This is a genomic window from Promicromonospora soli (genome assembly GCF_014653785.1).
In the GTDB taxonomy this organism is placed as follows: Bacteria; Actinomycetota; Actinomycetes; order Actinomycetales; family Cellulomonadaceae; genus Promicromonospora; species Promicromonospora soli.
In genome coordinates this window covers 1-230,686 of the sequence record NZ_BNAS01000006.1, presented here as the reverse complement: position 1 = coordinate 230,686, position 230,686 = coordinate 1, and the positions used below count along the sequence as shown (strand labels likewise).

Below are 230,686 nucleotides of genomic sequence, written 5' to 3'. Positions count from 1 at the left end.
GCCGGTTCTTCCGGTTCTGGATAGTGCTCGAGGCCGCCGACTACGCGTGGTTCCTGCTCTGACCCGGAGCGCCGTGCCCGTGATCAGAGGTCGGTCGCGCCGTCCACGGCCTCGCGGAACAGGTCCGCGTGACCCGCGTGCCGGGAGTACTCCTCGACCATGTGCACCAGGATCCACCGCAGGGAGATGAGCCCCGAGCGCCCGGGGCGCACGGTGGTCTGGTCCAGGACGCCCGCTCCGCTCACCGGCACCTGGTCCAGCGCCCGGTCGAGAATCCGCTCGGAGGCGGCGACGGCGTCGTCGAACAGGGCCGTGAGCTGCTCCGGCGTGTCGTCCAGGGCGCTGTTCCAGTCCCAGTCGCTGTCGGCCGCCCAGTCCACCGTGTCCCAGGGCGGGGCGGGCTCGTTGCCGGCCAGCCGCACGTTGAACCAGACGTCCTCGACGTACGCCAGGTGCTTGAGCATCCCGGCCAGAGTCATGGTCGACGGCGGGTGCGGCGTGCGCAGCTGCTCCACCGTCAGGCCGTCGCACTGCCGGCGGATCGTGGCGCGGTAGAAGTTGATGAACGACCGCAGCGTCGTCACCTCGTCGGCGACGATCGGCGGGTCGGTCCTGGGGATGGGGTCGGCCATCGGGCCGGATGCTGAGGTCACAGCGCGACAGTACCGATCGCGACGATGTGCTGGCTCATGTCCGGCACGCCCGGCGTGGTCGACAGGGCGCGGGCGAGCGTGAGCGCGGCGCCGATCAGCGCGGGTGCCTCCGGGGCACTGAGCGCCACCCGCTCCAGCGCCCCGCCGGCCGGACCCTCGATGCCGTGCACGACGACGCCGGCCAGCCCCGCCTCCGTCGCCTCGGCGGCGAGCTCGGCGGCATCGTGGAAGTGCGCCGCCGGGAAGGGAATGTCGGCCGGGGCCTCGCCGCGTTCGAGGATCGCCCGCCAGGCAGGCGGCGCGAACAGCTCGTAGCCGCCGCCGACCAGCGCGGCGAGCCGGGTGATGCCCGCGGCGACCACCGTGCCGCCCGGGCGGGTCACGCGCACCGCCTCGCGCAGGGCCTGGAGGCGGTCCCCGCGGGTCGCGAGGTGGTAGAGCGGGCCGAGGAGCAGCACGGCGTCGAACTCGTCGTCGCCCAGGCCCAGGCCCGGCCCGGACAGGTCTCGGGCGTCCCCGACGCGTGCCTCGAAGGTGCCGTGCTCGGCGGCGCGGGCGACCTGCGCGGCGACCGGGTCCACCAGCAGGACGTCGTAGCCGTCCGCCGCCAGCGGCGCGGCATGCACCCCTGTGGCACCGCCGACGTCGAGCACCCGTGCGCCCGGCGCGAGCCGCTGCCGGACCAGCTCCTGGGTCCTGGTGTGCTCCAGCGGGCCCTGCGCGGAGGCGGCCGTGAGGCGGGCGTTCTCGTCCCAGCCGCTCTGCCCGGAGTAGTACTCCTGGATCCGGTCGTCGACCGTGCGCTGGTCGGTGCTGCTGCCGATGCCCTGCCCGCCGCTCTCCATGGCGAGACCGTAACGACGCCCGGCGTCGGGCCGCCACGTGTTTCCATCAGGAAAACACTTTGGCGTTTCACCCCAACCGAATCGTTACGTGTCCAGGAGGCCTCTTTTGCTCGGAGTGTGAGCATGGCAACATGCGCAAGGTGCACCTGATCCGAGAATTCACACCTGACGCCTACGAGTTCGCGCTGTCGTCCTGGTCGTGGATCGGCACGGGTGACAAGATCCCACGCTTCGCGTCCTGCTTCGGCGACATGTTCCTCGAGTCCGTCGACGGGTGGTGGTTCCTCGATACGGTCGAGGGCACGCTCGAACGTCGCTGGAGCTCGATGGACGACATGTTCGCCGACCTGGAGGGCGACGAGGGACGCGCCGAGTACCTCCTCGAGGAGACCCTGAACGCCGCGCTCGACCAGGGCCTGCGCCTCGGGGAAGACGAGGTCTTCGCGTTCCTGCCGCCGCCCGCGGTGACCGGCACCATGTCGGTGGCCTCCCTCGCGCCGCTGCGCTTCGCCATCGCCGCGAACCTCGCCGGGCGCATCCACGGCGAGCTCAACGGCGTGCAGCCCGACGCCGGCGCGTCGGCCCTGTTCGCAGCGCAGAAGTTCGCCGCGGCCCAGAATGCCGCCGCGCAGAACCAGGCCGCTCACCAGGCCGCTCAGAGCCAGGCCGCGCAGAGGCTTGCCGCCGCTCCGGCGTTCGACGCGTCGAACCCGCAGGCCGACCCGTGGGAGCCGACGCAGCAGGTGAACACCGGCGCCTACCCGTCGTACCAGCCGGCCTCCGAGCCCGCCTACGAGACCCAGTACGCGGCCGGGTCCGAGCTGGACTACGGGTCCGGGCAGCAGGGCTACAACTCCGGCACCTACGCCGGCGCACCCGCCGGGTACACGGCCCCGGCCTCCTACACGACACCCGCCTCCGCAGGGGCGCATGCCGCCGCTCCGGCAGCCGCCCCGCAGGCCCCAGCCGCCACCGCCTACGGCGCGCAGGGTGGCCACGGCGGCTATGACTATCTGGACAGCTCGCACACCATCGACTCGGGCCAGTTCAGCCAGTACATCGCCGACCAGTACAACACCGGCCAGGTGGCCGCCGTCGGCTACGACGCGCCCGCCCCGGTACAGCCGAAGCCGCGCCAGGACGGACGCTGGTCGTACGCCTGAGGCTCCGCCACGCGCCCTGCGTCCCGCGCTACTCGTCCAGGCCTGCCACCGCGGCCAGGATCAGCACTGAGCCGACGATCCCCGCCGGCCCCAGACGCTCCCCCAGCACGACGGCCGCGGCGACCGCCGCCGTCACCGGCTCCAGCAGGGTCGCGACCACCGCCGCCCCGCTGCGGGTGGTCCGCAGGCCCGCGTAGAAGAGCCCGTAGGCGAGGGCCATCGTGAACAGCCCGAGGTAGGCGAGCGTGCCGAGCGTCGTCGGGTCCGTCGTGACGTACGGCCCGCCGCCGGCCAGAGCGACCGGGACCAGGCCGACGGCGCCCGCCGTCGTCGCGACGGTGGTCAGGGCGAGCGGGTCGACGGCCTCCGACGCCAGCAGGGTGCTGCCCAGCCCCGTGGTGGCCGCGTAGACCGAACCCGACGCGACGGCGAGCACCAGACCGAGCACCGGCTGCCCGCCGACGGCGTTCGCCCCTGACGCCGCGCTCACCAGCACAAGACCGGAGAGCGCGGCGGTCACGACCAGCGCCAGGCGCAGGGTGCTGCGGGGGCGGGCCGTGCGCCGTCGGGCGCGGACCAGGTCCACGACCGCGAGGAGGACCGGCGCCAGGCCCAGGCTGACGACCGTGGCGACGGTGACGCCCGCGGTGGCCACGGACCCGAAGTAGAGCGCCTGGTAGGCGCCCGTCCCCAGCCCGACGACGATGGCGCGTGCCGGGTGCGCCCGCACCAGGGCCACGAGCTGCGGCCCGCGCCGCAGGACGAGCGACGCCGCGACCAGCGCGACGGCGGCGATGAGCATGCGGTAGGCGCTGACCGTGAGGACGGACATCGACGAGTGGCCGCGAAGGACTTCCAGGGCGAGGCCGCCGGTGCCCCAGAGGACTCCGGCGAGGCATACGAGAAGTAGCCCGATTCGAGTGGATGGCATGTGTGCTCCTGGCCGGTTCCAGCAGGTTCCGGCCTGTTCTTCCGGTTGACTACCGGATGGCTTCCGTGGACAGGGAGTCGTCGCGGAGCACGCCTCGTCGCCGGCCCGTGCGGGCCGGTCGCAGTGCCGCTCCGGTCAGATGACCGGGGGCGGCAGGACGGAGCAGATGGGAGTCACGGTCCGGATGCTAGCAGCGGCGGCGGGAGTGTCGGTGGGGCGGTCTGTCGACGGCGGCGTTGCGGTCCGGCTGGCAGCCCGGAACAGCCGGCCGCACTGGACCTGGTACTGGTGACTGGGTGCTGCGGAACGGACCATCGGGTTGTCCACAGCTTTGGATCTGAGGATGCGGAGCCACCCAATCGCACATATATTCGATGTACAGGTGATTCTTGATCACACTCTGGCGTTGAAGGGAGGTGCCATGGATGCGAGCATGAGCGAGGTCAGCGAGGGCTCCGGCGTGCTCACCGTCGTGGAACGCTCGCTGCGCGCCGTGACCGCCGTGGACGCTACCCAGACGCGCCTCAGCGTCTCGACAACGGCACCGGGACCTGTCCTGAGCTGGGGCGTCCTGCCTCTGGATGACAAGGGTGCCCTTCCCCTGGCGCTGGTCACGTGGCCCGGCCACCCTGCCACGACCGGTCTGGTCGGTACGAGAAGCCTGGACGGGCTGCCGGTGGGTGCGGGCCTGGTCGAGGTCCTGGCGCGTGTCGAGGTCGCTGACACCGACGACGCGGTCCTGCTGGACGTGGCGGCCAGGTGGCAGGAAGTCGTCTCCTGGGCAACGGCCATGCAGTCGCGCGCCCTGGGTGAGATCGGACGGCGCCGCGGCTGGACCGAGGAGCACAACGCCGCGGCCGCCGAGATCAGCGCCCGCCTGCGCGTGCCGCAGGGCGAGGCGAACAAGCACATGGCCCGCGGTGCGGGCCTGGCCGAGCACCCTCAGGTCATGAACGCCCTGCACGAGGGCGTGATCGACGTCGTCAAGGCGGACATCCTGCTGCGCTCCGGCAACCCCCTCACCACAGAAGAACGCGAAGAGGCGATCACGCTCTACCTGCCGCAGGCACCCGAGCACACCCGCCGGTGGCTGCAGGACAAGATGAATGCGTTCGCCACCCGCCTCAAGGGCAGCACCGAGACCACCAAGCACGCGATGACCCGGCGGGCGGTGTTCCTGGACCCGGCGGACAACACCATGGCCTGGCTCAGCGCCCACCTGCCCGCGGCCGACGCCGCCGCCGTCTGGGACGCGGTCGAGCAGGCCGCCCACGCTCTGCGCCGTGCCTCCGGCGCGACTCGCACTCTGGCCCAGGCCCGCGCCGACGCCCTCGTCGCGCTCGCGACCGGCCGCATCGTCGTTCCCCCTCAGCCCGAATGCGCGCCGCGGAGCAACGAGGGCAGCGCCGAGCCGTCGGGCAGCACCGAGGGCGTGGACGCGCCCCAGCTGCCGCGGACCACGGTCCCGGCCACGGGCTGCACCTGCGGCGGCTGCACCTGTGGCGGCGCGGCTGTGCGGATAATCCCGGTCAAGCCGCAGATCCGCATCACCGTCCCGGCCAGCATGCTGCTGGGTCTGGACAACACCCCTGGACACCTGGACGGGTACGGCCCGATCCCCGCCGATACCGCGGCACTGCTCGCGACCGACGCGACCTGGCAGCGCCTGATCACCGACCCGCTGACCGGGATCCTGACCGACTACTCAACCACCGCCTACCAGCCCGGGAAGATCCTGCGCCAGGCGGTCACCGCCCGCGACCAGACCTGCTGCTTTCTGCAGTGCGACCGCCCCGCCCACTGGGCCGACCTGGACCACATCACCCCCTACGACCACGGCGCCGAGCCCTCCGACAAATCAACGGGCGGTCCAGGGCAGACCCGCGCCCAGAACCTCCAGCCGCTGTGCCGCGCCCACCACCTCGCCAAGACCCACCACGGCTGGACCCCCGTCCGCGACCCCGACACCGGGATCACGACCTGGACCGCGCCCACCGGACACGCCTACACCCGACCCGGCACCCAGATCGGAACCACCAACCCAGCTGCCGAACGCCCCGACACCGGGCACAGCAGATCGGCGCATACCAGCAACGACATCACCAGCCTCACCGAGGACACCCGAGCACGCCTCGGACAACTTCCGCCCGGCGACCGGCCCGTCACTCCAGACCACGTAGCCAAAGACCCGAGCAGCACACGCCGGCCGGCCAGGAACCACAGCACCGAACCGCCGACCACCGGACGGCAGTTCCGACGTTCCCCCGACGAACCACCGTTCTGAGGCGAGCCTGGAGCCCCCTCGACCCGCCCCTCACCCCCGCCCGAGCTCCGCCACGCGCCGCAGCACCGCGTCGGGCACCGGTTCGGACACGTAGTCCTCCGTGACGGGTGCCGATGCCACGCGGCGCACCGGCACGTGCCCGGCCCAGCCGGTCAGCTCCAGATCGCCGGGCTCGAGCGTGGCACCGCCCTCGCGCTGCTTCATCGACGCCTCGGCCAGCGGGAGCGCGATCACGGCGGTCGCCGCCAGCTCCTTCCGCGTCGCGGGGCCGAGCATCGCTGCCCGCCCGGGCACCATGTGGTCAACGACCAGGTCGAGCGCCCGGCGTCGTTCCTCGAGGTCGGTCACCCGACGCGGTCGTCCGATCACCACCGCCGACCGGTAGTTCATCGAGTGATGGAAGCCCGTCCGCGCCAGGACCAGGCCGTCCAGCTCCGTCACGGTCACGCACACGTCCTGCTCCAGAGCCGGCGCGAGCCAGCCCGCGGCGACCGACCCGTGCAGGTACAGCGTGCCGCCGTCGTCCGGCCCGGCGGCGTCCACGCCGAAGGCGACCGGCAGGACCACCGGATGCGCCCCGACCACGACGCCCAGGTGCGCCACCAACGCGTCGGAGAGCAGCGCCATGAGCCGACGCCGGTCGTCGACCTGGCGGTTCCGGCCACGGGTCGGGGTCGTGCGCGTGGTGGGTGAGAGGGGCTGCGTCGTCATGCGGCTAGCCTGCCCCGAGAGTGGCTCATGAACACGGGCCAGTTCGCCGTCATTCGAACAGGCCACTCGTGCAGCCACCTGACGGACCACTCAATCAGGCACCTGACAGCCACCGAATCAGCCACGGGTCAGCCACCCGAATCTGTCATCCAGCGCCCCGACCCCGCACTTGCCCCAGTTCGGAAGGAACGTGATGCTCCCCGTCCGCCTCGACCGCACCCGCGCCGAGCCGCTCCCGGCCCAGCTTGCGGCCGCCGTCCGCGCGCTCGTGACCGACGGAACGCTCACCACCGGCGACCGCCTGCCCTCCAGCCGCGCCCTGGCGGCCGACCTCGGAGTGGCGCGCGCCGTCGTCGAGCAGGCTTACGACCAGCTCTTGGCCGAGGCCTGGGTGCAGACACGGCGCGGTTCGGGCACGTTCGTGGCGTCCGGCGAGGCGCTCCCCGTGCAGGCTCCCCCGCCGCGGCCCGCGACGCGCGCACCCCAGTACATCCGCCTGGACGCGGGCACACCCTGGATCGACCCGCGTCATCTCGCGGGCTGGCGTCGCGCGTGGCGTGAGGCCTCCACGGCGAGGCCGCCCCGGGGTTACCCCGACCCGCGCGGCATCCCGGAGCTCCGCGAAGCACTCGCCGAGCGCCTCGCACGCACCCGCGGCCTGACCGTGGAGCCCGACGAGATCCTCGTGACGGCCGGCAGCACGGACGGTCTGCGGCAGCTCCTGGGCGGGCTCGGTCCCGGGTCCGTCCTCGTCGAGGACCCGGGGTACCGCGCCGCCGTGGAGATGGTCCGGGCGTCGGGCCGCGCCGTCGTCGACCATCCGGCGCTGGCCCCCGTCACAGACCTCGCGGGGTGCGCCGCCGCCTACGTCACCCCCGCGCACCAGCACCCGCTGGGCAGGGTCATGCCTGCCGCGGACCGGCTCGCGCTGCTCGCGGCCGCCCGCGCCGCGGGCGCCGTGGTGGTGGAGGACGACTACGACTCCGAGTTCCGGTACGACGTCACCCCCGTGCCCGCCCTCGCGGCGCTCGACCGGTCGCGGGTGGCCTACCTCGGCACCGCGTCGAAGTCGGTCAGCCCGAGCCTGCGGCTCGGCTGGCTCGTCGCGCCGCCGGAGGTCCACGAGAGCCTCGTCCGACGCCGCACGGTCACGCACGACACGCCACCCTGGCCCAGCCAGCGCGCCCTGCTGACCCTGCTGCGCGACGGCTGGGTCGACAAGGTGGTGCGCACCGCCCGACGCGTCTACGCGGACCGGGCACCACGCGTCGCGGCCGCACTGGGGCCGCACGCCGAGCTCGCCGGTCCGCTGGCCGGGATGTACTCGACCTGGCTCACCGATCCGGCCAGGGCCCTCGCGGCGAAAGCAGCCGCAAGGGCCGCCGGCTTCGACCTCCCACTCCTGGCCGAGTACTGCCGCAGCGCGAACCTGACCGGCGTCGTGCTCGGCTTCGGCGGCGTGACCGACACCGAGCTCGACCGTGCGCTGTCGGCGATCGCCGACGGCCTGTGCGGTCCCGGGTCGACGCGTGACCGCTGAGCCGACTCAGACCAGCGAGTCCCGCCAGGCCTGGTGCAGCCGGGCGTACCTGCCGTTCCCCGCGATCAGCTCGGCGGGCGTGCCGTCCTCGACGATCCGCCCGTGCTCCATGACGAGCACCCGGTCGGCGATCGCCACCGTGGACAGGCGGTGGGCGATGATGATCGCCGTGCGGTCCGACAGCAGGGTCTGCAACCCACGCTGCACCAGCCGCTCGCCGGGCATGTCCAGCGAGGACGTCGCCTCGTCGAGCACCAGCACCGCCGGGTCGGCGAGGAAGGCCCGGGCGAACGACAGCAGCTGCCGCTGGCCGGCGGACACGCGCCCGCCGCGCTTGTTCACGTCGGTGTCGTAGCCGTCGGGCATGTCGAGCACGAACGCGTGCGCGCCCACCGCGCGGGCCGCCGCCTCGATCTCCGCCTGGGTGGCGTCGGGGCGACCGAGCGCAATGTTCTCGCGCACGGACCCGCTGAACAAATAGGCTTCCTGTGTGACCATGACGACGGCGCGCCGCAGGTCGGTCGAGGCCAGGTCCCGCACGTCGACCCCGTCCAGGCGCACGGCGCCCTCCGTCGCGTCGTAGAACCGCGTCACGAGCTTGGCCACCGTCGACTTGCCCGCGCCGGTGGTGCCGACCACCGCGACGGTCTGCCCGGCGGGGATAGTGAGGTCCAGGTCGGGCAGCACCACGGGCCCGTCGCCGTACCGGAACCGCACGTGGTCCAGCCGCAGCTCGCCCCGGGCCCGGCCGTCGGCCAGGGGCAGCGGCGTCGGGTGGGCGGGCTCGGTGACGGTCGGCTCCTCGGACAGCAGGCCCGACACCTTCTCCAGCGCCGCGGTGGCCGACTGGAACGAGTTGTAGAACATGCCCAGCTGCTGCACCGGCTGGAAGAACCGCTTGCAGTACAGCAGCACGGCCGCCAGCACGCCGACGGCCAGCGTCCCGTCCAGCACGCGCCAGCCGCCGATCGCGAGGGCCGCCACGACGGTCATGTTGCCGATCAGGATGAGGCCCGGCTGGAACCGGCCGTTGACGCCGAAGATCTGCAGGTTGGCGTCGCGGTAGTCCTCGCCGAGCTTGCGGTAGTCGGCCTCGGTGGTGGGCTCGCGGCGGAATGCCTGCACGGCCCGCATGCCCGTCATGGTCTCGACGAACTTCACGATCAGCCGGGCCGACGCCGTCCGCTGCTCCCGGTAGAACAGCTGCGACATGCGCTGGAACCAGCGGGTGAGCAGCCACGCCGGGACGAACGCCACGGCGAGCACCAGGCCGGACCGCCAGTCGATGAGCAGCAGGCTCACGAACGTGAACAGCATCAGCAGCAGCGAGGAGACGACGCCGGTCAGGCCGCCGTCGAGCAGCTCGCGCAGCGCCTCCAGGTCGGAGGTCTGCCGGGAGATGATTCGGCCCGACGTGTACGACTCGTGGAACTCCAGCGACAGCCGCTGGGTCTGGCGGAACACCCGGCGGCGCAGGTCCAGGAGCACGGCCTGGGCGATCCGGGCGGCGGCCCGCACGTAGGCACCCGCCGCGACCCCGCCGAGCACGGCCGCCACGAGGTACCCGGCGCCGGTGAGCACGAGCGGCGTGACCGACCCGTCGCGCAGGGCGGGCACCGCCTCGTCGATCGCCTCGGCCACGAGCCACGGCCCCGCCACCTGGCCGAGCGTGGACGCCACGACGAGCACCGCGGCCCAGACCAGGGCCTTCTTGTGCGAGCGCAGCAGGTCGCCCAGCAGGTGCATGGACCGGCGTCGGACGCTGCGCGAGGCCTCCTTGCCGAGGCTCGTCTCGTCGTCCGCGGCGGCGTTGGTGGGCCGACGGCGGCCGGCCGGCCCGGTGGTGGGCTCAGTGGTTGCCGTCATGACAGCGCCTCCTGGCTCTGCGAGTGGCTTTGTGAGTGGCTCTCCGCGTCAGCGTCCGGGGCGGCGGAGCGGTCGTGGTCGTGCGTCTCGTAGTCCTCTTCGAGGCTCGAGATGATGTACCGGTAGTGCGGATCCCTTGCGAGCAGCTCCTGGTGCGTGCCGACGGCGGTGATCCGCCCGCCCTGGAGCACCGCCACGCGGTCCGCGAGGGCCACCGTCGACGGCCGGTGCGCGATGATCAGGCTGGTCGTGGCCACGAGCACGTCCCGCAGGCGGGCCGTGACGGCCTCCTCGGTGGTGACGTCGAGCGCGGACAGCGGGTCGTCGAGCACGAGCACGCGCGGCCGGGCGGCGATGGCGCGGGCCAGGGCGAGGCGCTGCCGCTGGCCGCCGGACAGGGACAGGCCCTCCTCGCCGATGCGGGTGTCGACGCCGTCGGGCAGGTCGGCGACGAAGTGCGCCTGGGCGACCTCGAGGGCCTGGTTCAGGAGCGCCTCGCGCTCCGCCTCCGGCACCGTGTCGGCGACGCCGAGCAGCACGTTGTCGCGCACGGACGCGGAGAACAGCGTCGGGTCCTCGAAGGCGACGGCGACCCGCTCGCGCACCTGGGCGCGCGTCATGTCGCGCACGTCGACGCCGTCCACCTCGACGACGCCCGCGGTGACGTCGAACAGCCGGGGCGGGAGCATCGCGAGCGTGGACTTCCCGGAGCCCGTCAGGCCGACCAGGGCGGTAGTGGTGCCGGGCGGCAGCTCCAGGTCGACGCGGTCGAGCACGGGACGCGCGGCGTCGTCGTGCTGGAAGGTGACGTTGCGGAAGGCGACGTGGCCACCCTGACCAGGGGTGACGGCCGGCAGGTCGGCCGGCACGTCCGGGTCGGTCAGGGGGTTGACGGTCTCGATGACCTCGAAGAACCGGTCGACGGCGGTGCGCGCGTTGAGCGTCATCGACAGGGTCATGCCGAGGTCCACGACCGGGCCGTTGATGACGGCGGTCGTCGTGAAGAACGCGACCAGGGCGCCGAGCGTCATGTCGCCGGACGCGACCAGATACGTACCGACCACGAGCGCCACCGCCTGTGTGACCTCGGGGATGACGCGCAGGGCGGTGGTCAGGCCGGCGTCCGTGGTGGCCTTGCGGATCTCGGTCTCCCGGAGCTCCTCTGCCTGGTCGGTGAACTGGTCCAGCGCGTCCGAGCCGCGGCCGAACGCCTTGAGCACGCGGATGCCGTGCACCGACTCCTCGACCGTCGTGGCGAGGTCACCCGACTGGTCCTGGGACAGGCGGGAGATCTTGCGGTACTTGCGGGAGAACCGGAACGCCAGGACGGTCACCGGGATCGCGCCGCACAGGAAGATGATCCCGAGCCAGCCGCCGGTGACCACGAGCAGGCCGACGCCGACGACGATGGTCACGAAGCTGACCACGAGCTGCAGGATGCCGAACACGAGCCAGCGGCGCAGCAGGCCGAGGTCGCCCATGATGCGGCTGAGCAGCTGCCCGCCGGGCCAGCGGTCGTGGAACGCGATCGGCAGGTCCTGCAGGTGCCGGAACAGCGCCATCCGCATGACGGCCTCGACGCGAGTGCCGGGGAACATCACGAGGGTGCGGCGCAGGAGGATCAGGCCGGCCTCCCCCGCGCCGAGCAGCGCGACGAGGACGACGGACCAGATCAGCCCGGACCAGTCGTGCTCGCGCGCGCCCGCGGTGAGCGGACCGTCGGTGACCCACTGCAGGACGCGCGGGATGGCGAGCGCCATGAGGCTGGCGCCGAGCGACGCGACGAGCCCGCCGATGAGGCGGGGCAGGGCGGCGCGGACATAGGGGTAGAGGCGGCGGACGGACGCGAAGGTGCTGCGCTCAGAAGAAGGGTCGGATCGATTCGAGCTTTCGTCTGTTGGAGGCATCGCACTCATTGTCCCGCGTGGTGCAAGTTGTTAGTTTGGGTAAGCACCCGTTCAACGCACGCGCACCGACAGGCAGGTCACACAGCCCTCTAGCTTCTCGAACTCGGTCACCGGCGTGGTGAGCACCGTCAGCCCGCGGCCGCGCAGCAGCTCGGCGGTGGCCGGCGCGGCGTCGGACAGCAGCACCGTGGTCTCGTCCAGGACGACGACGGCGGTGCCCTCCGCCTCCGGGACCGGCAGGAACGCGTCGAAGCGGGTGACGTCGTCGACGGTTGGCTCGTACCCGATGACCGTGCCGTCGGGCAGGGCGGTGACCGCGGACTTCAGGTGCAGCGCCCTGGTGACGGGCACCTCCACCACACGCCATCCGCGCGGTTCGAGCAGCGACCGGAGCTGGGCCGCGCCCTCGGCGTTCGTGCGCGCCGTGCGCCCGACGTAGACGGTGCGGCCCACCTTGAGGATGTCGCCGCCCTCGAGCGTGCCGGGGCTGGTGATCTCCACGACCTCGCGCCCGGTCGCCTCGGCGGCCGGCCGCATCGACTCGACCTCGCCGCGCCGGGACAGGGCGCCGGGCCTGGTCAGGACGGCGAGGCCGTCGAAGATGACCACCGTGTCCTCGACGAACACGCCGTCGGGGTGGCTGTCGGCCGCCGGCAGCTCCCGCACGTCCCAGCCCAGGCCGCGGAACACGTCCACGTACCTGTTCCACTGCTGGACGGCCAGGTCCGCGTCGACGGGGACGCGTTCGAGGTGCGTCAGCTCGCCGTCGGCCAGGGCGGACGACGGCGGCCGGACGAGCAGGGTGCGGTGCGCCGGCGCGCCGGCCGGCGAAGCGGATGCGATAGCCATGCAGCGACGTTAGCCGACGGCCCCGCCCGCGAGCGCGTGCTCCCGGGTGAGGTAGGCCATGCGGGCCTCCTTGGGGCCTTGGGGCGACTCGTACGAGACCAGCTCGCCGGCGGTGAAGCCGATGGCGACGATGCGCTTGATCGCCTTGTCGTTGCGGGCGTCCGGCTCGGCGACCAGGCGGCGCGTACCGGGTCCGGCGAAGAGGAAGCCGAGGATGGCGGGCCCGAGCACGGTCCAGGGGTCGGCGGGCGCCTCGTGCCGCGCGGCCGGCCCGCGGCTGCCGAGGAAGAAGTGCAGCCCGAGGTCGCCGGGCCGGACGTCGTAGGCGGTGGCCACCGGGTCGTGCTCGGGGTGGTAGGCCTGCAGGAGCACCGCCGGCTCGCCGTCCCACCGCACCAGGTAGGCGTGGTGGGTCTCCAGCGAGTCGACGAATGCGTACGTGTCCCGCACCTCGTCCCGCGTGTGCTCGCCCATCCCCCAGAACTCGGCCCGGGGCTGGGTGAACCACCCGTGCAGCAGGTCGGCGTCGGCGTCGGGGTCCAGCACGTGCACGGTGACGACGCCGTCCGCGCCGAAGCTCCGGCGCCACACGTCCTCGCCGCGGGCGCCGTTCAGCAGCCGGAGGCTCGTGTCCACGGGCCGCAGGCGCTCCCAGTCGGTGACGACGGTGGTGGTGCCGGCGTCGGCCCAGGTGGCGTGCTGGTCGTCGAAGTGTGGGGTACCGGGCCGGCCGTCGGCGCCGAAGGGGACGCCCCACCGGCTGTTGGCCCGGTCCGACAGGTCCCAGACGTACCGTGCGACGGATCCGCGGTAGGCCGTGTGCGCGATGCCTGGCGCTCCGCCGGTGCAGCGCACTGTCTCGTTGTTCCCCGAGACGGGGGCGTGGGTCACGCCGGACGCCGGGTCCGCCAGCGGGTCCAGCAGCGGGTCGGCGATCGGCACCGGATGCAGCGGGGCGGCGACGTGCAGGTCGCCCCAGGTCGGTTCGCCCTTCCCGGCGCCCGGTCCGGCGACGGCGCCCGGTCCGACGACGTCCGCCAGCGCGGCGCTCGCCTCGGCCGCGGCGTCGATGCGGGAGCGGGTCCCGTCCGGTCCGTCGACGACCAGCCACTCGGCCGCGAGGATCCGCCCGAGCCCGGCGCCGACCGCCGTCGGGAGATCGAAGAACCCCTCCAACAGTGCCGCGAGCGCCGGGTCCTGGCCGTGCGGCCGGCGGAGGGCGGCGAATACGGGGTGGTCCGCGAGGCGGCGCACCAGGGTGTCGCGCCAGCGCATGTAGAGGGCGGCGTCGGTGGAGTCCGCGTCGACGTGGGCGCCGGCGGCCACCCAGGCGCGCAGGCGGGCGGCGGCCGGGGAGGTGTCGTGGGCCAGGTGTTCGACGAGGCCGGGTGCGCCGAGGTCGCGGGTGTCGCCGTGGATCCGGTGCTGTGTGTCGGGCGACTCGGGGGCAGTCGCCGCGGCGAGGAGCTGCCGGATCCGCTCGGCGCGGTATGGCGGGTAGGTCCAGCCGAGGTCGTGCGCCTCGCGCCCGGGGCGGACGTCGCGCGGCCCGTGGCCCGGCCGGCCGTCCAGCTCGGCGGGCGGCTGGGTCCTCGGGCGCTCGTTGGCGTCGACGGCGACCTGGGTCACCGGCGTCGGTGCCGGGAGGTCGACGAAGCCGTCCGCGGGCTTGGCGGCCGGTAGTGCGCGGTCCGGCATGGCCGAGGACACGGCGGGGACCTTGCCGGCGGTCAGGCTGAGCACGTCGCCCGTGCTGTCGGCGGTGAGCACCCGGTTGACCGGGTCGACCCACCGCCCGAACGCGTCGGCGACGTCCCGTGCGGTGCGGGCGTGCAGCAGCGCGCGCCAGGCGCCGACCCCGGTGTCGGACAGCTCGCGCGCCGGCCAGTGCAGGTGCCAGCCGTCCGGGCCGGCACCGTCCGGACCGGCACCGTTCGGACCAGCACTGTCCGCGCCGTCGGACACGACCTCCACGTGGTGCGCCCCCGCGTTGGTGATGCCCCAGGCGACGGAGACAGAGCCGCCGTCCGGCCCAGCGCCCGGCGACACCGCGTGCCCGAAGTGCGGGATGCCGGGCACGCCCGGGAAGGCGAACCCGAGCACGTCGTACGGGTCGGCCGGGTCGGTGCACGCGAGGCGGACCTGCTGGTACGGGCCGGGGAGCTCCAGCGTGCGGTGCGGGTCCCCCGCGACCAGCGGGCTGCCCGACGCCGTGAACGCCCCGTGCACGGCCCACGCGTTCGAGCCGGAGCTCGAGCCCGCTTCGACCGCGAACAGGCCCAGCACCTGCTCGAGCGGCACTCCGGGGACGTGCAGGTGCCGCGCGACGTGCGAGCGCCACAGGACGCCCGGGAAGCCGTTGAACAGCACGTGGCACGCGAGGAACACCCCGATCGGCGTCCACGGCGCCCAGGGCCGGAACGGCACCCCGGCCAGCTCCGGCACGTCCCGGCCGCCCGCGAGCAGCCCGGCGTTGACCCCGTCGGCGTAGGCGGCGAGCCAGGCCCGCTCCGGCCCGTCCAGGGCGTCGTAGATCTCGCGTGCCGTGCCGGCCAGCCGCTCCCGGGCGGCGAACCGGTCCCAGGCCGCGCCCGCCTCGCCGGCGATCTCGGCGTACCGCTCCTCGGCCCGCATCCGGTCGGCCTCGATCTGCAGCCCCCGGTCCTGGGCGGTCACCCAGCCCTGGCCGTAGGCCAGCGCTGTCTCGGTGGCGGCCCGCACGTGCGGGATGCCGAGGTCGTCGCGAAACAGGTCGAAGGTTGCGGGGTGTGCGGCCACGTCCCCCATCATCGCCCTGCTCCTCGCCCGGCCGGGTTGGGCAGAGTTCCGGCGTAGATCAGCGACTCGGACTGGTTGGTCAGGTCCACCATCTGCAGCGTGTTGCGCAGCTGCAGGCGGTTGAGGCACGAGTGCGCGAAGCGCGCGGCCCGCAGGTCGACGCCGGACCTTGAGTCCGGGTGCTCGGCCGCGTGCCGGTCGATGGTCTCCGCGACCAGGGCCCAGAACCGCTCCTCGCGCAGCACGCCGTCCTCGGCCAGGATGCCGGACAGGTGCCGCAGCACGCCGTCGAACACGTCGGTGAAGATCGAGAGCGCCTTCTCCTCGTCGTCGACGACCGCCCGGATGCGTTCGACGCCGTCGGGCAGGGGGCGCTCGCCGAGCACGGCGACCTCCTCGCCGATGTCCTTCATGATGGCGCGCCGCACCACGCCGTCGCGCAGCACCAGGATGAGGTTCTCGCCGTGGGGCATGAACGCCAGCTCGTACGTCAGCAGGCAGTGCACCAGCGGGTACAGGTAGGCGTCGAGGTAGGCGCGCAGCCACTGCTCCGGCGCGATGCCCGACGCGCGGACCAGGCCGGTGGCGAACGACGCCCCGCCCGCGTCGCGGTGCAGCAGGCTCGCCATGGTCACCAGCCGCTCGCCGTCGCCCAGCCGCGGTACCGGCGACTCGCGCCACAGCGCGGCCAGCATCTTGCGGTGCGGGTTCGGCTGGGGCGTGCGGTGGTAGACGTCGCCCGTGTAGCCGACGGAGGCCACCTCGCGAAGCACGCCGAACCCGGTCCCGCGCAGGGTCTCGTCGCTCGTGACCAGGTCCGCCACCCAGTCGTTGATGCGGGGCGTCGCACGCATGTAGGCGGGCGAGAGCCCCCGCAGGAACCCCATGTTCTGGATGGCGAGCGCCACCTTGACGTAGTGCCGTTCCGGGCGGGTGCGGTTGAACATGGTGCGGATCGACTGCTGCGGCTGGTACTCGTCCGAGCCCGGGCCGAGCGGCACGAGGTCGCCGCGCGCGACGTCGGCGGCGAACGTGATGGCCACGCGGTGCTCCCACTGCCACGGGTGCACGGGCAGGTAGAGGTAGTCGGCGCTCTCGAGGCCGCGGGCGGCGAGGCGGTCGGCGAAGGCGGCCCGCTCGGCGTCGGACAGCTCGGCGCCGTAGTGGCCCTGCTCGGTCTGGTCGGCGGCGAGCGCGAGGTGGGTGTGCTCGCGGCGGGCGGCGAGCCACAGCACGCGCATCCGTGCGCCGCGTTCGGGCGCGTAGGCGCGGTAGTCGGGCAGCGAGAAGCCGATGCGGCCGTTGTTCGCGACGAAGCTGGGGTGCCCCTCGGACATGGCGGCTTCCACCTGCTGGAACGAGTCCGCCACGGCCGGCGTACCGGAAGCCGCCCGCGCCGCCTCGAGCAGGCCGCTCACGGACGGCGTGCCGCCGTCGAGCTCGCGCTCCCGCTTCGCGGCCGCGCCGGCCAGGGTGGAGGACAGCTCTTCCAGGTAGGTCGCCAGCATGGCGTCGGGCACCTGCAGCAGGGGCTGCAGCTCGGCGATCAGCTCCAGCGCGTCCACCGGCAGCACGACGTCGCCGCGCAGCCCGGCGTCGGCCGTGCGGCGGATGGACGCCGGGTCGATGACCCAGTGCTCCAGGGCGTACCGGCGGGCGGTGAACCGGTACGTGACGGCGTCCAGGGCGAGGCGGTAGGCGTCCGGCGCGACGCGGGGCTCGGGCTCGGGCTGGAACAGCCGCTCGTGCGCGAGCTCCGCGAGCGCCTTGGCGGCCAGGTGCCGGTGGGCGTGCTCCATGTGCCCGGCGGTCAGGTGCGGGGCGAGCTCCACACCCTCGCCGAGGGCGGACGCCGCGAAGTCGTCGCGCGTGGCGACGCTCAGGGCCGCGCGCTTGGCGTGCGCGCCGCGGCCGAGGTCCACCTCGCGCAGCACCCGGAACCCCGCGGCGGCGTTCTTGGCGGCGATCTTCCGGTTGCCGACGTCGGGTTCGACGACGACGCGTGCGGCTCCCTGGCCCCATAGGCAGAACCGCATGACCGCGGTCATGACGGCGTCGGTCAGGCCGTGCCGCGGCGTGGTGGGCGGGGCGACGAGCAGGTGCATGCCGAGGTCGCCGGGCTGCGCGTCGTGGACGCCGTCGAGCACGACCTGGGCCGGGTCGTAGGTCTCCGTCAGGAACACCGGCTCGCCGTCGAGGCGGCCGAGCCAGGCGGCCTCGTGGGGACGGGCCTGGACGCCGGCCAGGTACTCGCGCACGTCGTCGACGTGCAGGTCGCCCATCTGCCAGTACGACGCCGACGGGTGCGCGAGCCAGGCCTGCACCAGCTCGGCGTCGCGGGCGGGGTCCACTGGTTCGAGCGTGACGTCGCCGAGGCGGGTGGTGGTGGTGAACGTGTGCACGGTGGTGGGAGCGGTCACCGGGCGACCTCCATCTCGTTGTCGCGCTGGATCGCCCGCCGGCCGGCGTCGGGCAGGCCGAACTGCTGGAAGGCGATCCGGCGTTCGATCGCGTACGGCTCGCGGCCGGTGACGTTCGCGAGGATCACGGAGTTGCGCCAGGCACCGAAGCCGAGGTCGGGCGCGGTCACGCCGTGGGTGTGCTCCTCGCCGCCCACGACGTGGATCCGCCGGTCGTCGTCGACGGTGTAGTCGCGGGTGACGGCGTACCGGCCCCGCTCGTCGAGGTTGACCAGGCCTGGGGCCAGGAACCCCGGCACCGAGCCGGCGTAGCCCGTGGCGGCGACTATCGCGCGGGTGCGGTGCTCCGCCGTCGTGCCGAGCTGGGCGTGACGGAGGGTGAGGACGTACTCGCCCGCCCCGGCCGCGCCGTCGGCGTCGAACCGGGCGGCGACGACCTCTGTGTCCGAGAGGAGCGTGGTCGGCACCTCGGTGCCCAGGGCGGACTTGCGGTACAGGGTGTCGTAGATGTCGTCGACGAGGTCGCCGCTGATGCCCTTGTAGAGGTTGCGCTGCTCGCGCCCCAGGACGTCGCGCTGCCCGATGGGCAGGGACACGTAGTGGTCGGTGTACTCGGGCGACGTCATCTCGAGCGTCAGCTTCGTGTACTCCATCGGGAAGAACCGTGGCGAGCGGGTCACCCAGTCCAGCCGGTGCTCCCCCGGCGCGGTGCCGCAGCCGTCCAGCAGGTCGCGGTAGACCTCGGCGGCGGACTGCCCGCTGCCGACCACGGTGACGGCGCCACCCGCGACCAGCGCCGCGCGGCTGGGCAGGTACTCGCTGGTGTGCACCACGGGGCCCGCGCCGTCGAGGCCGCTCAGGGCCGCGGGCAGGCGCGGCTGGGTGCCGGTGCCCAGCACAAGGTGCTTGGCACAGTATTTCTCGACGCCGTGGGCGGTCTGTGCGGTGACCTCGAACAGGTAGGCGCCGTCGGTCGCGGGGTCCGGGACCCGCACGACGCTCGTCACTCGCCGCCCCCACCGCAGCGTCGGGAGCTGCTCCGCCACCCAGCGGCAGTACTGGTCGTACTCGGCACGCAGCGGGTAGAACGACTCGCGGATGTAGAACGGGTACAGCCGCCCGGTCGCCTTGAGCCACGCCAGGAACGAGTAGGGCGACGTCGGGTCCGCCATCGTCACCAGGTCGGCCAGGAAAGGGACCTGGATGGTCGCGCCGTCGATCATCATGCCGTGGTGCCAGGCGAAGCCGTCGCGCTGGTCGAGGAACACGGCGTCCACGTCGTGCAGGGGCTCCGCGAGCGCCGCGAGGCCCAGGTCGAACGGGCCGATCCCGATGCCGAGCAGGTCGTAGGTCTTCATCGGGTCTCTCCTTCGGCGCGCGCGAGCCGGGGGTGCACGTCGCGGCACGGCGGCTCCTCGGTGTCCGTGAGCGCCTCTCCCGCGAGCAGGCCGTGGGCGGCGGAGCGGACGAGCTCGAGCACGCCGCGGATGTCGGCGAGCGTGGCATCGGGGTTGAGCAGCGTCAGCTTGAGGCAGGGGCGGCCGTCGATGACGGTCTTGGCGACCAGAGCGCGGCCGGAGTCGAACAGCACGCGCCGCACCTGGGGCACGAGGGCGTCGGCGCGTACGGGGTCGAGGCCCTCGGGTTCGTAGCGGAACAGGACGGTGGACAGGTCGGTGGTGCCGACCACCCGGAAGTCGCGGTCCGTCGCGAGGTCGTGGTGCACGGCGGCGGCCAGGTCGCAGACGGCGTCGACCATCGCGCCGACGCCGTCCGCGCCGAGCGCGCGGAGCGTGACCCACAGCTTGAGCGCGTCGAAGCGGCGGGTGGTCTGCAGCGACTTGTCGACTTGATTGGGCTCGGCGTTCTCCTCGGGGTTGAGGTAGTCCGCGTGCCAGGCCACGGGGGCGAGGTCCTGCCGCTCGCGCACGATCAGGGCGCTGGACGACACGGGCTGGAAGAACGACTTGTGGAAGTCGACGGTGACGCTGCGGGCCCGCTCGATGCCGTCGAGCAGGTGGCGGCGCGTGGGGCTGACCAGGAGCCCGCACCCGTAGGCGGCGTCGACGTGCAGCCAGGTGCCGACGGCGTCGCACAGGTCGGCGATCGGGCCGAGCGGGTCGATGCAGCCTCGGTCGGTGGTGCCCGCCGTCGCGACGACGGCGATCACCGTGTCGCCGGTGCGCTCGATGTCGACGAGCGTCTCGGCCAGGGCGTCGGGGCTCATCCGCCCCTCGGCGTCGGTGCGCACGGCGACCACGGCGTCGTCGGGCAGGCCGAGCAGCAGTGCGGACTTGGCGATGCTGAAGTGGCTCACGTCCGTGGCGAGGATGCGCATCGACTCCAGGCGGGTGCCGGTGCGCCGCGCCTTCTCGCGCGCCAGGAACAGGGCCTGGAAGTTGGACTGGGTGCCGCCCGAGGTGAAGATGCCGTCGGCTGCCCCGCTGCCGGCCTCGACGCCCCGCTCTGCGCCGTCGACCGCGAACCCGATGCGGCCGGCGGTCCACTCGACGAGGCGGCGCTCCATGAGGGTGGCGACCGTGGACTGGTCGTAGGTGTCGACCGAGGTGTTGATGGCGGCCAGCATGGTCTCCGCGCCCACGGCGGGCAGCGCGACCGGGCAGTTCAGGTGCGCCGTGTAGGTGGGCTCGTGGAACCAGATGGCGTGCTTCGCGTACAGGTCGCCCGCCTCCCGCAGCGCCTCCCGTGTGCCCGACGGCGGGCCGTCGAGGTCGACGGCGTCCACGAGGTCCTGCAGCTCCCCGCGGCTCGCGCCCGAGAACGGCTGGGTCACCGACGCGAGCCGGGCGGCTACGTCGTCGGCGACCGCGCGGACCGTGTCCGCATAGGTGCTCGCGGTGGCTCCGCGCAGCAGCGCGGTCGTGTCGTGGCTCGGACCCGGCGGCGGTGCGGCGGTCACAAGCTGCGTCACTGCGGGCAGACGTGAGGGCATGGAGAAGGCTCCTCGAGCAGGCGAAAGGAACGCCGCCCGGACCGGACGGCGCAGTGGAACTTAGGTTTGCCTGACCTAACCTAATCGCTCGGCGGGCCTCGTCAAGCCATGGGTGAAACGAGGTTCGTGGCGCCCGTCACTATCGGGCCGGGTCCGGCGGGGAGAACTTAGCTCCGCAGCCGCTCGGCGAGCCCCGTCGCGCGGCGTGCCCGCCGCCCCACGGCCGCGCGCACCGCTTCGGGGCTGCCGACGACCCGCACGCGCCGCCGTGCCCGCGTGACCGCTGTGTAGAACAGCTCGCGGGTCAGGAGCGGCGACGTCTCGTCCGGCAGCAGCACCGTCACGGCCTCCGCCTGGCTGCCCTGGCTCTTGTGCACCGTCATGGCGTGCAGCGTCTCGACGTCGCCGAGCCGGGAGACCGCGAACGACGCGCCGCCGTTGATGTGGGCGCGCAGGTTCTCGCCCTCGGCGACCACCACGCCCGTGTCGCCGTTGAACAGCCCCAGGCCGTAGTCGTTGGCGGTGATGAGCACAGGCCGCCCCGGGTACCACTGGGCGCCGACCGCGGCGCCGAGGTAGGCACCGGAGGCTTCCCCGAGCCGGCGCTCGACCCGCCGGTTCCAGTGCGCCACCCCCCAGGGGCCTTCGCGGTGGGCGCACAGCAAGCGGTGACGCTCGGCCGCGGCGAGCGCCCCGGCCGCGTCGCCCGCCAGCGCCAGGGCGCGCACGCCGAGGGCGTGCCGCGTCAGCTCGTCGTGGAGGCGGTCCAGCCCGGCCGCGTCGTCGGGGTGCACGAGCTCCACCGCGCCGTCGCCCGCCGCGAGCGCGGCGAGCACCGCGTCCGGGTCGCCGCCCTGGATCGCGGCGGCCAGCCGCGTGATCGCCGCGCTCTCCGACCGGTGGTCGGTGACCAGGGCCGCCACGGCGTCGCCGTCGCGCTCCCCCAGCCCGGTGACCAGGTCCGCGAGGACGGCACCGGCCTCGACGGACGCGAGCTGGTCGGGGTCGCCCACGAGCACGAGCCGCGCGTCGGGGCGCACCGCCTCCAGCAGCCGGGCCATGAGCGTGAGCGAGACCATCGACGTCTCGTCGACCACGACGACGTCGTGGGGCAGGCGGTTGGAACGATCGTGCCGGAACCGGGTGGTCGACCCGGGCCGCCAGCCCAGCAGCCGGTGGAGCGTGCCCGCCTGGAGCCCGGCGAGCCGGCGGCGGTCGGCGGCGGTGAACTGGGGCCGACCGGCCTCCGGCACGGCGGCGAGCGCCCCCGCCACCGCCTCCTGCAGACGCGCGGCGGCCTTGCCGGTCGGCGCGGCGAGCGCTATGCGGAGGCGCCGCCCGCCGGCGTGCTCGGCCTGCTCGGCCAGCAGTGCGAGGAGGCCGGCCACCGTCGTCGTCTTGCCGCGCCCGGGACCACCGGTGAGCACTGTGGTGAGGCGGTGCGCGGTGGACAGCGCCGCCACCCGCTGCTCGGCGTACGCGTCGCCGGGGAACAGCCGCGCGGCGCTCGCCTCGAGCAGGGCCGCGTCGACCGCCGGGGCGGGCGCCGCCAGCCGCGCGACGAGGTCGTCGCGTACCTGCCGCTCCTCGCGCCAGTACCGGTCGAGGTAGAGCAGACCGAGGTCGGCCCGGACCACCGACCGCTCGGCCAGCGGGCTGGCCGCTACCCGGTCGAGCCAGCCCTCTGTCGCCGGCCACGGCAGGGACGCCTCTCCGGCCCCGGCCCCCGTCCCGGCACCGGCCGAGGCCCCGCCGTCGCCGAACGCGCCCAGGTCCACGCAGACCGACCCCTGCCGCACCGCCCGCACCGCGAGCGCGACGGCGAGCTGGACGGTCTCGTCGTCCTCCCCCACGATGCCGGCCGTGCGGCGCGCGACGTGCACGTCGGCGGCGGTGAGCACCCCGGCGTCGTTGAAGGTGCGCAGCAGGCCTGTCGCGCCCAGCGCCCGGCGGGCGTCGTGCGGGTCGTCGACGGTCCAGCGCTCGATCGCCGGGATCATGCGGCCTCCTGCCCGGCGGCGCCGTCGAGCAGGTCCGACAGCGCGACCAGGAGCCGCGCCGGCGGCCGCCACGAGAACACGCCCGCTGGGCTGCCGTCCGCGTCGGGGGTGTCGGGCCCGGCCATGCCGCGCACGAACAGGTAGAGCACCCCGCCCAGGTGGGTGTCCGGGTCGTAGCCGGGCAGCCGCCAGCGCAGGTAGCGGTGCAGCACCGCGCCGTACAGCAGCGCCTGCAGCGGATAGTGCGAGTGCAGCATCGCCTCGGCCATGCGGGGCCTCGAGTAGTCGGCGACGGCGGGGCCCAGGAAGTTCGTCTTGTAGTCGACGACGAGGAATCGCCCGGACGGCAGCCGCAGGACGACGTCGATCGAGCCGGTGAGGTAGCCGCGCAGCGCCTGGTTCCCCAGGGCCGGCCGCTCGAGGCGGTCGGCGTAGGCGGTGAGCGGGTCGTCGGCGGGCAGGTGTGCGCGCAGCAGCGGGGCCAGGTCGCCCAGCCGCGCGTCCGACCGGCCGGCCCGGCCGAGGTCCCCGCCGGTCAGCGGCAGCTCGAACGTCAGCTCGCGCAGCCGGTCCCGCAGCCCGATCTCGCCGAGCGTCAGGCCACCGGCCAGCGGGCCGAGCGGCGTGCTGTGCAGCGGCACGAGCCCCTCGGCGAGCGCCACCGGGTCGGCCTGCACCGGCCACCAGCGCAGCTGCTCGGTGACGTGCCCCAGCAGCTCGGCGCGCAGGTCCGGCGCGAACGGGTCCGCGTCCTCCAGCACGGCGTGGACCAGAGACCCGAAGGCGGCGCCCATGGGCAGGTCGGCCATCGGCGAGACCTGGCCGGCGTCGCGCAAGACGGGCTCGGCGACGTCGGCCTCGGGTGCGTCCAGCTCGTCGTCCTTGCCCGCAGCCTCGGGCTCGCTACCCACTCCGGCGCCGTCGCCGCCGGCCGCGATGAGGCCGCTGTACGAGGTGCGCCGCCACGCGGTGTCGACCGCACGGTGGAAGGCCCGTGCCTCGAACGGCGCGTGCCGGTCTGCCGGCGCGGGTGCGGACGCGGCGGCGGGCACCGCGAGCTCGGCCGCGGGGCCGCCCAGCGCCTGAAGCTTGTGCAGCACGTCGGTGGCGTAGGCGTCGTCCTTGACCGGCTGCTTCCCGGGTACCTCCCGCGTGCCGGGCACGCGGCCGAACACGAGGCGGTGCAGGCCGCTGGTCGGGGTGCTCGACGTCGGCGCCCACCACGCCACGACCTGCGACTGCGCGCGGGTCAGGGCCACGTAGAGCTTGCGCAGCTCCTCGCCGTCCTCTTCGGCGCGGTGCGCGGCGCCGTGGGCGGCCCAGTGCGCGCCGGAGCCGGAGACGTCGACCGTCCGCACGCCGCGCTCGTCGTGGTACAGCGCGATCTCGACCTGGCGCGAGTAGTTGTCGTAGCCGAAGGGCAGGTACACCACGGGATACTGCAGCCCCTTGCTCCCATGCACGGTGACGATCTGCACGGCCGCGGCATCGGAGTCCAGGCGGCGCGGCCGCTCGGCCGTGCCCGTCCGCCGCCGCTCGTCGCGGAACCACGCCAGGAGGGCTGTCAGGCCGAGCGACTCGGCCACGCTCACCTCGTGCAGCAGCTGCCCCAGGTGGCGGACGTCGGTCAGCAGCCGCTCGCCCTCCGCCTGGGCGAGCACGCGACCGCTGAGGCCACGCTCCTCGGCGGCCTCCAGCAGAGCGGCCACGCCCCGGTGGCGCACCAGGAGCGCCCAGCGGTGCAGGGTGTCCGCGTCACGTGCGGTCAGGTCCTCGCCGCCGGCGTCGAGGTCGGCGGCCGTACGGCCGAGGAAGCACGTCAGGGCGGCGGCGCGCACCAGGCCCGAGCGGTGCGGGGACTCCAGCGCCTCCAGCAGCGTCAGCCATTCGTCCGCGGCGGGCGTCTCGAACACGTCGCCGCCGACCATCACCGCTGCGACGCCGCGCTCGGCGAGCGCGTCCTGCACGAGGCGGCCGTGCGCCCGCGCCGAGACGAGGACGGCGACGTCGCCCGCCACCAGCGGCCGCCCGTCCCACGTCGCGCCCGAGGCGAGCAGCCCCGCGACGTCGGCGGCAAGGTCCGCGGCGACGTGCTCGCGTGCCGGGCCGGCCTTGATGACGCCCTTGTACAGGGACATGCCGTCGCGCAGCACCTGCCGCAGCCGGAACGGCGCGGGGTGCGGCGCGCCGGCCAGCCGGCTGGCCCCGCCCTCGGCCGTCACGGGGTGCACCACGATCTCCTCGTGGCCGAGGGCGGCGCCCGTCAGCAGCACCCCGAGCGCGTCGACCAGCGGCGCGTCCGAGCGCCAGTTGCTGCCGAGCGTCGCCCGCGTGGCGGCGCCCCGGGCGGCGTCGAGGTAGGCGACGACGTCGCCGCCGCGGAAGGCGTAGATGGCCTGCTTGGGGTCACCGACCAGCACCATGGCCACGGCCTGCGACTGCGCCTGCGTCTGTGTTTGTGTCTGCACAGGGCCGAAGGCCCGCTCCAGCACCTGCCACTGCACGGGGTCGGTGTCCTGGAACTCGTCGACCAGCACTACCGACCAGCGTTCGCGCATGCGCGCGCCGACGGCGGTACTGCCCTCGGCCGACACCGGGTCGAGCGCGTCGGCGAGCCGCGCGAGCAGGTCGTCGTAGGACAGGATCCCGAGGCGCCGCTTGCGCCGCTCCATCTCGGCGCGCACCTCGCGGGCGAAGGAGACGCGCGCCGAGCCGACGGCGTCGGCCGGGTCGGCGTCGGCGAGCGCGGCGCGCGGGTCCTCGACGGCGGCGACGGCGACCCTGAGGGCGCACGCACGGTCGAAGGGCGGCGGCTCGGGGGCGCTGCCGTACCGGCGCAGGTACAGGTCGTCGACCACCTCGACGGTGAGCTCGGCCAGGGACTCGACCAGCTCGGCACCGGGCTCGGTGTCCCCGGCGACGCCGAGCGAGCGCAGCACGAGCTGGCAGAACTGGTGGATCGTCGCGATCGTGGCGTGGTCGAACGACGCCAGGGCGTCGGCGAGCCGCCGGTGCCGCGCGGCCCGCTCGGCGTCGTCGACGTCGAGCAGCGCCGCCAGGACGGCGTCCACCCCGCCGGTGTCGCGGCCCGCGAGGGCGGCGGCGAACGTGCGCTCGGCCCGCAGCAGGGCGCCGCGCACCCGGTCGCGCAGCTCCTGGGTCGCGGCGCGGCCAAAGGTCACCACCAGCATCTGGTCGAGCGGTACGACGCCCTCGGCGACGTACCGGGTCACGAGCGCGCCGATCGCGAAGGTCTTCCCGGTGCCCGCGCTCGCCTCCAGCAGCGCAGTGCCCCGCGGCAGCGGCCCGGCCAGGTCGAAGACGTCCATCAGTCGCTGAACCTCTCGTTCTCCAGCAGCGGGCTCCAGACGCGCATCGCCAGCGCGCCGAAGCGGGTCGTCTCCCCCTCGTGCTCCTCACCGGGCCCCGGCTCCTCGCCGGTCCCGGGCAGCGGGGCCCCAGGCCCGAGGACCCGCACGTGCTCGGGGTCCGAGCACTCGCCGTCGAAGCGTCCGTCGGCCCACATCTGACCCGCCCGGAACCGTGCGTCGGCGGGGTCTGCGCTGCTGCGGCGCGCCTCGGCGTATGCCACCGACGCCTTGACCGGCAGCGGCAGCGGCTCGGTGAGCCCGCCGTCGCGCAGCGCGACCAGGTCGCGCAGCAGGTCGATCGCCGTATGGTCCAGCGGCCCCAGCCGCGACCCCTGCCAGGTCGCGCGCGACCGGGAGTTCGCCGGCCGGCCGAGCGTGTAGGCGACCCAGGGGCGGTCGTCGTCGGACGCCGCGAGCGCCAGCAGGCGGATCCACGTCTGCAGGCGCTGCCTGCCGCCGAGCCGGCTGAACGACACCGCGACCAGGCGGTCGCCGTGCACGCCCGGGACCGTGCCGCGCAGGGTGCGTCCGTCGCCCAGGTCGACGTCGACGTCCACTGCTCGCGCGGGGCTCGCCCTCAGCCCTCCGGCGGCGTCGGCGAGCGGACCCACCTCGTCGGCGATGCCGACCAGCAGGCGCCAGCCCAGGCGCCCGGGCGGCAGCTGCCCGCGGCGCCACTCCTTCTGCACGGCGTCGGCGAGCTCGGCGCCGGACAGCGCGTCGTGCAGGACCCGCTCCCCCACTGCCCATCGGCCCAGCCCGTCGAGCTCGACGGGCAGCCCGTCGTCGAGCGGCTCCTCCTGGAAGGACCGCCCGACGTCGAGGCGCTGGGTGAGGAACCCGCGCGCGGGCGAGCGGTAGAACGCGAGCAGGTCGTCGAGCGCGACGACGCCGTCGCCCGCCGCGACCGGCGCCCGCGCCAGCGGTGCGGGCAGGAACGGACCCACCGGAGTGCGCAGGCCGGCCGCGGCGCGAGCTCCGGCCAGGGCCGCGCGGTCGAACGTGAAGGCCGATCCGGGTACGAGGGCTCCGGGCTCGACGTTGCGTCGGTCGAAGGGCTGCAGCGGGTGGCGGACGGTCACGGCCTGTGACACCGGGCGCCCCTCGGGCGTGCGCGCCGTCTCGTCGAGCGCGTCGAGCAGCTCGCCCAGCGGCACCGCGGGGGGCCGTTCCTGGCCCGAGTACTCGTCGGCGCCGCTGTAGGTCACCACCAGGGTCTCGGTGGCGGCGAGGATCGCGTCGAGGAACAGCTGCCGGTCCTCGCTGCGCGGGTCGCGCTCGCCCGTCCTCGGCTCGCGGGCCAGCACGTCGTCGCCGTCGGTGATGCCGACGCGCGGGAACACGCCGTCGTCGAGCCCCAGCAGGGCGACGACTCGGTGCGGCACCGACCGCATCGGCACGAGCGTGGCCACCGTCAGCGTGCCGGTGCGGAAGTTGGAACGGGTGGGGCGGCCCGCCACACGGTCGGCGAGCAGCGCGCGCACGTCGGGCAGCCGCAGGGACACGGCCGGGTCGAGCGCGTCGGCGCGTACCCGGGCGAGCTCACGCCGCACCTGCGCGAGCTGCCATGCGTCGGCGGACGACACGGTGGTCAGCGCCGCGACGCCGTCCTCCAGGACGGTCAGCCAGTGCTCGAGCGGGTGCCCGCCGACGAGCGCGTCGGTGACGTCGCGCAGGCGCTCCACGAGCTCGGTCAGGCGGCCGACCAGCTCCACCTGGCCGCTGCCGACGTCGTCCAGGGGAAGGGTGCGCTCGAGCCAGGTACCCGTGTCGGCGGACATCGCGACACCCGCCAGCAGCCGGTCCACGCCCGACTGCCAGGTGCCGGAGCCGTAGTCGGCCAGCCCGAAGTCGGCGCGATGCTCGGCGTCGAACCCCCACCGCACGCCGGTCTCCCGCGCCCACCGGGCCAGCTGCTCCAGGTCGTCGTCGTGGAACCTGAAGCGGCGGCGCACCGGCTCGGCGTGAGCCAGGTCCACGATCTCGCCGACCCCGGCGCGGCCGCCGGCGAGATCCAGCAGCCGCATCACGACGGCGAGCAGCGGGTTGGTCCGGTCCAGCGCCCGGTCGGCGAGGCGCACGCGCAGGCGGTGCGCGGGGTGGCCGTGCGGCCCGGCGACGTCGGCCAGGCCGAAGGCGGCCGTGACCAGGGGCGCGTAGGTCTCGATGTCCGGGCACAGGACGAGCACGTCGCGCGGCTCGAGCGTCGGGTCGTCGGCGAGCAGGTCCAGCAGCACGTCACGCAGCACCTCGACCTGCCGGGTGGCGCCGTGGCAGGCGTGCACCTGGACCGAGCGGTCCGCCGGGTCCACCAGGCGCGCGCCGGCATCGCCGAAGGCGTCCGCGCGCAGGTCGTGCTGCAGCATCCCCAGCAGGGTCGACGGCAGGGTGCTGTCGGCGCCCGGGTCGTCGGCCGTTCGCCTGTCGCCGACCGGCTCGTCCCGCAGCTCGATCACCGAGAGCGTGCGCTGGAGCTCGCGCGTGTCCCGGCCGAGCGTGGCCAGGAGCCGGTGCCCGACCCGCTCGTGGGAGCGGTCAGCCGCCCGGTCCACTGGCCCGCCGAGATCCTTGAGCGCCGACCACAGCGGCGCCGAGGGGTGCGGCAGCCACAGGTGCACGTCACGGTGCGCGCCGAGCGCGCCGAGCAGCTCGACCTCGCTCGTGGCCAGGCGCGTGTGCCCGAACAGGGACAGGCGCGCCGGCAGGTCGAATTCACCGGGCTCGGCGCGCAGCCGCTCGACGACGGCGGCCTGCCGCACGTGCGGCGGCTCGGCGTCGACACGTTCGGCCAGAGCCCGCCACAGCGGCGGCTGCCACGCGAGATCGGCAGGCACCGGGCGCCCGCACCCGTCGGTGTCGCCGCCTGCGGCCCAGTCGGCGACCAGCGCCGGGCGCTGGGTCGCGTAGCTTGCCAGGAGCCGCGCCAGCCGGCGGGCGACGGCGAGCCGCCGGCCTCGGCGCAGGTCGCCCTCCTCCCCCGGCATGCCGTGGCCCAGGTGCTGGGCGAGCAGAGCCGCCCACGGCTCGTCCAGGCTCGCGTCGATCGCCGCCAGCAGCGGCCACATGAGTGCCTCCGGCGCCCACGGGTCCTCGTCCCGGGTGCCCGTGACCTCGGCGAACAGGGAACCTGGCGAGCGCAGGTCCACGCCGGCGCACACCCCGTCGTCGTGGCCGGGTGCCGCGCCGAGGCGGTGGCTGAGCCGCTGCGCGAGCCAGCGTTCGACGCCGCGGGCCGGTACGACGACGACCTCCGCCGCGAACGGGTCCTCCAGGGGCGCGGCCAGCAGGTCCCCCAGCGCCTGCGCGAGCAGGTCCGTGCGCGGGGCCCGATGGAGGACGACTGCCATTCCGCCAACGTATCGGCCCAGAGCGCCCGCACAAGCGAAACGCCGCGCCCGCGCGGCAGTCGACCGCGAACGGTGTCAGCTCAGTCGCAGCAGGCGCGTGCCATGGGCGGGCACGGTCAAGCGCACGCTGCCGTCACGCAGCGGGACCTCGTCCCCGGCCCACAGGTCGTGGGCCCGCCCGCGGTTCTCGCTGCCGATGTCGGCGAGGTGGACGGTCACCTCTTGCGGATCGTCCCCGAGCCAGAAGACGGCGCACGCCTCGTGGTCCGGGAAGTCGGCGCGCCAGATCACCAGCGAACCGTCCCGCACGATCTCCCTGCTACCGGTGCTCGAAAGGAGCGCCAGTACGTCCGCGTTCTGCAGTAGTCCCAGGGTCTCGGGCAGCGTGTCGGGCAGGTGCCCGCCGAACATCAGCGGCGACCGCATCATCACCCAGAGCGTGATCATCGTGCGCTGCTCCTCGAGCGTCAGCTGCGAGTCCCGCTCCTGGCCGACGTGCGCACGAACAGCGAGGCGTCCCAGGGGCAGCATGTCCGCGTCGGCCCAGGCGCCGGGGCGCTGGTGCGGCGCCCAGCGGGCGGCGCGCTGGAACATCTCCTCCAGCTGCGGCCATCTGTCCCACAGGTCATCGGAGATCCGCCACATCTCCGAGTGCCGCGCCAGCTCGTCCAGGTGAGCCAGGGACAGCGCCCTGCCCGGCGAGAGACTCAGGACGATCGGTCGTCCGCACCGCTCGATCGCGCGCGAGTAGGCGGCGATCTCGACGCTCTGGGTCGGCGGGTAGAGCACGTCGTCGAGCTTGACGAAGTCCACTCCCCACTCGGCGAACAGCGCGAGCTGGGAGTCGTAGAACGCCTGCGCACCGGGAGCCGAATGGTCGATGCCGTAGTTGTCAGGATTCCAGGGACACACGTTCCCCCGGTCGGCGATCTTCGCCGCCGTGGTGCTCCCGCCGAGTACCGGCAGGTCCAGCTCCACCGCCTTGCGCGGTATCCCCCGCATCATGTGCAGGCCGAAGCGCAGCCCCAGGTCGTGGATCCGATCCGCGAGCTCCCGGAACGAGCCATCCGCCGCCGACGGAAAGCGCCCGGGAGCCGGCAGCTGCCTGCCCCACTGGTCCAGCACCGGATCGGACACCGGCTGGTAGGTGTGCACGCCCGCCTCGGGCTCGTACCACTGGATGTCGATCACCACGGTGTCCCAGCCGTACGGCTTCAAGTGCTCAGCCATGAACTCGGCGTTGGCCATGACCTCGGCCTCGGTCACCGAGCTACCGAAGCAGTCCCAGCTGTTCCACCCCATCGGCGGCAACCCCGCACGGACCTTGCGCAGCGAACTGATATTCATCTCGCTACCTCACCGCAGCGCCTGCGTCGACGGCGTCCGGGTGCCTGCGGCAGTCTTCCGGAATCCTTTGGCCGATGCGTATGGTTTCGCCAGTGAGCAGTGCGCCGCAGGTCGAAGTGATCCCCTCAGAGCTCTGGCTGTTCAGAGGGGCAGCCTCCGAGATGATCAACGCTCACCAGCACGACGACATCGAGCTGAACGTCGTGCTCGGCGGCGCCATCGACTACCTGTTCGGCGGGCAGACGGTCCGCGTGCAGCACGGACAGGCGGCAGTCTTCTGGGCTTCCGTCCCCCACCGCCTCCTCGACACGCCCGGAGAGCATGCCGAGGTGTGCTGGGCGCACGTGCCGCTGAGCACAGTCCTGGCCTGGGAGCTACCGTCCTCCGATCTGACCCAGCTGCTCCAGGGTGGGCTCGCTCTGGCCCCCGCACCTGTTGGTGCCGTGCAGGCCTGGGACAGCTGGGCCGACGACCTCGCGGACGACGACCCCATCACGGCACTGCTCGAGATCCACGCGATGATCCGTCGCATCCTGCGGACCAGCCGGGTCGAACCCTCCGGCATCGCCACCACCGCCCGGCCGTTCCGGATGGCAGCCCACCTCATGGAGCGGTTCCGTGAACCGGTAGCCGCAGCCGACGTCGCCGGCGCAGTCCACCTGAACACCGAGTACGCCATGACACTGTTCCGTCGCACCTGGGGCATGACCATCGGCGAATTTCTCACGCGCCGTCGCGTCGCCGAAGCTCAACGACTCCTTGTCACCACCGAGCTGAGCACCGTAGCCGTCGCGCACTCGGCCGGCTTCGGATCGGTCAGCAACTTCTACGCGCAGTTCGCCAAGCATTCCGGAACCAGCCCCGGCGCATACCGGACGACGTTGAGGGCGGGCGGCAGGTACTGATCGCTTGCGCCGCCCCGCCCGCTGCGTGAGGGAATCAGTGCGGGCGTTCCTGACCGCGGATGATCACACTGCATGCGAAGAGATGGAACACCATCGTCCCTTGGACGCCGATGAACCACCCGGCACCCACTGGCACGTCGGGTGCGGCGGCGATCGCCGCCGCGAGCGTGGCCAGTGGCGCGATGAGCGCGATGAAGGCCACCCCGAGCATCGCCCGGCTCGTGAGCCGACCCCGACCCTCACGGAACGCGCTCCCCGTGCTCGCCCGTGCGCCGGTCAGGAAGATGACGAGCTCTCCTGCGAGGAGGACCAGGGTGGTCACCCACATCGCGTACACGAGCTCCAGACGTCGGAGACGCCGGCCAGATGGCCACGCTCGATCTTGGCGTAGTACTCCGGACTCACGTCCGCCAGCACCGCCACCTCGCTGCGCCGTAGTCCCGCCACGCGCCGGTGCCCGGATACGGTCAGTCCTGCCTGCTCGGGGCTGAGCTTCGCCCGGCGGGACATGGGGAACTCCCGTGCTTCGGTCCTGTTGTCCACGACCTCCACGCTACGGCGCGAGGGCTTCACGAGGGATTCCCTGCTGGTACGTCCTTCATCGGGAACTGCCCGCCGGCGCGGAGACGCGCTGTCATGGAGACCCTTAACGCGCAGGTCCTGGCCTCACCAGAGGTTGCATCGTACTTGCGCGACGGTGACGAGCGGGCAGCAAGTTTCGACCGGATGAAGCGTCCAGGCGGCTACCCCGACGACTACAGCTTCCGAGCCTGCCCTGTAGACGCGGAGCTGAGCGACGGCCAACGCCTCAGTGTCGGGACTCTGGAGCTCGAGGTGCTCTCGACCCCAGGCCACAGCAGCGGCCACATCTCCTACGCCCTGCACCGATCCGGAGGCGTCGACCTGTTCAGCGGCGACGCCGCCTTCGCCAATGGACGGATCCTCCTCCAGGACATTTGGGACTGCTCGATTGTCGACTCCACACGGAGCGTCCGGCGCCTTGCCGACTTGAAACCCGACGGGCTGTACCCAGGACACGGCACCGTCGCGATCACGCTTGGCTGGCATCACCTGTACTCGGCCATGGAGGAAATCTCAGCCGGTCTCCCTCCTCGGCAACTCACGTTCTAGTGGCTCCGCTTGGGGCCATGGCGGATTTTCCGTGGCCCGCGGGAAGCGCCGGAGTCGCTGAAGCATCTGCGGCTGCGTCGCGCCGAGGCCGGGAGTCAGCTGGCTGCCGTTGACGCCCAGCTTGTTGACCTGGATACGACTGTCGGCGCTCTCACATAGCATCCCGGGAAGTGGCCTGAGTGTGACTCGTCAGCTCCAGGAGGTGTCGTGGACGCGGTGCACTGGAAGTCTGCAACGTTTGCCGGTCATCAGCTCCGGTATGCCGTGACCGGGAGCGGCCCCGCCGTGGTGATGCCGAAGAAGGACCGCGGCTCGTATGTCCCGTTCGAGCGACTCGCGGACCAGTACACGATGGTGCAGATTGTCGCTCAAGGACCAGCACATACTTCGCGGTCTTGGGATCGATGTCGCCGAGTTCGCCGGTGTCGACCACGGCCGCTGCGGTCTGGGTGATCCGGAAAGCCCAGCAACGGCCATGGTGGCCGACTGGCTGCAGCGCCATGGGTGGTGACCTGACAAGGCAACGCACGGTCAAGACCGAGCACGAACCTCAGCAACGTTCAATGCAGGTTGACAAGTTCAGTGAAGAAAGCCGTCCCACTTCGGTTCGTAACGGCACCCGCCAGGCAGCGCGCCCGCGCGCGGGATCTGCGCGACCGTGCGAGCGAGGGCCACCTGGACCGGGCCCTCAAGCCCGGGAGGCAGGCCCATCAGGCCAGGCTTGGTAGTACGTCTCGATGGTCGCCGACATACCCGAACCCCCGTCCGTTGCTGTTCCACGATCACCCCAGGGGGCTCGACCCGCACGCTGCCGGCGCAGGTCAGGCGCCCTCGGCGCACGTCACCGGCTCCATCTCAGGGGGTCACTGGCATTAACCGGATAGGGAGGGACTCCCTCGCGTGCTGGGAGGCGCCTTGACTGGGTGCAACCACAGCGGCACAACGATGGAGTGACACGTGAAGAACGCACGCCTCGGAGACCTGGAGGTCTCCCGCATCGGTCTCGGCGCGATGACCATGGCCGGCACGTACACCAGCGAAGGCGTCCTGGACAACGCGGAGTCGATCCGCACGATCCACCGCGCGCTCGACCTCGGGGTCACCCACATCGACACCGCCGAGATCTACGGGCCGTTCCTGAGCGAGGAGATCGTCGGGCAGGCCGTCAAGGGCCGCCGCGACCAGGTGAGGATCGCCACGAAGTTCGGCCTCGTCTCCCACTCAGGCGGCGGCCCGGGCGTGATCGACAGCAGCCCGGCGAACGTGCGGACCGCAGTCGAGGGTTCGCTGCGGCGTCTGGGCACGGACCACATCGACCTGTACTACCAGCACCGGGTCGACCCGAACGTCCCGATCGAGGAGACCGCCGGAGCGGTAGCGGACCTGATCAGGGAAGGCAAGGTCCTCCACTTCGGGCTCTCGGAGGCGTCACCCGAGACGATCCGGCGGGCCCACACGGTGCAGCCGCTCTCGGCGCTGCAGACGGAGTACTCGTTGTGGACGAGGGACGTGGAGGCGGAGATCCTGCCGCTGCTGCGCGAGCTCGGCATCGGCTTCGTTCCCTACTCACCGCTTGGCCACGGGCTGCTGACCGGCCAGATCCGTTCGGTGGACGACTTCGCCGACGACGACTGGCGCAAGACCAACCCGCGGTTCACCGGTGAGAACTTCACCCGCAACCTCGCCATCGTCGACACGGTCAAGGAGATCGGCGCCGAGATCGGTGCGAGCCCGGCGCAGACCGCCCTGGCGTGGATCCTCACCCGCGGCGACGACATCGCCCCGATCCCCGGCACCCGCCGCGTCTCCCGGGTCGAGGAGAACACCGCCGCAGACGGCATCGGGCTCACCGCCGACCAGCTCGAGCGCCTGGGCGACCTCGAGCCCGCCGCGGGCGAACGTCACGACGAGGCCAACATGGCCTCGATCGACCGCTGACCTGCCGCAGAGGAAGGCACACCGATCGTCAACCACCGCTCCGCGGCGACGCCGGTCGAAGGCTGATCCGTACACACAGGCCGCCCCGGCCCTGACCGCCGCGGTCCGGGCCGGGCGCGTCCCGCAGGGTCACGGAGCCGCCGTCGTCCGTCACCAGCTGCTTGACGATCGCGAGCCCGAGGCCCGAGCCGGAGCGGCCCGTGAGCCCCTGCCCTCGCCAGAACCGGTCGAAGGCGCGGGACTTCTCGGCGTTGGATATGCCGGGGCCCTGGTCGAGGATCTCGAGCACGACCTCGTCAGGGCGCGGCTCGACCCGGACAGTGATCGTGCCGCCGTCCGGGGACACCTCCAGGGCGTTCGACAGCACGTTGTCCAGCACCTGGTCCAGGTGACCGGGGCTGGCCAGCACCTGGACCCGGTCGTCAAGGTGCCCCGCGAGCGCGATCGTGACGCGGCGCTCGTCGGCGGCCGGCTGCCAGACCGCCAGACGATCCTCCAGGATGTCGCGCAGCGGCAGCGACTCGGCCGCGGTCACCTGGGCCTCCGCGCGAGCCAGAACCAGGAGGCCGCTGACGAGGCGGCTCATCCGCACGACCTCCGCGGTGGCCTGCTCCACGTCCTCGGTCACGTACGGGTCGTCGACACCGTCCGCGATGTTGTCCAGGGCCAGGCGCAACGCGGTGAGCGGGGTGCGCAGCTGGTGCGACGCGTCGGCGACGAAGATCCGCTGCGCGGCGATCAGGGTGTCGAGCCGTTCCGCGCCCTGGTTGAGCGTCCTGGCCAGGGTCTGCGTCTCGTGGGGTCCAGTGACCGGCGAGCGAGCGGTGAGGTCGCCGTCGCCGAACCGGCTCGCCATGGCGTTGAGCTGCCGCAACGGACGGGTCAGCCAGCGGGCGGCCAGGGCACCGAGGCCTGCGGCCACCACCAGCACTCCCGCGGCCAAGATCGCCCGGAACCCCCAGATGGTCCAGAACCGGTCGGTGAGCTCCTCGGTCGGGAAGCTGACTCGGACGGCGCCCACTACCCGGCCGTTCCGTTCACCGTCACCCGCTGCGTCGATGGCCGGCTCGACGGCGGGGACGGTGATCACCAGGTGGGGTCCCCAGAACCAGGAGGATCCCCAGTCGGCAGTCGGCCTGCCCTCGCGCAGGGCACTGCTCAGGGCCACGTCCCGGGCGGGTCGGGCCAGGCCCGGCACCCCGCCGCCGTCGGTGTCGACCGCCTCGACCGTGCTGCCCGTCTCGACGGCGTATGCCTCGGCCATCTGCACCAGCGCCGCGCGTGAAGCCTCGTCCCCGCTGCCGAGCAGCAGCGCCATGGTGGTCGCCTCACGCTGCACGGAGGCGTCGGTGTCCCCGCGCAGCTGGCCCGTGAGCGTCACTGCCACCGGGACCGTGAACGCGGCCAGGGCTACCGCGACGAGCAGAACATAGCTGACGATCAGCCGGCGGATCACGACGCCGCGGCCCCGTCATCGACGATCTCCAGGCGGAAGCCGACCCCACGCACCGCCTCGATGATGATCGCCCCCGCCAGCTTGCGCCGCAGCGCCGCCACGTGGACGTCGAGGGTCTTCGTCGGCCCGAACCAGTGCGCGTCCCAGACCGCTTCCATGATCTGCTCACGGGACATCAGTGCGCCCGGCTCCTCGGTGAGGAAGGAGAGCAGGTCGTACTCCTTGGGGGTCAGTGTCACCAGCTCGCCGTCCAGGCGCACCCGGGCCGCGCGGCGATCGATGGTCAACCGGGAACCGTAGCGGTCCGGACTCGGAGAGGCCCCGGTCAGCGGCCCGGACGGCTGGGCGCGGCGCAGCACTGCCCGGATCCGGGCGATGACCTCCCGGACGCCGAAGGGCTTGGTGACGTAGTCGTCGGCGCCGAGCTCCAGGCCGACGACGCGATCGGCCTCGTCGCTCCGGGCGCTGATCACGATGATCGGCACGTCACCGCGCTCGCGCAGCGCCTTGCACACGTCGAGGCCCTCCGCGTCGGGCAGCCCGAGGTCGAGCAGAACGACGTCGTAGGGTTCACGGACGTCCCCGCCATGGCCGCCGACGGCGTCGGCGGCCGCCAGCGCCTCGCGCCCCGTCATGACCCACTCCACCGTGAAGCCGTAACGCAGCAGGCCACGCCGGAGCGTACGGGCGACGGGCTCGTCGTCTTCTACCAGGAGTACGCGCACGCGAGAACCTTACGGTTCAGGCGTGACGGCGGACGACAGCCGGGGATCGGTCGGCGCTGCCCGCTCAAGGCTCTGAGCGGGCAAGATGAGCGGGCCCCGTCGACAGCAGCCGGGCCGGTCGCAAGGTCACGCACGAGCTCACCGCAGCCGGACACGCCCTCCTGGACGCCGGCCTGAACGTCAGCGCGCGAGCGCGGCCAACGTGAACTCCTCCGGGTACGGCGACCGCGCCACGGCCTGCTCCGCGTCGAGCGTCCCGGCGGCGACCTCCCGGCACAGCTCGGCGACCAACGCCAGCTCCGCGCGCTGGTCCCGGACGAAGTCGCGGTCCACCGGGTCGCCGTGGCCGGGCAGGACGATCGGCGCGTCCAGCGCGAGGATGCCGTCCAGCGCGGCCGGCCAGCCCTGTGGGAAGGCATCGCCGAACTGCGGCGGCGCACCGTGCTCTACGAGGTCGCCCGCGAACACCGCCCCCGCGTCCGGGACGTGCACGACCAGGTCGTGGTCGGAGTGCGCGGGCCCGAAGTACCGCAGGTCCACCCGGCGGCCACCGAGGTCCAGCTCCGCGCGGACGTCGACCAGGTGGTCGGGCAGGACCAGTCGCACGGCCGCGATACGGTCGCCGACCTCCACCTCACCGCGTTCGCGATAGCTCCGCGCCCACTTCTCGCGTTGCTGCTCGCCGGTGGCCACCAGGTCGGCGTGGCAGCGCCGGTGCGCCCACACCGCGCAGGGGGCGAAGGCCTCGGTGCCGAAGCTGTGGTCGAAATGGGAGTGGGTCAGCACCACCTGCCACGGCAGCGGCGTCACCTCGCGCACGGCGGCGGCGAGCTCCGCGCCCTGCCCGGGGTCCCCGCCCGTGTCCACGACAAGGCACGACTCGCCGCCCACCACGAGCCCGACCGACAGGTCCAACTCCTGGTACCGCCGCACCAGCACGCCGTCAGCGGCCTCGATCCACCTTCCCATGACCCCGACCCTACGAGGAGAGCAGTACGTCTTCCCTCCCCATGAACGCGCTTCCCCGCGCTGACCTCGGTCACCGGTTCAAGGCGTCCCGCACCGACGGCCAGGATTTCAGGACCCCGAGGACCTCGGCGTTCCGCTCGGTCGCGAGTGCTGCCTCGTAGGATCGCTCGAGCACGTCGTCGATCGCGACCCTCCGCCCCTGCGCCGCGCTCTGGATCGCGGCCTCGACCATCGCGAGGCTCATGACGTTGGCGTGCACACGCCCCATCGGCTCAGTGCCGAAGCGGAGGGCGGCGGTGAACTCGCGCAGCGATCCCGCGATCTCATGCCCTGGGTCTACTTCGGTGTCTGCGACAGCTGTCTGGGGGAAGCTGTCGGGTTCGCCGTCGCCGTCCCAGAGCACGGTGCCCCGTTCGGCGGAGATCCGCCAGGAACCGTTCCACGAGGTCTCGAAGCCACGGCTGCACCACGAGCCGTTGAAGGTGAAGCGGGCGCCGCCCTCCATGGCGAAGACCGCGGTTGCGGCCGCGTCGCCTGCGTACCAGCTCCACGGCGGGTTGTACTCCTCGCAGGACACCGAGACGGGGTCGGCGTCGAGCAGGAACCGGGCCATGTCGAACTGGTGGATCGCCATGTCCAGCAGCAGCGGACTGGCCATCTCGTCGCGGAAGCCGCCGAAGTGCGGGGCCTTGAAGAGCTCAACTGCGACGACGCCGACGGCGCCGAGCGCTGCCACCTGCCGTTTCACCTGGAAGAGCGACCGATGATAGCGACGCGACTGGCTGACCATGAACAGCTCCCCGGTGTGCTCGGCCGCGGCCGCGAGCGAGAGCCCTTCGGCCACACTGGCGGCGACCGGCTTCTCCCCCAGCACCGGAATCCCGGCCAGCAGCGCGGCGGTCGTGACCGAGTGGTGCGCTTCGGGAATGGTGGCGTCGAGGATCGCGTCCGCGCCGGTGCGGCGTGCGAGCTCGACGGCGTCGGCCCCGACCGCGAGACCAGGGATGCCGGTCTCGGCAGCGGCCGACTCAGCCGCTGCCGAGAACAGGTCGGCGATGCCGACGAGTTCGGTGGCGGGGTCGGCCTGGATCGCGCGGGTCCAGGCCCGGCCCATGCCGCCGGCACCGACCACGACCAGGCGCAGGGGCCCTTCGGTCTCGACGGTCCGGAAGGTCATCGCTCGAACGCCCCTGCGTAACCCTGGCCGTTGAAGAAGTCGTCGGTGTCGTAGCGCAGCAGCGTAGGCGTCTCGCGCTCCCGGTCGGGCCGGGCCCATTCGATGCCGTTGGCGATCACGTGGTTCACGTCCCGGTGGTGGTACACGGGAAAGTCCTGGTCGCCGGGGCTGAAGTAGAAGATGCGGCCGAACCCGCGGCGGTAGGTCATGCCGCTGCGGAAGACCTCACCGCCGCTGAAGCCGCTGATGAAGATCAGGTCGTCGGGAGTCGGCACGTCGAAGTACTCGCCGTACATCTCCTGCTCGGGGATGACGATCGGGTTGGGGATGCCGCGGGCGATGGGGTGCTGCGGGTTCACGGTCCACACCAGCTCGCGGTCACGCTCGCTGCGCCAGCGCAGTGTGCAGGTGGTGCCCATGAGCTTCACGAAGATCTTGGACCAGTGTGCGGAGTGGAGCACCACGAGGCCCATGCCGGCGAGGACATGACGGTGGACTCGCTCGACCACCTCGTCAGCGACGTCGCCGTGGGCGGCGTGTCCCCACCAGACGAGCACGTCGGTCTCGTCCAGCACGTCGGAGGTCAGCCCGTGCTCGGGCTCGTCGAGGGTGGTCGAGGCGATGCGGGCTCTGTCCCCGAGCCACTCGCCGACGCCCTTGGCGATCGCGCCGTGCATGCCGTCCGGGTAGCGCTCGGCGACGGACGGCTCGATCTGCTCGTGCCGGTTCTCGCCCCACACGAGGACCCGGATCGGTTCGTTCAACATGTCTACTTCCTCCAGTTTTCTGAACCCTGAGTTGAGGAACGTTGGACGGCTTCAAGCACGGCGGGCTTCGGTGCGCGCGGCCCGTCCGTCGTGCGGCGCGGCCCTGGGCGGACAGCGACGTGGTTGTCCGGAGCGTATCGGGCTGGTCACGACCCCACACCGCGAGGACGCCGGGTTCCGCGGGCCGAGGAGTATCGGGATCCTGAGGTGCCCGGGTCCGTGCTCGGTCAGGATCCTCGGTGAGTACGGTGCCGAGGACCAGCGGCAGGTCGAGGCGGGTCAGACCCGCGAGCTGCGCGGTGATCATCACCGCGGTCAGCGCCGTGGTGGCGAGCGGCCCGAACAGCGCCCAACCGGCCCAGTCCATCGTCATGTCTGGTTGGTGTCATCGAGCGCCGGCCTCCTCACCCGCAGCGGTATTCATCCGGTCTGGCGGCTGAACGAGCTCTTGCCGGAGGCCTCGAAGAGTCGTTCACGACCAGCATGCTCTATACCGGTGTCAATCCTTGAGTAAGGTCCACTGCTGGGTGAAACCGCTTCTAACCTCCGGACGGAGCCGCATGCCCCCCGTGACCCCTCCCCCGCCCACCACGCGCGAGCTCTTCGCCGAACGCCGGCGCCTGCTCGGCCTGCTGCGGCTCGCACCTGGCGCCGCGGCCGTGCTCGCCGGGTGCCTGCTCCTCGTCGCCCTCACCCCGAGCGTCCTCGCCCTCGTCGTCGGCTGGCTCGTCTCGAGCATCGAATCGATCGACGGCGAGGCCGACTGGGGCGCACTGGCCCTGCCGCTCGCCACCGTCTCGGCGATGTTCCTCCTCGAGGAGACGTTCTACGCGTTCGCGAGCCTCGCCCGCACCGCGGCCGGGTCCCGCATCGACCGGGTGCTGCGCCGCGAGATACGGTCGCTGTCGCTGCGGCGGCTCTCGGTGTCCCAGCTGGACGACCCCGCGATCGTCGACGACCTCGCCCGCACCTCCGACCTGGACCAGAAGTGGGTCCGCTCGGCCGGGTCAGGCGCGACCGGGCAGCTGCTCCTGCTGTTCCGGTTCGCCGCCGCCGGGTTCGCCACGATCCTCCTCTCCGTCGTCCTCTCCCCGCTGCTCGCCGTGCCGCTCTTGGTCGTCTGCCTGTGCAACCGCGCGCTGCTGCGCCGCCAGTGGACGGGCCTGGTCGCCGAAGGGGCCGCTCGCGAGCGCTTCCAGCGCCGCGCCGATTACTGGACCGGTCTCGGCCACAGTCCCGAAGGGGCCAAGGACCTGCGCATGTTCGGACTCGGCCAGTGGCTCGTGGCCCGCCGCACCGCGGCCTTCCTCGAGTACGTCGCCCCGCTGCGGCCTGGCCGTCGCCGGGTCACCGTCCAGCAGTGGCCCATCGTCCTCATGACCGCCACCGTCAGCTGCCTCGTGCTCCTCGTCCCCGCCCTCGCGATGCGCGCCGGGACGATCGACGCCTCCGAGCTCGTCACCTGCTTCTTCGCTGGCTGGGGCATCTTCGGGATCCTCTTCATGGGCCACGAGGCCTTCGACATCGAACACGGCAGCGGCTCGCTCAAGGCCCTGGAACGGCTCCGCGCCGCCGCGCCGGAGCCCGAACCCGAAGCGGCCGAGCCCGTCCGCTTCGACGCCGCCGTCCGCTGCGAAGGTGTCGCCTTCGCCTACCCGGGCACCGACCGGCCCGTCATCTCCGGACTCGACCTCGAGATCAAGGCGGGCGAGGTGATCGGGCTGGTCGGCCGCAACGGCGTCGGCAAGACCACCCTCATCCGGCTTCTCTCCGGCCTCTACCGGCCCGACGCCGGGCGGATCACCGTCGACGGCTCCGACCTCGCGGGCCTGCCCGATGCGGCTTGGCACCGCCGGGTCTCCGTGGTGTTCCAGGACTTCGGACGGTTCCCCGCCAGCGTCGCGGACAACATCGCCATCGGCGCGGTCGAGCACGCCGCCGACCGGGAGGGCCTCCTCGAGGCCGCGCGCACGGCGGGCATCGACCGCTGGCTCGACGACCTCCCCGACGGCATCGACACTCTGCTCGGCCGCGAGTTCGAGGACGGCACCGACCTCTCCGGGGGTCAATGGCAGGGCATCGCCATCGCGCGCGGCCTCTTCGCCGCCCGGCACGGGCGCGACCTCCTTGTCTTCGACGAGCCCACCGCGCACCTCGACGCCCACGCCGAAGCGGCCTTCTTCGACCGCGTCACCTCCGCGATCGACGACGCCGCCATCGTCCTCATCTCGCACCGGCTCGGCACCATCCGCCACGCCGACCGCATCGTCATGCTCGGCCCCGAAGGGATCATCGAGCAGGGCGGGCACGACCACCTCATGGCCAGCGGCGGCGAATACGCGCGCCTCTTCTCCCTCCAAGCCTCCCGATTCACGGATCTCGAACCCGACGCCGACTCCGACCCCCGAAAGGCGACGGCATGAACGCGCTGCTGCAGCTGGCCCGCCACACCCTCGCCCTCGCCTGGCGCTCCGACCGCCGCGCCACCATCGCGCTCGGCGCACTCGTCGTCCTCGAGGCATTCGCCGCCGTCGGGTTCGCCTTGTCGCAGCGCTGGATCGTCGACAACGCGGGCACCGGGGCCGTCGTCGCCCTCGTCCTCGCCGCGGCCCTCGGCGGCCTCGCGGCCGCCGTCAACGCCGCCGGCAACCGCATCGTGAACCTCCTCCAGGAGAACCTCGCCGAGCGCGTCGACCTCACCCTCAACGAAGAGGTCATCGGCATCAGCACCGGCCTACCCACCCTCGAACACCTCGAACGCCCCGAGTTCCACGACCGCGTCTCCCTGCTCGGCAAGAGCACCTACGAGCTCGCGCTCTCCGGGATCGGCCTCGCGCGCGCCGGCTCCGCCGCCGTGAGCGTGGTCCTCAGCGTGATCCTGCTGTCCGGCATCCACATCGCCCTCGGCCTGCTCGTGCTGCTCGCGTTCCCGCCGATCTGGTTGAGCATGATCGCGCAGCGCCACCGCGAAGCTGCCCGACGCCGCGCCGCGGCAGACGAGCGACGCGACGAGCGCCTGCACCGGCTCGCGGTCGAGCCCGAGAGCGCCCAGCAGATCCGTGTCATGGCCGCCGCGGGCGCCATCGACGCCTGGGCCGACGAGTCCCGCGCCCGGCACCTGCGCGTCCGCGACCGCGGACTCCTGGCCGCCACCGGTTGGGAGCTCATCGGCTGGGCTATCTACACGCTCGGTTTTGCCGCGACCATCGCGCTTGCGATTTCCATGGTCGGCACGGGCGCGGCGACACTCGGCAGCTTCGTTCTCGCGGTGACCCTGGCGACGCGGTTGCGCGGCGAGGTGCGCCGGACCGTCGAGTCGATCAAGCAGGTCGCGCGGGCCGCCACCGCCGCGGAGCACTACGTGTGGCTCAAGGACTACGCCCGGCGCGAGAGGGCTGTGGCCGGCTCCGACCCGGTGACCGGTCCGGTCCGTCGGATCGAGCTGCGCGGTGCGGGCTTCACCTACCCCGGTGGGGCCGAACCGGTCCTGCGAGGCATCGACCTGACGCTGGAGTCCGGGCAGACCGTCGCCCTCGTCGGCCTCAACGGGGCGGGCAAGACCACGCTCGTCAAGCTGCTCACGGGCATGTATGCGCCGACCGAAGGCGAGGTGCTGCTCGACGGGCGCCCGCTCGCGGACTTCGACGCGGCCTCGTGGCGGCGGCGCACCACCGGCGCGTTCCAGGACTCGTTCCGGCTCAAGACCACCGTGTCCGAGGCTGTCGGCGTCGGCGACCTCGACAAGGCGGGCGACGCCGAGCGGATCCGGCTCGCAATCGAGGCGACCGGCGTGCACGCGTTCGTCGACCGGCTCCCGGAAGGGACGGAGACGCTGCTCGACCGGTCGATGGGCGGGCACGAGCTCTCGGGCGGGCAGTGGCAGCGCCTGGCGCTGGCCCGGGCGCACATGCGGACGGACTCGAACCTGCAGGTGCTCGACGAGCCGACCGCGGCGCTCGACCCGCAGGCCGAGCACGAGGTGCACGAGCTGTACGCCGAGCGGACCGCGGACGCCGCCGGGCAGATCACCCTCCTGGTGTCCCACCGGTTCTCGACCGTGCGCATGGCCGACCTCATCGTGGTGCTCGACAACGGCGCGATCGTCGAACGCGGCACGCACCGGGACCTCATGGAGTCCGGCGGCGCGTACGCGGCGCTGTACGAGAGCCAGGCGAGCCAGTACCGCTGAGCCAGGGCGTGTCTCCCAACCCTCGAGCAGTCCGTTGACGTGCATCGACACCGATTACTAGCCTCCAGGTAGTCGGTGATGCACTCAACGGCGCACGCCGGCTCCTTGGCCCCGAACAAAGGAGTTCCGCCATGCGCACCCCGATCTCCCGCCGCACCGTGCTCGTCTCCGGCGCCACCATCGGTGCCTCGGCGCTGCTAGGCGCACCGACCGCGAGCGCCGCCGTCCGCGAGCGCGGCGATGCACTGGTGACGCCGATCGCCGAGGTTCTCGACGGTGGTGAACAGGTGACCTCGCTCGTGCTGTCCTCCCAAAGCCTGAGCCGCGTGGAGCGGTCGTCGCTGACCGGGTCGACGTTCGCGGTGCACGTCACCGCCATCAACCCGCTCACGCGCGAGGTCGCCTACGAGCAGGATCGTCTGGTCACCGGAGCGAGGTGGACAGGCAGCGGCGAGATCATCCTGGAGCTCGAGCACGGCTGGGGGGTCGACGGCGGCGGCACCCTGCAGTACATGGGCGGGTACGGCCGCAACGTGGTCCTGGACCTCGACTACGCGATCACGCAGGTCGAGCCGCTGCGCGGCCGGGGTGCGGGCGGCGCGGTCGTGCTCGACTCCTTCCGCCAGGGCCGGCTGTCCGATCCGGAGGTGGACGCGTTCACCCACCATGTGACCGCATCGGGGCTGAACTTCCGGCTTTTCTCCCCCGCGCACCAAGGCAGTCGTGACGGTGCGGCGCTCGTCGTCTGGCTGCACGGCGGCGGCGAGGGCGGCCTGCGGACCGACGGGTACGACTACTACGACAACGAGACGCAGCTGCGGGCCAATCGGGGCGCGCTCGGATTCGCCACGCCGGAGGCGCAGGACTTGTTCGGCGGCGCCTACGTCCTCGCGCCGCAGGCGACGTCCGCCTGGATGCTCGACGGCGACGGGTTCGCGCCGCTCATCCTGGAGGCGATCATGGAGGTCGCCGCGGCGCACCGGATCGATACGGGCCGGATCCACGTCGTCGGCTGCTCCAACGGCGGATACATGTCACTGAAGATGGTCGCCGAGTACTCCGAGATGTTCGCGAGCTCCGTGCCGATCTGCTGCGGTATCGGTGCCCGCGACGGCTCGGGCAGCTTCTTCATCTCCGACGACGAGCTAACGGCGATGGAGACGCCCACGTGGCTCGTGCACTCGGCCGACGACGCCACCCTGGACGCCGAGGACAACACGGTCTACGCCCATGAGCGGATCGACGGCTCGATCATGAGCCTGTACGACACCGTCACGTGGGACGGGATCACCTACCCCGGGCACTGGTCGTGGATCTACGTCGCCCGCAACGACCCGCACCACCGCGGCAGGAGCATCTGGGAGTGGATGGCGACCACGAAGCGCTGAGCCCTGCCGCGGAGAAACCGCCCACATCCGCGCTCGTCAGCCCGCCGGGTCGAGGCTGGTGGCCCACAGGGAGCGGCCGGCCTGGTCGCGCAGGTCGACGCGGAGCTGTCCGGTGGCACCGTCGACGTTGACCTCGCCGAAGTGCTGGAAGCCTTCCAACGGTGAGGTGTTGGCTCGCGGCGGGGAGCTGACGAACGCCTGCTGCGGCCCGAACGTCGGGTCGAGCCTGTTCGGGCCGAACGCGCCGGCGTGCAACGGGCCGGAGACGAACTCCCAGAACGGGTCGAACCCCTCGAACGCGGCCCGTTCGGGTGAGTAGTGGATCGCCGCGGAGTAGTGCACGTCCGCGGTGAGCCAGACGGTGTTGCGCACCCGCTGCCGGCTGATCTCCTGCAGCACCCACGCCAGCTCTGCCTCGCGGCCGTTGGGCACGCCGGGCAGGCCGTTGGCGACGCCCTCGATCTTGTCGCCGTCGGGCACGATGATGCCGAGCGGCATGTCCGAGGCGATGACCTTCCAGGTCGCACGGGAGCGGGCGAGCGAGTCCACCAGCCAGCGTGCCTGGCGGGCGCCGAGGATCCGTTCCGACGTGGTGCCGGTCGAGTTCGGGTCGCGGTAGCTGCGCATGTCGATCACGAAGACGTCGAGCAGCGGCCCATGGGACACCTTGCGGTACACGCGGCCGTCGACGGCGTCCTGCTGCCGCACCGGCTGCCACTCGTGGAACGCCTGGAATGCCCGGGCGGCGAGCACGTCGGCGCGCTGCTCGGTGTAGCGGACGTCGTTCAGGATCTCGCCCGGGTACCAGTTGTTCGTGACCTCGTGGTCGTCCCACTGCACGAGCTGCGGGACCTTCGCGGCGAAGCGGCGGACGTTCTCGTCGAGCAGGTTGTAGGCGAACTGCCCGCGGTACTCGGCCAGCGTCTCGGCCACCTTGGACTTCTCCGGGGTGACGATGTTGCGCCACACCCGGCCGTCCGGCAGCGTCACCGTCTCCTGGAGGGGCCCGTCCGCGTACACGGTGTCGCCGCTGTGCAGGAAGAAGTCCGGGTTGCGGGCCGCCATCGCGTCGTAGATCGTCATGCCACCGATGTCAGGGTTGATTCCCCAGCCCTGGCCGACGACGTCACCCGACCACACGAATCGCACGTCCCGGCGATCCCGCGGAACGGTACGGAACTGTCCGGTCAGCGCCTGGCTGTCGGCCCGGCCCTCCAAGTCCTGCGCGACGACGCGATAGTGCACCTCCTGCCCGGCCGGCAGGCCGGTCAGGCGCAGCTCGCCGGTGCCGTCCGTCTCCGGGGTCAGCAGCGGGCCACGGATCCGCGTCGCGCGACGGAAGTCCGGATCGCGGGAGATCTCGACGAACATCTGCGACGGCCGGTCGGCCCTGGTCCACACCACGGCACCGTCGGTGCGCGGGTCGCCGAGCTGCACGCCGTGGGTCAGGATCGGGCGACCGGACCTGGCGAAGGCCGGTGCGGTCGGAAGGAGCAGTCCGGCGGCAGCCAGCCCGGTGGCACCGAGCAGGGTGCGCCGGTTGAGTTCGAGCCTAGGATTCATGTGCTCGTTTCTAGCCCGGCCACGAGACACCCGGATGACCGCATCCCGAAGCCCGGGTGAAGCGGCGGTGGCCAGCGCCGACTCCGGCCATCGGGATCGAGCCTGCTCAGCGTCGTCCGGCGTCGAAACGGCGCGTGACGGCGAAGGCGCGGTCACCGCACCCGACGGCAGCGCTCTACCTCGCGAGGCCGCCGGGCGGGCGCGGCGCGACGTCGCCCGTCCTGGCCCGGACGAGCGCGAGCACGGTGTCGGTGGTGCGCTCCAGGTGGCTGCGGCCGTCGGGCAGGGTGGCCGTCGGGCTGATGTAGCTGCGCGGCCCCACGTGGGTGGCCGGGTCGAGGCGGTGCACAGTGACCTTTCCCGCGTCGACGGCGCGGTTCCACGCGCTGCGCCGGAACAGCCGCCAGCGCTGCGGGAAGATCCACGAGCTGACCCGCTCGATCCGGTCGCCGGCGCTGGTGAGCACGTGCACGTGCTCGGCGTGGGTGAGGTCGTTCGCGCCGTTGTGGAACCCGCCGATGTCGATCAGCAGGAGCGGGGCGCGGAGCTGGGCGTGCAGCTCCTCGACCGCGCCGGTGGCGACCTGCGCGCCGCCGCTGTAGCTGAGCAGCACCACCGGGAGGCCGCCGTCGGGCAGATACCCGGCATGCCGGAGCTGGTCTGCGATCTGGGCGCCCACGGCCCGGTTGTACAGCGGGCGGTAGCGGCCGTCGGCCGCGACGAAGGTCTGCATCGCGTTGTGCAGGAAGAGCAGGAGCCCGACGTGATGGCGGAGCCACTCCCACACGGGCCGGTCCACCAGCGGCGCGGCCAGCGGGGAGTAGGGCTGCACCTGGCCCAGCACCCGCAGGTCCGGCGCGCCGTCGAGCACGGCCTTGACGAGCTGGCCGCCGTCGCGGGTGTCCGTGAAGCGGCGCTTCCCGATGCCGTCCAGGTAGACCAGGTACGCGCTCGGCGGACGGTCCGGCTCGGCGCCCCGGGCGTAGGGCATGCCGTCCGGGAGCTCGGGGGTTGGCTTGCGCCAGCCGGCCGTGTAGACCATCACCTCGTACCGGGCGAGCAGGCCCTCGGCGAGCAGGATCGGGCCGAGCACGAGGACGAGCAGCAGGAGCACGCTCATGCCGGCACCTCCAGGGCGACTCCGGCGGTGATTCTCGCGACCAGGCGCCGGAACAGGTCGACGACGGCCGCCAGCCCGAGCCCGGCTCCGGCCACGCAGGCCGCGGCGGGCCACCACGCCAGTCCCGTCGTCGTGGCGAGGGGGGCCACCAGGCTCGCCCCGACCCCCAGGATGAGCAGCGCGTGCAGCAGCGGCCCGATCAGCGGGAAGGCGATGACGGCGGCGAGGACCAGCGGGGCGACGAGAACGGGGGTCCAGGCCAGCGCGGTGCCCGGGGCGCCCGCGATGTGCTCGGCCAGGGCCGACGCCGCCAGGGGCCAGAGCGCGAAGACCGCGCAGTCGACGACGGCACCGGTCAGGAGGAGCCCGAAGACCAGGGGCTGCGGTACGCCGACCCGCGACACGGCGGCGCGGCGGGCGAGCAGGGGCAGGATCCGCCCAGCGGACTCGGAGAGCCCGGCAAGCAGCAGCAGGACGATCACCGCTGGCGACATCATCAACGCTCCTGCCTCGCTTCTTCCGGTACGTCGCCTCCGGCCGTGCGCAGGTACTGCTCCAGCTCGTCGACGGCACGCTGGTAGCCCCCCGCCTCGCGCTGCGCGGCCTGCATGGCGGCCGCCGCGACCCGGAACTGCGGCTCGTCGAGCAGGCGCCGGGCCAGGGCGGCCACGGACTGGTCGGTGACGTCCTCGGTGCGGATCGTCAGCCCGGCGCCGAGCTCGACGACGCGCCCGGCCACCAGCGGCTGGTCGGCCCCCTGCGGGACCACGAGCATCGGGACCGCGGCGTGCATCGCCTCGTTGACGCTGTTCATGCCGCCGTGAGTGACGAACAGCGCAGCGCGGGCTAGCACCTCGGTCTGGGGCACGAAGCGGCGGGCGACCACATTGGGCGGCAACGGTTCCAGTGCCGCGGGGTCGGTGTGTCCCGTGGAGATGACGGCCGTGCCGGCCAGCGGCGCGAGCGCGGTGGCGAAGGTGCGCAGCAGGCCCGGCTCGGCGTCGAACACGGTGCCCAGCGAGGCGTACAGCACCGGGGTGCGCAGCAGGTGCTCCGGGAACGACGGGTCGAGCAGGCGGGCGCCGATGCTGGGCCCGACGAACCGGTACGTCTCGTCGAAGGCGCCGTCGTCGGGCTGAAACGCACGCGAGGTGAAGACCAGGTTGAGCGGCTGCCGGACGTTGGCCAGGTCGAACAGCGGCACCCCGCGCGTCGCGTATCGACGGGACAATGCCCACCGCGACCGGAGGAAGGACCGGACGTTTCCCGGCCGGGCCGCCGCCTGGGCCAGCAGCTCCCACGACGCCCCGGTGGGGCTCGGGACGGTCCGGTTGAACGCGAACGTGGTGAACGTCGCGGCCGCGGGCACCCCCAGCTCGTGAGCCGCGACCGCGCCCCATGCGCACGCGGCGCCGTGGACGACAAGGTCAGGCCGAACGCGGCGCAGATCGGCCAGCACGCCAGGCAACAGGCCGACGGCGGCCCCGGCGAGCCCGTCCAGCATCGTGACCGGCAGGGGCGGGTCGGGCAGCGGCTGGTCGCCGCCGGGATAGAGAAACACTGTCGCGCCGGTCGCCTCGATCTCCTTCGAGAACGCGGGCGAGGTGTAGTACCTGACGTTGTGGCCCCGGCGGACCAGCTCCGCGACCACGGGCAGCGTCGGGTTGATGTGCCCGTGCAGCGGGATGTTGAGAAACGCGATGGTGCTCATCGGCCCGCCTCCAGCGCCGGCGTCGTCTCGGCGGCGTCCTTGGCCGCGTCGCGCGGAGCGGCGGGCGGTTCGGAGGTGCCGACGGAGCGGTACAGGCCCGGCCCGCTGACGCGCAGCTCGTCGAGAAAGTGCCCTGCCGCGCGGGACGCGGTGTCGATCATCCATCGGGAATGGCGGAAGTCCCACGGCGCCGGCCACTCCGCGATACCGGTCGGCAGGACCACAGTCGGGACCTGCCGTGACACGTCGAGCAGGTCGCGCTCGATCTGCTGGTGCATCATCAGCAGCGCGGCCCTGAACGCCACGGCCTGGGCCCGCAGCGGCGGGCCGGTGGGCAGCAGCGGCCGATTCTCCCGCTCGGTCAGCAGGACCACTATGCTCGCCGCTCCCGCCTGGAGGGCCGCGCGTACCGGGACCTGGGCGACGATCCCGCCGTCGATCAGGGTGCGGCCCTCCCGGAACACCGGGGGCAGGACGCCGGGGATCGCTGAGCTGGCCAGCAGCGCGGACTCGAGGTCGCCGGTACTCATGACGGCCGCGGTGCCGTCGGACAGGTCGGTGGCCACGGCGGCGAACGGGATCTCCAGCTTCTCGATCCGGCGCGGCAGCCCGGCCCGCGCGAGCTGCCGGCGCAGCCCTCGGTTGGCAGCGATGCTGCCCCGCGAGGACAGGTAGCTCAGGGGGAACACCTCGCGGCGGCGCAGGTGGGTCCACACGCGATCCAGCCAGGGCGCCGCCTCGCCGGGGTGGGCGGCCGCGATCGCCCCGTTGATCGCGCCCGCCGACGTTCCGACGATCCGGTCCGGGATGAACCCGCGCTCCTCGAGCGCGTAGCCGAACCCGACGTGCGCCGCCCCGAACACGCCTCCCCCTCCCACCGCCATCGCCACCGGCCGTGGCAGTGTGCTCAGTCCCGGCGAGCTCGTCTCCATTGGTCCGCCCTTTCCGCCACAGCCCTGGAACCTCCAGTTTCCAGACTCGACCGGAGAGGCCCTTGATCTGTGACAACGGCGGTCCCGTAGCGCAGGTACACGGCGCCCTTCGGGCCGGCCGCCGGGGGCTCGAGGAGCCTGCAGCTCGTGGGCACCGCGCGCACCCCTGCCCGGGTATCCTTCACGGGGCGAGAGGAAAGCCATGACGAGATCCGGTTCCGGTCCCGAACTCCTTGGGCGGGGAAACGAGTGCCGGGCCCTCGACGAGCTCCTGGAGGCGGTCAGGGCCGGCCGTAGTGCGACCGTTGTCCTGCGCGGGGAGGCGGGCATCGGGAAGACCGAGCTGTTGCGGTACGTCCGCGAGCGCGCCACCGGTTGTCGCATCGTCACCGCCGCTGGCGTCCAGTCCGAGATGGAGATCTCGTACGCCGGCCTGCACCAGCTCTGCCGACCCCTGCTGGCCGGCCTCGATCAGCTTCCCGGGCCGCAGCGCGACGCGCTCTCGACGACGTTCGGTCTGCGTGGCGGCGACGTGCCCGACCGGTTCCTGGTGGGCCTGGCCACGCTGAGCCTTCTCGCTGAAGCCGGCGGGGACCGGCCGCTGGTGTGCCTGATCGACGACGCGCAGTGGCTGGACCAAGCGTCGGCGCTGACCTTGGAGTTCGTCGCCCGCCGGCTGCTGGCGGAGTCGGTCCTGATCGTCTTCGCCGTCCGTGCGCGCAGCCCCGGCGAGACTCTCGCCGGTCTTCCCGAGCTGCTCGTGTCGGGACTGAGCGAGCCAGATTCGCGAACTCTCCTGGACAACGTCGTCACCGGACCGCTGGACGACCGGGTACGCGAGCGCATCGTCGCCGAGGCGCACGGCAACCCACTGGCGCTGCTCGAGCTACCTCGCGGGTGGGACGCAGCGGAGATGGCCGGCTTCGGCCGCCCCGACGCGCAACCCTTGGCAGGCGAGATCGAGGAGGGTTTTCTCCGCCGCGTCGAGGCGCTCCCGGCCGAGGCGCAACGCCTGCTGTTCACCGCCGCCGCCGAGCCGGTCGGCGACGGGATGTTGTTGAGGCGTGCGGCCGAGCGGCTGGGAATCTCGGTGGACGCCGCCGTGTCGCACGCCGAAGCATCGGAACTGATCACAGTCGGCGCGCAGGTTCGGTTCCGGCACCCGCTGGTGCGTTCGGCGGCGTACCGGGCGGCGGGCGCGCACTCGCTCCGAGAGGTACACCACGCACTGGCCGAGGCGACCGATGCTCGGCTCGACCCCGATCGTCGAGCCTGGCACCTCGCGCGCGCAACCAGGGGTCCGGACGATGCGGTGGCTGCCGAACTTGAGCGCTCGGCTGGCCGGGCACAAGCGCGTGGCGGAATCGCGGCGGCAGCCGCGCTCCTCCAGAACGCAGCCGAGCTCACGCAAGATCCGGCCCGACGTGCGCAGCGCACGGTCGACGCGGCACAGGCGAAGGTTCACGCCGGCGCGTTCGGACCGGCGGCCACACTCCTCGCGAGGGCGGAGACCGGACAGCTCGACGAGCTCCTGCGCGCACGGATCGACGTGTTGCAAGCCCAGATCGCGTTTGCGCTGGGCCGCGGCAAGGACGCTCCCCCGCTCCTGCTCGCCGCCGCTCGCAGGCTCGAGCAGCTCGACGTCGCGCTCGCTCGTGAGACCCACTTGGAAACGGTCTCGGCGGTGATATTCGCCGGTCATCTGGCGCGCAGCCCCGGATGGCGGGAGGTGGGTGAAGTGGCGCGCGGGGCACCGCCACCACCGCGGCCGCGCGCGCCTGACATGCTCCTGGATGCCCTTGCCGTGCGTCTCACGGACGGCTACGCCGCCTCGGCGCCGATGATCGAGCGAGTCCTCGGGGTGTTCTGCGACGAGGACGTCCCCGTCCAGGAGGCGATGCGCTGGCTCTTGCTTGCCGGGGTCATCGCGGCGGACCTGTGGGACCTCGAGCGGTGGCAGACGGTTGCAACGCGACACGTGACGATCACCCGTGAGACCGGCGCGCTCAGTGAGCTGCCTCTTGCGCTCGACTCGTGCGCCGTGGTGCACGTCTTCGCCGGGGAACTGGCGGCGGCAGCCTCGGTGATCGAAGAGGTAAGAACGGTCAGTGCGGCGATCGGGAGCAACCAGCCGCCCTTCGGGGAGCTCGCGTTGGCCGCCATCCGTGGACGCGAGCGCGAGGCACGCACCCTGATCGACCGCACGATCAGCGGGGCGACGCTGTACGGCCAGGGACTCGGAGTCACCGTCGCGCACTGCCACCACGCGGTGCTTTGCAACGGCCTCGCCAAGTACGAGGAGGCGGTGACCGCGGCCCAAGCGGCAGCGAGGCACCAGGAGGAGTTCGGGGCGCCGCGATGGGCTCTGACCGAGCTGGTCGAGGCGGCCGCCCGTAGTGGCGCTCCCGAGCTGGCGTCCGACGCGCTCGCGCAGCTTTCGGAGACGACACAGGCGAGTGGCACTGACTGGGCGCTCGGTGTCGAGGCGCGCTCGCGTGCGCTCCTGAGCGATGGCGTCGCTGCGGAAAGCCTCTACCGCGAGGCGATCGAGCGGCTCGGTCGTACCCGGGTCCGCGTGGAACTAGCCCGCGCGCGCCTCCTGTACGGCGAGTGGCTGCGCCGCGAGAACCGCCGCCTCGACGCGCGCGAGCAGCTGGGCATGGCGCACGAGATGCTCACCCAGCTCGGGGCCGAGGCGTTCGCCGAGCGTGCGCGCCGCGAGCTGCGGGCCACGGGAGCCACGGTTCGCAAACGGGCCGGCGCGACGGACACGGCTCTCACCTCGCAAGAAGCGCAGATCGCTCGTCTCGCCGCCGATGGGCTCACCAACCCCGAGATCGGCACCCAGTTGTTTCTCAGCCGCCACACGGTCGAGTGGCACCTCCGCAGTGTCTTCTCGAAGCTCGGCATCGCGTCGCGCAACGAGATCCGTACCGTACTTCTCCACGGCGCGGCGTCATGACCACGCGGGAGCAGGCCACCCGGACCGCGCAAAGGCGCTGAGTCGCGGGTACAGCCAATCCTGCAGATCTGGCCCTTGGCTACGGACACGACTACGTACCTCCGGGGCGGAAGTGCGCCTGCGGGTGACAAGACTCGAGTCACGGTGGCAACGAGTGCCGTCGCGGGTCGCAGAGGAGTTCGCAATGTCATCGCGAGGCTCAGGGGATCAGCTCTCGGTGAGGACCCCATCCCACCGGACCGAGAACGAGCGACTCCAGGCCACCGACATCGAGGCGGGGCCGGAGCGGGGGTTGCAGGTCTTCCTGGCGGAGCGGACCCGTCTGCTGTGGGTCGCCTACCGCGTGGTCGGCGACTCGGCCATGGCCGAGGACGTGGTGCAGGACGCATGGCTGCGCTGGCAGCGCATGGACAGGCTCGAGGTGACGAATCCCGCCGCGTGGTTGACGACGGCCACCACGCACCTCGCGATCAACATCATCCAGTCAGCGCGGTACCGCCACGAGAGGCTCACCGATTCCGCCTGGCTCGGCGCGGTCAGAGCGTCGGACGAGCCTGCCGAATACGCGGAGCGAGCCGTGGCCGTCGACCGGATGCTGGCCTTCCTCATGGCGAAGCTGACTGCCTCCGAGCTGGCCGCGTGCCTGCTTCGCAAATGCTTCTCCTATCCCTACCAGGAGATCGCCGAGGTCCTTCGGACCAGTGCGCCCAACGCCCGCCAGCTGGTTCGCCGATCCCAGGTCAGCATCGCCGGGGACCGGATGCATCAAGTCGATGCCGCGGCGCACCGCCAGCTCGCCACAGCATTCACGGCCGCAATGGTCGAGGGCGATATCGAGCGCCTGGAGAGGTTGCTGGCTGACCGGGCCGGCAACCTCTCCCACGGCAACGTTCGGCAATCGAGCTAGCCCTTCGACCGCAGCCAGTCGGCATACGTCTGCGTGCCGTGGTCGGCGCCGCGGCCCGCGACCAGACTGCCGTCGCGCAGCGCCCGTCCCAACGCTCCCGGGAAGGGCACAGGCAGGATCCAGACCCTGGCGCCGGTTGCTTCCTTGAAAGCACGCACCATGTCGACCGCGTCCTCCTCGCGCGGGCCACCGAAGTCGGGGACCCGGCCCGAAGGCCCGGCATCGACGAGGTCGATCAGCCGCCCGGCCACCTCGCCGGCGGCGACCGGCTGGGACCGCATCTGGGGAACGATCACCACCGGCCCGCGCCGCAGGCGCTCCATGATCTGGCCCGCGAACTCGTGGAACTGGGTGGCTCGCATGAGGCTCCACGGCACTTCACCCTCGGTGACGAGCCTCTCCTGGAGAACCTTGCCGGCGTAGTAGCCGTAAGGCGCCTTGTTGGCGCCGACGATCGAGAGCGCCAGGTGGTGTCCGACGCCGGCCGCCTTCTCGGCCTCGAGGAGATGGCTGGTGACCGCTCCGAAAAACTTCTCCGACGCGCGCGCGGACTGCGTCTGTATCGACGTCACGTCGACCACCGCTTCGACATCGTCGAGCGCTCCGTCGAGGCCGGTCCCGGCGACCAGGTCGATACCCGTGCTGTGCGCGAGCGTCACGACGTCGTATCCACGCTTCCCGGCGACCTCGACAACGTGCCGCCCCAGGACACCCGTCCCGCCTGCAACTGCGATCTTGCGTCTCATCGTCTCTCCTCGTCCCTGGCTTCCTGCGTCTATGACCGCGCGGCGAGCCCCTGTGTGACTAGCGCAAGGAGCCGGCCGAAGTTTCGACCCGCCCTCCATCTTCATGACGACGTGGCGTGCAGGAGTGTGAGGTCGACCAAGCGCCTCACATTTCTCGGGGCTGTCTGGTCATGGTGATGAACAGCAACTCACCGCCACACACCGAGAGCGAGGACCCGTCGTGAACGACGACCTGGAGGACGTGTTCGCCGAACGCCGTCGGCTGCTGTCGCTGGCGTACCGGATGACGGGGACGCTGGCCGACGCGGAAGACATCGTGCAGGAGACCTACCTGCGCTGGTACCGGCTCGAGGAGCCCGAGCGCGCCGACATCGTCAACCCCGCCGGATGGCTGACCCGCGTGGCGAGTCGGATCGCCCTGGATCTCCTGGCCTCGGCGCGCAGGAGAAGGGAGCAGTACATCGGCCAGTGGCTGCCCGAACCGGTTCCCGCCGGCATGTTCGACGGCACAGCACCCGACCCCGGACACACCGGGACCGCGTCCGCGAGCCCTGTCGACCCACTGGACCGGGTCACCCTCGACGATGCCGTCAGCACGGCGCTGCTCGTCGTCCTGGAATCCATGACGCCGGCGGAACGTGTCGCGTTCGTGCTGCACGACGTGTTCGCCGTCCCGTTCGACGAGATCGCTCAGATCGTCCGGCGCTCTCCAGCCGCTGTCCGGCAGCTCGCCACGGCGGGACGCCGACACGTCCGCGAGAACCGGACCACGGTCGTGCCCCGCGACGAGCACGACCGCGCGGTGCGGGCGTTCCTCCGCGCCGCACAGGCGGGCGACGTCGACCAGCTCATGCGGGTGCTTGCGCCCGACGTCCAGCTGTGGTCGGACGGCGGCGGGGTCGTCACCGCGGCGCTCAACGTCATCGAAGGCCCCGACCGGGTCGCGAGGTTCGTCCTCGGTGTGGACGCGAAGATGCCGGAGCTGACCCACCAGGTGGAGCCCACCAGCGGCGGGCTCGGCGTCCTGCTGCGGACCGGCGACCTCGTGGCCGGAGTCATGAACTTCCGCGTCCAGAACGGGCTGGTCACCGACGTGTGGATCATGCTCAACCCCGCCAAGCTCACCGGCTGGCTGCCGACACCCGGAACGAACGAAGGACGACACGATGCCTGAGACGACAGCAGAACGCCGCGCGCCCGACAACACGCGCGCGGTGAGCCGCACGCAGTACGGAGCGCTTGTCGCGACGGTGATCATCGTCGGCGTCGTCGGCGCGTGGTCCTACTTCTGGCCGCAGCCCTACTTCGACCACTTTCCCGTCTTCCTCGGAGAATGGGTCTCCAAGGACGGCCCGTACAACGAGCACCTCGTGCGGGACCACGGCGCCATGTACCTCGCGCTCGGCGCGGCATCCCTCTACGGGCTTGTCCGGCCCTCGCAGGCCGGCTGCCGCCTGCTCGGCATCGCGTGGACCGTCTTCGGAGTCCTGCACTTCGCCTACCACGTCACTCATCTCGAAAACCTCCCGACGGACGAAGCCACCGGCCAGGTCGTGGTCCTCTCCGTCGCGATACTCCTTGCGATCGCATTGGTGATCCCGGGCCGCACTCACGCGAGATAGGTAGGCCAGATGTGTTGGCCACGAGCGCTAGCACGTGAAATTCACCCGTAGGTCGGGCCGTCGTCGGGTCCGCGTCGACTGGGCGGGCGAGGATCCCCCCGATATTCCCAACCGAGAGGGAGGTCAGCGTGTCCGAGCAGAACAGCACCGTGTCCCGCCTGGTCAGAGTGCTCGTCGTCCTGTCCGCAATGGTCGGCTTCGTCGCCGGCGGCGTCGCCGCCGCACCTGCGTCCGAGGCGAACGTCTACAGCTCCTGCACGCACAGCGGCTGTGCGGAGGCTTACTCCTCAAAGTCGATCTGGAGCTCCAAGGGCTACCCGAGCACGCGCGGCTGGTACAGCTGGCCGAACGGCCAGTGCAACTTCGCGGGTGGCACGCACTACAACAACGAAGGTCAGCTCCCGGCCGGTCACTCCTACCTCGAGTTCGACGTCACGCCGCGTGCCTGCGGCGCCGCACGGCAGTCCTACCGGCTCGTCCTGGACCGCACCACCGGCGTGGTCTACTTCTCGCCCAACCACTACGACGACTTCTACCGGATGTGACCCGGTCCCGTGCGCTGTGTCCGGCCCCGTCAAAGGCTGGGCGCAGCGCACGGGCCCGGCCCTGAGCGGGACGGATAGCCTCGGACCATGCCTCGTGACCTCCCCGTGCTCATCGTCGACGGAGCGCGGTTCAGCGACCTCGACGGCTTCGCCCGCGAGTTCTCCCGGCTGCTGAGCGGGTACACCTGGCGAGGGAACCTCGATGCCCTCAACGACGTGCTCCGCGGGGGGTACGGGACCCCCACGCACGGCTGGGTTCTGAGGTGGGTCGGCTCGGAGACGTCCCGGGCAGCACTCGGTCACCCGGAGACAGCCCGACGGCTGGAGCGGCTCCTGCCCTCCGTCGATCCGTCGAACCGCGCGGCCGTCGAGGCGAGGCTCGATGAAGCGCGCCGCGGCGAGGGCCCGACGTTGTTCGACGAGATCGTTGCCATCATCCGCGAGCACGGACCTGGTGGCCGCGAGGCGGCGGACGGGATCCTGCTAGAGCTGCGCTGACGCTCGGTTTGGCCGAGGGCCGGTGGACACCCGCCCCGCGCGCGGCTAACCTTCCGGCCATGACGTCGCACCTGATCTGCCTGGACTGGTGGCTCGCCGACTAGGCGAGCTCGGCGACGCATCCACTCAGACGTCCACGACCGCCTCACCCCTGGGGCGGTCGTTTCGTGTTCTCGCGAGGCTCTCGGTCCGGGGCAAGGCACCCGAACCGAGAGGCCCCCGCATGTCCCGCATCCAGCGCTCCGCCGCCACTCAGCATCCCCTGCTCGACCGAGTCCTGGCCTCCGACGGCTCGCTTCCCTTCGCGCTCCTACGCCGACACGGCGGCGCAGAGGTCGAGGTCCTGGTCGGCGACGTGGTCGACGCCGGCCTACTGCGCGATATCCCGCTCGACGGCGCGCCGGTGCTCGCCGTCGTCCCCTTCCGCCAGGCTCGCGAGCGTGGGTTCACCGTGCACGACGACGGCGCCCCCTTGCGCTGCATCGTCGTCCGCGAGTCGGAGCGGGTCCCCCTGCCCGACGCCGTCGCCGCTCTCCCGTCCGAGCCCGTCGCCGCCGAACCGCTCGGCTTCGACATCCCCGACGACGAGTACGCGGGCATCGTGCGCCGCGTGATCGACGACGAGATCGGGCAGGGCGCAGGTGCCAACTTCGTCGTGATGCGCCGCTTCGAGGCCCGCACCGACGCGGCGCCCGTTCCCACGCTGACGTCGTGGTTCCGTGCTCTGCTCACGCACGAGGTCGGCTCGTACTGGACTTTCGCGGTACACGCCCCGGCACCCGCGGGGAGTACCGAGACGCTCTCCCTGGCGGGCGCGACGCCCGAACGGCACCTGACCGTCCAGGACGGCGTGGTCCGGATGAACCCGATCAGCGGCACCTACCGCCACCCCGCGACCGGCCCCACGCGCGACGGCGTCCTGGAGTTCCTGCGCGACACCAAGGAGAACGAGGAGCTCTTCATGGTGGTCGACGAGGAGATGAAGATGATGAGCGTGCTCTGCCCGGACGGCGGGCGCATCGTAGGCCCGTACCTCAAGCAGATGGCCCGCCTCAGCCACACCGAGTACCTGCTGGAGGGCCGCACCACCCTCGACCCGCGCGAGGCGCTGCGCCTGACGATGTTCGCGCCCACCGTGACCGGATCCCCCATGGAGAACGCCTGCAGGGTAATCGCCCGCCACGAGACGCGGCCACGCGGTTACTACTCGGGCGTTCTCGCCCTGTTCGAGCCCTACGACGCCCGTGGCAACTCGGACGAGCACACCCCGTCCGGCCCGGCGAACTACTCGCTCGACGCCCCGATCCTCATCCGCACGGCCTATCTGCACGACGGCGGCCACGTGACCGTCCCTGCCGGAGCAACCCTCGTACGTCACTCCGTCCCGGAGCACGAGGTCGCGGAGACGCGAGCGAAGGCCGCGGGGGTGCTTGTCTCGCTCGGGCTGGTGCCGCGCGGGGCGGGGCCCGACGCCGTCGTCGACCTGAACGCGCAGCCTGGCGTCGCTGAGGCGCTGACCGCCCGCAACAGCCAGCTCGCCGAGTTCTGGGTCCGTCCGCAGGACGCCGCGCACGCCGGACCAGCCGGCCCGTCCGCGACGCTGCTAGAACCTGCAGAGACCTCTGCGCTGACCGGCCGGAATGTCCTCGTGGTCGACCATGAGGACCAGTTCACGACGATGCTCGCCCATCAGCTGCGCCATCTCGGTATGAACGCCCGCGTGGTCCGGTGGGACGCCGTCGGCGACGTGCTCGCGGACGATCTCGTCGTCCTCGGCCCAGGCCCGGGCGACCCGCGCGACCACGAGGACCCGCGCATCGCCGCCATCACCCGGCGGATCCACGAGCGCGTCAGCGCGCGCCGGCCGCTGCTGGCGGTCTGCCTCAGCCACCAGGTGCTCGCCGGGCTCGCCGGCTTCCCGATCCGCGCGCTGCGAGCGCCGCGTCAGGGCGTGCGCCTCGACGCCGACGTGTTCGGCACCACGGCCGCCGTCGGCTACTACAACACCTTCGGCGCGCAGCTGAGCACCATCGCCGCTGCCGCCGCCGACAATCCCGTCGCACGACTTGCCCTGGAACCGTCCGTCGACACGGACGGCGTGCTCACCGCTCTGCGCGGCCCCGGTGTCGCGTCGGTCCAGGGCCACCTGGAATCGGTCCTCTCGGCCGACGGCCTCACTGTCCTTGACGCCCTCACCCGCCACGTCCTGGGCGCCCCGACAGGGGCGTCCCCGGCACGCTGATCGGAGCCGGTTCAGATCAGGCCTGCTCTGGCCGCGTGGGCGACTGCGGCGGTGCGCGAGGTGACGCTGAGCTTGGTTCGAATGTTGGCGACGTGCCGGTGCACGGTGTGCTCGCTGAGCACCAGCCGCTGGGCGATCTCGTGGTCGCTCCACCCCTGGGCAACCAGGCGCAGGACCTCGATCTCCCGCATCGACAGGTCCGGCGCGGACACCCCGACCTGTCGAGTGACCGCCGGGCCGGCGTCGTCGCCGAGGTAGCCCACGGCGGCGTGCGCGAGGGCCACCGCGTCGCCGCGCCAGGGCAGGTGGTCGGTCCCGTCCAGCGCGACGAAGGACGCACCGGGGATCCGGCTGGCGGCATCCCGGCCAAGCGCGAACGGGATGGCCCGGTCCTGGCGGCGGTGCAGCACGAGCGTGGGCGCCCGGACAGCGGGTAGCCGGTCGCGGACGTCGAACTGATACACCGCACGCAGCGAGGCCACGGCGATGTCGGGTGTCGCGGAGGCCCGCTGGAACCTGACGAACGCTTCGCGGTCCTCAGGTGTGGCGTTGGGCAGGAAGACGTCGGTCAGCAGCCGGGATCCGACGCCCCAGTGCTTGGCCATGATGGTCAGGATCGACTCGCGAGCCTCCCGGTCGGCGATCTCGGCGCCGTTGGCGTAGCTGCCGTAGAGCACCAGCCGGTCGACCCGGTCGGGCTGCGCTGCGGCGTACGCTGCGGCGACGCACCCGCCGGAGGAGGCGCCGAACAGCGAGACCCGCTCGCCCACCTGGTCGATGACTGCGGCGAGCACGGCCACCTCGTCGTCGAGGTCGGTGATCGGCAACCCGTCGCGATCAGACAGCCCGGTCCCGGGTCGGTCGTAGCGGACCAGGGTGAACCGGTCGGTGAACATGTCGGCAAAGCGCTGGAACAGGGCGTTGCGCCAGTCGAGCTCGAGGTGGCTGCACCACCAGCCGCCCACGACCACGGCAGGGCCGGATCCAGCGGTCGCCCACGCGACCCTCCGGCCGTTCACGCTCGTGAAGCGGACGCGCTGCTCGACGGAACGCATCGCCACAGCGTAGCCAATGGCCCTACAGGTTGAGTCGGCGCACGTGGCTGCGGTGCGCGAGGTGCTCGATGGCCTGGTTCGGCCATCGGCGGCATCGGGGATAGCCCGTTCAAGCGATGCGCCCGGTGACCAGCGGCTGCTCGAATGGGACCACGAACGAGTCGAGGAGGACCGATGGATCGGACAAGAACCACGATCGATGATCAGCATGTGGGCGCGGCGACACCGGACCGGCTGTGGAGCCGGTTCGGGGCGTTGATCTACGACCCGTTCCTCGCGGGGGGCGAACGGCTGGGGATGCGGGCGCGCCGCGCGGACCTGCTCGGCGCCGCGACCGGCCGGGTGCTGGAGATCGGCGCGGGCACCGGCCTCAACCGCCAGCACTACCCGCCGGGGGCGGAGGAGCTGCTCCTCACCGAACCCGAGCCCGCCATGCTCCGGCGCCTGCGTGCCCGCGCGGCCGGCAGCCACCGGCACACTCCCACCGAGGTCGCGCTTGCCCCAGCCGACGCGCTGCCAGCCGACGACGCAAGCGTTGACACCGTCGTCTCCACCCTCGTGCTGTGCACCGTCCCCGACGTCGACGCCGCCCTCGCCGAGATCGTCAGGGTGCTGCGCCCCGGCGGTCGGCTGCTGTTTGTTGAGCACGTCCGGGCCGACGACGCCAGGCTCGCCCGCAGCCAGGACCGCTGGGCTGGGCCCTGGGCGGCGTTCGCGATGGGGTGCCGCTGCAACCGCGACACCCTGGCGGCGCTGGGCAGACGGTTCGACATAGAGCGGGTGACGCACGGGCGGTGGCGCGGGATGCCCTGGCTGGTCCGACCGCTCATCATGGGCGCGGCGGTACCGATCCCGGCCGCGTAGCTCGGACCAAGCCCGCGTCCGGGCCCGTCGCGTCGGTCACGATCCGTTCGGTGAGCACTCGTGTCATACGGTGGGCGTCGACGGGCGCTCCTGCCGACGCCAGGCATGCTGTACTCATGCCGAAGACCTTGCCCTCGGGCCCCACCGTGATCGACGACGACAGCGAGGTGCGCTTCGTCGCCGGGGACGACCAGTTCGCGATCCGCCTCAAGGACGGGCACCTGCACGTGCGCGCTATCGACATCAGCGGCAGCGAGGCCCAGCTCGCTGTGATCCCGACGTCGCGCAGCACCATCAACCTGCAGATCGAGCACCCGGTCGCACCCGGGCCGGTGGACGTGGCCGGCCCGACGTTGCGCTGAGTGTCCCAACCTTGGCAACGAGCCTGACCAGCCACCGTCAAGAGGCTCGGCCGCTCCCGGCAGATCCGGTTGTCGCGCGCCGCCGCTCCAGACTCTGGTGACGTGGCAGCCCACGAGATGGTCACGTTGCTTCCTCCTCAACGATAATCGGGGCCGTGGCTTGGTCGGAGCGGCGGCGTTCCCGGTGAAGGTCTTGGCGTTGAACCAGAGTGCCGACGGCGGAACCGAACCCAGCGGCTTCCGGGGCTCCACCCCCGCCCCCTCGGGCAGCAGCGTGGGCACCTGGGAGTTGCAGTATCCGCACACTTCGGGTTGTCGATCAGAAGCGTGCTGACGACGTGTAGTGCTGGAAGAGCTCGGCGGCGAGGTCGTGGAGGCGGGTCCTGACTTCGGCCGGGCCGTGCACCGTGATGCTGCTCCCGAACGGTAGAAGCGTTCGCACGTCCTCCAGATGCCGGAATCGGATCGTGACGGCGTGGCCGGCGGCGGATCTCTCGTGAATGTCCTGGTCGATGAGTCGCTGACCGAGGATGCGTCGCGCTCGATCTAGCTGCGTGTGATCGATGGTGGCGCTGACTTCGATGGCGTGGTCGTGTTCCCACTGCTCGACGAGCGCGGTAGTGACGGTGGCCAGGGTCTGGTTCGCGCGGATGCGTCGTGGGTGGTCGACCTCATTCCACGCCGTGATCCGCTCGAGTCGGTACATCCGGGGCACCCCGGCGCAGTCCGCGACGAGATACCAGACGCCGGCCTTGGCCAGCAGCCCGTAGGGGTCCACGAGCAGATCGTGCGCGCGTGCCCCGCTCGAGCTGTGGTACTCGATCCGTAGCCGGCGGCCTCGCCGTACTGGACCGACCAGCGCGGCCGGAGCCGCGCCATCCGCTCGCGCCCGGAGCCAGGGACGGCTGTCCACGTGCACGACCTCAGTGAGTGGCAGAAGCCCGTCAGTCCGACCTGTTCGTGTCACGGCGACCTTGGACAGCGCCCGTCGACTTTCGGCCGACGTGTCCAGCTCCTCGCGTTGCTTCTCGTCCAGCCCCGTGATCGACAGGTGATCCCGCTCCCCCGGCGTGAGCCGCGTCAGGTCGAGCGCGGACCCGGGCAACATGGTGACCCCGCCGTAACGACCCCGCTGGGCGGTTACCGGCAACCCGGCGTCGCGGAGCCAGTTCAGGTCCCGTGTGATGGTCCGCAAGGACACGCCGAGCGCCGATGCGAGGTCGTGCGTTGTCACCGCATCGCGCGATTCGAGGAGCAGCATCAGGGAGAAGAAGCGGTCCGGCGTCACGGTTCCACTTTTCCAGATATTGCGACATGATCCGGCGCATATTCCGGTCAGGCTGGTGGAGGCGTTCAACATCACCGATCAGAAGGAACCATCATGACCGCATCCGTCGTGTCCATCGTCTACGTGAACGATGCCCCGGCCGCAGCCCGTTTCTACGGCGACCTGCTCGACTCGAGCCCGTCCTTCGAGACCCCCGGATACATCGCCTTCGACCTGGGGCCGGGCGCTGACCTCGCCTTGTGGTCGGGCCAGTTCGAGGGCCTGTCGCCCGACGTCCCGCGAACCAGTGAGATCTGCCTGACCGTCGATGGTGGGTCGGACGAGGTCGACGCGATCTTCACCTCGTGGCAGTCCAAGGGCATCACGATCCTGCAAGAGCCTCGGGACGCGGGGTTCGGCCGCACCTTCTTGGCAGCTGACCCCGACGGAAACCGGATCCGGGTCGCACCACAGGACTAGCGGCCTCCAGCGGCGGGCGCAGCATTGTAGCCGCGTCCGCCGCGTCGCTCATTCCAGGCAGGATCTTGTGTCGCCTGCCCAAGCGGCCTCCTCTTCAGAGCCCAAGAGACGGCTCGCGGTGTTCGCCAGCGCGTCGATCGGCCGGATGTAGTGCTCGGCGGTTCGGCCGTGACCACGAAGACATCGCGGTCACCGCGGCCGTGCGGTCGAGCGAGCTGCGTTACGTGCACGAACGGGCGGAGCCCGGGCACGGCGAGGCAGACCCTTCAGCTCACGGATGGACGTCATGGTGCTCAACGAGATCGATGGCTTGGTGACCGACGTTTCGCGTCAGGGGCACGCTCGAGACACTGACCTACTGCGAACCGGTCTGGGTCGCGATGCCGCGCAGGAACACTGACCGCTGCTCCGCGGCGGCCGCCTCCCAGTCGGGGACGTTCGACATCGGTTGAGCGAGCATCGCGCCGAATCGGACCACGGTCCCGGCATTGACGTCTAGACGTACGGTGCCGTCGGTGTGGCCGCGCTTGACGATAGCGCCCATGGTCTGCCGCATCCGCTGGCGCAGCCGGGCGGACTCGGTTCCCTCCGTCATCGGTGCACCGTGCAGCGGGAGCACTAGTTCGTCCCTGTGAACGAACGACTGACGCAGGTACCGGCCGATCGCGTCGAGGCCTGTCTCACCGGACGCAAGAGCATCCTCCGCCTCGGCAAGGATCAGGCGGTAGGCGCGTACCGCCAACGCTTCCAGGAGTGCTTCCCGGTTCGGGTACCGGCGGTAGAGCGTACCGACTCCCACGCCCGCGTCGGCGGCGATCTGCGCGAGGGGGACGAACTTGCCCTCGGCGAGCCCGGCTCGTACTGCGGCGGCCATGATCCGCTCGGCGTTCTGGGCCGCATCCTTCCTGAGCTTCTTGGGCTGGTCGAGAGACATCGTGGTCCACAGAATACGCATGGCGTCCCTGTGGAAGCACGGTCGCGACTCGACGGGCCGAGCACGTCCGTCCCGCGTACAGCTAGGACGAACGCGCTCGGTCCTGGGTCGGATCGACTTCAGTACTCGGATTCTGTCGGTGACGGCTCGCCCGGCTACGTCGGCCTCGAAAGGCGATGGAGTCGAACTCGTGCGGCATGCCGGGGTGCGGATGGAACTCCACCGGCACGCCTGCGCGGCTGAGCTTGATGGCGTAGGTGGTGTCCTCGTCACGGAAGGCATCGCGGTCGCCGAGCCCCTGCCGGAGACTCCCAGAAGTCCCGGCGGCAATCATCTTGGGAACGTCACGAGATCGAGGCCGCCTCTTGCTGGCGGTGCATGACGAGCCACGACCGAAAGTCACTGACGTCCGCCACCAGCGAGCGTGACCGTGCCAGGTCAGCCTGGTATGCGGACCCCTCGGCGAACCATCGGAACATCGCCTTGAGGTCCTCGTCGTCGCCGAGGTACTCGAGCGGGATGGTCTCGAATCGCGCCGGCACCCCGAAGGTCTCGCCGGCCTGGGCCGCGACGAGGTCGAGTGTGAGCTCGTCGCCCGCGACCTCGATCGCGTCGCCGTCGATCGCGCTGGGCTCGAGAAGAAGCCGGGCGGCGGCGCGACCGATGTCCCGTACGGCGATCATCTGCACCGGCACGTCCCCCGGCATCGGCATGCGGATCACGATCTCGCCGTCCTCGTTGGGCGCGAGCTGCGCGGTCAGGTTCTCCATGAAGAAGGTTGGACGCAGGATCGTGGCAGGCACGAGGGTGTGAAGCCGCTCTTCCACCGTGAACTTGCTCTCGAAGTGGGGAATGCCGGTCTTGCGCTCTGCGCCGCCCACTGAGGAGTAGACGACGTGCGGAACGTTCGCTCGGGCGGCGGCGTCGGCGACGGCGTGACCGCGACGCACCTCGCCTGCTGGACCTTCCGGGCCCTCGAACGTCGTCATGTAGAAGACGGCGGCGACGCCGGCGAGTCCATCAGCGAGCGACTTGCCGTCCTCCTGGTCCGCCTGCACTACGTCAGTGCCGGCTGCACGCAGCGCGCGGGCCGCAGGAGAGTCGGGGTCGCGAACCAGCGCGCGGACCGGGACGTCGGTGTCGTGCAGCGCGTCGATCACGCTGCGGCCTTGCTGGCCAGTCGCGCCGATGACGGCGATGGGGGGTCGTTGTGTGGAGGTCATTTCGTTTTCCGTTCAGGAGTCGCGATGTGATGACGGATCAGCTGGCGTCGGGGACGGCCACGACCTTGCCGCGGAGCTCGCCGGCGGCTGACTGTGTGTGGATCGCGGGGAGGTCGCTCAGCGAGACGCGCTGCGCGACGTCGACGGTGAGCTCACCGCTGTCGACGAGGGCGACCAGCTGGGTCAGCTCGTCGACGTCGGCACGGACGAAGATTCCCGCGGCCCGCACCCCACGCGTGTCGTCGCTGGGCGTGGGCATCCACGCGGTCGTCGCCGCGACGACGCCGCCGTCACGGACGAGGGCGACGAGAGACGCGAACTCGTCGGGGCTGATAGGTGCCAGGTTGAGCAGGACGTCGACGGGCTCGGTCACCGAGTCGAGGACGGTGGAGGTCGTGTGGTCGATGACCTCGTCAGCACCAGCGGCCGTGACGGTGTCGTGGCTGCGCGGGCTCGCGGTGGCGATCACGTAGGCACCGGCCCGCTTGGCGAGCTGGATGGCGTATCCGCCGACCGCTCCGCCGGCCCCGGTGATCAGCACTCGCTGACCGTCCTTGAGCCCGGCCTCGTCGAAGAGGGCCTGCCAGGCAGTCAGCGCCACAGACGGCAGTGCGGCGGCGTCGGCGAGGTCGATGCTGGACGGGGCCTTGGCCAGCACGCCCGCGGGGGCGACCATGTACTCCGCCGCGGAGCCGTCCTCGGTCATCGGGATGAAGCCGACGACCGTGTCGCCGACCTGGAAGTCGGTCACGCCGTCGCCGATTGCGTCGACGGTGCCGGAGACGTCGTAGCCAGGCACGTGCGGAAGGGTTACCGGGAAGGGCAGGTTGCCGCCTCGGATGCCGTTGTCGGCCGGGTTGAACGCTGAGCCGGCCACCCGGATGAGCACCTGACCTTCCCCGGCGACGGGCTGCTCGGCGTCCTCGTAGCGGAGGACCTCGGGGGTACCGAACTCGTGGAAACGTAGCGCCTTCATGATCGTCTTCCTTCCGTTATTGCTTCGGATTCGAAGCACCTGGTGGAGACCGTAGCACTGCTTCAAGTTCGTAGCAAGTGCTTTGACTTCGTAGCATGGGTAGACTGCCGGCATGGCCAATCCCTCCCGTTCCTTCGACCCCACCGAGCTGGGCGCATACTTTGCGCTCATCGAGGTCAGCAGCCTTCTGCGGCATACGGTCGAGCAGCAGCTGCAGGAAGCCGGCGGTCTCAGCTATGTGCAGTTCCAGCTCCTGGCCCGCCTGGGCGACTCGCCCGAAGGGAGCAACCGCATGACCGACCTCGCCGACGGCGTCGTCTACAGCCGCAGCGGCCTCACCTATCAGGCCCAGTCGCTCGAGCAGCGCGGGCTGGTCACCCGCGCGCCGTCCCCGGATGATGAGCGCGGCACCACGGTCACGATCACCGAGCAGGGCCGGGATACCCTCGCGAAGGTCTTCCCCGGCCATATCGCCGTGCTCGACGAGCTGCTGTTCGAGCCCCTGGCACGTGGGGACGTCGAGGTCCTGGCCGACGTGCTAGGCCGGATCCGCGACCATATGCGCTCCGCTCCCCCGCGTTCCGCGGCACCGCGTCGACGCAAGACGCGCTGACCTCCACGGCGTCACTCATGGATCGACCCGAGGAGTCGCGACCGGCGAATCCGATGGTCGGGGTCGACCTGGTCCGCGATCGACCAAGCTCGCTGGAGCACGTCGTCTCGTAACGCCGACGGCGCGGTCGCTGCCGCCTCGAGCCATGACCCTGGTGCGACGCCGGTATCGGCGTCAGCCCAGGTGGCCCTGAGCACTTCCAGACCGGCCTCGATCTGCGGGCGTTCCGCCAGCATCAGCGAGCCCACGCCGTGATAGATGAAGGCTCCGGGGGGCGAGACCACAGCGCCCTCTCGGCGCGTCGGCGCGCCGGCGACGTGGCGGATCTCCACCATGACCAGCGGTGAGTCGACAGCCGCGGCTGCGGTCAAGATGCGCTCGGCGATCTCAGGGGTAGAGACGTCAAGCCACCGCGCGTCACCCACACCCGGGGACGCGACAGGCGGATCGAGGTGGATGCGGGCCAGGCCGGACGCGTCCTTCGGGCCCCAGTCATCAGCGACCGGTTCCGCGACGGTGCGCATGGCTTCTAGAAGTGGCGCGGCCCCTGCGGGCCCGTCCGGGTCAGCGACAGCAAGGTGAACGGCGATCGATCCGTACAGCTCCTCCGGAAACGGCGGCAGCGGCGGGACGTGCATCACCGCGATGCTCGTCGACACGCTCGGACCGACGGACTCGATGCCGCTCTTCCAGGCCGCGACGAGATCCGAGAGCGCGCCACCGTGCCACAGGAGTGAACCGGCATACAGGCTGTCGGCCGGCGCAAGGTCGAACTCCAACGTGTGGGCGATGCCTACGCCGCCGGCGCCTCGGAACGCCCAGATGGCGTCGCGGTCGATCTGCTCCGCAGCGTCGTCTGCGGCGATGCGGGACCGGCCGTGGCCATCGACGTAGTGAACGCGGCGGAGGCTGCCGCTTGCCAGACCGTCGCGGCGCACCAGCCAGCCGATGCCTCCGGCGAAGGTGTAGCCCGACACCGACACGCTCGGGGCGGAGCCCGCGAGGCCCAGCAGTCCGTGTTGTTCGGCTGCGGCATTCACGTCCGCCCAGGTGGCTCCCGCCCCAACCGTCGCGACGCGCGACTGCGGGTCGATGGTCACTCCGTTCAGTCGGGACGTGTCGAACAGGACGACGTTCTCGTCGACGACGGCGCCGGCGCCGTGTCCGGTGGCTTGGACCACCACCTCGAGCTTCCGCCCGGAGGATCGCTCGAGGGCAGCGACCTCCTCCAGCGACGTCGAGATGTCAGCCGGCGCCTGGATAGGGGCGACCCGCGCTGGGAACTGGGTGGTCGCCGAGTTACGGGGTCTCGTCGCGGATAGGTACTCGTCTGCACTGTTGTCTACAAGCACGCGGCGAGCCTAGCCCATAAGCGGATGATTTCGTCCGTTTATGGGTTACGGCAGTGCCCCGTCCGTCGACCCGAGAGCCATGGCCTGTGGCTTGACCGGCAGAGACGCACGCTCTGGGGGAAGCCATGCCGGTGACTCGCGGGCTGTTCGGCACCCGAATCAGACGCTGGCGGACCTCCCGCGACCACCCCGAGCGACGCACGCAAGACGGTCACCCGGGCTCGCCAGCACGGGATCGACTATCGCGACGGCGCGATCCTGGCGGGTGCCCGCCATGATCGGATCACCCGCGCGCAGGTCTCAGGACCAGACAAAGCGGACAGGTGAAATTCACCCGCAGGTGGGCCCGTCGTCGGGTCCGCGTCGACTGGGCGGCGAGGATTCCCCGGATGTACCCAACCGAGAGGGAGGTCAGCGTGTCCGAGAAGAACAGCACCGTGTCCCGCCTGGTCAGAATGCTCGTCGTCCTGTCCGCCATGGTCGGCTTCGTCGCCGCCGCACCTGCGTCCGAGGCGAACGTCTAGGCGTTTGCGCGTCTTTCCTGGGCCGTCGTCGTTCACGCTGCCATGATTCGACCGTGCTCAGCAGCGAAGAGTCCCGGCCTGACGAGGACGCCACATCCAGGGTCGGCGTCTTACCGGACGGAGATCCGGCGCAACTCGCTGCTGCCGTCTCACCCGCGTACGCCACGTGGGGGCACCGCGTTGTCGCGGCGATCTTCGACAACGCGATCCTGGCGGGTACCGCCTGGTTGGCGCTCGGAGCGGGGTTTACTCCGCCAACGCTCACGCCAGTCTTCGGGGCGTACGGCGCGGGCTTGCCCAGAGATCCGCTGGTCCTGGTGCCGATCGGTGCCGCCACGATCCTCTTGGTACTGCAAGCCATGACCGGCTGGACGCCGGGCAAGCTGGTGGTCGGCATCCGGGTGGTCCGTGAGCGGTCGTCCGGGCCGGCCGGCTTGTGGACGACGCTGGTGCGCTGGGTGATCCACCTGCTCGACGCCATCCTGTTGATCGGGTATCTGCGGCCACTGTGGCACGCGAGGCGGCAGACGTTCGCCGACGGGATCGCGCACACCGTCGTGGTGCAAGAGCTCCCCGACCTGCCGCGGGGGCCGAGAATTGCCGTGTACTTTGCGGCGATGGCCGCCTGCGTTCTTGGGCTCGGGTACGGGTGCGTGCCGGCCAACGGCAGTAGCTCGGTGCCGGTGGTCGGCACCGGCTCGTGCGCGCTCGATGGTGAGGGAGCGGCCCTGATCACCGGGGACATCACGCTGGGCGGATCCGTGTCGGTCGAGCAGGATCGCCGGATGTGGACCGTTCGGAAGACCCGGATCGCGCACCCGGGCGCGACGATCTCCTGGGCGAGCAGGCCGTCGGCGCGCGACGTCGACTACCAGGTCGAGCTCGACGCTCGGCCACGCTCGGAGAACGGCGCATCAGTAGTTTCCCGGTCGTGGGACATCGGGAAGGGTGGGGCCGATGACTGGTCGGAAGTCGGGAACTTCACGCACACCAGGACCATCTCACCGGACGGGGACGTCCACGTCGCACAGGTCGAGCTCACGGATTCCGACGGCGCCACGGGCGACCTCGGAACAGACGTTTGGATCGACGTACGGTTGATCGCCGACGGAGAGGTCGTGGCGAGGTGTGGCGGATCGGTGACTTACGACGAGACCGACCACCACTCGAACTGACATGTCGACGAACCGCTGGTAAACGGCGCGACCAGGTCAGGGCCGCACGGTTCAACGTCTGAGCGGACCTGGCACGGTGTTGACCCGGCAGGACTGGGCCTGTGGCAGAGTCGCCCACATGCCGATCAGCAGGGCAGGGCGAAGGGCGATACGGGAGAAGAGAGCGCGCGAGGAGTTCGGCCGCGACGCTGGCGCTGTGCTGGACATCCTTGAACTGACCGAGCTTGCTTGGCACGACTGCTACGGCGAGATCACGCCGTCCGACGCCGTGGTCGACGACATCTTCGTCGTCGCGCAAGGGAGCATCGCCAGTTTCGGAAGTGCTGCCCGGCTCGCCGTCGAGGACTTTCGCGACCTGCGTCTCGCTGCGGACGACCTCCGCGCGGAGGACGGTGGCCCCGTTTGAATCAGGTTGCGTACGACGTGTCGAAGTCCCCGACGTACCCGTCAGGGACTTCTTCGCGTCGTGGCTTCCGTGCCGTGCTCCACCTCGACGGACGTCGTCGTCCGGACAGCGGTCGCGACGAACAAGTGGTCCACCTTCTCGACGACGAGCAGCGCCTCATCCTCGCCCGGAAGAGGCACTGAGGAGGCGTTCGCGCCTCGATCAAGACCTGGATCCGGCCCGTCGCCCGCTCCCGCCACGCCCAGACCCGGTCGGTGAGCCGTAGCGCCACACACCTGGCCCTCGGACGCGAGGCGACGGTGGCCGAGCCACGCAATACCAACGAGTGCGATTGCTATCTCGCGTGCCTCAGCGCCCAATGGAAAGCACACCCAGGTGCGGCGTTGGCCGCCACGAAGTCGGCGGCGGTCAGGCCCGGCGCCGGCCGGAGCGTGTCAGCCGTGGGACGTCGATGTCAACGAAGTCGTCGTCCGCCCGACCAGGCAGCGTTGACCGGGGTATGGCGATGAATCGATCGGCCACAGTACCGCCGGTATGTGCACGGCACGCGTGGCCCGGAGCGCTCGACTTCATCCGCCGGTCATCCTGTATCCGTCGGATACTGGGTCGATGAGGACCGATAACGCCCTGCGGGACTTCCTGACGTCGCGCCGTGCGGCGCTCGAGCCCGAGGACGTCGGTCTGCCCCCGGCGACCTCGGCACGGCGGGTGCGGGGCCTGCGTCGTGAGGAGGTCGCGATCCTGGCCGGGGTGAGCGTCGACTACTACGTCAAGCTCGAGCAGGGGCGCGCCGGGAACGTCTCCGAGCAGGTGCTCGACGCGGTCGAGCGCGCGCTGCGGCTCGACCGCCTGGAGCGTTTGCACCTGCGGGCACTTCTCAACCCGGACAGCATCCACACCCGGCGGATCCCGCCGATCACCCTGCGGGCCCGTCCCGCGCTGATCTCGATGATCGAGGCGCTCGATCCCGCGCCGGCCGTGATCCACGGACCGCACCTGGAGGTCCTGGGGATCAACCGGGCGGCCACTCTGCTGCTGGACGACTTCGCGGCCATGCCGTCGGACGAACGGAACATGGCACGGTGGATGTTCCTCAGTCCTCGGGCGCGGGTCGTCTACCGGAACTGGGAGGACATCGCACCACAGATGGTGGCGATCCTGCGTAACGCCGCCGCCGCGGGAGCCAACGAGTACCTTTCGGCACTTGTCGATCACCTCACGGCGGCGTCGGAGGAGTTCGCGCGGTTCTGGGCCGACTACCGCCTCTTCGAGCACACGCACGGCGTGAAGTTCTTCTTCAACGAGGCCGTCGGCGACCTGAGGCTGAACTACGAGGCGCTGCCGCTCCCTGCGGACAACGGTCAGACCGTCATCGTGTACAGCGCCGACCGCGGCTCGCCGTCGGCGGAGAAGCTGCTGCTCATGTCCAGCCGGGCGGCGTCCGAGGAACCCGTTCCGACCCTGCTGTGACGGGTTGCGTGCACCGCCGGATGGGGCGAGCGAGCGCCTCGCTCGCCCCATCCGGCCCTGCCCGCTAGCGTGCCGGCACCGCGACGTCGTCGTGGTCCGTGGAGACGGCGACCTCGCGCCAGGCGTCGAGCTCTGACCGCACCGCGGCCAACTTCGCCTCGACCGAGGCGACACAGTCCGAAGCCGAGCTGCAGGCGGAGGGGGGCTCGGCCCGAGTCGATCGCGGACACGATCGCGGGACCGGCCTTGACCGGGTCGCCGGGCTGGCCGTGGTTGACCTGCTCGGCGGTCATACGCATCGTTCCCGCCGGCCCGTCGGTGTAGTCCTCGATCGCGGTGGTGACCCGGTGCAGGCTCGAGGAGTCGAGGAAGTCGGTGCGGAAGTACCCGGGCTCGACCAGGGTGACGCCGATCCCGAGGGGGGCCAGCTCCAGGGCCATCGCTTCGGAGAGGCCCTCGACGGCGAACTTCGTCGAGGTGTAGATGCCCCAGCCCGCGGAGCTCACGAAGCCGCCGACCGAGGACAGGTTGACGATGTGACCGGAGCGCTGCGCGCGCAGGACCGGCAGCACCGCGCGGGTCACGGTCAGGACGCCGAACACGTTGGTGTCGTAGACCGCGCGGACCTCTGCGTCGCTCGCCTCCTCGACGGCGCCCAGCAGCCCACGCCCGGCGTTGTTGACCAGTACGTCGATGCGTCCGAAGGCCTCGACGCCGGCTTCGAAGGCGGCCTGGACCTGCGCGGCGTCGGTGACGTCCAGCGCCACCGACAACAGCCGTCCTCCCGCGTCGGGGAAGGCGGCGTGCACGCTGCGCGGGTCGCGGGCCGCGGCGACGACGCTGTGACCGCTCGCCAGAGCGGCGCGGGTGATCTCCGCACCCAGGCCACGGGACGCGCCCGTGACGAACCAGACTGCCATGGCAGATCTCCTCATGAATTTCGTCGTGCTGGCTTGGCGTGGTGACGTGACGGGGTCAGTGGGCGTGGTCGCCGCCGGTGCGCTCGGTGAGCTCGAACATGTTGCCCCACGGGTCGCGGAAGAAGGCGAGCCGTGCGCTGATGTCGTCGATCTCGAACGGCGGGTTGACGACGTCGACCCCACGCTCGCGCAGTGCTGCGAGCGCCTCGTCGACGCTGTCGACGGACAGGCAGACGTGGTTGAAGCCGTTAGCGGCCAGGCTCGCGTCCACGTCGTCGTAGATCGTCTGGGCGGCGGCACCGGGTCCGGCCAGGATCTCCAGGTGGAAGTCGTCCTGGTCGGGCGGCATCACGTAGGCGAGCGTGAGCTCTCCGTAGGGCCAGGTCTGCAGGACCCGCCAGTCCATCGTGTCGACCCAGAACGAGCGTGCCGCCTCGAAGTCGGGGTAACGGATCGCGGCGTGGTGGCCGTGCATCGACGAGAACGGCGAGCTGGTGTTGCGTGCGGGGGCTGCGGGCAGTGGCATCGGGATCTTCTCCTTGGTCGTGGGCTCATGTTCGGGCCCACGACCATTGCAAGCCCGCCGCATGGCTCGCCGGGAGAGCCTGGCTGGTACCCCTGGTCATGGCTCTCGCGGTACCACCCAGCCCGTCGTCAGGCGGGCCCGGCCGCTCGTACCGTCGGAGCGAGCCATTCCTGAGAACTGGAGCACCACCATGACTGCGCACACGCCACCGATCGTCCTGATCCACGGCCTCTGGATGACGCCGAAGAGCTGGGACACCTGGGCCGAGCGCTACCGCGAGCGCGGTCACCAGGTGGTGGTACCCGGCTGGCCCGGTATCGACAACCGGAGTGTCGCTGACGTGCGGGTGAACCCGGAGCCGCTGAAGGGGGTCGGCCTCGCCCAGATCGCCGACCACTACGAGTCGATCCTGCGGTCCTTCCCGGAGAAGCCGATCATCATGGGTCACTCGTTCGGGGGTGTGCTGATGCAGATGCTCGCCGACCGCGGGCTCGGCGCCGCGTACGTGGGTGTCGCGACGGGTCCGACCGCCGGCGTCCCGCTGGTCCCGTTCTCCGCGGCCGTGACCGGGTTCCCGATCCTCTCGAAGCCCTGGTCGAGGAACGGTGCTTCGCCCATCACCAGGCGACAGTTCCACTACGCGTTCGGCAACGACCTGCCTCGCTCTGAGTCGGACCGGGTGTGGGAGGAACAGGCGGTGAACTCCTACAACCGGGTCCTGTTCGAGGGAGTGCTCGCACTCTTCAACGAGCGTCGCGGCGTCACGAAGGTCGACTACACCCGTGCCGACCGAGCACCACTCCTGGTGATCATGGGCGGCGACGACCACGTCGTCCCGCCTGCGATCGGAAAGGCACTCGTCAAGAAGTACCAGCGCACGGGGAGCCCGTCAGTCGTGGAGTACAAGGAGTTCCCGGGGCGGACGCACCGCATGGTCGGGCAGGAGGGCTGGGAGGAGATCGCCGACTTCGCCCTGGACTGGGCGCTCGCACATGCGGCCACCCGGGCGTGACCGTCAGAAGTCTCAGTAGCCCGGGAAAAGCCTGCGCAGCACGTCCAGTCCGACCGGGCCGGTCAGGTCGACGGTGCCCGACGCGCATGTGATCGCTCGCCCGCCGTCCGGAGGCACCGATCACAGGCCGCACCGTCACACGCCGCCTGTTGGCTGGCCCACAGCGCTCGGCCTGACTGCGACTGAGCGCTCCCGGCTCCCGATGCTCGGCCTCGGCCAGGGGCTATGACACATCCGAGACCTTGCCTCTCCGGTCCAGCATCAGCTCCACGACGCCGAAGCAGCGCTCTATGACAGCACGAGTCGCATGGAGATCCCCCGGGAAGTTGCGCCCGGCCGTTGACGCGGCCGGGCGCAACTCAACGGATCCGGGTCAGAGCGCGCCGACGTACAGCAGGACGTTCGGCGAGTTGCGACCCGGGTTCGTGACGACGCCGGCCGTGCCGGTGTTCACGAGTGTGTCGCGCACCTGGGCCGGCGTGTAGCCGGGGTGCGCAGTGAGCACGAGGGCGGCGGCACCGGCGACGTGCGGGGTGGCCATCGACGTGCCGGATATCGTGTTGGTCGCCGTCGTGGACGTGTACCAGGCCGACGTGATTGACGAGCCCGGCGCGAAGATGTCGAGGCACGACCCGAAGTTCGAGTAGGACGCACGGGCGTCGGTGCTGGTCGTGGCGCCCACGGTGATGGCCGTCGGGGTGCTGGCCGGCGAGAAGCGGCACGCGTCGCGGTTGTCGTTGCCCGCGGCCACCGCGAAGGTCACGCCGTCGGCGATCGCGGCGGCGACGGCGTCGTTCACGGCGGCGGACGAGCCGCCGCCGAGCGACATGTTGGCGACCGCCGCCTCGCCGGCGGCGTGGTCGGACGCGACCCAGTTGATGCCGGCGATCACGCCGGCCCAGGTGCCCGACCCGGCGCAGTCGAGGACGCGGACGCCGACGAGCGTGACGCCCTTGGCGACGCCGTACGAGGACCCGCCGACGGTGCCGGCGACGTGCGTGCCGTGGCCATTGCAGTCGGTGGCGTTGGAGTCGTTGTCGACGAAGTCGTAGCCGGACACCGCGCGGCCGCCGAAGTCGGAGTGTGTGGTGAGGATGCCGGTGTCGACGATGTACGCGGTCACGCCCGAGGCGGTGCTCGGGTAGGTGTAGCTGTTGTTCAGCGGCAGGGTGCGCTGGTCGGTGCGGTCCAGGCCCCACGACGGCGTGGGGGACTGGGTGGCAGCGATCGAGACCGTGGCGTTCTGCTCGACGTAGGCGACGGCGGGGTCGGCGGCCAGCTTCTTCGCCTGGCCCGCGGAGAGCCTCGCCTCGAAGCCCTTCACGCCGGCGGACCAGGTCTGCGCGACGTCGCCGCCGAACTTCGCGGCGAGACCTGCGGCCGTTCTCTTGACGCCGGCCGCGGACCCGGGGTCGTCGAGGACCACGATGTACGAGTCCGCGATCGCGTTCGGGGCGCCGGCGCCCAGGATCGTGACGTCGGGCTGCGCGGCGCCCGCAGGGGCGACGGCGAGCGGGGCGAGGAGCGCAGCGGTGCCGGCCAGGGCGGCGGACACGCGACGGAAGATGGTTCGGTTCAACTCTTCCTCCTTCAGGAGAGCGGCCCGATGAGCGTCTGAGCAGCACAGATGCTCCCGGGACGGGATCGGGGGCAGTCTACGAGCGCGATGATTTCCTCCGGGTTACGGCTGCTATACGAACTTTCCATACCTTTGGGGCTGATGTCACAGAATCTGCAGCGCGTCGTTACCCGCAGCCCGATCGGTCCTCGAGCACATCGAGATCGAACTGGATCGGCATCGACGTGCCGAATGGGACCTGCGTCGACCCGCAAGGGACTCGGCCCGCCGTGCACGCTGAACCGTTCACGCCCGGTTGGCGACCGCGTCATTGCGGCAGCAGGGCGTTTTTACCGAGTATGACCAGAATGTGAGCGTCGTATCGTCTGCCCGAAGGGTTCCCCACGTGACGCTCTTGCCGAGAATCCCCCTGCGCGGCCTGCTCACCGCCGTCATCACACTCCTGCTGTTCGCCGCCGTAGCGATCGTCGCCGCCCCGCCCGCCGGCGCGCTGCCGCCCGGGACACCGTCCAAAGCCACCGCACAGACCGAGCTCAACTCGCTGACCGTCCGCACCGAAGAGTCGATGACCGGCTACTCCCGCGACCTGTTCCCGCACTGGATCAACCAGGGCAACAACTGCAACACCCGTGAGACAGTGCTCAAGCGCGACGCCGACAGCATCACCGTCGGCTCCGACTGCTCCGCCACCTCCGGCCGCTGGTACAGCTACTACGACGGCGCCACCTGGTACCAGGCCTCCGACCTGGACATCGACCACATCGTGGCCCTGGCCGAGGCCTGGCGTTCCGGCGCACGACACTGGACGACCAGCGAGCGGCAGAGCTTCGCCAACGACCTGAGCGGCCCGCAGCTCATCGCAGTCACCGACAACGTGAACCAGTCCAAGGGCGACCAGGACCCGTCCACCTGGCAGCCACCGCTGTCCAGCGCCCGCTGCGCATACTCCAAGTGGTGGATCCACACCAAGTACCGGTGGGGACTGCACCTGCAGTCCTCGGAGAAGTCCGCGCTGCAGACCATGCTCAACACCTGCTCGTCCTGAGTCCACCGGCCGCGGCGTCCTGGGCTCGCGCCCATGACGCCGCGGTCGCGCACAGAGGGGCCAGGCACGGCCGAGCCATGCGGGTGCGGTGCAGAACGGTATGTCGACAAAGCGATCACGCGGCCCGGCGCGACGGTCTGGTCGAAGCGGACCGGCTCGAGCCGACGTCGGCCGCATCGGCCACACGAATGCGAACCCGGCACTTTCCGGGGTCGCTTGCCAGAAGCCGGCCCCCAGCGCACGTCAGAGACGCAGAAGATCCCGGGCAAGGCCCTCGCGCAGCCCTTGCGGCGGATCGACATAGCCCTCCGAGTACAGGGCACCGGGAAATCCCCCGGCCGCGAACGCCGCGTTGAGGTCGTCGACGAACCACGTCGACGGACCGAGCCGACCATCGACGCCCGACCCCGCGAGGACGATCCCGTACGGACCGTCACCACTGATGTTGGCCTTGTGCAGGGCGTCGGGCGCGAAATCGAGCTGGAACGGCCGGCTGTCCCGGTGCGGGCTCTCACCCCAGCTCTTCCATTCCCCCTCGAAGTACTCGCGCGAGCCGCCGCCGTACAGGGTGTGCTCGAACTCGACCACGAGCGGGTTGGCCAGAACACTCTGCGCCCACCTCGGGTGCTCCCCGACGAGCCACACGTCCCCCACCTGGCGGATCCATGCCGCGACCGTCATTGGGAACGGCGCGAACGCCTCCTCCATCCAGTCAGCCAGCGCGGACGCGCCATCCGACGGCGGGAAGTGGGCCGGGCGGGGCGTGCCGTCGTCGTCGTTCTCCGCGGCGACAAAGCCGTCCGCCTGCAGCCGGTCGACGAGAGTCTCCACGTTCCAGCGAGCTCGCACGGCCATCTCCCGCGCCACCGCCTGCGCGTCCTCGCGATGCCGTACCTCGAACACCGTGAGGTCCAGCGCACGCAGATCCCGCCACACCTCGTTGTGCTCCCCGGCCTGATATCGGGCAAAGTAACTGGTCACGAGCGCATCCTGGAAGATCCTCACCTCGCAGCTTCGCGCGCCAGCCGACAGGTCTTGCCACCTCAGCCTCGTCGGACGGCAAAGTCCAGACGGCTCGTCCCGAACGATCGGCGAAATCTGCGCGGAGGCGATGTCAGTGCGAATGCGATCTCGCGTGCCTCAGCACCCGATGGAAAGCACACCCTCCTGCGGTCCTCGCAGGCTACCGGGATTCAAGCAGGTTCGCCCGGGCGTGGGCACCCGGCAAAGGGCGCGTCCGGCGGTCGCCGTTACGGTTGTTGCATGAACGCACCGGTCGAGCAGCTCGCCGAACTGGATGCGATGTTCTTCCAGGTGGCCGGACACTGGCCGGACCGCCCACGACTGGATCCCGTGCTCGTCGCCAAGTCTCGCGAGCTCGCTGAAGCGCTTCTCGAGGCCGACCAGTCCTGATCTTCGCGCCCAATCCTGAGAGGCACCGGTCCTAGGCAGCACATCAGCCGGCGAGTAGCCCTCCCAGGACGCATCCGCTGCCACCCGTACGGGGGCGTCAATGCTCCTGACCGCGTCAGCGATCGCGAACTTACGGTTCCCTTGCACATGGCCAGGCCTCGCACCGCCCAGCACCAGCGACGCCGACGCCTCGTCCATTGCCGACGAGTACGACCCATCTCCAGGGTGCCGAGCACGTCCACGGCCGACCAGGTCGGTTGCGGCTTGGCCTGATCCCCGACAACGACGGCGCCAGCCGCACTCTCGCCGGGCCTGGCATTTGTGGGGGCGGGATTTGAACCCGCGACCTCTGGAACTCGTCGTGCCCGAGATGTCCCACTACGGAAAGGTCTGGAGTCGGCGGGATCTACCTTGGTTTTTCGGGAGATATCCCAACTGACAGGGAAGATGTTAGCTGACGCTCGGTGGATGCGCCTGGGGTCGGAGGGACCCGTCTGGACTCAATCTGTTGCGTTCTTGTTGCGGGGCTCGAATCACGAGGGCTCGGCCAGCAGATATGAGGCCAGCCGGCCGCGCAGCCATTCGATCGCGCGTGCTTCGCTCCAGCCGAAGTCCCCCGTCAGGAGCATGGCTTGCTCGAACCGCAGGTAGAAGTAGAGGACATACACCGACTTCTTCATCGCTGAGGCCCTCGGCGAGGTCACCGCTCTCGCGAACCTGCGCGACGAACTCGGCCAGCAGGTCGCGATAGCGAGTCCTGGTCTCGATGGTGAACTCGGCCGCGACCGAGGACGCTGCCGCGGCGCGGCGGCCGATCTCGATCAAGTCGCCATAGTGGCGCAGGGGCCAGTGCCGACTGTCCTCGTCGGCTCGGGACGTCAACGCCCCGCCTCCACGATCCGCGCCAGGTGCTGCCGCAGAGAGGACCCCCCGGGGCCCACACTGACCCACGCCAGCCATTCGCCCTCCACGGCGACCTCGACGATCCTGCCCTCCAGTCGGTACGCCCGGCCGTCGAGAAGCAGATACCCCGCTCCCTCGTTGTTTCGCGTGCTCGTCCACACCACCGCTCCACCGTCGGCGTCGATCCCACTGACCTCTCCGTCCAGCTCGGCCAGCGTCACGGCCTCCGTCTCCAGGTCGAGCACGTGGAGGTCACCCGCCACCTCCCACGCCAGTACGGCGTCCGACGACGCCATCTCGGTCACCGTCTCAGCTGGGTAGCCGCCCGCCGGCGGGAGGTCCACGAGCGCCCGTCGGATGCCGTCGTCCGAACGGGCGGCGAGTTCGATGCCCGTACGAACGTTGTCTGCCGCCCACTGGACCCCCTCCGGCGTGGCGGCGAACGCGGTAGAACCGGTGACCGGCTCTTCGGTCTCCCCTGTCGCAAGCAAGACCCGAACCTGCTCGATCTCGCCCCGGTCCGCGAGCCGCTGCAGGTGCAGATACGCGCCGCTCAGCCCGATCCGGTATCCCACCGGCACCGGATCACCGGACGACTCGATGAGCGTGCGCACCTCGGGATCTCTCACGTCGTCGACGACGCGGACCGCCCAGGGCGACGACTCACTCTCAAGCGTCGCGACCTCCAGCCAGGCGACCCGGTTGCCCTGCCGCGCGACGTCGGAGATCTCTGCGCGGTGGCCGTCGACGGTGCCGTTGACGGCTACCGGGCTGCTCTCCCCCGTGGCCGCACGCAGCTCCAGCGCCAGCTCTCGGTCCGGGTAGCTGTCGCCGTCGTCCGGGCCCGAGGCCACCTCGGTGAGTGTCATGATCGAGCCGTCCGTCGCCAGCGTGCCCGTCAGACCGCTACCCGCCGTCGGCTGGCCCACGCCGACGACGACTCCCGCCTCCACAGCGTCGGGCGCGGCCCTCACATCCACCTTGAGCACGCACCGCCCCTCCAGCCAGGGCGGGGCATCCAGACCCGAGGGCTCCGCCGGGCAGTCACCGGGCAACAAGTCAGCATCATTGTCGGGCCGCTCCAGACCCACGAGCGAACGGAACCACTCGCTGCCCGGAAGCGCGACCGGGCCTACGCCCGGAAGCGTGACCGGCCCAGCCAGGAAGAACGCCACAAGGAGAGCAGCCACGCCACCGAGCACCCCCTGCGCGGTGTGCCGCCTGCGCAGAGCGGCCCGGCTCCCGCCGAGCGTCTCGGCCGCGTCGCGGTGCGGCACCGGGATGTCCGCAAGCTCTGCGCTCTCCAATATGGTGCGCAAGTTCTCCAGACCACGTGCGTTCGCCGACTTCACGGTCCCCACCGACCTCCCCAGCTCGCCGGCGACCTGCGCCTCGGACAGGTCCAGCAGGTGCCGCATGACCACCACCCGGCGCTGCTGCAGCGGTAACTGCGCCAGCGCCTGCACCAGCTCGTCCCGCACGGCGACTCGAGCGGAGTGGTCCGGGGTGTCGGGAAGCCGAATCACGTCGTCGCCGGGCAGATCCGTGCGGCTGGTGCGGCGCCAGGTATCGGTGCGCAGGTTGACGAGGACCCGGCGGGCGTAGGCACGCGGCTCGCTACCCACCCGGTGCCACGACCGGTAGACGCGCTCGAACGTGCCCTGGACCAGGTCCTCGGCCCGGTACGGGTCACCGCACAGCAGGAAGGCGGTACGGAACAAGTACGGACGGGCGTCCCTGACGAACGCGACGAACTCCTGGTCCTTGGAACGGACCACGCGGACCTCGGCCCGCTCGGGTGCGTGGATGCTCATATTCCCCATGACGCACCCCTTCCCGAGAAAGTTCAGCCGACGCCCCAGCTTCCCGACCCACGATCCAGCTCCCTGACAAATCATGCGCCCGTTGCGGGCCGGGCAATACGTCCAGCGTGTGAGCCCCTCGGCACGCACTTCACCGGTTCGTGCACGAGGTGACTCCGCACGGCGGCAGGAGATCCGACGGCGCCTTGCCCCAGATGCGCTTCGACCCGCAGCCGGGCCCGCGCAGGACGGGAGGTGTACGCCGGACGATGGCTGGCGACGGGGCCGTACAGTGGCGGCCGACCGTCCCCACCCAGCGGCACTCAATGAGCGTCTACAAGCTTTCGGGAGTTGACTCCTCTGCGTTCTTCGCAGCCGGGGAGTTCTCGAATGCCGTTTGGGGCTTCTACGAGCCCACAGATTCGACGCGGGACTTCCTGCTAGCCCGCATCAAGTGAGCGCTCGTTGTGCGGCATGACCGCGCGGTTCCACAGCGCCCGTGCACCGACGGAGTGGCTCGAAGGCCCCCTCAGGGCCTGGTCCGTGGACGGCCACCACCGAGGCGAGGCCCAGAAGTCCGCGAGCACGAACTCGAGCACGCCCATCGGGACTCTGTCCGGCATAGCCACCTGCCGCGAGCGGGCGCCCGCCGCCGTCCAGGCGTCACACGCCCCCGACCTGCTGGACCTGCCGAAATGGCGGGACCCACCCGGCCAGACGAACCAGCTGAGCACGTCATAGTGCTTTCGGTTCCCACCTGCGAAGCGGAGTCCACAGGCGGTCAGATCCCGCGAGTGTCACCGGTCTCGATCAGTTGGTCGACGACGTCGAGCAGGTGGCGCAGGAACGTATCGAGGTCGGCGGCGATGTCGCGGGGGCGTGCGGCGGTGTGGGCGAACCAGGTGCGGTCGCGGACGTCGGACGGTGGCAGGTGAATGACTCGCCCGTTGTCGCGGACCATGGCGAAGAGGCCGCCACCGCCGTCGGACCCGAAGGTAGCGACCTCGATTCGGCTCCCGTCGACGTCGATCCGGCCCGGGTAGGCGAGCTTGCCGTCGCCGACAAGCGTCGTCGCGGGATGGATCGCGTAGCCGATGTGGACGTCCATGAGTGATGCCTGCCCGACGACGTCATAGAACCGGACGAGCGGTCTCGGCAAGTCCTCGAGCGGCACCCACGGGACGGACGTGCCGCTGCGCGTCACGATGTTGCTTCCGGGCTCGACCGGGTAGCCGCAACGCTCCGCGAAGTGAGCCTCGTACCGGCGTAGCGAGGCGGACATCGTGGCGACCCACGAGCCGAAGTCGAGTGGCGGGTGGTAGTCGGGGCTCACGCCGTCGGGCGCGCCGACGAGGCAGGCGTACTGGTCGACGTCGAGCGACATGCCAGCCCGGGCAAGCCACGCCACCGCGTCCGCGCCAAGTGTGAGGCCGAGCGAACCGGTCGGATCGTCGCCGTCCATATCCTGCACGATGACGAGCGAGGCCGCGTCACCAGCGACGACCCGGGCTCGGACCCTGTCCGCGAGCTCGGCCGGCAGGCCATGAATCGCGCGATCGATGCCGTCCGTCCCTCCGTGGCGCGACGCGCGCCACCACAGCGGGTGGTGCCATGCGGACCACTCGTGCGGGGGACGGCGAGGACGAGCGTCGCCCTTGGAGTGGCCGCGGTGCGCCGGCATGCCGAGGGCAGCCTCGAGCTCGGCGAGTGCTGCCTCTGTCGACAGGACCCGCAGATAGGCGCGCCAGATGCCGATCACGCGAAGTCCCATCGTTCGCCAAGAACAAGCGGGCCGTCGAGGAGAACCTTGAGTTGTCCCAGGAGCCGGTGGGCTTGCCAGGCGGAGGCGTAGGTTGTCCGTTCGATCCGGTAGTCCACAGTCCGTGTGGTCTTTCTGGTCTGGTCTAGTGCGTCTTGGAGGTCGCCTCGTGTCACCTCGCTCGGGTCACCATCGAGCAGGAGGTGGTCGGCGGCCTCGGCTGCGGTACGGCCGAATCCCGTGGTCCGCACCGCGTGGAGGCGTCCCGGCTCAGCCCAGACGGCGAGCAAATGGATCGCGGCGGCGCGCTCGTCCCCGAACCAGCGGGCCGGCGATCCCGCTGTAACTATCGCGGGGTCCAGCAGCCGCAGGCCTTTGGCTTTCTCAGCACGACGCAGCTGCGCAAAGTCGCTGATGGCCTTGCTGCGAAGCTCGCGGTAACGAGTGAGGTGCTCAATCACCGGTTCGAGGAAACCGGGCGTGGACCGCTCGGTCCCGGTGTGGGCCTCCAGGTACCGCCAGGTCGCGTTGTACCCGTACGGTCCCGAGAGGCTGATGCACTGGCTGAGCGCGGAAAGACGGCGCTTGAGCGGCAGTGTCGAGTCGAGCGCCCGCTGCGCGCTCCGGCCGTATCCCACAGCCGACATGGTGGCACGACAGCACGCCGCGTGGTGAAGGATTGCCGCTGTGACCATGGTCTGGCAGGGCGATGATGGGTGGCAGTACGCGATCGCGCCAGCGACCGACGACGAGGGCGTCCGTGGGCGGCAGCTGCTCATCGCAGATGGTGACGACGACCTGGATGTGGCGTTCGAGGTCCTGTCCAAGCCGACGGCCGCCCATGCAGGAGATCACCGCGACGTGGCACCGCCCATTGCAGCCCCTGCTCGTTCAGCGCTTCGCAACCGACGTCGTAACCGAGGTGCTCGACGGTGTCGCACGTGGCGGACGGGGTGGTTTCAGGCGAACCTCGCGTACGCGTTGTCGTGGGCGGCTTCCGACCAAGGCGTTCAAGCTCCTCCCTCGATCGGACCAGCCACGCCGCAACCGAGCCTGGCCAGTCCCGGAGACCTGACTCCGCCAGATCGCCCGGCACCATCAAACCGTCGGTGTACAAGAGCTCCAGGGTCCGAAGCGTCGCCGTACGGCTCTCCTCCGAGAGATCGCCCTGCATGACCTCCCAGGTCACCTTGTCGAGCATGACCCAGTCCCGGATGCCCGCGATCAGGAGATTGTTGATCACGTCTCGCTCGTCATGGGAGATGAACCTCCGGGGTACTCGGCGGTCAGTAACCGGGCCATGAAGTCCAACGCCGCATGTGCCGACCCGAGAACGGCCGCTTCGGGGTATCCGGGTCGTTCGACGTGTCCGGTCCAGGTCGGATGGACGTGGGCGAACGTGCCGTCATCAAGCCGGACGATCACATCGTCGGTCGCTGTGAAGAACGCCTCCACATGGACGATCCGGCCGTGCAGTATGTGCCCGGCGTCGATCTCACGCATCAGCTCGGCAAGAACTCCCTTTCGCCGCGCGAGCAGCGCGACGTCGTCCGAACCGAAGCATTCCCATCGCGGTTCGTCATCATCGTCGGTCACGGCAGCGCCAGTCCTTCGCGTGCGGTCCGGAACGCATGGCGCAGTTCGTCAGCACACTGGTACAGGCTCCGGAACTCCGCGATGGCGGCGGGCGGGGCGACCCCAGGCGGCGTGCCGCCGAGGTGCGCGATCGCTGCGGCCACGAATTCGTACGACCCGTCCCTCCGCATCGGGTCGGCGATCCACTCCGCATAGGTCTGCATGGCGTCGCTCGCGTCGCCACCGGCCAGCAAGGCGCTCACTGCGGCCAGCGGTGGCGCCGTCAAGCCGCCTGCGGAGGTCGCCATCGCGGCCACGACATCGGCCTGGATCTCGTTACCGGGCACCGCCATGGCGAACCGTGTACCCATGACCAGTGGTCGCCTCTGCCATCCCGAACCGAGCAGCTGGCGCACCTCGTCAACCGTGACGGTCGTACTGACCCGCACCAGCTCGTGACGCAGGCCAGCTCCAGGCCCACGGCACCGGTGCCCATCATCGACAGGTAAAGGGGCGCGACGAGCCGCTGCTCCACCTCGCTCATCGCCATCACGGCCTCGCCCATTGGGCGGCGCCGGTCTCGATCCACGAGGCCAGGTCCGGCACGCCGTCGAAGGTGTACAGGGAGTACTCGGGGCAGCCGGCCAGCACTGAGACGCCTGACTCGGAGTGGTCCGGCGCGAACCAGAGGACCTGCCCCGTACGCCGGTGCGCAAGGGTGAGGTTCCCGTTCGCCTCTGCAGCTACCGGCACGTAGTCAGCCGCCTCGATCGGGATACGGAGTCCTTCGTCGGTCCACATCCACTCGTAAGCGGCGAGCATCTGCTCCACCGGCCAGTCGGCCGCTTCGCGAGTCAGGACGTCATTGCAGTTGAGCCACCACCACGTCCCGGAGACGTCGCCGAAGTGCTCGACGATCCCACACATCGCGGCCCAGACGGCCCGCAGTACCTCTGGAAGATCCGTGTCGTCCGCGTGGTGCACCGGCAGTCGGCACAGCCAGCCGCGGCGATCCGTGACCGGTCCCCATGCGAGCAACTCATGATCGACGCCATCGAGCCGGACCGGCGTGACCGTCGCCGCAGAAAGCAGCCCCGACAGGACAGGCATACCCATCAGTTCGACTGGTTGATGCGGCCCAGGCATGCCGACGTCCGCGCTCTGCTGGGCGAGCCACGAGCACTGTTCCATGAGCAGGTCGACGTCGTTCACGCGGAGATCACGCCATGCCACGGGACTGGTTCGATTTGCCGCACGGGGAGCGAGCGTAGCGACCCATCGAAGCTCGCGTTGACAGCATGCCGGCTGCCCGGACCGCTCGGCCGCCCACCGGGCAGGACGATCAGCGGCAGAGGTCGTCGACCCACGTGCGCAGGTCGGGCAGCCCGACCGTCGCGTCGGCGACGATCTGATCCACGGCCCGACGGCGCCCCGGGGCAAGCCGGTCGGCGGCCTGAGCGAGCTCGACGTGGGGGCGTACGGTCCGGTCCGGGTCTGGCTTGAAGTAGCGCTCGCCCGGCTCGAACTCGCTCGGGACGTCGTGCGGCCCGAACCCGTGGGCGAAGAACCACAGCGCGTCCCAGGCGTCGGCGGCCAGGACTGCGACGTCGCCGTCCGACCCGAGGTACACCACGGGCTGGTCCACCAGGTCCGCACCCTCGCGGATCATCCACGAGCACGCGTACCCGCCCCCGCCATCCTGCCCGAACGGACGGAACTCCTCCCCAGTCACGTCCGGGTTCCCCGTCCAGTGCCGCAACCACCAGCCGGTCTCCGCGACGGGTTCGAGCTCCAGGTAAGGCTCGAAGGCGACGCCCCGCCCGTTGTCGTAGTCGTACCAGGCGTCCATGATGGCGCGCAGGGGCGGCGGCACGACGTCGGGAAGGGGCGGCCCTGCAATCTCCTGCACCCAGGCCTTGACCAAGGCGAGGTCGTCCTCAGTCAGGCCGGACGTCGGGCTCACCCTGTGCAGGAGCGCTGGACCGGGGTGGGCCGCCTCGACCCACTGCTGGTCAAGGTCACGGATCTCGTCGTCGAGCCAGACGAAAGGACACCCTCCAGCGTGCCGGACCAGGGACGCCGTCTTCCAGTGCAGCCCGCCGGGCACCGGGACGTCGTCGTCCTCCTCGAAGTCGACGACCGGCAGCTGCCCCAGCGCCAAGATCGGCGCGACGACCTCGTTCGCGTCCTGCCCCCACGCGGTGGCCCAAACCAGCTCGCCCCCGAGCCGGACCAGGTCGTAGCTGGGGGCCCGGCGTAGCCTGCCGAGCTGCGGGTTGGACTGTGCCCGCCACGCCCCGGGGTCGTCGACGGCCAGAGAGCGGTCGCCGGGGCCAAGCGGCAGGAGAGTGCCGTCGATGTCGAGGAACACGATCGGTCGCTGCGTCACGGACTGGCACCCTACCGGCCGCCGCAGAGCACAATGACCGCCATGACCAGTGCAATCGACGGTGGGCCCGGCTTGCACATCGACCCCGCCACCCTGCTGCCTGTACTTGAGGACGAAGGCGCGTTCCGGGCGGCGGCCGCCACCGACCGGGCACTGGAGGTGCTCGTCGCCTTGTGGTCGGGAGACCCGGACCGCGCGGCAGTGCTGCTGGCGCCGCTGATCGGCGCTGATCCGACGTCGTGGCGCCTGCAAGCACTCGCCGCCGACGTGATCCGGCCGGTTGGGCGCGATCGGGTGCGAGACGCTGGCGGACTGCGGTGTCCTCGTGGACGTCGCTGGCGAGCTCTCGCAGTCTTTCGACCGTGCGAGCAGGAGCTACGCCGGAAACGGCTGGCCCCATCCGTCTGGGCTTCTGTCAGGGACACTGGACGACAGCAATGTCTGCCGAGATGAGGAGTCTTAAGTGCCCCAGGGAACTGTCCGATGGTTCGACGCCGACCGAGGGTTCGGCTTCATCGACCTCGGGAACGAGGCCGAGGACCTGTTCGTGCATGCGTCCGAGATCGTCGGCGACGACGGACCGAAGCTTCTCCGCGAAGGGCAGGCCGTCGAGTTCGAGGTGGGCGAGGGTGAGCGTGGCCCGCAGGCGCGCCGCGTCCGTGTCACGGGCGACCGGGCCGCCGACGCGCCCGTGGGCGTGCTCGGCACCGTCACCTGGTACGAGCCGGCCAAGGGATACGGCTTCGTCACGCCCGACGACGGTCGCGTCGAGATCTTCGTGCACAGCTCGGCCATCGTCGGGGGTGGTGTGATCTCGGAGGGGCAACGGGTGGCGTTCCTCGTCGTCGACGGGGAGAAAGGGCCGCAGGCGGACCACCTGCTACCGCTCGGGGCGAAGGCTGCACAGTCGGCAGCCGACGGCGCGGACGGCACGGTGTCCTGGTACGACGACACCAAGGGCTTCGGGTTCGTCGCTCCCGACTCGGGTGGCGAGGACGTCTTCGTCCACGTCAGTGCGCTCGGCCCGGGGTTGACCGAGCTCTCCGAGGGTGAACGCGTGACGTATGACGTCGTCGACGGCGACAAGGGGCCGAATGCCCGCAACGTGCAGCTCGTGCGCGGCTCCGGGAGTGTGCGCGCGGCCACGGACCGCGGTCGGTCGAGCCGTCCCGCGGCATCGGGCGGGCCTGTGCGCGGAGGTGAGGGCACCGTCGCGCGCTACGACGCGGAGCGCGGTTTCGGCTTCATCACCCCCGATGCCGGGGGCGCGGACTTGTTCGTGCACGTGTCGGTCGTGCGGGGCGCCGAGGTCCTGGAGGAGGGTGATCGGGTCCGATTCAAGGTGCGTCAGAGTGACCGGGGGCCGCAGGCCGACAGTGTCGAACTGGTGTGAGCTGTGATGTCCCACCAGGACTGCGACGCGTAGATCAGTCGTGACAGCGCGCCGCAGGAAAACCGCTACGAGCCGTAGCGGTCCGAATGCCGTATGCGGAGGGCCGATTTCTGTGGTGGTGGTCGAAACAAGGTGCCGTGGCCGGGTCGTGACAGGCAGAATGCCCATGTGTTCCTGACCCTGACGACAACGCACCAGCCGGCCACCGACCTCGGTTACCTGCTGTACAAGCACCCCGACAGGGTTCAGGAGTTCAAGCAGTCCTTCGGCACCGCGACGGTGTTCTACCCGGAGGCCACGGACGAGCGGTGCACCGCCGCCCTGCTCCTTGAGATCGATCCGGTCCGGCTGGCACGGTCGGCCGGTCGCATCACGCCGGACTTCAGCCTCGCGCAGTACGTCAACGACCGTTCGTACGCCGCGTCGTCACTGCTCGGGGTCGCCCTTGCTGATGTGTTCAGCACGGCCCGTAGCGGCCGCTGCGACACGCGCCAGGAAGTGGCCGACTCAGCCATCCCGCTCGAGATCGTGATTCCCGTCCTGCCCTGCCGAGGCGGTCCGAAGACTGCACATCGGATCTTCGAACCGCTCGGCTGGCAGGTTAGCGCGACGCCCGTCGCGCTCGACGAGCGCTTCCCGGAGTGGGGTGCCTCGAGGTACGTCAAGCTCACCCTGACGGGCACGGTGCGACTCGCCGACGCCCTCAACCAGCTGCACGTCCTGCTGCCCGTGATGGACGAGTCGAAGCACTACTGGCAGGGAACCGACGAGGTCGACAAGCTGCTGCGCTCCGGCGAGGGATGGCTGGCCAGGCACCCGGAGCGAGAGCTGATCGCCCGCCGATACCTCGGGCGCAGGTCCGCGCTGACGCGCACCGCGCTCACCAGGCTCGCCGAGCTGGGGGACGACGTCGAGGACGCACTCGAACCGGCCGAGGAAGAGGAGATCGCACAGCCTGCCGAGCGGCGCGAGTCGCTCAACGTGCAGCGCCACGAGGCCGTGCTCTCGACCCTTCTCGACCTACGGGCGAAGTCCGTGATCGACCTGGGATGCGGGCCCGGGCAGTTTCTCACCAAGTTGGTACGCGAGCCGTCGTTCACGCGGGTCGCCGGTGTTGACGTGTCCTCTCGTTCCCTGGAGATCGCTGCCCGGCGGCTCCGCCTCGACCAGCTCGGCGAGCGTCAGGCCTCCCGCATCCACCTCTTTCAGGGTGCCCTCACCTATGAGGACGCCCGGCTCGGCGGGTTCGACGCGGCGGTGCTGATGGAGGTCGTGGAGCACATCGACCCGCCTCGCCTCGCAGCTCTCGAACGCGTCGTCTTCGGAACAGCCCGGCCCGGTGCAGTGCTCGTGACCACTCCGAACGTCGAGTACAACGCAAACTACGAAGGGCTCACCGGTATGCGCCACCCGGACCATCGCTTCGAGTGGAGCCGGCAGGAGTTCGAGTCGTGGGCGGGCAGGGTCGCGGCCGTGCACGGATACACGGCGCAGTTCAGGGGCATCGGCGACGTCGACCCGGAGCGTGGCACCCCGACGCAGATGGCGGTGTTCCTCCGTGACTGAGACGACCGCGCGCCCGGAGATCAGCGTGCCCACGATGGGACTCGTGCTGCTCGTCGGAGTGTCCGGCAGCGGCAAGTCGACCTTCGGCCGGCGGCACTTCAAGCCGACCGAGGTCATCTCGAGTGACTTCTGCCGTGCGCTCGTCGCCGACGACGAGACGGACCAGGCCGCGACGCCCGACGCCTTCGACGTGCTCAACTACATCGTCGGCACCCGGCTGCGGCGCGGGCTCCTCACCGTCGTCGACGCGACCAACGTCCAGGGGCCCGCTCGTGCGTCCCTGATCAAGCTGGCCAAGGAGCATGACGTTCTCGTCGACGCGATCGTGCTCGACGTCCCCGAGTCGGTCGCCGTCGAGCGCAACCGGCAGCGTCCGGAGCGCGAGTTCGGCCCGCAGGTCGTCGCCCGGCAGCAGCGAGACCTCCGCCGGAGCCTCGGCCGGATGAGGAAGGAGGGGTTCCGTCGTGTCCACGTCCTGCGCGGAGTGGAGGAGATCGAGAACGTCTCGCTGAGCAGGGAACGGCCCTGGAACGATCGCAGGGACCTGCACGGACCCTTCGACATCATTGGTGACGTGCACGGATGCGCCTCAGAGCTGCGCACGCTGCTGGACACTCTCGGCTGGTCGATCACGTGCGACGCCGCAGGGCACGCCGTCGACGCAAGCCACCCTGAGGGTCGCACCGCGGTGTTCGTGGGCGACCTCGTCGACCGCGGGCCCGACACCCCGGGAGTGCTGCGGCTCGTCATGGGGATGGTCGCGTCGGGCGCGGCGCTGTGCGTCTCGGGCAACCACGAAGCCAAGCTCGTTCGCGCGATGAAGGGCGCCAAGGTTCAGGTCAAGCACGGTCTGGCGGAGTCGCTGGAACAGCTCGCCGGCGAGCCGGAGGACTTCCGCGCGTCCGCCCGGGCGTTCATGGACGGCCTGATCAGTCACTTCGTGCTCGACGACGGTCGCCTCGTCGTCGCTCACGCCGGGCTCAAGGAGGCGTACCACGGCCGTTCCTCCGGTCGCGTCCGCTCGTTCGCGCTCTACGGCGACACGACGGGTGAGACCGACGACTACGGCCTGCCCGTCCGCTACCCCTGGGCGCGCGAGTACCGGGGCCGGGCGACCGTCGTGTACGGGCACACGCCGGTCCTCGAACCGGAGTGGATCAACAACACCATCTGCCTGGACACCGGTGTGGTGTTTGGCGGGCACCTGACCGCGCTGCGATACCCGACCCGCGAGATCGTAACTGTCCCCGCCGAGCGCGAGTGGTACGCGCCCGCCCGCCCGCTCGTGGGCGTCGTCGACCGGGAGCCGACCGCGTTCTCCATCGACGACGTGATCGGGACCCGGTGGCTGACGACCACGACGGCCGGCCGGGTCAAGATCCCGGAGGAGAACGCTGCCGCGGCGCTGGAGGTGATGAGCCGCTTCGCCGTCGACCCGCGCTGGCTGATCTACCTGCCGCCGACGATGGCGCCCGCTCAGACGTCGAAGCGCCCGGGCTTCCTGGAACACCCCGAGCAGGCGTTCGGCGAGTACGCCGCCACCGGCGTGACCGAGGTCGTGTGCGAGGAGAAGCACATGGGCTCACGCGCGATCGCCGTCATCGCGCGCGACGAGATCGCGGCCGAGAAGCGGTTCGGCGCCGCGGACGGCACCACGGGCGTGGTGTACACGCGGACCGGGCGTTCGTTCTTCCCGGACGGCGGCGCTCTCGTCGACCGGGTGCGTACGGCGGTCGCGCCCCTGTTCGAGGAGCTGGACACCGACTGGCTCGCGCTCGACTGCGAGCTGCTGCCCTGGTCGGCCAAGGCCATGTCCTTGATCCGGGACCAGTACGCGTCGGTCGGAGCCGCCGCGAGGGAAGCCCTGCCGGCAGCGGCGGGCGTGATCGACGCCGCAGCGGCACGCGGGCTCGACGTCACTGCGCTCGGAGACCGCGTGATGCGACGCGCGGCGAACGCAGAGGCCTACCGCCATGCGTACGCGGCGTACGTGCGTCCGACGGAGGGGCTCAGCGGCGTCACGCTCGCGCCCTTCCAGATCCTCGCTGCCGAGGGCCGTCCGCTCGCCGTGACGGAGTCGCACCGCTGGCACCTGGAGACGATCGGCCGGCTGACGGATCCGCTGATCGCTCACACCAGGCACCGGTTCGTGGACCTGTCGTCCGAGGAGCAGAAGGCAGACGCCATCCAGTGGTGGTTGGACCTGACCGGATCTGGTGGCGAGGGAATGGTCGTCAAGCCCTTGGTCGCCGCGGGCCGCTCCCAGCCCGGGCTCAAGGTCCGCGGGCGCGAGTACCTGCGGATCATCTACGGGCCGGACTACACCGACTCGCTCGACGTCCTGCGTGAACGTGCGCTCGGCCGGAAGCGGAACCTCGCACTGCGTGAGCACGGTCTCGGCCTCGAGGCGCTCACGCGTTTCGTCGCGGGCGAGCCGCTGTGGGGCGTCCACCAGATGGCGTTCGCCGTCCTGGCCCTCGAGTCGGAGCCTGTCGACCAGCGGCTGTAGGTGCAGGGGCGTCGGATACTGGGAGGTGTGTTGGACGACGCGGAGCTGGATGCCATCGAGGCTCGCTGCAAGGCCGCCTCGCCCGGACCATGGAAGTCCTTCATCGAGGGGCGCGACCATCGGAGCGGCGACGACTTCATCCAAGTCGGTGATGACGCTGACGGGCCTGACATGTACGTCTCGCGACACACATCGTCCGGTCTACGCCCAGCGTCTGCACAGGACCTTGACTTCATCGCGGCAGCTCGCCAGGACATCCCTGACCTACTGGCCGAATTGAAGAGGCTGAGGTCGCAAGGTCCCTGACTGAACGGCGATCGAGACGCCCCGTACGCTGGGTGATCCAGCCTCGGCGGGCTCGGCGTCCTAGCCGGCCTTGGCGATGACGCGGGCGTCGCAGGCGGGATCCGGCGCCTCGGCCTGTACCGCCCGCCGCGCCCCGGACATCGGAGCCCCAGACAGCCTGCGGCCCACCGATCCCCCCCCTTGCGAAATCGTTGTCGACATCGATATCGTCCGACTCGTTCCGCGACGTGTCCGAGGTCGTCGGAACCCGATCGGAGAGGAACAACGATGTCCCATTCCACGACCATGAGGCGAGTGGCCGCCGTCTCGGCGTCGGCCCTGACTGCTCTCGCACTAGCGGGGGCTGCGGCCCAGGCCCACCCTGCGGAACCGACCCTGCGCTCCGAGGCGCCGCGTGATCTCAAGATCGGCAGTGCCGTGTGGGGTCAGCGTGACCTCCTCGACCACGACCCCGAGAACCCCACTGAGTTCCAGCACATCCTCGGCTCCGAGTTCAGCTCGCTGACCCCCGAGAACGACATGAAGTGGGCCGAGGTCCACCCGGAGCCCGACGTCTACGACTTCTCCGGCGCCGACGCCGTCGTCGCCTTCGCGAAGGCCAACGGCCAGGAGGTCCGCGGGCACACGCTCCTCTGGCACGGCCAGAACTCGCAGTGGGTGATCGACGCCAGCGCCGACTGGACCTGCCAGGAGGCGCGTGACGTCCTCGAGGACCACATCCGCACCGTCGTCGGCCGCTACGCCGGCGAGATCTACGAGTGGGACGTGGCCAACGAGATCTTCCAGGACGACTGGGACGCCGGCGGCGTGAAGCTGCGCACCGAGGCCAACCCCTTCCTCAAGGCGTGCGCCGAGGACCCGGTCGGGCTCCTCGGTGACGCCTTCCGGTGGGCGCACGAGGCGGACCCCGAGGCGGTGCTCTTCCTCAACGACTACAACGCCGAGGGCATCAACAACAAGACCGACGCCTACTACGCCCTGGCCAAGGATCTGCTTGCCGACGGCGCGCCGCTGGGCGGCTTCGGGGCCCAGGGTCACCTGAGCCTGCAGTACGGCTTCGACGAATCGATCGCGAAGAACTTCGAGCGGTTCGCGGACCTCGGGCTGCAGGTGGCCGTCACCGAGGCCGACGTGCGCATGCCGCTCGGCGAAGACGGGGAGCCGACCGTCGAGCAGATCGCGCTCCAGGCGGAGCGGTACAAGAAGCTGCTCGAGGGCTGCCTCGACGTCGGCCCGGCCTGCTCGAGCTACACGGTCTGGGGCTTCGACGACGCGCGCTCCTGGGTCCCGGGCGTCTTCCCGGAGGGCTACGCGACGATCATGACCGAGGAGTTCCAGAAGAAGCCCGCGTACCACGCGCTGCTCGAGAGTCTCACCGATGCCACCCCCACCACGTCCCCGCGCACGCCCCCGGGTCTGAACCGGTAAGACCACTTGGTGAGGTACCGGTGGCGTGTGGGCCTTGCCAGGTCCACGCGCCACCGGCTTCCACGGTCGAAGGCAAGCCTCGCGCGCCAGCCGCGGGAAAGGGAGGCGTTACCGGAGGTCAATCGGCGTCTGGCCGGGTCAGGAGACAAGGCCGGCCCCCGGGCGATCCTCAGACGTTGAACTGTGCAACGCTCACGCTCGCGGACGACGGCGTCCGCCAGGTGCTGGCCCGCCTCACGCCGCGCGACCGGCGGATCCTGCTCCTCGTCGCCTGGGACGGCCTGTCCGGCGACGGGCTCGCGCAGGTGCTGGGCGTCTCGCGCGGCTGACAGCCCGCCCGCAACTGCGGGAAACCGCAAGAGCAGGCCCGCACGGCACACATGACGGGTGTGGGACCGCCCCGGCCCCCGCGTTCAGCACGGAGGACCACGATGGACACCAACGAGAACGGCGACCCCGGCGTGCAGGGCCAGGACGTGCCGGGGCAGGACGAGGCGTTCGAGCTGCCGGCCGCCGCCGACCCTGCCGCGGGAGCGGCGGACCCGGCGCCGATGGTGCTGCGTGCCAAGGTCGACGCGCAGCCCGCGGACGACGCCGGCACGGCCGGCCTGGGCGCAGCCAGCCAGAGCGACGCCGGCACGCCGGTGCCGGGCGACGAGCTCGCCGCGCGGCGTGCCCGGCGTCGGACCGGATGGCTCGGTGCGGCCGCCGCGGTGGCCCTCGTCGCCGTCGGGGGCGGCGGGTACCTGGCGGGCGCCGCGGGGGCCGGTGGCCCCGACGGCGTGGGCGAGAGCACGGCCGAGGCGCCGATCACGCTGGACGCCCCGGTCGGTGCGGCGGACTCGCGCGGCGCCGAGCCGGCGCCCGGACCGATGGCGGCAACGGACACGGGTATGGCGGCCGAGAGTGCCGACCAGAAGTCGTCGTACCCGTACGGCTTCTGGGGCCGCACCGTGTTCCACGCGGGTGCAGGCCTGTCGACGTCGGGCTCGGAGGCCGAGGCGTTCGGCCTCGACCCCGCCGGAGTCCTGTCGGCCGAGACGGCGCGCCGTGTGGGCGACACGCTCGGTGCCTCCGGGGAGCCGCGCCAGGAGGGTGGTTCCTGGGTGGTCGGCCCGGCCGACGGCAGCGGCCCGACGGTCCACGTCTACGCGGACGGCTCGGGGAGCTTCGACTTCTACGACCCGGCGCGCGACCCGTGGTCCTGCCCGGTCTTCCCGGGCAAGGCCGAGCCAGGTACGACGGGCGAGGGAGGCACCGACAGCTCGGAGATCCTCCCGGCCCCGGACTGCCCGACCGTGCCGCCCGACGCGGCCCCGGCCATGGGCGACGCCGTCGCGGCACTGCGGGACGTGATGGACCGCCTCGGCGTCGACCCTGCGGGCTTCGAGCTGGAGGCGGGCGAGTCGTACGAAGGCGACCCGTGGCGCTACGTCACGGCGTGGCAGGTGGTCGAGGGGCAGCGCACGGGGCTGTCGTGGAGCGCGTCGGTGTCGGCGTCCGGCATCGCGAACCTGTACGGCTTCCTCGCGGAGACGATCTCGCTCGGCCAGTACCCGGTGGTGAGCGAGGCCGAGGCCGTGGAGCGCCTGGGTGACCCGCGGTTCGGCGCCTCGGGCGGCGTGATCGCGCAGGCGGCGGACGCCCGCGCCGCGGCGGAGGGTGACACGGCCAGCAGCGACATGATGCCCGCCCCGAACCCGACGGTGCCCCCCACCCCGACCCCGGGCGCCCAGATCGCCTGGCCGGTGACTGACGTGACGATCACGTCGGGCCGTCTCGGTGTGGCGCAGCAGTACATGCCGGACGGCGCGGTGCTGCTGCTCCCGGCCTACGAGCTCCGGGACGCCGACGGCAACGTCTGGTCGGTCCTTGCGGTCGCCGAGGACGTGCTCGACTTCACACCCTGATCAGAGCGCCGCGGGTGAGGGTGATCTCGCCGACGCCACCGAGGGCCTTGGTGATCGGGCAGGTCTCCTTGGCCGTCTTGGTCGGGGCGAGGTCGAGGTGATCGACGCCGAGACCTTCGCGGTCATCGGGCTCAGACTCCGTGCCGAGGCACCCCCCAGAGGTGCCTCGGCGCCCGGAGCTCCTCTCTGGCGCAGGTTGCGGTGCGAGTCTCGGGCCACCCCCCAGCGGTTTCCCGGGACCGCGCCGCGCCCTACGTCAGGCGGCGTCGGGTCGTACCGCGCTCACACGCGGCACCACCGACGACGCAGCCGGACTGCCGCCAGGCCGAGGCCCAGCAGCAGTACCGCGACCGCCATGACCGGTGCCGCCCCCACGGCGCCGGTCATGGCCATCACGGCGGGCAGGCCCGCCACGGTGGCGCCCGTCCGCCCGGCCGTCAGGCCGGGGACAGGGCCGCCACTGATGACGGGGTTGGCGACGAACGACGGGTCCCCGCCGGCCGTGCCGGTGCCCGGGCTGGACCCGGGGTCAGTGCCCGGGTCGGACCCGGGGTCGGTGCCCGGGTCGGACCCGGGGTCGGTGCCCGGGCTGCTGCCCGGGTCGGTTCCGGGGTCGGTGCCCGGGTCGGACCCGGGGTCGGTGCCCGGGCTGGTGCCCGGGTCGGTTCCGGGGTCGGTCCCGGGGTCTGTGCCAGGGTCCGTCCCCGGCGCAGCGTCCTCGACGAGGTCGTCCAGCAGGCCGTCCGAACCGACGACCCCCTCCACGAGAGCCCGGGGCCGGAACGCGGCCGCGGCGCCGAGCGTCTGCTCGACGTCCTCCACGACGAGGTCCGCGACGCCGTCCGTCACGCCCTCGGTGGGTTCGTCCCCACCGACGATGTCGTCGACGGTGCCGTCCTCGCCGGCAGCCCCGCCGACGAGATCGGCGGCGGGCGTCCCGTCCTCGAGGGCGTCGTCCAGCACGCCCTGCTCGGCGACGACGTCCTCGACCACGGCCGTCACGTCGCCCGCGGCGAGGTCGTCGGCGACGCCGGACTCACCGGCCACGTCCTGCACCAGTGCGTCGGCAACGCCGTCGGTGACGCCGTCCGTCGGCGCGTCCGGCCCGACCACGTCGTCCACCAGGCCGCCGTCGGGCAGCACGCCGTCCACGGCGTCGTCGACCGGCGACGCGTCCAGCGCGGGGTCGTCCTCGACGACGTCGTCGACCAGCCCGTTCTCACCGGCGACGTTCTCGACGGTGTCGGCAACTGGCGTCTCGCTGTTCAGCAGGTCGTCGACCGCGGTCTCGACGTCGTCCGTCAGGGCGTCGCCGACGCCGTCCGTCACACCGTCGGTCGGCTCGTCGGACCCGACCACGTCGTCCACCAGGCCGTCCTCGGCCACGACCGCGCCGACCGAGTCGGAGACGGGTGTGCCGTCCTCCAGCACGTCGTCGACCAGCCCGTTCTCACCGGCGACGTTCTCCAGCGTGTCGTCGACGGGTGCCTCGCCGCCGAGGTCGTCGATCACGGAGGCGACGTCGTCCTCGAGGGCCCCGACGAGCCCGTCGGTGACACCGGTCGTCGGCACGTCCGGGCCGACGACGTCGTCCACGAGGCCGCCATCGCCGATGACGGTGCCGCCCGTCGAGCTGTCCTCCACGAGGCCGTCCACGACGGCCCATTCTTCGACCGCGGTCTGGACCGTGGCCGTGACTTCTGCTTCTGCCGCGTGGGCCACTACTGCCCCGGCGACCACCAGGCCGCCTGTGACGAGCGCTGTCTGAAGCGCGCGCCGGACCAATGGGTACATGGGATTCTCCTGCCTTGCTACGGGTTGCCGACGGCGGATGCGGTCGGCTGCGTGCCGCACCTCAGGGGCGCGACCCGATCCCGTCAGGCAGGAGCGACTGGGACCTCGTGGAAGGTGCGAGGGTGCGCCGTCCGCGTGTCCGCGGAGGCGAGCATCCAGGAGCGGAGGACCACGAGCGCGAGGAACGCGAGCACGGCTATCTCGTTCTCGGCCGAGCGCAGTGGGGAGCCACCGGCCCCGGCTCCGGCGCCGCTCGTCCCGGAGGGCAGCTCGCCGCCGCCGCCCAGGGCGAGCGTCAGGACGCCACCAGAGGTGGGCCTGACCAGGTCGACCGCACGGACGATCGCGGTGGCCAGGAACCGGAAGGCAGAGCCCTCCGCGGCGAGCACGAAGGCCGCCATGTGTACGGCGGTGGTCGTCGGCCCCAGCAGGCCGACGAACCCGCCGCCGCCCGTCAGGATGCCGTCGTCACCCGTGAGCCCGGCCAGGCCCGGCGGTGTCGGCACGTCGAGCTCGACGTCTGTCAGGACCGGGACGAACGGATCGACGACGGGGGCGGGGGCCGCCCCGACGGGGCGAAGGATCGGGTCGAGCACGGGGACCAGGGCGTCACCGGCGGTGTGCAGCACCGGGCGGGTGACAGGCTCCAGGGCTTTGACGACCGGCGCCGCCACCCCGCCGACGACGTCGGTCACGGGCCGTGCGGCTTCTACGACCGGCTTCACGGCCTCGGTCACGGGCCGTGCGGCTTCTACGACCGGCTTCACGGCCTCGGTCACGGGCCGTGCGGCTTCCGCGACGGGCTTCACGGCCTCGGTCACGGGCTTGGTCACGTCGGCCAGGGGCTTCACGGCCTCCGCCACGGGCTCGACGGCTTCTGCGACGGGCTTCGACACGTCGGCCACGGGCTTCGCGGCTGCCGCCATCGTGCTCTTGGTCTCGGGCGCGGGCTTCGCGGCGTCCGTCAGTGGCTTCTTGGCTACGGCCACGAACGTGGTCGCCTGCTCCGCGGCTGGCTCCACAGATGCGGCGGCCGGCTCCGCCACGGTGTCCACAACCTGGGTCACCGCGCCCTTCACTGTGCCCGTCGCGTCGCCCAGCAGGTCGTCGACACCGCCGAGCGCGGAGGCAGAGGACGCGAGGCCGACGCCGCCCGCGAGACCGCAGGCCGTCAGGGCCGAGGCGCCGAGAGCGCGCAGGACCCAGCGTCGGAGGCGAGCAGCCCCCTGCGCGCGGTCCTGGTCGTTCGTCATCGCCTGCTCCCCCTGAAACGTCACGTAGGACAAGACCCAATCTGCGCCGAGCCACAACGACACGCAACAGGTGAAAACCAGTGCGCGTCGCGAAAACGTGCTGACCTGCGGGTGGCGCACGGGATTTCACCCGCGCCATCTCGCGCGCTGGTAGACCATGTCCCCGCTCTGACCCAATCGCGTCGGGCAAAGTATGGGTTTCAGGTGGCCTCGGAAGGCCATTCCTGTCCACCACGGTCCAGCCGGGGTGAAGTATCCGCACAGGAGAAACGCCACTCCGCCGAGGTAGTCGACCTAGAACGGGCAGAGCAGTACGTTTCCCCCATGAGCAGTGACAGCGACGCGCCTCAGACCGAGGGCGGCGAGAAAACTGAGCGGATGGACCGCCTACGGGCTCTGCTGACCAAGCCCATCAAGATCCCGGAGTCCGCGTCGAGCGACAGCGAGGACGCGGACTACGCCGCACCCGTGGCGTCCGCCGCGGCGCCCAAGGGGGCCAGGACGCCGATGAAACCCCAGGGAACGACGCCGAAGGGCGCCAAGGTCCCCGTCGAGACGCCGCCGGCGGTCAAGGCGGCGGCCGAGGCGCTCGACCGCCTGACCGACGAGGAGAAGGACGCGGTCGTCGAGAGCGCCGGGTCCGGCTCCGGCAGGCCGAGCAGGTCGCGCCGGACGTGGGCCGACGCCTACCTCGCCAGGCCGGACAAGCCACTGACCCCGGAGGAGGTCCGCGCCGAGCTGACCGTCGCGCTGAAGGAACAGGGCGCGGAGTTCCGGGAGCTTGTCGCCAAGCAGACCGCCGCCCAGGAGAAGGCAGCGGCCGAGCTGACGTCCCGGCTCGAGGGCAGGCTCGACGAGCTGGCTTCCTCGACCGAGCGGGCCGCGGCGTCGGCCCGCGAGGAGGCGACCCGGCTGCAGGGCCGCCTCGACGAGCTGGCGTCGAGCGTGGAAACGCTCCGCACCGACCTCTCCGCTGCACACGCCGTCGCGGAAGCGGCCCGGGCAGCGGCGGACTCGGCCGCGACCGCGGCGGCCGCGGCCCGTGCGGCGGCAGACGCCGCGACCAGGAAGGTGGCTACCGCCACCACGTTCGCCTGGGTCGGCATCGCGCTGGCCCTGGTGGCCGCCGTGGTCGCTTTTGTAGTGTGACCGGGGTGACGCAGGGCAGGCTCAGCGCGGATCATCGAGGTCGGCGCCGGCGCGCAGCACGAAGCGCCGGCGTCGGTGCCCCCGGTAATAGACCGGCGACTCCCTGACGGGTGCGTACATGACCCGGGGGCCGGCGAACACCTCGTCGAGCAGCGTTGCGAGCGCCGCGTCGACCGGCGACCCCGCTCCGGGTGCGCCCGGCCGGCTCGGCGCCTGACCCTCCGTTGATTCGTACATGTGTTCGAGCCTACCCGTCGCCCCGACTGGAGTCCACCGAATGCGCTGGCCACTCTGGCACCGCCACCCTTACGGTCGGCGGATGATTCTCAGCCACGACATCACGGGCTCCGGCCCCGCCGTCCTGCTCCTGCACGCCGGCGTCGCCGACTCCCGGATGTGGGACCCGCAGGTGGCTCCCCTGGCTCAGCGGTACCGAGTCATCCTGTGCGACCTGCGCGGCTACGGCGACACCCCGCTGACCAGCGAGCCGTTCGACAACGCGAGCGACGTCCAGGCCCTGCTCGCCTCGCTGGGCGAGCGTCCGGTGGCGATCGTCGGGGCGTCGGCGGGCGGCAACGTCGCGCTCCAGGTGGCCTCCGCATGGCCCGACCTCGTGTCCCACCTGGTGCTCCTGAACTCCGCCTTCGCCCTCCCCGCGACCCGCTCTCTGCAGCGGTTCGCGCGCCGCGAGGACGCGCTCCTGGAGGCCGGCGACGTCGACGGCGCCACGGAGCTCAACGTCGCCACCTGGCTCGGGCCCGACGCCGACGACGACGCTCGCGAGCTGGTACGCACCATGCAGCGCCACGCCTTCCAGGTCCAGCTCGGCGCCGGCGACGACATCAACCAGGAAGCCGGCCCGGAGATCGACCTCGGAGCCATCACCGCCCGCACCCTGATCGTCTCCGGTGGCCAGGACCTCGACCACTTCCGCGCCGTGGCCAACCACCTGGCCGGGCGCATCCCCGGTGCCAAGCACACCCAGCTCGGCTGGGCCGGGCACCTGCCGAACCTGGAGCGCCCGTCCGAAGTAACGACGCTCATCACGGACTTCCTCGCCGAGCTCCCCGGCTAGCCGCGCTGGGCCGTCGCCAGGTAGCCGCGTGTCACCCGGTCCTGCACGCGGTGGGCGATCCGCGGCAGGATCCGGGAGCCCCAGAAGTCGTGCCGGGCCACCGCATGGATCTCGAAGGCTAGGCCGTCGCCGGTACGCAGCACACGGAAGGCCTCGACGCCGGTCTCCGGGTGGTGCGGCAGCGTCGCATACGTGAAGCCGACCTCGTCGGGCTCCCGGACGACGTCGACCACCCGGCACGGGGCGGTGAACCACAGCGGGCCCACCCGCACGGCCTGCACCACGGTCACGCCGACCTCCGCCGGCCCGCTCGGCGCGACGACCAGCCCGGCGCCGCGGTGGATGTCCCAGCCGAACAGCGCCTCGGCGGTGGCCTCGAGCGTCGCGCCCGGGCCGAGCGCCACGCGCTCGCGCAGCACCCGGCTGCCCGACGGCGGCGCGTCCAGCCAGCCGAGGTCCGCCACCGGCAGCTCCTTGGCGTAGCGCTGCAGGACCTGCGGGAGGTCGGGCCGGGTCAGTCGCATCCGGGAACCCTATCGGCCGGCCGCGCGTGTACCTTTCTCACCCATGGCGACCGAACACGAGCCCACCGCTTTCGACGCCCCGACCCAGCCAGGGGGTGTCCCTCGGCACGCCTCCGCCAAGGAGCGCAGGGCCCGGGGGCTGGGGCCCTTCCTGTCCGACCTCAAGGCCGAGGTGCAGAACCAGCTCTCCCGCACCGAGACCCAGGTCCGGCCCGCCGATGCGCACGGGCAGGTGACCCAGGTGGTCTACCCGGCGGGTCAGGCCCCCCAGATCGAGGCCGCCACGCGGGCGCACCCGCAACAGGCCGCCGACAACGGCGCGGCCCTCGCAGCGGCCGCCCTGGCGACAGCCGACCACGCGGGGGCGGAGGCAGAAGCGGCCCGCGCCTACGCCGACGCCGCGCGCGCCGCGGCGGAGGCGGCCAGGGCAGAGGCGACGGCGGCCCGCACCGATGCGGCCACCGCCCACGCGACGGCGGCCAGGGCCGACGCCCAGCTCCAGGCGGCCCGCGCCGAGATCGACGCTGCCCACAAGGAGTTCGAGGCCCTCCGGACCGAGTTCGACGCCGCCCGCGAGCGCACCCGGCAGCACATCCTGATCTCCTGGACCGGGGCCGGCGCTGCGACGCTGATCGCGGTCATCGCGCTGATCCTCGGGCTCTGACCCGGTTCCGGCATCGGCGTCGGCGTCGAACCGGAGCAGAGAGGACCGGAGCGGACCGATGAGTTTGCGGCGGACCCGGCGTCGGACAGACATGACCGAGACCATCCTCGACGTACCGGGCGCGCAGCTGTGCGCCGAGACCTTCGGCGACCCGGCCGACCCCGCGATCCTCCTGATCGGCGGGGTGACGAGCGCCATGGACTGGTGGGACGAGGACTTCTGCCGGGCGCTGGCGGCAGGCGACACACGCGCCGGTTCACCCGGCGGCGCCTCCGGGCGATTCGTCATCCGCTACGACCACCGGGACACCGGGCGGTCCCGGACCGACCCGCCGGGGGCGCCGTCGTACACGGGGGACGACCTGGTACGGGACCCGGTCCGGCTGCTCGACGCGCTCGGGATCGAGCGCGCGCACCTGTTCGGTGTCTCGATGGGCGGCGGGATCGCCCAGCAGGTCGCGATCGAGCATCCTGAGCGCGTCGCGTCGCTCACGCTGATGTCGACGAGCCCGGTCGTGCGCGCGACCGACGGCCCGAGCCTGCCCGGGCCCGCCCCGGAGATCCAGGCGCAGCTCGCCAGCCCGCCGCCGGACCCGGACTGGGGCGACCCGGACGCCGTCGCGCGGTCCCTCGCCGAGGCGGAACGGGCGTATGCCGGGCCAGGCTACGACGAGGCGGCCTCGCTCGCCGCGGCCCGCCGGGTCGTGGAGCGTTCGATCGACCCGGCCGCCGCCGCCAACCACTTCCTGGTCGAGGGCAGCCCGCTGCGCGGCACGCTCGCCGACGTCGCCGTGCCCACGCTGGTGCTGCACGGCGCGGCCGACCCGCTCTTCCCGCCGGAGCACGGCGCCGCGCTGGCCGCCGCCATCCCGGGCGCCCGGCTTGTGCTGCTGCCGGGGGTCGGGCACCAGTACCCGCCGCGCATCGCCTGGGGTGTGGTCGTGCCGGAGGTCCTCGCGATCACCGCACCGGCCGGCCGACCGGTCACCTGACGGGCCAGCCGGCCAGTCACCTACGGGTCAGCGGGCCGATCACGTGACGGGTCAGGGGGCCGGTCGCTTGACCGGGCGGGGTACCTCGAACCGCACCGGGAGCTCCCGCGGCACCACGGACCACAGCGTCCCCGTCATGCGCAGGGACTCCGGCGGCACGGTCAGCGCGACGCCGCCGAGGCGGCGCAGCGCCACCTCGACCGCGACCTGCGCGATCACCGTGGCCGGACGGCGCGCCGGGCAGGCGTGCGGGCCGGCGCCCCACGTGAGATAGGACAGATTGCCGGACTCGAGCCAGATGTCGTCGCCGGCGGCGCGCGACTCCGCGCTCGCGCCCAGGATGCCCGGCACGACGGCGTCGCCCGCCCAGATCTTGCGCCCGCCGAGCGTGGTGTCGGCCAGCACGAAACGGGGTCCGGTATTGATGGCCGGCGGCGTCGAGCCGAGCGTGGCCTCCAGGGTGTCCGACGCCGACATCCGCCCGCCCGACCGTCCGTCGAACCGCGGGTCGGTGAGCCGCATGCGCAGCGCCTGCGTGATCCACGCGACCTCCCACTCGCTGCCCAGGATGAGCGTCGCCGAGACGGCGCTCTGGACATCGCCGTCGGTGGGCTGGCTGGCGTGGCGCAGGATCGTCGAGACCATGTCGTCCGACGGCGCCGCGCGGCGGTTCGCCACCAGGTCCGCGATGAGGCTCCGCTGGGCGTTCAGCGCCTCTCCGCCCGCCGCCCCCTTGGCCTCGAAGACCCGCCGCGAGTGGCGGAGCATCGCGCGCGCCTGGTCAGGGTCGAGCCCGAACATCGTGGACATCACGAGCAGGGGCACGGCCCGGGCGTAGTCGCTGACGAGATCGGCCTCGCCCGCGGCCAGCACGCGGTCCAGCGCGAGGTCGCACCACTGCTCGACCATGGCCGCGAGGCGGTGCTCGTCGACGCCCTCGAACGCGTCGTCGATGAGGCGCCGCAGGTGGCGATGCCGCGCGCCGTCGACGTAGTAGAGGCCGTCGCGCGGGGCGAGGACTCCGCCCACGCCGCCGTCCGGCTTGACCGTGCCGTCCGCGAGCAGGCCCCAGTTGCGGGAGTCCCGCGCGTACAGACCCTCGTTGCGCAGCACCGTGGCCAGCTCCTGGTGCCCCAGCACGAGCCAGGCCGGCACGCCGGGCTCCAGGAGCACGGGCGCCACGTTGCCCCACCGGGCGCGCAGCCGCTCGTAGACCGCCGCGGGATCGGCGCTGGTGGTCGTCTCGCTGAGCGGCGTCAGGTCGGCCAGGTCGGCCAGGCGCTCCGACTGGGTGGTCGTCGTGACTGTCATGGCTCCCCGGTTCTTGGGCGCGACAAGCGCGCAAAGTCGTTTAGCCGGAATGTACCTCATGTCCGATGCGCGGCAATCAGGTCGACCCTTGTCCCGCAGGTGCGGGCTGTGCTTTCCTGTACCGAGAAACCGGTTTCTCACATGTGGAGCCGGCGCCGTAGACCGGAGGCAACGATGCCCGCACTGTCAGCACTGCCCGCGCTCGTCCTGACCCCGTCCCTCGTCCTGACCCCGCTGTTCGGCGGAGTTCCGGCGACGCCATGCCCGTCGGCCGCCGACGTCGTGCGCATCGTGGTGGCCGCCGATGGTTCCGGGGACGCGACCACAGCCCAGGAGGCCGTCGACCTCGCGCCGACGGACTTCGCCGGGCGGGTCGAGATCGTGTTCGAGCCCGGCCGGTACGCGGGCCAGGTGGTGGTCGACGCAGCGCACCAGCGCCTCTCGTTCCTCGGCGTCACGGGCGACCCGGACGACGTGGTCATCACCGACGACCGCGCCGCGGGCACGCCCAAGCCGGGCGGCGGCACCTGGGGCACCACCGGCAGCGCGTCGGTGACGATCAAGGGCGCCGACTTCCGCGCTGAGGCCGTGACCTTCGAGAACGCCTTCGACGAGGCCGCGCACCCGGAGTTCACCGGCCACCAGGCCGTCGCGGTGAAGACCGCGGCCGACCGGGTGGCATTCGAGAATGTCCGGTTCCTCGGCAACCAGGACACGCTGTACCTGGACTCGCCGTCGGCAACCGTCCCGGGCCGGGTGTACGTGCACGACAGCTATGTCGAGGGCGACGTCGACTTCATCTTCGGGCGCGCCACGGCCGTCCTGGACGACACGACGATCAACGCGCTGCCCCGGAGCTCCGACCCGAGCGGGTACGTGCTCGCGCCGAGCACGTCGGCAGAGTTCTCTCGCGGGTTCCTCGTCATCGACAGCAAGATCGTGTCGCAGGCCCGCGACGGCTCCTACTTCCTGGGCCGGCCCTGGCACCCCTCCAGCGCGCCGGACAACGACCCGCGCGCCGTCGTCCGCGACACGTGGCTCGGCACGTACCTCAAGGCCGACCCGTGGACCACCATGTCCGGCTACGACTGGGCCGAGGGCAGCAACGCCGAGTACGACAACGGCGGCCCGGGCGCCCTGGTGAACGCCGACCGGCCACAGCTGACCGACGCCGAGGCCGCCGACCACGAGATCGCCGACTACCTCGCGGGCGACGACGGGTGGGCACCCCAGACCGAGGGGTAGGTCCAACCGTTATCCTCGGGCCATGCCGCGGACCATCGCCGTCGTCGGGGGTGGCGCCGCCGGCGTCATCCTCTCGGCCCACCTGCTGCGCGCCGCGGCGTCGTCCGGGCGGGCGGACGGCGGCGTGCACGTGCTGCTCGTCGACCCTGCCGAGACGCCCGGCCGCGGCCTGCCCTACCGGACCACGGACCCGCGGCACACGCTCAACGCCGTGGTCGCCCGGCTCAGCGCCTTCGACGACGACCCCGAGCACCTGCTGCGCTGGTGCGCGTCCGCCGGGGTGCCCGCCGAGCCGGGCACATTCCTGCAGCGCGCCGACTTCGGGCGCTACCTCACCGAGCTGCTGTCGTCGAGCCCCGTGCCCGACGGCAGCAGCCTGCGGCACGTGCGGGGAACGGTGGTCGACGTCGAGGACGGGCTCGGTGTCGGGAACGGAGCGGGCGGCGCCGTCGGCCCGGGCCGTGGGGACGGAGCGGGCGTCACACTCACCCTGGCCGACGGCGGCACCCTGCGCGCCGACTCCGCGGTCCTCGCGCTCGGCACACCGCCGCCGGTGCGGCTGCCCGAGTACGAGCCGTGGGGCGACCGCTACGTCGCGGACCCGTGGTCCCCCGATCTCGACGCCCGCGCGGCAGGCGCCCGGCGGGTTCTGGTCGTGGGCACGGGGCTGACCACGCTCGACGTCGTCGCCCACCTGCACCCGCTGCTGCCCGACGCGCGGTTCACGGCCGTCTCACGGGGCGGCGCCCTGCCCGCGGCGCACGCGCCCGACCCGCTGCCGCCCGCTGTCGAGGTGGACCTAGGCGCCGGCGGCAGTGGCACCGGTGGCTACGGGCACAGCAGCGACGACGTGCGCGACGAGGACGGCGCGCGACGCACGCTCACGCTCGCCCGTGCGCTCGACCACGTGCGCGGCCGCATCAGCGCCGAGCGGGCCGCCGGCCGCGACTGGCGCGCCGTGATCGACGCCGTCCGGCCGCAGGTCAACCCCGTCTGGGCACGGCTCAGCGCCGAGGAGCGGGCGACGTTCCAGCGCGAGCACGCTCGCTCCTGGGAGAACGTGCGGCACCGCATGTCGCACGCGATGCGCACCCACGTGGACCAGCTCGTCGCGGACGGCGTGCTCACCGTCGGCACCGTCGCGAGCGTGCGCGGCGGGAACGAGTGGGACCCCCGCTCGTTCGACCTCGTCGTCGGCGCCACCGGCCTGCCGCCCCTGACCTCCCCCGGCTGGAACCCGTTGGTGGACGCCCTCGTCGCCCGCGGCCTCGTGCGGCCGCACCCGCTCGGCACCGGCCTCGACCTCACGCCGGACGCCGCCCTGGTGGACGCCGCCGGCGTCGGCCACCCGCGGCTGCGGGCCATGGGACTGGCCCGGCGCGGGCTCGAGTGGGAGTGCACCTCCGTGCCGGACCTGCGCCGTCAGGCCGCGCAGCTCGCGGACGAGCTGCTCGGCGCGGCGCGGCGCTCCCTCAGCGCGGCGCTCCCTCACCCCTGAGGGGAACCACATGCGATGGGGACACGTAACGCTGACTTAGCAATGCTCCCTGAGCGTTACCTCGCCCCACGTGTATGTGTTCCCCCCAGAGGCCCCTGACGACCAAGCGCGGGCGCGCTGGTCACGTCGGTGGCCTGCGCGTCCGGCGCCCGCGAACCTCAGGTTCAAGTCAAGGTCGAGACTCGGCCAGCCCTCAAGCTCTGGTCGAGGGCGTACCTCACCGCGCCCCCTTGATGAACATCGTGCTCACGGCGCCGACGACCGCCACGAGGGCGCCCGCCAGGAACATCGCCGTGTAGTTGCCGCCCGACCCGATTGCCAGCAGCGTCGGAGCCAGGGCCGGCGCCAGCGACTGCGGCAGGGCGTTGGCGATGTTGAACACTCCCATGTTCTTCGCGGCCTCCGTCTCGCGGTTGGGCAGGACGTCGGTCACGAGCGCCAGGTCGACGGCGAAGTACGCGCCCAGGCCCGCGCCGAACAGCACCGCCCCGAAGTAGAGGTGGGCTGGGACGCCGGCGAAGGCGAACGTGACCAGGCCGGCGCCCGCCAGCACGGTGGACACGATGACGAAGACTTTGCGCCGGCCGGTGCGGTCCGACAGGGCGCCGCCCGCCGAACCGGCCAGGAGCAGCACGGCGGCCTGCACCAGCATGAGCCGCAGCTGCCAGCCCAGGGCCGTCGGCTCGTCCATGCCGAACCGGTCCTGCAGGAAGTAGACCTGGTAGCTGTTGTACAGCGCGAAGCCGAACAGCAGCAGGAACCGCCCCGCGAAGGCCCACCCGAAATCCGGGTGCTTGCGCGGCGAGACCCAGAATCCCGCAAGGAATCGGCCGAGGTGGAACGGCTCGACGTCGGCCGGGGCAAGGCGGCGGTCCCGCAGGACGGCAACGAGGGTCAGCACGCCCGCGAGCGCCAGGAAGGTGGGCAGCAGGAACAGCCAGACCGGGCCTGTGCCCGCAGCGGTGAGTCCTGCCGCGATGCCGACGCCGGCGAGCGGCGCGAAGTTCTGCGCGATGCCGAGCCAGCCGGACACGCGGGCGCGCGACAGCTCGTCGACCTGGTCGGGCAGGAGTGCCTGAAGCGCGGCCTGGGTGCCGTTGAACGCCGTCTGCGTGATGGCCCAGCCGACCATCACGAGGGCGATGTTCGGCGCGAACGCGATGATCGTGATGCCGACCGAGCCGAGCAGCACGCCCCAGAGCAGCCAGGGGCGTCGCATGCCGAGGCGCGACGTGGTGCGGTCGGACAGCGCGCCTGCCAGCGGGTTCGCCACGAACGCGAAGAACGCGCCGACGCCGGTCACCAGCGCGAGGTCACCCGCGCGGGCGTCGGGCGTGGACAGGGCGCTGACCCGCAGCGCCAGCGTGCTCATGACCGGGGTCAGGAGCGCCACGTAGAGGGCGAAGAAGGCCGCGACGTACGCGACGACGAGGCCGGTTCCCCCAGCTCGCCGCTGCGCCGCGACCGCAGCAAGGCTCGAATCGGTGGATGCCATGAGTGACTCCTGGGCGGGGCAGCGCTGCCCCGTGGTGATCGGCTGTCGGACGGCCGCTACTCCGCCGGGCCTACCGAGTGGTAGTTTTTGAATATCTACCACTCGGTCGGTTTAGAAGCAAGGGAGCGCATCATGTCCATCGCCACCACACCGAGCCGCGCGTTCGACGTCGAGCACGTGCTGGCCGGGCTCACGCTCGAGGAGAAGGCTTCGCTGCTGTCGGGTCTGGACTTCTGGACGACGCAGCCGGTCGGCCGGGACGGCGTCGCCGTACCGGGCGTCATGGTCACCGACGGCCCGCACGGCCTGCGCAAGCAGGCCGAGTCCCCCGACCACCTAGGCCTAGGCAACTCGGTGCCCGCCACCTGCTTCCCGACGGCGGCCACGCTCGGCTCGACGTGGGACCCCGCGCTGCTGCGCCGCGTCGGCGAGGCGCTCGGCCGCGAGACGCGCGCCAACGACGTCGCCGTGCTGCTCGGCCCGGGGATCAACATCAAGCGGTCGCCGCTGAACGGGCGCAACTTCGAGTACCTCTCGGAGGACCCGGTGATCGCCGGCAAGCTCGGCGCCGCGCTCGTGGCCGGCATCCAGTCGCAAGGCGTGGGCACGTCTCTCAAGCACTTCGCCGCCAACAACCAGGAGGCCGACCGCATGCGCGTCTCGGCGGACGTCGACGAGCGCACCCTGCGCGAGATCTACCTCGCCGGGTTCGAGCACGTCGTCAAGCAGGCGCAGCCGTGGACCGTGATGTGCTCTTACAACAAGATCAACGACGTGTACGCGTCGCAGAACCACTGGCTGCTGACCGAGGTGCTGCGCGACGAGTGGGGCTTCGAGGGTCTCGTGATGTCCGACTGGGGCGCGGTGCGCGACCGGGTGGCCGCCGTCGCCGCCGGGCTCGACCTCGAGATGCCCGCCTCGGGCGGCCGGACCGACGCCGACGTGGTCACGGCCGTGCGCGAGGGCCGGCTCGACGAGGCAGTGGTCGACGTCGCCGCGCGCCGCGTGCTGCACCTGGTCGCGCGCGCTCTGCCGGCACTCGACAGCGCGGCACTCGACCTGACCGGGCCGGGCACCTCCGCGGGCTACGACGCCGACGCCCACCACGCCCTCGCCCGGGAGGCCGCGGCCGCCGGCACGGTGCTGCTGAAGAACGACGGCATCCCCGCACCGCTGCTGCCCCTCGCGTCGGGCGACGGCGTAGCCGTGGTCGGCGAGCTGGCCCGCACGCCCCGCTACCAGGGCGCCGGGTCCTCCCAGGTCAACCCGACGCGGCTCGACGACGCGCTGTCCGCGCTGCGCGCCGCGACGGGTGCGGAGGTGCCGTTCGCCGCCGGGTACACGGTGGACGCGCCCGACCTGGCCGCCGCGGCCGCCCAGGAGGAGGCCCTCCGCGCCGAGGCGGTCGAGGTCGCCCGCACCGCGGGCACGGTGCTGGTGTTCCTCGGGCTGCCCGCCTCCTATGAGTCGGAGGGCTTCGACCGCGAGCACATGGACCTGCCCGGCGGGCAGATCGCGCTGCTGGAGGCCGTCGCCGCGGTCAACCCGCGGATCGTGGTCGTGCTGGCGAACGGCTCGGCCGTCTCGGTGGCGCCCTGGCAGCACCTCGCGCCGGCAGTCGTCGAGGGCTGGCTCGGCGGCCAGGCCGGCGGCTCCGGCGTCGTCGACGTCCTGCTCGGCGCGGTGAACCCGGCCGGGCGCCTGGCCGAGACGCTGCCGCTGCGGCTCGTCGACAACCCGTCCCACGGGAACTTCCCCGGCGAGCTCGGGCACGTGCGCTACGGCGAGGGTGTCCTGGTGGGCTACCGCTGGTACGACGCGCGGCAGGCAGAGGTGGCCTACCCGTTCGGGCACGGCCTGTCGTACACGACGTTCGCGTACGACGGCGTCACGGCCGAGGTGGGCGACGGGCCCGACGGCGACCCCGCGGTCCGGGTCCGCGCGACCGTGACCAACACGGGCGAGCGGGCCGGCGCGGAGGTCGTCCAGGTGTACGTCGGCGACCCCGTGGCGCAGGTGCTCCGCCCGGAGCGCGAGCTCAAGGCGTTCGCCAAGGTCGAGCTCGCCCCGGGCGAGTCGCGTGAGCTCACCTTCGACCTCACGGCCCGCGACCTGTCCTACTGGCACCCCGTGCTGCGCCGCTGGGTGGTCGAGGGCGGCGAGTTCGTGGTCTCGGTCGGCGCCTCGTCGCGCGACCTGCGCGGTTCGGCCACCGTCGTGGTCGACGGCGAGGACGTGCGGCTCCCGCTGGAGGGGCTGTCCACGGTGGCCGAGGCGATGGACCACCCCGTCGTCGGACCCCGGGTCCACGCCATGGTGCACGGGGGCGCCGTCGCCGACGACATGCTCGGCATGATCGGCGACATGCCGCTCGCCGTCGTCGCCGACTTCGGCATGGGCGGGCTCGACCGCGACCGGCTCGCGGCGCTCCTGGCGGAGGCCAACGCCTGAACCCGCTCCACCCGCGCCGGGGTCAGCGCAGGATCAGGGTCAGGTAGGCGCGCAGGTCGGCGGCCATGTCTATGCGGTCGGCGCCCGGGCGCTCGAGGGACAGCAGCCACTGCACCTGCAGCCCGTCCATGAGTGCCACCACGGTGCGCGCCGCCTGATCCGGGTCGACTCCGGGAGCCAGCCTGCCCTGCGCGGCTCGCTCCCGGAGCAGCTCGGACTGCTCGTGCACCACGCGCGTGTACCGGCGCTGGAAGTACTCGTGGGCGGGATGCTCCGGCGACGTCGCCTCGGTGGACAGCCCGGCGAACAGCTCCACGAGCGGACGGCGCAGCCGGTTGCGCTCGACGACGTTGAGCAGCGCCTCGAAGTAGTCGGTGCCGCGCGCGATGTCCTCCTGGAACGACTCCTCGTCCACCGCGTCGCGGTACTCGAGCACCGCCTTCAGCAGGGCCGCCTTGGTCGGGAAGTGGTGCAGCAGGCCCGGGTGCGAGATGCCGACGCGAGCCGCGATGTCGCGCAGGGAGGCGCCGTGGAAGCCGACGTCGGCGAACACGAGGATCGCCGCCCGGATGATCTCCTGCTGCGTCGCGCGGCCCTTGGCGTAACCGCCGCGCGAGCCGGCGGCGCCGGACCTGGTGGGACGGCTGGTCTCGGCACTCACGGGCATGCCCCCAACGTACCTCGGCCGGGCCGCGCCACGGCGTCAGACCGGCCGCGCGCTCACGGCGTCGTGCGGCCCGACGTCCAGCCCGGCGTCCGCCAGCCGCGCGCTCACGACGAGGTGCTTCCCGACGTCCAGCCGCACGTCCGCCAGCCGGACGCCGTCCGGGAGCTGCTTGGCGAGGTCGATGTCCCGGCTGGTGGCGGCCTCGACCCGGCCCTTGACGGTCCCGAGCAGGGCCGCGACGAGCGGGTTCCCGCTCGCGAGCTGCACGTCGCGCACCGCGAGCACCATGTTCGCGTCGATGCTGACCGACGCCGTCGCCTGCACCCGGGCGGAGAGGAACACACCCTTCTTGACGCCGGCGTCGACCCGGAGGATCGCCGCGCGCGGGCCCTGCGAGACCAGGTCCACGTCCAGCCCGGTCAGCGTGACGCCCTGCTGCTGCAGGACCACGGCCAGCAGGCCGCGGGCCGTCGCGACCAGGCCCGCCTTCTCGGCGGCGATCCGCACGTGGCCCGAGACCGGGTGCGCGCCGGTCGGCTCCACCGGCTGGACGCCGACCCGACCGTCGGAACCCTCGACCCAGTCGAAGCGGAGGCCGTCGAGCTCCGCCGTGATGTCGACCGGCAGGTCCACGGCGACGAGCGGGTGCGCGTCCACGCGCACGCGGCGCAGCGTCCCGGGCTCGCGCCGGACGACGTCGGGAGTCCACCGCTTCGCTGCGTCGGCCGCTGCTCCGGCGGCTGTTCCCGGAACGTGCCCGTCGGCTGGGCCGCTCAGCGCCGTAGCCTCGTCGAGGCGCAGGACGACGCCCGACAGGTCGATGTCCGCGGAGGCGATGTCGGCGCCGTCGAGCACCGCGGTGACCGACGCCTGGTCGAGCCCGGCGGCCCGGCCACCGAGCTCGTCCGCGAGCGCGGCGCGGATGCGGGCGGCCAGGTCGGCGCCGTCGGCGGGCCGGGGCGCGTGGCCGAGCGGGAAGAGCTCCGGGGTGCGGGCAGGGGCAGGGCGCTGGGCGGCGTCGGTCATGGACGCGAGGGTAACGGCGATCGTGGACCGGCCATCGGAGCCCGCTCCGGCCGGATCAGATCCGGCCCGCGTTCAGGCGTCGCTGCAGCGCCATGACCGCGCTGGACTCGCGGGAGATGACGCCGTCCACGGGCGTGCCCAGGTAGCGCTGGAGGGCGCGGATGGTCTGCGGGCCGATCTTGCCGTCGCGCTGCCCCGAGTCCATGCCGATCCTGCGCTGGAGCGCGGCGATCACGCGCGAGCCCTGGGCGTTGGAGACCCACCGCCAGCCCGTCGTGAGGCCGGGGTTGCTGTCGCGCCAGGCGACGCTCTGCGACGAGACGATGCCGTCCACCGTGGTGCCGAGCTCCTGCTGCAGGCGGCGGGTGGTGGACAGCCCCCAGAAGCCGTCCACCACGAGGCCGCCGGGCTCCCCCGGGCTGGGCGGGGTGGATCCTGAGCCCGCTCGGATGTCGTCGATGCGCGCGTACAGGTACCGGCCGGGGCACGCGGTCTGCGAGATGTCGCGGTGCCCGTACAGCCGCGCGGCCTGGGTCCACCAGCGCCCGCATCTGCTCGGCCTCGGCGGCGATGCTCGCGTCCGCAGAGAGCTGGGCCGTGACCGAGTGGTGCACGAACACCTCGACCGCGAGGCCGGTCAGTGTCAGGTCGCCGTCCGGGTACCGGGCGCCCCAGGACGCGCGCGACGCGATGCTCAGGGCCGCCTGGGGTGTCGCCGTCGGCTCGACCTCGCCGTCCGGCTCGGGCGCGGCCTGTGGTGCGGCCGTCGGCTCGGCGTCGGACGGCGCCGGGCCGCCGGCGTCGCCCCGCGGCTCGGCGTCGGCAGCGAGGACTTCCAGCCCGATCCCGTCGTCGTCCCTGATCTCGTACACCTCAGCCACGGTGCCCCCCATGTTCCGAATATGTCCCATATGTCTATCACCGAGCCCAGGCCCAATCGACCCCTTTCTGGGTACTGTGGCGAGCGTGATCAGCATCGACGCCGACTCCCCCGTCCCGCCGTTCGAGCAGGTGCGCACCACGCTCGCCCAGCAGATGGCGGACCGGACGCTGCCGGTCGGCACCCGCCTGCCGACCGTGCGGGCGCTCGCGGCCGAGCTCGGCATCGCGGTGAACACCGTGGCCCGCGCGTACCGCGAGCTGGAGGCGGCCGGGCTCGTCGAGACCCGCGGCCGGGCCGGGACCTTCGTCAGCGCGGCCGGCAACCAGCGCCTCTCGCTCGCCCAGGACGCGGCGGCGCGGTACGCGCAGACGGTGCGCGCGCTCGGCATCGGCCGTGGCGAGGCGCTGGAGATCGTCTCGGCGGCGCTGCGGTCGCGGGAGTCGTGACCGAGCCCGTCCTCCGAGCTCGACGCCGACGCTGTGTGCTGTCGTTCGTGGACCGGGCCGTTCGTCGTCCTGGTGGGCGCCCGACCGATGATCCTCGGGGCGGTCGCTCGTCAGTACTCCGAGGAACGCCACGGAACAGCACGCAGAACAAGGAGAGCGTCATGACCGCCACCCATGAGAGCCGCACCGAGCAGAGCACCACGGCCGCCGTACCGCCCGTCGTCGACCGGGAGACCTGGCAGGCCGCCCGCGACGAGCTGCTGGTGCGCGAGAAGGCGCACACCCACGAGGGCGACGCGATCGCCGCGGCCCGGCGCCGGCTGCCGATGACGGAGGTCGACGGGACCGTCACCGTCGCCGGACCGGACGGGCCGACCACGCTGCTCGACCTGTTCGAGGGCCGGGAGGAGCTGATCGTCTACAAGCACATGTGGCACCTCGGCCAGCCGATCGAGAACCAGTGCGAGGGGTGCACCCTGACCTACTGGGCGGTGCAGAACCCGGCGTACCTGAACGCGCGCGGGGTCTCGTTCGCGGTGTTCGCGAAGGCGCCCTACGAGGAGCTCGCGCCGTTCGTCGAGTTCATGGGGTACCCGCAGCACTGGTACTCCGTGTTCGACGCCGAGGACGAGGTGGTGGGCGGCGGTGAGTTCGGCACCTGGGTGTGCTTCCTGCGCCGGGGCGACCGGGTGTTCCTCACCAACAGTGTCACCGGCCGCGGCGCGGAGGCGACCATGCCCGCGCTCGCCCTGCTCGACATGACGGCGCGGGGGCGGCTCGAGGCCTGGCAGGACAGCCCCGAGGGCTGGCCGGAGGGCAAGGCGCCGGGCTGGTTCTGGCGGGCCGGCGAGGACGGCGTCGGGAACAGCTGGACCGGCGGGCGGCCGACGATCCAGTGGACCCGTCCGGGCGCGACGCCGGTGGCAGCGGGCGCGCACCACCACCACTGACCGGCACGCACTGCAGCGGACGGAGCTCGTCGACTTCGGTCCGTTGCCCTGAGATCGGTCCTTCGATTGACCGATCTCCGGGCAACGGACCGATGCCATTGTTCCCGCGGCGCGGCGCCGCCCCCGCGCTCGACATACTTGCGCAGATGACCACCGCACCGCTGCACCCGGTCCACCACGTCGACGTCGGCAACCTGCGCCTCGCCTACCGCGAGGCCGGCGACCCGGACGCGCCGACGCTGCTCCTGCTGCACGCGCTCGGCGAGAGCTCGCTCTCCTGGGATCCGCTGCTGGACGACCTCGCCGCCCTCGGCTACCGCGTCCTCGCGCCGGACGCGCGCGGCCACGGCGAGAGCGACCGGCCGGGCGAGTACACCTACGAGCTGATGACCGCCGACACGCTCGGATTCTGCGAGGTGATGGCGCCGGCCCCGCGCGGCGTCGCGATCGTCGGGCACTCGATGGGGGCAGTTACGGCCGCCCTGGTGACCGCTGCCCTGACCGATCCCCTGCCCGCAGGCTTCCCCGGGCGCGTGACGAGGCTCGTGCTCGAGGATGCGACACCGACCCGGCCGGGCGGGCCGGCGTTCGAGCCGTTCGACGAGCCGGACCACCCCGTCCCGTTCGACTGGCCGCTGGTGAACGCCCTGCGCGCCCAGCGCAGCGCCCCGGACCCGGCCTGGTGGGACGACTCGCTGCGGATCGAGGTGCCCGTCCTGGTCGTTGCGGGCGGTCCCACCAGCAATGTCGACCAGGCGGACCTCAAGGACTTCGCCGCGGGTGTCGCCGACGGGCGGCTCATCGAGATCCCCGTGGGCCACATGGTGCACGACGAGGCACCCGCGGAGTTCCTCGCTGCGGACGGTCACTTCCTCGGTCGGTAGCGCCGGCGCCGGGCTTCGAGCCGCTTGACGCACTCCGGCGCAACTCAATAGTGTGCTCTATACGTATTATTGAGCCGGTCAACAGGCCGGTCGCGCGAGGAGTCTGCCATGAGCCAACGACGGCGCCCTACCCAGGTGGACATCGCACACGCCGCGGGCGTCTCCCAGGCCACGGTCTCCCTGGTGATCAGCGGCGGGCACGCCAGCGGCCAGGTCGCCGAGCACACCCGCGCCGCCGTGCTCGACGCCGCCACGAAGCTCGGCTACACCGTCAACACGGCGGCGCGCAGCCTCAAGGGCGGGCGCAACAAGATGCTCGGCCTCTACGCGTTCGAGCCGGTCTTCCCGGTGGACCAGCGGGACTTCTACTTCCCGTTCCTCCTCGGTGTCGAGGGGGCCACGGCCGACTTCGGGTACGACCTGCTCCTGTTCAGCTCCGTCAGCTCGGGCGAGCGCCGCATCTACTCCGACGGAATCAACCGGCTCAAGGTCGCCGACGGCTGCGTGCTGCTGGGCCGCCACATCGACCGCTCCGACCTCGCCGACCTCGTCAACGAGGGCTTCCCCTTCGTCTTCATCGGGCGGCGTGAGCTGCCCGGCGTGGAGCTCTCCTACGTCGCCCCGGACTACGTGGGCGCGACGCGGGACATGGTGGTCCGGCTGACCGACCTCGGACACCGGCGCCTCGCCTACCTGCGGCCCGCCGACCAGCAGGAGCCCACGCGCGACCGCGAGGCTGGGTTCCGCGCGGGCGTCGACGAGGCGGGCCTGCCGGAACAGGCGGTCCACGAGATGCCTGACGACGCCTCCGACGCCGAAGCCCGGCTGGCGGCGCTGCTCGAGCGGTGGCTGGCCGACGGCGTCACCGCGGTCCTGATCGACCCGCTCGAGGACGACCGGACGATCGCCGCCCTCGAGCGGGTCGCCGCCGAGGCCGGCCTGCGCATCCCCGAGGACCTCTCGGTCGCCGTCCTCGGTGGCCCCATGCCGAGCGGCCCGGGCGGCCGCGACTGGACGCGCTTCACGCTCCCGCGCGAGGAGATGGGCCGGGCCGCGGTCGCCCTCCTGCTCGAGATCCTGGACGACGACACCGGCCCGCGCCGGCTCTCCGTCGCGTGCACCGCGGTCGACGGCGACTCGGTCGGAAGACCCCGCTAGCGAGGAACCCACCGGGTGAACCTGCCCGACCACCGCGCGGATGACGGCGCCCGACGACGATGCTGGTGACATCGTGCGTTCCACCGGTACCGGCAGAGGCGAGGAGGAGACGTGAGGCTCGCGAGCTTCCTGGCGGCAGGCGCCGAGACCTGGGGTGTGTTGGTCCGGGAGCCGGACACCGGGCAGGACCACGACATCGCGCCGGACGCCCGGGAGTGGCTGGTCGAGCCCGCCCGGGCCGAGGCCGCGCTGGCCGCCCACGCGGCGATCTCGTCCTCGGGTCCGGCCGCCGCACCGCGGTTTCTCGCCGGCAAGTGGCCGGACACCCTGGTCGGCTTCCTCGCCCTGGACGACGCCGGGCTGGTGGCCCTGTCCCGGCTCGTCACCGCGATCGAGCGGTTCGCCGCGCAGACCGACGCGACGATCCTGCCGCGGTCGGGCCACCGGGTGGGCGACGTCGAGCTGCTCGCCCCGGTCCCCCGGCCGCGCCTGTGCTGGGGGCTCGTGGCGAACTCGCCGTCGGCCGTCCGCAACAAGCCGGACGTGCCGCTGGTGAACCTGTTCCCGCTGGGGCACCAGCGGCCGCAGGGCGCCGTGGTGGGCGCGGGCGCGCCCGTGGTCATGCGGCACGACAACCACGTGCCGAGCATGGCCTACAACGTGGAGCTGGCCGTCGTGATCGGCCGGGCGGGCCGGTACATCCCGGTCGAGCGGGCGATGGAGCACGTGGCGGGCTACACCGTGGTGAACGACGTGTCCGGCACCCATTACTTCGGCGTCGTGCCGGGCAACGCCGGGAACGGCTACACGCTGCCGCCCGGCTACCAGGACTGGCTGTACCAGGCCACCGCCTCGTGGGGCGGCAAGAAGGCCGACACCATGTGCCCCATGGGCCCGTACCTCGTCACGAAGGACGAGGTGGGCGACCCGTACAACCTCCTGATGTGGACGCGGCAGTCGGGCCGCACGCGCGACCGCGCGCACAGCGGCGCCGCGCTGGTGGGCATCGAGCGGGTGGTCGCCTGGTACTCGTCGTTCGCGTCGCTGCACGTGGGCGACGTGATCCACCTGGGCACGATGGGCGTCGACGGCCTCCCCGTCACGCCCGGCGAGATCGCGGAGGGCACGCGCCTGGAGGTCGAGATCGAGTCCGTGGGGGCGCTGGCCAACCCGGTGGTGGTATCTGGCGTCGGGCCTGACGGCCCGCCCGGCAAGCCCGCGCTCGACCTCACCCGGCACTCCTCGTGGGCGGTGCGGTCGCTCGCGCTGCACGAGCGCGCACGGCCCGGCACGACGGCGATCGGATCGCCCGAGAACTGGTCTGTCTCCGGGGCGCGGCACTTCTGGACCTCGTTCGGCAACGGTGCCCCTGCGGACGCGCCCGACCTGGACGGCCTGCCGCGGCTGGCCGTGCCGCGCTTCCTGAACGGCCCGGCCACCGCCCTGTCCGCGGGCGAACCCGTGCGGGTCCCGCCGCGCGCCACCGACCTGGTCGTCGCGATCGAGCTGGCCCTGGTGATACGGCGGCTGGCCTCCGGTGACACGTCCGCGCTGGACGACCTCGTGCTCGGGTACACGCCGCTGGTATCACTGTGCGACCAGTCGTTCCGCGACGCCGTCGCCGAACCGGCCGGTGCCGGCGAGCGCGGCATCGGCGCCGTGTACGGGCGGTGGGCCGACGGCTTCAACGTGGTGCTGCCGGCGCCGCGCCCCCTTGCACCCGTCGCCGGTCTGCCCGACCCCGGCGGCTGGGCCGGGCGGGAGATGTGGCTCCGCGCCGACGGCCCCGGGACGGAAGGCGCCGAGACGTACGGCTCGACGGCGGCGTACGCGGCCGGGCCCGGCGAGCTGCTGGCCACGATCTCCCGCATGATCACGCTGTTCCCCGGCGACGTGGTCACGCTCGGCGCGACCTCGGCCCGGCTCCTCGTCACCCGCGAGGCGTACGCGGAAGGGCTGCGCATCACCGCCCGCATCGAGGGCCTGGGCACGGTGTGGGCGCGGGTCACGCCGGAAGTCGGCCAGGAGTCATGACCCGCGGCCATGACGTGCTGGTGGTCCTCGCCGACGTGCGAGACTGCCTGGATGCGTGACGACGGGTGGGCCCGGCAGCGGGCCGAGGCGGTCCGCGTGCAGGCCGAGCGCCTCGAGGCGCGGCAGGACGCCGAGCACGCACGGGCCGAGGCGATGCTGCGCGACTTCGTGGCCGCCGCGAGGACCGCCGGGCTCGCCCCCGAGGATCTCCTGGTGCAGGGATACGGCGGCCGAAGCACCGCGCGCACCGGGCTGAAGGGCTGGTACCTGCGTGTCGACCGCACGCTCGGCATCAGCACGGACGGCGACTTCTACGTGCTCACCGCGCCCATCGGCCTCCTCGACCGCGTGCGCGGGGTCCGGCCCGACCCGCGCCGCCCACCGCTGACGCTCGGTGCGGGCGGCAAGGACGGCGAGTCCGTGCCCCTCGCGGACGCCCTGGACCGCGTGCTCCCGGGCTGGCGCACGCGATAGCGCGCGCTCCGCGATACCCGTCGCCCCCCAGTCCCGGCCACGCGCCCCGTCGCGGCACTAGGCTCGCGCCATGCCCGTGGACGACGCCGACACCAAGCCGCTGACGCGCCGCGAACGGCTCCGACGGCAGACGGTCGACGAGATCGTCGAGCGGGCGCTGGAGCTCGTCGACGCGGCCGGGGCGCACGGCCTGTCGCTCTCGTCGGTCGGCAAGGCGATGGGCATGACGCCGCCCGCGCTCTACCACTACTTCGCGTCCCGCGAGGCGCTGCTGGACGCGCTGGTCGTGGCCGGCTACACGGACCTCGGCGCCGCCGTCGAGGCCGCCGCGCAGGATGCGGCGGACCGGCCCGCGCCCGACCGGGTGGCCGCCATCGCGCATGCCTGGCGGCGCTGGGCACTGGACCACCCGCGCCGCTACTCCATGCTCTTCACGGGCAGCCGGCGCGAGACGGTGAACCCGCTGGAGAGCGTCAGCACGATCAACCAGAGCATGCTCGCCCTGGTCACGACGATCCAGGAGATCACGCCGGGCGGCGCCGCACCGCGTGGCACGAGCATCTCGACGCGGGCCGACGGCGGCTCCCCCGGCGCCGGCGCCGGCCTCGCAGAAGAGCTGGCGCGGTGGGGCCAGTCCCTCGGCGCCCCGGCCGGTACCGCGCAGCAGGCGCTGCGGTTCGCGCTGTCCGCCTGGTACCGCGTGCACGGGCTCGTGTCCCTGGAGATCGTGGGCGCCTTCGACAGCATGGGGCTCGACGGCGGCAGCCTCCTCACCGCGGAGATCGAGAGCCTGGTCAGCGAGGCGGGCCGGTAGGCACCAGCACCACCTTGCCACCGGCGCGACCCTCGTCGACCAGCCGCTGCCCGCGCGCCGCCTCGGCCAGCGGCAGCACCTTCGCCACCGGGACCAGCACCTCGCCGCGGGCGACGAGGTCGATGAGCTCGGCAAGCTCCGATGCCGAGGGTTCGGACCGCTCGGTGAGCTCGACGCCCAGCCCGGGGGCGGCCGGGTCGGCGAGCGTGACGACCCGGTCGGTGCCGCCGCGCAGCTCGATGCTCTCGGGGAGGACGCCGCTGCCCGCTGTGTCGAGCACGGCGTCGACGGTGGGCGCGAGCGCGCGGACGCGGTCGACGATCCCCTCGCCGTAGGTGGTGGGGATCGCCCCGTACGCCGCTACCCGCTCCTGGTTGGCCGGCGACGCCGTGCCGATGACGGTCACCCCCGCCGCGACCGCGAGCTGGGTGACGAGCCCGCCGATGCCACCGCTGGCGCCGTGCACCAGCAGGGTCTCCCCCGGCTTCGGGCCCAGGATGCGCAGCACGCGGCGGGCTGCCTCACCCACGACGGGCAGGGCAGCCGCCTGGGCCGCGTCGAGCCCGTCGGGGACCGGCGCCCACAGCTTCAGGATCGCGAGCTCCGCGGCGCCCCGGCTGGTCCAGCCGGCGACCCGGTCGCCCACGGCGACCCCGGAGACGTCGGAACCGACCTGGTCGACGACACCGGCGACCTCCAGCCCGGGCACCCCGGGGAGCCGCGTGCGGAACGCACTCTCCATGGCGCCCGACCTGACCTTCCCGTCGAAGGCGTTCAGGCCCACCGCCTCGACCCGGACCCGCACCCGCCCAGGACCCGCCTCCGGCTCCGGCACCTCGCCGAGGTGCAGAACCTCCGGGCCGCCGAACTGGTCAAAAACCACTGCACGCATGGTGCGTCCTCTCCGTCCGGACAGCAGCCGCTGTCCCGGACACGTAACACCCCCGAACGGCAGATCATGCCCCGGACACCGGCGACATCAGCTCCGGGTCGGAAGCCGGCTCCGACGTCGTCGAGCCCGCCGGGCCCGTCGTCGGCCCCGGGACGACGAGCGTCGCGATGGCGGTGGTCACCGGGATGGCGAGGACGAGCCCGATCGATCCGACGAGCGTGCGCACCACCTCCTCGGCGATCTCACCCGAGGTCAGGGCCGTGGCCGGCGACTGGTCCACGAGCCACACCATCATCAGCAGCGGCAACGAGGCGCCCACGTAGGCGAAGGCGATCGTGTAGACGGTCGAGGCGATATGGTCGCGCCCGATCCGCATGGCGCGCGTGAACAGCTCGGCCCGCGACGCCGACGGCGCGACCCCGCGCAGCTCCCAGACGGCCGAGGCCTGGGTGATCGTCACATCGTTCAGCACGCCCATCCCGGCCAGGACGATGCCGCACAGCGCGATCCCGCGTAGGTCGGCGCCGGGCGCGCTGGACGGCAGGAACGAGGACGCCTCGTCGGTGGTGCCCGTGATCTGGGCGGCCCCAGAGGCCCAGGCGGCGATCCCCGCCGTGAGCGCGAGGCCGACCAGCGTGCCGAGCAGGGCGGTCGAGGTGCGCGCGGAGAACCCGTGGGCCAGGTACAGCGTCACGAACATGACCAGGGACGAGGTCACCAGCGCCACGCCGATCGCGGACTCGCCGGCCAGCAGGGCGGGCATGGTGAAGGTCAGGAGCACGACGAACGCGAGCCCGAGCCCGGCCATGGCGGCCAGCCCGCGCCAGCGCGCGACAAGCAGCACGACGGCGGCGTACACGATCGCCAGCAGCGCGATCGGCAGGTCCCGCTGGTAGTCCATGAACACCAGCGGGTCGACGCCGGGCTGCGAGACCTGGGAGATGTCGACGGCGGTGATGCGGTCGCCGTCGGCCAGCGGGACCGACGGGCCGGGCGACTGCATCCGGGACTGCTCGCCGTCGGCCAGCTCCACCGGGATGCTCCCGGTGGCCGGGTCCGCAGGGCCGGTGACCGTGACGTCGACGAACGACGTGCCCTCGGCTCTGGCCGGCACCCGGTCGGGTACGTCGCCGCCGTTCGGCCACAGCAGCCACAGGCCGACCAGAGTCAGGAGCAGGGCGGATACCAGCGTCACGACCAGGAGGAACGTCGTGCGTGGCGCGGCGAGACCGGCCGAGCCGTGCGAGTGAGGGTGCGCCATGCGCACATACTGGCCCAACGGCGCACGGCAGGCACGGCGAGCTGTGGCTGTGCTCCTGCGTGCGGTGCCGCCGGCCTGAGTCGGCCGGCTCAGGCCGTCGGCAGCAGGAGCGCGTCGAAGAGTGCGGCAGCGGCGCCGTCCTCGTCGATGGTGCCCGTGACGCGGTCGGCGAGGTCGCGGACGGCGTCGGGCGCCTGGCCCATGGCTATCGACATCGCTGCCCAGGAGAGCATCTCGAGATCGTTCTCGCCGTCGCCGATGGCGACGGTCCGGGACGGCGCGACCCCCAGCTCGATACGGATGCTCTCGAGCGCGGTCGCCTTGGTGATGCCGGGCGCGGTGACGTCGACCCAGTCGACGCGGGCGGGGATCGCTGTGACGCCCGACGCGCGCAGCGCCGGCGCGAGCCGCTGAGCCCACTGCCCGTACACGACGAGGCGCGGCGTGGGTCGCGCCCAGATCTCGGCGAACTCGCGCAGCACCTCCTGCTGTCCGTTGAGCTGGCGCTCCGGGAACCGCTTGGTGACGCGGTAGCCGGAGCCGACCACCTCGGCGGCGAGCCGCAGGTCCGGTCGCGTGCCGGCGACCAGCCGGCACACCGGCTCGGCGTCCAGCGGCGTCACGTCGACGACGGTGTACCCGTTCGCGTGCACGTGCGCGGTCACCGCCCCGTTCGCCGCGACCACCCAGCCATCCCGGATCCCGAGCTGCCGGGTGACCTGCACCGCGCCGGACAGGGACCGGCCCGTGGCGATCACCAGGTGATGCCCTGCGGCGCGGACGGCCGCTATCGCGTCGAGCACCGCTGGCGTGGCCCGGCGGCCGGCACGCACGAGCGTCCCCTCGACGTCGCAGGCGACGAGTGCGGGTGTTGACGTGGGCACGTCGGACAGTGCGGCAGTGGCCCCGGAGGCGGTCGCGGTCACGATATTCCCCTGGTGATTGGTGGCGTCAACATCATCGCCCATACTGGGACATTTTGGAACACCCGTCTCAGGGGCCGAAGAGCCTCTCGTCCCAGGTCGGTTGTGGGCGCGATCGTTGCGACTACCCGTCCGTTCTAGGCGCAACGGTCGCGCCCACAACCCTCGTCAACGCTCCCGGTGAGCGATCCCCGGGTAGCGCACGATGAGGCCGGATGCGTCGTAGCTGAGCTCGCACGCGTAGTCGAAGGTCGACGACGCATAGTCGAACTTGATCGCCTCCGACGTCCGGCTCCGGAGCCTGTACTCCTGCTCGAGCCGTTCGACCGACAGGTCGCCCGCCCGGACGAAGACCGCGGGCGCTGCGTGCGTCTTCCGCGGTGTCAGGTCCAGCCGATGGACCGGCAGCGTGTTCGTCACGACCGACGACTCGAGGTCCACGTCGAGGCAGCCCTCGAGGTCAGGGCGCGGGACACCGTCGACGAACCACTGCACGCCGTCGGCACCCTCGATCCGCTCGATCGTGGTCCGGACCGTTCCCGCGGCCGACACGCTCCGTACCTCGGCCCGCCGCGTGCACCACTGTGGGTCGACCTCGATCCGGTACCCGACCGACCAGGCCTCCGGCCCCTCGACGGCGGTGGTGTGGCCACGCAGCACGTGGCCGTGCTCGATGGCCTCCGCGAACAGGACCTCGAAGCCGGCCCGGACCCCGTTGTGGGTCCACGCAGACATGAGAGGAATCGGCTCCAGCTGCACATTCCGAACTCTATCCGCGTGTCGCCATCCGCGTGTCGCGAGCCGAGGCGCATGGTCGGACCAGCCCTGGCGCGCCAGCCGTCAGGGCAGCGCGACCCGGCGCAGCACCGGCTCGGCGGCCGCGACGACGTCGGGCCCCGAGATGGCGCCGGACAGCCACAGGCTGGCGAAGCCGTGTGCCACGGACCACGCGGCGCGGGCAGCGGAGGCGTCGGGAGCGAGTCCCGCGAGCGCCGCCGAGGACGCCTGCTCGGCTTCGCGAAGGTCGGCGTCGTCCGCGTGCAGCAGGCTGCGGTCGAACATCACGGCGAAGTGCCCCGGGTGGTCGACGGCGAACCGGACGTAGGCGACGCCGGCGGCGAGCAGGTCGTCCCCCGCCTCTTTGAGGGTGGCCGCGAGCAGCGTGAAGCCCTCGGTCGCGACCGCCGTGAGCACGCCGGCCTTGTCGCCGAAGTGGTGAGCCGGCGCGGCGTGGGAGACCCCCGCGAGCCTGGCCAGCTCGCGCAGGCTCAGGCCCGCCGGCCCGCGCTCGGCGACCGCGGTCGCGGCGGCCGCGGTCATCGCCCGGCGCAGGTCTCCGTGGTGGTAGCTCATCGTGCTCCAGATGTTCCCGACCCAATCTTGCCGTTGACAAGATAGCACTGGGGATGGTGAGGTGTCGCTCTAACTTGTCGCCGTCAAGATCGGATCGCCATGCCCTTCCCGCTTCCCGTGCTCCTGCTCGGCGTCACGGCGCTCGCGCGCCTGCTCGGCCTCCTCGCAGTCCCGGCCCTCGACTCCTGGCACGACGCCGCCCGGGTCGGCCTCGCGGCCCTCTACCTCCTGACCGCCTCCGGCCGGATCATCCCCCGCGTGCGCCAGGACCTCGAACGGATGGTTCCGGCCGGGCTACCGCGCCCGGACCTGCTCGTCGCCGGCACGGGGATGCTCGAGGCAGCCGGCGCCATCGGCCTGCTCATCCCCGCGACGGCGCCCGCCGCCGCGATCTGCCTCGGGCTGCTCACCGTTGCCATGACGCCGGCCAACATCTCCGCGGCGCGGCGCGACCTCCCGTTCGGCGGCAAGCCCGCGACGCCCGTCGGCCGGCGCGTCGCGGAGCAGGCGCTCTACGTGGGCGCGCTGGCCGTCGTCGTCTGGCTGCCGTACTGACCTGCGATTGCTCGGCCTCAGCGGGCGTATCCCCCGCCGGGCACGTCGAAAACCTCCTCGAGCGTGCTGACGCCGGTGTCACGCATGTGCGCGGCCAGGTCGCGGCCCACCCAGCGCAGGTGCCAGGACTCGGCGGCGTACCCGGTAACGGCGCGGTTGTCAGGGGTGTACCTGATGACAAAACCGAACCCGGCGGCGTGGCCGGCGACCCAGCGGCCCTCGACGGTGTCCCCGAAGCAGGGGTCGAAGTCGCACTCCGGTCGGGTCGAGCTGCCCACGTCCACGGCCAGCCCCGTCTGGTGCTCGCTGTGCCCCGGCCGGGCCGACACGACGTCGGCCTCCGTGGCGCCGAGCTGCGCCACCCATCCCTCGTAGACCTGGACCTGCTTGGGATAACCCCGGGAGGCGCTGCGCAGTGTCAGGTGCACGCCGTCGGCGTCGGCGGCGTCCAGGAGCGCGGCGAGGTCCGGGGCGGCGTCGGGCCGGACGAGGTAGCCGCGCACCGTGGTGAGCTCGGGCTCGTAGTCGACGGGTGCGAGCGGGCTGCGCTTGTTGACGACCACCCACGGGCTCGCGGGATCGGTGGCCGAGTGTGCGGTCAGGTCGACGCTCGGCTTCCCTGGACCCGGCCCCTTGGTCCCAGACTTCTTCGCGCTCGCGGGCGCCTCCGGCGTCGTCCCCGCCACACTTCCAGCCGCCCTCCCCTCCGCGCTCCCCGGGGAGCGTTGCCCCTGTGGTGTGGCGCTGACGGCGCCGGGCGCGCATCCCGTGAGCAGCAGCGTCGTGGCGAGGACGACGGCAGGGCCGGGCAGGAGCAGACGGTCAAGGAAGGCGGTCACACCAGCGTTGGTGTGCGCCGGCCGGACGCCGATGACAGCCGCCGGGCTGTGACGTGGGCAACATCTGGGACGTGTCATGGGCGGTCCGCTGCCGGACACACTGAGTCGGAAGCATGTCTCTTCGCCCCCGGAGTCCGCCCTGACCACGAACACCGAGTCGCACCGCCTCGTTCCGGGTCCGCTCACGCCCGAGCACACGGAGGAGCTCTTCGCGGCGCACGCGCACGGCGTCTACCGGTACGCCCGCGCCCGGCTCCCCGCGGCCGAGGCGGAGGACGTGGTGGCCGAGGTCTTCGCGATCGCCTGGCGCAAGGGCGAGCTGCCGGACACCCCGCGCGCCTGGCTCCTGGGCGTGGCGCGCCGGGTGATGGCGAACCAGCTTCGCGCGCAGCACCGGCGGACGGCGCTGGTCGAGCGGGTGCGCACGCACCCGGCGTCGGCCGGCCAGGACGACGTGCGCCTGGTCGGCGAGCTGGACGAGCTCCGGCGCGCACTGGATCTCCTGCGTCCCGCGGACCGCGAGGTCATCGCGCTCCTTGCGGCCGCAGAGCTGTCGACCGCGGAGGTGGCCCAGGTCCTGGGCTGCACGACGGCGGTCGCGGCCACCCGGGTGCACCGCGCTCGGCGGCGGCTGCGTGCGGCCTACCAACAGCTCACCGAGGAAGGAGCCTGACGTGGACGACGACGAGCTGACCCGCGCCCGCCGCGCCCTGCGCGGCGCCGACCCCGAGATCGACCTGACCCGGGTGTACGCCGAGTCGCGGGCACGCGCACGAGGTGCGGGCGACCCGTACGAGGGCTGGGCGGACGCCGAGCGCGTCGAGATCGTGCTGCACGACGACAGAGCCGGGACCCGCCGCGGCCTGTCCCCGGAACGCCGCAGGCCCGCCCTCGCATGGGGTCTGGCGGCCGCGGCGGCCGCCGTCCTCGCGGTGAGCCTGGCGGGCCCACCCGCGCTGCGCGCCCTCCCGGGCTCGGGTCCCGCCCCGAGCACTTCGGCGCCTGCGGCCTCGACCTCCGACCCGTTGCCGTCCCCGACCATCGGGCTGACGCCCGCCGAGGTAGCCACCAGCGCGGCACAGGCGATGGCCGGCGCGGGCTGCGGCGCGAAGACCACCTCGACCCTGGGTGACGAGTCGACGGTCCGCGTCGACGACGTCCGGACGGCGCGCGACGCGAACCCGAAGCCGGCGCCCCTGGAGGAGCGGGCCCTGCAGGTGCTGCAGGCGGTGGCGGTCGACACGATGTTCGGCCTGTCTGCGGACGAAGGCGCGGACCGACAGCTCGACGAGAAGCTGGACGTGGCGGAGCTGGACGGCCGCGTGGTCGTCCGGATCGGGATCACCCCCGCGGACACGACGGTGCAGGGCGGCGACGTGACGCGGATCGACCTGTTCGTCGACCCTGCCACCTGGCTGCCGCGGGCCGCGGAGACGCGGGCGGAGTCGGACCAGGGCGGCCAGTACCTCGTGCGCAGCGCGTTCAGCTGGAAGGCGTGCGACTCGCCGAGCCCGTACCCCACAAACGATTCCAGCCCCCTCGAGTAGCCCCGGTAGGCTCCCCGGCGTGCTCAGCCGCGCCCGCTTCGCGCTGGACCGGGCCGCCGACGCCGGCGCGCGCCAGGCCTGGCTGTTCTCCCGCCGGTCGGGCGGCTTCTGGCAGGAGCTCGGCTTCGGGCCGACGACGACGGACGAGCTCGCAGCGGCCCTGCCCGACGCCCACCAGGTGCAGCTGTTCCGCTCCACGGGGCAGCTCGCCCGCGAGGTCGCGTGGCGGCGCCCGCTGCGTTGACCCTGCGATTGCTGCGGGATCTCGGCCGCATTCCGCAGCAACCGCATGGTCAGGTCGTGGACCTGTGCCCGGGGACGATCAGAGGAATCGACCGCTGACCAGCGAACCGTCTTGAGGCGTGGACGGTTTTCCGACCACATCGCGGGCATGCTTACGATCCAGCGTAATCATCCAGAGCGGTCGAGAGTCCTGGCTCTACGACACCGCAGCAACCTGCCACCGGAGCGCCAATTCCGGGGCAAGGTGCTAACGCCAGGTCCGATGGAGCTGATACGCATGGCAGTCAAGTTCACGCACCTTCCCCAGGCCACCATCCTGGGCTACCCGCGCATCGGCCGACGCCGCGAGCTCAAGCGGGCCGTCGAGGCCTTCTGGGCCGGACGCACCACGGCGGACGAGCTGGAGGCGACCACCCGCGACCTGCGGCTCGCCACCGCACGGCATCTCGTCGACCTGGGCCTGGACGCCGGTTCCGCCGCCGTCCCCGGCTCGTTCTCCTACTACGACCAGGTGCTCGACACCGTCGCCCTGCTCGGCGCGGTGCCCGAGCGGTTCCGGGACCTGGCCTCGACAGGTTCGACCAACGGCTCAGCGCTCTCGCTGGAGGGCTACTTCACGCTCGCCCGCGGCGAGGGCGACAAGCCGCCGCTCGAGATGACCAAGTGGTTCGACACCAACTACCACTACCTGGTCCCGGAGATCGGGCCGGACACACCGATCGGGTTCGTCGACGACCGGGCGGTGCGCGAGTTCACCGAGCTGGCCCAGCCCGCCGACGGCGGCCAGGCCGTAGTGACCCGGCCCGTACTGGTGGGGCCGGTGACGTTCCTGCTGCTCAGCAAGGCCGCTGACAACGCACCCGACGGGTTCCGCCCGCTCGACCGGCTCGACGACGTCGTCGCCGCGTACGCGGAGCTGCTGCGCGCACTGGCCGCCGCGGGCGCGCCGTGGGTCCAGCTCGACGAGCCCGCCCTGGTCACCGACCTGCTCGACGTCTCCTTCGACGAGGTGGCCGACGCCGTCCGCCGGGCCTACGCACGGCTCGCGACCGACCTCTCCGCCGCGTCCGTCGATGGCGACGCAGGCGGCGCGGAACGGCCCGCGATCCTGGTCACCGCGCCGTACGGCGACCTGCGCAGCGAGGCCGGCGACGGCCTGGCTCTGCTGGCCGGCACCGACGTCGAGGCGATAGCGATCGACCTCGTCAAGGGCGCCGTACCCGAAGGCCCGGTCCCCGGCCTGGAGAACAAGACCCTGGTCGCCGGCGTCATCGACGGGCACAACATCTGGCGCGCGGACCTCGACGCGCGGCTCACCACCCTGGAAGGCCTCGCCCCGCTCGGCGCGGGCGCGGTCACCGTCGGTAGCTCGACGTCGCTGCTGCACGTGCCGCACGACGTCGCCGACGAGCCTCGCCTCGACGCCGGCCTGAAGTCGTGGCTCGCGTTCGCCGACCAGAAGGTCCGGGAGGTCGTCACGCTCGCCACCGGCCTGGCCGATGGCCGTCCGGCGGTCGCCGAACAGCTCGCGGAGTCCACCGCCGCGGTGCGGTCCCGCGCCGAGGCGCCCGGCGTCGTCGTGCCCTCCGTACGGGACCGGGCGGCCGCCCTGACCCCCGCCGACGTCGAGCGTGCGCCGTACGCGGAGCGCGCGGCGGCCCAGCAGGCCACGCTCGGCCTGCCGCCGCTGCCGACGACGACAATCGGCTCGTTCCCGCAGACGTCCGAGATCCGGACCACGCGCGCCGCCTGGGTGCGGGGCGAGCTGTCCGACGCCGAGTACACGGCCGCGATGCGCGCCGAGATCGCGAGCACCGTCGCGCTCCAGGAGGAGCTGGGCCTGGACGTGCTGGTGCACGGCGAGCCCGAGCGCAACGACATGGTGCAGTACTTCGCGGAGCAGCTCGACGGCTTCGCGACCACGGTGCACGGCTGGGTGCAGTCGTACGGGTCGCGCTGCGTGCGGCCGCCGATCCTGTGGGGCGACGTGTCCCGCCCCGCGCCCCTGACCGTGGACTGGACCGCGTACGCGGCGTCGCTCACCGACAAGCCCGTCAAGGGCATGCTCACCGGTCCGGTCACGATCCTGGCCTGGTCGTTCGTCCGCGACGACCTGCCGCTGGGCGACACCGCCGACCAGGTAGCGCTCGCCCTCCGGGACGAGGTGACGGACCTGGAGCAGGCCGGGATCGGCGTCGTGCAGGTGGACGAGCCGGCGCTGCGCGAGCTGCTGCCGCTGCGGCGGTCCGCGCACGCCGACTACCTGGAGTGGTCGGTGCGCTCGTTCCGGTTGTCGACGGCCGGGGCCGGCACCGCCACGCAGGTGCACACGCACCTGTGCTACTCGGAGTTCGGGCAGGTCATCGGTGCGATCGACGGCCTCGACGCCGACGTGACGTCCGTCGAGGCGGCGCGGTCCCGCATGGAGATCGTGCCCGAGCTGGCCGACGCCGGATACGGGCGCGGCATCGGCCCGGGGGTCTACGACATCCACAGCCCGCGGGTGCCGTCCGTCGAAGAGGTAACCGATCTCGTGTCGCTTGCCGCCAAGTCGATCGACCCGCGGCTGGTCTGGGTCAACCCCGACTGCGGGCTGAAGACCCGTGGCTACGCCGAGACCACCGAGTCCCTGCGCAACCTGGTGACGGCCACCCGCGAGGTCCGCGCCACCCTCTGACCCCAACGCTGGTCGAGCTTGTCGAGACCCGGGTCTCGACAAGCTCGACCAGCGTTCAGGTCAGCCGACGCTCCACGGCGGGGTCAGCGGGGTTCGCGCTCGCCGCTTCCCCGCGCCACTACGCGGGTCGGCAGCACCACCAGCTCCACCGGCCGGTCCGGGTCCGCGGACCGCGCTACCGCCAGCTCGGCGGCGCGCCGGCCCATCTCCACGGCGTCGTAGGCCACCACCGTGATGCCCAGGAGATCCGCCAGCTCGAAGTCGTCGAAGCCCACCACGGCGACCCCGTCGCCGCCCGGCGCGTCGCGCAGTGCCTGGAGCGTGCCCACGGTGGCCCGGTTGTTCGCGGCGAGCACCGCTGTGGGCGGCTCGGGCGCCTGTCCGTCCCGAGCCTGTCCGTGTCGAGCCTGTCCGTGTCGAGCCTGTCCGTGTCGAGCATCGAGCAGCTCGACCACCAGGTCGCGGGCGGCCGCGGCGGAGTGGGCGCCGGACCGGACCCACCGCTCGGCGTCGGACACCCCGGCGTCGCGCATCGCGGCGAGGAACTCGTCGCTGCGCTCCTGGTAGGTCCACAGGTGGGGCTCGTCGCCCACGAACGCTATGCGGCGGTGCCCGTGAGCGAGCAGGTGCTCGACGGCGGCCCGCGTGCCGCCGCGGTTGTCGATGACCACCGTGTCGACGTCCATCCCGGCCGCCGGCCGGTCCACGACCACCACGGTCAGGCCGGCGGCGATCTCGCCCCGCAGCGCCGAGTGGTCCGCCCCGGCCGGCGTGACGATCAGGGCGCCGACCCGGCGCTCCAGCAGCTCCCCCGTCAGCGACGACTCGCGCTCGGGATCCTCGTCGGACGACGCCGTGAGCAGCTGCAGCCCGTGCTCGCGCAGCTCGCGCTCGATGCCGCTGGCCAGGGCGGAGTAGAACTCGTTGGCCAGGTCGCCGGTGATGAACCCGACCAGCCGGGAGAAGCCGCCCCGCGCGAGGTCGGCGGCCACGGCGTTGCGCCGGAAGCCCAGCGAGGCCGCGGCGTCCAGCACCCGCTCGCGCGTGGCAGCCGCCACGTTGGGCTCGCGGTTGAGCACCCGGGACGCGGTCTTCAGGCTCACCCCGGCTACCTCGGCGACCACCGCCAGCGTCGGACGACGGATCACGTCAGGCCTCCCGGCGCGTGCGCATCGCGCTCCAGTGCACGGATGAGCGACCGCGCGTCGTACGGCCCGGTGTGCCGGCGGCCGTTCACGAAGAACGTCGGGACGGCGGTGATGTCCATCGCCTCGGCGTCGAGCATGTCGTCCCGGACACGCCCGGCCGCCTCCGGCGACACCAGGTCCCGCTCGAACCGCTCGACGTCGAGCCCCAGGTCGACCGCACGCTGCACGATGTCCGAGGGGAGCTGGTTCTCCTGGTCCAGGAGCAGGCTCCGTTCCATCGCGAAGAACTCCCCCTGCAGCGCCGCGGCCTCGGCCGCCTCGGCCGCCGCGATGGCGTTCGGGTGGTACCGGTCGAGCGGTGCGTGCCGCCAGACGTACCGCAGCTGGTCGCCGAGCTCGCGGTACACCTCCTGGATCGCGCCCGAAGCCTTGGAGCAGAACCCGCACTGGAAGTCCCCGTACTCGACCAGCGTGTACGGCGCGTCGGCCGGGCCGAACACGTGGTCCCGCGCGGGGTCGACCGGTCGGAGCAGCACCGTCCCGGCCTCCTTCGCCGGGTGCGCACGGTCCGAGACCTTGAAGATCACGGCGGCCAGCAGGAACGCGATGACCGACGCCGAGAGCACGCCCACGCGTGCCTCGGTCTGCGCCGCCGGGTCGTCGATCGCGAGGTCGACGATGAACAGGGAGATCGTGAAGCCGATGCCGCACAGGGCGCCGCCGCCGGCGAGCCGGTCGAGCGTCAGCCCCGGCCCCAGGTCGCCGATCCGCAGGACGCGCATGACCGCGCCCGACCCCAGCACGCCCAGGAGCTTTCCGACGACGAGCCCCACCACGATGCCCCAGGTGACCGCCGACCCGGCCGCCGCGGCCAGGATCTCGCTGTTGATCTGCACGCCCGCGTTCGCGAGGGCGAAGAGGGGCAGGATCACGTAGGCCACGTACGGCGCGTAGGCCGACTGCAGCCGCTCGTTGATCGAGATCGACTCGCGCAGGCTGTTCGCCGCGGCGCGCGCGTAGTCGCTGTTCGGCGACTGCCGGAACGTGCGCGCCAGGGTCAGGGCGTGCTCCACGTCCCGCCGGCTCGGCCGGTACACCGGCACCAGGAGCGCGATGGCGACGCCGGCCAGCGTCGGGTGCACTCCGGACGCCAGGAACGCGAGCCAGACGATGATCGAGAGCGTGGCGTAGATCGGCCCGCGGCCGGTGGGCACGTACCGCGTGAGGTAGACGCCGGCCAGGCCCACCGCCGCGACCAGCAGCGGGAGGGGGTCGAAGTTCTCGGTGTAGACGAGCGCGATGATCGACAGCGCGCCGATGTCGTCGACCACTGCGAGCGCCAGGAGGAAGACCCGGAGCCTGCCGGGCGCCCTCGGCCCGATGAGGGCCAGCGCGCCGACGACGAACGCCGTGTCGCTCGAGATGACCACCCCCCATGCGCCCTCCCAGCCCGTTCCCTGGCTGATCAGCACGTACAGGACGGCGGGGACGACGAGCCCCGCGACGGCGGCCACTACCGGGACCACGGCCCGGGACCAGCTGGTGAGCTCGCCGATCGCGAACTCCCGCCGCACCTCCAGACCCACGGTGAAGAAGAACAGCGCCATCAGCGCGTCGTTGACCAGGGCGTGCAGCGTGAACTCCACCTGCAGGTCCTCGACGCCCAGGCTGAGGTGCGTCTCCCAGAACTCGCTGTACGAGGTGGACGAGGCGTTGGCCCAGACGATCGCCGCGACCGTCCCGAGCAGCAGGAGGAGTGCGCCCAGCCGGGTCTGGCCGAGCGCGCGGATCCGCTCCGCGATGGACGGCCGCCTGCCCGGGTCCAGCTCCTCGGGATCGGGCGACCGCTCGATGATCGTGAGGTTCGCCATCACTTCTCCTGTCGCCACGAACGGGGCTGCCCATCGCTCAGGCTAGTCCCGCTCGCATTCGTTGTGGGCGTGATCGTTGCGACTAAACGTCCGGTTTAGGCGCAACGGTCGCGCCCACAACAAGATGGGTGGGCTTTGGGGCGCCGACCTCGGCCGTCGGTGCCATCGTGGGGCGCATGACCGTTCCCCCAGTGCTCCCCGACGCGGTGCCGGACGTCGCAGCCGTCCTGGCGCCGGTGGCATCGATGCTGTCGAGCCTTCGCGAGACCTATGTCGACCTTCACGCCCACCCGGAGCTGTCCTTCCAGGAGACCCGCACGGCATCCCTGGTCGCGGCCCGGCTCGCGACTCTCGGTTATCTGGTGCACGCCGGCATCGGCGGCACCGGTGTCGCCGGCGTGCTCACCAACGGCGACGGCCCGTGCGTGCTGCTCCGCGCCGACATGGACGCGCTGCCCGTCACCGAGGACACGGGGCTCCCGTACGCCAGCACTGTGCACACCACCACCGCGGACGGCGTCGAGTCCGGCGTCATGCACGCGTGCGGGCACGACGTGCACGTCACCGCCCTCCTCGGCGCTGCCGAGGTGCTGGCGCAGGGGCAGGCCGCGTGGTCGGGGACCCTCGTCGTCGTCTTCCAGCCCGCGGAGGAGCTCGGCCGTGGGGCCCGCGCCATGGTCGACGACGGCCTGTACGACCGGGTGCCGAAGCCCGACATCGTGCTGGGGCAGCACGTCGCGCCCGTCGCTGCGGGCCTGGTCGGGCTCCACGGCGGACCGGCGTTCGCCGGCACCGACGTCCTGGACATCCGGCTCATCGGGCGCGGCGGGCACGGCTCCCGGCCGGAGGCAACCGTCGACCCGGTGGTGATGGCGGCCTCGACCGTGATGCGGCTGCAGACCATCGTCTCTCGGGAGATCGCCGCCAACGACGCCGCCGTCGTCACTGTGGGCACCCTCCACGCGGGCACCAAGGAGAACATCATTCCCGACGAGGCCCGTCTCGGCGTGAACGTCCGCTCCTTCGACGAGGCGGTGCGGACCCGCGTCCTGGCGGCCGTAGAGCGGATCGTCCGGGGCGAGGCGGCCGCCGCGGGCGCGCCGCAGCCTCCGCGGGTCACGACCCGCGACGGGTTCCCGCCCGTGATCAACGACCCGGCGGAGACGGAGCGCACGCGGGGCGTGCTCGCCGCCCACTTCGGCGCCGAGCGGGTCATCGACCCCGGCCCCGTGTCCGGCAGCGAGGACGTCGGTGTGCTCGCGACCGCCGTGGGCGTGCCCATCGTTTACTGGCTGCTCGGCGGCTGGGATCCGGCGGCCTTCCAGGCGGCGGAGCGTGCGGGCACGGTGAACCAGGACATCCCGTCCAACCACTCACCGCGGTTCGCGCCCGTCCCCCACCCGACCCTGGAGACCGGCGTCGAGGCGCTCGTCGTCGCCGCGCTGGACCGCCTCGCGCCCCCGCCGATCGCCTGAGCCCAGGCGTCCGAGCCGCGAGCTCAGCCACCGGCGGGCGCGTCCGGCCCGTCCTCAGCGACCGGCCAGCGCGGCCGCCAGAGCCGCCATGCGTTCGGCGGTGCCCCGGTGCTCGCCGAAGTGCACGGCGAGCTGGGCGGCACCGGCCTCCCGGTAGGCGACGGCGGCGTCCGCCACCCGCTCCACGGGAGTGCTGCCGTCCCAGCCGATCCGCAGCGCCGGTACGACGTCGCGCCCGGCGGACAGCTCGGCGAGGGTCCGCACCCGCTCGGCGAAGGTGCCGGGGTCGGCGGGGATTCCCTGCCAGACGTCGCCGAAGCGGGCGGCGCGGCGCAGCGCGGCGTCGCTGTTCCCGCCCACCATGATCGGCACGCTCCCCTCGGGCACCGGCGCGAACACGCCCTGCTCGTACGAGAACCGACTGCCCCGGTACGGCGCCACGCCGCCCGCGAACAGGTGGCTGAGCAAGGCGAGCGCATCGTCGGTGACGGCGCCGCGATGCGGGTAGTCCGCACCCACGGCGTCGAACTCCGGCATGTTCCAGCCCACGCCCACGCCGAGGGTCACCCGGCCCCCCGAGAGTTCGTGCAGGGTCGCGACCTGCTTGGCGAGCACGAACGGGTCACGCAGCGGCACGACCAGCACCGACGTTCCGAAGCGCAGGCGGTTCGTTACGGCGGTCAGATGGCCGATCGTCACCAGCGGCTCGTAGACGCCGCCGAAGGTCCGCCCGTACTCGCCGGGCGGCAGCACGTGGTCGGGCAGCCACGCCGTCGTGTAGCCGAGGTCCTCGGCCGCCCGGGCCAGGTCGACGAGCGTCCGCACGGGCATCGCGGGCGACTCGTCGGGCAGCACCACCTGTAGCTCCATGACTGGCCGAACCGCCGCCGCGAGGTGCCCATTCCCGGTCCGGAGCACCGCGGGAAGGAACTGTCCCAGCCAGGTAGGTAACGGAGACGTAGCACTGCTAGCTCAGCGTTACGTCACCCGTCGCGTACCCGTTTCCCCGGAGGCTCGGACCACGGCCGTCGCTGGGCCCTGAACAGCCGCGTGCCGACTTCTCAACCACGGTCCGGCGTGGTTGGCTTCGGCCCGTGGAAATCATCGTGACCAGCGTGGTCGCCGTCGTCGGAACACTGCTCGGCTCGCTGGCGACGCACTACTTCCAGCGGCGGAACCGGGCGGACGCGGAGCGTTTCGCACGCAACGAGCGCCTGCGGCAGGAGCGGGTCAGCGCGTACACGACGTTCGGCGGGGCGCTCGTCAACCTCCGCCGAGCCCACATCGACCGCTGGTTCGCGGAGCACGCGCAGCGCGGCGGAGACCCCGAGTCGCTCCGCTACGAGACGTACCGGTTGCGGACGAGCGCGCTCGAGGCGCTCTTTCGGGTCCAGCTCGTGACGGAGTCCACGGAGCTGATCGCGCTCGGCCAGCAGGCGATCGACGACGTCGACCTCCTGACATCGGACCTCCCGGCCGAGGATCTCCCGAGCGCCCGCGACGTGGCCAAGGCGAGCATCTTCGGTTTCGTGGAAGCGGCGCGCAAGCACGTCGACGTCGCTTAGTCGACATCGCGCACCAGGCGGATCGTCGTCGTGACCAGCCGCGTGGCAGGCTGGGAACGCGCCTCGTGACAAGTCTGGTTGGGATCGGTCTGTGGAGGTCATCGTCACCAGCGTCGTCGCCAGGGCAATCAGACTACGATTCTCCCGGGCTCTCCCACTGTCCCCTCATTACCCCATCTGGGTCCGGCACCACGGCGCACCAATTACTCAGGGCCTTGTCGGCCAGGATGAATGAGAAACCTTGACCAATAACATCGGAGAGACTATCGGCGCCACCGGGATATGCCTGGTAGGCCAACTCGCCAGGCAGTAGCGGGGCCGCAAAGGCAGTGAAGTCTTCTTCCATTACCTCAGACTTAGGTTGCAAGTCAGGCTCGGAAACCACGCAGAGGAGGGAGCGCGGCCGCACCAGTCGGGCTACTTCCATTGCGTTCCCCTGGGTCACCCGGAACCATCTACAACCGTAAGCGCCGTGCGCCCAGCGCTCGCACAACAGGGTGGTCCGCTCGGAAGCTTTCAGTACCGCATGCCAGAACTTCTCGTCTGCGACAGCATCTACAGGCCTCGACACATCTACGAACTCTGGGACTGCATTGCGCCACTGGAGACTCACGTCCCTGCTGCGGAACGCCATTAGATCGGCGCTTACCACTGGGGTTGCGTAGAGATGTACGCCTCCATCCCATCCCGACTCGATGCAAAGCTTCCCCGGTATGGAGAGTCGGCAATACGGTCCGCGCCCGGCCACCATTCCCTCGATAAGATCAATCGCTTCCGAGCGACTGACCTCGACACCATTTCGGAGACTCATGTACCTGTCCGGAAGTGGCTGACTCACCAACAACTCGCCGACCTCTAGAAAATCACTCCCACTCTTCTCGATCACCATGTCGAGCACTCCGCGCAGTTCCGCCGCGTACGCACTCCAAGCAGGTGCATCTGTCAACACAACTCGCACACTCTCACTCAGAGGACTGAGAATGAATTCGGTGCTCATTTCGCTAGCCATGTAAGCCCGAACACATCTCCCGTCGGTGATACGTCCAATCCATAGGTCCCGTCCCGAGCCGAGTCCTTGGTCGACTGGAAGGGATTTCGGAAATTGGCACCCTTGAATATAGCTTGCTTGTTATGCCCGGTCCTATCGTAAGTGATGTACCGGGGCTGGCCGGCCCCCGCCTTCTTATTCTCCCAGATTGCAGGCCCGGCCGCGGATCTCTTATTGGACTTCGTGTAGCCCAGGTAACTCGCAACATCTTCAGCTTGCTCACGCGTGAGCGAGTTGCAGTTGGTGTTGCTGTTGTGAACGAGAACTTGTGTCTCGCCCGCGCCCACGTAGTACGTGTGGTCCCGGTCGACCGTGAGGTTGTGCACCACCGCGCGCTTGTGCTCGACGTCGACGTCCGCGACCTGCGCCCAGGTGCCGGCACTCGTCTTGAGCCAGTCGCCGGACCGGAGATCGATCGCGTCCACCCACATGCTCTTCACGGGATTCCAGAACGGGTGCCCATCGGTGGCGACGACCTTCTGCTTGTCGCCGTCGGCGTCCCGGATCGTGACCGAGACCAGGGTCTTCTCGCCGCTGCCGGTGATGTGCGCCGTAACCAGTCGTGATCCCGACCGGTCGCCGGTCTCTTCGCCGGCGGCCAGCACCTCGTCACCGGGTTCAAGGTCTTCGATCGGCTGTCGAATGCCGTTCGCCAGGAGCACCAGGGTGCCGGGCACGAAGCTGTTATCCGTCATGCAGCCCAACGGTTCTTCGACCTTCGCCGCGTCCCCGCTGCCCGTGGTGTCAGCCTTCTTCTTGGCCGCGTCGGCGCGCGCCCTGGCCTTGGCCTCTTCCGCCAGCTTCTTGACCTTCGCCGCCGCGGCTGCCTTCGCCTTGGCCGCCTTCTGCGCGGCCTCCCGCGCAGCCTTCGCCGCTGCGGCCTTCGCGGCCTCGGCCGCCTGTTTCGCCTTCTTGGCGCCGGACAAGATCTGCTTGGCCCACTTCAGCTCGCCCGAGAAGGCCATCACGGCCTTGCCGGCCTTGTAGACGGCTTCGCCGATCTTCGCGGCCTTGAAGATCTTGCCCCAGGGCAGCGCGCCCACGATCAGCATCACGCAAGCGCCGAGGTCGCCGTCGAGGCAGTTCATGAGGTCGGTGATCCCCAGGAACTCCATGAGGATCTGGCCGCCGGCCTCCAGGATGACGTCCAGCATCGACTTCGACTCGAGCTGCTGCGCCTGCGCGATCTCCTCGGCGCTCGGCCCCTCCACCTCCGCGCCGGGATCGTTGGGGTTCGAGGTCGTGTCGGCGCCGGTAGGGCTCTCGGTGGTGCTACCGCCGGTTGGCCCCTCGAGCTCGCGCTCGCCGGTCGGGTCGGTGTAGACCAGCGGGTTGTTGCCCGCGTACGCGTACGGCGAGGAGCCGGTCGGCTGGGCGCCGGCCGGGTCCATGGTCGAGAACCGCCCCGTGCCCGGGTCGTAGTTCCGGGCCCGCATGGCGTAGTTGCCCTCGCCCGTGGTCGGGTCCAGGTACGCGCCCGCAAACCGCATCGGGTTCTTGAGCTCGGCCGCCGGCTCGGCGTCCTCGGCCGCCGCGCCCAACGCCGCAGCGCCGCCCGCCTTCTCGGCCACCGCCCCTGCGAGCGTCGTCCCCTGGCGCGGGTTCCCGAACGGGTCGTAGTCGTAGCCCTCCTCGACCTGGCCGTCCAGGGAGAGCATGTTCGCGACGCCGCCCAGCCAGTCGTGGGTGTACACGTGCGCCCCGCCGCCGGCCGCCAGCAGCGCCAGCGGCTCGTCCGTCGGCCCGTAGGTGAACGCCTGGCGGTTGGTCACCACCCCGTTCACGTCGGTCACGGTGTCGACGGCGATGTTCTCCAGCGACCCATTGGTGTCCCACGACCAGTGCCGCGTCTTGGCACCCGCCCCCACGCCCGTGATCGCGTCGAGCCGCATGCGCGTCGCGTCGTACGTGTACCGGGTCAAGACACCGCCGACGGTCGCCTCGGCCAGCGTGTTGTCGAGGTTGTACTTGAGCCGGTCGTCGCCCGCGCGCGTCTGGTTGCCGCGCACGTCGTACTCGTAGTCCTTGCGCTCTACCTTCTTCTGGCCGCCCTCCTTGCCGACCACGAGCTCCCTGATGAGCTGGCTCGCGTGGTCGTACGAGTACCGCGTCAGGTCGTGGCCCGCCGAGCCCGTGCGCTTCTGCTCGGTCCGGTTGCCGAGCAGGTCGTACTCGTAGGAGATCCGGCCGGCGGCCTTGCTCGTGCGGTCGCACTCCTGCGCCGCATAGCACGCGTCCGTCACCCGGTTCGCGTCGTCGTACGCGTAGGCGACGGCCTCCGTGACCCCGCCGCGGGTCGTCTTCACCTGGGTCGGGTTGCCGACCTCGTCAAGCGTCAGGTCGAAGGCGGACACCGGGTCCTGCACGCCCTCGACGGGCTCCCCGGTGCGCTCGGTGCCGATGGAGGTGAGCCGGCCGGCGTCGTCGTACACGCGCTTCTCGGCGAGCCCCGTCGACGCCGGGAGGGTGGTCGCCGTCCGGCGCCCCGCGACGTCGTACGCGTACTCCCACCGGGCCTCGTTGCCGCCCATGGAGCCGCCGGACGCCGTCGTGGAGGCGAGCCGCGAGTCGTCGTCGTACGTCGAGGTGATCTTCGTGCCGTCCGGGTAGGTCCGCGCGGTGATGTTGCCGCGCTGGTCGTACCCGTAGGTGAAGGTCTCGGTGGCCTGGTTCGCCTCCTCGCGGACCACCTTGGTGATCTGATCCTCGTCGTCGTAGGCCACCGTGCGCACGCCCAGCGGGTCGCCGTAGGAGGTCGTCCGGTCCTTCGCGTCGTAGCCGTAGGTGTACTCCGGGCCGGTGGAGCCGACCTGCTGGCTGGTCAGGCGGCTGCGCAGGTCGTACACCGACGTGATGGTGCGCTCGGCCCGCTCGGCCTCCGACAGGTCGGACAGGTCCTCGTTCCGGTCCGTGGTGATGCTCGAGACGGCGTTCGACTCGGCGTCGTACCCCACGTGCGATGTCCGGCCCAGCGGGTCGGTGGTGGTCACGGGGCGCCCGGCGTCGTCGTAGGTGACGCTCGTGCGCCCGCCCTGCGGGTCGATGACCCCGACCACCCGGCCGTCGTGGTCGTACCTGAGCACCGTCGCGAAGGCCTGCGAGACCAGCGGCACCTTCGGCGCGTCGGGCTGGCGGACGTGGCTGATCTGGTCGTCGTCGCGGTAGCCGTAGTAGGTGGTCCCGCCACGCGCGTCGGTGGCCTCAATGGGCCGGTTGTTCGCGTCGTACGTGGTCGACGTCGTATTGCCGAGCGGGTCGATCTCCTTGATCCGGTTCCCCGCGAGGTCGTACTCGAACCGCGTGGTGAACCGGTCCTTGTCGGCGCCCTCCACGTTGCCGCGCGGCTCCGTCACCGAGGCGAGCAGGCCGTCGTCGGTGTACGCGTAGGTCGTGATGCCGCCGGTCGGCGAGATCTGCTTGACCTTGTTGCCCGCAGCGTCGTACTCGGTCCGGGTGGTCTTGCTGCCCGAGTCGGTGCGCTCCGTCTGCCGCCCGTTCTTGTCGTACCCCATCGTGGTGGTACGGCCCTTGGTGTCGGTGACGGAGTCGACCTGCCCGGTGTTGCTCCGCTCGAAGCTGGAGGTCTTGTTCAGCTCGTTGATCGACGCCGTCGTGCGGTCCAGCGCGTCGACCTTGATGTCGCGGTCCACGTGCTTGCCGCCCGGGTACGGCATCCGCATCCGGATCGGGTTGTCGTTCGCGTCGTAGAAGTACTCGGTGGTGAAGTCCGCCTTGTTCGCGCCCGGCACGTTGCCGCGCGGCGAGGTCACCGTCTTGACCAGGCCCTTCGCGTCGTACGTGTACGACGTCGTCAGATCGGTGCCCTCCATCTGCACGCTCTCGGACTTCCGCCGCCCCGCGTCGGTGTACCCGTAGGTCATCACCCGGCCGCCCGCGTCGGCGCGCGACTGCAGGCCGTTGTCGAGGTAGCCGTACTCGCTGACGACGCCCTCGGGCGAGATCTCCTTGGCCAGGCGGCCGACGTCGTCGTACACCGAGCGCCAGCCGCGGTGCTTGCCGGGCTCCTCGACGCGGACCACGCGGTCCTGCTCGTCGTACTGCGTCTCGGTCGTGTAGTGCCGGCGCTGGCGCGGGTCGGCCGTCCCGCGCGGGTCCGTCTGCGCGACCTGCCGGCCGGTCTTGTCGTAGAAGTACTCGCTGCGGCGCCCCTCCGGTGAGACGACGGCGGACAGCAGCCCGGCGTTCTCCTCGCCGTCGGCCAGGTACTCGTACCGCGTGACCTTGTCCCGCTGGTCGGTGGTGGAGGTGCGCAGGCCGCGGTCGTCGTAGGCGTGCTTGATGTCGTTGCCCTCGGCGTCGACACTGCGGACCAGCTCGTCGAACTCGTTGTACGTGTTCTTCCAGACGTTCCCGTTCGCGTCCGTGTACTCGATCGGGTTGTTCCGGTCGTCGTACTTCGTCTTGTCGCCGAAGCCCTGCGGGGCGATCGCCTGCGTCGGGTTGCCCTGCGCGTCGAACCGCACCACGTGCTGGTACTGGTTGCCGTTCACCACGAGGTTGCGGTCCAGGCGCCGGTTGTAGCGGTGGTTGTCGGCGTCGCCCGTGCTGCGCTGGCTGTAGAGCAGCACGTTGCCGCGGTACCCGTCGTAGACCGAGATGTCGTCCGCGTCGGTGGTGCGCGCCTCCTGCTTCTCGGCGTCCCACGCGAAGGTCATCTCCGCGCCGACGCCGTCGCGCTGCGTGACCACGCGGCCGCCTGCGCCGTACTCGTTGTGCACGGCGACCACGTCGTGCGGGTCCACCACCTGGGAGAGCCGGCCCTCGGCGTCGTACCTGTACTGCCAGACGTTCCCGCGCGCGTCCTCGACCGCAGTGAGCAGCCCGTCGGTGTACTCGAAGCGGACCTGGCGGCGGTCCGGGAGGACCATCCGCGTGATCACTCCGTCCTCGAGCTCGGCCACGGCGGTGCGCCCCGAGGCGTCGGTGATCGTGATGTCGTCGCGGTCCTCGTCCCTACCCCCGTCGTCGACCTCGACGTAGGCCAGGCGGACGCCGTCGTCCCGCGGGCTGGTCACGGCACTGAGCCGGCCCGCCGCACCGAACTCGTACGTCACCTGCTGCGGCGTGACCAGCTCCCAGCCGTCGCCGTCCCGCCTCAGGTTCGACCGCACGCCCGGAGGGCGCGTGTACCCGTCGCCGTCCGGGGTGTAGAGCGCCTCGGCGCCGTCCTCGGCGCGCACGATGACGCCGTCGTCCGTCTCCGTGGCCCGCATGTCGTAGGACCACGCCCAGCCGACGCCGAGCGGGCCCTGCCGGTTGTTCGCCGAGGAGTAGGTGCGCGCGCTCGCGAACGGGATGCCGAACGACGCCATCTGCATGTCGCGCTCCACGCGCACGAACGCGCCGGTGCCCGTGTTGACGCCCACCCCGCGCTTCGCCTGCCCGACGGCGGTCGGGGCCAGCGCGTTCTCACACCCGCAGCCGGCGGCCTGGTCGTCCGGGATGCTCGGCGGCAGGATCGTCGCGCGCGGCCGGGTGCTGTCCGAGGGCTCCGAGACGACCTCGTCGCCGCCGGGAAGCACGGCCGCAACGGTCACGAAGTAGTTCTTGCCGCGGTCGAGCTCCCAGCCGTCCTCGCTCCCGAAGGACCGGCAGAAGTCGGACGGGCCGCAGAACCGCGGGCCCTCGAGCTCCGCGCGCGTCAGCCGCACCGACTCCTGCTCGGTCTGGTCGTCCCCCTCGTACAGCCGCACGACGGCGGCGGTCCAGTCCGGATCGACGTTGCCCTCGTCGAAGTAGAGGACCACGGACGTATCACCGAGCAGGAAGCCCGGGCGCAGGTCCAGGCCGGTGAAGCCGTCGGCTGCGGCCAGCGGGCGGACCGGCGACGTGAGGGTGCGCCACTCCTCCTTGGCGACCTCGGCCGGCTTGCCGTCGGCCGACACCGCCTCCGGGACCACCGGCGGGCGTTCGTCCTCCGCGTAGGCGGTGGAGCGCCGCACGCCGTCCGGCATGGGCCGGTCGGCCGGACCCTCGCCCGCCGTGGCCTGGGGCACCGGGGCCGCCTCCGCGGTCTCCTGTGGTGCCACCGCGATCAGCAGGGACGCCGAGAAGCCCACAGCGATCGCGACCCCCAGCCAGCGCCGTTCCAGCCGGGTGATCACAAGGTGGTGCGGACTTGCTTCGGACATCGCCAACCCCCGTGTTGGTGTGTTTCCTGAGCACTTACCCGACAACGAGTGTGATGAGCCTGAACGGATCCGACAACTGGTTTATCCCCCATTTCCCATTCAGATGCATTTAGTGGCCAATAAGTGCGCAGGTCACAGCGCCGCGACACTCTGGAAAGGTGGGGTGAAATTGCTGCGTCAGGGCCTCTCCCAGCGCGCCACGACCTCCCGGCACGCCGCGGCATCCTCGTCGGCGACGAGCAGCACCAGGTTCCCCGCGTGGTCGCTGTACTGGACCTGCACGTTGACCCCGGCGTCGCCCAGCCGCCGCGCCAGCGTGCCGAGCTGGCCCGGCGTCTCCTGGTCCAGCCGCGTCATGACGACGTCGCGCACCACGGCCGGCCCTAGCCCGGCGTCGACTGCCGCTCGGAGCGCCACCGGGCCGTCGTCGACGAGGTAGTGCGCCACGGCACGGCCGTCGTGGGTGAACACGCCGCCGCCCTCCAGGCTCACGCCGGCCCGGCCGAGGGCCTGGCCCAGGTCTGCCAGCGCCCCGGGTCGGTCGGGCAGGTGGACCTCCAGGTCCTGCAGGCGGGCGCTCATCCGACGACCACCTTCGTGCTGACCTCGACGGGCACCGCCAGGGAGTTGGCGACGTAGCAGCTTTGATGGGCCTGGTCGGCCAGCTCCAGGACCAGGGCCTCGTCGGTCCCGGCGGCGACCTCGACGGTCACGGCCAGCCGGATCGTCCCGAGCCGGGCGGGCGACGCCGCCAGGTCGAGGTGGCTGGCGGCCTCGTCGTCGTAGGCCAGGACGTTGATGCCGGCGCGGGCTGCGGCGCCGAGGAAGGACAGCATCTGGCACGACGACGCCGCCATGACCACGAGCTGCTCCGGGTTGAGCCGGTCGGGGTCGCCGCGGAACGCCGGGTCCGCGCTGAGCGCGACGACAGGGGTGGCGGGCGGTGCGGCAGCAACGTGGTCGCGGGAGTACGAGCGGACGCCGGAGCCGGTCGAACCGGCCCAGCGCAGCCGAGTGAGGTAGGGGTGAGAAGCCATGCCCGGACGGTAGGACGGGAACGCTTCGGTGGACGCCGAAATGTCCCCGCCGTACGGTCGGCCCCATGAGCCGGGACCGAGACTTCACCGCCGTGGGCAGGGCGCTGTCCACCCCGGCACGCTCCATGTTCCTCAACCTGCTCATGGACGGCACCAGCCGGCCCGCCGGCGAGCTGGCGCTGGCGGCGGGCGTGAGCGCCTCGACCGCGTCTGAGCACCTGACCGTCCTGGTCGACGCCGGCCTCGTCACGTGCCGGTCCCAGGGGCGGCACCGCTACTACTCCCTCGCGGGTCGAGAGGTCGCCACCGCGCTGGAGTCGCTCGGCGTGCTGGCCGACTCGGCCCCCGTCTCGGGTTACCGTCGCAGCCGCCGTGCCGAGTACCTGGCCGCCGCGCGGTTCTGCTACGACCACCTCGCGGGACGCCTGGGCACGAGCCTCACGGACGCCTGGGTCGGGTCCGGGTGGCTCGCCGGCCGCGAGGAGCTCGCCCTGACCGACGCCGGCGCCGTCGGCCTGCGCGAGATAGGGGTGGACGTCGACGGCGCGGTCACCGCCCGGCGAGCCACGACGCGGGCGTGCCTGGACTGGACCGAGCGCCGCCCGCACCTGGCGGGCGCGCTCGGCTCCGCGATCGGCTCCCGGTTTCTCGACGCCGGGTGGGTGGTCCGGCACCGGTCCGGGCGCGGCCTGGACGTCACCGACTCCGGGCGCCGGCTCGTTCGCGAGGCGTGGGGCATCAAGCTGGCCGACGGCGCCGTGGGCGGCTGACCCTCACTCGGGCCGGCGCGCCCCGCGTCCGGCGCCGCCGCTCCACTGCCGGCGGAACCAGCCCTCCCACGTGTGCCCGCCGTACCGCTCGCCCGCGGCGACCAGCTTCTCGAACGAGTGGTAGCCCCCGGGCAGCCCCACGCGCCACCGCACGGGCGGCAGGCCCGGCGTCGGCGCAGGCTCCGTGGCGCGGTACCTCAGCAGACCGGGCAGCTTTGGCAGGTCCTCCTCGCGCATCGGCACGATCTCCAGGGCGATCCTCCGCTTGTCGGTCACGCGCAGCGCGCCGAAGATCCTGTCCTTGAGCCAGCCGCTCACCGTGGCCTTCAGGTGGGCCATCGGCCCTCCGATGGTCGGCAGCTCCGGCGGCATCTCGTACGACAGCCCGACGCGGGCCGCCTGGGTCCACCGGACCAGGTCCCACGAGGTGCCGTGCCAGAACCAGATGCCGGCGGCGCCGACCACGATTCCGCGCGGCCGCGTCACCCGCCAGAAGTTCCCGATGAACAGCAGGCACAGCCCGCCGAACAGGAGTCCGAAGAAGCCCGCGATCGCCTTGACCGCAGGGTCCGGGTCGGTCACCACGGCATAGACGCACGCCCAGCCCAGCGGCCCGGTCAGCGCGATGCCGACAACGAGCGTGATCGCGCCGAGGCGCCCGAGATCGAGGCGGTGCGCGTCCGGGGAGAAGACCGGCTCTGAGACCGCCGTCGGCCCGCTCAGCAGCGAGCTGCTCTGCGCCGCGCTGCCTGGCCCCTCGCCCATCATGTCCTGTTTTGTCACGAGCTGATCGTAGGGGCCCGACCGGCTGCGTAGGACGCTTAAGCGCGCTCGCTGTCCGGGCCGTTCGGGGTTTCCCCGACCTCCCCGGCCGCCGCTGCCGTCTCCAGGAGATCGGCGAGGGCGCGCAGCTTCTCCGCGACGCGTTCGCCGAGCGGCGTGAGGCCGTACTCCACGCGGGGCGGGATGTTCGTGACGACCTCGCGGGTGACCATGCCGTCCCGTTCGAGCGCGTGCAGCGTCTGGGACAGCATCTTCTCGCTCACGCCCTCGACCCGTCGGCGCAGCGCGTTGAACCGGTAGCTGCCCTCCCCCAGCGCGAGCAGCGCGAGCGAGGCCCACTTGGAGGTGACGACGTCGAAGGCGGCCCGCGAGGTGCACCCGCGCGCGAAGACGTCGGCCACCAGCTCCTGCGAGGGCCCGTCGGTCGGGCCGTCGCCCGGCACGTCGGACTCCAGGCTGGTGGATTCCCGGGCGGGTTCCAGCTCGGGTCCTAGGTCGGCGGATTCCAGGTCGGTGATGCTCACGGACCCAGGGTACCGCGCACACTCGGAATGTGGTGTACTTTCGATTCGTTAGTGCTACCTGCTGGCAACTACCCCAAGCAATGGAGAGTGTTATGACCACCTACGCCGTCACCGGGGCCACCGGCCAGTTCGGCCGCCTCGCCGTCGAGGAGCTTCTTTCCCGCGGTGTTCCCGCCTCGGAGCTCGTGGCGATCGTCCGCACGCCGAGCAAGGCCGCGGACCTCGCCGAGCGCGGTGTACAGGTCCGCGAGGGCGACTACTCGCGCCCCGAGACCCTGCCCACGGCACTGGCCGGGGTGGACCGCCTGCTGCTGGTCTCCGGCAGCGAGATCGGGTCGCGCATCGCCCAGCACACCGCGGTGATCGACGCCGCCAAGGCTGCCGGCGTGGGGCGCATCGCCTACACCGGCATCCTCAAGGCGGGCAACACCTCCAACCCGCTCGCCGGGGAGCACGAGGCCACCGAGGAGGCGCTGCGCGCGTCCGGCATCCCGGTCACGATTCTGCGTAACGGCTGGTACTTCGAGAACTACACCTCGCAGCTCGGCCAGTACCTCGAGCGGGGCGAGATTCTCGGCGCCACCGCGGACCGCAAGGTCTCGGCCGCCGCACGCGCCGACTACGCCGCCGCGGCAGTGGCCGCGCTCCTGACCGACGACGACGGCGACGCCGTCTACGAGCTCGGCGGCCCCGCGTTCACCTTCGACGAGCTCGCCGCGACGATCAGCGACGTCACCGGCACCAAGGTCGCCCACCGCGACGTGTCCGTCGAGGAGTACGCCGCCGCGCTGGAGCATGTCGGGCTCGACGCCGGCACCGCGGGCTTCGTCGCCGGGCTCGACGCCTCGATCGCCGCCGGCGACCTCGAGACCGACAGCGAGGACCTGGTCCGCCTCCTGGGCCGCCCCACCACCCCGCTGGCCGACGTCGTCCGCGCCGCGCACGCCTGACCCACCAGGCACATCCATGCCGAGTGGTCGTTAGTTCGTCAGGTGGTCGGTAGCTCGGAACACCGACTACCTGACGGACTGCCGACCATCCGGCCGCCCCTCCCTCATCCCCGCGCCACGTGCGTAAATAGGGACCATGCGAGGAGCGATCATTCATGGAACCAGGGACGTCCGCTTCGAGGAGCGGGCCGAACCCGTCATCGTGGAGCCCACCGACGCCGTCATCCGTACCGTCGCCGCCTGTGTCTGCGGCTCGGACCTGTGGCGCTACCGCGGAATTTCGCAGGTCCAGCGGCCGACGCCGATCGGGCACGAGTACGTCGGCGTCGTCGAGCAGGTCGGTGACGCCGTCACGACCGTCAAGCCCGGCGACTTCGTGGTCGGCGGATTCCTGCACAGCGACAACACCTGCGCCGTCTGCCGCAAGGGCATGCAGGCCAACTGCCTGCACGGCGGCGGCTTCGACGGTTGCCAGGCCGAGAAGATCCGGATCCCGAACGCCGACGGCACCCTGCTCGCCACGCCCGGCGAGCCGGACGCCGACCTGATCCCGAGCCTGCTGAGCCTGTCCGACGTGATGTGCACCGGCTGGCACGCGGCGGTCTCGGCCGGCGTCAGCCCCGGGTCGAGCGTCGTGGTGGTGGGCGACGGCGCCGTCGGGCTGAGCGGCGTGCTGGCCGCGGCGCAGCTCGGCGCCACGACGATCATCGCCATGAGCCGGCACGAGCCGCGCCAGATCGTGGCGAAGGAGTTCGGCGCCACCCACATCGTCGCGGAGCGCGGCGAGGAGGGCCTCGCCCAGGTGCTGGACCTGACCGAGGGCATCGGCGCGGACGCCGTGCTGGAGTGCGTCGGCACCGAGGAGGCCAGGGCCCAGTCGGTGCAGCTGGTCCGCCCCGGCGGCATCATCGGCCTGGTCGGCGTCCCGCACGGAGACCTACCCACCGACACGCTCTTCTGGGGGAACAAGGGCATCCGAGGCGGCATCGCTCCGGTCCGCGCCTACCTGCCGCACCTGCTGGACCTGGTGTGGAAGCGCGAGATCGACCCCGGGAAGGTCTTCGACCTCACCCTTCCGCTGTCCGAGGTGGCCGAGGCCTACCGCGCGATGGACGAGCGGCGCGCGATCAAGGTGCTGCTGCAGAACTAACGGCGGCCGGTGCCGGGAGGCGAGGTCTGAGCGGGCGCGACGCCGGGGACCATGATGGTGGCCATGGTGCCGCCGCGGCTGCGGTTCTCAATGGTCACCGTGCCGTGCAGCTCGGAGACGATTGCCTGGACGATCGTGAGCCCGAGCCCCCGACCGTCCTGCGACCGAAGGTCCGGAGAGCGGCCGAAGGGCTCGAAGACCCGGGCGCGCAGCTCCTCGTCCAGGCCGGGGCCGTGGTCGGTCACCCAGATCACGACCCGGCCGTCACTCCCGCCGGCACGGAGCTCGATGTCACCGGCTCCGTGCCGGACCGCGTTGTCGACGAGGTTGCTCAGCGCACGTTCGAACCGCCCGGCATGCGCGCGGACGACGGGACGACCGTCGCACCGGACGACGATCCTGCGGCCCTCCTGCCCAGCGCGTGCCGAGTAGCGGGCGGCCGACGTCTTCAGCAGCGACCGGACGTCGACGTCGGTCTGATCCTGTGGGGACCGACCGTGCTGCGCCGAGGCGAGGAGGAGCAGATCGTCGGAGAGCCTCGTCAGACGGTCGACCTCCTCGCCCGCTGATCTCAGGGCTGCGACGAGCTCGTCAGTGGGACGTGGCTGGGCGAGTGCGAGGTCGATCTCGAGCTTCAGCAGTGCGAGCGGCGTGCGCAGCTCGTGGCTTGCCTCAGCGACGAAGCGGCGCTCGCGCTGCAGCCCGGTGTCGAGGCGATCGAGCATCTCGTTCAGCGTCAGCCCGAGCCGGCGGATCTCGTCGTGTGCCGCGGGCAGCGGCAGGCGTTCGCCCGCGCTGTGTGCGGAGATGGCCTCGGCGTGCCTCCGCATCCGTTCCATCGGCCGCAGTGCGGTCCCGGCGGCCAGATAGCCGGCGGCCGAGGCGAGCAGGAGAGCCAGCGGCCCGCCGATCAGCAGCTGGGTGCGCACGCCCCACAGTGCCTCGTCCAGGTCCTCCCTCGAGGTGCCGACCACCAGGACCTGATCCCCGTCGCGCCGGAGCAGCAGGATCGCTGCCTCCCCTTCGTCTCCCTCCTCCCCCTCGTCCTCCAGGAGTCGCACCGGATGCTCGACCTCCACGTCCTCGCCGATGTCCTCGCCCGTGCCCTCGCCCGGCGCGGGCACCGGCAGGTCCCCGGTCGTGACGGGCCCGCTCAGCTGCGGCGACGAGGCCACGAGGGTCCCATCGGGGGTCAGGACCTGGGCGAAGAACTCGCCCGTCATGGCCTCGATCGCGGCGCGACGCCCCGGCTCGGGGAGGTCTGCGAGCGCGTCCATCTGCGCGTCGAGGGATACCCGCGCCTGGTCGTGGAGCGTCGCCTCGACGCGGTAGTAGACGAACAGGCCCAGCCCCACGAAGGCGATCGTGGCTGCGGCGGTGAAGACCGCCACGACCCGAAGGCGCAGGGGCAGCCGCGGCCTCATCGACGTCCGTCCCTGAGGCGATACCCGATGCCCCGCACCGTCTCGAGCGTTCGCCGCCCGAACGGGCGGTCGATCTTCTCCCGCAGGTAGCGCACATACACGTCGATGACGTTCGACCGGGGCTCGTAGGCCATGTCCCAAGCGTGCTCCAGGAGCTGGTCGCGGGTGAGCACCTGATCGGGCCGCCGCATGAACGTCTCGAGAAGGCTGAACTCCTTGGCCGACAGCGGAACCTCCCGCTCACCACGCCACACCCGCCGCGTCGCCGGGTCCATCGTCAGGTCCCCGACCGTCAGGACGGTCGGACGAACCACGGGCCCTCGACGCGCCAGCGCCCGGATCCGGGCGAGCAGCTCCTCCAGCGAGAACGGTTTGACCAGGTAGTCGTCCGCTCCGGTGTCGAGCCCCCGGATGCGGTCCTCCACGGCACTGCGCGCCGTGACCATGAGCACCGGCACCCAGACCCGCGCGGCACGGAGCCGCCGGCAGACCTCGAAGCCGTCGATCCCGGGCAGCGCGACGTCCAGCAGCACGACGTCGAAGTCCCCAGCCGTGGCGATCTCGGACGCGACCTCACCTGTCGGGGCGACCTCGACGGTGTTGCCCCGCTCGGACAGGCCACGCTGGAGCAGACGTGCCATCTTCGGCTCGTCCTCCACGACGAGGATGCGCATCTCTCTCATCGTAGGCGTGCAGGTGAGAGCAGCATGAGAGCAGGCTCGACGACGCGTCGCACGGATCTCCCGAAACTCATCCTCTGCTCATCTGGCGTGCCTACCTTGGTGATGACAGGTAGGAACGTGAGGACGGAGAAGGCCATGGCACTGCGGAACACGAAGAAGCGGATCGCTGTCGGCCTGGGCGTGCTGGCTGCGGTCGGTGTGTCGGGAGCCGGGGTGGCGATCGCTTCGGGCGACGACGACGCCTCGGACACCGCGATCACCGGCTCCAGCCTCGCCCGTGCCACCGAGGCGGCGCTGGCTGAGACAGGCGGCGGGCGGGTGACCGGGACCGAGGTGGACGACGAGGAGAGCAAGTACGAGGTCGAGGTGACCCTCGGCGACGGCCGCCAGGTGGACGTCCAGCTCGACGAGGACTTCCGCGTGGTCGAGACCGAGTCGGAACACACGGAAGGTGACGACGGATGAGACCCGTCGGGCGACCGTTGCGCTGGGGCCTGGTGGCGGTCGGGACGCTCGTCCTGGCCGCCGGCTGCGGGCAGGGCTACGGCGGCCAGGGCGACGACGGGCGGTACGACGGCGGACCGGGTGAGCAGCAGACCGGAGCCGAGTCGGACCTCCCGCAGTCCAGCGAGCCGGCCGACCTGGACCCGGCGGACCTCACCACCGAGATCGACAACGAGTACTGGCCGATGGAGCCGGGGACGCAGTGGGTCTACCGGGAGACGGATGAGGAGGGTCAGGAGCTACGCGTGGTCGTGACCGTCACGAGCGAGACGAACAAGCTCGCCAACGGGGTCACGGCACGCGTCGTCCGGGACACCGTCACTCAGGACGGCGAGGTCGTGGAGGACACCTTCGACTGGTACGCCCAGGACTCCGACGGGACCATCTGGTACCTCGGTGAGGATACCGCCGAGTTCGACGACGGCCGGGTCACGACGACCGCCGGCTCCTTCGAGGCGGGGAAGGACGGCGCCCTTGCGGGGGTCATCATGCCGGCCGAACCTGCTGTCGGGATGGCGTACCGGCAGGAGTATCTCAAGGGCGAGGCGGAGGACAACGGCGAGGTGCTCAGTCTCGACGAGCAGGCCGAGGTCCCGGCCGGGCACTACGACCGGGCGCTGCTGACCAAGGACACGATCACCATCGAGCCCGACGTGCTGGAGTACAAGCTGTATGCCCCCGGCGTCGGCCCGGTGCTCGCCCTCGGCATCTCGGGCGGCGGCGGCCGTGAGGAACTGGTCGAGGTCCGCACCGTGTCCGAGGAGACGACCCGGGCGGCCGGCGTCACCCCGCTCGGCGAGCGGTACTGAGCGAGGAGCACGCCTGACCCGCTGCTACGCACCGGGCGCGATCCACGGTCCCGTGCCCTCCGACTGGTCGACCACGCCGTCCTCCAGCCAGCGCACCCGGCCGTCCATCACGGCCCGGGCCAGATGGGTGTCGGTCCGGTCCGTGGAGTCGCCGAGCCTGCGGAAGGTCTCTTCCACCCGCTGGCGGGACTGCTCGCAGAAGGCGTCGGCGAGGCGGACGGCGTCGGCGCCCGTCGTCGGGTCCTGGCGGCGCATCGCCTCGGCTCGGGTGCAGACTGCCGACATGGCGAACAGCTCGGCGCCGATGTCGACGATGCGACCGAGCAGCACCTGCTTGCGGTCGAGGCGCGCCTGCCAGCGGGCCATCGCGTAGAAGGTCCGCCTGGCGAGCGTCCGGGAGGACCGCTCCACGAAACGCAGGTGCCGCGCCAGCCGCCCGAACTCGCCATAGGCACCCGGCCGCAAGCCCTGGCCCGCCACGAGCGTCGGCAGCCACCGCGCGTAGAACCCGCTCGCGCCGACCGCCGCGCGGGCCTTGGCGCGCAGGTCGGCCTCACGCGAGGCGAGCTCGCCGGCGGCATCCAGGTGCAGGTCGACCGCCTCGCGGGCGATCAGCAGCCGCATGATCTCCGACGACCCCTCGAAGATCCGGTTGATCCGCATGTCCCTCAGCAGCTGCTCGGCGGGCACCGCCCGCTCGCCCCGGGCGGCGAGGGAGTCCGCCGTCTCGAAGCCCCGGCCGCCGCGCATCTGGACCAGCTCGTCGGCGACGCGGTACCCCATCTCGCTGGACCACAGCTTGGCCAGGGCCGCCTCGATCCGGACGTCCTTCTGCCCGGCGTCGGCGAGCGCGGCGGAGAGCTCGAACACCGACTCGAGGGCGAACGCCGTCGCCGCGATGAACGCGAGCTTCGAGCCGACGGCCTCGTGCTCCCCGATGGGCCGGCCCCACTGGATCCGCTCGGTCGACCACTGGCGGGCGATGCCCAGCGACCACTTGCCGGCCCCGGCACAGATCGCGGGGATGGAGAGCCGGCCGGTGTTGAGCGTGGTCAGCGCGATCTTCAGGCCCTGGCCCTCGCGGCCGAGCCGGTTCGCGACCGGCACCCGCACCTGGCGGAACCGGGTGACCCCGTTCTCCATCCCGCGCAGCCCCATGAACTTGTTCCGGTGCTCGACGGTGATCCCGGGGCTGTCGGCCTCGACCACGAACGCGCTGATGCCCCCACGGCCGCCGTCGTGCGGCGGCACCGCGGCCATGACGACCAGCAGCTCGGCGATCGGGCCGTTCGTCGTCCAGAGCTTGGTGCCGTCCAGTACGTACGCCGAGCCGTCGTCGGTCGGCGTCGCGGTCGCGCCCATCCGGGCCGGGTCGGAGCCGACGTCGGGCTCCGTGAGCAGGAAGGCCGAGACGGCGCCGGCGGCGCACCTCGGCAGGTACTCCTGCTGCTGCTCCGGTGTGCCGAACATCCGCACGGGCTCGGGCACCCCGATCGACTGGTGGGCCGAGAGCAGCGCCCCCAGGGTCGGGTGCACGGTGCTGATCAGCATCAACGCCCGGCCGTAGTCCACGAGCGACAGCCCCAGGCCGCCGAACTCGCGCGGGATCTTCATGCCGAAGGCGCCGATCCGGCGCAGGGCCGCCATGGTGTCGTCGGAGACGTGGTCCTCGCGCTCGATCCGGGACCCGTCGATCGTCCCGCAGACCTCCTGCAGCGCCTCGAGGAACTCCGTGCCCCGCTTCGCGACCTCCGGATCCGGCACGGGATACGGATGGATCAGCCCGAGGTCGAACGAGCCGAGATAGAGACCCTTGGCGAAGCTCGGGCGGGTCCACTCCGTCTCTCGGGCTTCTTCGGCGACCGCACGGGCCTTGCGCTCACCCGGTGTCGAGGACTGGTGCACGGCGTCGACGCTCATGACGGACCTCCCGGTGGGCCAGCACGGACCGGGACTACAGCTCGCTTCGTTGCGACCCCCTGCGCTGGCGACTCTCGACATGGTAGGCACGCGGTCAGACCTCCGGCCACCCACGGCAGCCGTCGTCGCTCGTGGGCCCGCAACGCGACCTCTTTACCGCGTGGGTGGCGCGCCGGCGTCGAGCGCGCCGCGGACCTCGCGCACGATGCGCGCCATCGCCTCCTCGGCGGCGTCCGCGTCGCCGGTGGCGACGGCGCTCGCGACCGCCTCGTGCGCGTCGAGTGCTACGGGCTCGGGATAGGCCGGCATGAGGCCGAGGTGGGTGCGCCCGGAGATGACGACGGCGACGACGTCGGCGAGCGCGCTGAACAGCTCGTTGCCGCTGGACCGCATGAGGAGCTCGTGCATGCGGATGTCGAGGGCCAGGAACTCCTCGCCGTCGCCCTCCCCCGCCTCGCCCAGCTTGCGCATCTGTCGGGCGATCCCGACGAGCTCGTCGCGGACGGCCGCCGTCGCCCCGCGCGCGGCACAGGCCGCGGCGAGCGGCTCGACCGCCTGGCGCAGCTCGGTCAGCGAGCGCAGCTGCGACGCGCGCCCCGGGCCGTCCAGCCGCCACGCGATCACCTTGGGGTCGAGCACGTTCCATGCGTCGTGCGGAAGCACGACGATCCCGACCCGTGGGCCGGAACGCACGAGCCCGAGCCCTTCGAGCAGGCGCATCGCCTCGCGCGCGACCGTGCGGGAGACCCCGAACTCGGCGCCTATGCCGTCGAGGGTCAGTGCCGCGCCTGCCGGTAGCTCACCAGCCGTGATCCGCCGGCCCAGGGCGTCGAGAACGGGGCCGTGCAGCACGGGGGGCATCTGCCCAGCCTACTTTGTGCCCATGGGTGGGCGACGGGTCGGCGACGGGTCGGGCAGGCGATCGGCTCCACCATTGGTGACATTAATCACCGCGCAATGATGTTATCAATGAGCGAGGATGGGTGCATGGACACAGACGTCACCGAGACAGCGATGTACTCGACCAAGACAAGTAGCGGGAAACCAAGCACAGGGACGGACCGTAGGCCCCGGGCCATCGTCGTCATGGGTGTGGCCGGGTCGGGCAAGACGACCGTCGCGGCGCTCCTGGCCGGCCGGCTCGGAGCGTCGTTCGCGGAGGGCGACGACTTCCACTCGCCGGCGAACGTCGCCAAGATGGCGGCGGGACACCCCCTGGACGACGACGACCGCTGGCCGTGGCTGCGCGGGATCCGGGACTGGTTCGCCAAGGAGCTCAACGAGGGGCGCAGCGCGGTAGTCCCGTGCAGCGCGCTCAGGCGCAGCTACCGCGACCTGCTGCGGACGGCGGGCGACGTGCAGTTCGTCCACCTCACCGGTTCGCGCGAGCTGCTGAGCGAACGCATCCAGGGGCGCGCCGGGCACTTCATGAAGCCCGAGATGCTCGACAGCCAGCTCGCCGCACTCGAGCCGCTGCAGGACGACGAGCCGGGGTTCGCCGTCGACGTCACGCCCCGGCCGGACCAGATCGTCGACGAGGCGCTGCACCTGCTCGGCCGGCCGGACACCGACGACGCGGCCGGCACCCCCGCGCCCACCACTGACCTCACCTCAGAGCCCGAGGACCGTTGATGTTCCACTCCGCACTGCTTCCGCTCGCCGCCGACGCCGGCCCGGCCGCCTCGACCCCGCAGCTCGTCCTCGCGGCGCTGATCGGCATCTTCGTCATCGTCGGGCTCATCGTGTGGCTCAAGATGCACCCGTTCCTGGCCCTCGTGCTCGGGTCGGGCGTCCTCGCGATCATCGCCGGGACGGGCCTCACCGACGCGTTCACCAGCTTCTCCACGGGCCTCGGGACCACCGTCGCCGGCGTCGGCGTGCTCATCGCGCTCGGCGCGATCATCGGCAAGCTGCTGATCGACTCGGGCGGGGCCGACCGCATCGTCGACACGATCCTCGACAAGACTCCGGTGAAGCGGCTGCCCTGGGCCATGGCGCTCATCGCGTTCGTGATCGGCATCCCCCTGTTCTTCGAGGTGGGCGTCGTGCTGCTCATCCCCGTGGTGATGATCGTGGCGCGCCGCATGCGCGTGAACCCGATCCTCGTCGGTATCCCGGCGCTCGCGGGCCTCTCGGCACTGCACGGCCTGGTGCCGCCGCACCCGGGACCGCTGCTCGCCATCGACGCCCTCGGCGCGGACCTGGGCCTCACGCTCGGCCTCGGGCTGCTCGTCGCGGTCCCGACCGTGATCGTCTCCGGACCGCTCCTCGCCATCCCGCTCACGCGCTGGGTGCGGCTCGCGCCACCCGTGAGCGTCCTGGGCGTGTCCGACGCCACGGCTGGCACGGCGGGCGGCGACGCGGCCGGCGACGGCGGCAGGGCCGGCGACGGCGGCTCCCTGCCGAACGCGACCGCCGGGCTGCGCAAGCCCTCGTTCGGCGTCTCGGTGCTGGTCGTGCTGCTGCCCGTGATCCTCATGCTCGCGCGGTCCCTGGTCGAGATCGCGGGCGCCACCGAGACGGGCTACGGGACGGTGCTGGAGTTCCTCGGCACACCGCTCGTGGCCCTCCTCATCACGTCGCTGTTCGCGCTGGTCGCCTTCGGCACCGCCGTCGGCCGCACGCGCCAGCAGCTCGGCGACCTGGTCGGCTCCTCGTTCGCGCCGATCGCCGGGATCCTGCTCATCGTCGGCGCGGGCGGCGGCTTCAAGCAGACGCTCGTGGACTCCGGCGTCGGCGAGGTGATCGCGTCGGGGATCGCCGACGCCGGCATCACGCCGCTCCTGGCGGGCTGGATCGTGGCCGCGCTCATCCGCATCGCCACCGGATCGGCCACCGTCGCGACGATCACCGCCGCAGGCATCATGGCGCCGCTGGCCGCCGGCCTCGACCCCACCCAGGCCGCGCTGCTCGTCCTCGCCATCGGCGCGGGCTCGGTGTTCCTCTCCCACGTGAACGACGCCGGGTTCTGGCTCGTCAAGGAGTACTTCGGGATGACCGTCGGCCAGACGTTCAAGACCTGGTCGCTCATGGAGTCGGTCCTGTCGGTGGTCGCACTCCTGGTGGTGCTGGTCCTCGGGGCCTTCATCTAGCGGACGCCGCCGCGCTAGCTCAGGGGGCGGCTACCAGTCGGAGCAGGAGGCGGGCGAGCTGGAACCGGGCACGGCCGGGCAGCGAACGCGGGTCATAGCCCAGCTCGTTCGTCAGGGCTTCGTGGCGGGCCTGCAGCGTCGAGTGGTGCATGCCGAGCGCTGTCGCGGCGGCGCGCACGCTCTCGGCGGCGGCGAGCTCGTCGAGCACGGCGCGGGCCCGCGCGTCGAGCCGCGCGAGCGCGACGACGTCCGGCTGCTGCGCGGCGACTTGTTCCATCGCGCTGACGGCGGCGAGCACCACGCCGAGGTCGGCGGCGTCCACGACCGAGCTGTTGTCGGGCAGCAGCCTCAGCGCCAGGACCGCGGTCCGGAACGACTCCGGGAGCTCGTCCGCGCGCCGGGGCACACCCACACCGGCGGGGCCGGAGATCTTCTCGTCCGCCCCGAGCACCACTGCACGCAGCAAGCCATAGGGGGTCGCCACGACCGTCGACGGCGCGACGTCGACGGCGACCTCGTGGGACAACGGGAGCGCCGCGATCCTGAGGTCTCGCGACGGACTGAGCCGGAGCCTCGAGAGCGCGACCCGGCGCTCCTCGGCGTCCCGCTTGGCGTCGATCGCCGTCTCGAGGGCGCTTGCCGCCTCGCCAGGACGGCGCGCCCCGACCAGGTCGACAGCGAGCGCCAGCCGCTCGACGATCATGTCGTCGTTCGCGTGGCGCGGTCCTTCGCGCTCGAGCCATACGTTTCCGTCGGTGATCGAGCGCGCGGGCCAGTGCCGCTGGATCTCGCCGTCCGTGGCGGCGTCGTCCGTCCGGCGGTCGCCGTCGGGCCCGACACGGTGGGTCCGCCGTCCGACGGACGCACCGGCGACCGTCCCGCTGAGCACGGCCGCTCCGCGCACCAGCGCCTGGACCCCCACGCCGCCCGCGACGAGCGCGTCGAAGTACGCCACTACCTTTAGGGTCTCGCTGGCTTCGGGGTCCAGTGCGGTCAGGCGGCCCACGAGTTCTTGCATTGTTCGCTCCATCGCGCGTGTCCCTCAACCCTAGCGGGACGACGGTGCGGCCCGGCAGCCACTCGGCTCCCGGGCCGCGGCGCACCACGCCGAGACCGTCAGTCGCCGAGCACGCGTGCCACCCAGGAGTCGCGCGCCGCGACCATCGCCTGTGCGATGGCGGTGTGCGGCGCCATCATGTCGAAGCCGTGGAACCCGCCCGGCCAGACGTGCAGCTCGGCCTGCACGCCGGCCTGCCACAGCGCCGTGGCGTAGGCGACGTCCTCGTCACGGAACACCTCTGCGCTTCCGCAGTCGATGAACGCGGGCGGCAGCCCGGACAGGTCGGTGGCCCGCGCCGGAGCGGCGTACACCGAGACGTCGGCGGTTCCCCGGCGGTCGCCCAGGAGGGCCGACCACCCGGTGATGTTCGACGTGCGGTCCCACACCCCGACGCCGTCGATCTGGGCCGTGGAGATCGTCTGGTCACGGTCGTCGAGCATCGGGTAGATGAGCACCTGTCCCGCGAGGGCCGGGCCGCCCTCGTCGCGGGCCAGCATGGCGGTGCCGGCTGCGAGTCCGCCGCCGGCACTGGCGCCGGCGATGATGAGCCGGTCGGGGTCTATGCCCAGCTCGTCGGCGTGCTCCGCGGTCCACACGAGGCCGGCGTAGCAGTCGCGCACGGGGAAGGGGTCGGGGAACTCGGGCGCGAGGCGGTACTCCACGGTGACGACCACGGCGTCGAACTCCGTGATCCAGCGCAGGAAGTGCTGCAGCCCGACGAACCGGTCACCCAGGATCATCCCGCCGCCGTGCGTGTGGAAGACACCCGGCCCGATCCCGGTCCGCCCCTGGCGGCTCAGCACGCTCACCTGGATCTCGTCGCCGTCGTGCCCGGGGATGGTCACGTCCCGGCGCGCGATCCCCGCCTCCGCGAGGACGTCGTCCACGCTCAGGTCGAAGGGGGACGCGCCCTGGCGGAGCAGCGGGATCATCTCGGGCGTGATGCTCGGTGGCAGCTGGTCGCCCAGCAGCGCGAGAGTGGCCTCGAGCTCGGGGTCGAAGGGCGGCCTCTTCAGGGTGTCTGCCATGAGAACTCCTTTGTTCCACGGTGATCTCCATGGTGATTTCCACGGTGACGTAGAGCATCAGTCTGAGGCCGTGGGCACCGCGATGACATCCGCCGAACGAGGCACTCTCGGCGCGGGTCACCCGCCATCCGGCGGGCCTCGCTGGTCGTGATTCGGTGGTCGAGCTTGTCGAGACCTGAGTCCCGACAAGCTCGACCACCGCGGGGCCAGATACGTCAGCCGCAGGTCACCGCCGGGTAGTCGTGCTCACTGGCGACGCCGGCGGCCGTCACGGTGACGGAGCCGGCGGCCAGCGCCGACGTGCGCGAGGGGAACGTCTGGCTCCAGGTCCGGCCCGGCGCCAGGTCCTCGACCTGCCGCTTCCCGAGCACGCCGTCGACCCGCACGTCGAGCGGCACGTCCGAGACGTTCCGCGTGCTGACCACGAGCAGGGCGCGCGGCCCGCTGCACGCGGTCCTGACGGTCACCTCGGCGCGCCGCGGCGCGGCGAGCGGCGAGACCGTGATCCGGTCGACGACCGGTGCCCACCGCGACCGCAGCGGGAAGTCGGGCCAGACGTCCGAGGCGTAGGTGGTGCCGTCGAAGTTCGGCGCCTCCTGCGAGCTCAGGGTGATCGTGTTCTCGCCCTCGTCGAGGTCGAGCACAACGGTCTTCTCCCAGAAGTTGTTCTCGTGGAACGAGTGCGGGAAGAGCACCGGCGTCGACGCACCGTCGTTCACCGACACGTCCGCCCGGCGGGCGATCGGATCGGGGTTGTAGTGCGACGCGGGCGACTGCTCCGGGTTCGAGTACCGCAGGACCACGGCGTGGGGACCCGCCTGTGCGGCGGCAACCCGGAACGTCAGGGTGCTGCCGTTGCCCGGCTCGCCCCCGACGTCCGTCACGGCCTTGCCGCCCTCGGCGAGCGACAGCTCGGCCACCGTCGCGGAACCCGCGAGCTCGGCGTCCTCGGCCTGGTACTCGGTTGCCGCGAGCGCCCCGCTCCCCGGGGTCGTCGTGAGCCGGTCGACGACGACGCCGCCGGCGCCGCCTGTGACTACCACCTTGTTCACCCCTCCGGACAGGTGCGCGGCCACCTCCTGGGTCTCCGCGAGGTCGACGACATCGGAGCGGTTGACCGAGAGCGTCCCGCTGCCGTCCCCGAGCAGGTCGACGGCGAGCGTCGCCTCGGCGGAGCGCGCGCCGTAGACCCAGAACGTGGCGGTCTCGCCCTCGGCCAGCTCGACGCCGCCGGCGCCCGAGACCTCGGACGCGTCGACCCCGTCCGGTGCCTCGTACAGTGCCCGTCCGCCGTCGAGCGTGGCGAGCTCCGCCTCGTACACGGACGTCTCCGCGTCCGGGCTCGGCAGGGCCAGGGTGATGCGGTCGACGATCGTGTCGCCCTGGGTGGCACCGGTGCCGTCGAGGCTCCGCGCCGCGAGCGAGATCGTGTGCGTCCCGGCCGTCAGCTCGACTTCTGTGTCGGCGTGGTCCCAGACCACCCACTTGTAGGCGAGCGGCAGGTGCACCTCCTGCTCGGCACCCCCGTCGACCCGCAGGAACACGTTCGTCGGGCCCTGGTCCTGCACCAGCCCGTACGTGTTGAGGCTGTTCGCGAAGACCGAGAGGTCGTACGTGCCGTCCTCCGGCACCGTGACCTCGAAGTCCAGGACGCCGTCGGAGCCGGTGCGCAGGCCGCCGACGTTGTACCCGCCGGACGTGTAGAACTTGCTCACGTCGCGCGGCGAACCTTCCGGGCCGTTCTTCGTGTAGCCCGAGCCGGTGTACTCGGCGTCCTCGGCCTCGTAGCTGCCCTCCCACGCGGTGGGGGTGGCCGTCGTGGAGCCGCCGGCGCCCGCGGGCGTCACGACGATCTCGTAGGCCGACGACTCGCGCAGCCGCGGGAGGGTCTTGCCGTCGAACTCGACAGCGACCTTCCCGTCGGTGACGGGCAGCGTCAGCTCGGCGAGGTGGCGCGGCTGGGCGGAGTCTCCGAGCTGGCCGGTCCAGGGGATCTCGCGCACCGTGGCGCGCACCTCGGTGCCGAACACGTCGGCCGGCACGTTGACGAGCTCGACCGGCGCGGCGCCGTCGGCCCCGCCGACGATGGTGCGCGACATCGCGCGCTCGGCGTCCAGGGTGGAGACGCCCTGCAGCGTGTAGTTCTGCCCCGGGAACGGCGGTGTGACCTCGACGGTGTTCCCGCTCATCTGGGCGTACGCGTTGAACAGCCACCACTGCCCGTTGCCGCGGTCGGACTGGACGGCGGAGTCGGACAGGTTACCGTCGATGTTCCAGTACGCGATGTCGGCGTCGACCTTCGAGTCCTCGATGGCCGAGATCCACTGGATCATCTGGCCGGGCACCGAGGTGTGGTAGTTGAACGCGTACTCGTTGATGTTGATCGGCAGCTCGGTGCCCTCGTGCTCGGTGCCGGCGAAGACGTCGGCCTCCCAGCGGCGGTAGGTCGCCACGGACTCGCGGATCTTCTCCGGGTGGGACAGCTCGTGCCAGGTGATGACCTCCGGGACGGTCCCGGCGTCGACCGTGTGCTGGAGGAAGCCCTGCACCTGGCTGTACAGGATGCTGGTGTTCGGTCCCGCGATGCGCGCCTCGGGCATCCGGTCCTTGATGACCGCGTAGGCGCGGTCCCAGGCGGCGAAGTAGTCCGTCGGGTCGTCGAGCCACGACGTGCGGTCGTAGCTCCACTGGCCGGTGCCGAACATGTTGCCCTCGGGCTCGTTGAACGGGACGAAGACGACGTTGTCCTGGTACTCCGCCGGGAGCTCGAGCACCTGGTCCACCTGGGTCGCGATCTTCCCCAGGAAAGTGTCGAGCTTCTCCTCGCCAGTAGCGCCCGGCCACTCGTACGGGAAGCCGCGGTGGATGTCGGTCATGTAGACGTAGACGTCACCGTCGGTGGCGTCGGCGAGCGGCCGGACGACCTCGAGCGCGTCGGCCCCGGGGTGCTGGGGCCCGTCCTGGGCCTTCGTCGAGACGGTCCGGATGCCCATCCCCTCGATGAGGTTGTCGCTCGGGAGCCCGTCGCCGTAGAGCCCGTAGAGAGTTCCGGACGCGCCGCCCATGAACTCGCCGGTGTCGGTGCCGAGGTCCACCTTCAGCTCGCCCCGGTGCACCGTCACGGTAGTGGTGACCGGCGTCCCGCCGGCATCGCCTGCGACCGTGAAGGTCCCCGTCGACCCGTACTGCGCGGGGTCGACCGCATCCCACGTCACCGGCACGTCGCGGTCGTAGCCGTCGGTGAAGGACGCGCGGACGGCGGCGCGCAGCTCTGGCGCCACACCCACCGTCGTGCGCACCTCGAACGCGTCGTCGGAAAGCCCGGTCACGGTCGGCACGTCGGCCCCGACCAGCTCGGCGACCTGAGCCCCGGTCAGCGCACCGCGGTAGATGCGGAAGTCGTCGACCGCGCCGTCGAGCAGCGGGTCCGGCCAGAAAGACCTACCGATGTAGCCCGCGGACGCCGCGGTCGCCGTGAGCAGCTGGCCCGCCGAGATGGTCGTGGGGGCCGACGCGACGACGACGCCGTCGAGGTAGGTGGTGAGCCGGTCCGCCGTGGTGTCGAGCGTGGTGGTCAGCGTGACCCAGTCGCCTGCCTTGAGCGGGCCGTAGCCCGTCACCTGCGCCTCGGCGGAGCCCCCGCCGTTCGTCGTCACGGCGGTGCGGAGCCTGCCGTCGCTGTTGGACGGCGTCGCGAACAGGTAGCGCGTCGTGTTGGTGCCCAGGTCGAAGATCCGCTGCCACGCGCCGCCCACGCCGTCCCAGCGGGCCCGCGCCGAGACGGTGAGGTCCGTCGCTCCCTCGAGCGCACCGCGCGGGATCGTCACGTAGCCGCCGCCCGAACCGCCGGGCAGGTCGAGCGCGGTGCTCCCGCCCTCGGCGTCGACCAGGCTCGTGGCGCCGGAGATCGTGCCGTTCAGCCCGTTGCCCGACGAGTCGGGGACCGTCGACCCCGCGACGTCGTCCATCGTGTAGTGCAGGTCAGGTGCGGGCAGGTCTTGCGCGGCGGCCGGCGCGGCGAGCGCCGCGCCCGCCGTGCCGCCGGCCAGGGCCAGCGTCGCGAGGACCGCGATGGCGGTCCGCCGCGGTCTACGCGGTGAAGGTGTCGTGCTCATCATTGAGTTGCCTTCCTTGTGGGGTGGAACCGGGTCGTGGGTGGGCTGGTGCATGGGGGTGCGAACCTGTTCGACGCGCTCGCGTCGTGGGGATGAACACGCGCATCGTCGACGGGCCGCGCTCGGCCCAGCGGTGGTAGGGCACGAGCTGCAGGTCCAGCGCGGCAGGCCCGCCGTCGTCGGGCCCGGCACCGCCGCGGGTTGCGGGACCGCCGGCCCCTCCGGCGCCGGAGGCGAACGGCGGCGTTCCCGACCCGCCCGCCGGCAGGGCGACCGGACGAGCGCGGACGACGGCGCCGTCGCCCTGCGTTCGGGGCACCACATCGGGGTCGAGCCGCACCTGGTCGAGCGCGACGCCGTCGGGCAGGTCCACCGACTCCAGCGCGAGCACGAGCGGGCCGCGCTCCACGGCGACGGTCCCGCGCACGGCATCGACCCGCGGGTCCGGCCAGGTGAGGCGCGGGGTGACCGGCAGGTCGAGCGATACGACGGCGCCCGCCGCGAGCGCGGCCGTCCCGACCGTCACCCACCCCGGTCGGACGGCGATGGTCGTGCCGTCCGCGCCGGTGAGCTCTGCGCCGTCGGCCCAGTGCGGCACGCGCAGGCGCAGGGTCACGGGCTGCTCCGGGGCGGCGATGACCTCGACCTGGACGCGGCCGTCGTGCGGGTACCCGGTGGTGACCCGCAGCGCGAGCGCTCCGCCGTCGAGCACCACCTTCAGGTCGCCCGCGGCGTACTGGGCGAGCGTCACGACGGCTCCGGCGTCCCCGGAACCGTCGGGCGCCTCCTCGACGAACGCCGCGTACGCCTGCCACGAGGCCAGGGTGCGCGCGACGTTCGTAGGGCAGCACGACACGTCGAACCACGGCGCCCGGACGCCGCCCTCGGCGCGGGGGTTGACGGCGTCGGGCCGCACGTCCGCGCCGGGCTCGCGCTGCTGCAGCGGGTTGGCGTAGAAGAACGCGCGCCCGTCCGTGCGGGGCGAGGTGGCGACGACGTTGTAGAGGGTGCGCTCGATGAGGTCGGCGTAGCGGACCTCGCCCGTGGCCAGCAGCAGGCGCCAGGAGACCATGACCGACGCGACGCCCGCGCACGTCTCGCAGTACGCGCGGTCGGGCGGCAGCTCCCAGTCGTCGCCGAAGCCCTCGTCCTGGTGCCGCGAACCCATGCCGCCGGTGAGGTAGGTGCGGCGCTCCACCGAGCGGGTCCACTGCCGCTCGACCGCCGCGCGCAGGTCGTCGTCGTGCGTGTCCACCGCGACGTCGACCGCCCCGGCCGCGAGGTACAGGGCGCGCACGGCATGGCCGCGCCAGACGTCGGCGTCGCGCACCGGCACGTCGTCCTGGAAGTAGGCAGGGCTGAGCAGCGCGATCGGCGCGAGGGTGCCGCGGCCGCGCCGCTCGACGAAGAGCCGCGCCTGCTCCGTGTACCGCGGCTCGTCGAGAGCGCGGCCGAGCTCGGCGAGGCCGACCTCGATCTCGGGGTGCCCGCAGATGCCCGCCTGCCCGCGGTCGGCACCGAACTCGCGGCAGACGTGCTCGGCGGCGCGGCGGGCGACCTCGACCAGGGCGTCCCCGCCCGCCGCCCGCCCGACGGTCCGCACGCGGGCCACCGCCGCCTGCAGCAGGTGGCCCGTGCAGTACAGCTCGTGGCCGGTCGAGAGGTCGGTGTACCGGCCGGCCTGCCCGGCATGGCCGAAGCACGTGTTCAGGTAGCCGTCCTCGTCCTGCGCGGCCGAGATGCGGTCGACCACCTTGTTCAGCAGCGCGTCGATCGCTGGGTCGCCCGTGCGCCCGTACTCCCAGGCCAGCGCCTCGAGCAGCTTGTACACCTCGGAGTCGGAGAACTGCCAGCCCGGCCGGTCCCCACCGGTGGCGCCCTCGGCGACGCGGTCGAAGTTCCCCAGCCAGCCGAGCTGCTCCATCCAGTCGAGGCAGTGCCGCAGCGTGGCCTCCGCGTTCGTCTCCTGGAGCGCACCCCAGAAGCCGCCGTCGAGCCGCAGCTCGCCGACGCCGAGCCCGCGGCGCGGGCCAGGCGGGGCGACGGGACGCGCCCGCGCCTCCCGCTGCGGGGACGCGTCGGAGCGCGTCGAGGGGTGATGTGTCACAGGGTTCCTTTGCCTCTCAGTTCTTCGGCGGCAGTCGCTGACGGCGGTCCGGGTCAGTCGGCCGCGTCAGTCCTTGACCGCGCCGGCGGTGACGCCCGCGGCCACGTACCGCTGCGCGACGACGAGCAGGATCGCCGCGGGCACCGACGCGACGACGGCGGTCGCCATGATCGCGTTCCACTGCGTCGTGTTGTTGCCGATGTAGTTGTAGATGCCGAGCGTGATCGGGATGAGCTCGCCGTTGCGGTTGAGGGTCGAGGCGAAGATGAAGTCCGACCACGCCCAGAGGAACGCGAACAGCGACACCGTGAGCGTCGAGTTGCGGCTCACCGGCAGCACTATCGAGCGGAAGGTGCGCCATGGCCCCGCGCCGTCGACCCGTGCCGCCTGCAGCAGCTCGCGCGGGATGCCCGACATGAACGCCGTGTACAGCAGCACGCCGAACGGCACCGCGACCGTCGAGTCCGCGACGATCAGCCCGCCGACCGTGTTGAGCAGGCCGAGGCTGTTGTAGACCGCGTAGAAGCCCATGGCCATGACGACGGCGGGGACCATCTGCGCGACCAGCAGCAGGAAGTTCAGGGTGCGCCCGCCGCGGAGGTTCAGCAGCGCGAGCGCGTACCCGGCCGGCGCGGCGATCAGCACGGTGAGCGCGACGCAGCCGAGCCCCACCAGCAGGCTCGTCCCCAGAGCCGGGAGCTGCTGCTGGAACACCGCCGCGTACCCCTCGAACGTCGGGTTCCAGGGGAACCAGTGCGGCGGGTCGGCGCGCAGGTCGCTGGTCTGCGTGAGGGAGACGTTCACCATCCAGTAGACGGGGAACAGCATGAACGCGGTGAAGACGAGGCCCAGGGCGGTCTTCCACCAGGGCTTCCGCCACGCCTCGTTGCGGGGACGAGTGCCGGTCATGAGTCCTCCTGACGGCGCTGGAGCTGCAGGTGCAGGAACCCGAAGACGAGCGCGATGAGAATCAGCACGTTGCCCACCGCTGCGGCGGGTGAGAAGTCCGGCTGACCGGTGCCGAACGCCTCCCGGTAGGACCAGATGGCGAGCGTCGTAGAGGCGTTGCCCGGCCCGCCCGTGGTCATGATCCAGATGACGTCCACGACCTTGAGCGTGTAGATCAGCCCCAGCAGGATCGTGATCGCCGAGACGGGACGCAGGAGCGGGAACGTGATGCTCCAGAACTGCTTCCACGGACCGGCGCCGTCGAGAGACGCGGCCTCGTACACCTCCCCCGGGATGTTCTGCAGCCCGGAGTAGAGGATCACGAGGTTGAACGGGATGCCGAGCCAGATGTTGGCGATGGTCACCGAAAGCAGCGCCGTGTCCGGCGACGTCAGCCAGTTGATCTGCTCGGCGCCGAACGCTCCCAGCACCGAGTTGACTATGCCGTTGTCGCTGTTGAGCATCCACGCCCAGGTCGACGCCGAGACGATGAGCGGCAGCAGCCACGGCACCAGGAACATCGCGCGCAGCACGCCGGAGAGCCGGAACCCGGACCGGAAGAAGACCGCCAGCGCCAGGCCGATCGCGTACTGGAACACGATCGAGACGACGGTGAAGACCGCGGTGTTCCAGAGGGCCATCGGGAACGTCGCCGAGCTGAACACCTCGGCGTACTTCTCGAACCCGACGAACTCGGCGTTGCCCTGGACGAACGCGCGGATCGTGTAGTCGTGGACGCTGAGGTCGATGTTGCGCCAGAGCGGGTAGGCGTAGAAGAGGATCAGGTACACGAGCAGCGGCGCGGCGAATCCGGCGGCGGCCCACTGGGAGGCCGCCGGGCCACGGCGCCGCCGCGGTCGCAGCGGCACCTGGCCCACGCCCGGGGGCGCGCCCGCCGTGGCCGTGGCCTCGGTGGTGGTCATCACGGGATCCTTAGTCGTTGCGGTCGGCTAGGGGTGGTCGTGCAGACGCACGGGCCACTGAAGGTGACCCGTGCGTCTGACACGGGCTTGCCAGGTGGTGCCGAGGTCAGCTGGTCCCGGCCTCGGCGTCGGCCTGCGCGGTCTCGAGCGCCTCTTGCGGAGTCGCGGCACCGGACAGCGCGTTCTGCACAGCGGTCCACAGCGCCTCGGAGATCACCGGGTAGTCGGCGCCCAGGTCGTCGCTCGTGCGGCCCTTCGCGTTGCGCACGGCCTCGACCCACGGCTCGAGGTCCGGCTTCTCTGTGAGCAGCGCCTCCTGGCCGTCCGCCGTCGGCGGGATGTAGTACGCGAAGGTGGTCGCCGTCTCGACGAAACCCTCGGGCGTCGTCATGCACTCGACGATCTGCCGGGTGGCCTCGTAGCGTGCGGTGTCCTCCTGCACCGGCGCCATGATGAACTCGCCGCCCGTCGGTGCCGGCGCGACGCCGCCGTCGCGCCCGGGAAGCTGGACGGTCCCGGCCTCGAAGTCGGCCCCGGCGGCGCTGTCGACCTGCCAGGTGCCGTTCACGGCGAAGCCGAAGTCCCCGGTGAGGAACTCCTCCCACACGGTGTTCTGCGAGTTGTTGATCACCGAGTTGGGCGCGTAGCCCTCGTCGAGCCAGCCCTTCCACAGCTCGAGCGCCTCGACGGCCTCCGGCGAGTCGAGGTCACGCAGGTCGGCGCCGGCGCCCCAGAACCAGGGAAGGAACTGGAACGACCCCTCCTCGGTGCCGATGCCCGCGAACGTGATGCCCTTGTGCCCGCCGCCGGTCACCTCACCGAGGGCCGCCGTGAGCGAGTCCCAGTCGGTGATCGACGCCGGGTCCACGCCGGCGTCCTTCAGGATGTCGGCGTTGTAGTAGAGCGACAGCGTGTTCGCCCCGATCGGGATGCCGTACGTCTCGCCGTCGACGACGCCGGCCGCGAGCAGGTTCTCGTCGAGGTCGGAGATGTCGAGGCCGAACTCCTCGACGGTGGTGAGCATGCCCGTGTCCGCGAGGGTGGAGACCGCCGGGTTGTCGAGCAGGATGACGTCGGGCGACGTGCCCTCCTGCGCGGCGAGCAGCGCCTGGTTGGTCAGCGCGGTCGTGTCGTAGGCGGTCCGCTCGATGGTGACGCCGGCCTCCTCGCCGCAGGCCTGGACGCGGCCCGCCCAGTCCGACGAGTCGTCGTGCTGGGGGTACGGGTCCCACCAGGTGTAGGTGGTGTCCTCGCTGCCGGCCTCGCCGCCGCCGGCAGCGGCGCCGCCGGACGAGCAGGCGCCGAGCACGCCGACCAGTGAGAGTGCGGCGAGGGCCGCGAGGGTGGTGGGCTTGCGCCTCGGGTGGTGCATGGTTCCTCCTTGAACGTCTCCGGCCTGACGGCATCGTCGGCCGGACGGTGGTACTTGGGGCTGGTGCTGGGGATGGGGATCAGGCCGTCCGGGGCACGCCTGTGCTGCCGCGGTCGACAAGCTCTGGGGTCACGAAGCGCACGACGTGCGGCTCGTCGGCTGCCACCTCGCCCTCGATGCGGCGCACGAGCTGCCGCACGGCCATCCGGCCGAGCCGGTCCGGCGCGCTCTCGATCGAGGAGTAGGGCAGGGAGAAGGTGCGGGCGAACTCGTCCGAGTACCGCCCCACCACCGACAGGTCCTTCGGAGCCGTCAGGCCCCGCTCGTGCAGGACGGTGGGCAGCGCGGCCGCCGCGGCCTCGTTGTTGATCAGCAGCCCCGTGACTGCGGGATGCGCGTCGAGCAGGGCGTTCAGGTCCCGGCCGACGTCGGGCTGGTGCGACGAGCCGGAGGTGGTGTGCAGCGTGATCCCGCGCGCCTTGGCCGCCTCGAGGGCAGCGTTCTGCAGGCGCCACACGTACGCGCCGCCCCGCTCGGTGACGTGCTCGGGCTGCGACACGAGGGCGACCTCGCGGTGCCCGAGCCGGTGCAGGTGGTCCACCATGAGGCGGCCCGCCTCCTCGAAGTCGAGGTCGAAGACGTCCACACCGGTGCAGTCGGCGGGCAGCCCGACGAGCGCGCCGGGCTGGCCCGCGGCCCGCAGGATCGGCAGGCGCTCGTCCCGCTCGGCCACATTGAGCAGCACGACGCCGTCGACCATCCGCGAGTCGGTGATCCGGCGCAGGGCGCGCGTGCCGTCGGCCTCGGTGACCAGCAGGATGTCGTAGCCGAGCTCGCGAGCCGTGTTGGAGACGCCGAGCATGTACTGGAGCATCGCCGGGGCGAACTCGTCCTCGAGGAACTGGGCGAGCAGCCCGATCACCATCGTCTGCGACGTGGCCAGGGCGCGCGCACCGGCGTTCGGCGTGTAGCCGAGCTCCCGCACGGCCTCCTCGACGCGTCGGCGCACGTCCGCCGAGATCGCCCGCTTGCCCGACAGTGCGTACGACGCCGTGCTGCGCGACACCCCTGCCGCCTGGGCGACATCCCCGATGGTGGCCACTCCGCCTCCTCTTCTCCAACTCGCATCCGTTGCGAACCGGTTCGAATCTAGCCACAGATCCCGGTGGAGCGCAAGGTGGGACATTTTGGCCACTTGCGGCGCACATCGTTCGAAACTAGCGTCGTGGTGAACCTGAATGTCGAACCGGTTCGAACTCTCAACGAGGAGATTCCATGAAGCGAGCCCTGCCCGCTCTGCCCAAACGAGCCTTGTCCCGCGCCAGCATCCTCGCCCTCGTCCTGGGCGCCACGCTGGTCTCCCCCGCCGGTCCGGCCCACGCCGCCGGCAACACCCTCACCGTCGACGTCGGCACCGTGGTGCGGCCCGTGACCCACGTCGGGTCGGGCGGCCTCTACGGCGTCGGCTCGGACACGAAGCCCACGACCGACCAGCTCCTGCCGCTGAGCCCGAACGGGTTCACGCAGCCCGCGCCGGGCACCACCCACCTGGGCAACGGCGCCACGGAGCCCTGCTGCGACGCGCTCCACGTCGCTGACAACATCACCCGCGCCGGCGCGCAGCAGTTCATCCGCATGCCGGACATCTACCCGTCGTTCCCCTACCGGTGGCAGGGCTGGGCGGACTGGGAGCAGAAGGTCCGGACCATGGTCCAGGCCCGCCTCGCGGCCACGTCGACGACGAACATCCGCGGCTGGGAGCTGTGGAACGAGCCCGACTGGACGTGGGACACCGCCGCGGCGGGATCGTTCAACTCCGGCTGGACGCGCACGTTCAACGTGATCCGGTCGCTCGACTCGGTGACGCCCATCGTCGGGCCCAGCGACGCGGTCTACAACCACGACCGGATGCTGTCGTTCCTGACGAACGCGCGGAACACGAACACGCTGCCCGACGTCATCGTCTGGCACGAGCTCGACGACATGAACTGGAACGCTTTCGACGACCACGTGGCTGACTACCGGGCCATCGAGAGCTCGCTCGGCATCAGCCCGCGCCCGATTGCGATCAACGAGTACAACTCGTTCAACCAGATGGACATCCCGAGCGTGGCGGTGCACTGGATCTCGGTGCTGGAGCGGCACGGCGCGCGCGGGAGGCGCACCGCGCGTACTGGTTCGAGGCCGGCACGTTCGACGGCCTGTTCACGCTCAGCGGCCAGCCGACCGCCTCGTACTGGGCCTACCGCTGGTACGGCGCGATGGCGGGCAACGTCGTGCGCACCACACCGCAGAGCTGGCTCGATGGCGTGGCGGCGTACGACTCGAGCCGCAAGATCGTCAACGTCGTCCTCGGCGGGGACAGCGGCAACAACAGCGTGCGGGTCAACGGGCTGGGATCGTTCGGCTCGTCGGTCCAGGTGACGGTGAACGCGGTACCCGGCAGCGGGCGGAACACCCAGGTGTCGGCCCCGACCGTGCTGTCATCGTCGACCATGAACGTCTCGAACGGCACGGTCACGGTCCCGGTGAACGGGATGACGGCGGAGGGCGCCTACCAGGTGGTCGTCACGCCCGCAGGCGGCCCGACGTCGAGCTGGCAGCAGGTCTACGAGGCCGAGAACGCGAACGTCGTGAACGCCCAGACCCGCGGCTCCTCGGCCGCGTCGAACGGCTCGTACGTCGGCGGGATCGACGGCTCGGCGGACATGCGCTCGCACAGCTTCGTGGACTTCACGGTGAACGTTCCGACGGCCCGCAGCTACACGATGGCCATCCGGTATGCGAACGGCACGGGGTCGACGTCGACCCACGGGCTGGCCTACAACGGCGGCGCCTGGTCCACCGTGTCCTATCCGGCGACGGCGGGCTGGGGCCAGTTCTCGACAAGGAACGTGACGGTCTCGCTCCGGGCCGGGTACAACGTGATCCGGCTCGCGAAGGGCTCGCCGAACTTCTCGGGTGGCACGGGCTACGCCGAGATCGACAGCATCACGCTGTCGTAGGCCCACTTCGGATCGGAGACCGCGGCCCTGACTCGGCGACGCACCAGGTACACGGTGCACCAGGTACACACCGAGTCAGGCCCGCGGTCCGCACGTGGTGCCGGCTCAGGCCTGCCGGTTGGCCATGCCGAGGTACTCACCGAGCTTGTACTCGAGGTCGAGCCCGAGCTGGGCGGCGAAGGCCTCGAACCCGGCGGCGCGGGACAGGAATCCGGGCAGCGTGAGCGAGTGGGCGAACTCGCCGTAAGCGGTGACGAGGTCTGCGTCCGGCGGCAGCGACGCGCGGTTCACCATGGCCTTGGCCGACGCGAGGGAGGTCCTGTCGAACGAGGCGAGGCGAGCGGCCATCGTGTCGACGAAGCCGTCGAGCTCGGAGTCGGGCAGAGCCCGTGTCACCCAGCCCCAGCGCTCGGCGGTGTCGGCGTCATAGTCGTCGCTGCTCAGGATCACCTCGAGCGCGCGATCCCGGCCGATGAACCGGGGCAGTCGCTCGGTGCCACCACCACCCGGCAGCAGGCCGCCGCCGACCTCCGGCTGACCGAAGATCGCCTTCTCACGGCTCGCGTAGCGCAGGTCGAGCGCGAGCGTCAGCTCGTTGCCGCCACCACGGGTCCGTCCTCGGATCGACGCGATCGTGATGTACGCAGCCTTGGACAGCCGCAGCACGATGTCCGTCCAGATCGGCACTGCGCCCTCGCCCTCCGGCGTCGGGAACTCGGCTGCGGCCGCGAGGTCGAAGTGGTTGAAGAAGAAGTCCGGCGTGCTGCTGTCGAAGACGACTACCTGGATTTCCGGGTCGGCCTCGAGCTCACGGGTGATCTCGTCGAGCCGACGAACGGTTTCGCCGACGATCAGGTTCACGGGCGGGTTCTCGAACGTGATCCTTGCGATCTGTGGTGTGGTGCGTACGAACGTGATGGTGCTCTGCTCGGACATGGGTCCGCTCCGTTCACTGCGATGACGGTTCTGGGTGGCCCGGCTGGTGGGCCATTTCAGACTACACTCATTTATGAGTGGCGTCATCTTTCTACGAGACGGGCGCCTCGGGCGACCCCGCGCCGGCGCCCCTCCACAACCGGCAGGTCAACCGGTTGCCGGTGTACTGCGCAGGCAGATTTCACCTCTTTACAGTCCGCACGGCCCGCGCCCCAGCGCGCGTCAGTACGAGCCGGAAGCTTCCGAGGGGGACCTGTGCTTCGCACTCACTTCACCGCGGCCGATCTGGTGCGCACGTGGAGACCGTGCCGTCCACCGGCAAGCAACGTCTGCGCGCCGAGGTTGCCCGGCTCCCGGGCCGCGGCCGGGGAACCCCGCCCTGGCTCGACGACGTAGCGGCGGGCCGACCTGCCGCCCTGAACCGGCTCGGCGTCGCGATGCGGCGATACCACCAGGCGGTGGTGGCCCCGTATGTCGGCCAGGCGGCGGCTGTCGCCGGCCAATGGGTGACCGGACTGGCGAACGACGCGTTGGCGCACGGCGTCGGCGCAGTACAAAGCACCCTGGGCCCGACCACCCGCTGGCGCGCCCCGGTCCTGGAGGTCGACTACCCCGTCAGGCGGGACGTCCACCTTGACGGGCGCGGGCTGTCTCTCGTCCCCACGTTCTTCGGCGTCAAGCATCCGATCACGCTGGCCGACCCACAGCTGCAACCCGTACTGGTCTACCCGGTCAGCCGCGAACCGTTCTGGCGCCCGCTCCTGACCACCGATGGCCAGGCCGACGCCCTGAGCGAGCTGCTGGGGGAAACCCGCGCCACGGTGCTCCGGCTGATCGACACCGAGCTGACCACCACGACGCTCGCCGCGCTGGCCATGACCTCGCCCTCCACGGTCAGCCGGCATACCGCGATACTCCGCCGAGCCGGGCTGATCACCACCCGCCGGAGCGGCACCGGCGTGCTCCACAGGCGCACAGCGCTGGGCGCGTCCCTGGTCCAGGGCGGCTGAGCTCAGCCGGAGCCCGAACCCGCCAGGTCGTCGAGAAAGCGCGTGACGACCTCACGCTCCTTGGACGTGAGCCGCGCGGCGGCGTCGAACCGGCGGGCGTGGCTGCGCCCCACTGTCTCTCGCGCCGCCCGCCGCGTCTCCTCCGTCACCTCGATGGCGAGGCTGCGCCGGTCGGAGGGATGCGGGAAGCGCCGCACGTGGTCGCCCGCGGCCAGCCGGTCGATCAGCTTCGTGGTCGACGCCGTCGTGATGCCCAGGTGCTCGGCGATCGCGCCCGGGGTCACGACGCGGCCGTGGTTCTGCATGGCGATGATGAAGCGCAGGGCCCGCATATCGGTCTCGCCGAGCTTCATGTAGCGCCGCGAGGCCTCGCTCATGCGGCGCTCGGTCTCGCGCCACCGGCGCAACGCCTCCAGGACACGCACCACCTGGTCGACGTCGGCGTCGTCCATACCCGCGCGCCGCACGATCTCCTGGTCGGGATCCATCACGCGGGGGTCCAACATCGACAGCTCCGCCTGGTCGCGCGCCACGGGTTCAGGATCCACGCTCAAATATTAGCCCTTCGCTTATTGCGTGTTGTGCTTGAATATAGCCTGGCTAGCGAAATTCATCGCACGAGACCCAGGAGGTGCCGGCCCATGCGGCTCTGGTCGTGGCTGCGCGTGACGCTCCCGGCCGTGCTCATTCTCGTCTGGCTCGTGGGCGCGGCGATCGGGGGCCCGTACTTCGGCCGGGTCGACGAGGTGTCCTCCAACGACCGCACCGCCTACCTGCCGGCGACCGCGGAGGCGACGGAGGTGCAAGAGCGGCTCTCGGGCTTCACCGAGGGCGACGCCGTGCCGGCCGTCGTCGTCTTCGTCCCTGCCAAGGGGTCCAACGGGCTCACCGAAGACGAGCTCACCACAATCGGCGAGCGGCTGACGGCGGCGGCCGACCTGGACGCCGTGGGCGGCGACGTCTCCCCCGCCATCCCCGCCGACGACGGCGCCGCGGCCCAGGCCTTCGTGCCCCTGTCCGTCTCCGCCGACCTCGGCGACGCCACCGCGGAGCTGCGCGACACCTTGCGCACCGGCCTGCCCGACGGGGTCGACGTGTACATCACGGGGCCGGCCGGCTTCACCAGCGACCTGGTGTCGGCGTTCGCCGGCATCGACGGCATCCTGCTCGGCGTCGCCCTCGCGGCGGTCCTGGTGATCCTCGTCGTCGTCTACCGCTCCCTGCTGCTCCCGCTGGCCGTGCTCGCGACGAGCCTGTTCGCACTGTGCCTGGCGCTGCTCACGGTCTGGCACCTCGCGCGCGCCGGAGTGCTGCTGCTCAGCGGTCAGACACAGGGCATCCTCTTCATCCTGGTCATCGGGGCGGCGACCGACTACGCCCTCCTGTACGTCGCGCGCTTCCGCGAGGAGCTCGTGCACACCCCGGACCGGTGGACCGCCACCTGGCGCGCCCTGCGCGGCTCGTACGAGCCGATCCTCGGGTCGGGCGGCACCGTCATCGCGGGCCTGCTCTGCCTGCTGCTGAGCGAGCTGCGCTCCAACAGCGCTCTCGGCCCGGTCGCCGCCGTCGGCATCGCCTTCGCGATGCTCGCCGCGCTCACCCTGCTGCCGGCACTGCTGCTCGCGCTCGGCCGCGCGGCGTTCTGGCCCCGTCGCCCCACGTACGACCCCGCCGCCGCGCGGGCCGGCGCCAACGACGGCGGCCTGTGGGGACGGCTCTCGCGCGGCGTCCGAGCCCGGCCCCGGACCATCTGGATCACGACGGCGGCGGCCCTGGCCCTCGGCTGCGCGGGGATCACCCAGCTGCAGGCGTCGGGCGTGCCGCAGTCGGAGGTCGTACTCGGCGCGTCCGAGGCGCGTACCGGTCAGGAGCGGCTCGCGGAGCACTTCCCCGCCGGTTCCGGGAGCCCGGTCTACGTCGTCGCGCCCGAGGACAAGACGCAGCGAGCTGCCGACGTCCTCTTGCGGGAGGACGGCATAGCGCAGGTGGCGGTCACCGCCGACACCCCCAGCGGGACCGCCCCGGTGACCGCGGACGGCATCGAGGCGCAGGGTCCGCCCGGGACGCCGGCGCCCGAGCCGGTCGTTTCCGACGGCATGGTGCTGCTCCAGGGCACACCCGGCGACGCCGCGGACTCGGCGGCCGCCGAGCAGACCGTCCGGGACCTTCGCGCGGCTTACGCCGGCACCGTTCCCGAGGCCCTCGTGGGCGGCGAGTCCGCCACGGACCTCGACACGAACGACGCGTCCATCCGCGACCGCGCCCTCATCGTCCCGATCGTGCTCGTCGTGATCCTGCTGATCCTCATGCTCCTGCTGCGCGCCGTGGTGGCGCCCCTGCTCCTCGTCCTCACCACGGTGCTGTCCTTCGGGACGGCCATGGGCGTGGCGGCACTGGTGTTCAACGAGCTGCTCGGCTTCCCCGGCGCCGACCCCGCGGTGCCGCTGTTCGGCTTCGTCTTCCTCGTCGCGCTCGGCATCGACTACAACATCTTCCTGATGACCCGCGTCCGCGAGGAGTCGCTCGCGCACGGCACCCACGAGGGCGTGCTGCGCGGCCTGCGGCTCACCGGAGGCATCATCACGTCCGCGGGCCTGGTGCTCGCCGCGACGTTCACCGCGCTCGCGGTCATCCCGGTGCTCTTCCTCGCGCAGCTCGCGTTCATCGTGGCGTTCGGTGTACTGCTCGACACGTTCGTCGTCCGCTCGCTGCTCGTCCCCGCTCTCGCCTACGACGTCGGCCGGGCGATCTGGTGGCCGTCGACGCCGGCGCGCCAGGGCCGGTAGACGAGGCCCGCGAGCACCCGGTCCAGCCCGCCACCGGGCCCTCAGCCCGCCGCCGGGCCGAACCGCTCGGTCCGGATCCGGGCCGGGTCGTGGCCGTGGGCCACGAGCATGCTCGCGACCGCCTCCACGAATCCGGTCGGGCCGCAGACGTACACCCGAGGCTCCAGCTCCGGCGGCCAGCCCCACGACGCCAGCTCGGACGAGGTGAGGCGTCGCGGACCCCGCAAGGCCGTGAGGGAGACCGCCCGCGTGAAGATCGTGCTGGCCTCGAACCCGTCGCCGCGGGCGGCGAGCGCCGCCAGCTCGTCCGTGTACAGCTGGTCCTCCGCCGTGCGGACGGAGTAGATCAGCCGGAACGGGGTGCGGTCGCCGGCCTCCCGGCGGGCGCGGGCCATGGACATGACCGGGACCAGCCCCGAGCCGCCCGCCACGAGCAGCACCGGGGTGCCCGCGTCGCGCACGGGGTCCCAGACGAACCAGCCGCCGATGGGTCCGCGGACCTCGATCGAGGACCCGGGTGGAAACACGTCGACGAGGTACGGCGACACCTCGCCGTCAGCGACGCGCTGGACGGTGACCTCGACGCGGCCGGCGTCGGGCGGCGTGGGGCCGCTCGCGACGGAGTACGAGCGCTCGGCGGTGTAGCCGTCCGGGGCGGTGAGGCGCAGGTCGAGGTGCTGACCGGCCTGGTGACCCGGCCATCCGGGCACGTCCAGCACGAGGGTCTCCGCGGAGGGGCTCTCGGCGCGCCGGTCCACCAGGGTGGCGACCTGCCAGCCGCTGGGGACGGCGTAGCGCGCACCGAGCCGCGCGCCGACCGCTTCAGTCACCCTGGTACCTCTGCTCGCGCCAGGGGTCGCCGAGGTCGTGATAGCCGAGCTTCTCCCAGAAGCCGGGCCGGTCCACCGGCATGAGCGTGAGCGAGCGCACCCACTTGGCCGACTTCCAGAAGTACAGGTGCGGCACCAGCAGCCGCGCCGGGCCGCCGTGCTCGGGGTGCAGCGGCTTTCCGTCGAAGGTGTGCGCGATCCACGCCTTGCCGCCCAGCAGGTCCGCAACCGGCAGGTTCGTCGTGTACCCGCCGTAGGAGCCGACCATCGCGAAGTCCGCCGTGGACTCGACGTCCGCGAGCAGCACGTCGAGGGAGACGCCGCGCCAGCGGGTGCCGAACTTGGACCAGCGCGTGACGCAGTGGATGTCCACCGTCGGCTCGTCCTGAGGCAGCGCCATCAGCTCCGCCCACGTCCAGGACCTCGTGGCGCCGGACTCGGCTGTGACGGTGAAGCTCCAGGTCGAGCTGTCGACGTTGGGCGTGGGGCCCGCGGAGAGGACCGGGAAGCCCTCCTCCGCGTACTGCCCGGGCGGCAGCGTCACGCCCTTCGGGCGCGCCCGGCCGCGGAAGCCGGGAGTCAGTGCTGCGCCGGAGCTGAGATCGCTCCCGACAGGATCTGGGCCGCCCGGTGCGGGCGGGTTCGCGCTGGTCATGCCTCAAGGTAGTGCGACGGCGGACGCGCCGTCATCCGTCGGCTGACCGATCCGACGACGGCGGTGCACCTCAGGCCAGGCCCTCCTCGGTCAGCACCTCCTGGGCGATCTTGAACGCCTGGTTGGCGCTGGGCACCGAGCAGTAGATCGCCGTCTGGAGCAGCACCTCCCGGATCTCCTCGACGCTCAGCCCGTTCCGTACGGCGGCGCGCACGTGCGTCTCGAGCTCCTCCCAGTGGCCGCCGGCGACGAGCGCGGTCAGGGTGATCATCGAGCGGCTACGCCGGTCCAGGACGGGCCGGGTCCAGATCTCGCCCCACGCGTACCGCGTGATGAGGTCCTGGAGGTCGGCGGTGAACGGTGTCGTGCCCGCGACGGCACGGTCCACCTGTACGTCACCGAGCACCTCGCGCCGCACGGCCATGCCGTCCTGGTGACGGTCGGCCGTTGGTTCGCTGTCTGTCATGCGGCCACCTTTCCCGCGACGAGGTCGCGTACCAGCGCGGCCACGACCTGCGGCCGCTGACCGATGGCTCAGGTCAGCCCGTGCCGAACCGCGTACATCGCGGCCGAGGTGCGCGAGCGGACATCGAGCTTGATCAGGATGTTGCTGACGTGCCGGTGAACGGTCCGCTCGCTCAGGAAGAGCTGAGCGGCGATCTCGGCGTTCGTCTCGCCCGTGGCGATCAGCCGCAGCACCTCTGCCTCCCGAGAGCTCAGCACGGCAAGGTGAGCGTTCTGAGCCGACATCAGCCCGCGGACCCGGGAGGCGTCCGGCCGGGCGCCGAGCCGTTCGAACGTCGCCAGGGCCGCCCGGAGCTCCATCAGTGCGCCTTCCTCGTCGCCGAGTGCGCGGCACCCCTCCGCGATCCGTACCCCGACCTGGGCGGTCTCGTACGGAGCGTCGAGCTCCCGCCATCGATCTGACGCGTCCCGCAGGCGGGCCAGCGCATCGGCGGGCCGATTCTCCCTCAGCCCGACAGCGCCTCGGGCGGTATGCAGGATGGCCCGCATGGCGGTCGTCGGGTAGGTCTGGGCGATCTTCTCCAGCTCGGTGACGAAGTCCTTGGCCTCATCGACCTGACCCGCGGCGAGGGAGATCTCGACTGCCGCCGGGAGAAGCGCGAGCCGGTCGTCCGCCAGCTGCCGCTCGGTCAGGACCCGCCGCAGACCCGCGCCGGCCGCCTGCGCATCACCCTGGCCGAGCCGGTAGAGCGCGAGGCCAGGCTGGGCCACGCGGCCGAAGGCCGTCGCCTGCTCGAAGGCCTCCTCGACACCCGGCCCCCCTTGGAGCCGGCGCAGCTCCCCGAGCTCGTACCAGGCGTGGCCGACCACCAGCCGCCCGTCCACGGCCAGGTCACGACAGGCCTGCTCGAGCTCGGCCTCGGCCCGCGACCACTCCCCGCGCAGGCGCATCAGCAGCGCGCGATAGATCCGGCAGTTTCCGAAGTACGCGCCTCCCAGCTGGGGCAGCGTTCCGAGCCAGTGGTCCAGGGCGCCCGACCACTCCGTCGCCCGCGCGATCTCCTGCACCTCGTAGCACGAGCCGATCGCGGCGCAGTACATGGCGCTTGCCGTACGCGGCGAGGTCGTCCGGGTCAGGATGCGGACCATCGCCTGATCGAGGAGCGCCAACCCGATCTCGAGCGATCCCAGCTTGAGAGTGGCCCGGCCACGCATCGTGGTGGCGACGGTGATCAGGTCGACGTCGCCGCGGCCGAGCCCCAGCTCCGCAGCCCGATGCAGCAAACCCTCAGCGGTCGCGAAGTCACCTTTCCCGAGGTACCCGTAGGCCATCGGGATCAGGAGCCAGCCGTACTCACCCGACCCTCGCTCTTCCGCCAGCGCCCGGGCTCGCTCGACCCAGCCGGCCGCGGTGGCGAACTCGCCTCGCGCGAAGATGTGAGCACTCCAGAGCCAGTACGCCGCACGCGTAGCCCCGTGGATCTCGCCGGCCTCGGCCCGGACGTCGAAGCACCGGGTCAGGACCGCGACCGCCTCGTCGATCCGCCCGACGACCTGGGCGGACTCGGCCCAGGCTTCCAGGTCCTCGACGGCCAAGGGCGTGGCCCGGTCCGCGGCCGCGTACTCCTCGCTGGCCCGGACCCACCGCGACGCGTGGTGATGCTCGCGAGCGGTACCAACGTCGCTGACGGCGTCGTTCATCGCACTCTCCCCCTGCCGATTCTCCCAGCCGGTGGCACTGGGTAGGAATACCCAGCATCGGCCGCCGGAGGATGGCCCGCTCTGCGGAAGCGACGCAACGGGGAGGCGGGCATCGTTGACCTCAAGCCCCGAATCCAGCGGGGCACCGAACCCGGGAGGACGCCATGAACGCTCCGTTCATCTTCATCGGCACCTACAAGACCAAGCCTGGCAAGAGGGAGGAGTTCAAGAAGCACTTCGAGTGGTTCAGCTCGGAGATCGTCGAGCCCCAGGAGCCGCGGCTGCACTCCTTCTACGGTTACGCTGCGCCGGACTCCGACGACGTCACGATCGTGCAGGTGCATCCGGACGCCGACTCGATGGCGACCCACATGAAGGTGGGGATGGAGCACTTCGCCACCGCCTACGCCGAGTATCTCGAACCGGGCGGCACCATGCAGGTCTACGGACACCTCACCGAGGACCTGATCCGAGCGATGTCCGCCGTCGCGCAGACCAGCGGGGACGCCTCAAGCGTCACGATCCGGGAGCCGTTCACCGGATTCGACCGGCTACCCCGCACGTGAGGGCCCTGCCCGCTCTGTGACCAGGACCACGTCACGTTTCGCCGCGCTGCGTTGTCGATCAGATGAGACCACCAGGAGGTTGTCATGGAGAAGATTCTGATCGTCGGCGGCGGCTACGCCGGCTTCTACACCGCGTGGGGCCTGGAGAAGAAGCTCCGCAGAGGCGAGGCGGAGGTCACCCTCGTCGACCCGCACGGCTACATGACCTACCAGCCGTTCCTGCCGGAAGTCACGGCTGGTTCGATCGAGGCGCGGCACGTGATGGTGTCGCTGCGCAGGCATCTGCGCCGCAGCACCATCATCGCCGGCCACACGACGTCGATCGATCACGCACACCGCACCGCCACAGTCCGCACCAACGACGGCGCCATCCGCGAGATCGGATACGACACGATCGTCGTCACCGCCGGCGCCGTGACCCGCACGTTCCCGGTGCCCGGGATCGCGGAGGAGGCGATCGGGCTCAAGCACGTCGAGGAGGCAGTCGCGATCCGCGACCAGCTCCTGACCGCCTTCGACCGCGCCGCGCTGCTCCCCCCGGGGCCGGAGCGCCGGCGGCTGCTGACGGTCACCGTCGTCGGCGGCGGGTTCACCGGGGTCGAGGTGTTCGGCGAGCTGCTGTCCCTGGCCACGAGCCTGCTGCGCTCCTACCCCGAGCTCAGCTTCGACGACCTGGGCTTCCACCTCGTCGACACGAACGAGCGGATCCTGCCCGAGGTCACCGACGAGCCCGGCCGCTGGGTGGTGCGCCACCTGGAGAAGCGGGGCGCGCACCTCCACCTCGGAACCCACGTCACCTCGGCCGCCGGCGGCCGGATAGTCCTGGCCGACGGCCAGTCCTACGGCAACGGGATGCTGATCTGGGCGGCCGGCAACGGCAGCAACCCCGTCGTAGCGCGGAACACCGACCTGCCGGTCGACGAGCGCGGACTGGTCCGCGTTCGGGCCGACCTCCGCGTCGGCACCGACGATGCGCCTGTCCCCGACGCGTGGGCCGCCGGCGACAACGCCGCCGTGCCGGACCTCGCCTCCGCCGTGCCCGGCGCGCGGACCGTGCCGAACGCGCAGCACGCCGTACGCCAGGGCAAGCTCCTGGCGGCCAACCTGGTCGCCGACCTGCGCGGCAAGAAGGTGCGGCCCTACATCCACCACAGCCTCGGCACCGTCGCGACGCTCGGCATCGGGCAAGGCATCTTCCAGTACCGCCGCCTCGTCATCAAGGGCGTCCTGGCCTGGCTCATGCACCGCGGCTACCACGTGCTGGCCGTGCCGACCTGGGAGCGCAAGATCCGCGTGCTGCTCGTCTGGGCGTCGGCCGCGCTCTTCGGGCGCGACATCATCCCGCTCGCCACGGTGCAGCAGCCGCGGGCCGCGTTCCTCGCGGGCGGAGACCCGTTCGCCGGAGCGGCTGCCGGTGCGCCCGCCCAGGAGACCGCTCCACGGCCCGAGCTGAGCGTGGTGCGCCATGCCGGTTGACCGCCGCCGTCGGCTCACGAAGCTCGCAGCCCTCGCCCCGGCGCGCGCCTCCGCGCTCGCCTCCGCGCTCGCCCGACGGCGGGTGCGGCTGCACTGGTCGAACCTGTTCGGCGTCGTCACCTTCGCCTGCCTGCTCGTCCTGACCGTGACCGGGATACTGCTCGCGTTCCCGTACACGCCGTCGGGCGAGCTCGTCACGTACGACGGCCCCTACGAGCCCCTCCAGGGCGCGACGGTGACCGAGGCCTTTGCCTCGATGATGTACATCTCGTTCGAGCAGACCGGCGGCCTCCTGGTGCGCCAGACGCACCACTGGGCCGCGCTCGTCATGCCCGCCTCGATCATCATGCAGCTGCTCGTCACGTTCTTCTCCGGCGGGTTCCGCCGGCCGCGGCAGCTGAGCTGGGTCCTGCTGGTCGGTGCCTTCATCCTGACTCTCGCCGCCGGCTGGAGCGGTTACGCCCTGCCGGACGACATGCTCTCCGGCACGGGCCTCCGCATCGTGGAGGGCGTGGTGCTCAGCATCCCGTTCATCGGCGTCTGGGCGGCGAACCTGATGTTCGGCGGGCCGTTCCCGGGCCAGATCATCGAGAACCTGTACCCCCTGCACGTGGCCATCGCTCCGGCACTGATCGTCGTGGTCATCGCTGCCCGCGCGGCGCTCGCGCTGAGGCACGGTCAGCCCGAGCAGGCTCGGCCGGAGCCCGTCCCGTCGCTCGGGCTGCGGCTGTGGCCCGACGCCGCGTTCCGCGCCGCGGGGATGGGGGGCATCACCGGCGCCGTGCTCGTGCTGCTCGGTGCGACGTCGACCATCAGCCCCGTCTGGTCGTACGGACCGGCGTCCGTGGGCGAGGTCGGCGCGGGCAGCCAGCCCGACTGGTACATGGGCTTCCTCGACGGTGCGCTCCGACTGGTCCCGGTGGGCTGGGAGACCGAGTGGATGGGGTGGACGGTGACCCTCGCGACGCTGGTCCCCATGGCGGTGGTCGGGCTCTACTTCGGGCTTCTTGTCGTCTACCCGTACGTCGAGTCGTGGGTCAACCAGGACCGCGAGGTGCACAACGTGCTCGACCGGCCGAGGAACGTCCCGGTCCGTACCGGGATCGGCGTCGCCGGCGCGCTCTTCTACGGAGTCCTGTGGGGTGCCGCGAGCGCCGACATCGTGTCCACCGAGTTCAGTGTCAGCTTCGAGTCGGTCATCACTGCGCTGCAGGTCACGCTGTTCGTCGGCCCCCCACTCGCGTTCGAGGTCACCCGGCGCATCTGCATCGGCCTGCAGCGCAAGGACCGCGAGATCGTGCTGCACGGGCACGAGACGGGCCGGATCGTCCGGATGCCGAACGGCGGCTACGCCGAGGTCCACCAGGCGGTCGACGACGCCGAGCGGGCGCGCCTCGCCGTCGTCCCTGTTCCGGCCACGCCGGGCCACGCGGACGGCAACGGCCACCTCAGCGGGCGCGAGCGGCTGCGCGGCGCGCTGTCGCGGCGGTTCGGCACCGGGCATGTCGCTCCCGCCCGGGGCCGAGCCGGCGTGCGCGGCCACCTTTCGCGGTCGGCAGGTTCGTCGTCGGGCCGCTGAACCGGTTCTCGCTTACCGTGGGGGGTGAAATCTCTCCTCGAGGGGGCGCCCATGAATCGGAACCCAACCGGTGGCTCTGCCCCCGCCGGGGCCAAGGTCCGGTCCGCCAGAAGCTTCAGAGACATCCCGACGCGGGCACGAGGGATATCGGCCTCGGTCGAGCCGGTGAGCGAGCTGGCCGGCTGGGCGTACCTGCTGGGCGCGCCTCGACCCGAGTCACCGCGCAGCCGCCGGCTCGCGAGGGTCGGCGGCCTCGTCGCGGTCGGGGCCATCGTGGCGTACCTGTGGTGGAGGGTCACCTTCACCATGCCGACCGGAGGATGGGACAAGACGGCGGCATGGATCCTGGTCAGCTTCGAGGCGCTTCCTCTGCTGGGTCTGATGATCCGTATCGTGACGCTGTGGAACATCGACTGCCGCGCCCCGAAGCCGGTCAGCGAGCTTCCCGCCGGGATGAGGGTGGCGGTTCTCATCCCGACCTACAACGAGCCGGTGGAGGTCATCGCGCCAACGATCGCCGCAGCGTGCGCGCTGCGACCTGCCCATGAGACGTGGGTGCTCGACGACGGCGACCGGGACTGGGTCGAGGAGATGTGCCGGGCGTACGGCGCCCGCTACGTCCGCCGGCCGGTGCACGACCACGCCAAGGCCGGCAACCTCAACCACACTCTCGACCTCATGGCGCGGGAGGCCGCGGACGGAGGCGGCGACGTCGACATCATCGCTGTGCTGGACTGTGACCACGTGCCGCTGCCGACTTTCCTCACCGCCACCCTGGGCTGGTTCGACGATCCCGACATCGCGCTGGTGCAAGGCCCCCAGACGTTCTACAACTCTGGTGCGTTCGACGACGACGGCGTCACCGGGGAGCAGGGCATCTTCTTCCACGTCCTGATGGCGGCCCGCAACCACGACAGCGCCGGACCGTTCTGGTGCGGCTCCACCTCCCTGCTCCGCCTGCGCGCTCTGCGAGAGGTGGGAGGGATCGCCACCGACACGATAGTGGAGGACATGCACACGACCCTGGGCCTCATCCGCGCGGGCTGGAAGACCGTCTACCACAGTCAGACCCTGGCCGTCGGACTGGCGCCCCAGACCCCGGAGCAGTACCTCCTGCAGCGGACCCGGTGGGGCCTGGGCTCCATGCAGGTTCTCGCCAAGGAACGGCTGTGGGCCGCGAAGAGATGGATGTCGTGGCGTAACTACTTCGAGTACCTCAGCGGGACCGTGTGGTGGCTGGAAGGGGTCGTCACGGTCGCGGTGTTTATCCTCCCAGTGGTGATCCTGCTCAGTGGTGCGCAGACGTCGACCGCCGGTCCAGGAGTCTTCGCCGCCGTCTTCGTCGCGATGTTCGTGGTGCGGATGTGGGGCGTGCGGCAGCTCTTCCGGCACCACCTGCACCTTCCGACGTCGTTCGCGCTGCGGATCTTCCGCATCCCTGTGGGATTCTCGTGCCTGTGGTGGCTGGTGACCCGGCGGACCCTCAAGTTCGCGGTGACCCCCAAGGCGGGCGCCGACCTGCGACGACGGAGTCGCCCGCCCCACATCGTGACCGTGCTGATCGCCATCCTCTTCGGGGTGCTGCTCTACGCGCTGGCCGGTGCCCTGGGCTGGGTTCCCTGGCGCGCGACTGCCGGCGCGACGGTGGCGTCGGGCGTCTGGCTGCTGCTGGCCGGGATCGGCCTGGTCTATGGTGCGGCACGGGTCATGGCGCCCGCCTACGCGACGTCACGACGCAACGCGCACCGCGTCGCGGTGCGCGCCAAGGTGGTCATCGACGGCACTGAGGGCGAGCTCGTGGACATCTCGATCGGCGGGGCGGCCGTCCGGTTTCCCGCGGGCACGACGCCGACTGCCCAGGTGGTCGAGCTCAACCTCCCCGGGGCCGCACCCGTGCGGCTGACCGTCGTCCGCACGGTCACAGCGCCGTCGAGCCATGACAAGATCGTGTCGATGAAGGTCGTCCAAGACGACTGGGCCGCATTCCACGCCATCTCGATGTGGCTGTTCCACACCCCGCCAGGCGCAATCGACGGCATTCCCGCGGGGGTGCCCGCCGTTGCCGCAATGCGGCGGCGGCGTACCGCTCGTTCGCTCGGTGTGCTCATCGCGGAGCACAGCCCCGCAGAGAATGTTTGACACATGGACAGCGCTCGATACGGCGAGGAATTCATGGTCTGGTCAGACCTCGAGACCGCGATATCGCACGCCGTCGACCATGACGAGCTCGTGCTGCGTTACCAGCCGATCATCAGCGTCCGGACCGGAGCCCTCGAGGGGTTCGAAGCGCTGGTCCGATGGGATCGGCCGGGACTGGGGCTGCTTCCTCCGGCAGAGTTCATTCCCGCTGCCGAGGAGTCCGCGCTGATCTGCGAGATCGACACGTGGGTGCTGAACAACGCGACGGAGCAGGCCGCCGCCTGGATCAGCACGCACGGACCCCGCTCCCTGACCATGGCCGTCAACGTCTCCGGCCGTCACATCAATGCGCCACGAATCCGGGACGACGTAGCGAACGCCCTGCGGCGCAGCGGCCTCGATCCCGGCCTGCTCGTCGTCGAGGTCACCGAGACCGTGCTGGTCGGCGACGTTCTCGCCGTGGCGAACCTGTGGGAGCTGCGGCGGATGGGTGTCTCTCTGAGCCTGGACGACTTCGGCACGGGACACAGCACCGTCGCCCAGCTCTCTCGTCTCCCCCTGGACATCGTGAAGATCGACAGGAGCTACCTCGACGTCGAGACCACGGCGTCGCGCGAGCGCTTCCGGTCCATGGTGGACACCATCCGTGCCTTCGGCCTGCCGATGGTTGCGGAAGGAGTCGAGCACACGGACCAGTTCGAGCTGCTCAGAGAAACCGGCGTGGAATCCGCTCAAGGCTTCGCCCTGGGTCGACCGCTGACCGCGGCAGAAGTCGACGATCATTGGCTGTCGAATATCCCGTCGGGCCGTATATCTGACGTTTATTGATGCCCCGTGTCATGCTGGCTTTTGGCGGTACGCCCGGCTGATTACCGATTGGTCCGAATAGTCGTCTGGCGCGAGACAGTGGCTGCGACAGAGGAGATCTGAGATGCACCTCAGGACGAGCGTCGAGCGAAAAGTAATAACGCCGCCATTGCGCAAAAGGACTGACCCCGTTGTCGCGCAACACTCGGTAGCAGCACCATGACCCGCCGGCTGTCACCGCGTCGAAGACTGCGGTATCGCTACCGCCTGGCGGCGGCGGTCCTGTCCGTCTCCCTGCCCCTGCTGGTCGTGCTTGCGTTGCTGTTGACGAACTCGACGGCGACGAGCCTCACCGCCGCGGCCGAGCAGAATGGGCAGAGCGTCGCCCACGCCCTCACGCTGCGCCTGGAGGACTGGCTGGCCGAACGGCGTGAGAGCCTGACCGTCCTCGCCACGACCGCGGCCGCCGACCCGGCTTCTGAGGAGACCCGGTCCGCGCTGGCGCACGTCGCGGAGACCGGGGACGAGTTCACCCTGATCGAGGTCACCGACCTGGACGGCGAGGTGCTGTTGAGCAGCGGAGCCGGCGCCGGGATCGACCCGTCCGGCCAGGAGTGGTTCCTGCGTGCCGCCGAGGGCCAGTCGGTCCTGACCTCGCTGGTCCGGCAGGGCGACCACATCGAGTGGGTCATGGCACAGCCGGTGCTGGGCGAGGACGGCCGCCCGCAGGCCGTGCTGATCGGCAACCTCAACCCGGTGCGGCTCTCCGACCTGCTCGACCCGGGGCTGGAGGAAGCCAGCGAGGTCTTCACGGTGGACTCGCAGCTTCGTCTGATCCACAGCACCGAGGAGATGGCCGAGGTCCCCGACGACACCGCGATGCTGGCTGCCGGCGCGCTCAGCTCCACCATCGACAACGCCGCAACCCGGCAGGCGGCCACCACCGGCCAGCCCGGCGCCGCGCGGTTCACCGACCCGCACGGCCACGACGTCATCGGCGGGTACGACCTCGTCGACGACCTGGGCTGGATCATCGTCGCCGAGGAACGCGCCGACGTCCTGCTCGCCCCGGTGGCCACCGAGCGCCAGTACGCCCTTCTGGTACTCGCGGTCGGGATCGTCCTCGCGATCGGAGCAGCCCTGCTCTTCGGCGTCCACGAGGCGCGAAACCTCAGGAAGTTCGCCGACCGGACCACGAACGCGGGTGTGGAGGTGAACTCGGCGGCGGCCGAGCTGTCGGCGTCGTCGGACGAGCTGGCCGCGACCACCACCCAGCAGAGCGCCGCGTTCACCCAGGTCGCGGTGACCACCGAGGAGCTGTCCCGGTCCTCGGCGGCGATCGCCGAGACCGTCGACGACGTCGTCCGGCAGACGGCCGAGACCAGGGACAACCTCGAGCAGGCCGAGGGCGACATCGCGACGTCGAGCGAGCGCACGCTGACGCTGGCCGGCCGCGTCAACGACATCGACGCCCTGCTCGAGCTGATCAACGACATCGCCGACCAGACCAACCTGCTCGCCCTCAATGCGGCGATCGAGGCCGCCCGCGCCGGCGAGAACGGCCGCGGCTTCGCCGTCGTGGCCGACGAGGTACGTCGCCTCGCCGAACGTTCCAAGGCGTCCGCCGGAAACATCGCCGAGATCGTCGCGGCGGTCCAGGACGAGACCAACGCCACGGTCATCGCGATGGAGAAGGGCGCCAAGCAGATGCAGCACGGCTTGGTGCTGCTCGAGGCCGTGACCCACGCCCACGACCAGGTCCGTCTCACGACCCAGCAGCAGCGCAGCGCCACCGCGCAGGTCGTGGAGACCATGGAACAGCTCAGCGACGCCAGCCGGCAGGTCTCGGCCACCGCCCAGCAGATCGCCGACGCCGCCGGCAACCTCGCGGACCTCGCGGGCAACCTCGAGAGCACCGCGGCCGCGGCACGGGACCGGTACTGACGTGCCGGCGACCGGGACACCGATGACCGACGTCCACGCCCTGTTGCTCCCGGTGGGAACCGACCTCCACGCGCTGCCGGTGGACTGGGCACGCGAGGTCGTCGCCGGCCCGACCCTGACGCCGTTGGCGACCGCGCCGCAGGTCGTCATCGGTCTGTTCAACCTGCGAGGTCAGATCGTCCCGCTGTTCGACACGGCTGCTCTGCTGGGCCTGGGGAGGGTCGAGACGGTGGCGTTCGCCGTGGTCGTGAACAGCGCGCACGGTCTTGCCGCACTGGCGACGACCGGCGTCCCTCAGCGTCGGATGCTCGATACGCCCGCCGGGCCCTCCGACCTGCCGGGGACCACGGGGCTCTATCAGGTGGGCCGGCAGGCGGCCGCGCTGCTCGACCCCGCGGCGCTCCTGTCCCCCGAACGCGTGCGGGACCCGGCCGCACGGCTCGACCTGGCCTCGAACGGGGACGGCTGATGTCGGGCATGAGCCCGGAGCGGGTGCGTCAGCTCTTCGCGCAGGAGGCCGAGGTCCGGCTCGCCGAGCTGGGCAGGCTGCTGCTCCGGCTCGAGCAGGACGCCGACGACGAGACCCTCGTGGGGTCCGTCTTTCGCGAGCTGCACACGCTCAAGGGCTCGGCCGCCGTCGCCGGGCTCGACGAGGTGAGCCGGACGGCGCACGACCTCGAGGAGGTGGTCGAGGAGGTGCGGGCCGGGCGGCGACCGGTCACCGCCGAGCTGGTCGACACGCTCCTGCGAGGCGCCGACCAGCTCGGCGCGGCCATCTCCGGATCGGAGGCCGAAGGGCCGGCGGCCGCCCAGCCTTCGGCCGTGGACCAGGCTCCGGGGCCCGCCGACACGCGACCAGACCCCCCTCCGACCGCGACGGGCGCAGCCAACTTCATCATGGTTCCCGCCGAACGCCTGGAGGAGCTCGCCCGCCTCGTCGGCGAGACCACCTCGGCCCAGCTGCGCGTCGGGCGGATGCTCAACGACAGGTTCCGTGTCGACCCGGCCACGGTTGCCGAGTTCAACGAGCTGTCCCGCTCGCTCAACGACCTGCGCGACCACGCGATGCGCGCGCAGATGGTGCCGGTGTCCACCGTCACCGACCAGCTTCGCCGGGCGGTGCGCGACATCTCGCGCGCCCAGGGCAAGGACGTCCGGTGGGAGGCGGCCGGCATGGACACCGAGATGGACCGCGGCGTGCTGCGCCGGTTGTCGGACTCCGTCCTGCATCTGGTGCGCAACGCGATCGACCACGGCATCGAGTCGCCCGAGGAGCGGGAGCGGGTCGGGAAGCCGTCCCAGGCGGCGCTGCGCCTCCACGCGATGCAGCTCGGCTCGGAGGTGATCATCGCGGTGAGCGACGACGGCCGGGGCATCAACACGGAGCTCGTCGAACGGGAGGCGAACCGCCTCGGCATCGACACCGAGGGTCTCAGCCACCAGGAGCGTCTCGGGCTGAGCTTTCAGGCCGGGGTGTCCACCGCGCAGTTCGTGACCGACCTGTCGGGGCGCGGTGTCGGCCTCGACGTCGTGCGGGCCAGCGTAGAGGCGGCCCATGGGCGAGTCGAGGTCCATTCGGAGCCCGGTGTCGGCACCGAGTTCCGGATCATCGTGCCGATCACCGTGGCCGTGCTCCGCTGCCTGCTCGTCGAGGCCGCCGGCCGGCCCTTCGCGTTGCCCTTCCACCGGGTGCTGCTCTCCCAGGCCCAGGAGCCCTCCGGTGCTGACCGTGCCGACACTGCCGATGCCGCGCGCGCCGAGGGAAGGCCGGTGGTGTGGGTGGACGGCAGTCCGGTGCCCGTCCAGGCGCTCGGCGAGACGCTCGGGCTCGCCGGAGGCGAGACGTTCGAAGGGCCGGTGGTGGTGCTCGCCAGCGCCTCCCGGAGGCACGCTTTCGGCGTCGACCGGCTGATCGGCCAGCGCGACGTGATCATCAAGGCACTCAGCCCCGTGCTTCCTCGCCTGCCGCTGGTCGCGGGTGCCGGCGTGGAGCCCGACGGGTCGATCCTCGTGGTCCTCGACCCGCCCGGTCTGATCCAGCAGGCCGCGCGGACAGGTCGGACGGGCCGGACGAGCATGCCGACGGCGTCCGCCGAGGCCGTCGGAGCCGCTCGGCGCAGCGTGCTCGTCGTCGACGACGCGCTCGTCATCCGCGAGCTGCAGCGCGGCATCCTCGAACGAGCCGGGTTCGACGTGCGGGTCGCTACCGACGGGCAGCACGCGCTGAGGATGCTCGGCCAGGAGCGCAGCGACCTGGTCGTGACCGACATCGAGATGCCGAGGATGGACGGTTTCGCACTGACCGAGGCGATCAGGGCCCATCCGAGCCTGGCCAACACCCCGGTGCTCATCGTGAGCTCCCGTGCCAGCGACGCCGACCAGCAGCGGGGTATGGACGTCGGCGCCGACGGCTACATCATCAAGAGCGCCTTCGACGAGGCGAGCCTCGTGACCGCGGTGAACCGCCTCCTGGGGGTGAAGGCATGAACGCCGGGACCCTCGGCGGCAGAGCCGGCCAGATCCGCGTGGTCCTCGTCGAGGACGCGTCCGCCCAGCGGAGCCAGCTGGTGTCGATCCTGCAGGCCGAGGGCGACATCGTCGTCGCGGGCTGTTCCTCCACCGGCCCGGAGGCCATCGAGCTCGTCGCGACGTCGCGGCCCGACGTCGTCGTCCTCGACCTGCATCTCCGGGACGGGCAGAGCCAGCGGGCCGTCGAGCAGATCATGGCGCGAACGCCCACGCCGATCCTGATCCTGTCCGCCCGCATCCGCGACAGGCGCGCGCCCTCGGCGGTCGCGGCTCTCGTAGCAGGCGCCCTCGATGCCGTGCCGCGGCCACCGCAGTGGACACCCGCGGAGGGCGCGGAGCTGCGGCGAGCCGTCCGCCAGATCAGAACGGTCCACGTCATCCGGCATCCGCGGGGCAACCATGCATTTGACCCACCACGCGACGCCGCGCCCCGCACGGACGGGCGACCGGTCGTCGCGGTCGGCGCCTCGACCGGGGGACCCAGCGCCCTGGCCATCCTGCTCGGGGGCCTTGCCGGGCTCCAGGCCCCGGTGCTGGTGGTTCAGCACCTGCATCCCGACTTCACGACGAGCCTGGTCAGGTGGATGTCCCGGGTCTCCGCGCTCCCCGTCGAGACCGCCCGGCACCACGAGACCGCGCGGCCGGGGCGGGTGTACTTCGCCCCCGGCGACCGTCACCTTCACTACGCGGCCGACGGCAGGCTCGAGCTGGTCGAGACGCCGGCGACGACGCACCGGCCGTCGGCCGACGAGCTGTTCCGGTCGGTTGCCCGCACCGCGGGCTCGGCGGGGATCGGCGTGCTGCTCACCGGCATCGGCGACGACGGGGCGCGGGGACTGCTGGCGATCCACCAGCGCGGTGGTTCGACCCTCGCCCAGGACGAGGCCTCGTCCACGGTGTTCGGGATGCCGAAGGCCGCCGTCGGCGTCGGCGCGGTGACCGAGCTGATCCGGATCGAGAAGCTGGCCGACGCCGTGCAGCGGGCAGTGCGCGAGGTGGTGCGCGGATGACGCACAGCCATGGTCTCGAGGCCGTGATCGACCGGGTGGCCGACCTGCTCCACCTGCGCATCGGCCTGCGCCCGGACAAGACCCTGCGGGGGCGCCTGCGCCGGGCGGTCCGCGAGGAGGCCGCGCGTCACGGCCAGGATCCGACGGCGTACCTCGACCGGCTGACAGTGGACGCCGCCTCGCTCCAGGGCTTGATGGACCAGGTCACGGTGCAGGAGACAGGGTTCTTCCGCCATCCCGAGCAGTTCGACGTGCTGGTGCGCGAGGTGCTGCCGAACGTGCCCCGGCCGGTGCGGATCTGGAGCGCGGGGTGCGCCAACGGCCAGGAGGCCTACACGCTGGCGATGCTCCTGGAGGAGCAGGGCATCGACGGCGCCGTCGTAGCCACGGACCTCTCGACCGCGGCGTTGCGGCGAACGGCGGCCGCTCGCTACCGCCACCGCGAGGTCAACGGCCTGTCGCCCAGCCGGCTCGAGCGGCACTTCACCCGCGTCGAAGACGGCTGGGAGGTCAGCAAGACGGTCCGGTCCCGGGTCAGCACGCTGCACCACAACCTCCTCGACCCGCTCCCGCCCGAGGTCCTGCCGTGCCAGGTGGTCTTCTGCCGCAACGTGCTCATCTACCTTGCCCCGGAGCAGGTACGCCTGTTCCTCGACAGGATCGCCGGGGGCCTCGCCCCGACCACGACGCTCGTCGTCGGCGCTGCCGAGACGCTCTGGCAGGTCTCCGACCGCTTCCGTGCCATCCGCGTGGGCGACACGTTCATCTACCGCCAGCGGCCCGCCCACGTGGGCTCCTCAGCACAGCGTCCCCGCCCGGACCAGCGACGGCCCGCGGCCCCGACGGCCACACCGCACCCGCGGAACCCGCTCCGGACGCGCACGTCCCCGGCGGCTACGCCAGCTCCCGCCGCTCCGGCGCGACCCGCCCGCCCCGTCAGGAGGGCCGAACGACCGCCGGGGGCGCCCGAGCCAGAGCCCACCGGACCGGCCGACCAGCTGGAGACGGCGGGCCAGCACGCCATCGCCGCGGGTGACTACAGCGCGGCGGTGGTGGTGTTTCGCAAGTGGACGTACCTGGAGCCGCACAACCCGGTGGCCCAGCTCCACCTCGGGCTGGCGCTCGAGGCAGCAGGCGACGACGGTCCGGCGCGGCGCGCCTTCGCGGCGGCTCGCCGCGCCCTGGTCGACGCCGGCCCTGACCACACGCCCGCCGGGCTCGACGGCTACGCGGCAACCGAGATCCTCAAGCTGCTCGACTCCAGAACGTGACGAATCAAGAACGTGAGAGGTCCCTCATGACGACGATGGTCTGTTTCCGGGCGGCCGGCGCGGCATACTGCCTGCCCCTGCAGGCAGCTCGCTCGGTCCGCACCGCCGCGGACGTGATCCCGCTGCCGGACACGGCCGCCGACGTCGCGGGCATCATCCCGGGGGACCCACCCCTGACGGTGATCTCCCCGCTCAATGCGAGCGGCCGGCACATCCTGGTGATCGAGGCCCAGGGACAGGCATTCGGCCTGCTCGTCGACCGTGTCACCGGCCTCCGGCGGGTCGACGCCGACGACATCCGGCCTGCTCCGAAGGGCCAGGGCCGCCATCGTCTCGTCTCGGGGACGATCGACGCCGACGACGGCATCGTCTTCGTCGCCGACCCGACCGCACTGGCCGGACGGCTATGAGCGCCACGACGGTCCTGATCGCCGACGACTCGCTCGTGATCCGCGCCGTGGTCCGGGACGGTCTGGAGACCGAGGGCTACCGCGTGGTGGAGGCCGTGGACGGGCTGGACGCGGTCGAGCAGTGTCGTGCGGACCCGCCCGACGTCGTGCTCCTCGATGTGGAGATGCCCGGCCTGGACGGGTACCAGGTGCTGACCGAGCTGAAGGGCGACAGCGAGCTGCGGGACATCCCGGTCGTGTTCCTGACCTCCCGGAGCACGATGGACGATGTGGTGTCGGGGCTGCGCGGTGGTGCGCACGACTATCTCAAGAAGCCGTTCGAGGGAGCGGAGCTGCTGGCCCGTGTCGCGGCGGCGTCGCACGTCAAGAAGTTGCAGGACGAGCTCCAGGAGCGCAATGCCGCACTGGAGGAGCTCAGCCGTATCGACTCGCTGACGGGTCTCTACAACCGGCGGTTTCTCGACGAGGAGCTGGCTCGCCGGCACAGCGACTCGCTCCGGCACGGGTATCCGCTGTCGGTGGTGCTGCTGGACGTCGACCATTTCAAGCTGGTCAATGACACCTATGGGCACTCGGCCGGTGACCAGGTGCTGCGTGCCTTCGCGGGCCGCCTGCGCCGGGAGCTGCGTGCCGGCGACGTCGGCGGGCGCTGGGGCGGTGAGGAGTTCCTCCTCATCCTGCCGCACACCGAACTCGACGGCGCCTTCACGGTCGCCGAACGGATCCGCTCGGCGACGGCCGCGGAGCCTGTCGCTGCGGACGGCCAGAGCATCACCGTCACGGTCAGCGGCGGCTGCGCGCTCGGCCCTTTCGGATCTTCCGAGGCCATGGTCAAGCTTGCCGACGCCCGCCTTTACCAGGCGAAGCTGGCCGGCCGGAACCAGATCGCCACGGCTGCCTCGGCCGGCCTCCGAGCGCCGTGAACTACCGCTCCAACGTCTCGCCCTTGCGCCAGGCGTCGCGGAGCAGCCCGATGAGCCGGGGTCGCTCGGCAACGATGCCCTCCGACAACCGCGCCGCGGTGTGCACGGCCAGCCACGACTCCACGTGCTGGAGCGGCCGCCGCGAGCCCTGGGCGTAGGCCCGCGCGTACCCGCGGGCTAGGAGCGCTCGCCCGGCCGCGACCAGGCCGCGGGTGACCAGCGGCGTGCCGGGCAGTGGGTCGGAAGCCGGCGCCACCTGGTTCCGCGCACTTCTTGTCGTCGGCCGCCCGGGCCAGCACCTCGCCTACGCTGAGCGGGTGAGCACGCCGCCTGAGTTCTCTTCCTCCCGAGAGGCCGCATACGACCCCCGGATCCTGGTCTTCGGCCGACTGCTCGGCGCCGCGAACCGGCTCGAGTACATCCTGGGCCGGGCGCTCGAGGAGGAGACCGGCCTGAGCCACACTCTGTTCGAGCTGCTGCTCGTGGTGGGCCGCGGCGGGCCTGACGGCGTGCCGGTGCGGGATATCGCGCAGGCACGCGTCCTCACCTCGGGCGGCGCGACGCGCCTGGTGCAGCGGGCGGCCGACCAGGGACTCATCGAGCGCAGGCCTTCCGTGTCCGACCGGCGCATGCAGCTCATCTTCCTCACGCCCGCCGGTGAGGAGCTCCTCCTGCGCGCGAGCGCGGTCCACGCGCGCAACATCGAGCGGTACCTCGTCGACGTGCTGCCCGCCGACCAGGCCGAGACCTTCGCGGTCGCCATCCGCACGCTCAGCAAGAGTGCGGAGCAGCAGCTTCCCGTGATGCCCTGAGCTCCTCGGGAATAGCTGACTAGTCAGCCTTTGTTAGGTCGGCATGCGGCAAGCGCGCCGCGTCGCCCGGCCCCTCCCCGGGCGCCCCGAGGAAGGATTCACCATGACGCTGTCCTTCGAGGTCTTCGACCTCGACTTCCCCGCCGGCTCCAAGAACAAGTCGGCAGTCCTGGTCACCGGCGAGAGCGAGGCCCTGCTGGTCGACGCCGGCTTCACACGCGCCGACGGACACCGTCTCGCCGCCGCGATCCTCGACTCCGGCAAGACCCTCGGCACGGTCTTCGTCAGCCACGCCGACCCAGACTTCTACTTCGGCCTCGAAGTCGTCGCGGACGCGTTCCCGGACGCAAGGATCGTCGCGACCCCCATCGTCATCGAGCACATCGAGGCCTCGTACGAGGGCAAGCTGAAGGCGTGGGCCGCGCTCGGCCCGAACCTGCCGACCCGCCTGGCGAAGATCGAGCCGCTCGACGGCAGTGTCATCGAGGTCGACGGCTCCCGGTTCGAGCTCCGGGGCGGCCCGGCCGGCCTGCCCGACCGCCACTACCTGTGGAACGCCGAGCACCGGGCGATCATCGGCGGCGTGCTCCTCTTCCAGCAGGAGCACGTGTGGGTGGCCGACACCGCGACCCCGGAGCAGCGTGCGGCCTGGATCGAGCTGCTCGACGAGATGCAGGCGCTCGACCCGGCGTTCGTCGTCGCCGGTCACCGCCTCCCGGAAACAGCGAACGACGCGAGCGCCATCGACTACACCCGCACCTACCTGCGCGACTTCGAACGCATCCTCGAGAGCTCGGCCGACGGCGCCGCCACGACCGCGGCTCTGGTGGCGGCCTACCCCGGCTCCGGGATGCTGATCGCCGCCCAGATCGGGGCGAAGGTCGCGAAGGGTGAGATGACGTGGGGCTGACCGAGACGTCGACGGCGCCGCGCGACGTCGTCCGCCGGCAGTACCTGGCCTCCGCCGCCGGTGACCTCGACGCGCTGCGCGCCACCCTGGCGCCGGACGTCGAGTGGACCGAGATGGCCGGTTTCCCCCTGGCCGGCACCTACCGCACGCCCGAGGGCGTCACCTCGAACGTGATGACGCGGCTCGCCGAGGAGTGGGAGGGCTGGGCTGCCCACGACGACACGTACGTCGTCGACGGCGAGAACGTCGTGGTGCTCGCGCGCTACACGGCCGCGCACCGCGGCACCGGCAAGGAGCTGAACGTGCGCGTCGCCCACCACTTCGTCGTGCGGGGTGGGCTCATCGTGCGCTTCGAGCAGTTCGTCGACACCGCGCTCGTCCGCGACGCGGCGACGGCGTAGGCCGCAAGTCCCGCGTCCATCACGACGCCCGACGGCGCCGAGCCGCAGGTTGCGCGTCAATTAGGGCCTCGAGCCGAAGGTTGCGGGTCCATCGACCCCTCGGTAGACCCGTAACCTTCGGATGGACGATCGCCAGGACGCGCAGGTTGCGGTTCGACACCAGAGACACGGGATTTCCCCACGGGGTGAGGTCTCCCAGGTCACTCCCGGTGGCGCCGCCATGCCGCCCACGGCCGGGCGTAGGGCCCGCCGGACGCGAGGAGCTCGGCGTGGGTGCTCAACGGAGCCGGTCCGAAAGAACCGAGAGCGCCTGTGAACTTCTCGCCGCAAATCTGAGGATCGGGTGACGGAGCCGGGTTGCGGCACACTGCACACAGGTTCCGCGCTTACTCTCGTCTTCTCCCGCAGCCTCACGTCCGCCGCCCCCGAAGGAGCCCCAGTGACGGTTCTCGACCTCGTGCTCCTCGTGGTGCTGCTGCTCGCCCTCGCCGCCGGGCTCAGCCGGGGCCTGCTGGCGACGCTCGGCGGGCTCGTCGGCCTCATCCTCGGCGGCCTCGCTGCCTTCTGGGCCGTGCCCGCGGTCAACGACTGGCTCCCCAGCTCGGAGTGGCGCGGCCCGGTGTCCGTCGCCGTGGCCGTCATGCTGCCGCTGTTCGGCGCCTCGCTCGGGGCGGGCCTTGGCCGGAACCTGCGGCAGGGCGTGGACCGCACGTCGCTGCGTCCGCTCGAGCGGCTCCTCGGCGGCGTGGCGAACGTTGTTGTCGCCGCCCTCGCGCTCTCGTTCGTCGGCAACGCGGTGGTGGCCACCGGCGCGCCGGGCGTCGCCTCGGCGGTCTCGTCGTCCGCCGTCCTGCGCACCATCGAGGACCTGACCCCGCCCGCGGTGGGCCGCCCGCTCGCCCAGATGCGCGCCATGGTGCTCGACGACGGCCTGCCCCGGCTGAACATCCTGCTGGTGCCGCGGCAGGCCCCGGTAGTGCCCGCCGTCGACCTCGACAACCCCGAGCTGGAGGAGGCCGCGCAGTCGGTGGCCCGGATCTCGGGCATCGCGTACGCGTGCGGAAAGAGCTCGACGGGGTCGGGCTTTGTCGTCGCCCCTGACCGGCTCGTCACCAACGCGCACGTCGTGGCCGGCGTGGACCGGCCGGTCGTCGAGCTTCCCGACAGCGCGGCCCTGGAAGGGCGCGTCGTGTACTTCGACCCCGTCGACGACCTCGCCGTGATCGCCGTGGAGGGCATGACCGCGGAACCGCTCGACATGGCGCCGACCCTGACGACGGGCGACCGCGCCGTCGTGCAGGGCTACCCGTACGGCGGGCCGTTCACCTCCACGAGCGCCGGGGTGCTCGGCGTGAACACGGCCCGCGTGCCGGGCGCGTACGGCGGCCGCGGCGCCAACCGCGAGGTCTACTCCCTGGCCGCAGTGGTGCGTCCCGGCAACTCGGGCGGACCGGTCCTGACGACCAACGGCCGGGTCGCAGGCGTCATCTTCGCCCGCGCCGACTCCGAGGCCGATATCGGCTATGCGATGACAAACGCCGAGCTGCGCCCGGTCGCGGCCCAGGCGGCCGGCCTGGACACCCCGGTGTCGTCGGGACGCTGCGCGGGCTGACAACGAGCCGGACGGGAGGCCGGTAATGTGAGGTGGCCTCCAGCGCCACTTCATCCATTGCAGCGCAGCGACAGGAACCAAGTGACCACCACCGAGACCCAGCCCGCCGTCATTCCCGCCGCCCTCACGAGCATCGTGCCGATCATCCCTGGCTTCCACCCCGACCCCTCGGTCTGCCGGGTCGGCGACGACTACTACCTGGCGAACTCGTCGTTCGAGTACGCACCGGGTGTCCCCCTGTGGCACAGCCGCGACCTGCTGACCTGGTCCCTCGTCGGGAACATCCTCGACCGCCCCGACCAGTTCCTGGCCGGGCATGCGTCGTCCGACGGGGGTGTGTACGCCCCGACCCTGCGCCATCACGACGGCAGGTTCTGGCTGATCACCACCGACGTGTCCGGCCGCCCCGGACAGCTCGTCGTCTCCGCCGAGGACCCCAGCGGGCCGTGGAGCGCCCCGACGTTCCTCACCGGCCTGCGCGGCATCGACCCCGACCTCGCCTGGGACGAGGACGGCACGTGCTACGTGACGTACTGCTCCAGCGACCCGGAGCTGCGGGGCATCGCCCAGGCCCGGGTCGACCTCGAGACGGGTACCGTGCTGGAGGCGCCGCGACCACTGTGGAGCGGGATCGGGCTCGCCCACCCCGAGGCGCCGCACCTGTACCGGCGGGGCGCGTACTGGTACCTGCTCATCGCCGAGGGCGGGACGGAGCGCGGCCACAGCGTCTCGGTAGCGCGTGCGGACCGGCCCGAGGGCCCTTACACCGGCGCCCCCACGAACCCCGTGCTCAGCCACCGCAGCACCACCCACCCCGTCCAGAACACCGGCCACGCCGACCTGGTCGAGAACGCGGACGGCAGCTGGGCAGTGGTCTACCTGGGCGTGCGGCCGCGCGGGGTCACGCCGATGTTCCACGTCAACGGCCGCGAGACGTTCCTCGCGGGCATCGACTGGGTCGACGACTGGCCCGTGGTCGACGAGGACCGCCACAGCGGGCCGGTCCGCGACACGTCGTACACGGACACCTTCGACGGCTCTCGACTGCACCCCCGGTGGGTCTCCCCCGGTGCCGGCCTGTCGGAGGTCGCGGCACCTCAGCCCGGAGGCGGGCTCCAGCTTCGCCCGGGAAGCGGGCCCCGCGCCGTCGTCGGCGCTCTGACCGCACGCGTCGTGGACCCCGCATGGCGCTTCGAGGCCGACCTCGGCCTGGCGCACGGGTCGGGCGCGCTCCTGCTGCGCCTGGACGACGCCCACTGGTGCGAGATCCGCGCCGACGGCGGCCACGTGCACGCCGTCGTCCGCATCGGTCCCCTCGAGACGCAGCACGGTGCCGCGGTCACGCTGGCCGGGCCGTCGCTCACGCTCCGGGCCGAGGCGCTCCCTCCGACGACGGGCGGGCCGGACGACGTGCGCTTGTCCGTCGTCGTCGACGGCACTGAGCACGAGCTGACCCGCTTCGACGGCCGGTACTTCTCGACCGAGGTGGCCGGCGGCTTCACCGGGCGCGTCGTCGGCCTCCGGGCGCTCGACGGCGTCGTCGACGTCGCGGAGGTGCGCTATACGCCGCTCGTGGCGGACGTGTCTCGATGACCAGACGATGAGGGAGCGCGGGTTCTCGACCCGGGCTCCCTCATCGCTCTCCTCGTCCGACGACCCGCGGCCTGACCGGCGACCCAGCCTCCAGCTCGGCTCACATGGCCCGGTAGTCCGCGATCGGCAGCTTTGGCCCGCGCCGCGGCGCGCGGTGCCGCCCGTCGATCATCAGCAGGCGCACCACCCGGTGCCGGTGCGGCGCGTACGGCGCCAGCAGCCGCAGCATTCCGGCGTCGTCCGCGCGCTCGCCGGCCAGCGCCCAGCCGACGGCGGCCGGCAGGTGGAAGTCGCCCACGGAGACGGCGTCGGCGTCGCCGAACGCCCGCTGTGCCACCTCGGCCGAAGTCCACACCCCCACGCCCTGCACCTTCTCCAGCCGCGCGCGGGCCTCGGCGGGCGCCATCGCCGATGCCTCCTCGAGCCGCGGCGCGACCAGCGCGCACCGCGCCACCGTTCGTGCGCGTCCGGGGTCGACGCCGGCGCGGTGCCAGTCCCACACCGGCACGCGGGTCCACGTACGCGCGTCAGGTACCACACGCATCCCGCTCCGCATCCCCTCCGGCGCCGGGCCGGGCGCCGGCGTGCCGTACCGCATGACGAGCCATCGCCACGCCCGGTGCGCCGTGACGGTCTGCACGCGCTGCTCCAGCACAGCGGGCACGAGGGCCTCCAGCACCCGGCCGCTCGCCGTCATCCGCATGCCGGCGGCGCGACGGTGGGCCAGGTGCGCCTGCTGCGGCGGCACGAACCCGGTGAGGTCGTCGTCCTCGCCGAGCAGCACCGGCAGTGCCTCGGCGGCCTCGCGGGCACCGTCACCCCACAGGTGCACCACTACCTCGTGCGGCCCGGCGGGCGCGAACCGCTGCGTCACCGGGCCGGTGCGCAGCAGCGACGTGCGCCAGACGGACCCGTCGGCGGCCCGGTGGAACGTCGGGTCCGCCGGACCGTGTCCGAGCGGCCCGAGCGTCAGGCCGACGTCGAGCCGGCGCGGCGAGGTGTGGCGGACGGTGAGCACACCCCAGTGGACCACGCCCGGCCGGCGACACGCCCGGACGGCCGACACGCACGCACAAACCCACGAGCCGCCGAGCTCAGGTGACCGCGTGCTCGGTCTCCACCCGCGCCACCTCGTGCACAACGGTGTTGACCAGCATGGGGTGGCCGAGCGGCCGGAAGTGGCCCGACAGCGGGAGCTCGATGTTCCGTGCGCCGGGAAGCTCGCCGGTCTCCGGGATGTGCGGGTCGAAACGGGGGTACACGGCAGTGATGCGCTCGTTGACGAGGAGCTCGCCCGCGAGCGCCAGCAGCACCGGGTCGCGCGGGTCGAACGACCGCAGCGCCTGAGGGAGCATGTACCGGGCCCAGCGCGAGCCGGTGAACGGCGTGGCGATCGCGACCATGCCGAGCACCTGGTCGCTGGCGGGCGAGAGCAGCACGCGCTTGCCGATAAGGCCGCCCTTGCTGTGCGCCACGAGCACGGCGCCGGCCAGCCCGGTTCGTTCGAGGTGCTCGACCACGACGTCGGCCGACTCGGGAACGGGCCGGGCGTTGTGCTTCAGACCCGGGACGGCGTGGATCGGGTGGCCCGCGCGGGCGAGCGCGGTCGCTACAGGGCCCAGGAACTCCCACGTCTCGTAGATGCCGGGCAGGAGCACAACGGGCGACCGGTCGCTGGGCAGCCGGTCGCTGGGCACGGCGGGCAGTGGTGGGCGCAGGAGGTGGCGCAGCTGCCGGTCGGTGGCCCAGGCGTAGTCCGCGGCCCACGCGCCGAGCCGCGCGAGCGCCGGGCCCGGCGCGCGACGTCGCTCGGTCACCCGATGCCCCGTTCCGCCGACCGCCATGCCTCGCGCACGGTAGTGCCTGACATACCGCCAGCATGGGTGTACACGCCCCCGCACGCGAGATGCGTGACGCCGGATGGCGAGTTCCCTGGCCCGGTGCAACCGTGGCCCTATGCGCGTCGTCATCGTCGGAGCCACCGGAAATGCCGGAACCGCCCTGCTGCGGGCCCTGCACGAGGAACCGAAGGTCACGTCGATGCTGGGGATCGCCCGGCGGCTACCGGACCGGAGCGCCGAGCCCTATCTCCATGCCGAGTGGGCGGCCGCCGACGTCGCGACGGAGGGCGCCGACGAGACGATCGTCGCGCAGCTCGCCGAGCACTTCCGCGACGCGGACGCTGTCGTCCACCTTGCCTGGCTCGTCCAGCCCAACCGCGAGCGCGACATGCTGCGCCGCGCCAACGTGGAGGGCACCCGCCGGGTGGCCGAGGCCGTGGCCCGCGGCGGTGTGCCGCACCTGGTCGTCGCCTCGTCGGTGGGTGCGTACTCCCCCGTCGACGACGACACGCCGCGTCGCGAGGACTGGAGCGCCGAGGGCATCCCGACGTCGCACTACAGCGTGGACAAGGCCGCGCAGGAGCGGGTGCTCGACGAGTTCGAGGCGGCGCACCCCGACATCGAGGTGGCGCGGCTGCGGACGGCGCTGATCTTCCAGGCCGACGCAGCCCAGTCGGTGGTCCGCTACTTCCTGGGCCCGATCGTGCCCACCCAGCTCCTGCAGCAGGGCCGGCTGCCCGTGTTGCCGCTGCCCACCGGCCTGCGCATGCAGGCAGTGCACGCCGACGACGCCGCGGACGCCTACCGGCGCGTGATCGTGCAGCGTGCTCGCGGCGCGTTCAACGTCGCGGCGGACGACGTGCTCCGCGGCGAGGACCTCGCGCGGATCGTCGACCACGGCAGGCTGATCGAGGTGCCGCCCGCCGCCTGCCGCATGGCGGTTGCCGCCGCCTACGGCAGCCGGGTGGTCCGCGCCGATCCCGGCTGGCTCGACATGGCGATGGCCGTGCCGGTGCTCGACACCGCCCGGATCCGGACCGAGCTCGGGTGGGCACCGCGCCGCACCGCCGCATACGCGGTCGAGGAGCTGCTCGCGGGCATGGCCGTCGGGCAGGGGCTGCGCTCCGCTCCCCTCCGCCCCGCGACCCCCCGGCCCACGGGCACTTCCGTGATGCCGCTGCTGCACCGCGGGGACGCGCGGATCCCGGACTCGATGGACCGCTACCTCTTCGGCCTCTACCTCTCCGACCACCTCAGCGGCGCGACGGCGGGCCTGGAGCGCATGGAGCGCATGACCCGCGCCTACCGGGACACGCCGTTCCACGCCGAGCTGGCCGAGGCCACCGAGCAGATCCGGGCCGAGCGGGAGCTCTACCTCGACCTGCTGGAACTCCTGGAGGTGCCGCGGCGCCGGTACCGGCAGGCGGCGCTCTGGCTCGGCGAGAAGGCCGGGCGGCTGAAGCTCAACGGCCGGCTCGTCGAGCGGTCACCGATGACGGGGGTGCTCGAGGCGGAGCTCATGCGGTCGGCGGTCCTGGGCAAGATCAGCGGCTGGCAGACGCTGCTCGAACATGCCGACGACATAGGCCTGGACGCCACGCAGCTCGACGAGCTCATCGAACATGCCGACCAGCAGATCGAGATGCTCGAACGGTTCCACGAGTACGCGCGCGAGCGGGCGTTCCGGTATCAGGAGCGGTGACCGTCGCCGTCGTCGGCACGGTGGGCCGCCGCGCCCCGGTGAGCCGCCACGCGCAGCTCGCGGCCGCGCTCGACGTCATCCAGGCGCTTCGCCTCCCGCTTCTCGCTCGCGCGCACGTCCTTGGGCGGCAGCTGCACGGACTCCTCCGCGGCGATGCCGCCCTGGAGCTCACGGCCGCGCTCGAGCTCGGCGTCCAGCTCCGCACCGAAGAGCAGCGCGAGGTTCGTGATCCACAGCCACAAGAGGAACACGATGATCCCGGCCAGCGAACCGTACGTGGCGTCATAGCTCGCGAACGTCGCGACGTAGAGGCCGAACCCGGCGGACGCGAGCATCCACGCCACTATCGCGACGACCGCCCCCACGCTGATCCAGCGCATCCTGGGCTGCCGCACGTTCGGCGTGACGTGGTAGAGGATCGCGATGAGCACCGCGGCCAGCAACAGCACCACGGGCCATTTGGCGATGCCCCAGACCGTCACGGCCGTCGTGCCTAGCCCGACGGCGTCGCCGACCGCGCGGGCAACCGGCCCGCTGAGCACGAGCGCCACGACGATCAGGGCCGCCATGACGACGGCCACGAGCGTGACAAGCAGCGTCACCGGCATGAGCTTCCACACGGGCCGGCCCTCGTCGATCTCGTAGACCCGGTTCATCGCGCGCCCGAACGCGCCGACGTATCCGGAGGCGGACCACAGGGCCAGTACGACACCGAGGACCAGGGCGAGCCCTGCTCGGCCCCCGCCCTCGGCGGCGTTCTGGACAAGGGGCTCGACGACAGCCAGCACTTCCGGCGGCACGACGCCGTCGAGCGTACCGACCACCTGCTCGACCGCCTCCCCGCCGTCCCCCACGAGCCCGAGCACGGAGACGAGCGCGAGCAGGGCGGGCGCCACCGCGAGGACCGCGTAGTACGTCAGCGCGGCGGCCAGGTCCAGGCACTGGTCGCGCGAGAACTGCCGCACCGTGGTCCGCAGGACGTACGTCCACGTCCTGCGGCGCAGGTCCGGCGGCGAGCCCGGCTGGCGCGGGTCGTCCGGCGGCAGGGCGTCCGCCCGCTCGGCGGCGCGGTCGATGCCTTCCATGTCAGTCGGTGCCCGCCACCCGCGAGCGGACGTCGGAGGCGGCCTCACGACCGTGCTCTGCGACCGACTGCGCTGCTTCCTTCGCGGTGTCCCGAACGGCCTCCGCGCTCTCCCGCGCCGGCTCCTCGAGGTTGTGGGCGACCTCGGTCGCGGCCGCCTTCACGTCGCCCACGAGCGGTGCGGCCCCCTCCTGGACGGCCGTGGCGGCACGCTGCTCCGTGCGGCTCGACGGGAAGAGCGACGCGACCACGAGCCCCACACCGAAGGCCACAAGGCCCACGGCCAGCGGGCTGCCCTGCGTCTGCTCGCGCATCGCGCGGGGCGCCGAGCCCACGGTCTCGGCGACGGACGAGGCGGTGTTCCGGGCAGAGCCGGCGACCGACGCCGCCGCCTCCCGGCCACGGTCAGCCATCTCGTGCGCGGTGCCCTCGGCCGAGCCCATAGTGTGCTGCGCCGTACCCATGACCCGGTCCTTCATGCGGGTCACGCGTGACCGCACACGGTCCGCCTGGCGCCGCGCGGCGTGGCTCGGGTTGACCTTGTCGCCGAGCGTGTCGACGTCGCGGCTGAGCTCGTCGCGCGTCCGTTCGATGTTGGCCCGGATCTCGTTCGGATCGCTGGTGCTCATGAGTTCTTCTCCTCGTTTCCTCGCAGTGCGTCGGGGATCTTCTTGACCGATTCGGCGGTCTGCGGCATCCCCTCCACCGCACGCAGCTCCGCGCGCCCGCGGGCGGCGAGCACCGCGGCGATGACCGCCCACACGGCGGCGACGACCAGCGCGGACCAGCCGCCACCCATGGCGGTGCCGAGCGCCCACCACAGCGCGAGCGACAGGAACAGCAGGACCATGTAGCCCGCCACGCCCGCGCCGCCGAACATCCCGGCGCCCTTCCCGGCTCGCCGGGCGGACTGCCTCGCCTCCGCCTTCGCCAGCTCGATCTCCTGCCGGATCAGCGTCGAGAGGTCGCGGCTGACCTCACCGACGAGCTCCCCCACGCTCGGCTGGCCGGCCGTGCGCTCGGGGCCCGGGCCCGTTGTCGCGTGCCGCGCCGCGCTGGACGTGGCGAACGGGTCAGGTGTGCTCGACATAGGTCTCACTCCTGGTGGTCTGCGGCCCCGGGCCGTCCGACGTCGTCGGCGGGAGCGCGGGCGGCGTCCCCGCGGACGCGAGGCCCTTCCCGGACCTGCCAGGACGCCGGGCCGCGTCGCCGTCGCCGCCGGACGCGTCCTTCGCGCCGCGCAGGAACCGCCCGACGAGCAGGCCCGCGCCCGCCGCCATGAGGACAAACGCGCCCGGCCGGCGCCTGGCGAAGTCCTCGACCTCGTGCAGGACGTCGGCGGGCTCCCTCTCCTCGAACCAGCGTGCGGCCCGGGCGGTGACCTCCCCCGCACGCTCCACCAGGTCGCTCGCGTAGCCAGGGTCCCGGGTCCCGCCGGCCATCTGGCCCAGCTCGTCGCCCAGCGCCCGCAGCCCGCCCACAAGGTGCTGCTGCTGGGACTGCACCTGGGTCCTGAGGTCGGCCCGCGTGCGGTCGACCAGCCCGCGGGTCCGGTCGCCCGCCTCGTGGGCGACGTCGCGCACCCGCTCCCGCGCCTCCTGGGCCGTCTCCCGGCCGGCGTCACCCACCTGCGACGCTGCCTCGGTGACCCGTTCCTTGACGCCTGGCGCATCCGCCCCGGCGCCGCCTGTCGTATGGCCGGGCGCCCAGGATCCCTGCGCACCGGCCCCTCCGCCGTACGGAACGTTCGTCTCGCTCATGGTCGGACTCCTGTCGTCGTCCTCGCCCGGACAGACCAGGCGGGATCGCAGAGCACGAGCCGCCGGGGTCCGTGCTCCACCAGTGCGGCCTCTTCCTGACCACGCACCAACGTAGGACGACGGGCGCCACTCGCAACCGACGGGATCTGCCCGGCCGACCCCAGCGGGAAAGAAACTAGAGGACAGGGCTGTCCGAATCGTCCGAACAGCACTACACTTGGATACTCGAAGTCATGAAGCGGCTTCCGGTCCGAAACGGATCTGGAGGTTCACGTGTCAGCGCTCAAGCACCCTCAGACGGCCGTCATGGATGGCGCTGGAGGCGAAACCGCGGCACCGGCGCAGGGCTTTTCGGCAGATGACTTTGCGAGCAGCCTCGGCCTGGGGACCAACCTCCTCGTGGGCCGCTACAGCGTGCAGCTCGCGTCAGGCAGCTGGTGGTGGTCGGACGAGGTCTACGCCATGCACGGGTGGGAGCGGGACGAGGTCGAGCCCGGCCTCGAGGCGCTCCGCTCCCGCAAGCACCCCGACGACCGCGGCCGCGTCGTCCGGGCCGCCGGCGAGGCGCTGCGGCTCGGCCGGCCCTTCGCCTGCGCGCACCGCATAGTCGACCGGAACGGCCGGACCCGTTCGGTGGTGGTCACCGGTCAGGGTTGCCCGGGTGTCCAGTCGCCGGAGCTGGTCGGCTACGTCGTCGACGTGACGCCGGTCCAGAAGGAGGCGCTGGACCGCCGGGCGGACTTCGCGGTGAATCGCGCCTTCATCAGCCAGGCCACGATCGAGCAGGTCAAGGGCGTCATCGTCGCGTTGCGCGGCGTCGACGAGGCGACGGCCTCCGAGACCCTGGTCTGGGCGGCGAGGCGGGCCGGTGTCTCGCTGCGCCTTGCGGCCGACCAGATCATGGCCACGCTGCGCGCCGGCGCCGACGGAGAGCCTGTGACGCCGGACGCGCTGGCCCAGGCTCTGGATGCCCTGCACCCGGTGGATCGGCCGCGGGGTCACGATCCCCTGCTGACCCGGCGTCCGCGCCGGATAGGCGGCTGAACCCTTCGGACGACCCGGGCGAGGACCAGAGCGAGAACAAGAAGGACGAGCCCGGCAAGGGGCGCCTGCGCTAGTGCCGCGGAGGCGCCCCACGTGTCGGCGGCGCGCCCGGCGAGCGATGCCGCGAGCGCCGAGCCGCTCGCGGAGCTGTTCCAGGAGAAGGCCTGGGTGAGGACGCCCGAGTGGACCGACAGTGCAGGACACACGCCCTCGCCGCCGCCCCCCCAACGCCGGGCGGAACAGAAACATGGCCCGGGACAAGGCGGCCCTGCTGCACCTGAACCTCACCGACTCGCTCGCCGGGATGATCGTGCCGATCGTCGCGTGGGGCTTCGCCATCCTCGTCATGACCGAGTTCATGAAGGAAGTACCCAAGGAGCTCGAGGAGGCCGCGCGGCTCGACGGCGCGGGCGAGCTGAGGGTCTTCTGGTCGGTGGTCCTGCCGACCGTCTACCCCCTGGCCTTCTCCGACCCGCCGCTGCTCAACGCGGCCGGTGTGCACGAGCCGCTGGCCCTGCGCACCCTGGTGCGTCTCGAGATCGGCGACGTCGTCGCGTGGGGCGAGGGCCGCGGCGACGCCTTGCCGCCGGACGTCGTCCCGGCGCTCGAGGCCGAGCTGCTCGGGCTCGACGTGTTCGCGACCTCCCGCATCGAGTCGGCGATCTCCGCTGTGCTGCGGCGGCTGAGGCCCGACCTCGGAGCGCAGGCGCGGCTCGTGACGTTCGCCCCGATCGAGGTGGCGGCTCTTGACGGCCAGGGCAAGCTGCTCGGTCGCCCCGTCAGCGAGCTCCTCGGCGGCAGGTTGCGGGACAGCGTCGACTACAGCGCGTACCTCTTCTTCAAGTGGGGCGGGCACATCGGGGCCGACGACGACGAGTGGGGTGCGGCGCTGGACCCCGACGGCATAGTGGCGCAGGCCAAGCGGCTGATCGACCGGTACGGCTTCCGGTCGATCAAGCTCAAGGCCGGTGCCCTGCACCCGGACGTCGAGGTCGAGTCGATCCTCGCCCTGGCCGAGGAGTTCCCCGGGCTGCCCCTGCGCATCGACCCGAACGGGGCCTGGCGGCACGACACCGCCCTCGACGTGGCGCGCCGGCTGGACGGAGTGCTGGAGTACCTCGAGGACCCCGTGCTGGGCATCGACGGGATGAGCCGGATCCACGCGGAGAGCGGGCTGCCGCTCGCGACGAACATGTGCGTGGTCGAGACCGAGCACATCCTGCCCGCCGTCCGGAGCGACGCCGTCCAGATCCTCCTGAGCGACCACCACTACTGGGGCGGCCTGCGCCGGACGAAGGAGCTCGCCGCGATCTGCGAGGCCACGAACATGGGCGTGTCCATGCACTCGAACTCGCACCTCGGCGTCTCGCTGGCGGCCATGACGCACGTGGCGGCGGCCATCCCCAACCTCGCCTACACCTGTGACACGCACTTCCCGTGGAACCGGGCCGCGTTCACGGATGCGCTTCCGCGGTACTGAGCGATGCGGTACTGAGCGATGCGTACCGAGCGCTCGCTCCTCAGCTCCGCCGGCGCGAGATCGTCCGGCCCAGCCAGACGAGGGGGTCGTAGCGCCGGTCCGCCACGCGCTCCTTCATCGGGATGAGCGCGTTGTCGGTGATGTGGATCCCCTCGGGGCACACGTCGGTGCAGCACTTGGTGATGTTGCACAGGCCGAGCCCGTGCTCGTCCTGTGCCGCCTGCACCCGGTCGGCGACGTCTAGCGGGTGCATCTCGAGCTCGGCGATCCGCATGAGGAAGCGCGGGCCGGCGAACGACCGCTTGTTCTCCTCGTGGTCGCGCACGACGTGGCACGTGTCCTGGCACAGGAAGCACTCGATGCACTTGCGGAACTCCTGCGACCGCTCGACGTCGACCTGCCCCATCCGGTACTCGCCCGGCGCCAGGCCGGGTGGCGGCGTGAAGGACGGGATCTCGCGCGCCTTCGAGTAGTTGAACGACACGTCCGTGACGAGGTCACGGATCACCGGGAAGCTCCGCATCGGCGTCACGGTCACTACCTCGTCGCGCTCGAAGACGGACATCCGCGTCATGCACAGCAGTCTTGGCCGCCCGTTGATCTCCGCCGAGCACGACCCGCACTTGCCCGCCTTGCAGTTCCACCGCACCGCGAGATCGGGGGTCTGCGTCGCCTGCAGCCGGTGGAGGACGTCGAGCACCACCTCGCCCTCGTTGACCTCCACCTGGAAGTCCGCCAGGGCGCCGCCGTCGGCGTCCCCGCGCCACACGCGGAACCGGCCCCGGTAGCTCATGCCGTGCCTCCCTCGGTGTGCTGGGCCTCGACGCGATCCAGGTGCCCCGCCAGCTCGGGCGCCGTGTAGTACTTCTCCAGCTCGGTCAGGTCGAAAAGTGCGAGCAGGTCGGCGCGCATCGGGGCCCGTTCCGCCGGTTCGACGGCGATCCGCGGCACCACGACACCGCCGTCCGCCCCGGCCCGGACGCAGTGCGTGACGAGCACCCGGTGCCGCCACCGCGGGTCGAGCCCCGGGTGGTCCTCGCGGGTGTGCCCGCCGCGGCTCTCGGTGCGCAGCAGGGCCGAGGAGGCCACGGCCTCGCTGACCATGAGCATGTTCCGCAGGTCGAGCGCCAGGTGCCAGCCCGGGTTGTACTGCCGGTGGCCCTCGACGACGACGTCGTGCAGCCGGGCCCGCAGCTCGCCGAGCCGGTCGAGCGCGGAGATCATCTCCGACTCCGTGCGGATGATGCCGACCAGGTCGTTCATCACCCGCTGCAGCTCGGCGTGCAGCGTGTACGGGTTCTCGCCCCCGGCGGCGGCCGGGTGCGCGTCGAACGGCGCGAGCGTCATGGCCGCCGCGACCTCGACGTCCGCCTCCCGGACGGCAGGACGGCGCTCCAGGCCGACGACGTAGTCGGCAGCGCCGAGCCCCGCGCGGCGGCCGAACACCAGCAGGTCCGAGAGCGAGTTGCCGCCGAGCCGGTTCGACCCGTGCATCCCGCCAGCGCACTCCCCCGCCGCGAACAGACCCGGTACGCGCGACTGCCCGGTGTCCGGGTCGACCTCGATCCCGCCCATCACGTAGTGGCAGGTCGGGCCGACCTCCATCGGCTCGGCAGTGATGTCGACGTCGGCCAGCTCCTTGAACTGGTGATACATCGACGGCAGGCGGCGCCGGATCTCCTCCGCGGGCATGCGGCTCGCGATGTCGAGGTAGACACCGCCGTGCGGGGAGCCGCGGCCCTCCTTCACCTCGGTGTTGATCGCGCGGGCCACCTCGTCGCGGGGCAGCAGGTCGGGCGTGCGGCGGTTGTTCTCCTGGTCCTCGTACCAGCGGTCCGCCTCGTCCTCGGTCTGGGCGTACTGGCCCTTGAACACGTCGGGGATGTAGTCGAACATGAAGCGCTTGCCGTCCGAGTTCTTGAGCACGCCGCCGTCGCCGCGCACGCCCTCGGTCACCAGGATGCCCTTGACGCTGGGCGGCCAGACCATGCCCGTCGGGTGGAACTGGACGAACTCCATGTCGATCAAGTTCGCGCCGGCGCGCAGCGCGAGGGCGTGGCCGTCACCCGTGTACTCCCACGAGTTCGACGTGACCTGGAACGACTTGCCGATGCCGCCCGTGGCGAGCACCACCGCAGGCGCCGAGAACACCACGTGCCGGCCCGACTCCCGCCAGTACCCGAACGCCCCGGCGATCGCGCCGGCCTGCCCTGAGCCCGTCGAGGGGTCGGTCAGCAGCTCCGTGACCGTGCACTCGGCGAACACGCGCAGCCGCGCCTCGTAGTCGCCGGTCTCGGCGTAGTCGTCCTGCTGCAGCGACACGATGCGCTGCTGCATGGTGCGGAGAAGCTCCAGCCCCGTCCGGTCGCCGACGTGCGCGAGCCGCGGGTACGTGTGCCCGCCGAAGTGGCGCTGGCTGATCCGGCCGTCCTTGGTGCGGTCGAACAGTGCGCCGTACGTCTCGAGCTCCCAGACCCGGTCCGGCGCCTCCTTCGCGTGCAGCTCCGCCATCCGCCAGCTGTTGAGGAACTTCCCGCCGCGCATCGTGTCGCGGAAGTGCACCTGCCAGGAGTCGTTCTCGTTGACGTTGCCCATCGCCGCGGCGCACCCGCCCTCGGCCATCACGGTGTGCGCCTTGCCGAACAGCGACTTGCAGACGATGGCCGTCCTCAGCCCGCGTTCGCGCGCCTCGATCGCGGCGCGCAGCCCAGCGCCCCCGGCGCCGATGACGAGGACGTCGTAGTCGTGCTGTTCGGTCTCGGTCAAGGCCGGGCTCCCTCTCCTAGCCGATGAGTCGCAGGTCGGTGATGGTCCCGCGCGCGACGAGCATCACGTACAGATCCGTGAGGATGAGCGTGGCGAGCGTGATCCACGCGAAGAACTGGTGCCGCGCGTTGAGCGCGGAGATCTTGGTCCAGAGCCAGTAGCGAACCGGATGCTTCGAGAAGTGCGTGAGCCGGCCGCCCATCACGTGCCGGCACGAGTGGCACGACGCCGTGTAGCACCACAGCAGGGCGACGTTCCCAAGCAGCACGAGGTTGCCGACGCCGACGACGAACCCGTCAGTGGGATGCCGGAAGGCGACTATCGCGTCGTAGGTGTTGATGACCGAGATGACCACCGCGACATAGAAGAAGTACCGGTGGACGTTCTGCATGATCAGCGGGAAGCGCGTCTCGCCCGTGTACGTCGCGTGCGGCTCCGGCACCGCGCAGGCGGCGGGCGCCAGCACGAACGACCGGTAGTACGCCTTGCGGTAGTAGTAGCAGGTCAGCCGGAACAGCAGCAGGAACGGCAGGCTGAGCGCCGCGTACGGGATGAGCGGGTGGTCGGGGATGAACATCCCGAAGTGCGCGGAGCCCGGCTCCGACGCGCACCCGAGCGACACGCAGGGCGAGTAGAACGGCGTCAGGTAGCGCTCGTCCGCGAAGAAGTACTGCTGCTGGAACGCCCGCACCCCGCCGTACACGAGGAAGATCAGCAGGCCGATCGTGGTCGCCGTCGGCGGCAGCCACCACCGGTCCGTCCGCAGCGTGCGCGCCCCGACCGCAGCTCGCCCCGGACTGTTGACACCTCGCGCGTCGACTCCTCGGGCGGTCGTGGTCACGACCGGTCGCCGTGGTAGCCGCCGAGGCCCTCGTCGTCAGCGTCGCTGAACATCGTCTCGTCCAGCGGCGTGTCGGGGATGACGACGTGCTCCGGAATCCGACCGGGGAGGCCCGGTTGCCGGAGGGGCTCGGCCGAGGCGAGCTCGCTCGCGTCGATCTCGAGCCGCTCGAGATCGTTGATGAGCCGGCGGACCTCGGGCGCGTCGCCGAAAGCGTTGCGCACCCCGGCGACGCTGTGGCGCAGCTGCTCGATCGAGCGGCGAAGCGTCGCGAATTCGGTGTTCGTCATTCGGCAACCCCCCTTGGCGACGCGCCTCACGCCGGTGTGAGGTGCGTCACCACAGACTCTGCCGTGAACACCCGGGTTAGGCAAGGGCGGCGCGCGCACCGCGTTCCTGTTGGGCGCGCAGCAGGATGAGAGCGGCCACCGCGGCGGCGGCCTCCCCCGCCGAGAGGCCGATCCACACCCCGGGTCCGCCGAACGTTCCCAGGAGCAGCAGCAGCGGGATCTTGATCACCAGGAGCGTGCCCAGCGAGAGCGCGTACGACGGGCGCGCCTGGCCGAGCGCCTGGAAGTAGCTCGAGACCATCGGCGTGACGCCGGAGAAGACGAGCCCGGCGGCGATGATGCGCACGGCGGTGACGCTCGCGGTCGCAACGGGGCCGTCGTCGACGAAGAGGCCGACCAGTGGTTCGGCGAGCAGAGCGAGCGCGGCGGCCGCGGCGGCGCCGTAGCCGACCGTGGCCCGTAGTGCCAGCACGCGGGCGCGCCGCACCCGCGGCCAGAGCTGCGCGCCGGCGTTGTACCCGGCGACCGGCTGCAGACCCTGCGCGATGCCCATGTGGGGCATGGCGGCGAAGGTCTGCAGCCTGGACGCGACGGCGAACGCGGCCAGCGCGACGGCGCCGCCCGTGGCGGCGAGCCGGTTGTTCGCGAGCACGACGAGCAGGGTCGCGCCGAATCCCGCGAGGAACGAGGGCGCCCCGATCGTGATGACGGCGGCGATCGTGGCCAGGTGCGGGCGCAGCTGCTTCAGGCCGACCCGGTACGGGCGCCGCCTCTGGACGAAGAAGAACCACAGGCTCATCCCGGTGGAGAGGGACTGTCCTCCGACCGTTCCCAGCGCGGCGCCGCGCACGCCCATGTCCAGGCCGAAGACCAGCAGCGGATCGAGCGTCATCTGCACGAGGATCGGCCCTACCCACAGCATCGTCGAGAAGGCCATCCGCCCTTCGGCCCGCACTAGCGCCGAGAAGCCCGTGGCCGAGAATGCCCCGAGCAGCAGGACCACCGCATAGTCACGGGCGTACCCGCGTACCTCGCCGTGCGCGCCGAGGACGGTGAGCAGCGGTTCGAGTGCCGCCAGCCCGGCCACCATCACCACGAGCGCGGTCACCCAGAAGACGACGAACGTGTTGCCCGCGGCGCGCCCGGCGCCCCCGGAATCGCCGGCACCGAGCCGCCGCGAGACCAGCGACGCGCCGCCGACGCCGACGGTGGTGCCGACAGCACCCAGGATCAGCAGGACGGGCGCGACGAGGTTGACCGCCGCCAGCGCGTCCGGCCCGACACCGCGGGCGACGAACCAGGCATTCGTGAGGGCGTAGATGCCGTACACACCCACCGACAAGGTCGTCTGCGAGCAGGCGTGCCACAGCAGGCGCCCGACGGGGCGCACGCCCAGGGCGGTCGCCTGCTCGGAGGACTGTCTCTCCGTCACGCAGTCGGGCGCCCACGCGTCAGTGCGGTCATGACCTCGTCGACGCGCTCGCGGGCCCAGTCGTACTGGCCGGGGTCGGTGTGGCCGCGATAGACGGTCTCGATGGTCATGATGAGAGCGAGGTGCAGCGTGTAGAGCTGGCGACGGATCTCCTCGGGCCCGGTGAGCGGCCCACGGCCGTACCCCCGCGCGAAGGCCGTGGCGTCGCCGAACGCCGACGTCAGGAGCCCGGCGAACCCGACCTCGATGAGCGGGTCGCCGAAGAATGCGCGCTCGTGATCGATGATGCACACGATCTCTCCGTCGCGGACCAGCGCGTTGCCGTCCCACAGGTCCCACTCGACGTAGCGCGGCTCGGTGGCTTCGTCGAGCAGGTGTTCGTGCGCGGTCAGCACCGCCCGGATCTCGTCGTACGGCCGGCCGAGCTCGACGCCCCGGCGGCGGCCGTCGTCGAGCACGCCGTCGAACATCGCGGTGAACGCGGCGCGCCAGGTCGGGTAGGTGGGTGCGGTGATGGGGCCGAACGCCGGGCCGAGGATCGTGTTGAGCTCGCGGTTCGCGGCGCCGAGCGCGGCCTTGTATCGCTCGAGGTCGGAGGTGCCGAGCTCGTCCCTGACGACGCCCAGATTGTCGGCGGCGACGTACGGCATGAAGAAGTAGTCGACGTCGACGAGGTCGTGGTCCAGGTCGGCGTAGTCGACCGTCGGGACGGGCACGCCGGTGTGGGCGGAGACGAGACGCAGCGCCTCCAGCTCCGTCCGCATCGCTCGATGCTCGTACGTCATGACCTCGACGTCGGGCGGCGGGGCGATCTTCAGTGCGACCTGACGCCCGTCCGCGAGAGTGAGCTTGTAGACGACGTTGAACCAGCCGTGCCCCAGCTCCTCGACCCAGGTTTCCCCGTCCGGGACGGCGTCAGGGCCGTAGGCGCGCGCCACCATGGCGCGGAGCGTGTCCAGGGACTGGCGGTTCTTGGTGATGCTCTCCACGAGGCCCAGGCTAGAGCAGGGTCACCAGCGCCGGCCCTGGCGCGCGACGGAGTCCATGCCCCAGCGCACCGCACGCACTGCCACTGACCCGGCGGGCCCGCCGAGGACGCGGCTGAACCGGGTGTCGACCTCCAGCTGCTCGCGAGCCCAGGACGGCAGCAGCGTCACCGCCCCCGCCGCGAGCAGGCGGTAGGGGCCGCGCGCGGGCCAGGGCAGCGGCGGCTCGCGCAGCAGGAAGCGGGCGGCGTCGAGGGCCGCGGGTGTGGCCTCCAGCTCGCCGCGGTAGGACTCGATGCGGTCGGCCAGCTCGGCGACCGTCTCCGGGACGACCTCGGCGCCGAGGGCGCGGGCGACGCGACCCGACTGGGCGACGTACTCGTCGGCCTCGTCCGTGGTGAGCGCCTTCTCGCCGTAGCGCTGGTGGGCGGCCAGGAACGAGTCGGCCTCCGCGACGTGCACCCAGCTGAGCAGGTGGGGGTCGCTCGCGCGGTACGGGCGGCCGTCGGGAGCCTTGCCCCGCACCCGTTCGTGGACGGCGCGCACGCGGTCGACCATCTCCTGGGCGTGCTCCGCGGTCGCGAACGTCGTGTAGCCGAGGAACGTCGAGGTGCGGGCGAGGCGCCCCCACGGATCTCCGCGGTACCCGGAGTGCCCGGCGACACCCGCCATCGCGAGCGGGTGCAGCGACTGCAGCAGCAGCGCCCGCAGCCCTCCCACGAAGGTCGCCGAGTCGCCGTGGACCCGGCGGATGGGACTCTCGGGGGCGAACCAGCGAGGGCCGGGTGTGAGGTGGATCCGGTCCCGCTCCTCGTACCCGCCGGGCCCGGCGATGCGCATGAAGAGCGCGTCGCCCACCCGGGCACGCAGACGTTCGACAGGGCTCGTGACAACCGGCATACCGCCAGTATCCGCCCCGCGCGGCCGACGCCGGAGACTACGCGGGGATCGGCCGCGGCCAGTGCGTGATCCGGGGCGCGCCCTCCAGCTCGGCGGGTGCCACGGCGACGGCGACGTATCCGGGCAGGGGCGGCCGGAGCTCGTGGACCACGACGTCCCCCCGTTCCGGCGTCCCGGCCTTGAACATCGCTTCTCTGGTCGCCCACCCGTGACCGTCCGCCGGGTCGGCGAGGTCGCCGAGCCGCTGCACGTCCACGCCGACCGGCCCACGTGGGACCAGCGCGACCACGGCCAGCAGTCCGGAGTGCGAGACGGAGACCGAGGGGGCCGGTGTGCCGTGGCTCACGATCCGAGGGGCGCCGTGCGGGCCGCCGCACTCGGCGCAGGTACGATCCACCACGACCTCGGCCGGCGCGATCCCGAGGTAGGATCCGACCGCCACACGAAGCATCGCCGCGCTGATCAGGGACCGGCCCCGGTCCGCGGAGCGCTCGAGCGACTCCACCCGGGCGCGCTCACCGGCGTCGAGCATCCCGAGCAGATCACGGTCCGCCGCAGCCAGCGAGGACCACCAGATCTCGAGGATCACGGCTTTCACCTCTTGTCAAACACACGGGCAAGTTAGGTTAGCATTTCCTACGTGCTGACCGCCCTTTCGCCCGCTGTGGCCCCGAGCCGTGGCACCCTTTCGTCGGCCGACGAGGCGCTGACCGGGCGGCTCGCTCTGCTCACCGCTTCGGGCGAGGGCCTCTCCCACGAGGAGCTCTGGCGCACGGTCGCCGACGTGGCCGGCCGGCTGCCGGACGTCGCCGACGGCCGGCGGCTCGTGCACCTGCCGCTGCGACCGGACCTCGCCAGCGTGACGGCGTACCTGGCCACGCTCCAGGCGGGCCACGTCGCGCTCGTCACGCCCGACGACGCCCGCACGGGCAAGATCCTGGACCGGTACCTGCCGGACGTCATGGCGACCGGGGACCCGGAGCGACCGTTCGAGACGCTCACGCCGGCTCCCCGCCATCTCCTGCATCCGGACCTCGCCCTCCTGCTGAGCACCTCGGGCAGCACCGGTTCGCCGAAGCTGGTCCGGCTGTCCCGGCAGAACGTCCGCAGCAATGCCCTGGCGATCGCCGAGGCACTGCGGCTCACCGAGGACGACCGGGCGATCACCAGCCTTCCCCTCCACTACTGCTTCGGGCTCTCGGTGCTGCACTCGCACCTGGTCGCGGGCGGCTCGGTGGTCCTGAACGAGGGATCGGTCCTGGGCGAGGAGCTGTGGAACGCGGTCGACGAGCTGGGCGTCACAACGATGGCGGTCGTGCCGCACACGGTGGAGCTCCTCGAGTCCACCGGAGCGCTCGAACGGCCACACGCTTCGCTGCGCCTGCTCGCCCAGGCTGGAGGGCGGATGCATCCCGACCGCGTCCTGCGCACCGCCGCGCTGGGCCGGCGGCAGGGGTGGGAGCTCGCCGTGATGTACGGCCAGACGGAGGCTACTGCCCGCATCTGCGTGCTCGACCCGGCCCTCGTGGCGGACAACCCGGACGCCGTCGGGCGGCCGGTGGCCGGGACGTCCCTGCACCTCGACACGACCGTGCCCGAGGCGTCCGACGGGTCCGGCGAGGTCGTGGTGCGCGGTCCCGGCGTGATGATGGGCTACGCCGAGCACGTGGACGACCTCGCGCTCGGTGCGATGCTGTCCGAGCTGCGGACCGGAGACCTCGGACGGATCGGTCCGGACGGCCTGCTGCGCCTGGTCGGACGCCGGTCGGGGTTCGTCAAGGTCATGGGACTGCGGATCGACCTGAACATGGTCGAGTCGGCGCTGGATGCACTCGGGTACGTCGCGTGCGTCGGCGGCGACGACGCGGGCCTGACCGTGGCGGTCGAACCGGCTCCGGGCGCGGTACCCGTCGAGACGGCTGCGCTCGTCCGGCGCCTCGCCGGCGAAGCCTCGGGGCTCTCCCCCGCGTCGGTCGCCGTCGCCGTCGCCGAGCTGACCCGGCTGCCCAACGGCAAGGTCGACCGGCTCGCCTGCGCCGCTCTGGTCCGCCGTGAGCAGCCGCACCAGCAGCCCCGCGAGCAGAGCTCGCAGGGCGCCGTCGTGCCCGCCGACACCAGCCCGACGCTCGCGACGGGCGTCGCCCGAGCCGTGGGCGATGTGCTCGGGCTCGACGCCGTCGACCTCGGTCGCAGCTTCGTCCAGCACGGCGGTGACTCGCTCAGCCACGCGCAGGCGTCCGTCGGGCTCGAGAAGCTCGTCGGCCCGCTGCCCGTGGGCTGGCACCACCGCCCGCTCGGCGAGATCGTCGAGCAGGCGCGCCCCGTCCACGACCTGCCGGGCACCACCGCCGTCGACGGCGCACGCGGACGCGGGCGCTGGTGGCGCAGCCGCAGCGTGGAGACGTCGGTCCTGCTCCGCGCGATCGCCGTCGTGATCATCTGCGGCTCCCACGCCGACCTCTTCAGCATCCTGGGCGGGGCGCACACCCTGCTCGCGGTGGCCGGCTTCAACGCCGCCCGGTTCGGCCTGTCGATGCCAACGGCGCGCGGCCGCTGGCGGGCGAGCCTACGCACGCTGGTCGGTATCGCGGTGCCCACGGTCGCGGTCGCACTGTTCGGCATGATCGCCCAGGACCGCTACGGGTGGGCCAACATCCTGCTCGTCAACTGGATCTTCGGCGACGTCGCCTACGGGTTCCGCAACGAGCTGTGGTTCGTCGACGCGCTGATCGCGTGCACGCTCACCCTCGCCGCCATCCTCGCCGTGCCCTGGGTGGGACGCGCCTGGCGGCTGCAGCCGTGGCGCGTCGCGGCCGCCGTCGCGGTCGTCGCCCTGGTGCCCCGCTTCCTTGTCCTGTCCCTCGGTGAGGGCGTGCTGCGCGGGATCATGCCGACGACGTTCTGGCTCTTCGCGGTCGGAGCCGCCGTCGCGTATGCCGACACCCGCCGGCGCCGCATGCTCACGCTCGCCATCGCCGTCGTCGGCGGGGCGACCTTCTTCCCCGACGACCTCGTGCGCAACGCCACCATCCTCGCCGGCATCGCGCTGCTGACGTTCGTGCCCAAGGTGCGCCTTCCCGCCTGGGCCGTGCCCCTGGTCGGCCTGCTCGCGTCGGCCTCCCTGTACGTCTACCTGGTCCAGTTCCCGATCCTCGGCCTGGTCCCCGACGCCCTCGGCGCCCTCGGCGCCACCCTCGCCGCGCTCGCCGCCGGCTGCATCATCTGGCGCGTCGCCGACCAACCCGTGCGGCGGCTGCAGGACCTGCTGCTCCGACCGAACCGCTGAAGACCCCATGCCTGAAGACCCCCTGAGACGAGAGACTCCCGTGCCCCAGAGACGACACCTCGGCGCCGCCGCCGTGCTCACCCTGACCCTGCCCCTGGCGCTCGCCGCCTGCGGCGGCGGCGGATCGGGCGAGGACGCCTTCGAGGCGGACCCCGACGCTCTGCAGATCTACTCCTCCCAGCACCGCAACGTCACCGAGGCGTGGGCGCAGGCGTTCACCGATGAGACCGGCATCAAGACCCAGGTTCGCGAGGGCCAGGACGCCTCGATGGGGCACATGATCGTCGAGGAGGGCGACGCTTCGCCGGCCGACGTCTTCCTGACGGAGAACTCTCCGGCGATGACCATCGTGGAGCGGGCGGGCCTCCTCGCGCCGGTGGACCAGGAGACCGTGGCGCAGGTCGGCGACGGCATGGCGCCGTCGTCCGGGCAGTGGACGGCGATCGCGGCCCGGTCGACCGTGCTCGTCTACAACACGGACTTGATCAGCGAGGACGAGCTCCCGACGTCGATCATGGACCTCGCCGAACCCGAGTGGGCGGGCCGGTGGGGCGCGGCGCCCGGAGGCGCGGACTTCCAGGCCATCGTGGCCGGCATGCTGTCCGACCAGGGCGAGCAGGAGACCCAGGCCTGGCTCGACGCCCTGGCCGACAACGCCGAGGTCTATCAGAACAACATCGCCACGATGCAGGCCGTCAACGCCGGCGAGGTCCCGGTCGGGATCATGTACCACTACTACTGGTACCGCGACCAGGCGGGCGACAAGGAGGGCAGCGCGAACACGAAGCTGCACTACTTCGGCAACCAGGACCCGGGCGCGTTCGTCAGCCTGTCGGCGGGCGGCGTGCTCGCCTCCTCGGACATGGCGGACAAGGCCCAGCAGTTCCTGTCCTACGTGACGAGCTCGGAGGGCCAGCAGGTGCTGGTCGACAGCGGGTCGATGGAGTACGCGGTCGGCACCGGGGTCGAGTCCGACCCGGCACTGCCGCCGCTGACCAGCCTCGACGCTCCGCCGGTCGACCCGTTCACCCTCAACTCCGACGACGTGGTCACGATGATGACGGATGCCGGCATCCTTTAGGGCGCAGAGTGTCGGCGCGCGCAGCCTCGGCGCGCGCGGCGTCGCCGTGGCCGCGGCCCTGGTCGCCGCACTCACGCTCCTGCCGCTGCTCGTGGTCGTCCCCGACGCGCTCTCCGCCGACCCGGGCGAGGCTGCGAGCTACCTGCTGCGCCCCCGCGTGGGCGAGCTGCTCACGAACACCGGGATGCTGTTCGTCGTCACGGTGCCGGCCACCGTCGTCGTGGGCGTGGCCGCCGCCTGGCTCGTCGAGCGCACCGCGCTGCCCGGGGCCGGAGTGTGGCGCACGCTGCTCCTGGCCCCGCTGGCGGTGCCCTCGTTCGTCAGCGCGTACGCCTGGGTGACCGTGGCACCGTGGCTCGACGGCTTCGGCGGCGCGGCGCTGGTCACCACGCTGGCGTACTTCCCCTTCGTGTTCCTCCCGGTGGCGGCCCTGCTGCGGACGCTGGACCCCGGCGACGAGGAAGCGGCCCGCTCCCTCGGCCTCTCACCGGCCGCCGCCGTCGTGCGCACCGTGCTGCCGCGCCTGCGGCCCGCGCTGAGCGGCGGGGCGCTGCTGGTCGCGCTCCACCTCCTGGCCGAGTACGGCGTGCTGGAGATGATGCGCTTCCAGACCTTCACCACCGCGATCATGCAGCAGTACGCCGTGGGGTTCAGCGACACGTCCAGCAGCCTGCTCGCCTCGGTGCTGCTCACGCTCTGCCTGGTGGCGCTCGTGCTCGACCTGCTGGCCCGGGGCCGTCACCGGGTGGCCCGGGTCGGGTCGGGCGTCCAGCGGCGCGCCGTGCCCGCCGTCCTCGGCGGCTGGACGACCCCAGCACTCGTCTTCCTCGCCGCCGTGGTCGCCCTCTCGGTCGCCGTCCCCGTCGCGACCGTGGTCCGGTGGCTGCTCCACGGCATCGCCGAGGGTGACCCGCTCGGCGCCGACCTCCTGCAGGTCACCCTGAGCACCCTCGGTCTCGCCGTGCTGGGCGCCCTGGCGGCCGTCGTCGCCGCCCTGCCCGGCGCCTGGCTGCTGAACCGCCACCGTTCCGGCCTGACCCTGCTTCTCGAGCGGACGACCTTCATCGCGAGCGCGCTCCCCGGCGTCGTCGTCGGGCTGGCCATGGTCACGCTCGCCGTCCGGTGGGCCCGGCCCGTCTACCAGACGGTGGGGCTGATCGTGCTGGCCTACGCGATCCTGTTCCTGCCCCGGGCGATGGTCTCGTTGCGCGCGGGACTCGCCGCCGCACGGCCAGAGCTCTCCGAGGCCGCGCGTTCCCTGGGCCTGAGCGGTCTCGCAGCCTTCGTCCGCGTCGTCCTCCCGCTCGTCGCGCCGTCGGTGCTGACCGCGCTGGTGCTCGTGGCGCTCGCGGTCAACACGGAGCTGACCGCCACGCTCCTGCTGGCCCCCACCGGGACGGACACCCTCGCGCTGGCGTTCTGGCGCGAGGCGAGCGAGCTGGACTACGCGGCCGCGGCACCCTTCGCCGCCGTGATGATCACGATGTCCGTGCCGCTCACGATGTTGCTGCGGCGGCAGATCCTGGAGGAGCGATGAGCGAGCTCAAGATTCTCGGCGTGAGCGCCGGGTACGGCCGGGAGACGGTGCTCGAGGACGTCGACCTCACCGTGGCCGAGGGTACGACGACGGCGGTGCTGGGCGGTTCCGGCAGCGGCAAGACCACGCTCCTGAGGGCGGTCGCCGGCTTCCTGCGGCCCGGGTCGGGCACGATCACCGTCGGGGGCCGGACCGTCGCCGGTCCCGGTACGTGGGTGCCGCCCGAGCGCCGCGGCGTGGGCTACGTCCGCCAGGACGGTGCGCTGTTCCCGCACCTGTCGGTCGCCGGGAACATCGCCTTCGGTCTCCCCTGGCCACGGCGCCGCCACCACGACCGCGTGCTCGAGCTGCTCGACCTCGTCGGCCTGCCCGCCGCGATCGCCGAGCGGCACCCGGCGCAGCTCTCCGGCGGCCAGCAGCAACGCGTAGCCCTGGCCCGCGCGCTCGCCCCACGCCCCGGCCTGATCCTGCTCGACGAGCCGTTCTCCTCGCTGGACACGGCCCTGCGGACAGCGACCCGCGAGGCGACCGCCCAGGCGCTGCGCGCGGCCGGCGCCACGACCATCCTGGTCACTCACGACCAGGGCGAGGCGCTCTCCTTCGCCGACGAGGTTGCCATCCTCCAGGCCGGCCGGTTCCGGCAGGTGGACAGTCCCAGGACCGTCTACCGCGAGCCGGTCGACGCCGAGGTGGCGGAGTTCCTCGGCGACGCGCTGCTCATCGCCGGCAGTGCGGCCGACGGCAGCGTCACCTGTCGGCTCGGCACGCTGCCGGCGCACGGGTACCCCGCCGGCGACGTCGACGTGATGATCCGCCCCGAGCAGCTCACCCTGACCCGCCCCGGAGCCGGCGGGCTGGACGCCGTCGTGCGCGACATCGCCTACTTCGGGCACGACGCCGTCGTCGAGCTGGACCCGGCGGGCGACGAGTCCCGGGACCCGCTTCGCTCCCGCGTCCTCGGGGTGGACGCGCCGGCCCTCGGCGAGCTCGTCGGCGTGAGCGTGGTCGGACGGGTGCGCACCTACCCCCGCGTCCTCGACTGACGAGCCTGCGCAGTCCGCACCGGGCTACGTGGTGGTGTCCTCGCCGACGAGCACGGCAGCCCGACCGGCCTCCAGTCGTGCGATCGGCACCCGGAAGGGTGAGCACGAGACGTCGTCGAGGCCCGCCTGGTGGAAGAAGTGGATCGACTCGGGGTCGCCCCCGTGCTCCCCGCAGACCCCGCAGTGCAGGTCCGGGCGCGCCGACCGGCCGCGCTCGACGCCGATGCGGACGAGCGCCCCGACGCCGTCGGCGTCCAGCGTCTCGAACGGCGAGATGGTCAGCACCCCGTTCTCGAGGTAGTCCGAGAAGAACGCGCCCTCGACGTCGTCGCGCGAGAACCCCCACGTCGTCTGGGTCAGGTCGTTGGTGCCGAACGAGAAGAAGTCCGCCTGGGTCGCGATGCGCTGCGCCGTGAGCGCGGCGCGCGGCAGCTCGATCATGCATCCGATCGGGATCTCGAGCCGCACGCCGCTGCGCTGGGCGACCTCCGCGAGCACCCCCTCCGTCTCGGCCCGCACGAGCTGCATCTCCCGCACCGAGCCGACGAGCGGAACCATGATCTGAGGGAGCGGGACGCGCCCGGCCCGGCGCAGCTCGACGGTAGCCTCGGCGATCGCGCGCACCTGCAGCGCGAACAGCCCCGGCACGGTCAGCCCGAGCCTGACCCCGCGGAGCCCGAGCATCGGGTTCTGCTCGTGGATGCGCCGCACGGCCGCCAGCAGCCGCACGTCGTGCTCGTCAACCCGCCCGCGCTCCTCCGCGAGCGCCACGCGCACCGACAGGTCCGTGAGGTCGGGCAGGAACTCGTGCAGCGGTGGGTCCAGGAGCCGGATCGTCGTGGGCAGGCCGTCCATCGCTTCGAGCAGAGCGGTGAAGTCCGCGCGCTGCAGTGGCAGCAGGCCCGCGAGGGCGGACTGGCGCTCGTCATCGCTGTCGGCGAGGACCACCTGCTCGACGTAGTGGCGGCGCTCGCCGAGGAACTGGTGCTCGGTGCGGCACAGGCCGATGCCCTCGGCGCCGCGGGCGCGGGCGCGGTGGGCGTCGTCGGCGGTGTCGGCGTTGGCGAGCACTCGCAGGCGCCGCACGGAGTCGGCGTGGGTCAGCAGGCGGTGCACGGAGTGCACGACGTCGCGCACCTCGTCGTCGGGCGCGGCCTGCAGGCCGGCGTCGAGCCCGTCGGCGACGTACCGCATGACCGGGGAGTCGACGACGGGCACGTCGCCGCGGAACACCTCGCCCGTCGTGCCGTCGAGCGCGACGACGTCGCCGGGACGCAGCACGACGCCGTCGACGCGTACCTCGCCGTGCGCCTCGTCGACGTCGAGCGCCTCCGCACCGACGACCGCGCACCTGCCCATGCCGCGCGCGACGACGGCGGCGTGCGAGGTCTTGCCGCCGCGGGCGGTGAGGATCCCGTCGGCGACGATCATCCCGGCCAGGTCGTCCGGGTTGGTCTCGCGCCGCACGAGGACGACCTTCGCTCCGGCCTGGGTGCGCGTCAGCGCCTGCGCGTTGTCCAGGACGATCTCGCCCACTGCCGCCCCGGGCGAGGCGCCCAGGCCCCGGGTGAGGAGCGGGGTGTCGGCGGTGCGGTCGAAGCGCGGGAACAGCAGCCGCCCGAGCTGCTCCCCGGTGACGCGGCCGAGCGCCTCGTCGAGGGTGATGAGGTGCTCGTCGACCAGCTGCACGGCGACGCGGAACGCCGCGGCCGCGGTGCGCTTGCCCACCCTGGTCTGCAGCAGCCATAGCCGGCCCCGCTCGATCGTGAACTCGATGTCGCACAGGTCGCGGTAGTGGGTCTCCAGGCGCCGCATCGCCACGACGAGCTCGTCGTACGAGCCCGGGTCGCGCTCGCGCAGGTCGTCGAGCGTCAGCGTGTTGCGGATGCCCGCCACGACGTCCTCCCCCTGGGCGTGGGGCAGGTAGTCGCCGTACGCGCCGGAGTCTCCCGTGGACGGGTCGCGCGTGAACGCGACACCGGTACCCGAGTTCTCACCGAGGTTGCCGAACACCATCGCCACGACGCTGACCGCGGTGCCGAGGTCGTCCGAGATGCGCTCACGACGCCGGTACAGGCGCGCCCGCTCGCTGTTCCACGAGCCGAACACCGCCTCGATGGCCAGGTCGAGCTGCTCCCGGGGGTCCTGCGGGAAGTCGCGGCCGCACGTAGTGCTCACGATCTGGCGGTAGTCGTCCACGAGCCCGCGCAGGTCGTCGGCCGTGAGGTCGACGTCGGACCGGGCGCCGGCCGCGGCCTTGCGGGCCTCGAGCGCCTCGGCGAACGCCCGGGCGTCGACCCCGAGGACCGTGGCGCCGAACATCTGCATGAGGCGCCGGTAGGAGTCCCAGGCGAACCGCTCGTCGCCCGACATGTTGGCCAGGCCGTGCACCGAGGCGTCGGTGAGACCCACGTTGAGGACCGTGTCCATCATCCCGGGCATGGAGTACTTGCCGCCCGAGCGCACCGAGACGAGGAGCGGGTCACGGGGCGCCCCGAGCCGGCGACCGAGCGTGTCCTCGACCTCACGCAGGGCCGTGGTCACCTCGACCCGCAGCCCGGGCGGCACGCGCCCGTCGCGCATGTACGCGCGGCACGCCTCGGTGGTGATGGTGAACCCCGGCGGCACGGGCAGGCCGATGCGGGTCATCTCGGCAAGGTTGGCTCCCTTGCCACCCAGGAGGTCGCGCTGGTCCTTGCCACCCTCGTGGAACCTGTACACGTACTTCGGCATGGTCGTCACCCCGCGTCGGCGGGTGCGCGTCCGCGAGCACCCTGCTTCTCACGCTAACCCTCACCGGTGACGCTTTCCTGCCGCGGCGCCGGGCTCGTCAGCCGACGGCGATGTGGGGGATCTGGTCGATGCGTTCGAGGATGACGCCTTCGCGCAGCGCCCAGGGGCAGATCTCGAGCTCGGTCAGGTCGAAGATGTCCATGCACGCCTCGGCGACGAGCGCACCCGGGACGATCTGGTGCGCACGGCTCGGCGAGACGCCAGGGAGCCGGGCCAGGTCGTCGGGCGTCATGCGGGTCAGCTCGCCGACCCGCTCGCTCAAGGCCTCGAGCGACAGCACCCGGCGCACGAGCGGCCCCTCGCCCGACGGCGCCGCTCCGCAGATCCGCGCGAGGGAGCGGAAGGTCTTCGACGTCGCGGCGGCGCGGTCGGGCCGCCCGGAGCGCAGCAGGCTCCCGGCGTTCTGCGCGATGTCGGCGCGGATGTCGCGGCGCAGGGCGCGCAGCGCCTCGGCGTCGGGCATGACGCGGAAGTGCGTGCGGGCCAGCCGCGCGGCCCCGAGCGGCAGCGACCACGCGGCGTCGGGCGCCTCGTCGACCCCGCCGGCGATCTCGAGGGAACCACCGCCGATGTCGAACACGGCCAGCCGGCCGGCCGACCAGCCGAACCACCGGCGCACCGCCAGGAACGTCAGCCGGGCCTCGTCCTCGCCGGTGAGCACCTCGAGCTGCACCCCGGTGCGCTCGTGCACGGTCTTCAGCACGGCCTCGGAGTTGACGGCGTCGCGCACGGCCGACGTCGCAAAGGCCAGCATCTCCGAGCAGCCCCTGTCCTCCGCGGCGCGTACGGCCTGCGCGGTGAACTCCACGAGGGCGTCGACGCCGGCCTGGCGGACGGCGCCCTGGTCGTCCAGGTGCTCGGCGAGACGCAGCGGCTGCTTGTGCGACGACGCGGGGAGCGGCGCTGCGCCACCGTGGGCGTCGACCACCAGGAGGTGTCCCGTGTTGGAACCGATATCGAGAACGCCCAGACGCATGGGGCAGACGCTACTCGGATCGGGCGATCGCAAGCAGGGCAGTCCACACCTGCGGGATGGCACCGCTGCCCCATATGCCCAGAATTTACCTGTTCGCTACAATAGTTCTACTTTATTGACCTACGGTCAGTTCATGCGGCAACTGCTCGGGCGCCCAGCGCGGCCCGCCCTCCTGGCCCTTTCCCTCGCCTTGGTGCTCTTGGCCCTGGCCTTCGCCCAGGTCGGCGCATCGGCGCCCGGCCATGCGGCCACCCCGATCACCGTCGCGCAGGCGACGTCCACCCAGAACGGCTCGACCGCGACCGTCCGGGGATACGTCGTCGGACAGCCGACCGCTACGAGCACCGTGGTCACCAGCGGCTTCCCCAACGACTACGCGCTGGCCCTCGCCGACACCCCGGGCGAGACCAGCACCGCGCGGATGGTCTACGTCCAGATCCCCACCGCCTTCCGCTCGGGCTACGGCCTGGCGTCCAACCCCAGCCTGATGGGCAAGCAGCTCGACGTCACCGGCGCGCTCTCGGCCTACTTCAGCCACCCGGGGCTCCGGAACGGCACAGCCTTCGCGGTCGTGGGCTCCGGCGGCGGGGACGACGGCGGCGGCCAGGCAGAACCGGCCGGCTACTACGACGCCGCAGCCGGCAGGACCGGTACTGCCCTGCGTTCCGCCCTGCACGGCATCATCGACAACCACACCGGCGTGAGCTACACGACCGTGTGGACGGCGTTGCGCGAGACCGACGAGGACCCGAACAACCCGAACAACGTCATCGAGCTCTACTCGGGCACGTCGATCTCGAAGACCAGCAACGGCGGCGACCCCGACGACTGGAACCGCGAGCACACCTGGGCCCAGAGCCACGGCGACTTCGGCACCGCGACCGGCCCCGGCACCGACCTGCACCACCTGCGGCCCACCGACGTCACCGTCAACTCCACCCGCGGCAACAAGGACTTCGACAACGGCGGGTCGGCCGTCTCCGAGTGCCCGGACTGCTTCACCGACGCCAACTCGTTCGAGCCGGCCGACAACGTCAAGGGCGACGTCGCCCGGATGCTCTTCTACATGGCCGTGCGGTACGAGGGCGACGACGGCTGGCCGAACCTCGAGCTGAACGACTCGTCGTCGAACGGCTCGGTGCCGCTGCACGGGAGGATCACGGTGCTGCTGGCCTGGCACGCGGCCGACCCGGTCTCGGCGACCGAGCGCCGGCGCAACGAGATCATCTACACCGACTGGCAGGGCAACCGGAACCCGTTCATCGACCACCCGGAGTGGGCAGAACAGGTCTGGTGAACTGGCCCGGGGCCGGTCATCCGGTCCCGGGTCCTGGGTATGCCGACGGCCGCCGCGAGGAGTGCTCGCGGCGGTCGCCGGTTCAGCGGACAGGCGCCCAGGAGAGGTCGGCCGGGCGCCTCCGCCTCGGTGTTCGACGCCGGCCGGGTGGCCGGTAGCTGACCGTCCCGCTGCGATGCGGGGTGGGGCAGCCGATCGAGTACCGGCTGCGCGGGACACGCCCGTCCGGTTGGGCGGGCTCGGGTGGTGTGGGCGCGAGGTAGGTATAGGTGTGCCCCGTGGGCGCGACCGTCTCCACCGCGTGCCGGCCGTCGATCTCTGCTGTCTTCTGCCTCCACCCGGGCGCCTGCTTCGCGTGATTGCAGCGCACGCACAGCCCTTGCCCGTTGCCCAGGCTCGTCTCGCCACCCTCAGCAAACGGCGTGACGTGGTCGATGTGCCGCACCGGA

Annotated in this window: 200 protein-coding genes, 1 pseudogene and 1 riboswitch (1 of these 202 cut by a window edge); of the genes and pseudogenes, 92 read left to right on the top strand and 109 right to left on the bottom strand. The window is 71.8% G+C overall.

The window, feature by feature from the left end; all coding sequences use genetic code 11:
• Positions 1-62 carry the 3' portion of a hypothetical protein gene (locus IE250_RS19250; protein ID WP_189670915.1) on the top strand. Its footprint begins 397 nt before the window's first position, so the window shows 62 of its 459 coding nt (coding positions 398-459); its start codon lies beyond the left edge, outside the window; it ends in the stop codon at positions 60-62.
• A 21-nt stretch (positions 63-83) separates the two neighbouring features.
• Here IE250_RS19250 and IE250_RS19245 read toward each other — a convergent pair whose 3' ends face one another.
• Together IE250_RS19245 and IE250_RS19240 are read right to left on the bottom strand one after the other, a co-directional pair.
• Positions 84-653 (bottom strand): DinB family protein, encoded by a 570-nt coding sequence (locus IE250_RS19245; RefSeq protein WP_308434170.1) that lies wholly within the window; start codon positions 651-653, stop codon positions 84-86.
• Positions 650-1,498, bottom strand: a complete 849-nt coding sequence (locus IE250_RS19240) for a class I SAM-dependent methyltransferase (protein WP_189670914.1) — start codon at positions 1,496-1,498, stop codon at positions 650-652. Before IE250_RS19240 ends, IE250_RS19245 begins: the two co-directional genes overlap by 4 nt.
• Before the next feature lie 131 nt (positions 1,499-1,629).
• On the opposite strand from IE250_RS19240, the gene IE250_RS19235 reads away from it, so the two are divergent.
• Positions 1,630-2,661 carry a hypothetical protein gene (locus IE250_RS19235; protein ID WP_189670913.1) on the top strand — a complete coding sequence of 344 codons (1,032 nt, stop codon included), beginning with the start codon at positions 1,630-1,632 and terminating at the stop codon, positions 2,659-2,661.
• Positions 2,662-2,689: 28 nt separating this feature from the next.
• Here the strand turns inward: IE250_RS19235 and IE250_RS19230 are convergent, their stop codons facing one another.
• Entirely contained in the window at positions 2,690-3,592 is a 903-nt protein-coding gene (locus tag IE250_RS19230) for a DMT family transporter (RefSeq protein ID WP_189670912.1), read from the bottom strand.
• A 433-nt stretch (positions 3,593-4,025) separates the two neighbouring features.
• On the opposite strand from IE250_RS19230, the gene IE250_RS19225 reads away from it, so the two are divergent.
• Positions 4,026-5,876 (top strand): HNH endonuclease, encoded by a 1,851-nt coding sequence (locus IE250_RS19225; RefSeq protein WP_189670911.1) that lies wholly within the window; start codon positions 4,026-4,028, stop codon positions 5,874-5,876.
• Positions 5,877-5,906: 30 nt separating this feature from the next.
• Here the strand turns inward: IE250_RS19225 and IE250_RS19220 are convergent, their stop codons facing one another.
• Positions 5,907-6,587: a pyridoxamine 5'-phosphate oxidase family protein gene (locus IE250_RS19220; RefSeq protein WP_189670910.1), complete on the bottom strand. Its 681-nt coding sequence runs from the start codon at positions 6,585-6,587 to the stop codon at positions 5,907-5,909.
• A gap of 193 nt (positions 6,588-6,780) precedes the next feature.
• Here IE250_RS19220 and pdxR point away from each other — a divergent pair, with 193 nt between their 5' ends.
• Entirely contained in the window at positions 6,781-8,127 is a 1,347-nt protein-coding gene (gene pdxR / locus IE250_RS19215; RefSeq protein ID WP_189670909.1) for a MocR-like pyridoxine biosynthesis transcription factor PdxR, read from the top strand.
• A 6-nt stretch (positions 8,128-8,133) separates the two neighbouring features.
• Here pdxR and IE250_RS19210 read toward each other — a convergent pair whose 3' ends face one another.
• The 11 genes from IE250_RS19210 to IE250_RS19160 form a co-directional block, all read right to left on the bottom strand.
• Complete coding sequence (locus tag IE250_RS19210; RefSeq protein WP_189670908.1) at positions 8,134-9,993, bottom strand: ABC transporter ATP-binding protein; 1,860 nt, start codon at positions 9,991-9,993, stop codon at positions 8,134-8,136.
• A complete protein-coding gene (locus IE250_RS19205) occupies positions 9,990-11,909 on the bottom strand; it encodes an ABC transporter ATP-binding protein (RefSeq protein WP_373301718.1) in 1,920 nt (639 codons plus the stop codon). Before IE250_RS19205 ends, IE250_RS19210 begins: the two co-directional genes overlap by 4 nt.
• Before the next feature lie 42 nt (positions 11,910-11,951).
• The gene (gene ddaH, locus IE250_RS19200; RefSeq protein ID WP_189670907.1) at positions 11,952-12,749 is read right to left on the bottom strand and encodes a dimethylargininase; all 798 of its coding nucleotides are present in this window, start codon (positions 12,747-12,749) and stop codon (positions 11,952-11,954) included.
• Between the two features lie 9 nt (positions 12,750-12,758).
• Entirely contained in the window at positions 12,759-15,539 is a 2,781-nt protein-coding gene (locus tag IE250_RS19195) for a GNAT family N-acetyltransferase (protein WP_189670906.1), read from the bottom strand.
• Positions 15,536-17,947: a GNAT family N-acetyltransferase gene (locus IE250_RS19190; RefSeq protein WP_189670905.1), complete on the bottom strand. Its 2,412-nt coding sequence runs from the start codon at positions 17,945-17,947 to the stop codon at positions 15,536-15,538. Before IE250_RS19190 ends, IE250_RS19195 begins: the two co-directional genes overlap by 4 nt.
• On the bottom strand, positions 17,944-19,305 hold the full coding sequence (locus IE250_RS19185) for a lysine N(6)-hydroxylase/L-ornithine N(5)-oxygenase family protein (protein WP_189670904.1): 1,362 nt from the start codon (positions 19,303-19,305) through the stop codon (positions 17,944-17,946). Before IE250_RS19185 ends, IE250_RS19190 begins: the two co-directional genes overlap by 4 nt.
• On the bottom strand, positions 19,302-20,900 hold the full coding sequence (locus IE250_RS19180; protein WP_189670903.1) for a pyridoxal phosphate-dependent decarboxylase family protein: 1,599 nt from the start codon (positions 20,898-20,900) through the stop codon (positions 19,302-19,304). The genes IE250_RS19185 and IE250_RS19180 overlap by 4 nt, the downstream gene beginning before the upstream one ends.
• 167 nt (positions 20,901-21,067) lie before the next feature.
• Positions 21,068-22,900 (bottom strand): exodeoxyribonuclease V subunit alpha, encoded by a 1,833-nt coding sequence (recD, locus tag IE250_RS19175; protein ID WP_189670902.1) that lies wholly within the window; start codon positions 22,898-22,900, stop codon positions 21,068-21,070.
• Positions 22,897-26,229: a UvrD-helicase domain-containing protein gene (locus tag IE250_RS19170; RefSeq protein WP_189670901.1), complete on the bottom strand. Its 3,333-nt coding sequence runs from the start codon at positions 26,227-26,229 to the stop codon at positions 22,897-22,899. The genes recD and IE250_RS19170 overlap by 4 nt, the downstream gene beginning before the upstream one ends.
• Positions 26,229-29,618 carry an exodeoxyribonuclease V subunit gamma gene (recC, locus tag IE250_RS19165; RefSeq protein WP_189670900.1) on the bottom strand — a complete coding sequence of 1,130 codons (3,390 nt, stop codon included), beginning with the start codon at positions 29,616-29,618 and terminating at the stop codon, positions 26,229-26,231. The genes IE250_RS19170 and recC overlap by 1 nt, the downstream gene beginning before the upstream one ends.
• A 75-nt stretch (positions 29,619-29,693) precedes the next feature.
• A complete protein-coding gene (locus tag IE250_RS19160) occupies positions 29,694-30,965 on the bottom strand; it encodes a glycoside hydrolase family 27 protein (RefSeq protein ID WP_229872593.1) in 1,272 nt (423 codons plus the stop codon).
• Between the two features lie 92 nt (positions 30,966-31,057).
• Between IE250_RS19160 and IE250_RS19155 the strand changes: the two genes are divergently transcribed.
• Complete coding sequence (locus IE250_RS19155; protein WP_189670899.1) at positions 31,058-31,870, top strand: helix-turn-helix domain-containing protein; 813 nt, start codon at positions 31,058-31,060, stop codon at positions 31,868-31,870.
• A 34-nt stretch (positions 31,871-31,904) separates the two neighbouring features.
• On the opposite strand, the gene IE250_RS19150 is transcribed toward IE250_RS19155, so the two are convergent.
• Positions 31,905-32,192, bottom strand: a complete 288-nt coding sequence (locus IE250_RS19150) for a hypothetical protein (protein ID WP_189670898.1) — start codon at positions 32,190-32,192, stop codon at positions 31,905-31,907.
• A gap of 29 nt (positions 32,193-32,221) precedes the next feature.
• Positions 32,222-32,413, bottom strand: a pseudogene (locus IE250_RS19145) (transcriptional regulator); the annotation flags it as partial.
• 93 nt (positions 32,414-32,506) lie between these two features.
• On the opposite strand from IE250_RS19145, the gene IE250_RS19140 reads away from it, so the two are divergent.
• Both IE250_RS19140 and IE250_RS19135 read left to right on the top strand, forming a co-directional pair.
• Positions 32,507-33,001, top strand: a complete 495-nt coding sequence (locus IE250_RS19140; protein ID WP_189670897.1) for an MBL fold metallo-hydrolase — start codon at positions 32,507-32,509, stop codon at positions 32,999-33,001.
• A 957-nt stretch (positions 33,002-33,958) separates the two neighbouring features.
• Positions 33,959-34,939 carry an aldo/keto reductase gene (locus tag IE250_RS19135; protein ID WP_189670896.1) on the top strand — a complete coding sequence of 327 codons (981 nt, stop codon included), beginning with the start codon at positions 33,959-33,961 and terminating at the stop codon, positions 34,937-34,939.
• Between the two features lie 28 nt (positions 34,940-34,967).
• Here IE250_RS19135 and IE250_RS19130 read toward each other — a convergent pair whose 3' ends face one another.
• The 5 genes from IE250_RS19130 to IE250_RS19110 all read right to left on the bottom strand — a co-directional run bounded on the left by IE250_RS19130 (position 34,968) and on the right by IE250_RS19110 (position 40,033).
• On the bottom strand, positions 34,968-36,395 hold the full coding sequence (locus tag IE250_RS19130; protein ID WP_189670895.1) for a sensor histidine kinase: 1,428 nt from the start codon (positions 36,393-36,395) through the stop codon (positions 34,968-34,970).
• Positions 36,392-37,120, bottom strand: coding sequence for a response regulator transcription factor (locus IE250_RS19125; RefSeq protein WP_189670894.1), 729 nt, complete (start codon positions 37,118-37,120; stop codon positions 36,392-36,394). The genes IE250_RS19130 and IE250_RS19125 overlap by 4 nt, the downstream gene beginning before the upstream one ends.
• Before the next feature lie 180 nt (positions 37,121-37,300).
• Positions 37,301-38,089: an MBL fold metallo-hydrolase gene (locus tag IE250_RS19120; RefSeq protein ID WP_189670893.1), complete on the bottom strand. Its 789-nt coding sequence runs from the start codon at positions 38,087-38,089 to the stop codon at positions 37,301-37,303.
• A gap of 70 nt (positions 38,090-38,159) precedes the next feature.
• A complete protein-coding gene (locus tag IE250_RS19115; RefSeq protein WP_189670892.1) occupies positions 38,160-39,266 on the bottom strand; it encodes a Gfo/Idh/MocA family protein in 1,107 nt (368 codons plus the stop codon).
• Entirely contained in the window at positions 39,263-40,033 is a 771-nt protein-coding gene (locus IE250_RS19110) for a ThuA domain-containing protein (protein WP_189670891.1), read from the bottom strand. Before IE250_RS19110 ends, IE250_RS19115 begins: the two co-directional genes overlap by 4 nt.
• Before the next feature lie 560 nt (positions 40,034-40,593).
• On the opposite strand from IE250_RS19110, the gene IE250_RS19105 reads away from it, so the two are divergent.
• From IE250_RS19105 to IE250_RS19095, 3 genes are all read left to right on the top strand, one after another.
• The gene (locus IE250_RS19105) at positions 40,594-42,456 is read left to right on the top strand and encodes an ABC transporter ATP-binding protein (protein WP_189670890.1); all 1,863 of its coding nucleotides are present in this window, start codon (positions 40,594-40,596) and stop codon (positions 42,454-42,456) included.
• Entirely contained in the window at positions 42,453-44,222 is a 1,770-nt protein-coding gene (locus tag IE250_RS19100; RefSeq protein ID WP_189670889.1) for an ABC transporter ATP-binding protein, read from the top strand. Before IE250_RS19105 ends, IE250_RS19100 begins: the two co-directional genes overlap by 4 nt.
• Before the next feature lie 131 nt (positions 44,223-44,353).
• Positions 44,354-45,610 carry a hypothetical protein gene (locus IE250_RS19095; RefSeq protein ID WP_189670888.1) on the top strand — a complete coding sequence of 419 codons (1,257 nt, stop codon included), beginning with the start codon at positions 44,354-44,356 and terminating at the stop codon, positions 45,608-45,610.
• Positions 45,611-45,646: 36 nt separating this feature from the next.
• On the opposite strand, the gene IE250_RS19090 is transcribed toward IE250_RS19095, so the two are convergent.
• The 5 genes from IE250_RS19090 to IE250_RS19070 form a co-directional block, all read right to left on the bottom strand.
• Positions 45,647-47,173: an alkaline phosphatase D family protein gene (locus IE250_RS19090; RefSeq protein ID WP_189670887.1), complete on the bottom strand. Its 1,527-nt coding sequence runs from the start codon at positions 47,171-47,173 to the stop codon at positions 45,647-45,649.
• Positions 47,174-47,348: 175 nt separating this feature from the next.
• Positions 47,349-48,293 (bottom strand): hypothetical protein, encoded by a 945-nt coding sequence (locus IE250_RS19085; RefSeq protein ID WP_189670886.1) that lies wholly within the window; start codon positions 48,291-48,293, stop codon positions 47,349-47,351.
• A complete protein-coding gene (locus IE250_RS19080) occupies positions 48,290-48,790 on the bottom strand; it encodes a hypothetical protein (RefSeq protein WP_229872592.1) in 501 nt (166 codons plus the stop codon). Before IE250_RS19080 ends, IE250_RS19085 begins: the two co-directional genes overlap by 4 nt.
• Positions 48,790-50,004 carry a macrolide family glycosyltransferase gene (locus tag IE250_RS19075; RefSeq protein ID WP_189670885.1) on the bottom strand — a complete coding sequence of 405 codons (1,215 nt, stop codon included), beginning with the start codon at positions 50,002-50,004 and terminating at the stop codon, positions 48,790-48,792. The genes IE250_RS19080 and IE250_RS19075 overlap by 1 nt, the downstream gene beginning before the upstream one ends.
• A complete protein-coding gene (locus IE250_RS19070; protein WP_189670884.1) occupies positions 50,001-50,936 on the bottom strand; it encodes a patatin-like phospholipase family protein in 936 nt (311 codons plus the stop codon). Before IE250_RS19070 ends, IE250_RS19075 begins: the two co-directional genes overlap by 4 nt.
• Before the next feature lie 202 nt (positions 50,937-51,138).
• On the opposite strand from IE250_RS19070, the gene IE250_RS19065 reads away from it, so the two are divergent.
• Positions 51,139-53,898 carry a helix-turn-helix transcriptional regulator gene (locus IE250_RS19065; protein WP_189670883.1) on the top strand — a complete coding sequence of 920 codons (2,760 nt, stop codon included), beginning with the start codon at positions 51,139-51,141 and terminating at the stop codon, positions 53,896-53,898.
• 184 nt (positions 53,899-54,082) lie between these two features.
• Positions 54,083-54,805 carry a sigma-70 family RNA polymerase sigma factor gene (locus IE250_RS19060; RefSeq protein WP_189670882.1) on the top strand — a complete coding sequence of 241 codons (723 nt, stop codon included), beginning with the start codon at positions 54,083-54,085 and terminating at the stop codon, positions 54,803-54,805.
• Here the strand turns inward: IE250_RS19060 and IE250_RS19055 are convergent.
• Entirely contained in the window at positions 54,802-55,551 is a 750-nt protein-coding gene (locus tag IE250_RS19055) for an SDR family oxidoreductase (protein WP_189670881.1), read from the bottom strand. The genes IE250_RS19060 and IE250_RS19055 overlap by 4 nt on opposite strands.
• 220 nt (positions 55,552-55,771) lie before the next feature.
• Between IE250_RS19055 and sigJ the strand changes: the two genes are divergently transcribed.
• From sigJ to IE250_RS19030, 5 genes are all read left to right on the top strand, one after another.
• Complete coding sequence (sigJ, locus tag IE250_RS19050; RefSeq protein WP_229872591.1) at positions 55,772-56,725, top strand: RNA polymerase sigma factor SigJ; 954 nt, start codon at positions 55,772-55,774, stop codon at positions 56,723-56,725.
• Positions 56,718-57,173, top strand: a complete 456-nt coding sequence (locus tag IE250_RS19045; RefSeq protein ID WP_189670880.1) for a hypothetical protein — start codon at positions 56,718-56,720, stop codon at positions 57,171-57,173. The genes sigJ and IE250_RS19045 overlap by 8 nt, the downstream gene beginning before the upstream one ends.
• A 128-nt stretch (positions 57,174-57,301) precedes the next feature.
• Complete coding sequence (locus IE250_RS19040; protein WP_189670879.1) at positions 57,302-57,718, top strand: ribonuclease domain-containing protein; 417 nt, start codon at positions 57,302-57,304, stop codon at positions 57,716-57,718.
• Between the two features lie 87 nt (positions 57,719-57,805).
• The gene (locus IE250_RS19035; RefSeq protein ID WP_189670878.1) at positions 57,806-58,216 is read left to right on the top strand and encodes a barstar family protein; all 411 of its coding nucleotides are present in this window, start codon (positions 57,806-57,808) and stop codon (positions 58,214-58,216) included.
• A 223-nt stretch (positions 58,217-58,439) separates the two neighbouring features.
• A complete protein-coding gene (locus IE250_RS19030) occupies positions 58,440-60,458 on the top strand; it encodes an anthranilate synthase family protein (protein WP_189670877.1) in 2,019 nt (672 codons plus the stop codon).
• Positions 60,459-60,469: 11 nt separating this feature from the next.
• Here IE250_RS19030 and IE250_RS19025 read toward each other — a convergent pair whose 3' ends face one another.
• Complete coding sequence (locus IE250_RS19025) at positions 60,470-61,513, bottom strand: alpha/beta fold hydrolase (protein WP_189670876.1); 1,044 nt, start codon at positions 61,511-61,513, stop codon at positions 60,470-60,472.
• Positions 61,514-61,687: 174 nt separating this feature from the next.
• Between IE250_RS19025 and IE250_RS19020 the strand changes: the two genes are divergently transcribed.
• Together IE250_RS19020 and IE250_RS19015 are read left to right on the top strand one after the other, a co-directional pair.
• Complete coding sequence (locus IE250_RS19020; protein WP_189670875.1) at positions 61,688-62,377, top strand: class I SAM-dependent methyltransferase; 690 nt, start codon at positions 61,688-61,690, stop codon at positions 62,375-62,377.
• Between the two features lie 116 nt (positions 62,378-62,493).
• Positions 62,494-62,739: a hypothetical protein gene (locus IE250_RS19015; protein WP_189670874.1), complete on the top strand. Its 246-nt coding sequence runs from the start codon at positions 62,494-62,496 to the stop codon at positions 62,737-62,739.
• Between the two features lie 319 nt (positions 62,740-63,058).
• Here the strand turns inward: IE250_RS19015 and IE250_RS19010 are convergent, their stop codons facing one another.
• On the bottom strand, positions 63,059-64,027 hold the full coding sequence (locus IE250_RS19010) for a helix-turn-helix transcriptional regulator (protein WP_189670873.1): 969 nt from the start codon (positions 64,025-64,027) through the stop codon (positions 63,059-63,061).
• A gap of 93 nt (positions 64,028-64,120) precedes the next feature.
• On the opposite strand from IE250_RS19010, the gene IE250_RS19005 reads away from it, so the two are divergent.
• Entirely contained in the window at positions 64,121-64,486 is a 366-nt protein-coding gene (locus IE250_RS19005) for a VOC family protein (RefSeq protein WP_189670872.1), read from the top strand.
• Between the two features lie 355 nt (positions 64,487-64,841).
• On the opposite strand, the gene IE250_RS19000 is transcribed toward IE250_RS19005, so the two are convergent.
• From IE250_RS19000 to IE250_RS18985, 4 genes are all read right to left on the bottom strand, one after another.
• Positions 64,842-65,420 carry a TetR/AcrR family transcriptional regulator gene (locus tag IE250_RS19000; RefSeq protein ID WP_189671103.1) on the bottom strand — a complete coding sequence of 193 codons (579 nt, stop codon included), beginning with the start codon at positions 65,418-65,420 and terminating at the stop codon, positions 64,842-64,844.
• A gap of 82 nt (positions 65,421-65,502) precedes the next feature.
• Positions 65,503-65,754 carry an alpha/beta hydrolase gene (locus IE250_RS25080; protein WP_373301717.1) on the bottom strand — a complete coding sequence of 84 codons (252 nt, stop codon included), beginning with the start codon at positions 65,752-65,754 and terminating at the stop codon, positions 65,503-65,505.
• A gap of 10 nt (positions 65,755-65,764) precedes the next feature.
• A complete protein-coding gene (locus IE250_RS18990) occupies positions 65,765-66,643 on the bottom strand; it encodes an NmrA/HSCARG family protein (protein WP_189670871.1) in 879 nt (292 codons plus the stop codon).
• 37 nt (positions 66,644-66,680) lie between these two features.
• The gene (locus tag IE250_RS18985) at positions 66,681-67,619 is read right to left on the bottom strand and encodes an NADP-dependent oxidoreductase (protein ID WP_189670870.1); all 939 of its coding nucleotides are present in this window, start codon (positions 67,617-67,619) and stop codon (positions 66,681-66,683) included.
• Between the two features lie 112 nt (positions 67,620-67,731).
• On the opposite strand from IE250_RS18985, the gene IE250_RS18980 reads away from it, so the two are divergent.
• The gene (locus IE250_RS18980; protein WP_189670869.1) at positions 67,732-68,232 is read left to right on the top strand and encodes a MarR family winged helix-turn-helix transcriptional regulator; all 501 of its coding nucleotides are present in this window, start codon (positions 67,732-67,734) and stop codon (positions 68,230-68,232) included.
• 11 nt (positions 68,233-68,243) lie between these two features.
• Here the strand turns inward: IE250_RS18980 and IE250_RS18975 are convergent, their stop codons facing one another.
• Positions 68,244-69,584, bottom strand: a complete 1,341-nt coding sequence (locus IE250_RS18975) for an FAD-binding oxidoreductase (RefSeq protein ID WP_189670868.1) — start codon at positions 69,582-69,584, stop codon at positions 68,244-68,246.
• Positions 69,585-70,161: 577 nt separating this feature from the next.
• Here IE250_RS18975 and IE250_RS18970 point away from each other — a divergent pair.
• Positions 70,162-71,283 carry an RDD family protein gene (locus tag IE250_RS18970; protein ID WP_189670867.1) on the top strand — a complete coding sequence of 374 codons (1,122 nt, stop codon included), beginning with the start codon at positions 70,162-70,164 and terminating at the stop codon, positions 71,281-71,283.
• Between the two features lie 118 nt (positions 71,284-71,401).
• The gene (locus IE250_RS18965) at positions 71,402-71,689 is read left to right on the top strand and encodes a hypothetical protein (protein ID WP_189670866.1); all 288 of its coding nucleotides are present in this window, start codon (positions 71,402-71,404) and stop codon (positions 71,687-71,689) included.
• Between the two features lie 41 nt (positions 71,690-71,730).
• Here IE250_RS18965 and IE250_RS18960 read toward each other — a convergent pair whose 3' ends face one another.
• The gene (locus IE250_RS18960) at positions 71,731-71,868 is read right to left on the bottom strand and encodes a hypothetical protein (RefSeq protein ID WP_189670865.1); all 138 of its coding nucleotides are present in this window, start codon (positions 71,866-71,868) and stop codon (positions 71,731-71,733) included.
• 430 nt (positions 71,869-72,298) lie between these two features.
• Here IE250_RS18960 and IE250_RS18955 point away from each other — a divergent pair, with 430 nt between their 5' ends.
• Entirely contained in the window at positions 72,299-73,159 is an 861-nt protein-coding gene (locus IE250_RS18955) for a helix-turn-helix transcriptional regulator (RefSeq protein WP_189670864.1), read from the top strand.
• On the opposite strand, the gene IE250_RS18950 is transcribed toward IE250_RS18955, so the two are convergent.
• Positions 73,051-74,079, bottom strand: a complete 1,029-nt coding sequence (locus IE250_RS18950; RefSeq protein ID WP_229872590.1) for an SDR family NAD(P)-dependent oxidoreductase — start codon at positions 74,077-74,079, stop codon at positions 73,051-73,053. The genes IE250_RS18955 and IE250_RS18950 overlap by 109 nt on opposite strands.
• A gap of 55 nt (positions 74,080-74,134) precedes the next feature.
• Entirely contained in the window at positions 74,135-74,605 is a 471-nt protein-coding gene (locus IE250_RS18945; protein WP_189670863.1) for a VOC family protein, read from the bottom strand.
• Positions 74,606-74,795: 190 nt separating this feature from the next.
• Between IE250_RS18945 and IE250_RS18940 the strand changes: the two genes are divergently transcribed.
• A complete protein-coding gene (locus tag IE250_RS18940; RefSeq protein ID WP_189670862.1) occupies positions 74,796-75,617 on the top strand; it encodes an alpha/beta hydrolase in 822 nt (273 codons plus the stop codon).
• Positions 75,618-75,990: 373 nt separating this feature from the next.
• Here the strand turns inward: IE250_RS18940 and IE250_RS18935 are convergent, their stop codons facing one another.
• The gene (locus IE250_RS18935) at positions 75,991-77,196 is read right to left on the bottom strand and encodes a S8 family peptidase (RefSeq protein ID WP_189670861.1); all 1,206 of its coding nucleotides are present in this window, start codon (positions 77,194-77,196) and stop codon (positions 75,991-75,993) included.
• 394 nt (positions 77,197-77,590) lie between these two features.
• Here IE250_RS18935 and IE250_RS18930 point away from each other — a divergent pair, with 394 nt between their 5' ends.
• Positions 77,591-78,241: a GmrSD restriction endonuclease domain-containing protein gene (locus IE250_RS18930; RefSeq protein ID WP_229872589.1), complete on the top strand. Its 651-nt coding sequence runs from the start codon at positions 77,591-77,593 to the stop codon at positions 78,239-78,241.
• A gap of 243 nt (positions 78,242-78,484) precedes the next feature.
• Here IE250_RS18930 and IE250_RS18925 read toward each other — a convergent pair whose 3' ends face one another.
• Entirely contained in the window at positions 78,485-79,222 is a 738-nt protein-coding gene (locus IE250_RS18925; RefSeq protein ID WP_189670860.1) for a hypothetical protein, read from the bottom strand.
• Between the two features lie 282 nt (positions 79,223-79,504).
• Here IE250_RS18925 and IE250_RS18920 point away from each other — a divergent pair, with 282 nt between their 5' ends.
• Entirely contained in the window at positions 79,505-79,654 is a 150-nt protein-coding gene (locus IE250_RS18920) for a hypothetical protein (RefSeq protein ID WP_189670859.1), read from the top strand.
• A 533-nt stretch (positions 79,655-80,187) separates the two neighbouring features.
• Here IE250_RS18920 and IE250_RS18915 read toward each other — a convergent pair.
• Positions 80,188-80,334 (bottom strand): hypothetical protein, encoded by a 147-nt coding sequence (locus IE250_RS18915; protein ID WP_189670858.1) that lies wholly within the window; start codon positions 80,332-80,334, stop codon positions 80,188-80,190.
• 198 nt (positions 80,335-80,532) lie between these two features.
• Positions 80,533-82,371 (bottom strand): SigE family RNA polymerase sigma factor, encoded by a 1,839-nt coding sequence (locus IE250_RS18910; protein ID WP_229872588.1) that lies wholly within the window; start codon positions 82,369-82,371, stop codon positions 80,533-80,535.
• A gap of 462 nt (positions 82,372-82,833) precedes the next feature.
• On the opposite strand from IE250_RS18910, the gene IE250_RS18905 reads away from it, so the two are divergent.
• Complete coding sequence (locus IE250_RS18905) at positions 82,834-83,100, top strand: hypothetical protein (RefSeq protein ID WP_189670856.1); 267 nt, start codon at positions 82,834-82,836, stop codon at positions 83,098-83,100.
• A gap of 40 nt (positions 83,101-83,140) precedes the next feature.
• Here IE250_RS18905 and IE250_RS18900 read toward each other — a convergent pair whose 3' ends face one another.
• The 7 genes from IE250_RS18900 to IE250_RS24665 form a co-directional block, all read right to left on the bottom strand.
• On the bottom strand, positions 83,141-84,118 hold the full coding sequence (locus IE250_RS18900; protein ID WP_189670855.1) for a hypothetical protein: 978 nt from the start codon (positions 84,116-84,118) through the stop codon (positions 83,141-83,143).
• Entirely contained in the window at positions 84,115-84,765 is a 651-nt protein-coding gene (locus IE250_RS18895) for a hypothetical protein (RefSeq protein WP_189670854.1), read from the bottom strand. The genes IE250_RS18900 and IE250_RS18895 overlap by 4 nt, the downstream gene beginning before the upstream one ends.
• 128 nt (positions 84,766-84,893) lie before the next feature.
• Positions 84,894-85,361 (bottom strand): hypothetical protein, encoded by a 468-nt coding sequence (locus tag IE250_RS18890; RefSeq protein ID WP_189670853.1) that lies wholly within the window; start codon positions 85,359-85,361, stop codon positions 84,894-84,896.
• Positions 85,358-85,714 (bottom strand): hypothetical protein, encoded by a 357-nt coding sequence (locus tag IE250_RS18885; protein WP_189670852.1) that lies wholly within the window; start codon positions 85,712-85,714, stop codon positions 85,358-85,360. Before IE250_RS18885 ends, IE250_RS18890 begins: the two co-directional genes overlap by 4 nt.
• Positions 85,711-86,109, bottom strand: coding sequence for a hypothetical protein (locus IE250_RS18880; protein ID WP_189670851.1), 399 nt, complete (start codon positions 86,107-86,109; stop codon positions 85,711-85,713). Before IE250_RS18880 ends, IE250_RS18885 begins: the two co-directional genes overlap by 4 nt.
• 133 nt (positions 86,110-86,242) lie before the next feature.
• Positions 86,243-86,905 carry a hypothetical protein gene (locus IE250_RS18875; RefSeq protein ID WP_189670850.1) on the bottom strand — a complete coding sequence of 221 codons (663 nt, stop codon included), beginning with the start codon at positions 86,903-86,905 and terminating at the stop codon, positions 86,243-86,245.
• Between the two features lie 130 nt (positions 86,906-87,035).
• Positions 87,036-88,082, bottom strand: a complete 1,047-nt coding sequence (locus IE250_RS24665) for an HAD domain-containing protein (RefSeq protein ID WP_229872587.1) — start codon at positions 88,080-88,082, stop codon at positions 87,036-87,038.
• 42 nt (positions 88,083-88,124) lie between these two features.
• Here IE250_RS24665 and IE250_RS18860 point away from each other — a divergent pair, with 42 nt between their 5' ends.
• The 7 genes from IE250_RS18860 to IE250_RS18825 all read left to right on the top strand — a co-directional run bounded on the left by IE250_RS18860 (position 88,125) and on the right by IE250_RS18825 (position 97,194).
• On the top strand, positions 88,125-88,535 hold the full coding sequence (locus IE250_RS18860) for a hypothetical protein (RefSeq protein ID WP_189671133.1): 411 nt from the start codon (positions 88,125-88,127) through the stop codon (positions 88,533-88,535).
• Positions 88,536-88,545: 10 nt separating this feature from the next.
• Positions 88,546-89,475, top strand: a complete 930-nt coding sequence (locus tag IE250_RS18855; RefSeq protein ID WP_189670849.1) for a cold-shock protein — start codon at positions 88,546-88,548, stop codon at positions 89,473-89,475.
• Between the two features lie 168 nt (positions 89,476-89,643).
• The gene (locus IE250_RS18850) at positions 89,644-91,041 is read left to right on the top strand and encodes a 3' terminal RNA ribose 2'-O-methyltransferase Hen1 (RefSeq protein ID WP_189670848.1); all 1,398 of its coding nucleotides are present in this window, start codon (positions 89,644-89,646) and stop codon (positions 91,039-91,041) included.
• Positions 91,034-93,550: a polynucleotide kinase-phosphatase gene (locus tag IE250_RS18845; RefSeq protein WP_268247847.1), complete on the top strand. Its 2,517-nt coding sequence runs from the start codon at positions 91,034-91,036 to the stop codon at positions 93,548-93,550. Before IE250_RS18850 ends, IE250_RS18845 begins: the two co-directional genes overlap by 8 nt.
• Before the next feature lie 573 nt (positions 93,551-94,123).
• A complete protein-coding gene (locus IE250_RS18835) occupies positions 94,124-95,284 on the top strand; it encodes an endo-1,4-beta-xylanase (RefSeq protein WP_189670846.1) in 1,161 nt (386 codons plus the stop codon).
• Positions 95,285-95,460: 176 nt separating this feature from the next.
• Positions 95,461-95,613, top strand: a complete 153-nt coding sequence (locus IE250_RS24655) for a sigma factor-like helix-turn-helix DNA-binding protein (RefSeq protein WP_229872586.1) — start codon at positions 95,461-95,463, stop codon at positions 95,611-95,613.
• 102 nt (positions 95,614-95,715) lie between these two features.
• A complete protein-coding gene (locus tag IE250_RS18825; RefSeq protein WP_189670844.1) occupies positions 95,716-97,194 on the top strand; it encodes a hypothetical protein in 1,479 nt (492 codons plus the stop codon).
• A gap of 282 nt (positions 97,195-97,476) precedes the next feature.
• On the opposite strand, the gene IE250_RS24650 is transcribed toward IE250_RS18825, so the two are convergent.
• Both IE250_RS24650 and IE250_RS18815 read right to left on the bottom strand, forming a co-directional pair.
• Positions 97,477-98,988, bottom strand: coding sequence for a hypothetical protein (locus IE250_RS24650; RefSeq protein ID WP_229872585.1), 1,512 nt, complete (start codon positions 98,986-98,988; stop codon positions 97,477-97,479).
• Between the two features lie 83 nt (positions 98,989-99,071).
• Positions 99,072-100,241 (bottom strand): hypothetical protein, encoded by a 1,170-nt coding sequence (locus tag IE250_RS18815; protein ID WP_189670843.1) that lies wholly within the window; start codon positions 100,239-100,241, stop codon positions 99,072-99,074.
• A 324-nt stretch (positions 100,242-100,565) separates the two neighbouring features.
• Here IE250_RS18815 and IE250_RS18810 point away from each other — a divergent pair, with 324 nt between their 5' ends.
• Positions 100,566-101,390, top strand: coding sequence for a hypothetical protein (locus IE250_RS18810; protein ID WP_189670842.1), 825 nt, complete (start codon positions 100,566-100,568; stop codon positions 101,388-101,390).
• A 21-nt stretch (positions 101,391-101,411) separates the two neighbouring features.
• Here IE250_RS18810 and IE250_RS18805 read toward each other — a convergent pair whose 3' ends face one another.
• A complete protein-coding gene (locus IE250_RS18805) occupies positions 101,412-101,627 on the bottom strand; it encodes a hypothetical protein (RefSeq protein WP_189670841.1) in 216 nt (71 codons plus the stop codon).
• A gap of 82 nt (positions 101,628-101,709) precedes the next feature.
• Here IE250_RS18805 and IE250_RS18800 point away from each other — a divergent pair, with 82 nt between their 5' ends.
• Complete coding sequence (locus tag IE250_RS18800) at positions 101,710-102,465, top strand: alpha/beta fold hydrolase (protein WP_189670840.1); 756 nt, start codon at positions 101,710-101,712, stop codon at positions 102,463-102,465.
• Here IE250_RS18800 and IE250_RS18795 read toward each other — a convergent pair.
• Positions 102,462-102,989: a DUF1990 domain-containing protein gene (locus IE250_RS18795; protein WP_189670839.1), complete on the bottom strand. Its 528-nt coding sequence runs from the start codon at positions 102,987-102,989 to the stop codon at positions 102,462-102,464. The two genes, IE250_RS18800 and IE250_RS18795, sit on opposite strands and share 4 nt — an antisense overlap.
• Positions 102,990-103,032: 43 nt before the next feature.
• Between IE250_RS18795 and IE250_RS18790 the strand changes: the two genes are divergently transcribed.
• On the top strand, positions 103,033-103,653 hold the full coding sequence (locus IE250_RS18790) for a hypothetical protein (protein ID WP_189670838.1): 621 nt from the start codon (positions 103,033-103,035) through the stop codon (positions 103,651-103,653).
• A gap of 91 nt (positions 103,654-103,744) precedes the next feature.
• Complete coding sequence (locus IE250_RS18785; RefSeq protein ID WP_189670837.1) at positions 103,745-104,644, top strand: alpha/beta fold hydrolase; 900 nt, start codon at positions 103,745-103,747, stop codon at positions 104,642-104,644.
• A gap of 51 nt (positions 104,645-104,695) precedes the next feature.
• Here the strand turns inward: IE250_RS18785 and IE250_RS18780 are convergent, their stop codons facing one another.
• Positions 104,696-105,955, bottom strand: coding sequence for a cytochrome P450 family protein (locus IE250_RS18780; protein ID WP_189670836.1), 1,260 nt, complete (start codon positions 105,953-105,955; stop codon positions 104,696-104,698).
• Between the two features lie 174 nt (positions 105,956-106,129).
• Here IE250_RS18780 and IE250_RS18775 point away from each other — a divergent pair, with 174 nt between their 5' ends.
• Both IE250_RS18775 and IE250_RS18770 read left to right on the top strand, forming a co-directional pair.
• Positions 106,130-107,200 carry a pectinesterase family protein gene (locus tag IE250_RS18775; protein WP_189670835.1) on the top strand — a complete coding sequence of 357 codons (1,071 nt, stop codon included), beginning with the start codon at positions 106,130-106,132 and terminating at the stop codon, positions 107,198-107,200.
• Positions 107,201-107,222: 22 nt separating this feature from the next.
• On the top strand, positions 107,223-108,698 hold the full coding sequence (locus tag IE250_RS18770) for an FAD/NAD(P)-binding protein (RefSeq protein ID WP_189670834.1): 1,476 nt from the start codon (positions 107,223-107,225) through the stop codon (positions 108,696-108,698).
• A 217-nt stretch (positions 108,699-108,915) separates the two neighbouring features.
• On the opposite strand, the gene IE250_RS18765 is transcribed toward IE250_RS18770, so the two are convergent.
• Entirely contained in the window at positions 108,916-110,193 is a 1,278-nt protein-coding gene (locus tag IE250_RS18765; RefSeq protein WP_189670833.1) for an MFS transporter, read from the bottom strand.
• Positions 110,194-110,325: 132 nt separating this feature from the next.
• On the opposite strand from IE250_RS18765, the gene IE250_RS18760 reads away from it, so the two are divergent.
• Positions 110,326-112,644 (top strand): glycoside hydrolase family 3 C-terminal domain-containing protein, encoded by a 2,319-nt coding sequence (locus tag IE250_RS18760; protein WP_189670832.1) that lies wholly within the window; start codon positions 110,326-110,328, stop codon positions 112,642-112,644.
• Between the two features lie 22 nt (positions 112,645-112,666).
• Here IE250_RS18760 and IE250_RS18755 read toward each other — a convergent pair whose 3' ends face one another.
• Genes IE250_RS18755 through IE250_RS18745 form a run of 3 tightly spaced genes read right to left on the bottom strand, consistent with a single transcriptional unit; the run spans position 112,667 to position 114,734 of the window.
• Complete coding sequence (locus IE250_RS18755; protein WP_189670831.1) at positions 112,667-113,311, bottom strand: TetR/AcrR family transcriptional regulator; 645 nt, start codon at positions 113,309-113,311, stop codon at positions 112,667-112,669.
• A gap of 36 nt (positions 113,312-113,347) precedes the next feature.
• Positions 113,348-114,337, bottom strand: coding sequence for a hypothetical protein (locus IE250_RS18750; RefSeq protein WP_189670830.1), 990 nt, complete (start codon positions 114,335-114,337; stop codon positions 113,348-113,350).
• Between the two features lie 55 nt (positions 114,338-114,392).
• Complete coding sequence (locus IE250_RS18745; protein WP_189670829.1) at positions 114,393-114,734, bottom strand: peptidoglycan-binding domain-containing protein; 342 nt, start codon at positions 114,732-114,734, stop codon at positions 114,393-114,395.
• Positions 114,735-115,294: 560 nt separating this feature from the next.
• Between IE250_RS18745 and IE250_RS18740 the strand changes: the two genes are divergently transcribed.
• The 7 genes from IE250_RS18740 to IE250_RS18710 all read left to right on the top strand — a co-directional run bounded on the left by IE250_RS18740 (position 115,295) and on the right by IE250_RS18710 (position 121,980).
• On the top strand, positions 115,295-115,666 hold the full coding sequence (locus tag IE250_RS18740; RefSeq protein ID WP_189670828.1) for a GntR family transcriptional regulator: 372 nt from the start codon (positions 115,295-115,297) through the stop codon (positions 115,664-115,666).
• 161 nt (positions 115,667-115,827) lie between these two features.
• Positions 115,828-116,616: a DUF899 family protein gene (locus IE250_RS18735; RefSeq protein ID WP_189670827.1), complete on the top strand. Its 789-nt coding sequence runs from the start codon at positions 115,828-115,830 to the stop codon at positions 116,614-116,616.
• 146 nt (positions 116,617-116,762) lie between these two features.
• Positions 116,763-117,500 carry an alpha/beta fold hydrolase gene (locus IE250_RS18730; protein ID WP_189670826.1) on the top strand — a complete coding sequence of 246 codons (738 nt, stop codon included), beginning with the start codon at positions 116,763-116,765 and terminating at the stop codon, positions 117,498-117,500.
• A gap of 108 nt (positions 117,501-117,608) precedes the next feature.
• Complete coding sequence (locus tag IE250_RS18725; protein ID WP_189670825.1) at positions 117,609-118,658, top strand: LacI family DNA-binding transcriptional regulator; 1,050 nt, start codon at positions 117,609-117,611, stop codon at positions 118,656-118,658.
• Positions 118,659-118,769: 111 nt separating this feature from the next.
• Entirely contained in the window at positions 118,770-120,692 is a 1,923-nt protein-coding gene (locus IE250_RS18720; protein WP_189670824.1) for a fumarylacetoacetate hydrolase family protein, read from the top strand.
• 51 nt (positions 120,693-120,743) lie between these two features.
• Positions 120,744-121,166, top strand: coding sequence for a hypothetical protein (locus IE250_RS18715; RefSeq protein WP_189670823.1), 423 nt, complete (start codon positions 120,744-120,746; stop codon positions 121,164-121,166).
• A 70-nt stretch (positions 121,167-121,236) separates the two neighbouring features.
• On the top strand, positions 121,237-121,980 hold the full coding sequence (locus IE250_RS18710; protein ID WP_189670822.1) for a TetR/AcrR family transcriptional regulator: 744 nt from the start codon (positions 121,237-121,239) through the stop codon (positions 121,978-121,980).
• Here IE250_RS18710 and IE250_RS18705 read toward each other — a convergent pair.
• The 5 genes from IE250_RS18705 to IE250_RS18685 all read right to left on the bottom strand — a co-directional run bounded on the left by IE250_RS18705 (position 121,961) and on the right by IE250_RS18685 (position 126,409).
• Complete coding sequence (locus tag IE250_RS18705; RefSeq protein ID WP_189670821.1) at positions 121,961-122,872, bottom strand: NADP-dependent oxidoreductase; 912 nt, start codon at positions 122,870-122,872, stop codon at positions 121,961-121,963. The genes IE250_RS18710 and IE250_RS18705 overlap by 20 nt on opposite strands.
• A gap of 64 nt (positions 122,873-122,936) precedes the next feature.
• Positions 122,937-124,133, bottom strand: coding sequence for a YibE/F family protein (locus IE250_RS18700; RefSeq protein WP_189670820.1), 1,197 nt, complete (start codon positions 124,131-124,133; stop codon positions 122,937-122,939).
• Positions 124,134-124,222: 89 nt separating this feature from the next.
• Positions 124,223-125,059, bottom strand: coding sequence for an HAD family hydrolase (locus IE250_RS18695; RefSeq protein ID WP_229872584.1), 837 nt, complete (start codon positions 125,057-125,059; stop codon positions 124,223-124,225).
• A 165-nt stretch (positions 125,060-125,224) separates the two neighbouring features.
• The gene (locus IE250_RS18690; RefSeq protein ID WP_189670818.1) at positions 125,225-125,791 is read right to left on the bottom strand and encodes a putative glycolipid-binding domain-containing protein; all 567 of its coding nucleotides are present in this window, start codon (positions 125,789-125,791) and stop codon (positions 125,225-125,227) included.
• Between the two features lie 105 nt (positions 125,792-125,896).
• Positions 125,897-126,409: a TetR/AcrR family transcriptional regulator gene (locus IE250_RS18685; protein ID WP_189670817.1), complete on the bottom strand. Its 513-nt coding sequence runs from the start codon at positions 126,407-126,409 to the stop codon at positions 125,897-125,899.
• A gap of 99 nt (positions 126,410-126,508) precedes the next feature.
• Between IE250_RS18685 and IE250_RS18680 the strand changes: the two genes are divergently transcribed.
• Positions 126,509-126,964 carry a DoxX-related protein gene (locus tag IE250_RS18680; protein ID WP_189670816.1) on the top strand — a complete coding sequence of 152 codons (456 nt, stop codon included), beginning with the start codon at positions 126,509-126,511 and terminating at the stop codon, positions 126,962-126,964.
• Between the two features lie 17 nt (positions 126,965-126,981).
• Here the strand turns inward: IE250_RS18680 and IE250_RS18675 are convergent, their stop codons facing one another.
• On the bottom strand, positions 126,982-127,803 hold the full coding sequence (locus IE250_RS18675; RefSeq protein WP_189670815.1) for a M15 family metallopeptidase: 822 nt from the start codon (positions 127,801-127,803) through the stop codon (positions 126,982-126,984).
• Between the two features lie 76 nt (positions 127,804-127,879).
• Here IE250_RS18675 and IE250_RS18670 point away from each other — a divergent pair, with 76 nt between their 5' ends.
• The 4 genes from IE250_RS18670 to metE all read left to right on the top strand — a co-directional run bounded on the left by IE250_RS18670 (position 127,880) and on the right by metE (position 132,270).
• On the top strand, positions 127,880-128,476 hold the full coding sequence (locus IE250_RS18670) for an RNA polymerase sigma factor (RefSeq protein ID WP_189670814.1): 597 nt from the start codon (positions 127,880-127,882) through the stop codon (positions 128,474-128,476).
• A 1-nt stretch (position 128,477) separates the two neighbouring features.
• A complete protein-coding gene (locus IE250_RS18665; RefSeq protein ID WP_189670813.1) occupies positions 128,478-129,350 on the top strand; it encodes a hypothetical protein in 873 nt (290 codons plus the stop codon).
• Between the two features lie 19 nt (positions 129,351-129,369).
• A complete protein-coding gene (locus IE250_RS18660) occupies positions 129,370-129,594 on the top strand; it encodes a hypothetical protein (RefSeq protein ID WP_308434168.1) in 225 nt (74 codons plus the stop codon).
• A gap of 164 nt (positions 129,595-129,758) precedes the next feature.
• Positions 129,759-129,862: riboswitch (SAM riboswitch) on the top strand.
• Positions 129,863-129,870: 8 nt separating this feature from the next.
• A complete protein-coding gene (metE, locus tag IE250_RS18655; RefSeq protein ID WP_229872583.1) occupies positions 129,871-132,270 on the top strand; it encodes a 5-methyltetrahydropteroyltriglutamate--homocysteine S-methyltransferase in 2,400 nt (799 codons plus the stop codon).
• Between the two features lie 83 nt (positions 132,271-132,353).
• Here metE and IE250_RS18650 read toward each other — a convergent pair whose 3' ends face one another.
• Both IE250_RS18650 and nhaA read right to left on the bottom strand, forming a co-directional pair.
• A complete protein-coding gene (locus tag IE250_RS18650; RefSeq protein WP_189670811.1) occupies positions 132,354-133,418 on the bottom strand; it encodes a LacI family DNA-binding transcriptional regulator in 1,065 nt (354 codons plus the stop codon).
• The gene (gene nhaA, locus IE250_RS18645; protein WP_189670810.1) at positions 133,415-135,289 is read right to left on the bottom strand and encodes a Na+/H+ antiporter NhaA; all 1,875 of its coding nucleotides are present in this window, start codon (positions 135,287-135,289) and stop codon (positions 133,415-133,417) included. Before nhaA ends, IE250_RS18650 begins: the two co-directional genes overlap by 4 nt.
• 245 nt (positions 135,290-135,534) lie before the next feature.
• Between nhaA and IE250_RS18640 the strand changes: the two genes are divergently transcribed.
• Positions 135,535-136,764: an amidohydrolase gene (locus tag IE250_RS18640; protein WP_189671099.1), complete on the top strand. Its 1,230-nt coding sequence runs from the start codon at positions 135,535-135,537 to the stop codon at positions 136,762-136,764.
• 54 nt (positions 136,765-136,818) lie between these two features.
• Here IE250_RS18640 and IE250_RS18635 read toward each other — a convergent pair whose 3' ends face one another.
• The gene (locus IE250_RS18635) at positions 136,819-137,634 is read right to left on the bottom strand and encodes a TIGR03619 family F420-dependent LLM class oxidoreductase (protein WP_189670809.1); all 816 of its coding nucleotides are present in this window, start codon (positions 137,632-137,634) and stop codon (positions 136,819-136,821) included.
• Between the two features lie 224 nt (positions 137,635-137,858).
• Between IE250_RS18635 and kilB the strand changes: the two genes are divergently transcribed.
• The gene (kilB, locus tag IE250_RS18630) at positions 137,859-138,329 is read left to right on the top strand and encodes a plasmid transfer protein KilB (RefSeq protein ID WP_189670808.1); all 471 of its coding nucleotides are present in this window, start codon (positions 137,859-137,861) and stop codon (positions 138,327-138,329) included.
• Between the two features lie 133 nt (positions 138,330-138,462).
• On the opposite strand, the gene IE250_RS18625 is transcribed toward kilB, so the two are convergent.
• The 4 genes from IE250_RS18625 to IE250_RS18610 all read right to left on the bottom strand — a co-directional run bounded on the left by IE250_RS18625 (position 138,463) and on the right by IE250_RS18610 (position 146,566).
• Positions 138,463-139,326 carry a hypothetical protein gene (locus IE250_RS18625; protein ID WP_189670807.1) on the bottom strand — a complete coding sequence of 288 codons (864 nt, stop codon included), beginning with the start codon at positions 139,324-139,326 and terminating at the stop codon, positions 138,463-138,465.
• Positions 139,323-145,529 (bottom strand): polymorphic toxin-type HINT domain-containing protein, encoded by a 6,207-nt coding sequence (locus IE250_RS18620; protein WP_189670806.1) that lies wholly within the window; start codon positions 145,527-145,529, stop codon positions 139,323-139,325. The genes IE250_RS18625 and IE250_RS18620 overlap by 4 nt, the downstream gene beginning before the upstream one ends.
• A 177-nt stretch (positions 145,530-145,706) precedes the next feature.
• The gene (locus IE250_RS18615) at positions 145,707-146,111 is read right to left on the bottom strand and encodes an ACT domain-containing protein (RefSeq protein WP_189670805.1); all 405 of its coding nucleotides are present in this window, start codon (positions 146,109-146,111) and stop codon (positions 145,707-145,709) included.
• The gene (locus IE250_RS18610; protein WP_189670804.1) at positions 146,108-146,566 is read right to left on the bottom strand and encodes an OsmC family protein; all 459 of its coding nucleotides are present in this window, start codon (positions 146,564-146,566) and stop codon (positions 146,108-146,110) included. The genes IE250_RS18615 and IE250_RS18610 overlap by 4 nt, the downstream gene beginning before the upstream one ends.
• Before the next feature lie 65 nt (positions 146,567-146,631).
• On the opposite strand from IE250_RS18610, the gene IE250_RS18605 reads away from it, so the two are divergent.
• Complete coding sequence (locus IE250_RS18605) at positions 146,632-147,336, top strand: ArsR/SmtB family transcription factor (protein WP_189670803.1); 705 nt, start codon at positions 146,632-146,634, stop codon at positions 147,334-147,336.
• 3 nt (positions 147,337-147,339) lie between these two features.
• Here the strand turns inward: IE250_RS18605 and IE250_RS18600 are convergent, their stop codons facing one another.
• Together IE250_RS18600 and IE250_RS18595 are read right to left on the bottom strand one after the other, a co-directional pair.
• Positions 147,340-148,119 (bottom strand): hypothetical protein, encoded by a 780-nt coding sequence (locus IE250_RS18600; RefSeq protein WP_189670802.1) that lies wholly within the window; start codon positions 148,117-148,119, stop codon positions 147,340-147,342.
• 38 nt (positions 148,120-148,157) lie between these two features.
• Positions 148,158-148,643 carry a winged helix-turn-helix transcriptional regulator gene (locus IE250_RS18595; RefSeq protein ID WP_268247846.1) on the bottom strand — a complete coding sequence of 162 codons (486 nt, stop codon included), beginning with the start codon at positions 148,641-148,643 and terminating at the stop codon, positions 148,158-148,160.
• 92 nt (positions 148,644-148,735) lie between these two features.
• Between IE250_RS18595 and IE250_RS18590 the strand changes: the two genes are divergently transcribed.
• Positions 148,736-149,593, top strand: coding sequence for an SDR family oxidoreductase (locus tag IE250_RS18590; protein ID WP_189670801.1), 858 nt, complete (start codon positions 148,736-148,738; stop codon positions 149,591-149,593).
• A 136-nt stretch (positions 149,594-149,729) separates the two neighbouring features.
• On the top strand, positions 149,730-150,743 hold the full coding sequence (locus tag IE250_RS18585; protein WP_189670800.1) for a zinc-dependent alcohol dehydrogenase family protein: 1,014 nt from the start codon (positions 149,730-149,732) through the stop codon (positions 150,741-150,743).
• On the opposite strand, the gene IE250_RS18580 is transcribed toward IE250_RS18585, so the two are convergent.
• Both IE250_RS18580 and IE250_RS18575 read right to left on the bottom strand, forming a co-directional pair.
• Positions 150,740-152,167: a sensor histidine kinase gene (locus tag IE250_RS18580; RefSeq protein ID WP_189670799.1), complete on the bottom strand. Its 1,428-nt coding sequence runs from the start codon at positions 152,165-152,167 to the stop codon at positions 150,740-150,742. The two genes, IE250_RS18585 and IE250_RS18580, sit on opposite strands and share 4 nt — an antisense overlap.
• Positions 152,164-152,841 carry a response regulator transcription factor gene (locus IE250_RS18575; protein WP_194632772.1) on the bottom strand — a complete coding sequence of 226 codons (678 nt, stop codon included), beginning with the start codon at positions 152,839-152,841 and terminating at the stop codon, positions 152,164-152,166. Before IE250_RS18575 ends, IE250_RS18580 begins: the two co-directional genes overlap by 4 nt.
• A 144-nt stretch (positions 152,842-152,985) precedes the next feature.
• Between IE250_RS18575 and IE250_RS18570 the strand changes: the two genes are divergently transcribed.
• A complete protein-coding gene (locus tag IE250_RS18570) occupies positions 152,986-153,315 on the top strand; it encodes a PepSY domain-containing protein (protein WP_189670797.1) in 330 nt (109 codons plus the stop codon).
• Positions 153,312-154,163, top strand: coding sequence for a hypothetical protein (locus tag IE250_RS18565; protein WP_229872582.1), 852 nt, complete (start codon positions 153,312-153,314; stop codon positions 154,161-154,163). Before IE250_RS18570 ends, IE250_RS18565 begins: the two co-directional genes overlap by 4 nt.
• 24 nt (positions 154,164-154,187) lie before the next feature.
• Here IE250_RS18565 and IE250_RS18560 read toward each other — a convergent pair whose 3' ends face one another.
• Positions 154,188-156,083: an acyl-CoA dehydrogenase family protein gene (locus IE250_RS18560; RefSeq protein WP_189670796.1), complete on the bottom strand. Its 1,896-nt coding sequence runs from the start codon at positions 156,081-156,083 to the stop codon at positions 154,188-154,190.
• A gap of 153 nt (positions 156,084-156,236) precedes the next feature.
• Positions 156,237-156,944 (bottom strand): FadR/GntR family transcriptional regulator, encoded by a 708-nt coding sequence (locus tag IE250_RS18555; RefSeq protein ID WP_189670795.1) that lies wholly within the window; start codon positions 156,942-156,944, stop codon positions 156,237-156,239.
• Positions 156,945-157,070: 126 nt separating this feature from the next.
• Between IE250_RS18555 and IE250_RS18550 the strand changes: the two genes are divergently transcribed.
• Together IE250_RS18550 and IE250_RS18545 are read left to right on the top strand one after the other, a co-directional pair.
• Entirely contained in the window at positions 157,071-157,715 is a 645-nt protein-coding gene (locus tag IE250_RS18550) for a gluconokinase (RefSeq protein ID WP_229872581.1), read from the top strand.
• Positions 157,715-159,175, top strand: coding sequence for a GntT/GntP/DsdX family permease (locus IE250_RS18545; protein ID WP_189670794.1), 1,461 nt, complete (start codon positions 157,715-157,717; stop codon positions 159,173-159,175). Before IE250_RS18550 ends, IE250_RS18545 begins: the two co-directional genes overlap by 1 nt.
• A 19-nt stretch (positions 159,176-159,194) precedes the next feature.
• Here IE250_RS18545 and IE250_RS18540 read toward each other — a convergent pair whose 3' ends face one another.
• From IE250_RS18540 to IE250_RS18505, 8 genes are all read right to left on the bottom strand, one after another.
• Positions 159,195-160,193: a hypothetical protein gene (locus tag IE250_RS18540; protein WP_189670793.1), complete on the bottom strand. Its 999-nt coding sequence runs from the start codon at positions 160,191-160,193 to the stop codon at positions 159,195-159,197.
• Between the two features lie 98 nt (positions 160,194-160,291).
• Positions 160,292-161,263, bottom strand: coding sequence for an alpha/beta hydrolase (locus IE250_RS18535; RefSeq protein ID WP_189670792.1), 972 nt, complete (start codon positions 161,261-161,263; stop codon positions 160,292-160,294).
• A 215-nt stretch (positions 161,264-161,478) separates the two neighbouring features.
• On the bottom strand, positions 161,479-165,378 hold the full coding sequence (locus IE250_RS18530) for a LamG-like jellyroll fold domain-containing protein (protein ID WP_189670791.1): 3,900 nt from the start codon (positions 165,376-165,378) through the stop codon (positions 161,479-161,481).
• A complete protein-coding gene (locus IE250_RS18525; protein ID WP_189670790.1) occupies positions 165,353-167,485 on the bottom strand; it encodes a glycoside hydrolase family 127 protein in 2,133 nt (710 codons plus the stop codon). The genes IE250_RS18530 and IE250_RS18525 overlap by 26 nt, the downstream gene beginning before the upstream one ends.
• Before the next feature lie 66 nt (positions 167,486-167,551).
• Positions 167,552-168,394, bottom strand: a complete 843-nt coding sequence (locus tag IE250_RS18520; protein ID WP_189670789.1) for a carbohydrate ABC transporter permease — start codon at positions 168,392-168,394, stop codon at positions 167,552-167,554.
• Positions 168,391-169,356, bottom strand: coding sequence for a carbohydrate ABC transporter permease (locus tag IE250_RS18515; RefSeq protein WP_189670788.1), 966 nt, complete (start codon positions 169,354-169,356; stop codon positions 168,391-168,393). The genes IE250_RS18520 and IE250_RS18515 overlap by 4 nt, the downstream gene beginning before the upstream one ends.
• Before the next feature lie 106 nt (positions 169,357-169,462).
• A complete protein-coding gene (locus IE250_RS18510; protein WP_189670787.1) occupies positions 169,463-170,728 on the bottom strand; it encodes a sugar ABC transporter substrate-binding protein in 1,266 nt (421 codons plus the stop codon).
• A gap of 79 nt (positions 170,729-170,807) precedes the next feature.
• On the bottom strand, positions 170,808-171,830 hold the full coding sequence (locus IE250_RS18505) for a LacI family DNA-binding transcriptional regulator (protein ID WP_189670786.1): 1,023 nt from the start codon (positions 171,828-171,830) through the stop codon (positions 170,808-170,810).
• Between the two features lie 173 nt (positions 171,831-172,003).
• Here IE250_RS18505 and IE250_RS18500 point away from each other — a divergent pair, with 173 nt between their 5' ends.
• Positions 172,004-173,152 carry a glycoside hydrolase 5 family protein gene (locus IE250_RS18500; protein ID WP_189670785.1) on the top strand — a complete coding sequence of 383 codons (1,149 nt, stop codon included), beginning with the start codon at positions 172,004-172,006 and terminating at the stop codon, positions 173,150-173,152.
• On the top strand, positions 173,038-173,733 hold the full coding sequence (locus IE250_RS18495; RefSeq protein WP_189670784.1) for a carbohydrate-binding protein: 696 nt from the start codon (positions 173,038-173,040) through the stop codon (positions 173,731-173,733). The genes IE250_RS18500 and IE250_RS18495 overlap by 115 nt, the downstream gene beginning before the upstream one ends.
• A 105-nt stretch (positions 173,734-173,838) precedes the next feature.
• On the opposite strand, the gene IE250_RS18490 is transcribed toward IE250_RS18495, so the two are convergent.
• A complete protein-coding gene (locus IE250_RS18490; RefSeq protein WP_189670783.1) occupies positions 173,839-174,669 on the bottom strand; it encodes an enoyl-CoA hydratase/isomerase family protein in 831 nt (276 codons plus the stop codon).
• 296 nt (positions 174,670-174,965) lie between these two features.
• Here IE250_RS18490 and IE250_RS18485 point away from each other — a divergent pair, with 296 nt between their 5' ends.
• Positions 174,966-175,679, top strand: coding sequence for a helix-turn-helix domain-containing protein (locus tag IE250_RS18485; protein WP_189670782.1), 714 nt, complete (start codon positions 174,966-174,968; stop codon positions 175,677-175,679).
• 2 nt (positions 175,680-175,681) lie between these two features.
• On the opposite strand, the gene IE250_RS18480 is transcribed toward IE250_RS18485, so the two are convergent.
• Positions 175,682-176,227, bottom strand: a complete 546-nt coding sequence (locus IE250_RS18480) for a MarR family winged helix-turn-helix transcriptional regulator (protein WP_229872580.1) — start codon at positions 176,225-176,227, stop codon at positions 175,682-175,684.
• Positions 176,228-176,320: 93 nt separating this feature from the next.
• On the opposite strand from IE250_RS18480, the gene IE250_RS18475 reads away from it, so the two are divergent.
• The gene (locus IE250_RS18475) at positions 176,321-178,465 is read left to right on the top strand and encodes an MMPL family transporter (RefSeq protein ID WP_189670781.1); all 2,145 of its coding nucleotides are present in this window, start codon (positions 176,321-176,323) and stop codon (positions 178,463-178,465) included.
• A gap of 41 nt (positions 178,466-178,506) precedes the next feature.
• Here IE250_RS18475 and IE250_RS18470 read toward each other — a convergent pair whose 3' ends face one another.
• The 4 genes from IE250_RS18470 to IE250_RS18455 all read right to left on the bottom strand — a co-directional run bounded on the left by IE250_RS18470 (position 178,507) and on the right by IE250_RS18455 (position 182,116).
• On the bottom strand, positions 178,507-179,295 hold the full coding sequence (locus tag IE250_RS18470) for a ferredoxin reductase (protein ID WP_189670780.1): 789 nt from the start codon (positions 179,293-179,295) through the stop codon (positions 178,507-178,509).
• Positions 179,288-179,950, bottom strand: coding sequence for a sulfite oxidase-like oxidoreductase (locus IE250_RS18465; protein ID WP_229872579.1), 663 nt, complete (start codon positions 179,948-179,950; stop codon positions 179,288-179,290). The genes IE250_RS18470 and IE250_RS18465 overlap by 8 nt, the downstream gene beginning before the upstream one ends.
• A gap of 70 nt (positions 179,951-180,020) precedes the next feature.
• Positions 180,021-180,416: a 4-carboxymuconolactone decarboxylase gene (gene pcaC, locus IE250_RS18460; protein ID WP_189670779.1), complete on the bottom strand. Its 396-nt coding sequence runs from the start codon at positions 180,414-180,416 to the stop codon at positions 180,021-180,023.
• Between the two features lie 68 nt (positions 180,417-180,484).
• Complete coding sequence (locus IE250_RS18455) at positions 180,485-182,116, bottom strand: helix-turn-helix transcriptional regulator (protein WP_189670778.1); 1,632 nt, start codon at positions 182,114-182,116, stop codon at positions 180,485-180,487.
• Positions 182,117-182,280: 164 nt separating this feature from the next.
• Between IE250_RS18455 and IE250_RS18450 the strand changes: the two genes are divergently transcribed.
• The 12 genes from IE250_RS18450 to IE250_RS18395 all read left to right on the top strand — a co-directional run bounded on the left by IE250_RS18450 (position 182,281) and on the right by IE250_RS18395 (position 196,770).
• On the top strand, positions 182,281-182,682 hold the full coding sequence (locus IE250_RS18450) for a putative quinol monooxygenase (RefSeq protein ID WP_189670777.1): 402 nt from the start codon (positions 182,281-182,283) through the stop codon (positions 182,680-182,682).
• A gap of 84 nt (positions 182,683-182,766) precedes the next feature.
• On the top strand, positions 182,767-184,158 hold the full coding sequence (locus IE250_RS18445) for an NAD(P)/FAD-dependent oxidoreductase (RefSeq protein ID WP_189670776.1): 1,392 nt from the start codon (positions 182,767-182,769) through the stop codon (positions 184,156-184,158).
• Complete coding sequence (locus tag IE250_RS18440) at positions 184,148-185,737, top strand: cytochrome b (RefSeq protein WP_229872578.1); 1,590 nt, start codon at positions 184,148-184,150, stop codon at positions 185,735-185,737. The genes IE250_RS18445 and IE250_RS18440 overlap by 11 nt, the downstream gene beginning before the upstream one ends.
• 165 nt (positions 185,738-185,902) lie before the next feature.
• Complete coding sequence (locus tag IE250_RS18435) at positions 185,903-187,876, top strand: glycosyltransferase family 2 protein (RefSeq protein ID WP_189670775.1); 1,974 nt, start codon at positions 185,903-185,905, stop codon at positions 187,874-187,876.
• A 3-nt stretch (positions 187,877-187,879) separates the two neighbouring features.
• Positions 187,880-188,704, top strand: a complete 825-nt coding sequence (locus IE250_RS18430) for an EAL domain-containing protein (RefSeq protein ID WP_189670774.1) — start codon at positions 187,880-187,882, stop codon at positions 188,702-188,704.
• A 198-nt stretch (positions 188,705-188,902) separates the two neighbouring features.
• A complete protein-coding gene (locus IE250_RS18425) occupies positions 188,903-190,627 on the top strand; it encodes a methyl-accepting chemotaxis protein (protein WP_189670773.1) in 1,725 nt (574 codons plus the stop codon).
• A 22-nt stretch (positions 190,628-190,649) separates the two neighbouring features.
• The gene (locus IE250_RS18420; protein WP_189670772.1) at positions 190,650-191,096 is read left to right on the top strand and encodes a chemotaxis protein CheW; all 447 of its coding nucleotides are present in this window, start codon (positions 190,650-190,652) and stop codon (positions 191,094-191,096) included.
• Positions 191,096-193,114, top strand: a complete 2,019-nt coding sequence (locus IE250_RS18415) for a hybrid sensor histidine kinase/response regulator (protein WP_189670771.1) — start codon at positions 191,096-191,098, stop codon at positions 193,112-193,114. The genes IE250_RS18420 and IE250_RS18415 overlap by 1 nt, the downstream gene beginning before the upstream one ends.
• On the top strand, positions 193,111-194,166 hold the full coding sequence (locus IE250_RS18410) for a chemotaxis protein CheB (RefSeq protein ID WP_189670770.1): 1,056 nt from the start codon (positions 193,111-193,113) through the stop codon (positions 194,164-194,166). Before IE250_RS18415 ends, IE250_RS18410 begins: the two co-directional genes overlap by 4 nt.
• A complete protein-coding gene (locus tag IE250_RS18405) occupies positions 194,163-195,437 on the top strand; it encodes a CheR family methyltransferase (RefSeq protein WP_189670769.1) in 1,275 nt (424 codons plus the stop codon). The genes IE250_RS18410 and IE250_RS18405 overlap by 4 nt, the downstream gene beginning before the upstream one ends.
• 26 nt (positions 195,438-195,463) lie before the next feature.
• Complete coding sequence (locus IE250_RS18400) at positions 195,464-195,847, top strand: chemotaxis protein CheW (RefSeq protein WP_189670768.1); 384 nt, start codon at positions 195,464-195,466, stop codon at positions 195,845-195,847.
• Complete coding sequence (locus IE250_RS18395) at positions 195,844-196,770, top strand: diguanylate cyclase (protein WP_189670767.1); 927 nt, start codon at positions 195,844-195,846, stop codon at positions 196,768-196,770. The genes IE250_RS18400 and IE250_RS18395 overlap by 4 nt, the downstream gene beginning before the upstream one ends.
• A 1-nt stretch (position 196,771) precedes the next feature.
• Here the strand turns inward: IE250_RS18395 and IE250_RS18390 are convergent, their stop codons facing one another.
• Positions 196,772-197,026 carry a hypothetical protein gene (locus tag IE250_RS18390; RefSeq protein ID WP_189670766.1) on the bottom strand — a complete coding sequence of 85 codons (255 nt, stop codon included), beginning with the start codon at positions 197,024-197,026 and terminating at the stop codon, positions 196,772-196,774.
• A gap of 61 nt (positions 197,027-197,087) precedes the next feature.
• Here IE250_RS18390 and IE250_RS18385 point away from each other — a divergent pair, with 61 nt between their 5' ends.
• The 5 genes from IE250_RS18385 to IE250_RS18365 all read left to right on the top strand — a co-directional run bounded on the left by IE250_RS18385 (position 197,088) and on the right by IE250_RS18365 (position 202,098).
• The gene (locus IE250_RS18385) at positions 197,088-197,582 is read left to right on the top strand and encodes a MarR family winged helix-turn-helix transcriptional regulator (RefSeq protein ID WP_189670765.1); all 495 of its coding nucleotides are present in this window, start codon (positions 197,088-197,090) and stop codon (positions 197,580-197,582) included.
• Positions 197,583-197,685: 103 nt separating this feature from the next.
• Entirely contained in the window at positions 197,686-198,492 is an 807-nt protein-coding gene (locus tag IE250_RS18380) for an MBL fold metallo-hydrolase (protein WP_189670764.1), read from the top strand.
• The gene (locus tag IE250_RS18375) at positions 198,483-198,893 is read left to right on the top strand and encodes a nuclear transport factor 2 family protein (RefSeq protein ID WP_189670763.1); all 411 of its coding nucleotides are present in this window, start codon (positions 198,483-198,485) and stop codon (positions 198,891-198,893) included. The genes IE250_RS18380 and IE250_RS18375 overlap by 10 nt, the downstream gene beginning before the upstream one ends.
• 439 nt (positions 198,894-199,332) lie before the next feature.
• Entirely contained in the window at positions 199,333-200,505 is a 1,173-nt protein-coding gene (locus IE250_RS18370; RefSeq protein WP_189670762.1) for a MarP family serine protease, read from the top strand.
• 81 nt (positions 200,506-200,586) lie between these two features.
• Complete coding sequence (locus IE250_RS18365) at positions 200,587-202,098, top strand: glycoside hydrolase family 43 protein (RefSeq protein ID WP_229872577.1); 1,512 nt, start codon at positions 200,587-200,589, stop codon at positions 202,096-202,098.
• A 100-nt stretch (positions 202,099-202,198) separates the two neighbouring features.
• Here IE250_RS18365 and IE250_RS18360 read toward each other — a convergent pair whose 3' ends face one another.
• Both IE250_RS18360 and IE250_RS18355 read right to left on the bottom strand, forming a co-directional pair.
• A complete protein-coding gene (locus IE250_RS18360) occupies positions 202,199-203,116 on the bottom strand; it encodes a DNA-3-methyladenine glycosylase family protein (RefSeq protein WP_189671091.1) in 918 nt (305 codons plus the stop codon).
• 76 nt (positions 203,117-203,192) lie between these two features.
• Positions 203,193-203,915 (bottom strand): esterase/lipase family protein, encoded by a 723-nt coding sequence (locus IE250_RS18355; protein ID WP_189670761.1) that lies wholly within the window; start codon positions 203,913-203,915, stop codon positions 203,193-203,195.
• Between the two features lie 139 nt (positions 203,916-204,054).
• Between IE250_RS18355 and IE250_RS18350 the strand changes: the two genes are divergently transcribed.
• The gene (locus IE250_RS18350; protein ID WP_189670760.1) at positions 204,055-205,641 is read left to right on the top strand and encodes an NAD-dependent epimerase/dehydratase family protein; all 1,587 of its coding nucleotides are present in this window, start codon (positions 204,055-204,057) and stop codon (positions 205,639-205,641) included.
• Here the strand turns inward: IE250_RS18350 and IE250_RS18345 are convergent.
• The 4 genes from IE250_RS18345 to IE250_RS18330 are packed head-to-tail and all read right to left on the bottom strand — an operon-like array spanning position 205,629 to position 208,485.
• Complete coding sequence (locus IE250_RS18345; RefSeq protein WP_189670759.1) at positions 205,629-206,726, bottom strand: YihY/virulence factor BrkB family protein; 1,098 nt, start codon at positions 206,724-206,726, stop codon at positions 205,629-205,631. The two genes, IE250_RS18350 and IE250_RS18345, sit on opposite strands and share 13 nt — an antisense overlap.
• Position 206,727: 1 nt before the next feature.
• Entirely contained in the window at positions 206,728-207,354 is a 627-nt protein-coding gene (locus tag IE250_RS18340; protein WP_189670758.1) for a DUF3618 domain-containing protein, read from the bottom strand.
• Positions 207,351-207,815 carry a phage holin family protein gene (locus tag IE250_RS18335; protein WP_189670757.1) on the bottom strand — a complete coding sequence of 155 codons (465 nt, stop codon included), beginning with the start codon at positions 207,813-207,815 and terminating at the stop codon, positions 207,351-207,353. The genes IE250_RS18340 and IE250_RS18335 overlap by 4 nt, the downstream gene beginning before the upstream one ends.
• Positions 207,799-208,485, bottom strand: coding sequence for a hypothetical protein (locus IE250_RS18330; RefSeq protein WP_189670756.1), 687 nt, complete (start codon positions 208,483-208,485; stop codon positions 207,799-207,801). The genes IE250_RS18335 and IE250_RS18330 overlap by 17 nt, the downstream gene beginning before the upstream one ends.
• Before the next feature lie 399 nt (positions 208,486-208,884).
• On the opposite strand from IE250_RS18330, the gene IE250_RS18325 reads away from it, so the two are divergent.
• Together IE250_RS18325 and IE250_RS18320 are read left to right on the top strand one after the other, a co-directional pair.
• The gene (locus tag IE250_RS18325; protein ID WP_229872576.1) at positions 208,885-209,529 is read left to right on the top strand and encodes a PAS and ANTAR domain-containing protein; all 645 of its coding nucleotides are present in this window, start codon (positions 208,885-208,887) and stop codon (positions 209,527-209,529) included.
• 247 nt (positions 209,530-209,776) lie between these two features.
• Positions 209,777-211,009 (top strand): enolase C-terminal domain-like protein, encoded by a 1,233-nt coding sequence (locus tag IE250_RS18320; protein WP_189670754.1) that lies wholly within the window; start codon positions 209,777-209,779, stop codon positions 211,007-211,009.
• A 40-nt stretch (positions 211,010-211,049) separates the two neighbouring features.
• On the opposite strand, the gene IE250_RS18315 is transcribed toward IE250_RS18320, so the two are convergent.
• The 8 genes from IE250_RS18315 to IE250_RS18280 all read right to left on the bottom strand — a co-directional run bounded on the left by IE250_RS18315 (position 211,050) and on the right by IE250_RS18280 (position 218,813).
• Positions 211,050-211,802, bottom strand: coding sequence for a succinate dehydrogenase/fumarate reductase iron-sulfur subunit (locus IE250_RS18315; protein ID WP_189670753.1), 753 nt, complete (start codon positions 211,800-211,802; stop codon positions 211,050-211,052).
• Positions 211,799-213,775, bottom strand: a complete 1,977-nt coding sequence (locus tag IE250_RS18310) for a fumarate reductase/succinate dehydrogenase flavoprotein subunit (RefSeq protein WP_189670752.1) — start codon at positions 213,773-213,775, stop codon at positions 211,799-211,801. The genes IE250_RS18315 and IE250_RS18310 overlap by 4 nt, the downstream gene beginning before the upstream one ends.
• A gap of 16 nt (positions 213,776-213,791) precedes the next feature.
• Entirely contained in the window at positions 213,792-214,616 is an 825-nt protein-coding gene (gene sdhC, locus IE250_RS18305; RefSeq protein ID WP_189670751.1) for a succinate dehydrogenase subunit SdhC, read from the bottom strand.
• Positions 214,613-214,906 carry an Rv0250c family protein gene (locus IE250_RS18300; protein WP_189670750.1) on the bottom strand — a complete coding sequence of 98 codons (294 nt, stop codon included), beginning with the start codon at positions 214,904-214,906 and terminating at the stop codon, positions 214,613-214,615. Before IE250_RS18300 ends, sdhC begins: the two co-directional genes overlap by 4 nt.
• Positions 214,907-214,982: 76 nt before the next feature.
• On the bottom strand, positions 214,983-216,338 hold the full coding sequence (locus IE250_RS18295; protein ID WP_189670749.1) for an MATE family efflux transporter: 1,356 nt from the start codon (positions 216,336-216,338) through the stop codon (positions 214,983-214,985).
• On the bottom strand, positions 216,335-217,327 hold the full coding sequence (locus IE250_RS18290; RefSeq protein WP_189670748.1) for a phosphotransferase family protein: 993 nt from the start codon (positions 217,325-217,327) through the stop codon (positions 216,335-216,337). Before IE250_RS18290 ends, IE250_RS18295 begins: the two co-directional genes overlap by 4 nt.
• 21 nt (positions 217,328-217,348) lie before the next feature.
• Positions 217,349-218,224, bottom strand: a complete 876-nt coding sequence (locus IE250_RS18285; RefSeq protein ID WP_189670747.1) for an oxygenase MpaB family protein — start codon at positions 218,222-218,224, stop codon at positions 217,349-217,351.
• Positions 218,225-218,261: 37 nt separating this feature from the next.
• Positions 218,262-218,813, bottom strand: a complete 552-nt coding sequence (locus IE250_RS18280; protein WP_189670746.1) for a 4'-phosphopantetheinyl transferase family protein — start codon at positions 218,811-218,813, stop codon at positions 218,262-218,264.
• A gap of 51 nt (positions 218,814-218,864) precedes the next feature.
• Between IE250_RS18280 and IE250_RS18275 the strand changes: the two genes are divergently transcribed.
• From IE250_RS18275 to IE250_RS18260, 4 genes are read left to right on the top strand one after another with little or no spacing between them, the layout of a single operon-like run.
• Entirely contained in the window at positions 218,865-221,510 is a 2,646-nt protein-coding gene (locus IE250_RS18275; protein ID WP_189670745.1) for an AMP-binding protein, read from the top strand.
• 40 nt (positions 221,511-221,550) lie between these two features.
• The gene (locus IE250_RS18270; RefSeq protein WP_229872575.1) at positions 221,551-222,591 is read left to right on the top strand and encodes an extracellular solute-binding protein; all 1,041 of its coding nucleotides are present in this window, start codon (positions 221,551-221,553) and stop codon (positions 222,589-222,591) included.
• Positions 222,575-224,128 (top strand): ABC transporter permease, encoded by a 1,554-nt coding sequence (locus IE250_RS18265; protein ID WP_189670743.1) that lies wholly within the window; start codon positions 222,575-222,577, stop codon positions 224,126-224,128. Before IE250_RS18270 ends, IE250_RS18265 begins: the two co-directional genes overlap by 17 nt.
• Positions 224,125-225,171: an ABC transporter ATP-binding protein gene (locus IE250_RS18260; RefSeq protein WP_189670742.1), complete on the top strand. Its 1,047-nt coding sequence runs from the start codon at positions 224,125-224,127 to the stop codon at positions 225,169-225,171. Before IE250_RS18265 ends, IE250_RS18260 begins: the two co-directional genes overlap by 4 nt.
• Before the next feature lie 24 nt (positions 225,172-225,195).
• Here IE250_RS18260 and ppdK read toward each other — a convergent pair whose 3' ends face one another.
• Together ppdK and IE250_RS18250 are read right to left on the bottom strand one after the other, a co-directional pair.
• Positions 225,196-227,904, bottom strand: coding sequence for a pyruvate, phosphate dikinase (gene ppdK, locus IE250_RS18255; RefSeq protein ID WP_189670741.1), 2,709 nt, complete (start codon positions 227,902-227,904; stop codon positions 225,196-225,198).
• A gap of 97 nt (positions 227,905-228,001) precedes the next feature.
• Complete coding sequence (locus tag IE250_RS18250) at positions 228,002-228,940, bottom strand: Ppx/GppA family phosphatase (RefSeq protein ID WP_189670740.1); 939 nt, start codon at positions 228,938-228,940, stop codon at positions 228,002-228,004.
• 133 nt (positions 228,941-229,073) lie between these two features.
• On the opposite strand from IE250_RS18250, the gene IE250_RS18245 reads away from it, so the two are divergent.
• Positions 229,074-230,237 (top strand): endonuclease, encoded by a 1,164-nt coding sequence (locus IE250_RS18245; RefSeq protein ID WP_189670739.1) that lies wholly within the window; start codon positions 229,074-229,076, stop codon positions 230,235-230,237.
• Between the two features lie 82 nt (positions 230,238-230,319).
• On the opposite strand, the gene IE250_RS18240 is transcribed toward IE250_RS18245, so the two are convergent.
• Positions 230,320-230,686, bottom strand: a 367-nt coding sequence (locus tag IE250_RS18240; RefSeq protein WP_189670738.1) for an HNH endonuclease, incomplete at its 5' end; no start/stop codon positions are given.

Bases quoted from the DNA above. Each gene is read 5' to 3' on its own strand.
- IE250_RS19085 (WP_189670886.1), bottom strand. From the start codon at position 48,293: ATGAGCGTGCTCCTGCTGCTCGTCCTCGTGCTCGGCCCGATCCTGCTC.
- IE250_RS18440 (WP_229872578.1), top strand. From the start codon at position 184,148: ATGCCGGTTGACCGCCGCCGTCGGCTCACGAAGCTCGCAGCCCTCGCC.
- IE250_RS18570 (WP_189670797.1), top strand. From the start codon at position 152,986: ATGGCACTGCGGAACACGAAGAAGCGGATCGCTGTCGGCCTGGGCGTG.
- IE250_RS18400 (WP_189670768.1), top strand. From the start codon at position 195,464: ATGACGACGATGGTCTGTTTCCGGGCGGCCGGCGCGGCATACTGCCTG.
- recC (WP_189670900.1), bottom strand. From the start codon at position 29,618: ATGGCAGTCGTCCTCCATCGGGCCCCGCGCACGGACCTGCTCGCGCAG.
- IE250_RS18725 (WP_189670825.1), top strand. From the start codon at position 117,609: ATGAGCCAACGACGGCGCCCTACCCAGGTGGACATCGCACACGCCGCG.
- IE250_RS18625 (WP_189670807.1), bottom strand. From the start codon at position 139,326: ATGAGCACCGAATTCATTCTCAGTCCTCTGAGTGAGAGTGTGCGAGTT.
- IE250_RS18795 (WP_189670839.1), bottom strand. From the start codon at position 102,989: ATGCGACTGACCCGGCCCGACCTCCCGCAGGTCCTGCAGCGCTACGCC.
- IE250_RS18405 (WP_189670769.1), top strand. From the start codon at position 194,163: ATGACGCACAGCCATGGTCTCGAGGCCGTGATCGACCGGGTGGCCGAC.
- IE250_RS19160 (WP_229872593.1), bottom strand. From the start codon at position 30,965: ATGAATATCAGTTCGCTGCGCAAGGTCCGTGCGGGGTTGCCGCCGATG.
- IE250_RS18430 (WP_189670774.1), top strand. From the start codon at position 187,880: ATGGACAGCGCTCGATACGGCGAGGAATTCATGGTCTGGTCAGACCTC.
- IE250_RS18805 (WP_189670841.1), bottom strand. From the start codon at position 101,627: ATGTACGAATCAACGGAGGGTCAGGCGCCGAGCCGGCCGGGCGCACCC.
- IE250_RS19210 (WP_189670908.1), bottom strand. From the start codon at position 9,993: ATGACGGCAACCACTGAGCCCACCACCGGGCCGGCCGGCCGCCGTCGG.
- IE250_RS18690 (WP_189670818.1), bottom strand. From the start codon at position 125,791: ATGTCTGCGTGGACCCACAACGGGGTCCGGGCCGGCTTCGAGGTCCTG.
- IE250_RS19095 (WP_189670888.1), top strand. From the start codon at position 44,354: ATGCGCACCCCGATCTCCCGCCGCACCGTGCTCGTCTCCGGCGCCACC.
- IE250_RS18955 (WP_189670864.1), top strand. From the start codon at position 72,299: ATGAGGACCGATAACGCCCTGCGGGACTTCCTGACGTCGCGCCGTGCG.
- IE250_RS18615 (WP_189670805.1), bottom strand. From the start codon at position 146,111: ATGAGCGCCCGCCTGCAGGACCTGGAGGTCCACCTGCCCGACCGACCC.
- IE250_RS19180 (WP_189670903.1), bottom strand. From the start codon at position 20,900: ATGCCCTCACGTCTGCCCGCAGTGACGCAGCTTGTGACCGCCGCACCG.
- IE250_RS18905 (WP_189670856.1), top strand. From the start codon at position 82,834: ATGACCGCGCGGTTCCACAGCGCCCGTGCACCGACGGAGTGGCTCGAA.
- IE250_RS18990 (WP_189670871.1), bottom strand. From the start codon at position 66,643: ATGACCTCCACACAACGACCCCCCATCGCCGTCATCGGCGCGACTGGC.
- IE250_RS18895 (WP_189670854.1), bottom strand. From the start codon at position 84,765: ATGTCGGCTGTGGGATACGGCCGGAGCGCGCAGCGGGCGCTCGACTCG.
- IE250_RS18245 (WP_189670739.1), top strand. From the start codon at position 229,074: ATGCGGCAACTGCTCGGGCGCCCAGCGCGGCCCGCCCTCCTGGCCCTT.
- IE250_RS18810 (WP_189670842.1), top strand. From the start codon at position 100,566: ATGAGCAGTGACAGCGACGCGCCTCAGACCGAGGGCGGCGAGAAAACT.
- IE250_RS18420 (WP_189670772.1), top strand. From the start codon at position 190,650: ATGACCGACGTCCACGCCCTGTTGCTCCCGGTGGGAACCGACCTCCAC.
- IE250_RS18685 (WP_189670817.1), bottom strand. From the start codon at position 126,409: ATGAGCTACCACCACGGAGACCTGCGCCGGGCGATGACCGCGGCCGCC.
- IE250_RS18590 (WP_189670801.1), top strand. From the start codon at position 148,736: ATGACCACCTACGCCGTCACCGGGGCCACCGGCCAGTTCGGCCGCCTC.
- IE250_RS18780 (WP_189670836.1), bottom strand. From the start codon at position 105,955: ATGACAGTCACGACGACCACCCAGTCGGAGCGCCTGGCCGACCTGGCC.
- IE250_RS18750 (WP_189670830.1), bottom strand. From the start codon at position 114,337: ATGACCGACGCCGCCCAGCGCCCTGCCCCTGCCCGCACCCCGGAGCTC.
- IE250_RS19205 (WP_373301718.1), bottom strand. From the start codon at position 11,909: ATGAGTGCGATGCCTCCAACAGACGAAAGCTCGAATCGATCCGACCCT.
- IE250_RS19005 (WP_189670872.1), top strand. From the start codon at position 64,121: ATGACCGCATCCGTCGTGTCCATCGTCTACGTGAACGATGCCCCGGCC.
- IE250_RS18530 (WP_189670791.1), bottom strand. From the start codon at position 165,378: ATGAGCACGACACCTTCACCGCGTAGACCGCGGCGGACCGCCATCGCG.
- IE250_RS19075 (WP_189670885.1), bottom strand. From the start codon at position 50,004: ATGAGCACCATCGCGTTTCTCAACATCCCGCTGCACGGGCACATCAAC.
- IE250_RS19090 (WP_189670887.1), bottom strand. From the start codon at position 47,173: ATGAATCCTAGGCTCGAACTCAACCGGCGCACCCTGCTCGGTGCCACC.
- IE250_RS18450 (WP_189670777.1), top strand. From the start codon at position 182,281: ATGAACGCTCCGTTCATCTTCATCGGCACCTACAAGACCAAGCCTGGC.
- IE250_RS18770 (WP_189670834.1), top strand. From the start codon at position 107,223: ATGCCGCGGACCATCGCCGTCGTCGGGGGTGGCGCCGCCGGCGTCATC.
- pdxR (WP_189670909.1), top strand. From the start codon at position 6,781: ATGCTCCCCGTCCGCCTCGACCGCACCCGCGCCGAGCCGCTCCCGGCC.
- IE250_RS18620 (WP_189670806.1), bottom strand. From the start codon at position 145,529: ATGTCCGAAGCAAGTCCGCACCACCTTGTGATCACCCGGCTGGAACGG.
- IE250_RS19220 (WP_189670910.1), bottom strand. From the start codon at position 6,587: ATGACGACGCAGCCCCTCTCACCCACCACGCGCACGACCCCGACCCGT.
- IE250_RS19070 (WP_189670884.1), bottom strand. From the start codon at position 50,936: ATGGAGACGAGCTCGCCGGGACTGAGCACACTGCCACGGCCGGTGGCG.
- IE250_RS18520 (WP_189670789.1), bottom strand. From the start codon at position 168,394: ATGACCGGCACTCGTCCCCGCAACGAGGCGTGGCGGAAGCCCTGGTGG.
- IE250_RS18705 (WP_189670821.1), bottom strand. From the start codon at position 122,872: ATGCGTGCAGTGGTTTTTGACCAGTTCGGCGGCCCGGAGGTTCTGCAC.
- IE250_RS18950 (WP_229872590.1), bottom strand. From the start codon at position 74,079: ATGGCAGTCTGGTTCGTCACGGGCGCGTCCCGTGGCCTGGGTGCGGAG.
- IE250_RS18410 (WP_189670770.1), top strand. From the start codon at position 193,111: ATGAACGCCGGGACCCTCGGCGGCAGAGCCGGCCAGATCCGCGTGGTC.
- IE250_RS18790 (WP_189670838.1), top strand. From the start codon at position 103,033: ATGGCGACCGAACACGAGCCCACCGCTTTCGACGCCCCGACCCAGCCA.
- IE250_RS19140 (WP_189670897.1), top strand. From the start codon at position 32,507: ATGGAGACCCTTAACGCGCAGGTCCTGGCCTCACCAGAGGTTGCATCG.
- recD (WP_189670902.1), bottom strand. From the start codon at position 22,900: ATGATCCCGGCGATCGAGCGCTGGACCGTCGACGACCCGCACGACGCC.
- IE250_RS18395 (WP_189670767.1), top strand. From the start codon at position 195,844: ATGAGCGCCACGACGGTCCTGATCGCCGACGACTCGCTCGTGATCCGC.
- IE250_RS19105 (WP_189670890.1), top strand. From the start codon at position 40,594: ATGCCCCCCGTGACCCCTCCCCCGCCCACCACGCGCGAGCTCTTCGCC.
- IE250_RS18475 (WP_189670781.1), top strand. From the start codon at position 176,321: ATGCGGCTCTGGTCGTGGCTGCGCGTGACGCTCCCGGCCGTGCTCATT.
- IE250_RS19020 (WP_189670875.1), top strand. From the start codon at position 61,688: ATGGATCGGACAAGAACCACGATCGATGATCAGCATGTGGGCGCGGCG.
- IE250_RS18575 (WP_194632772.1), bottom strand. From the start codon at position 152,841: ATGCGCATCCTCGTCGTGGAGGACGAGCCGAAGATGGCACGTCTGCTC.
- metE (WP_229872583.1), top strand. From the start codon at position 129,871: ATGGCAGTCAAGTTCACGCACCTTCCCCAGGCCACCATCCTGGGCTAC.
- IE250_RS19065 (WP_189670883.1), top strand. From the start codon at position 51,139: ATGACGAGATCCGGTTCCGGTCCCGAACTCCTTGGGCGGGGAAACGAG.
- IE250_RS19080 (WP_229872592.1), bottom strand. From the start codon at position 48,790: ATGATGTCGCCAGCGGTGATCGTCCTGCTGCTGCTTGCCGGGCTCTCC.
- IE250_RS18760 (WP_189670832.1), top strand. From the start codon at position 110,326: ATGTCCATCGCCACCACACCGAGCCGCGCGTTCGACGTCGAGCACGTG.
- IE250_RS18540 (WP_189670793.1), bottom strand. From the start codon at position 160,193: ATGCAAGAACTCGTGGGCCGCCTGACCGCACTGGACCCCGAAGCCAGC.
- IE250_RS19045 (WP_189670880.1), top strand. From the start codon at position 56,718: ATGCCTGAGACGACAGCAGAACGCCGCGCGCCCGACAACACGCGCGCG.
- IE250_RS18415 (WP_189670771.1), top strand. From the start codon at position 191,096: ATGTCGGGCATGAGCCCGGAGCGGGTGCGTCAGCTCTTCGCGCAGGAG.
- IE250_RS18265 (WP_189670743.1), top strand. From the start codon at position 222,575: ATGCCGGCATCCTTTAGGGCGCAGAGTGTCGGCGCGCGCAGCCTCGGC.
- IE250_RS18980 (WP_189670869.1), top strand. From the start codon at position 67,732: ATGGCCAATCCCTCCCGTTCCTTCGACCCCACCGAGCTGGGCGCATAC.
- IE250_RS18260 (WP_189670742.1), top strand. From the start codon at position 224,125: ATGAGCGAGCTCAAGATTCTCGGCGTGAGCGCCGGGTACGGCCGGGAG.
- IE250_RS18860 (WP_189671133.1), top strand. From the start codon at position 88,125: ATGACCAGTGCAATCGACGGTGGGCCCGGCTTGCACATCGACCCCGCC.
- IE250_RS18635 (WP_189670809.1), bottom strand. From the start codon at position 137,634: ATGGAGCTACAGGTGGTGCTGCCCGACGAGTCGCCCGCGATGCCCGTG.
- IE250_RS18945 (WP_189670863.1), bottom strand. From the start codon at position 74,605: ATGCCACTGCCCGCAGCCCCCGCACGCAACACCAGCTCGCCGTTCTCG.
- IE250_RS19055 (WP_189670881.1), bottom strand. From the start codon at position 55,551: ATGAGACGCAAGATCGCAGTTGCAGGCGGGACGGGTGTCCTGGGGCGG.
- IE250_RS18285 (WP_189670747.1), bottom strand. From the start codon at position 218,224: ATGCCGGTTGTCACGAGCCCTGTCGAACGTCTGCGTGCCCGGGTGGGC.
- IE250_RS18585 (WP_189670800.1), top strand. From the start codon at position 149,730: ATGCGAGGAGCGATCATTCATGGAACCAGGGACGTCCGCTTCGAGGAG.
- IE250_RS18785 (WP_189670837.1), top strand. From the start codon at position 103,745: ATGACCGAGACCATCCTCGACGTACCGGGCGCGCAGCTGTGCGCCGAG.
- IE250_RS18425 (WP_189670773.1), top strand. From the start codon at position 188,903: ATGACCCGCCGGCTGTCACCGCGTCGAAGACTGCGGTATCGCTACCGC.
- IE250_RS19110 (WP_189670891.1), bottom strand. From the start codon at position 40,033: ATGTTGAACGAACCGATCCGGGTCCTCGTGTGGGGCGAGAACCGGCAC.
- IE250_RS18965 (WP_189670866.1), top strand. From the start codon at position 71,402: ATGCCGATCAGCAGGGCAGGGCGAAGGGCGATACGGGAGAAGAGAGCG.
- IE250_RS18455 (WP_189670778.1), bottom strand. From the start codon at position 182,116: ATGAACGACGCCGTCAGCGACGTTGGTACCGCTCGCGAGCATCACCAC.
- IE250_RS18380 (WP_189670764.1), top strand. From the start codon at position 197,686: ATGACGCTGTCCTTCGAGGTCTTCGACCTCGACTTCCCCGCCGGCTCC.
- IE250_RS19030 (WP_189670877.1), top strand. From the start codon at position 58,440: ATGTCCCGCATCCAGCGCTCCGCCGCCACTCAGCATCCCCTGCTCGAC.
- IE250_RS19170 (WP_189670901.1), bottom strand. From the start codon at position 26,229: ATGGACGTCTTCGACCTGGCCGGGCCGCTGCCGCGGGGCACTGCGCTG.
- IE250_RS18735 (WP_189670827.1), top strand. From the start codon at position 115,828: ATGACCGCCACCCATGAGAGCCGCACCGAGCAGAGCACCACGGCCGCC.
- IE250_RS18510 (WP_189670787.1), bottom strand. From the start codon at position 170,728: ATGCACCACCCGAGGCGCAAGCCCACCACCCTCGCGGCCCTCGCCGCA.
- IE250_RS18465 (WP_229872579.1), bottom strand. From the start codon at position 179,950: ATGACCAGCGCGAACCCGCCCGCACCGGGCGGCCCAGATCCTGTCGGG.
- IE250_RS18250 (WP_189670740.1), bottom strand. From the start codon at position 228,940: ATGCGTCTGGGCGTTCTCGATATCGGTTCCAACACGGGACACCTCCTG.
- IE250_RS18775 (WP_189670835.1), top strand. From the start codon at position 106,130: ATGCCCGCACTGTCAGCACTGCCCGCGCTCGTCCTGACCCCGTCCCTC.
- IE250_RS18580 (WP_189670799.1), bottom strand. From the start codon at position 152,167: ATGAGGCCGCGGCTGCCCCTGCGCCTTCGGGTCGTGGCGGTCTTCACC.
- IE250_RS18610 (WP_189670804.1), bottom strand. From the start codon at position 146,566: ATGGCTTCTCACCCCTACCTCACTCGGCTGCGCTGGGCCGGTTCGACC.
- IE250_RS19225 (WP_189670911.1), top strand. From the start codon at position 4,026: ATGAGCGAGGTCAGCGAGGGCTCCGGCGTGCTCACCGTCGTGGAACGC.
- IE250_RS19115 (WP_189670892.1), bottom strand. From the start codon at position 39,266: ATGACCTTCCGGACCGTCGAGACCGAAGGGCCCCTGCGCCTGGTCGTG.
- IE250_RS18555 (WP_189670795.1), bottom strand. From the start codon at position 156,944: ATGCCCCCCGTGCTGCACGGCCCCGTTCTCGACGCCCTGGGCCGGCGG.
- IE250_RS18560 (WP_189670796.1), bottom strand. From the start codon at position 156,083: ATGAGCGTCGACGCCGTGCACCAGTCCTCGACACCGGGTGAGCGCAAG.
- IE250_RS19240 (WP_189670914.1), bottom strand. From the start codon at position 1,498: ATGGAGAGCGGCGGGCAGGGCATCGGCAGCAGCACCGACCAGCGCACG.
- IE250_RS18500 (WP_189670785.1), top strand. From the start codon at position 172,004: ATGAAGCGAGCCCTGCCCGCTCTGCCCAAACGAGCCTTGTCCCGCGCC.
- IE250_RS18445 (WP_189670776.1), top strand. From the start codon at position 182,767: ATGGAGAAGATTCTGATCGTCGGCGGCGGCTACGCCGGCTTCTACACC.
- IE250_RS24650 (WP_229872585.1), bottom strand. From the start codon at position 98,988: ATGTACCCATTGGTCCGGCGCGCGCTTCAGACAGCGCTCGTCACAGGC.
- IE250_RS18700 (WP_189670820.1), bottom strand. From the start codon at position 124,133: ATGGCGCACCCTCACTCGCACGGCTCGGCCGGTCTCGCCGCGCCACGC.
- IE250_RS18730 (WP_189670826.1), top strand. From the start codon at position 116,763: ATGACCACCGCACCGCTGCACCCGGTCCACCACGTCGACGTCGGCAAC.
- IE250_RS18565 (WP_229872582.1), top strand. From the start codon at position 153,312: ATGAGACCCGTCGGGCGACCGTTGCGCTGGGGCCTGGTGGCGGTCGGG.
- IE250_RS18550 (WP_229872581.1), top strand. From the start codon at position 157,071: ATGGACACAGACGTCACCGAGACAGCGATGTACTCGACCAAGACAAGT.
- IE250_RS18800 (WP_189670840.1), top strand. From the start codon at position 101,710: ATGATTCTCAGCCACGACATCACGGGCTCCGGCCCCGCCGTCCTGCTC.
- pcaC (WP_189670779.1), bottom strand. From the start codon at position 180,416: ATGACAGACAGCGAACCAACGGCCGACCGTCACCAGGACGGCATGGCC.
- IE250_RS18340 (WP_189670758.1), bottom strand. From the start codon at position 207,354: ATGAGCACCAGCGATCCGAACGAGATCCGGGCCAACATCGAACGGACG.
- IE250_RS18345 (WP_189670759.1), bottom strand. From the start codon at position 206,726: ATGGAAGGCATCGACCGCGCCGCCGAGCGGGCGGACGCCCTGCCGCCG.
- IE250_RS18515 (WP_189670788.1), bottom strand. From the start codon at position 169,356: ATGACCACCACCGAGGCCACGGCCACGGCGGGCGCGCCCCCGGGCGTG.
- IE250_RS18315 (WP_189670753.1), bottom strand. From the start codon at position 211,802: ATGAGCTACCGGGGCCGGTTCCGCGTGTGGCGCGGGGACGCCGACGGC.
- IE250_RS18940 (WP_189670862.1), top strand. From the start codon at position 74,796: ATGACTGCGCACACGCCACCGATCGTCCTGATCCACGGCCTCTGGATG.
- IE250_RS18350 (WP_189670760.1), top strand. From the start codon at position 204,055: ATGCGCGTCGTCATCGTCGGAGCCACCGGAAATGCCGGAACCGCCCTG.
- IE250_RS18825 (WP_189670844.1), top strand. From the start codon at position 95,716: ATGGACACCAACGAGAACGGCGACCCCGGCGTGCAGGGCCAGGACGTG.
- IE250_RS19230 (WP_189670912.1), bottom strand. From the start codon at position 3,592: ATGCCATCCACTCGAATCGGGCTACTTCTCGTATGCCTCGCCGGAGTC.
- IE250_RS18545 (WP_189670794.1), top strand. From the start codon at position 157,715: ATGTTCCACTCCGCACTGCTTCCGCTCGCCGCCGACGCCGGCCCGGCC.
- IE250_RS18915 (WP_189670858.1), bottom strand. From the start codon at position 80,334: ATGAAGAAGTCGGTGTATGTCCTCTACTTCTACCTGCGGTTCGAGCAA.
- IE250_RS18835 (WP_189670846.1), top strand. From the start codon at position 94,124: ATGTCCCATTCCACGACCATGAGGCGAGTGGCCGCCGTCTCGGCGTCG.
- nhaA (WP_189670810.1), bottom strand. From the start codon at position 135,289: ATGGCGAACCTCACGATCATCGAGCGGTCGCCCGATCCCGAGGAGCTG.
- IE250_RS18640 (WP_189671099.1), top strand. From the start codon at position 135,535: ATGCTGTCGAGCCTTCGCGAGACCTATGTCGACCTTCACGCCCACCCG.
- IE250_RS19185 (WP_189670904.1), bottom strand. From the start codon at position 19,305: ATGAAGACCTACGACCTGCTCGGCATCGGGATCGGCCCGTTCGACCTG.
- IE250_RS18670 (WP_189670814.1), top strand. From the start codon at position 127,880: ATGGGCGGTCCGCTGCCGGACACACTGAGTCGGAAGCATGTCTCTTCG.
- IE250_RS18335 (WP_189670757.1), bottom strand. From the start codon at position 207,815: ATGTCGAGCACACCTGACCCGTTCGCCACGTCCAGCGCGGCGCGGCAC.
- ddaH (WP_189670907.1), bottom strand. From the start codon at position 12,749: ATGGCTATCGCATCCGCTTCGCCGGCCGGCGCGCCGGCGCACCGCACC.
- IE250_RS25080 (WP_373301717.1), bottom strand. From the start codon at position 65,754: ATGATTGCCGCCGGGACTTCTGGGAGTCTCCGGCAGGGGCTCGGCGAC.
- IE250_RS19100 (WP_189670889.1), top strand. From the start codon at position 42,453: ATGAACGCGCTGCTGCAGCTGGCCCGCCACACCCTCGCCCTCGCCTGG.
- IE250_RS18680 (WP_189670816.1), top strand. From the start codon at position 126,509: ATGCCCTTCCCGCTTCCCGTGCTCCTGCTCGGCGTCACGGCGCTCGCG.
- ppdK (WP_189670741.1), bottom strand. From the start codon at position 227,904: ATGCCGAAGTACGTGTACAGGTTCCACGAGGGTGGCAAGGACCAGCGC.
- IE250_RS18765 (WP_189670833.1), bottom strand. From the start codon at position 110,193: ATGGCATCCACCGATTCGAGCCTTGCTGCGGTCGCGGCGCAGCGGCGA.
- IE250_RS18330 (WP_189670756.1), bottom strand. From the start codon at position 208,485: ATGAGCGAGACGAACGTTCCGTACGGCGGAGGGGCCGGTGCGCAGGGA.
- IE250_RS19015 (WP_189670874.1), top strand. From the start codon at position 62,494: ATGCCGAAGACCTTGCCCTCGGGCCCCACCGTGATCGACGACGACAGC.
- IE250_RS18920 (WP_189670859.1), top strand. From the start codon at position 79,505: ATGAACGCACCGGTCGAGCAGCTCGCCGAACTGGATGCGATGTTCTTC.
- IE250_RS18300 (WP_189670750.1), bottom strand. From the start codon at position 214,906: ATGACGAACACCGAATTCGCGACGCTTCGCCGCTCGATCGAGCAGCTG.
- IE250_RS18710 (WP_189670822.1), top strand. From the start codon at position 121,237: ATGCCCGTGGACGACGCCGACACCAAGCCGCTGACGCGCCGCGAACGG.
- IE250_RS19060 (WP_189670882.1), top strand. From the start codon at position 54,083: ATGTCATCGCGAGGCTCAGGGGATCAGCTCTCGGTGAGGACCCCATCC.
- IE250_RS18755 (WP_189670831.1), bottom strand. From the start codon at position 113,311: ATGCCCGTGAGTGCCGAGACCAGCCGTCCCACCAGGTCCGGCGCCGCC.
- IE250_RS19235 (WP_189670913.1), top strand. From the start codon at position 1,630: ATGCGCAAGGTGCACCTGATCCGAGAATTCACACCTGACGCCTACGAG.
- IE250_RS18715 (WP_189670823.1), top strand. From the start codon at position 120,744: ATGCGTGACGACGGGTGGGCCCGGCAGCGGGCCGAGGCGGTCCGCGTG.
- IE250_RS18985 (WP_189670870.1), bottom strand. From the start codon at position 67,619: ATGAAGGCGCTACGTTTCCACGAGTTCGGTACCCCCGAGGTCCTCCGC.
- IE250_RS19195 (WP_189670906.1), bottom strand. From the start codon at position 15,539: ATGATGGGGGACGTGGCCGCACACCCCGCAACCTTCGACCTGTTTCGC.
- IE250_RS18910 (WP_229872588.1), bottom strand. From the start codon at position 82,371: ATGAGCATCCACGCACCCGAGCGGGCCGAGGTCCGCGTGGTCCGTTCC.
- IE250_RS19035 (WP_189670878.1), top strand. From the start codon at position 57,806: ATGCCTCGTGACCTCCCCGTGCTCATCGTCGACGGAGCGCGGTTCAGC.
- IE250_RS18815 (WP_189670843.1), bottom strand. From the start codon at position 100,241: ATGACGAACGACCAGGACCGCGCGCAGGGGGCTGCTCGCCTCCGACGC.
- IE250_RS19025 (WP_189670876.1), bottom strand. From the start codon at position 61,513: ATGCGTTCCGTCGAGCAGCGCGTCCGCTTCACGAGCGTGAACGGCCGG.
- IE250_RS19000 (WP_189671103.1), bottom strand. From the start codon at position 65,420: ATGTCTCTCGACCAGCCCAAGAAGCTCAGGAAGGATGCGGCCCAGAAC.
- IE250_RS19120 (WP_189670893.1), bottom strand. From the start codon at position 38,089: ATGGGAAGGTGGATCGAGGCCGCTGACGGCGTGCTGGTGCGGCGGTAC.
- IE250_RS18320 (WP_189670754.1), top strand. From the start codon at position 209,777: ATGGCCCGGGACAAGGCGGCCCTGCTGCACCTGAACCTCACCGACTCG.
- IE250_RS18490 (WP_189670783.1), bottom strand. From the start codon at position 174,669: ATGTCCGAGCAGAGCACCATCACGTTCGTACGCACCACACCACAGATC.
- IE250_RS18605 (WP_189670803.1), top strand. From the start codon at position 146,632: ATGAGCCGGGACCGAGACTTCACCGCCGTGGGCAGGGCGCTGTCCACC.
- IE250_RS18535 (WP_189670792.1), bottom strand. From the start codon at position 161,263: ATGGCAGACACCCTGAAGAGGCCGCCCTTCGACCCCGAGCTCGAGGCC.